This window comes from Oleiharenicola lentus, from assembly GCF_004118375.1.
GTDB lineage: Bacteria > Verrucomicrobiota > Verrucomicrobiia > Opitutales > Opitutaceae > Lacunisphaera > Lacunisphaera lenta.
Genome location: NZ_SDHX01000001.1, coordinates 455,120 through 685,805, shown reverse-complemented (window position 1 = coordinate 685,805; position 230,686 = coordinate 455,120). Strand labels below are relative to the sequence as shown.

188 protein-coding genes, 2 tRNA genes and 1 riboswitch (2 of these 191 cut by a window edge) are annotated in these 230,686 nt (G+C 66.5%); of the genes, 99 read left to right on the top strand and 91 right to left on the bottom strand.

Annotated elements, in window-relative coordinates; all coding sequences use genetic code 11:
- From ESB00_RS02820 to ESB00_RS02770, 11 genes are all read left to right on the top strand, one after another.
- A protein-coding gene (locus tag ESB00_RS02820; protein ID WP_129046211.1) for a bifunctional 4-hydroxy-2-oxoglutarate aldolase/2-dehydro-3-deoxy-phosphogluconate aldolase crosses the window boundary here: on the top strand, positions 1-123 show its 3' end. The gene continues 513 nt to the left of window position 1, outside the view; 123 of the gene's 636 nt are visible here — the last part of the coding sequence; its start codon lies beyond the left edge, outside the window; the stop codon is at positions 121-123.
- A 68-nt stretch (positions 124-191) separates the two neighbouring features.
- Positions 192-1,289 (top strand): sugar kinase, encoded by a 1,098-nt coding sequence (locus ESB00_RS02815; protein ID WP_129046210.1) that lies wholly within the window; start codon positions 192-194, stop codon positions 1,287-1,289.
- Positions 1,290-1,455: 166 nt separating this feature from the next.
- On the top strand, positions 1,456-3,024 hold the full coding sequence (locus ESB00_RS02810) for a hypothetical protein (protein ID WP_129046209.1): 1,569 nt from the start codon (positions 1,456-1,458) through the stop codon (positions 3,022-3,024).
- 179 nt (positions 3,025-3,203) lie between these two features.
- Positions 3,204-5,279, top strand: a complete 2,076-nt coding sequence (locus ESB00_RS02805; RefSeq protein WP_129046208.1) for an ATP-binding protein — start codon at positions 3,204-3,206, stop codon at positions 5,277-5,279.
- A 199-nt stretch (positions 5,280-5,478) separates the two neighbouring features.
- Complete coding sequence (locus ESB00_RS02800; protein ID WP_129046207.1) at positions 5,479-7,125, top strand: tetratricopeptide repeat protein; 1,647 nt, start codon at positions 5,479-5,481, stop codon at positions 7,123-7,125.
- A 145-nt stretch (positions 7,126-7,270) separates the two neighbouring features.
- Positions 7,271-8,209 carry a hypothetical protein gene (locus ESB00_RS02795; RefSeq protein ID WP_129046206.1) on the top strand — a complete coding sequence of 313 codons (939 nt, stop codon included), beginning with the start codon at positions 7,271-7,273 and terminating at the stop codon, positions 8,207-8,209.
- Positions 8,210-8,521: 312 nt separating this feature from the next.
- On the top strand, positions 8,522-10,060 hold the full coding sequence (locus tag ESB00_RS02790; RefSeq protein ID WP_129046205.1) for a hypothetical protein: 1,539 nt from the start codon (positions 8,522-8,524) through the stop codon (positions 10,058-10,060).
- Positions 10,061-10,141: 81 nt separating this feature from the next.
- Positions 10,142-11,056 carry a DUF4337 family protein gene (locus tag ESB00_RS02785; RefSeq protein ID WP_218938667.1) on the top strand — a complete coding sequence of 305 codons (915 nt, stop codon included), beginning with the start codon at positions 10,142-10,144 and terminating at the stop codon, positions 11,054-11,056.
- Between the two features lie 62 nt (positions 11,057-11,118).
- Entirely contained in the window at positions 11,119-11,946 is an 828-nt protein-coding gene (locus tag ESB00_RS02780; protein WP_218938666.1) for a class I SAM-dependent methyltransferase, read from the top strand.
- A gap of 89 nt (positions 11,947-12,035) precedes the next feature.
- Positions 12,036-13,466 carry a GDSL-type esterase/lipase family protein gene (locus ESB00_RS02775; protein WP_129046203.1) on the top strand — a complete coding sequence of 477 codons (1,431 nt, stop codon included), beginning with the start codon at positions 12,036-12,038 and terminating at the stop codon, positions 13,464-13,466.
- A 28-nt stretch (positions 13,467-13,494) separates the two neighbouring features.
- The gene (locus ESB00_RS02770) at positions 13,495-14,439 is read left to right on the top strand and encodes a ThuA domain-containing protein (protein ID WP_129046202.1); all 945 of its coding nucleotides are present in this window, start codon (positions 13,495-13,497) and stop codon (positions 14,437-14,439) included.
- 129 nt (positions 14,440-14,568) lie between these two features.
- On the opposite strand, the gene ESB00_RS02765 is transcribed toward ESB00_RS02770, so the two are convergent.
- On the bottom strand, positions 14,569-15,708 hold the full coding sequence (locus ESB00_RS02765) for a hypothetical protein (protein ID WP_129046201.1): 1,140 nt from the start codon (positions 15,706-15,708) through the stop codon (positions 14,569-14,571).
- A 137-nt stretch (positions 15,709-15,845) separates the two neighbouring features.
- Between ESB00_RS02765 and ESB00_RS02760 the strand changes: the two genes are divergently transcribed.
- The 12 genes from ESB00_RS02760 to ESB00_RS02705 all read left to right on the top strand — a co-directional run bounded on the left by ESB00_RS02760 (position 15,846) and on the right by ESB00_RS02705 (position 29,411).
- Positions 15,846-17,690 (top strand): right-handed parallel beta-helix repeat-containing protein, encoded by a 1,845-nt coding sequence (locus ESB00_RS02760; protein WP_129046200.1) that lies wholly within the window; start codon positions 15,846-15,848, stop codon positions 17,688-17,690.
- 102 nt (positions 17,691-17,792) lie between these two features.
- Complete coding sequence (locus tag ESB00_RS02755; RefSeq protein WP_129046199.1) at positions 17,793-18,395, top strand: type II secretion system protein; 603 nt, start codon at positions 17,793-17,795, stop codon at positions 18,393-18,395.
- Positions 18,395-19,216 carry a hypothetical protein gene (locus ESB00_RS02750; protein WP_129046198.1) on the top strand — a complete coding sequence of 274 codons (822 nt, stop codon included), beginning with the start codon at positions 18,395-18,397 and terminating at the stop codon, positions 19,214-19,216. The genes ESB00_RS02755 and ESB00_RS02750 overlap by 1 nt, the downstream gene beginning before the upstream one ends.
- Before the next feature lie 121 nt (positions 19,217-19,337).
- Positions 19,338-19,832 carry a gluconokinase gene (locus tag ESB00_RS02745; RefSeq protein ID WP_218938665.1) on the top strand — a complete coding sequence of 165 codons (495 nt, stop codon included), beginning with the start codon at positions 19,338-19,340 and terminating at the stop codon, positions 19,830-19,832.
- 86 nt (positions 19,833-19,918) lie between these two features.
- A complete protein-coding gene (locus ESB00_RS02740) occupies positions 19,919-20,446 on the top strand; it encodes a type IV pilus modification PilV family protein (protein WP_129046197.1) in 528 nt (175 codons plus the stop codon).
- 15 nt (positions 20,447-20,461) lie between these two features.
- Entirely contained in the window at positions 20,462-21,040 is a 579-nt protein-coding gene (locus ESB00_RS02735) for a prepilin-type N-terminal cleavage/methylation domain-containing protein (protein WP_129046196.1), read from the top strand.
- Positions 21,040-23,574, top strand: a complete 2,535-nt coding sequence (locus ESB00_RS02730) for a DUF7305 domain-containing protein (RefSeq protein WP_129046195.1) — start codon at positions 21,040-21,042, stop codon at positions 23,572-23,574. The genes ESB00_RS02735 and ESB00_RS02730 overlap by 1 nt, the downstream gene beginning before the upstream one ends.
- Positions 23,575-23,801: 227 nt before the next feature.
- Positions 23,802-25,430, top strand: a complete 1,629-nt coding sequence (locus ESB00_RS02725; protein WP_129046194.1) for a hypothetical protein — start codon at positions 23,802-23,804, stop codon at positions 25,428-25,430.
- A complete protein-coding gene (pilO, locus tag ESB00_RS02720) occupies positions 25,427-25,975 on the top strand; it encodes a type 4a pilus biogenesis protein PilO (protein WP_129046193.1) in 549 nt (182 codons plus the stop codon). Before ESB00_RS02725 ends, pilO begins: the two co-directional genes overlap by 4 nt.
- Positions 25,972-26,454, top strand: coding sequence for a hypothetical protein (locus tag ESB00_RS02715; RefSeq protein WP_129046192.1), 483 nt, complete (start codon positions 25,972-25,974; stop codon positions 26,452-26,454). Before pilO ends, ESB00_RS02715 begins: the two co-directional genes overlap by 4 nt.
- A 90-nt stretch (positions 26,455-26,544) precedes the next feature.
- Complete coding sequence (locus ESB00_RS02710) at positions 26,545-27,246, top strand: hypothetical protein (protein WP_129046191.1); 702 nt, start codon at positions 26,545-26,547, stop codon at positions 27,244-27,246.
- Between the two features lie 59 nt (positions 27,247-27,305).
- Positions 27,306-29,411, top strand: a complete 2,106-nt coding sequence (locus ESB00_RS02705; RefSeq protein ID WP_129046190.1) for a protein-disulfide reductase DsbD family protein — start codon at positions 27,306-27,308, stop codon at positions 29,409-29,411.
- A gap of 80 nt (positions 29,412-29,491) precedes the next feature.
- Here the strand turns inward: ESB00_RS02705 and ESB00_RS02700 are convergent, their stop codons facing one another.
- The gene (locus ESB00_RS02700; RefSeq protein ID WP_129046189.1) at positions 29,492-30,085 is read right to left on the bottom strand and encodes a TetR/AcrR family transcriptional regulator; all 594 of its coding nucleotides are present in this window, start codon (positions 30,083-30,085) and stop codon (positions 29,492-29,494) included.
- A gap of 147 nt (positions 30,086-30,232) precedes the next feature.
- Between ESB00_RS02700 and ESB00_RS02695 the strand changes: the two genes are divergently transcribed.
- From ESB00_RS02695 to ESB00_RS02680, 4 genes are all read left to right on the top strand, one after another.
- Positions 30,233-31,054: an oxidoreductase gene (locus ESB00_RS02695; RefSeq protein WP_129046188.1), complete on the top strand. Its 822-nt coding sequence runs from the start codon at positions 30,233-30,235 to the stop codon at positions 31,052-31,054.
- Between the two features lie 48 nt (positions 31,055-31,102).
- Positions 31,103-32,104 (top strand): NADP-dependent oxidoreductase, encoded by a 1,002-nt coding sequence (locus tag ESB00_RS02690; protein ID WP_129046187.1) that lies wholly within the window; start codon positions 31,103-31,105, stop codon positions 32,102-32,104.
- Between the two features lie 158 nt (positions 32,105-32,262).
- Positions 32,263-33,114, top strand: a complete 852-nt coding sequence (locus ESB00_RS02685) for a DMT family transporter (RefSeq protein WP_129046186.1) — start codon at positions 32,263-32,265, stop codon at positions 33,112-33,114.
- Entirely contained in the window at positions 33,111-33,875 is a 765-nt protein-coding gene (locus ESB00_RS02680) for an alpha/beta fold hydrolase (protein ID WP_129046185.1), read from the top strand. The genes ESB00_RS02685 and ESB00_RS02680 overlap by 4 nt, the downstream gene beginning before the upstream one ends.
- 66 nt (positions 33,876-33,941) lie before the next feature.
- On the opposite strand, the gene ESB00_RS02675 is transcribed toward ESB00_RS02680, so the two are convergent.
- A complete protein-coding gene (locus ESB00_RS02675) occupies positions 33,942-34,916 on the bottom strand; it encodes a DMT family transporter (RefSeq protein ID WP_129046184.1) in 975 nt (324 codons plus the stop codon).
- A gap of 168 nt (positions 34,917-35,084) precedes the next feature.
- Positions 35,085-35,396: an SWIB/MDM2 domain-containing protein gene (locus ESB00_RS02670; protein WP_425465752.1), complete on the bottom strand. Its 312-nt coding sequence runs from the start codon at positions 35,394-35,396 to the stop codon at positions 35,085-35,087.
- 239 nt (positions 35,397-35,635) lie between these two features.
- Here ESB00_RS02670 and ESB00_RS02665 point away from each other — a divergent pair, with 239 nt between their 5' ends.
- Entirely contained in the window at positions 35,636-36,079 is a 444-nt protein-coding gene (locus ESB00_RS02665; RefSeq protein ID WP_129046182.1) for an RNA recognition motif domain-containing protein, read from the top strand.
- An 89-nt stretch (positions 36,080-36,168) separates the two neighbouring features.
- Here ESB00_RS02665 and ESB00_RS02660 read toward each other — a convergent pair whose 3' ends face one another.
- The gene (locus ESB00_RS02660) at positions 36,169-36,594 is read right to left on the bottom strand and encodes a thiol-disulfide oxidoreductase DCC family protein (RefSeq protein WP_129046181.1); all 426 of its coding nucleotides are present in this window, start codon (positions 36,592-36,594) and stop codon (positions 36,169-36,171) included.
- A gap of 97 nt (positions 36,595-36,691) precedes the next feature.
- Here ESB00_RS02660 and ESB00_RS02655 point away from each other — a divergent pair, with 97 nt between their 5' ends.
- From ESB00_RS02655 to ESB00_RS02640, 4 genes are read left to right on the top strand one after another with little or no spacing between them, the layout of a single operon-like run.
- Complete coding sequence (locus ESB00_RS02655) at positions 36,692-37,330, top strand: TetR/AcrR family transcriptional regulator (protein WP_129046180.1); 639 nt, start codon at positions 36,692-36,694, stop codon at positions 37,328-37,330.
- Positions 37,308-38,273: an HlyD family secretion protein gene (locus ESB00_RS02650; RefSeq protein ID WP_129046179.1), complete on the top strand. Its 966-nt coding sequence runs from the start codon at positions 37,308-37,310 to the stop codon at positions 38,271-38,273. Before ESB00_RS02655 ends, ESB00_RS02650 begins: the two co-directional genes overlap by 23 nt.
- 26 nt (positions 38,274-38,299) lie before the next feature.
- Complete coding sequence (locus ESB00_RS02645) at positions 38,300-39,229, top strand: ABC transporter ATP-binding protein (protein WP_129046178.1); 930 nt, start codon at positions 38,300-38,302, stop codon at positions 39,227-39,229.
- On the top strand, positions 39,226-40,359 hold the full coding sequence (locus ESB00_RS02640) for an ABC transporter permease (protein WP_129046177.1): 1,134 nt from the start codon (positions 39,226-39,228) through the stop codon (positions 40,357-40,359). The genes ESB00_RS02645 and ESB00_RS02640 overlap by 4 nt, the downstream gene beginning before the upstream one ends.
- Positions 40,360-40,403: 44 nt before the next feature.
- Here the strand turns inward: ESB00_RS02640 and ESB00_RS02635 are convergent, their stop codons facing one another.
- On the bottom strand, positions 40,404-41,654 hold the full coding sequence (locus tag ESB00_RS02635) for a mechanosensitive ion channel family protein (protein WP_129046176.1): 1,251 nt from the start codon (positions 41,652-41,654) through the stop codon (positions 40,404-40,406).
- Positions 41,655-41,790: 136 nt separating this feature from the next.
- On the opposite strand from ESB00_RS02635, the gene ESB00_RS02630 reads away from it, so the two are divergent.
- Positions 41,791-42,762 carry a TerC family protein gene (locus ESB00_RS02630; RefSeq protein WP_246026399.1) on the top strand — a complete coding sequence of 324 codons (972 nt, stop codon included), beginning with the start codon at positions 41,791-41,793 and terminating at the stop codon, positions 42,760-42,762.
- 168 nt (positions 42,763-42,930) lie between these two features.
- Here the strand turns inward: ESB00_RS02630 and ESB00_RS02625 are convergent, their stop codons facing one another.
- Positions 42,931-43,347: an Hsp20/alpha crystallin family protein gene (locus ESB00_RS02625; protein WP_129046175.1), complete on the bottom strand. Its 417-nt coding sequence runs from the start codon at positions 43,345-43,347 to the stop codon at positions 42,931-42,933.
- Between the two features lie 48 nt (positions 43,348-43,395).
- Positions 43,396-43,833, bottom strand: a complete 438-nt coding sequence (locus tag ESB00_RS02620) for an Hsp20/alpha crystallin family protein (RefSeq protein WP_129046174.1) — start codon at positions 43,831-43,833, stop codon at positions 43,396-43,398.
- A gap of 233 nt (positions 43,834-44,066) precedes the next feature.
- Between ESB00_RS02620 and ESB00_RS02615 the strand changes: the two genes are divergently transcribed.
- The 3 genes from ESB00_RS02615 to ESB00_RS02605 all read left to right on the top strand — a co-directional run bounded on the left by ESB00_RS02615 (position 44,067) and on the right by ESB00_RS02605 (position 47,141).
- Entirely contained in the window at positions 44,067-45,218 is a 1,152-nt protein-coding gene (locus ESB00_RS02615) for a MalY/PatB family protein (protein WP_129046173.1), read from the top strand.
- An 11-nt stretch (positions 45,219-45,229) separates the two neighbouring features.
- The gene (dusB, locus tag ESB00_RS02610; protein ID WP_129046172.1) at positions 45,230-46,342 is read left to right on the top strand and encodes a tRNA dihydrouridine synthase DusB; all 1,113 of its coding nucleotides are present in this window, start codon (positions 45,230-45,232) and stop codon (positions 46,340-46,342) included.
- Between the two features lie 121 nt (positions 46,343-46,463).
- Positions 46,464-47,141 carry a MarC family NAAT transporter gene (locus tag ESB00_RS02605; RefSeq protein ID WP_129046171.1) on the top strand — a complete coding sequence of 226 codons (678 nt, stop codon included), beginning with the start codon at positions 46,464-46,466 and terminating at the stop codon, positions 47,139-47,141.
- Between the two features lie 16 nt (positions 47,142-47,157).
- Here the strand turns inward: ESB00_RS02605 and ESB00_RS02600 are convergent, their stop codons facing one another.
- Positions 47,158-48,327 (bottom strand): flagellar basal body-associated FliL family protein, encoded by a 1,170-nt coding sequence (locus ESB00_RS02600; RefSeq protein WP_129046170.1) that lies wholly within the window; start codon positions 48,325-48,327, stop codon positions 47,158-47,160.
- Between the two features lie 103 nt (positions 48,328-48,430).
- On the opposite strand from ESB00_RS02600, the gene ESB00_RS02595 reads away from it, so the two are divergent.
- Both ESB00_RS02595 and ESB00_RS02590 read left to right on the top strand, forming a co-directional pair.
- Positions 48,431-48,985, top strand: coding sequence for an SRPBCC family protein (locus ESB00_RS02595; protein ID WP_129046169.1), 555 nt, complete (start codon positions 48,431-48,433; stop codon positions 48,983-48,985).
- A 401-nt stretch (positions 48,986-49,386) separates the two neighbouring features.
- On the top strand, positions 49,387-49,818 hold the full coding sequence (locus ESB00_RS02590; protein ID WP_129046168.1) for a hypothetical protein: 432 nt from the start codon (positions 49,387-49,389) through the stop codon (positions 49,816-49,818).
- Between the two features lie 9 nt (positions 49,819-49,827).
- Here the strand turns inward: ESB00_RS02590 and ESB00_RS02585 are convergent, their stop codons facing one another.
- The 5 genes from ESB00_RS02585 to ESB00_RS02565 form a co-directional block, all read right to left on the bottom strand.
- Positions 49,828-50,406 (bottom strand): PAS domain-containing protein, encoded by a 579-nt coding sequence (locus tag ESB00_RS02585; protein ID WP_129046167.1) that lies wholly within the window; start codon positions 50,404-50,406, stop codon positions 49,828-49,830.
- Between the two features lie 119 nt (positions 50,407-50,525).
- On the bottom strand, positions 50,526-51,104 hold the full coding sequence (locus ESB00_RS02580) for a DUF4114 domain-containing protein (protein WP_129046166.1): 579 nt from the start codon (positions 51,102-51,104) through the stop codon (positions 50,526-50,528).
- Between the two features lie 199 nt (positions 51,105-51,303).
- Positions 51,304-52,530, bottom strand: a complete 1,227-nt coding sequence (locus tag ESB00_RS02575; RefSeq protein ID WP_129046165.1) for a hypothetical protein — start codon at positions 52,528-52,530, stop codon at positions 51,304-51,306.
- Between the two features lie 127 nt (positions 52,531-52,657).
- A complete protein-coding gene (locus tag ESB00_RS02570) occupies positions 52,658-54,325 on the bottom strand; it encodes a phytase (protein ID WP_129046164.1) in 1,668 nt (555 codons plus the stop codon).
- A 58-nt stretch (positions 54,326-54,383) separates the two neighbouring features.
- Positions 54,384-57,191: a TonB-dependent receptor gene (locus tag ESB00_RS02565; RefSeq protein WP_164975993.1), complete on the bottom strand. Its 2,808-nt coding sequence runs from the start codon at positions 57,189-57,191 to the stop codon at positions 54,384-54,386.
- 265 nt (positions 57,192-57,456) lie between these two features.
- Between ESB00_RS02565 and ESB00_RS02560 the strand changes: the two genes are divergently transcribed.
- Together ESB00_RS02560 and ESB00_RS02555 are read left to right on the top strand one after the other, a co-directional pair.
- Positions 57,457-58,182 (top strand): TrmH family RNA methyltransferase, encoded by a 726-nt coding sequence (locus tag ESB00_RS02560; protein ID WP_129046162.1) that lies wholly within the window; start codon positions 57,457-57,459, stop codon positions 58,180-58,182.
- Positions 58,183-58,353: 171 nt separating this feature from the next.
- A complete protein-coding gene (locus tag ESB00_RS02555) occupies positions 58,354-59,223 on the top strand; it encodes an alpha/beta hydrolase family protein (protein ID WP_129046161.1) in 870 nt (289 codons plus the stop codon).
- A gap of 43 nt (positions 59,224-59,266) precedes the next feature.
- On the opposite strand, the gene ESB00_RS02550 is transcribed toward ESB00_RS02555, so the two are convergent.
- The 3 genes from ESB00_RS02550 to ESB00_RS02540 all read right to left on the bottom strand — a co-directional run bounded on the left by ESB00_RS02550 (position 59,267) and on the right by ESB00_RS02540 (position 63,108).
- The gene (locus tag ESB00_RS02550; protein WP_164975992.1) at positions 59,267-59,881 is read right to left on the bottom strand and encodes a DUF4253 domain-containing protein; all 615 of its coding nucleotides are present in this window, start codon (positions 59,879-59,881) and stop codon (positions 59,267-59,269) included.
- Between the two features lie 94 nt (positions 59,882-59,975).
- A complete protein-coding gene (locus tag ESB00_RS02545; protein ID WP_129046159.1) occupies positions 59,976-61,811 on the bottom strand; it encodes a DUF885 domain-containing protein in 1,836 nt (611 codons plus the stop codon).
- Positions 61,812-62,085: 274 nt separating this feature from the next.
- On the bottom strand, positions 62,086-63,108 hold the full coding sequence (locus ESB00_RS02540; protein ID WP_129046158.1) for a Gfo/Idh/MocA family protein: 1,023 nt from the start codon (positions 63,106-63,108) through the stop codon (positions 62,086-62,088).
- 210 nt (positions 63,109-63,318) lie between these two features.
- Here ESB00_RS02540 and ESB00_RS02535 point away from each other — a divergent pair, with 210 nt between their 5' ends.
- Both ESB00_RS02535 and hpf read left to right on the top strand, forming a co-directional pair.
- Positions 63,319-65,649, top strand: coding sequence for a Tex family protein (locus ESB00_RS02535; protein WP_129046157.1), 2,331 nt, complete (start codon positions 63,319-63,321; stop codon positions 65,647-65,649).
- Positions 65,650-65,886: 237 nt separating this feature from the next.
- Positions 65,887-66,270, top strand: a complete 384-nt coding sequence (gene hpf, locus ESB00_RS02530; protein ID WP_164975991.1) for a ribosome hibernation-promoting factor, HPF/YfiA family — start codon at positions 65,887-65,889, stop codon at positions 66,268-66,270.
- Positions 66,271-66,385: 115 nt separating this feature from the next.
- On the opposite strand, the gene ESB00_RS02525 is transcribed toward hpf, so the two are convergent.
- The 4 genes from ESB00_RS02525 to ESB00_RS02510 all read right to left on the bottom strand — a co-directional run bounded on the left by ESB00_RS02525 (position 66,386) and on the right by ESB00_RS02510 (position 70,292).
- Positions 66,386-67,129, bottom strand: a complete 744-nt coding sequence (locus ESB00_RS02525; RefSeq protein ID WP_129046155.1) for a TerC family protein — start codon at positions 67,127-67,129, stop codon at positions 66,386-66,388.
- Between the two features lie 225 nt (positions 67,130-67,354).
- Positions 67,355-68,308 carry an AEC family transporter gene (locus ESB00_RS02520; RefSeq protein WP_129046154.1) on the bottom strand — a complete coding sequence of 318 codons (954 nt, stop codon included), beginning with the start codon at positions 68,306-68,308 and terminating at the stop codon, positions 67,355-67,357.
- Positions 68,309-68,422: 114 nt separating this feature from the next.
- Positions 68,423-69,691 carry a BaiN/RdsA family NAD(P)/FAD-dependent oxidoreductase gene (locus ESB00_RS02515; RefSeq protein WP_129046153.1) on the bottom strand — a complete coding sequence of 423 codons (1,269 nt, stop codon included), beginning with the start codon at positions 69,689-69,691 and terminating at the stop codon, positions 68,423-68,425.
- Positions 69,692-69,842: 151 nt separating this feature from the next.
- Positions 69,843-70,292: a Spy/CpxP family protein refolding chaperone gene (locus ESB00_RS02510; RefSeq protein ID WP_129046152.1), complete on the bottom strand. Its 450-nt coding sequence runs from the start codon at positions 70,290-70,292 to the stop codon at positions 69,843-69,845.
- Between the two features lie 140 nt (positions 70,293-70,432).
- Here ESB00_RS02510 and ESB00_RS02505 point away from each other — a divergent pair, with 140 nt between their 5' ends.
- Together ESB00_RS02505 and ESB00_RS02500 are read left to right on the top strand one after the other, a co-directional pair.
- On the top strand, positions 70,433-70,807 hold the full coding sequence (locus ESB00_RS02505; protein ID WP_129046151.1) for a metallopeptidase family protein: 375 nt from the start codon (positions 70,433-70,435) through the stop codon (positions 70,805-70,807).
- A gap of 230 nt (positions 70,808-71,037) precedes the next feature.
- Positions 71,038-71,724 carry a lipid-binding SYLF domain-containing protein gene (locus ESB00_RS02500; RefSeq protein ID WP_129046150.1) on the top strand — a complete coding sequence of 229 codons (687 nt, stop codon included), beginning with the start codon at positions 71,038-71,040 and terminating at the stop codon, positions 71,722-71,724.
- Positions 71,725-71,799: 75 nt separating this feature from the next.
- Here the strand turns inward: ESB00_RS02500 and ESB00_RS02495 are convergent, their stop codons facing one another.
- The gene (locus ESB00_RS02495; RefSeq protein WP_129046149.1) at positions 71,800-72,612 is read right to left on the bottom strand and encodes a hypothetical protein; all 813 of its coding nucleotides are present in this window, start codon (positions 72,610-72,612) and stop codon (positions 71,800-71,802) included.
- Positions 72,613-72,736: 124 nt separating this feature from the next.
- A complete protein-coding gene (locus ESB00_RS02490; protein WP_129046148.1) occupies positions 72,737-73,231 on the bottom strand; it encodes a CinA family protein in 495 nt (164 codons plus the stop codon).
- Positions 73,232-73,315: 84 nt separating this feature from the next.
- Between ESB00_RS02490 and ESB00_RS02485 the strand changes: the two genes are divergently transcribed.
- Positions 73,316-73,786, top strand: coding sequence for a hypothetical protein (locus tag ESB00_RS02485; RefSeq protein WP_129046147.1), 471 nt, complete (start codon positions 73,316-73,318; stop codon positions 73,784-73,786).
- Between the two features lie 7 nt (positions 73,787-73,793).
- Here the strand turns inward: ESB00_RS02485 and ESB00_RS02480 are convergent, their stop codons facing one another.
- The 3 genes from ESB00_RS02480 to ESB00_RS02470 are packed head-to-tail and all read right to left on the bottom strand — an operon-like array spanning position 73,794 to position 75,993.
- Positions 73,794-74,696: a carboxylesterase family protein gene (locus tag ESB00_RS02480; protein ID WP_129046146.1), complete on the bottom strand. Its 903-nt coding sequence runs from the start codon at positions 74,694-74,696 to the stop codon at positions 73,794-73,796.
- A gap of 38 nt (positions 74,697-74,734) precedes the next feature.
- The gene (locus tag ESB00_RS02475) at positions 74,735-75,241 is read right to left on the bottom strand and encodes an SET domain-containing protein (protein WP_129046145.1); all 507 of its coding nucleotides are present in this window, start codon (positions 75,239-75,241) and stop codon (positions 74,735-74,737) included.
- Positions 75,238-75,993, bottom strand: coding sequence for an exodeoxyribonuclease III (locus ESB00_RS02470; RefSeq protein ID WP_129046144.1), 756 nt, complete (start codon positions 75,991-75,993; stop codon positions 75,238-75,240). Before ESB00_RS02470 ends, ESB00_RS02475 begins: the two co-directional genes overlap by 4 nt.
- A gap of 196 nt (positions 75,994-76,189) precedes the next feature.
- Between ESB00_RS02470 and ESB00_RS02465 the strand changes: the two genes are divergently transcribed.
- Together ESB00_RS02465 and ESB00_RS02460 are read left to right on the top strand one after the other, a co-directional pair.
- Entirely contained in the window at positions 76,190-77,707 is a 1,518-nt protein-coding gene (locus ESB00_RS02465) for a PLP-dependent transferase (protein WP_246026398.1), read from the top strand.
- A gap of 112 nt (positions 77,708-77,819) precedes the next feature.
- Positions 77,820-78,086, top strand: a complete 267-nt coding sequence (locus ESB00_RS02460; protein WP_129046143.1) for a DUF167 domain-containing protein — start codon at positions 77,820-77,822, stop codon at positions 78,084-78,086.
- Positions 78,087-78,104: 18 nt separating this feature from the next.
- Here ESB00_RS02460 and ESB00_RS02455 read toward each other — a convergent pair whose 3' ends face one another.
- From ESB00_RS02455 to ESB00_RS20090, 5 genes are all read right to left on the bottom strand, one after another.
- Complete coding sequence (locus ESB00_RS02455) at positions 78,105-79,181, bottom strand: hybrid sensor histidine kinase/response regulator (RefSeq protein WP_129046142.1); 1,077 nt, start codon at positions 79,179-79,181, stop codon at positions 78,105-78,107.
- A 16-nt stretch (positions 79,182-79,197) separates the two neighbouring features.
- Entirely contained in the window at positions 79,198-82,770 is a 3,573-nt protein-coding gene (locus ESB00_RS02450) for a PAS domain S-box protein (protein WP_129046141.1), read from the bottom strand.
- 136 nt (positions 82,771-82,906) lie between these two features.
- Positions 82,907-83,344: a c-type cytochrome gene (locus tag ESB00_RS02445; protein ID WP_129046140.1), complete on the bottom strand. Its 438-nt coding sequence runs from the start codon at positions 83,342-83,344 to the stop codon at positions 82,907-82,909.
- 45 nt (positions 83,345-83,389) lie between these two features.
- Positions 83,390-83,824, bottom strand: a complete 435-nt coding sequence (locus tag ESB00_RS02440) for a globin family protein (protein ID WP_129046139.1) — start codon at positions 83,822-83,824, stop codon at positions 83,390-83,392.
- A 21-nt stretch (positions 83,825-83,845) separates the two neighbouring features.
- The gene (locus ESB00_RS20090; protein ID WP_281278153.1) at positions 83,846-83,974 is read right to left on the bottom strand and encodes a hypothetical protein; all 129 of its coding nucleotides are present in this window, start codon (positions 83,972-83,974) and stop codon (positions 83,846-83,848) included.
- 118 nt (positions 83,975-84,092) lie between these two features.
- Between ESB00_RS20090 and ESB00_RS02435 the strand changes: the two genes are divergently transcribed.
- Positions 84,093-84,725, top strand: coding sequence for a response regulator transcription factor (locus ESB00_RS02435; protein WP_129046138.1), 633 nt, complete (start codon positions 84,093-84,095; stop codon positions 84,723-84,725).
- On the opposite strand, the gene ESB00_RS02430 is transcribed toward ESB00_RS02435, so the two are convergent.
- A complete protein-coding gene (locus ESB00_RS02430; protein WP_129046137.1) occupies positions 84,722-86,032 on the bottom strand; it encodes an MATE family efflux transporter in 1,311 nt (436 codons plus the stop codon). The genes ESB00_RS02435 and ESB00_RS02430 overlap by 4 nt on opposite strands.
- A gap of 186 nt (positions 86,033-86,218) precedes the next feature.
- Between ESB00_RS02430 and ESB00_RS02425 the strand changes: the two genes are divergently transcribed.
- Entirely contained in the window at positions 86,219-87,085 is an 867-nt protein-coding gene (locus ESB00_RS02425; protein WP_129046136.1) for a DMT family transporter, read from the top strand.
- Between the two features lie 88 nt (positions 87,086-87,173).
- On the opposite strand, the gene ESB00_RS02420 is transcribed toward ESB00_RS02425, so the two are convergent.
- Together ESB00_RS02420 and ESB00_RS02415 are read right to left on the bottom strand one after the other, a co-directional pair.
- Entirely contained in the window at positions 87,174-88,298 is a 1,125-nt protein-coding gene (locus ESB00_RS02420) for a hypothetical protein (RefSeq protein ID WP_129046135.1), read from the bottom strand.
- Between the two features lie 19 nt (positions 88,299-88,317).
- Positions 88,318-89,289, bottom strand: coding sequence for a DUF2167 domain-containing protein (locus ESB00_RS02415; protein ID WP_129046134.1), 972 nt, complete (start codon positions 89,287-89,289; stop codon positions 88,318-88,320).
- A gap of 121 nt (positions 89,290-89,410) precedes the next feature.
- Between ESB00_RS02415 and ESB00_RS02410 the strand changes: the two genes are divergently transcribed.
- The 4 genes from ESB00_RS02410 (at position 89,411) to ESB00_RS02395 (ending at position 96,176) form a co-directional block, all read left to right on the top strand.
- Entirely contained in the window at positions 89,411-89,791 is a 381-nt protein-coding gene (locus ESB00_RS02410) for a hypothetical protein (RefSeq protein ID WP_129046133.1), read from the top strand.
- Positions 89,788-90,495 carry a trimeric intracellular cation channel family protein gene (locus ESB00_RS02405; protein WP_129046132.1) on the top strand — a complete coding sequence of 236 codons (708 nt, stop codon included), beginning with the start codon at positions 89,788-89,790 and terminating at the stop codon, positions 90,493-90,495. Before ESB00_RS02410 ends, ESB00_RS02405 begins: the two co-directional genes overlap by 4 nt.
- Before the next feature lie 53 nt (positions 90,496-90,548).
- Positions 90,549-92,030: a glycerol kinase GlpK gene (gene glpK / locus ESB00_RS02400; RefSeq protein ID WP_129046131.1), complete on the top strand. Its 1,482-nt coding sequence runs from the start codon at positions 90,549-90,551 to the stop codon at positions 92,028-92,030.
- Between the two features lie 114 nt (positions 92,031-92,144).
- On the top strand, positions 92,145-96,176 hold the full coding sequence (locus tag ESB00_RS02395; protein WP_129046130.1) for a LysM peptidoglycan-binding domain-containing protein: 4,032 nt from the start codon (positions 92,145-92,147) through the stop codon (positions 96,174-96,176).
- Positions 96,177-96,478: 302 nt separating this feature from the next.
- On the opposite strand, the gene ESB00_RS02390 is transcribed toward ESB00_RS02395, so the two are convergent.
- The 3 genes from ESB00_RS02390 to ESB00_RS02380 form a co-directional block, all read right to left on the bottom strand.
- On the bottom strand, positions 96,479-97,411 hold the full coding sequence (locus ESB00_RS02390; protein ID WP_129046129.1) for an AEC family transporter: 933 nt from the start codon (positions 97,409-97,411) through the stop codon (positions 96,479-96,481).
- A 135-nt stretch (positions 97,412-97,546) separates the two neighbouring features.
- Positions 97,547-97,897 (bottom strand): DUF1304 domain-containing protein, encoded by a 351-nt coding sequence (locus tag ESB00_RS02385; protein ID WP_129046128.1) that lies wholly within the window; start codon positions 97,895-97,897, stop codon positions 97,547-97,549.
- A gap of 10 nt (positions 97,898-97,907) precedes the next feature.
- The gene (locus ESB00_RS02380) at positions 97,908-98,384 is read right to left on the bottom strand and encodes a MaoC family dehydratase (protein ID WP_218938663.1); all 477 of its coding nucleotides are present in this window, start codon (positions 98,382-98,384) and stop codon (positions 97,908-97,910) included.
- A 71-nt stretch (positions 98,385-98,455) separates the two neighbouring features.
- On the opposite strand from ESB00_RS02380, the gene ESB00_RS02375 reads away from it, so the two are divergent.
- Positions 98,456-98,947, top strand: coding sequence for a DUF2059 domain-containing protein (locus tag ESB00_RS02375; protein WP_129046127.1), 492 nt, complete (start codon positions 98,456-98,458; stop codon positions 98,945-98,947).
- Positions 98,948-99,003: 56 nt separating this feature from the next.
- Here the strand turns inward: ESB00_RS02375 and ESB00_RS02370 are convergent, their stop codons facing one another.
- On the bottom strand, positions 99,004-99,390 hold the full coding sequence (locus tag ESB00_RS02370) for a hypothetical protein (RefSeq protein ID WP_129046126.1): 387 nt from the start codon (positions 99,388-99,390) through the stop codon (positions 99,004-99,006).
- Positions 99,391-99,524: 134 nt separating this feature from the next.
- Here ESB00_RS02370 and ESB00_RS02365 point away from each other — a divergent pair, with 134 nt between their 5' ends.
- Positions 99,525-101,930, top strand: a complete 2,406-nt coding sequence (locus ESB00_RS02365; protein WP_246026397.1) for an AAA family ATPase — start codon at positions 99,525-99,527, stop codon at positions 101,928-101,930.
- Between the two features lie 86 nt (positions 101,931-102,016).
- Here the strand turns inward: ESB00_RS02365 and ESB00_RS02360 are convergent, their stop codons facing one another.
- From ESB00_RS02360 to ESB00_RS02335, 6 genes are all read right to left on the bottom strand, one after another.
- Positions 102,017-104,134, bottom strand: a complete 2,118-nt coding sequence (locus tag ESB00_RS02360) for a hypothetical protein (protein ID WP_129046124.1) — start codon at positions 104,132-104,134, stop codon at positions 102,017-102,019.
- A gap of 1 nt (position 104,135) precedes the next feature.
- On the bottom strand, positions 104,136-106,517 hold the full coding sequence (locus ESB00_RS20085; RefSeq protein ID WP_164975989.1) for a TonB-dependent siderophore receptor: 2,382 nt from the start codon (positions 106,515-106,517) through the stop codon (positions 104,136-104,138).
- A 412-nt stretch (positions 106,518-106,929) separates the two neighbouring features.
- Complete coding sequence (locus ESB00_RS02350; RefSeq protein WP_129046122.1) at positions 106,930-109,080, bottom strand: alpha-glucuronidase family glycosyl hydrolase; 2,151 nt, start codon at positions 109,078-109,080, stop codon at positions 106,930-106,932.
- A gap of 88 nt (positions 109,081-109,168) precedes the next feature.
- Entirely contained in the window at positions 109,169-110,206 is a 1,038-nt protein-coding gene (locus ESB00_RS02345; RefSeq protein ID WP_129046121.1) for a FecR family protein, read from the bottom strand.
- Positions 110,203-110,745, bottom strand: coding sequence for an RNA polymerase sigma factor (locus ESB00_RS02340; RefSeq protein WP_129046120.1), 543 nt, complete (start codon positions 110,743-110,745; stop codon positions 110,203-110,205). Before ESB00_RS02340 ends, ESB00_RS02345 begins: the two co-directional genes overlap by 4 nt.
- A 122-nt stretch (positions 110,746-110,867) precedes the next feature.
- Complete coding sequence (locus ESB00_RS02335) at positions 110,868-111,680, bottom strand: hypothetical protein (RefSeq protein WP_129046119.1); 813 nt, start codon at positions 111,678-111,680, stop codon at positions 110,868-110,870.
- 221 nt (positions 111,681-111,901) lie between these two features.
- On the opposite strand from ESB00_RS02335, the gene ESB00_RS02330 reads away from it, so the two are divergent.
- The gene (locus ESB00_RS02330) at positions 111,902-114,730 is read left to right on the top strand and encodes an insulinase family protein (protein WP_129046118.1); all 2,829 of its coding nucleotides are present in this window, start codon (positions 111,902-111,904) and stop codon (positions 114,728-114,730) included.
- 461 nt (positions 114,731-115,191) lie between these two features.
- Positions 115,192-117,831, top strand: a complete 2,640-nt coding sequence (locus ESB00_RS02325) for a M1 family metallopeptidase (protein WP_164975988.1) — start codon at positions 115,192-115,194, stop codon at positions 117,829-117,831.
- Between the two features lie 159 nt (positions 117,832-117,990).
- Here ESB00_RS02325 and ESB00_RS02320 read toward each other — a convergent pair whose 3' ends face one another.
- The 7 genes from ESB00_RS02320 to ESB00_RS02290 form a co-directional block, all read right to left on the bottom strand.
- The gene (locus ESB00_RS02320) at positions 117,991-118,449 is read right to left on the bottom strand and encodes a transposase (protein WP_164975987.1); all 459 of its coding nucleotides are present in this window, start codon (positions 118,447-118,449) and stop codon (positions 117,991-117,993) included.
- A 133-nt stretch (positions 118,450-118,582) separates the two neighbouring features.
- Complete coding sequence (locus tag ESB00_RS02315) at positions 118,583-121,735, bottom strand: toll/interleukin-1 receptor domain-containing protein (protein ID WP_164975986.1); 3,153 nt, start codon at positions 121,733-121,735, stop codon at positions 118,583-118,585.
- On the bottom strand, positions 121,735-125,307 hold the full coding sequence (locus ESB00_RS02310; RefSeq protein WP_129046114.1) for a TIR domain-containing protein: 3,573 nt from the start codon (positions 125,305-125,307) through the stop codon (positions 121,735-121,737). Before ESB00_RS02310 ends, ESB00_RS02315 begins: the two co-directional genes overlap by 1 nt.
- Positions 125,308-125,461: 154 nt before the next feature.
- Positions 125,462-128,797, bottom strand: coding sequence for a TIR domain-containing protein (locus ESB00_RS02305; protein ID WP_129046113.1), 3,336 nt, complete (start codon positions 128,795-128,797; stop codon positions 125,462-125,464).
- Positions 128,794-130,662 (bottom strand): toll/interleukin-1 receptor domain-containing protein, encoded by a 1,869-nt coding sequence (locus tag ESB00_RS02300; protein ID WP_129046112.1) that lies wholly within the window; start codon positions 130,660-130,662, stop codon positions 128,794-128,796. Before ESB00_RS02300 ends, ESB00_RS02305 begins: the two co-directional genes overlap by 4 nt.
- A gap of 56 nt (positions 130,663-130,718) precedes the next feature.
- Positions 130,719-133,043, bottom strand: coding sequence for a TIR domain-containing protein (locus ESB00_RS02295; RefSeq protein WP_129046111.1), 2,325 nt, complete (start codon positions 133,041-133,043; stop codon positions 130,719-130,721).
- A gap of 2 nt (positions 133,044-133,045) precedes the next feature.
- On the bottom strand, positions 133,046-135,442 hold the full coding sequence (locus ESB00_RS02290) for a TIR domain-containing protein (RefSeq protein WP_129046110.1): 2,397 nt from the start codon (positions 135,440-135,442) through the stop codon (positions 133,046-133,048).
- 81 nt (positions 135,443-135,523) lie between these two features.
- Between ESB00_RS02290 and ESB00_RS02285 the strand changes: the two genes are divergently transcribed.
- Together ESB00_RS02285 and ESB00_RS02280 are read left to right on the top strand one after the other, a co-directional pair.
- Complete coding sequence (locus tag ESB00_RS02285; protein ID WP_129046109.1) at positions 135,524-137,002, top strand: hypothetical protein; 1,479 nt, start codon at positions 135,524-135,526, stop codon at positions 137,000-137,002.
- Positions 137,003-137,267: 265 nt separating this feature from the next.
- The gene (locus ESB00_RS02280) at positions 137,268-137,591 is read left to right on the top strand and encodes a DUF4286 family protein (RefSeq protein ID WP_129046108.1); all 324 of its coding nucleotides are present in this window, start codon (positions 137,268-137,270) and stop codon (positions 137,589-137,591) included.
- A gap of 144 nt (positions 137,592-137,735) precedes the next feature.
- Here the strand turns inward: ESB00_RS02280 and ESB00_RS02275 are convergent, their stop codons facing one another.
- The 3 genes from ESB00_RS02275 to ESB00_RS02265 form a co-directional block, all read right to left on the bottom strand.
- Positions 137,736-138,698 carry a DNA/RNA non-specific endonuclease gene (locus ESB00_RS02275; RefSeq protein ID WP_129046107.1) on the bottom strand — a complete coding sequence of 321 codons (963 nt, stop codon included), beginning with the start codon at positions 138,696-138,698 and terminating at the stop codon, positions 137,736-137,738.
- 65 nt (positions 138,699-138,763) lie between these two features.
- The gene (locus ESB00_RS02270) at positions 138,764-139,585 is read right to left on the bottom strand and encodes a TonB family protein (protein ID WP_129046106.1); all 822 of its coding nucleotides are present in this window, start codon (positions 139,583-139,585) and stop codon (positions 138,764-138,766) included.
- Positions 139,586-139,590: 5 nt separating this feature from the next.
- Entirely contained in the window at positions 139,591-140,415 is an 825-nt protein-coding gene (locus ESB00_RS02265) for a M48 family metallopeptidase (protein WP_164975985.1), read from the bottom strand.
- A gap of 194 nt (positions 140,416-140,609) precedes the next feature.
- Between ESB00_RS02265 and ESB00_RS02260 the strand changes: the two genes are divergently transcribed.
- The 3 genes from ESB00_RS02260 to ESB00_RS19530 are packed head-to-tail and all read left to right on the top strand — an operon-like array spanning position 140,610 to position 144,178.
- Complete coding sequence (locus ESB00_RS02260) at positions 140,610-142,310, top strand: tetratricopeptide repeat protein (protein WP_129046104.1); 1,701 nt, start codon at positions 140,610-140,612, stop codon at positions 142,308-142,310.
- Between the two features lie 9 nt (positions 142,311-142,319).
- Positions 142,320-142,991 carry a hypothetical protein gene (locus tag ESB00_RS02255; protein WP_129046103.1) on the top strand — a complete coding sequence of 224 codons (672 nt, stop codon included), beginning with the start codon at positions 142,320-142,322 and terminating at the stop codon, positions 142,989-142,991.
- An 8-nt stretch (positions 142,992-142,999) separates the two neighbouring features.
- On the top strand, positions 143,000-144,178 hold the full coding sequence (locus ESB00_RS19530; protein WP_164975955.1) for a hypothetical protein: 1,179 nt from the start codon (positions 143,000-143,002) through the stop codon (positions 144,176-144,178).
- Between the two features lie 214 nt (positions 144,179-144,392).
- Here the strand turns inward: ESB00_RS19530 and ESB00_RS02250 are convergent, their stop codons facing one another.
- From ESB00_RS02250 to ESB00_RS02235, 4 genes are read right to left on the bottom strand one after another with little or no spacing between them, the layout of a single operon-like run.
- A complete protein-coding gene (locus tag ESB00_RS02250) occupies positions 144,393-145,436 on the bottom strand; it encodes a vWA domain-containing protein (protein WP_129046102.1) in 1,044 nt (347 codons plus the stop codon).
- Positions 145,433-146,497 carry a hypothetical protein gene (locus ESB00_RS02245; RefSeq protein ID WP_129046101.1) on the bottom strand — a complete coding sequence of 355 codons (1,065 nt, stop codon included), beginning with the start codon at positions 146,495-146,497 and terminating at the stop codon, positions 145,433-145,435. The genes ESB00_RS02250 and ESB00_RS02245 overlap by 4 nt, the downstream gene beginning before the upstream one ends.
- Positions 146,498-146,512: 15 nt before the next feature.
- Positions 146,513-148,000 (bottom strand): hypothetical protein, encoded by a 1,488-nt coding sequence (locus ESB00_RS02240; RefSeq protein ID WP_129046100.1) that lies wholly within the window; start codon positions 147,998-148,000, stop codon positions 146,513-146,515.
- A 3-nt stretch (positions 148,001-148,003) separates the two neighbouring features.
- Positions 148,004-148,864 (bottom strand): MotA/TolQ/ExbB proton channel family protein, encoded by an 861-nt coding sequence (locus ESB00_RS02235; protein WP_129046099.1) that lies wholly within the window; start codon positions 148,862-148,864, stop codon positions 148,004-148,006.
- 131 nt (positions 148,865-148,995) lie between these two features.
- On the opposite strand from ESB00_RS02235, the gene ESB00_RS02230 reads away from it, so the two are divergent.
- Genes ESB00_RS02230 through ESB00_RS02220 form a run of 3 tightly spaced genes read left to right on the top strand, consistent with a single transcriptional unit; the run spans position 148,996 to position 151,132 of the window.
- Complete coding sequence (locus tag ESB00_RS02230; protein ID WP_129046098.1) at positions 148,996-149,649, top strand: hypothetical protein; 654 nt, start codon at positions 148,996-148,998, stop codon at positions 149,647-149,649.
- Positions 149,650-149,687: 38 nt separating this feature from the next.
- The gene (locus ESB00_RS02225; protein ID WP_129046097.1) at positions 149,688-150,443 is read left to right on the top strand and encodes a DUF4136 domain-containing protein; all 756 of its coding nucleotides are present in this window, start codon (positions 149,688-149,690) and stop codon (positions 150,441-150,443) included.
- A 59-nt stretch (positions 150,444-150,502) separates the two neighbouring features.
- Positions 150,503-151,132: a hypothetical protein gene (locus ESB00_RS02220; RefSeq protein WP_129046096.1), complete on the top strand. Its 630-nt coding sequence runs from the start codon at positions 150,503-150,505 to the stop codon at positions 151,130-151,132.
- 30 nt (positions 151,133-151,162) lie between these two features.
- Here the strand turns inward: ESB00_RS02220 and ESB00_RS02215 are convergent, their stop codons facing one another.
- On the bottom strand, positions 151,163-153,277 hold the full coding sequence (locus ESB00_RS02215; RefSeq protein WP_129046095.1) for a TonB-dependent receptor: 2,115 nt from the start codon (positions 153,275-153,277) through the stop codon (positions 151,163-151,165).
- A gap of 64 nt (positions 153,278-153,341) precedes the next feature.
- A riboswitch (TPP riboswitch) is annotated at positions 153,342-153,454 on the bottom strand.
- Positions 153,455-153,550: 96 nt separating this feature from the next.
- On the opposite strand from ESB00_RS02215, the gene ESB00_RS02210 reads away from it, so the two are divergent.
- From ESB00_RS02210 to ESB00_RS02185, 6 genes are all read left to right on the top strand, one after another.
- A complete protein-coding gene (locus ESB00_RS02210) occupies positions 153,551-154,663 on the top strand; it encodes an efflux RND transporter periplasmic adaptor subunit (protein WP_129046094.1) in 1,113 nt (370 codons plus the stop codon).
- Positions 154,664-154,667: 4 nt separating this feature from the next.
- The gene (locus tag ESB00_RS02205) at positions 154,668-157,757 is read left to right on the top strand and encodes an efflux RND transporter permease subunit (RefSeq protein WP_129046093.1); all 3,090 of its coding nucleotides are present in this window, start codon (positions 154,668-154,670) and stop codon (positions 157,755-157,757) included.
- Between the two features lie 100 nt (positions 157,758-157,857).
- Positions 157,858-160,305 carry a TonB-dependent receptor plug domain-containing protein gene (locus ESB00_RS02200; RefSeq protein WP_129046092.1) on the top strand — a complete coding sequence of 816 codons (2,448 nt, stop codon included), beginning with the start codon at positions 157,858-157,860 and terminating at the stop codon, positions 160,303-160,305.
- A gap of 301 nt (positions 160,306-160,606) precedes the next feature.
- Entirely contained in the window at positions 160,607-161,356 is a 750-nt protein-coding gene (locus ESB00_RS02195) for an SIMPL domain-containing protein (protein ID WP_129046091.1), read from the top strand.
- A gap of 79 nt (positions 161,357-161,435) precedes the next feature.
- Positions 161,436-165,413: a hypothetical protein gene (locus ESB00_RS02190; protein WP_129046090.1), complete on the top strand. Its 3,978-nt coding sequence runs from the start codon at positions 161,436-161,438 to the stop codon at positions 165,411-165,413.
- A gap of 26 nt (positions 165,414-165,439) precedes the next feature.
- A complete protein-coding gene (locus ESB00_RS02185) occupies positions 165,440-166,444 on the top strand; it encodes an ASCH domain-containing protein (protein WP_129046089.1) in 1,005 nt (334 codons plus the stop codon).
- A gap of 40 nt (positions 166,445-166,484) precedes the next feature.
- Here ESB00_RS02185 and ESB00_RS02180 read toward each other — a convergent pair whose 3' ends face one another.
- Positions 166,485-167,672 (bottom strand): KamA family radical SAM protein, encoded by a 1,188-nt coding sequence (locus ESB00_RS02180; protein ID WP_129046088.1) that lies wholly within the window; start codon positions 167,670-167,672, stop codon positions 166,485-166,487.
- Between the two features lie 224 nt (positions 167,673-167,896).
- Between ESB00_RS02180 and ESB00_RS02175 the strand changes: the two genes are divergently transcribed.
- Entirely contained in the window at positions 167,897-170,566 is a 2,670-nt protein-coding gene (locus ESB00_RS02175) for a PAS domain-containing hybrid sensor histidine kinase/response regulator (RefSeq protein WP_129046087.1), read from the top strand.
- An 80-nt stretch (positions 170,567-170,646) separates the two neighbouring features.
- Complete coding sequence (carA, locus tag ESB00_RS02170; RefSeq protein ID WP_129046086.1) at positions 170,647-171,819, top strand: glutamine-hydrolyzing carbamoyl-phosphate synthase small subunit; 1,173 nt, start codon at positions 170,647-170,649, stop codon at positions 171,817-171,819.
- 95 nt (positions 171,820-171,914) lie between these two features.
- Here carA and kdsB read toward each other — a convergent pair whose 3' ends face one another.
- Positions 171,915-172,664, bottom strand: coding sequence for a 3-deoxy-manno-octulosonate cytidylyltransferase (gene kdsB / locus ESB00_RS02165; protein ID WP_129046085.1), 750 nt, complete (start codon positions 172,662-172,664; stop codon positions 171,915-171,917).
- 80 nt (positions 172,665-172,744) lie between these two features.
- On the opposite strand from kdsB, the gene ESB00_RS02160 reads away from it, so the two are divergent.
- A complete protein-coding gene (locus tag ESB00_RS02160; RefSeq protein ID WP_129046084.1) occupies positions 172,745-173,038 on the top strand; it encodes an HPr family phosphocarrier protein in 294 nt (97 codons plus the stop codon).
- 103 nt (positions 173,039-173,141) lie between these two features.
- Here ESB00_RS02160 and ESB00_RS02155 read toward each other — a convergent pair whose 3' ends face one another.
- The 8 genes from ESB00_RS02155 to hrpA form a co-directional block, all read right to left on the bottom strand.
- Positions 173,142-173,939: a TatD family hydrolase gene (locus ESB00_RS02155; RefSeq protein WP_129046083.1), complete on the bottom strand. Its 798-nt coding sequence runs from the start codon at positions 173,937-173,939 to the stop codon at positions 173,142-173,144.
- An 87-nt stretch (positions 173,940-174,026) separates the two neighbouring features.
- Positions 174,027-174,968 (bottom strand): DUF4097 family beta strand repeat-containing protein, encoded by a 942-nt coding sequence (locus ESB00_RS02150; protein WP_129046082.1) that lies wholly within the window; start codon positions 174,966-174,968, stop codon positions 174,027-174,029.
- Positions 174,969-175,018: 50 nt separating this feature from the next.
- Positions 175,019-175,561, bottom strand: coding sequence for a hypothetical protein (locus tag ESB00_RS02145; protein ID WP_129046081.1), 543 nt, complete (start codon positions 175,559-175,561; stop codon positions 175,019-175,021).
- Positions 175,558-175,923: a Spx/MgsR family RNA polymerase-binding regulatory protein gene (locus ESB00_RS02140; protein ID WP_129046080.1), complete on the bottom strand. Its 366-nt coding sequence runs from the start codon at positions 175,921-175,923 to the stop codon at positions 175,558-175,560. The genes ESB00_RS02145 and ESB00_RS02140 overlap by 4 nt, the downstream gene beginning before the upstream one ends.
- On the bottom strand, positions 175,920-176,726 hold the full coding sequence (locus ESB00_RS02135) for a dienelactone hydrolase family protein (protein ID WP_129046079.1): 807 nt from the start codon (positions 176,724-176,726) through the stop codon (positions 175,920-175,922). Before ESB00_RS02135 ends, ESB00_RS02140 begins: the two co-directional genes overlap by 4 nt.
- 50 nt (positions 176,727-176,776) lie before the next feature.
- Positions 176,777-177,175, bottom strand: a complete 399-nt coding sequence (locus ESB00_RS02130; RefSeq protein ID WP_129046078.1) for a hypothetical protein — start codon at positions 177,173-177,175, stop codon at positions 176,777-176,779.
- A 53-nt stretch (positions 177,176-177,228) separates the two neighbouring features.
- Complete coding sequence (locus tag ESB00_RS02125; protein ID WP_129046077.1) at positions 177,229-177,675, bottom strand: CBS domain-containing protein; 447 nt, start codon at positions 177,673-177,675, stop codon at positions 177,229-177,231.
- Positions 177,676-177,738: 63 nt separating this feature from the next.
- Positions 177,739-181,740 carry an ATP-dependent RNA helicase HrpA gene (gene hrpA / locus ESB00_RS02120; protein ID WP_246026396.1) on the bottom strand — a complete coding sequence of 1,334 codons (4,002 nt, stop codon included), beginning with the start codon at positions 181,738-181,740 and terminating at the stop codon, positions 177,739-177,741.
- Positions 181,741-181,827: 87 nt separating this feature from the next.
- Here hrpA and pyk point away from each other — a divergent pair, with 87 nt between their 5' ends.
- The 4 genes from pyk to ESB00_RS02100 are packed head-to-tail and all read left to right on the top strand — an operon-like array spanning position 181,828 to position 185,855.
- Entirely contained in the window at positions 181,828-183,270 is a 1,443-nt protein-coding gene (gene pyk, locus ESB00_RS02115; protein WP_246026395.1) for a pyruvate kinase, read from the top strand.
- A gap of 57 nt (positions 183,271-183,327) precedes the next feature.
- The gene (locus ESB00_RS02110; protein WP_129046075.1) at positions 183,328-183,873 is read left to right on the top strand and encodes a hypothetical protein; all 546 of its coding nucleotides are present in this window, start codon (positions 183,328-183,330) and stop codon (positions 183,871-183,873) included.
- Between the two features lie 9 nt (positions 183,874-183,882).
- Positions 183,883-184,524 (top strand): sulfite oxidase-like oxidoreductase, encoded by a 642-nt coding sequence (locus ESB00_RS02105; RefSeq protein WP_129046074.1) that lies wholly within the window; start codon positions 183,883-183,885, stop codon positions 184,522-184,524.
- 11 nt (positions 184,525-184,535) lie between these two features.
- Positions 184,536-185,855: a thymidine phosphorylase gene (locus ESB00_RS02100; RefSeq protein ID WP_129046073.1), complete on the top strand. Its 1,320-nt coding sequence runs from the start codon at positions 184,536-184,538 to the stop codon at positions 185,853-185,855.
- Positions 185,856-185,868: 13 nt separating this feature from the next.
- Here ESB00_RS02100 and ESB00_RS02095 read toward each other — a convergent pair whose 3' ends face one another.
- The 8 genes from ESB00_RS02095 to ESB00_RS02060 all read right to left on the bottom strand — a co-directional run bounded on the left by ESB00_RS02095 (position 185,869) and on the right by ESB00_RS02060 (position 193,536).
- Complete coding sequence (locus ESB00_RS02095; RefSeq protein ID WP_164975984.1) at positions 185,869-186,492, bottom strand: response regulator; 624 nt, start codon at positions 186,490-186,492, stop codon at positions 185,869-185,871.
- Between the two features lie 81 nt (positions 186,493-186,573).
- Positions 186,574-188,529 (bottom strand): tetratricopeptide repeat protein, encoded by a 1,956-nt coding sequence (locus tag ESB00_RS02090; RefSeq protein WP_129046071.1) that lies wholly within the window; start codon positions 188,527-188,529, stop codon positions 186,574-186,576.
- A 53-nt stretch (positions 188,530-188,582) separates the two neighbouring features.
- Positions 188,583-188,667: transfer RNA gene (locus ESB00_RS02085), tRNA-Leu, on the bottom strand.
- A gap of 67 nt (positions 188,668-188,734) precedes the next feature.
- The gene (locus ESB00_RS02080) at positions 188,735-190,189 is read right to left on the bottom strand and encodes a PQQ-dependent sugar dehydrogenase (RefSeq protein WP_129046070.1); all 1,455 of its coding nucleotides are present in this window, start codon (positions 190,187-190,189) and stop codon (positions 188,735-188,737) included.
- Between the two features lie 110 nt (positions 190,190-190,299).
- Positions 190,300-191,325 carry a bifunctional transcriptional activator/DNA repair enzyme AdaA gene (locus tag ESB00_RS02075; RefSeq protein WP_129048259.1) on the bottom strand — a complete coding sequence of 342 codons (1,026 nt, stop codon included), beginning with the start codon at positions 191,323-191,325 and terminating at the stop codon, positions 190,300-190,302.
- A 111-nt stretch (positions 191,326-191,436) separates the two neighbouring features.
- Entirely contained in the window at positions 191,437-192,210 is a 774-nt protein-coding gene (locus ESB00_RS02070; protein WP_129046069.1) for a hypothetical protein, read from the bottom strand.
- A 57-nt stretch (positions 192,211-192,267) separates the two neighbouring features.
- Positions 192,268-193,359 (bottom strand): chorismate synthase, encoded by a 1,092-nt coding sequence (gene aroC / locus ESB00_RS02065; protein WP_129046068.1) that lies wholly within the window; start codon positions 193,357-193,359, stop codon positions 192,268-192,270.
- A 101-nt stretch (positions 193,360-193,460) separates the two neighbouring features.
- A tRNA-Arg gene (locus ESB00_RS02060) sits at positions 193,461-193,536 on the bottom strand.
- 103 nt (positions 193,537-193,639) lie between these two features.
- Here ESB00_RS02060 and rpsR point away from each other — a divergent pair.
- Together rpsR and ESB00_RS02050 are read left to right on the top strand one after the other, a co-directional pair.
- Positions 193,640-193,831 carry a 30S ribosomal protein S18 gene (gene rpsR, locus ESB00_RS02055; protein ID WP_129046067.1) on the top strand — a complete coding sequence of 64 codons (192 nt, stop codon included), beginning with the start codon at positions 193,640-193,642 and terminating at the stop codon, positions 193,829-193,831.
- 60 nt (positions 193,832-193,891) lie between these two features.
- A complete protein-coding gene (locus ESB00_RS02050) occupies positions 193,892-194,869 on the top strand; it encodes an L-threonylcarbamoyladenylate synthase (protein ID WP_129046066.1) in 978 nt (325 codons plus the stop codon).
- A gap of 105 nt (positions 194,870-194,974) precedes the next feature.
- Here the strand turns inward: ESB00_RS02050 and hisC are convergent, their stop codons facing one another.
- Together hisC and ESB00_RS02040 are read right to left on the bottom strand one after the other, a co-directional pair.
- Complete coding sequence (gene hisC / locus ESB00_RS02045; protein WP_129046065.1) at positions 194,975-196,072, bottom strand: histidinol-phosphate transaminase; 1,098 nt, start codon at positions 196,070-196,072, stop codon at positions 194,975-194,977.
- Positions 196,073-196,117: 45 nt separating this feature from the next.
- Entirely contained in the window at positions 196,118-196,711 is a 594-nt protein-coding gene (locus ESB00_RS02040; protein ID WP_129046064.1) for an HAD family hydrolase, read from the bottom strand.
- A 107-nt stretch (positions 196,712-196,818) separates the two neighbouring features.
- Here ESB00_RS02040 and ESB00_RS02035 point away from each other — a divergent pair, with 107 nt between their 5' ends.
- Positions 196,819-197,592 (top strand): SDR family NAD(P)-dependent oxidoreductase, encoded by a 774-nt coding sequence (locus ESB00_RS02035; protein ID WP_129046063.1) that lies wholly within the window; start codon positions 196,819-196,821, stop codon positions 197,590-197,592.
- A gap of 51 nt (positions 197,593-197,643) precedes the next feature.
- Here ESB00_RS02035 and arsB read toward each other — a convergent pair whose 3' ends face one another.
- The 10 genes from arsB to ESB00_RS01985 all read right to left on the bottom strand — a co-directional run bounded on the left by arsB (position 197,644) and on the right by ESB00_RS01985 (position 209,196).
- On the bottom strand, positions 197,644-198,714 hold the full coding sequence (arsB, locus tag ESB00_RS02030) for an ACR3 family arsenite efflux transporter (protein ID WP_129046062.1): 1,071 nt from the start codon (positions 198,712-198,714) through the stop codon (positions 197,644-197,646).
- A complete protein-coding gene (locus tag ESB00_RS02025) occupies positions 198,711-199,211 on the bottom strand; it encodes an arsenate reductase ArsC (RefSeq protein ID WP_129046061.1) in 501 nt (166 codons plus the stop codon). The genes arsB and ESB00_RS02025 overlap by 4 nt, the downstream gene beginning before the upstream one ends.
- A gap of 22 nt (positions 199,212-199,233) precedes the next feature.
- Entirely contained in the window at positions 199,234-200,472 is a 1,239-nt protein-coding gene (gene arsJ / locus ESB00_RS02020) for an organoarsenical effux MFS transporter ArsJ (RefSeq protein WP_218938661.1), read from the bottom strand.
- A 19-nt stretch (positions 200,473-200,491) separates the two neighbouring features.
- Positions 200,492-201,511 carry an ArsJ-associated glyceraldehyde-3-phosphate dehydrogenase gene (locus ESB00_RS02015; protein WP_129046059.1) on the bottom strand — a complete coding sequence of 340 codons (1,020 nt, stop codon included), beginning with the start codon at positions 201,509-201,511 and terminating at the stop codon, positions 200,492-200,494.
- Between the two features lie 15 nt (positions 201,512-201,526).
- On the bottom strand, positions 201,527-201,895 hold the full coding sequence (locus ESB00_RS02010; protein WP_129046058.1) for an ArsR/SmtB family transcription factor: 369 nt from the start codon (positions 201,893-201,895) through the stop codon (positions 201,527-201,529).
- Between the two features lie 62 nt (positions 201,896-201,957).
- Positions 201,958-202,569 carry an RNA polymerase sigma factor SigZ gene (gene sigZ / locus ESB00_RS02005; protein WP_129046057.1) on the bottom strand — a complete coding sequence of 204 codons (612 nt, stop codon included), beginning with the start codon at positions 202,567-202,569 and terminating at the stop codon, positions 201,958-201,960.
- 2 nt (positions 202,570-202,571) lie between these two features.
- A complete protein-coding gene (gene arsM, locus ESB00_RS02000; RefSeq protein ID WP_129046056.1) occupies positions 202,572-203,468 on the bottom strand; it encodes an arsenite methyltransferase in 897 nt (298 codons plus the stop codon).
- A 121-nt stretch (positions 203,469-203,589) separates the two neighbouring features.
- Positions 203,590-205,050: a DEAD/DEAH box helicase gene (locus tag ESB00_RS01995; protein WP_218938660.1), complete on the bottom strand. Its 1,461-nt coding sequence runs from the start codon at positions 205,048-205,050 to the stop codon at positions 203,590-203,592.
- Between the two features lie 68 nt (positions 205,051-205,118).
- Positions 205,119-205,538, bottom strand: a complete 420-nt coding sequence (locus ESB00_RS01990; protein WP_164975983.1) for a DUF3568 family protein — start codon at positions 205,536-205,538, stop codon at positions 205,119-205,121.
- Between the two features lie 52 nt (positions 205,539-205,590).
- Positions 205,591-209,196: an ABC transporter substrate-binding protein gene (locus tag ESB00_RS01985; RefSeq protein ID WP_129046054.1), complete on the bottom strand. Its 3,606-nt coding sequence runs from the start codon at positions 209,194-209,196 to the stop codon at positions 205,591-205,593.
- A 135-nt stretch (positions 209,197-209,331) separates the two neighbouring features.
- Between ESB00_RS01985 and ESB00_RS01980 the strand changes: the two genes are divergently transcribed.
- The 16 genes from ESB00_RS01980 to ESB00_RS01910 all read left to right on the top strand — a co-directional run bounded on the left by ESB00_RS01980 (position 209,332) and on the right by ESB00_RS01910 (position 227,074).
- The gene (locus ESB00_RS01980) at positions 209,332-210,123 is read left to right on the top strand and encodes a PhzF family phenazine biosynthesis protein (protein WP_129046053.1); all 792 of its coding nucleotides are present in this window, start codon (positions 209,332-209,334) and stop codon (positions 210,121-210,123) included.
- Positions 210,124-210,176: 53 nt separating this feature from the next.
- Complete coding sequence (locus ESB00_RS01975; protein ID WP_129046052.1) at positions 210,177-211,067, top strand: DUF6268 family outer membrane beta-barrel protein; 891 nt, start codon at positions 210,177-210,179, stop codon at positions 211,065-211,067.
- A 405-nt stretch (positions 211,068-211,472) separates the two neighbouring features.
- Positions 211,473-212,942: an aminotransferase-like domain-containing protein gene (locus ESB00_RS01970; RefSeq protein ID WP_129046051.1), complete on the top strand. Its 1,470-nt coding sequence runs from the start codon at positions 211,473-211,475 to the stop codon at positions 212,940-212,942.
- 131 nt (positions 212,943-213,073) lie between these two features.
- On the top strand, positions 213,074-213,679 hold the full coding sequence (locus ESB00_RS01965; protein WP_129046050.1) for a DJ-1/PfpI family protein: 606 nt from the start codon (positions 213,074-213,076) through the stop codon (positions 213,677-213,679).
- Between the two features lie 32 nt (positions 213,680-213,711).
- The gene (locus ESB00_RS01960; protein WP_129046049.1) at positions 213,712-214,698 is read left to right on the top strand and encodes an EamA family transporter; all 987 of its coding nucleotides are present in this window, start codon (positions 213,712-213,714) and stop codon (positions 214,696-214,698) included.
- A 205-nt stretch (positions 214,699-214,903) separates the two neighbouring features.
- Entirely contained in the window at positions 214,904-215,269 is a 366-nt protein-coding gene (locus tag ESB00_RS01955) for a hypothetical protein (RefSeq protein ID WP_129046048.1), read from the top strand.
- A gap of 117 nt (positions 215,270-215,386) precedes the next feature.
- Entirely contained in the window at positions 215,387-217,243 is a 1,857-nt protein-coding gene (locus ESB00_RS01950) for an efflux RND transporter periplasmic adaptor subunit (protein WP_129046047.1), read from the top strand.
- Positions 217,240-220,437, top strand: coding sequence for an efflux RND transporter permease subunit (locus ESB00_RS01945; protein WP_129046046.1), 3,198 nt, complete (start codon positions 217,240-217,242; stop codon positions 220,435-220,437). The genes ESB00_RS01950 and ESB00_RS01945 overlap by 4 nt, the downstream gene beginning before the upstream one ends.
- 10 nt (positions 220,438-220,447) lie before the next feature.
- Positions 220,448-220,801 (top strand): hypothetical protein, encoded by a 354-nt coding sequence (locus tag ESB00_RS01940; protein ID WP_129046045.1) that lies wholly within the window; start codon positions 220,448-220,450, stop codon positions 220,799-220,801.
- Positions 220,802-220,810: 9 nt separating this feature from the next.
- Positions 220,811-221,380 (top strand): RNA polymerase sigma factor, encoded by a 570-nt coding sequence (locus ESB00_RS01935; RefSeq protein WP_129046044.1) that lies wholly within the window; start codon positions 220,811-220,813, stop codon positions 221,378-221,380.
- A 60-nt stretch (positions 221,381-221,440) separates the two neighbouring features.
- Positions 221,441-221,602 (top strand): hypothetical protein, encoded by a 162-nt coding sequence (locus ESB00_RS19525; protein ID WP_164975982.1) that lies wholly within the window; start codon positions 221,441-221,443, stop codon positions 221,600-221,602.
- 13 nt (positions 221,603-221,615) lie between these two features.
- Positions 221,616-222,077: a methyltransferase family protein gene (locus ESB00_RS01930; RefSeq protein WP_129046043.1), complete on the top strand. Its 462-nt coding sequence runs from the start codon at positions 221,616-221,618 to the stop codon at positions 222,075-222,077.
- A gap of 33 nt (positions 222,078-222,110) precedes the next feature.
- Positions 222,111-222,527, top strand: coding sequence for a hypothetical protein (locus tag ESB00_RS01925; protein WP_129046042.1), 417 nt, complete (start codon positions 222,111-222,113; stop codon positions 222,525-222,527).
- Positions 222,524-224,587 carry a copper-translocating P-type ATPase gene (locus tag ESB00_RS01920; RefSeq protein ID WP_246026394.1) on the top strand — a complete coding sequence of 688 codons (2,064 nt, stop codon included), beginning with the start codon at positions 222,524-222,526 and terminating at the stop codon, positions 224,585-224,587. Before ESB00_RS01925 ends, ESB00_RS01920 begins: the two co-directional genes overlap by 4 nt.
- Before the next feature lie 49 nt (positions 224,588-224,636).
- A complete protein-coding gene (locus ESB00_RS01915) occupies positions 224,637-225,089 on the top strand; it encodes a hypothetical protein (RefSeq protein WP_129046041.1) in 453 nt (150 codons plus the stop codon).
- A 155-nt stretch (positions 225,090-225,244) separates the two neighbouring features.
- Complete coding sequence (locus tag ESB00_RS01910; protein WP_129046040.1) at positions 225,245-227,074, top strand: PLP-dependent transferase; 1,830 nt, start codon at positions 225,245-225,247, stop codon at positions 227,072-227,074.
- Between the two features lie 139 nt (positions 227,075-227,213).
- Here the strand turns inward: ESB00_RS01910 and ESB00_RS01905 are convergent, their stop codons facing one another.
- The gene (locus tag ESB00_RS01905; RefSeq protein WP_129046039.1) at positions 227,214-228,254 is read right to left on the bottom strand and encodes an NAD(P)H-dependent glycerol-3-phosphate dehydrogenase; all 1,041 of its coding nucleotides are present in this window, start codon (positions 228,252-228,254) and stop codon (positions 227,214-227,216) included.
- A gap of 100 nt (positions 228,255-228,354) precedes the next feature.
- Entirely contained in the window at positions 228,355-229,662 is a 1,308-nt protein-coding gene (gene lysA / locus ESB00_RS01900; protein ID WP_129046038.1) for a diaminopimelate decarboxylase, read from the bottom strand.
- 90 nt (positions 229,663-229,752) lie between these two features.
- Between lysA and ESB00_RS01895 the strand changes: the two genes are divergently transcribed.
- Together ESB00_RS01895 and ESB00_RS01890 are read left to right on the top strand one after the other, a co-directional pair.
- Positions 229,753-230,019 carry a hypothetical protein gene (locus tag ESB00_RS01895; RefSeq protein WP_129046037.1) on the top strand — a complete coding sequence of 89 codons (267 nt, stop codon included), beginning with the start codon at positions 229,753-229,755 and terminating at the stop codon, positions 230,017-230,019.
- A gap of 55 nt (positions 230,020-230,074) precedes the next feature.
- On the top strand, positions 230,075-230,686 hold the beginning of the coding sequence (locus tag ESB00_RS01890) for an AbgT family transporter (protein ID WP_129046036.1). Its footprint extends 936 nt past the window's final position; 612 of the gene's 1,548 nt are visible here — the first part of the coding sequence; the start codon lies at positions 230,075-230,077; its stop codon lies off the right edge, out of view.

Sequence of the window (230,686 nt, the reverse complement as noted above, 5' to 3'; positions counted from 1 at the left end):
GCCGGCGCCTTCGCCACCGCGGCCGGCTCCGCCCTCGTCGCACCCGCCGCGCTGAAGTCCGGTGACTGGGCCGCGATCACCGCCCGGGCCAAGCAATTCGTCGAGGCCGCGGCGAAGGTTTAAGTTTCAAGTTTAAGCCCAGATCTTCCGCCCCTCTTCAACTTCAACTCTCAACTTCAACTGATTTATCCATGAGCCTGAACATCAAACCCGCCAACGCCTGCGCGTTCGACCAAATCTCCCTCGGTGAAGTCATGCTTCGCCTCGACCCCGGTGAGGGTCGCATCCGCACCGCCCGCGAATTCAAAGTCTGGGAGGGCGGCGGCGAATACAACACTTCCCGCGGCCTCCGCAAGGCCTTCGGCCTGAAGACCGCCGTCGTCACCGCCTTCGTGGACAACGAGGTCGGCCACCTCGTCGAGGACTTCATCATGCAGGGCGGCGTCGCCACCGACTTCATCAAGTGGCGCGAGGACGACGGCATCGGCCGCACCGTCCGCAACGGCCTCAACTTCACCGAGCGCGGCTTCGGCATCCGCGGCGCCGTCGGCAACCCCGACCGCGGCAACACCGCCGCCTCGCAGCTCAAGCCCGGCGACATCGACTGGGAGCACATCTTCGGCAAGCTCGGCGTGCGCTGGTTCCACACCGGCGGCATCTTCGCCGCCCTCTCCGAGACGACCGCCGCCCTCACCGTCGAGGCCGTCAAGGCCGCCAACAAGCACGGCACCATTGTCAGCTACGACCTCAACTACCGTCCCTCGCTCTGGAAGACCATCGGCGGCCTCAAGAAGGCCCAGGAGGTCAACCGCGAGATCGCGAAGTATGTGGACGTCATGATCGGCAACGAGGAGGACTTCACCGCCTCGCTCGGCTTCGAGGTCAAGGGCGTGGACCACAACATCAGCCACATCGAGACCGACGCCTTCAAGCAGATGATCGAGACGGCCGTGAAGGAGTTCAAAAACTTCAAGGTCGCCGCGACCACGCTGCGCGTCGTGAAGAGCGCCACGGTCAACGACTGGTCCGCCATCCTCTGGCACGACGGCAAGTTCTTCGAGAGCCGCAAATACCCGGACCTCGAGATCCTCGACCGCGTCGGCGGCGGCGACTCCTTCGCCTCGGGCCTGCAGTTCGGTTTCCTGCAGTTCAACGATGCCCAGAAAGCCGTCGAATACGGCGCCGCCCACGGCGCGCTCGCCTCGACGACCCCCGGCGACACCTCGATGGCCACCCGCAAGGAGGTCGAGAAGACCTTCGGCGGCGGCGGCGCCCGCGTGGTGCGCTGAGTTAGCTTCGTCGCCGGTTCGTTTCCCAGCCCGGGCCCGCCGCCCGGGCTTGGTTTTGCCCAATCGCTTCACTCGTTGGTTCACCCCCCGGCAGACGTGGCGTGCGCCATAGTGCGACTGGCAGGCGGCTGGGCAAACGGGCGGCCGAAACCCAGCCTCCCGTGCCATGGCCGACCCCGCTCCCACCCCGAGCCGCCTGCCGCGGTGCTTTCTCCCACTCGTGCTGCTCCTGCTGGCCGGCCGCCTGCCAGCCCAGTCGAGCCCGTCACAAGCCAGCCCCACCCCGACGGAAATCGCCAAGGATCTGGAGCGTGTCCGCAACACCGCCAGCGATCTCGCCGAGCGGCAGCTGCGGGAAAGCGAACTGCTGGATCGGGACCTGAAAACCCGCTGGGCGGAAGATTCCCGGCGAAACCTGCCCGACCTCGTTTTTCTTCCGCCGCTGCCGCCCGCGCTTTTCCAATCCGCGCCGGATCCGGCGGCACTGGAATATCCCGCGCTCCTGGCCGACTACGCCGGCGAGTCCTTTTTCATGGCTTATGGCAGCCTGCGTTTTCGCCAGCTGCTGCAACCCCGCCACGAGGAACACGTCGCGCGCTACGTGGCCGAGCGCGAGCGCCTGACCTTCGACCTGCGCGCGCAACTCGCCGCGAGCCGGTCGCTCCCGCCGGCGGAGCGCCGGGCGGCCTTGGCCGCTTTTGCCCCCAGCCAAAGCCCCGCGCTGCACGCCCTGGAGACGACCGCCGAGTCCATCCGCGCCGAACTCGCCCCGCTCGGCGGCGGCGACGCCCTGCTGCGGCGCAGCGAGGAAATCAATCCGGCGCAGAACCCCGGATTGCTGGAATACTTGAAGGCCGTCCACGCCGCGCAGTTCCAGGAGGGCTTGTCCTTGGAGCAACGCCACCTGCTCCAAGCCGTTGCGTCATCGCTTCAGTTGGGTCTCGACCCCAACCAACCGGGGGAGACGGGATACTTTCTTCCGGCGCTCGCCCGGATTTCCCGGCCCGACCCGGCCGATGCCACTTCGACCGAACAACGGCAGCGCTTTGATGACCTGCGCCGCAGCCTGGAGACGGAACTCCGGCAGGCCGTCCTCGGGCCGAGTGCGACGGTGAAAAACGCCCGGCAGGCCTCCGCCCTGGCCGCCCGGCAGGCCGCGCGATTCGACGAATTGCATCAGCTCGCCGAGGAAATCCGCCTCGGATTGGCCGACCGCCCGGACCCCGCCGAACCCGCCCCATCCCGCTTCCCGCCTGACTTGGTCCGGCAGGTTGGCGAGGCCGTCGCAGGCAAGTCCGCGTTCCAGACGGAATGCACCCGCCGCGTGCAGGCGCTCAACCGGTCGCTGGCACCCCGCAGGGTGAAACTCGTCATGCGCGGTCCGCAACCGATCCTCGAATTCGTCCCGCCCACCGCGGCCGGAGACGAACCCGACGCCTTGAGATCCGCCAATGAGGAATTGCTGGGACTCCATCGCACTCTGACCGAGGCCATGCAGGCCGCGCGAGACGCGGTCGTCCGCTACAGCGAAAACCACGCCGGGGAAAATCTGCCCGCGGTCGGCAAGCTGTCCGCCCAACTCGCCCGGCTTCACGCCCAGCAGGAAACCTGGCGCCGCTTCTCTGACTACCGCGCCGCCGTGCTCGAACCCGGCCTCTCGCCCGCGCAACGACGGCTGCTCTTCAACGCGGCCCTGCGTGATCTCGAGAAAGCACGCCTTCAGGCCGCGGACTGACCTCCGACGGACCGCGATTTTCGTCGCCCGCGTGGCGCACTCGAAGTTGCTCCGCCGGCTAAGCTAGCCGAGCAGTGCCCCCACTTCGTCGGAGCCTTCCAGCCCGGGTCCCGCCCGGGCTTTTGCTTCTTGGCACTCTGCCCGCTTCAGCGCACCCTGCCCACGACGGGCCACGCGTCATGAAACTCCAGACCAAGCTCCTTGCCGGCTTCGCGGTGGTGAGCGGAATCACCCTGCTGGCCGCCGGCATTGGCTACTGGCAGACGCGCAAGCTGTCCGCCGCCCTCTATGAAGTAGGCACCGTGCGCCTGCCCGGCAGCCGGGCCCTGGCCGCATTGTTCGAGGCCAAGACCGCGCTCGATGCGTCCAAGCGGGAACTGATGCGCGGCCAAACCCTCCTGCGTATTGAGCATGAACTCGCGGCCGGCCGCGCGCCGGACTCCCCGGCGTCCCTCGGCCCCCGGACCGATCCCGAGGCCCCGGACGAGCCGATGGATTGGCGTGAAGTGCTCGCCGAGGAAATCCGCCGGCAAGAGCGCTCCTGGGAGCGCGCCGACAAGGCCTGGCGGGAATACAGCGTGCTGCCCAAAACCCCGGTGGAGGCGGAGCAATGGCAGGCCTTCACAGTGACGTGGGCGGACTGGCGGACCAGCTACGAGAAGGTCATGCGTCTGCTGGCCCAGGCCGCCGCGACCGGGGAACGCGTCCACCTCGCCGCCGCGCACGAGGAGAACCAGCAACACCTGTTCACGCTCTCGCGCGACTCACGCACTCTGCTGCTGGCCCTGGTCGATCTGAACGAGCAAATCGCCGCCGAGACCAAGGAGGCGTCGATCGCGAGCCGGCATGACGCCGCGATGATGCAACGGTTCATGCTGGTTTCCGCCGGCATCAGCGTAGCGGCCGCGTTCGGCGCCGGCCTGCTGCTCTGCCGGATGATCAGCCAGAGCCTGCGGCCCATGGTCGAGGCCTTCACCCGCATCGCCGCCGGCGACCGCGACATCCGGGTGCCGGTGCTCTCGCGCGATGAGATCGGCGCGATGGCCGGCGCAATGAACGGGATGGTCACTTCCCTGAGCGCGACCGAATCGGCCCGCAAACACGCCTCCGACCGCCTCTCGGAAACCGCCGACCGGCTTGAACTCGCCCTGCAAACCTCCCGGCTCGGTGTGTGGCGGCGCAACCTCCGCACCGACGAAAGCGAATGGGATCGCCGCATGTTTGACCTTTTCGGCCTGCCCCCGGCCGCCGCCGGGCCCGACCGCCCGACCATCCTGGGCATGATCGCACCCGAGGATCGTTCCGCCGCCGCGGCCTACTGGTCCCAGATTCCCAAATCAGACGTCGCCTACCATTTTCGCCTGCGCATCATCCGGGCCGACGGCCAGCGCCGCCACCTCGAGATCAACGCCCGCGTGCAGGACGTGCCCGGCGAGCCCGGCGTGTGGCTCATCGGCGTGGTGGCCGACATCACCGACATCGTCGAAGCCGCCGCCGAGTCCGCCCGCCTGCGGGAACGCCTGGCCCAGGCGAAAAACATGGAGGCCCTCGGCGCCCGGGCCGCCTCTGTGGCCCACGACTTCAACAACCTGCTGACGAGCATCAAGGGGTTCATCGACCTCGCCGCGCTCAGCCTGGAGGAGAAACACGAGTCCGCCGATTTGCTCCGCCGGGCCCAGGCCGGGGCGCGCAGCGCACGCGATCTGGTGCAACGCCTGCTCCGCCAGGCCCGCAACGCCGGGGATGTGCCGCATGTCGTCTTGGATCCGGTTTGCGTGGCGCAGGAGGCCCTCGCGCTGGCCGCGGCCGGACTGCCCGTCCACATCAGTCATCGCCTCAAAGTAACGGGCGCCCTCCCCACCATCCGCGGCGATGCCGGCTCCCTGCAGCGGGTGCTGCTCAACCTGTGCACCAATGCCGCGCACGCCATCGGGTCCAAGCCCGGGCTGGTGCAGGTCACCCTTTCGCTCGAAACCCTCGCCGCCGATCTGGCGGGTCAGCCGGGCTGCAAGGCCGGTCGCTATGTCTGCGTGGCGATCAGCGACGACGGCTGCGGCATGGATGCCGCCACGATGCAGCGTATTTTCGAAGCCTACTACACGACCAAGCCCGCCGGGCAGGGCACCGGGCTCGGCCTCGCCATCGTCAGCGACATCATCGCCGAGCATCAGGGCGGCCTCACCGTCGAGAGCCGCCCCGGAGCCGGCAGCACCTTCCGCGTCTATCTGCCGGGCCACGCCGGTTCGCCCGTCTGAAGCAAACCCCTCCCGCGTCACGTCGCGCCCGCCTTTTTTGCTCCGCCCCACGGTCACCCCACCCCCTATCGTCGGCCCGGTTAAAACCGCGGTCGCATCCCCTGCCTTCACCCCACGTCGCCGGTGATTTCGGAATTTCTCCCCGGCGCCGAACCTCGCAAATTCCGATCAACCATCCCGGCCGGTGCGGATTCTCGTCATGAAAACCCCACGCTTCGTCTCCGTTCTCTGCTCCCTCACGCTCGCTGGCGGCCTCTTCGCCGCCGAGCCCGCCATGCCGCTGCTCAACACGCTCGGTTCCCACTCGCACCAGATCACCACGCGGTCCCCCGAGGCCCAGCGCTACTTCGACCAGGGCCTGCGCTTTCTCTTCGGCTTCAACCACGGCTCGGCCATCCGGTCATTCCAGGAGGCGGCCCGCCTCGATCCGGAATGCGCCATGGCCCACTGGGGCATCGCGCTCGCCAGCGGTCCGCACATCAATTTCCCCGCCGTGCCGCCGCCGGCCGCCGAGCTCGCCTGGGCGGAGCTGCAACTCGCCCGCCAGCACGCCGCCAAGGCCACGCCGGTCGAGCAAGCCCTTGTCGCGGCGCTCGGTCGGCGCTACGCCAACCCGCAGCCGGCGGACCGCGCCCCGCTCGACCTCGCCTACGCCGACGCCATGCGCGCGGTGTGGAAACAATTCCCCAAGGACGCCGATGTCGGCGCCTTCTTCGCCGAGGCCATGATGGACCTCCGACCGTGGGACCAGTGGACGCCTGCCGGAGAGCCGCAGCCCGGCACCGAGGAGATCCTCGCGACGCTCGATGCCGTGCTGAAGCTCAACCCCAACCACCCCTTCGCCAACCACCTCTACATCCACGCCGTCGAGGCCTCGAACCAGCCCGAGCGCGCCCTGCCCGCCGCCGACCGCCTGCTGAACCTCCAGCCCGGCCTCGCGCACAATGTGCACATGCCGTCGCACATCTACATCCGCACGGGTGACTGGCACAAGGCGGTCGAGTCCAACCGCCTCGCCGTCGCGGCCGACGCCGCCTACCGCCAGGTCGTTGGTCCGGCAAAAGGCTTCCTCCCCGTCTATGTCGCGCACAACGACCATATGCTTGCCTACGCCGCCATGATGACCGGCCAGGGCGGCCTTGCGGTCAAACACACGCGCGACCTCGTCGCCAAGCTGCCGCCGGAATTTATGGCGGAGTTCGGCATCGTGGCCGAGGCCTGGCTGGCCATGCCGCTCGAGGTGCTTGTGCGTTTCGGGCGTTGGGACGAGGTGCTGGCCGAGCCGATGGCCGCGCCGGAGCAGCGTTTCGTGTATGCGTTCCAGCACGCCGCCCGCGGCATCGCCTATGCCGCCAAAGGCGACGTCGCCGCCGCACGCCGCGCGCAGGCGCTCTACCTCGAGGCCGCCAAGCTCGTGTCGCCCGACCAGATCGCCGCGGGCAACAACACCTGCCAAGCCGTGCTCGCCATCGTCACGCCCATGCTCGAAGCCGAGATTCTCATGCGCGAGGGCAAGGTGGACGACGCCGTCACCCAGTTCCGCACCGCCATCGCGCTCGAGGACCAGCTGCGCTACGACGAGCCACCCGGCTGGATGATCCCGGTGCGCCACGCCCTCGGCGCCCTGCTCATGTCCAAGGGCCGCCCTGCCGAGGCCGAGCAGGTCTATCGCGAGGACCTCGCCCGCCTGCCCGGCAACGGCTGGTCGATTTTCGGCCTCGCCGACGCGCTGACGCAGCAAGGCAAGATGAAGGAGGTCGCCGCGCTCCGCAGCCGGTTCAAGGAGATCTGGCGCCAAGCCGACGTCACCATCACCTCGTCCTGCCTCTGCCAGCCGGGCGGCTGAGTCGTCCTCGGGGTTTCATCCTCCATTCAAGGACAGCCCGGGCTCTACACCCGGGCTTTTTCTTGGCTGGAGCCCGGCCTCGGATTCACTACGTTTCGGTCATCCCGGTCGGGCCAGCTCGGGGCAACCCCTAACCCATCCCCGTATGAAGCGCCTCCCTCGCTTCCTGTTTCTGGCCCTGTCCGTTTCCCCGGCCTTCGCCGCCCAGCCCGCCATCGAGGACCATGAGGTCGTCGCCGTCTCGTCGCACGCCAGCGACGACTACGTCCGCACCAAGCGGCCCGACGGCTCTTGGCCGATCGAAACCTATGCCTTCGGCGAAGGCGGTCTCTACTTCTCGTCGCAGCGCGACGACTCGCTCGAAGGCGTGAAGTTCATGAACGTGGCCCGGACCATCGCCGGGCCGCTGGCCGAACAGGGCTACGTCCCGTCGCACGATCCCGCGAAGACGCGTTTCCTGATCATGGTTTACTGGGGCATGACCAGCGGGGCCGGCGGCGCCTCCACCTCGATGGCCTATCAGGCCATGCAGGGCACCCAACCCATCAACGTCATCAAGCAAGGCCCCCCGCCGCCCCCGCCCGGCGTTTCCAACATGGCCGCCGGCCTCAACCGGCTGGGCGGCGGCCTCGACTCCGTGCAAACCGGCCAGCTCAGCGCACAGGTGCAGGCCTTGACCCTGATCCGGCTCGAGAACGAGGCGCGCGACCGCGAGAACGAGCGCAAAGCGCGTCTCCTTGGCTTCAATCACGAACTCGCCGGCACAATCGGATTCGAAGCCACCCCGCTCCGCCACCGCCGCGAACAGCTGATCGACGAACTGGAGGACAACCGCTATTTCGTCGTCCTGCTGGCCTATGATTTTCAAGTCCTCTGGAAGGAGAAGAAACGCAAGCTGGTCTGGGAAGCGCGCTACAGCATCCGCGAACGCGGCAACCGCTTCGACCAGCAGCTCGAAGCCATGACCCGCTCCGCCGCCCGTCATTTCGGGCAAAACAGCGAAGGCCTGAAACGCCAGTCCTTTCCCCGCGGCACGGTGGAAATGGGCGAGTTGGAGATTATCGGCACCGAGCCGGGCAAGTAGGCCGCCATCCCGCGCCGCCAGTTCCGGAGGAACCGGCGCCGAGCCGACGTCACCACCACCTCGTCCGGTCCCTGCCTTCGGTTCTCCGAAAGTCCCGGGCTCCATCGCCCGGGACTTTCTTTTGCTTGGCATCAAGCTGCACGATGGCAGCCTGCCCAACGATTCAACTCGGGCCAGGGTGGGATCGCTCCTCCCGTCATTGTTACGCCCATGCTCCGCCCTGAATCTTCCTGCGCTACCCCCGCACGCCCGTTTGCGATTGGAATTCTCCGTCACCTCAGTGCGATTTTGCTGCTGGGGCTGACCTGCTCCGTGGCCACCGCCCAGCAATCCATCCCCGCGGACATCGCCGCGCGCGACAAGGAACTGAGGGACTCCATTCAGCGAGAAGACATCCGGACACGTGGCATCGAGCAACGCGCGCACATGGAGAGTCTCACGCGGGACATGGTCCGGAGGTTCTGGGAGGAGCCGTGGCTGGCGAAATCCGCGGGTTCGCAGCATGATCTCGTGTTTCCGCCCGTGCTGCCGCCCGTGCTGCATGGTCTCGGCCCAGCGGAGCCGGTCGGTGCCTACCCCGACTTTCTCGCCACCTACGCCGGTGAGCCATTCTTCATGGCCTGCGGCAATTCCGCCTTCGCCGGCCTCAACGACTGGCATCAATTCTACCGCGCTTCACGCTATGCAGAGTCTCGCGATGAACTTGTCGCGGAGCTCCGCGCCAAACTGGCCGCCGTCACATCGCTGACCCCGGAACAGCAGCGAGCCGAACTCGCCGTTTTTGCGGCCGCCCAAGCCAAGGCTTTGCGCGACCTGGAGGCGGAAGCCGAAGGCACGCGGGAGGAATTCAACTACCTCGATGATGGCCGCGCGTTGATGAAGGAAAGGAAGAGCCTCACGCCGGACGAGGCGACCCGGTTGCGGACCTACTACGCCGCCCTGCGCGGGGCGCACTATATGCCGGGGCTGTCGATCGAACAGCGCCAGCTGTTGGAGTCTGTGGCCCATGAGAACTCAACCGCGCCTGATCCCGCCACCCGGGTCCGGCCTTCGTTTTTCCTCCCGGCATCCGCCCGGATCCGCTGGCAGCATTCCGATGATGCACAGCTGAACGCGCACTGGGCATCCTTTCAGCAGCTGCGCCGGGAACTGGCGGAGCAACTGGTTCAATCCGCGCTGGAACTCCCTCCGAAAATATCGCGCGCGGCAGCTCGCAAGCTCCATGCCCGCCTGGCCGAGCAACAGGCCAACCGATTCGCTGAGCTCGATCGCCTGGCGGAGGAAATCCGGTTGGCCCTGGCAAAAAATCCCGGGCTGAAGGCCCCGGCCGACAGCGGGCATCCCCCTGAGGTCCTCCGCCTTGCCGGTGAACTCCGGGACCGGAACCGTCGGTTTCAAGACCGGACCGCCCAGCTGCTTCTAGAAATGAACCGTCGATTTGCCCCATCCCGGTTCAGGCTGGGCTCGGCAAACGACGTTCCCACCATCGAACTCGAGCCCGCCGGGACGGACGCAGCCCCGAAAGCGGGAAAGCGCAGCCAGCAGAACCACCGGCTGCGGGAGGCAAACGAATGGCTGGCCGAGACGCAGCGCAAACTCCTGGCCGCCGGGGAAGAAGCGGCCAAGGCGATTCAAAACTACCACGCCACGCTCGACCCACGACAGGCACCCGGTGTGCAGGAGCTGACCGAAAGCCTGGTGCAGTCCTACCTCGACCGCGAGAACTGGCACCGCTTCGCCGACTACCGCACCGCCGTGCTCACCCCGGGCCTCTCGCCCGCGCAGCGCCGCCTGCTTTTCAACGCCGCCCTGCGCGATCTCGAGCAGCAGCGGTTGCAAGCCGCCTATTGATCCGCGCCGGACTTTTCAGTCCGGCGTTTTCGCGTGGGATTTCCCCTCGCCGTTGCCACCCGCGCGGGCAGCATCACCGCCATGAGCACGGCCATACCCGAAACCCTGAAAGCCGACCTGCCCGCATCCAAATGGGGCAAAGTGCTCGGCGCGACCCCCGTGGTCATGACCGTCATCGCCACCCTGCTGGCCGGTCTGTCGAACAGCGAGATGACCAAGGCGCAATATGCCCGCGCCCTGGCCGCCCAGCAGCAGTCGAAAGCGGGCGACCAGTGGGCCTTCTTCCAGGCCAAGCGCCTGCGCAGCGCGATTCAGCTCGGCACGCTCGATGCCGTCCAGTTCAGCGCCGGCACCGCGCAGCCCGACGCCGCCGCCCTGCGCGCGTTCGCCGCCACGCTCCCCGAACCCGAGGGGGTGCAGGCCGCGCTCGCGGTGCTCTTGTCGGGCCGGCTGCCCGAGGTTGCACAGCCCAGCGCGCCGCCCGCCGAGGTGCAGGCGATTTTGCAAGGCCTGGAAGAAGGCCGGCCCGAGGCCGAACTCGTGCCGCGGCTCAACGCCGTCAAACCGGCTCTCGTCAGCGCCGCCATCCGCGCCGCCCAGGCCGACGTACGCGCGTTCGACGAACGACTCCGACCCGTCGTGACCGGCGGCGACCGGCTCGGTGAAGCCATCGATGCCTCCGGCGCGGCCGGCCTGCGGCGCGACTTCGCCCGGCTGCGGCTGGGTTACTCGGCGATGCGTTACGACGCCGAAGCCGTGTTGAACCGCGCCGTGGCCAACCTCCATGAGGTGCAGGTCCGCCAAAGCAACCTCCAGGCCGAGCGGCATCACCTCCGCAGCCTGCGGTTCTTCTACGGCATGCTGGGCGCGCAGGCCGCGGTGATCATCGCGACCTTCGCCATGGCCGCCCGGCAGCGCAACCTGCTCTGGTCGCTCGCCGCGGCCGCCGGCCTCGGGGCGGTGACCTTCGCCGCCTACGTGTTCCTGTATCTCTGATCCGGCAACGGGTGGAGGAACCCGGGCTCGCCAGCCCGGAATTTTCCTGGAAAGCTGGACGGATGCTCATCCGCCTTGCGGTGTTCCTGCTCGAATCCTCCCCGTGGTTGCGGCGCCTGCTCTGGCGCTGGTGGTATGGCCGCCTGGCGAAACGCTACACCGCCGGCGACTGGACGTTCATGAACTACGGGTTCGTCGAAACCCGCGACGGCCAGGCGGATTTGTCCTCCGTGCGCTTGGCGAAGGAGGACGAAGCCGACCGGCTCTGCATCCAGCTCTATCACCGCGTGGCTTCCGGGGCGCCCCTCGCCGGCAAGGAGGTGCTTGAGGTCGGCTCCGGTCGCGGCGGCGGGGCGAGTTTCGTCGCGCGCTACCATCACCCGGCAAAGGTCACCGGCGCGGATTTTTCCCCACAGGCCGTGGCGCTCTGCCAGAAACGCCACGCCGGCGTGACCAACCTCGCCTTCGTGGTCGGCGACGCGGAGAACCTGCCCTTCGCCAATGCGAGCTTCGACGCCGTGCTCAATGTCGAGAGCAGCCACTGCTACGGCCACGTGGCCAAGTTCTACGCCGAGGTCGCGCGCGTGCTGCGCCCCGGCGGCGTGTTCCTCTACACCGATTTTCGCGCCGCCGAGGATGTGCCCGCCTGGCATGCCGCGCTCGCCGCGCCGGGTTGGGAGCGAGTGGCCGTCGAAGACATCACCGCCGCCGTGGCCGACGCGATGGAAGCCGACGATGCCCGCAAGCGCGCGCTCATCGCCGAGTTCATCCCGGCCCGTTTCCGCCACCTCTTCGGCGAATTCGCCGGCCTCGTCGGCGGCCAGATGCACAGCGGCTTCCGCGCACGGAAGATGCAGTATCACCGCTTTGTGTTTCGAAAAAGCCCATGAGGTTGGACCTGGGCCGTCCCACGTTAGCCCGACCCGATACTGGCTTTCGAGTGTTTCGTGTGTTTGATGGCCCCTCGACTCTCCACCCCATGCGCACCCCCGCCCTCTCCGCCCTGAGCCTGTCGCAAGGGATCGCCTTCGCGGCGCTCCTGCTTGCCGGCTGCACCTCTGCACCGGTTGAAAAGAACGCCGCCGCTCCCGCCGCCGCCACGCCGGCCACGTCCGCACCGTCCGCACCCGCGCCCAGCGCGGCGCGCTTCGAAGTGCCCGCCACCGACGAAGGTCTGCCGGGCATCGGGCCCGTCCGCCGCTACGACTGGTTCAAGAATCTCTGGCGCGAGCGCCGCACCCGCTGGGCCGGCCGCGTCGAGCAGGACCAGCGCACCATCGTCTTCCTTGGCGACTCCATCACGCAGGGCTGGCACGACAACTTCGACAACGCCTTCCCCGAACTGCGCGCGGTGAACCGCGGCATCAGCGGCGACACCACCCGCGGCGTGCTCGTCCGCCTGCAGGAAGACGTAATCGCCCTCAACCCCGCCTGCGTGGTGCTGCTCATCGGCACCAACGACCTCGACGAAAAGGGCGGCAACCCCTGGGTCGTCGCCAGCAACATCCGGCAGATCGTGGACCGCCTGCGCGAGCACAACGCCGCCATGCCCGTCGTCATCTGCCAGGTGATGCCCAGCTCGCACCAGAAGAACCGCCCGGCGCACCTGATCCGCCGAATCAATCAGCTGATCAACGAACTCACCGCCGACCAGCCGCAGGTCATCGTCCTTGATACCTGGAAACTTTTTGCCGGCCCGGACAACGATGCACCGGTCGAGCTGTTCCCCGACCTGCTCCATCCCAACAACGACGGTTACGCCAAATGGGCCGCCGCGTTGCGCCCGGTCTTCGCCACGCTCGGCTACCTCGACCGCGACAACGACAATTTCACCATCGAGAACGACTTCGTGAGCCTCTTCAACGGCCACGACCTCACCGGTTGGGGCTACCGCCCGACCACACCCGAGGACATCAAGTCCGCGCTCGGCTGGCAACGTAGCTCGGCCGACGCGGCCGAGTGGCCGGTCGTGAAGGAGGCCGCCACGCTCGATGGTCTCAAGGTCAGTCCCGACGGACGCTTTGCCGCCAAGGCCGGGCGGCTCATCGTCACCACGCCACCGGGCGGACGCCGCGTCCAGCAGCTCTGGACCACCGCGGACCTGCCGAAGAATTTCGTGCTGCGCCTCCAGTTCCGGGCCACGCCCAACACCGACAGCGGCATCTACCTGCGCGGCCCGCAGCTCCAGTGCCGCGACTACGGCCTCGCCGGTCCGTTCAAACTCCAGCACTACCGCCCGCTCGACTGGAACGACATCGAGGTCGCGGTGAAGGACGGCGTGGCCCGCGCCACTTGCAACGGCGAGGTGCTCGTCGAGGCCATGAAACTCCCCGAGTCGGGCCCGCTCGGCCTCGAGGGCGACCGTGGCCAGATGGAATACCGCCGCATCCGCGTGATGGCGTTGCCGTGAGCTGCTTTTTCCGCTTCTTACCCCACTCATGAAACACTGCTTCTCCGCCCTCCGGGCGGGCCTCCTGCTTTTTCTCGCCTTCAACGCCGGATCGCTCATGACCGCCGCCCCCGCCCACAAGCTCATGCTGCTCACCGGCCAGTCGTCGAAATACCACGATTGGACCAAGAGCAGCCCGTTGGTGAAAAAGCAGCTGGAGGCCACCGGCCTCTTCACCGTGGACGTCGTCACCACGCCGGCCCGCGGGCAGGACATGTCCGGCTTCGCGCCGGACTTCTCGCCCTACGCGGCGGTCGTGGTGATCTACGAGGGCGACGACTGGCCCGCCGCCACGCGCGAGGCCTTCACCGCCTACATGAAGAACGGCGGCGGCCTCGTGGTCATCCACGACACCGACAACGCCTTTCCCTTCTGGCCGGAGTGGAACGAGATGATCGGCATCGGCGGCTGGGGCCTGAAACCCGACGGCAACGTCGGCGCCCGCGACGAGAGCTGGGGCCCCAAGCTCCGCTGGCGCGACGGCCAGCAAGTCCACGACCATTCGCCCGGCCGGGCCGGCCATCCGCCGCGCCATGATTTCACCATCGTGACCCGCGCGACGGATCATCCGATCATGCAAGGCCTCCCCGCCGCCTGGCTGCATGCCGACGACGAAATCTACAGCCAGCTGCGCGGCCCGGCAAAGAACGTGGAGATCCTCGCCACCGCCAAGGCCGACCAGACGAAGTTCCCGAAGTCCTCCGGCGAACATGAGCCCATGCTCATGACGATCCGATACGGCCGGGGTCGCGTGTTTCACACGACACTCGGTCATGTCGGACCCAACGAGCAGCCGCCCTTCAAGCCGTTGGTCTGTGTCGGCCACGTTGTCACGCTGCAGCGCGGCACCGAGTGGGCCGCAACCGGTCGCGTGACGCAGGCCGTGCCGGCGGATTTCCCGACCGAAACGCAGACCTCCTTGCGCGCGGAATAAATCCTGCGGGTCAGCGCGCTTGCGCTCGACCCATGCGCGCCCGCCGGCGGGCTGCCCGCAGAACGGCTGGTTGTAGCCACGCTGAATCCGCGGCCGCCGGGGACTGAGTGGTCCGCGGCCACTCGCAACTCATACTGTCTCCGCCTTCCCTGCGCCAAACTTCCCGACCACCCAGTCGGCCACGCGGTTGAGGCGCAGCGCGAAGAGCAGCCACATCGCGCCCAGCGCGATCCAACAGCTCCAGCCGAGCACGTAGTAGGTGCGGCGGATGGTGAACTTCTTCCAACCGTAGTCGTCCATCAGGCGGTTCATGTCGCCGCCCGCGTCCTCCTCGCCCTGGATCAGCGTGCCAAACGGAATCTCCTCGATGCCGCGATAGACATCGCGCCAGTGCAGCCAGATGTTCAGCAGCGCGGTCGCCCCGATCAGGAAGAAGACGTAGCGGCACATGCCCCACTTGAATTTCTCGGGCAGCTGCACCCAGAACGACATCATGAGGAGCGTGCTGAGGTAGAACTCCCCGCCGATGCCGCCGAAGACCATCCAAAACTCCTTCTGCTTTTCGGGCAGCTTCCACGTCATGTAGAATTGCAGCCCGCTCAGCGCGACCGCAGCGAGCATCGGCCATACCTTGCGCTCCTTCCATCCGGCGGCGAAGAGGAGGCCGAACAACAGCAGCACGCCGCCATAAACAAAGTTCGAGTGCACCTGCTCCACCGGCGTCCAACCAATGGGCAGCGGTGTGGCCCGCCAGCCGCACAGCCATGCCGCCGTCGAGTGGCCAAACTCATGCATCCAGACATGGAAGCCCGTGAGCAGCATCTTCAGCGGCGTCAGATGCACCAGCCCGACCAGCAGGATCAGCAGCGGCGGCACGAAGGTGTTCACCTTCCAGTCGTCGAAGCGAAAGAGGATGAACTCGTCGTCCGCCGGGTCGCGGGGCGTCACGACGGGCGGAGTCAGGAGGGTCTTGACCACCGGAGGGCTGCCTGGAACCGGGGTGTCTCCACCCCGGTCGGCGCGAGGCGGATGCATCCCGCCACCGGAGGCGGCCTGCGCCCGCGCGTGCGCCACGAGTTTCTCGTAAGCCGCGCGCACCTGCTGCTTCTGCAGCGCGAGGTCCGGCGGCGGCGCTTCGTCGGCCGCGCCGGTGCGCCCCTTGATGAGGGAGAAGTTCTTCCGCATGAAAGCCCGCTCAATGTCGTCGAGCGACGCTCCCGCCGCCACGCCCAGCAGGGTCCGGCATTGCTCCAACTCTTCGGGCTCCATGGACGGCGAAGCTGGCCGAGGGTCACCGGGTTGTCTGCATCAAACTGGAGGCAGGGGGCTTCGTTCCAGTGTTAGCGCGGCGCGGCGGTTTGCGCTTTGCCCTCGGCTGCCTAGCGATGAATTCTCCCAACCACCCCATGAAATTCAGCTTCCGCCCCTGGCTCGTCGCCGCCTTCGCCGTCCTGTCCGCCTCCGCGCTTTTCGCCCAGCCATCCGGCGGTCCCTACGGCCCGTTGCCGCAGACCTACGAGGTGCCGAAGGACGCGAAACGGGTCTATTTCGTGGCCCCCGAAGGCAAGGCCGACGCCGCCGGCACGCTCGAGGCACCCGCCACCCTCGAAGCCGCCCTCGCCAAGGTCGTGACTGGCGACGCCATCATCCTGCGCGGCGGCACCTACCGCACGGGCGGCCTGTTTCTCAACCAAGGCATCACGATCCAGCCCTACAAGGATGAGCAACCCGTCATCAAGGGCACCCTGGTCGCCGACAAGTGGGAATCCCTGCGCGACGGCGTCTGGCGCGCCAAGTGGTCCACGCTCTTCCCGCAAAAACCCGCCGACTGGTGGCGCCGCAACCGCGAGGGCATGCGCACCCCGCTCCACAAATTTAACAACGACATGGTCTTCGTGGACGGCAAGCCGCTCGCCTCGAAGGGCTGGGAAGGCGAGCTCGACGCCGACTCCTACGCCGTCGACTACGAGGGCGGCTACGTCTTCATCAAGTTCGACCCCACGGGCCGCACGATTGAGATCACGGCTTTCGACGGCTTCCTGACGCGCACGACCCGCGAGGTTCACGGCAAGCAGTCCGACCGCAAGGGCTACACCATGCGCGGACTCACGATCACGCAGTACGCCTACCGTGCGCTCGAGGTCGAGGGCACCGAACCGCAGAAACTCGATGACCCCGCCAACTTCGGCAAAGAGGTCGTCGGCACCACCATCGAGCACACCACCATCACCCACTGCTCCCGCGTGGCCGGCTATTTCCGCGGGGACCGCACCACCTTCCGCCACTGCCTCATCAGCGACACCTCGACCGAGGGCGTCTACCTCATCGATTCGGCGGATTGCCTGCTCGAGAAAAACATCTTCACCCGAAACAACATCGAGCAGATCACCGGCTACTACCCGTCGGCGGTGAAGATCTTCAACCAGTCCTACCGCGTCGTCTGCCGCGACAACCTCATCATCGACAACCCGCACTCCAACGGCCTGTGGTATGACGTCGGCAACGTGGACGGCGTGTTCATCAACAACTGGGTCGAGAACTGCCTCGACGGCTTCTTCTGGGAGATCTCCAAGAACGTCATCGTCGCCGGCAACGTCTTCAAGAACTGCCAGAACGGCATCCGCATCCTCAACAGCTCCGGCGCGAAGGTTTACCACAACACGTTTTTCAATGCGCCCGCCTCCTTCCAGCGGGACACGCGCAGCGCCCAGGGCGACCACTTCGGCTGGCATCCGTCCACCGGCCCTGATGTCCACGAGCGCCACAGCCACGTTTTCACGGGCAACCTGATGCTCGCCGACGCCAGGTTCACCGCTCCGCTGCTCCGCGCCGACCAGCACCCGGCCCTGAAGGACCGCCTGAAGGAGCCGGCTTTCGACGCCGTGGACTTCAACGTGTATGCCCGGCCCGCCGCCCCGGCGCCGGCCGGCAACGCCAAGGGCGCCGAGGACATGAACACCGCGCTGATCCAAAACCTGAGTGCCGCGCTGATCGCCTGGAGTCCCGGTGCCGGCGAAACCAACCAGTTCATGCTCATGGCACCCGCCGAACTCACGGCCAAGCTGTCCCGCTTCGAGAAAAACAGCGTGCTGCTGCCCCTCGCACCCAACGCGGTGGTGCAAAGTCCCGAGCTGCGAAACTACCAACCCGCGCGCGCACTGCCGGTCAAGGCCCCCCTCCCCGCCGAGGTCGCCAAGCTCCTCGGCTGGCCCGCCCAAGACGGCTACGTTCCCGGCGCGTATCAGAACTGACCCGCAGGGTCGGTCTTCCCACCGTCCGAGGGATTCCATGGAGCCGGGGTGCCCTCGCCCCGGTTTCTTGTTTCTTTCCTCTGCCCATTTCCCTCGGCCTTGATGCCGATTCCCCCTTGCCAGTTGCCTGACCATCCGCCGAAGATGCGGGCGATGACCGAGTTGTCCCGCCCCAGCCGCTTGATCGGCCGCCAGCGCTTGCCGCGCGCTGGCCAGCGGGCGTTCAGCGTCGTGGAGCTCATGGTGGCCGTGCTCATCATCAGCATGCTCTTTGCCGCCTCGGTGCCCGCCTACCAGCGCATTCAACGCAAGGCCCGGGCCGCGTCGGTGGCCAACGATTTCCGCGTCTTCGGCGGCGCCTTCCAGGCTTTTGCCCACGAAAAAGGCTCCTGGCCGGCCGAGGCCGCTCCCGGTGTCGTCCCCACGGGCATCAACCAGCAGGAGCTGCAGGCGCAGTTCTGGTCCCGGGCGACACCCATGGGCGGCAAGTTCGACTGGGAAAACAACCAGATCCATCCCGGCGGCACCAGCCCCGGCGGCCGCTGGCGGGCCGCGTTGGCCATCACCGGCACCGGGGAAGCCCCGCTGGTGATCGATGCCGACCTGATGGAAGAAATCGATACCGTGCTGGACGACGGTAATCTCGAAACCGGCAACTTCCGTCGGGGCTTCGGCGATTGCCCCCTCTTCATTTTGGAACCCTGATGGCCGCGACCACCTACAGTGTCACCCTGCACCACCTCGCGCCCGGCGCGAAGGCGGCCGGTCTGCAGTATCCCGACGAAGTCATCCAGGCCGCCACTGCCGAGCAGTTGGACAACCTGCTGCACGCTCTCGAAGAGCTCGCCGCCCGCCTGAGCATTTACGAACCCTCCAGCCCCGAGCTCCGCGTGAAGACGGACCGCGAGGTGTTCATCATCAGGACACGTTACCGGCGGCTTTGCTTCTCCGGTCACGAAGCCACCCTGCGAGGCGAAGAGCACAGCGTGGCCTACATCATGGGCACCATCACGGGGCAGGCCCTGCCGGTCACCCGCTCGGTGGAAAATCCCCGCTTGTTTGATCGGCCGCCGACCGCGATCCCGTTGCGCCCCTCCAGCCGGCGCGAGTCCGGCGGTGGCGCGGGTTTCCCGGATTGGGCCAAGATCGCTCTGCTCGCGCTGGTCAGCTTCTCGTTCGTGGGCGCCGGCCTGTGGCTGCTCTTCAAGCCGACGCGCTCCTTTGCCCCCACCTACAAGCTCATGGGCGCAACCGAGGCCGTCAGCCTGCTCGGCCGGGTCGCCGGCCAGTATCACACCGGCACGCAACCCGGCGACCGCCGCCTCATCATCGACAACGCCGGCACCCTGCGCATCGCCAAGTTCGGCCCCGACCAGTCCATCGCCGAGGAAATCATCCGCACGGCCCGCGGCGCGACGCAGGACGGCAAGCCGGCCCTCGTCACCAGCGACCCCTACCTGATGATGATCAACGACGCCGACTCCGTGACCCTCTACGGCCAGGTTTACAAGCGCGTGGTCCGATAACCGGGCGTAGCCCCGGAAGTATCAAGGATCAAGTTTCCAAGTAACAGGAACCATGCCTTCTATCGCGCCACTCGGTTCGTTTTCTTGATACTTGTCACCTGGCACTTGTTACTTTGGTCCCATGTCCGTTCGTCTCATCCTTCTCATGGGCGTCGCCGGCTCCGGCAAGACGACCCTCGGCCGGCAATTAGCCGCGGACCTCGGCTGGGCCTACCACGAGGCCGACGATTTCCATAGCGCGGCAAACAAGGACAAGATGGCCCGCGGCATCCCGCTCGATGACACGGACCGGGCGCCGTGGCTGGCCGCCATTCGCGCCGCCATGGACACCGCGCTCGCTTCCGGCCGGCCCGCCGTCTTCACCTGCTCGGCCCTCAAGGCAGCCTACCGCCGCATCCTGCTCGATGGATTGAAGGAAGTCGCGCTCGTCCACCTCACAGGCGATCCTGCCCTCCTGCTCGCCCGCATCCAGGGCCGCGCTGGCCACTACATGAAACCCGAGATGCTCGCCAGCCAGCTGGCCACCCTCGAAGCGCCGGCCGACGCCCTCACCCTCGACATCGCCCGTTCGCCGGCCGAACTGGTCGCGGAAATTCGCCGACGTTTGACACTGTGAGGAGACAGTCGGCCCACCCGGCGTGGCCACCGGGACGCAAGCGCGCTTGCGCCCGCTTCGTCCGGCTGCACTTTTGGGAGCGTCCGATGTCCCTCCGCCGCCCCCGAAAATCCGCCGCAAACGGTTTCACCATCATCGAAGTAATGATGGCCTCCGTCATCCTGGTGGTGGCATTCATGGGCATGATCCAGGCCATCACCGTCGGTTCCGAGATGATGGCGACCGCCCGTCGTCAGACTTTGGCCGCGCAGATCCTGGAGCACGAGGTTGGGAAAATGCGCCTGCTGCCCTATGCCACCGTCAGCGGCTATGCCGCCGGGCCCACGGCAATGACCATCGACAGCCGTTTTGACGATGCGCTGTCCTCCTGCGGCCTGACTGCTTCCAGCATGACGTTGTCGCGCACCACCAGCAATGTGACCACCGACCTCAAGGAAGTCACCCTCACGCTCATTTGGACCAAGAGCGGAAGCACCGCCGCCGCCACCACCCCTTCAGGCAGCTGGTTTGACCAAATCGCCTTTTACCGCCCGACCTCCGCGAGCCGCACCTACACGCGCAAAACCACGGCCTTCTTCGGAAAATACGGCCTCAACAACAGCATCCAGCGCTGATCGCCACCCACCGGTGTGACCCGCCACAAATCCAGCTCCCAAGGCTTTACCCTCGTCGAACTGCTCGTCGGCGCGACGCTCTCGGCCGCCGTCATGGCCGCGGTGCTGTCCAGTTACATTTACCTCGGCCGCGGCCTGAACCGGCTCGTCAACCAACAGACCTTGGAGACGGAGTCGCGCCGCACGCTCGACACATTTTCCAAGGATGTGCAGCTGGCCACCGGCATCGACACGAGCGCCACCTTGAGCGCGAGCACGGTGCGGCTGATCATCCCCAGCGCCACCGGGGCGGCCACCACGGTCACCTACACCTTCACCAACGACGCCGGCGGCAACGGCACGTTGGTGCGCACACCCTCCGTCGGGAACGCCCAAACCCTGCTGCGCAACATCGTCAATAACGGGTTCACGTTACGCTACTACGACGCCTCCGGCTACGAATACACCAGCTACACCGACTATCTGCCCGGCATCAAGCAACTCGCCCTTGAGTTCAGCACGCAGACGGGCGTGGCCGCCAACGGCACCCGCACCCTGGTCCAAAAAGTCGCCTCCAGCCGCGTGCTCCTCCGCAACCGGAGCCTCCTCCCCTGATGATGCCTGGCCGCAACAACCACCCAAGGAGCGGAAAGGACCGGCGGCGGGCGGCGGCCGATGCTCGCACCGGCGCTCGGCGGTCAAACCCCGGCCCCGGCTCCACCCGCGGCACGGTCACCCTCGTGGCCCTCTGCTTCGTCGCGGTGCTGGGCATTTCGCTGGCGAGCTACATCGCCATCTGCACGCGCGCCATGCAGCTGAGCAACCGCTCGTTCCAGGCGAGCGTGAGCAAACAACTCGCCGAAGCCGGCCTCGAGGAGGCGATGCGCGCCTTCAACCAGCACAACTGGGACGACTGGAGCAGCGGCGGCATCAGCGTGAACTGGACGCTCGACACCACGAACAAGCGCGCCACCGCCACGATGACCTTCCCCGCCGACAAATTCGGCCAAGGCGCCACGGCGCAGCTCAAGCTGCGCGTGGACAACTACGACGCCGATGTGGTGGGCGCGACCTGGAGCAGTTCGAAAAACTATGCACCCGGCGACTTGGTCGAGCGCAGCGGGATTTGGTATCGCTGCCTCCAGACGCACAGCAATATCCAACCCATCGGAGACATCAGCCACTACTGGGTTCCCGAATTCGTGCCCAGCCTCTGGGACAGCAGCACCACCTACTCGTCGCAGGACATGGTGTTCCATGCGGGCTATTGGTATCGTTGCAGCAGCTCGAACACGAATTCCGCCCCGCCCAATGCGAATTGGGTCAGGATAAATGCCGTCAACAAGGACAGCACCTCGGGCATCAGCGGCGTCCAGGACGCGGTGGTCAACTGGTTCGGCACCTGGTATCGCTGGAATTCCGGAGGATGGGACGCTGCGCCGCCCATTTCATGGCGCTGGCGCAACACCGGCCTCGTCTACAGCTACAACGATTTGGTGAATTACAACAACCTCTGGTATCGCTACATCTCCGCGACTCCCACCAATGCAGGGTCCAGCTACAGCAATCCGGGGGCCGACACCTCGCGCTGGGCCCTGCAATCAAACATGTGGGTCTGGAGCTCCAGCGGCCTGAAATACAACAAGGGGGATGTCGCCTTCTACAGCGGACAGTGGTATCGCTGCCTTCGCGCCCACACGAGCAGCACCTCGATCCAACCGACGAACACCACCTACTGGAGCAACACCCCGCGCTACTCACCCGACTGGAGTCCGGGCGAGCGATTCAGCCAATACGACACGGTGCGCCGCAACGGGGTGTGGTATCTGAGCCTGCAGAACAACAACACCGCGCAGGATCCGGCCACCGACTCGGACAACAGCCACTGGATCGGGGCCAACACCACCGACTCCAACTACACTTGGAATTCGACGACGAATTACTCCGCGGGGGCGTATCGGTGCTACGGCGGAGTATGGTATCGGTGCACCAGCGCGAATACCAACAAGGCGCCCAACGACACCGCTTTTTGGACCGCGGCCTGGAGCAACTCCTGGGGCATCACCACCGGCGCACCGGTCGTCTATGCCGAGGCCACCATCACCTTCGGCAGCAGTCCCGCCCAACGCACCCAGCTCCGTGCGCTGATCGCCCCGGCACCCCTCTTTCCCAACGCCCTGGCCGCCACCGGCAGCATCAGTGCGAACAGCGGAGGCACGGTGGACAGCTACGACTCCACCCTGGGCACCTATGCCTCGCAGCTCGACACCGCCACCAACTATTCGGCCGTGGTTGCCGCCGGCAACACCTCCGGCACGGCGATCACCCTCTCCAGTCCGACGATCCAGGGTTACGTCGCTGCACCTGCCGCCACCACTGCACCTTATGCACCGCTCATGGCCTTGGGCACCTCGGTGATCGTCAAGGGCTCTTCCGCCACCCCCTCGCCCAAAGTGGACAAATCCCGCGTCAGTCGCAGTCCTTACATTCCGCAATTCAGCACCCTGCCGGGCGGGGCCGACGGTTTGGCCAACAACTGGTCCAACACGCCCAAAGGAACCGCGCTCGCCCTGGCTGCCACCATCAACATCGGCACTCCGGGTGCCATCACCCCCGCACGTTACTATTACGACGGCGACCTGACCATCGGCAACAGCACCGTCACCAACCTGCGCATCAACGGTCCGGTCATTCTCTACATCGACGGAGATCTGCTCCTGACCCAATCGGGCTCGACGGGCCGGATTGACATCACCAGCCGCGGCTCCGCCGAGATTCATGTCGCCGGAACCTTTCGGGCGGATGCCGGGAGCGAGGGTATCCTGAATGCCACGACCGACCCGAAATCCCTGATCATCATCTGCGACACGGACTCCAACTCGATGCACTATTATAGCGAGGGCGTTAATCCCCTCTACGGAGTAATTTACATCCCCTACAGCCAAAGCAATAATGGCTACTTCAACGACAACAACAACGCCCAGATTTACGGAGCCGTCTCGGCCAACAACATCACCTACAGTGGCGCAAACCTGAACGTCCATTACGACACCTCCCTGCGCTACGCCACCTTTGGCGGGGTGGACCAGCCCTGGACCGTCACGGAATGGCGCGAGCTACCCGCCACCGAGCAAGCCACCATGCCCTGACGTCGCCTTTTGCACCGAGACCAACGACCGTGGACCAAAAGACCAGAGACTCACTACCGGAAGAATCTCCGGCCCAGTCTCACCAAATCCCCAGCCCGCTGTCCCTCGTCGTTGGTCGTCCTCAGCCCCTCGTCCTCTGTCCTTGGTCCCCTCCCCCGTATTTCCACGCATGGCGGATACCTTGACGCCGCAGGAACTTGCCCAATAGTGGCTGAAGTCACCCCGACGTGCTTTTCAACACCCGCAACTCCCGCCACAGCCTCCTCATTGAGGTCAACCCCTACCAGATCCTGGCGGCGGGCATTGACCGGCCCGACAGCGGCCCGGTCACGATCGAGATGGCCGCGGAATTTGAACGGGGCGATGACGAAGGCCTGCGGGCCTGGCTCGAGACCAATTTTGAAAAACAGACCTCCTGGCTGCCGGCCATCGCCAGCTTCGTGCCGCCGGAAGCCTTGTTGCAACGTGAGAGCGTGGTGCCGCGCCGCCTGGCGGATCCGGCCTACCTGCCCGAGCTCGTTCGCGAGCAATACAAAATCGAGAATCCCTCCGCGTGGAAACTCCTCACGCTGAGCCCGCTGGAGGGTGAACAGGTTGCCGCCGAGGGCACGCAGCGGCCGGTGCTCGTCTGCGGTGTCTCGCACAGCAACGTGCAGCTGATGCAGCAACAGCTGCTGGACCAGCGGCTCCTGCCCTACCGCCTGGAAATGGGCATCCTGCCCCTGCTGGGCGCCATTGCCGACCAGCAGAAACGTGCTTCTGAAAAACGCGCCGTGGTCGTGGTCGTCATCGAGCAGGAGCACACCACCGCCTATGTCATCGGCAAGGAAGGCGTGCACACGCCCGCGCCGGTGCGCCATGGTTTCGCCTCGATCGTCCAGGCCGCCCGCCGCGAGTTCAACCTCGACCAGGCCGACGCCATCCGCGATCGCCTGCAATTGGCCGACGACGAACTTCTGCTGCGCGCCTCGAAGTTCGTGCGCGCCATCGGCCGAGATCTCAAGCCGCTGGTGGATTCGTATGAAATGACCACCGGCCAGCCCGTGGGCGAAATCTACTGCGCCTACCTGCCGCCGGCCTTGTCCTGGATCGCCGAACCGCTGGCCCAGGTGATCGGCCGCACGCCCTACGTTCTGGACTGCGCCGCCTGGCAGTCTGCCGTCGGCATCACCCCCGCCGAAGGCGTCAAGCCCCTCGGACAGCACTGGCTCGGCGCCCTCAGCCTCGTGGCCCAGCCCGAGGGAACCTCCGCCGCCACCGCCCCGAAGCCCGAGGCCGTTTACCAAGGCCCCTGGCGGGTGGACTGCCGCATCTCGGCCGCGCTCCCGAGCGGGGACCTCGTGCGGCGCCGGTTCATCACCAACGCCATCGCGGCCACGCTCGCGGTCGCCGCCGTTGTCTTCACCTTCTGGCTCGTCTATCTCGGCCGCACGCTTGAAAGCGAAATCGCCGGCTGGCAGCAGCGCATCGCCGACAACAAGGGCCAGGTCAACGCCCTCGAGGCCGACACCCGCATCCTGACCAGCGCGGCCGGCCGGATCGATTCCGCCTACGGGCTCATGGCCGCGCCCTATCGGCTCTCCGAACTTCTGATGGCCCTCGGCCACAACCGCCCGGCGAGCATGCAGATCGAGAGTCTCGACTCGCTGCCGACCGGGCTTGTGCTGCGCGGCATCCTGCGCGAGCCGTCGGACCGGGCGAAGATCATCCTCGACCAGTGCCGCCAGCAGATGCTCAAGGATCCGCTCATCGGCGCCCGTTTCGCGAGCATCGGCCTCACCACTTTCAGCCGCCGCGAAGAGGCCGACACCTTTGACTTCGAGCTCACCTTCAGGCTGAAGGAGGCGAAACCGTGAACGCCTTCCTGCAGGCCCTGCTCGCCGCCGCCCGCCGCAATCTCGTGGCGGCCGTGAGCATCGTGCTCCTCGTGGTGCTGGGTATTGCCGATGTGTTTCTCTGGGGCCGCTGGGGCAACCTCGCCGTCGAGAGCGAACGCACGCGCCAGGAAGGCGAGAAGATGCTCCTGTCCCTCAGCAGCCACCCGCGCATCGAGGCGCAGTCCGCCGAGGCGGCCAAAGCGCTTGCTTACATCGACGCCAACCTCGCGACTGAATCCGACCTCGCCGGCAATCTCGACTACTTCTACCAGATCGAGAAGACCACCCGCGTGAAGCTGACCAACCTGTCGCAGCTCAGTTCGCAGCCGCCGGCCAACGAGACGGACTTCCTCGCCATCCCCTTCTCTCTCCGGCTTTCTGGCTCCTATGCGCAGATTCTCGGCTATCTCCACGCCTTGGAAACCGGTCCGCGTCTGGTGCGTCTGAAAACCTACCGCTTCAGCCAATCCGGTGCCGAGGCCCTCACCGCCGACCTCACCATCGAAATGCTCGGACGCCCATGAGAACGATCCATTTCCTGCTGACGGGACTCGCCCTCTTCGCCCTGCCGCTCCGCAGCCTGGGTCAGGGCAACGCCGACCGCTTCGGCGACCTCAAGGCCAAGATCGCCACGCTGCTGTCCCCGCGGCTGCAACCCACGGCTCTGCCGGAAAAGCCCGCCAACCCCTTTACCGTGCTGATGTCCGCCGCACCTGTTTCGGTGACCACGGAGATTCCGGTCGAGCCCGTGCCGATTCCCACCACTTTGGACGACGACCAGATCCTGGCTTTCGCGGTTGCCCGCCTGCGCATCAGCGGCCTGGTGCAACGCGGCGGCGTCACCCACCTGCTGATCAATTCCGCCTCTTACAAGGAGGCCGATCTGGTGCCGCTGCGCGCCGGCGGCGATACGGTTTACTACATCCGGCTGGTGCTCATCGGCGACTCCGAGGTCACCTTTGGCTACAACCAGAGCACGCTGACGGTGAAGCTGCCGAACTGAGCGGCCCGTCGCGACCGGCCGACTGTCCGCACGACCGTCCGGATTTCCCGCTCGCCCTGCGACGGCGCAGCCCTCCTGCTCGCCGTTTCCATGTCCACCGCCGACCGAGTTGAGGAAGCCCCCTGGCAGGCCGGCCTGCACAGCCTGCGGGCCCTGTTCCTGCCCGGCCTCGTGCTGCAAGGCGCGGCTGTGGCCGTGGTGCTGGCCTATTATTTCGTGCCGGCGATGGCGGACCTCTTTGCGCAACTCGGCCACTGGCAGGCGGCGGGCGGCTATGCGTTCTCGGCGGTCAGCACGGCGGTTTGCGGCGGACTCCTGCCCTTTCTTTTCCTGCGCCTTAATCCCGCCACCCGCGCGGCCAACCCCTGGCCGATGGTTGCCTTCTTCATGCTGTTCTGGGCCTGGAAAGGCGCGGAGGTGGACCTGTGGTATCGCATCCTCTCCCGGATTTATGGCGACGGAAACGATGCCGGCACCGTCGTGCGCAAGGTGCTCACCGACCAGTTTGGCTTCAACCCGTTCTATGCGGCCCCCGTGGGCAACCTGTGCTTCGCGTGGAAAGACGCCGGATTTCGCTGGGCTCCCGTGTGGGAGAACCTGCGCGCGGGCCGCTGGTATTACCGCAGCGTGCTGCCCGTGCTGATCGCCGTCTGGTTTCTCTGGATCCCGGTAACGGCCTGTGTCTATTCACTGCCCTCGCCGCTGCAGATGCCGCTGTTTAACATCGTGCTCTGCTTCTGGTCCATGCTCTTCAGCCACCTCACCGCCCGGCAGAACCTTCGCCGGGCCTGATTTTGCCGTTCCATCTCGGCGTTTGAAATAAAGGCCGCGCCGCCTACTCTCACGGTCCGATGAATCTTCTGCGCGCCCTGCTCGCCTGCCTCCTGTTGCTGCCCGGCCTGCTCACCGCGGCCCCGGGTCCGGTCAAAAAGGGCGCCGTGACCGCCGAACTCGTCTCCCACGACGCCTCGATCCAGCCCGGGAAACCCTTCCTGGTCGCGCTGCGCCTCACCCACGAAGAACACTGGCACACTTACTGGATCAACCCGGGCACCGGCTATCCCACCTCGTTGAATTGGAAACTGCCCGAAGGCTTCAAGGCCGGAGACATCCAGTGGCCCGTGCCACACGTGGTGAAAGACACCAAGGGCAACGTCACCGGCCACGGCTACGAGGACGAAACGTTTCTCTTCGTCGAGATCACGCCGCCGGCCACCCTTTCGCCCGGAACGGAAGTCACCCTGCACGCCGTCGCCGACTGGCTCATGTGCGCCGAGGTCTGCATGCCCGGCGACGCCAAGCTGGAACTCACGCTGCCCGTGAAGGCCGAGGCTCCCGCCCCCAACCTGAGCGTGGCGCGCGTGTTCAACAACGCCTACGCCGACCTGCCGCGCCCGCTCGCCGGCTGGAGCCTCACGGCCGCGCGCGACGGCGCCATCTTCACCGTCCGCCTCACGCCCGCCGCCGGCACCACGCACCGCCCGCAGGACCTGCATCTTTTCGACCGCGCCGGGTTGATCGACTACGCCGCGCCGCAGCAAATCCGCGAGGAAAACGGCAGCTACGTTTTCACTCTCGCCGCCGCCAAGGAAGGCGATGCCGCCGCCACGCGCCTTGCCGGTGTTATCACGGCGAAAAACGGCTGGGGCGGCACCACCCCCTCGCAGGGCGCCACCTTCGACGTCGCCCTCGGCGCCCCCGCGGCCGCTGCTCAGGTTACAGGTTTCAAGTCTCAGGTTTCTGCTGCGCCGGTCACCGGCCTGCTCGGCACGCTGGCGCTGGCGCTGGCCGGTGGCCTCATCCTCAACCTCATGCCCTGCGTCTTCCCTGTGCTCGGCATCAAGGTGCTTGGCTTCGTCAACCAGGCCGGCAGCGACCGCGGCAAGATCATCGCCCACGGCCTTGTGTTTACCGCGGGTGTGCTGCTGTCGTTCTGGGCCCTCGCGGGCCTGCTGCTCGTGCTGCGCACCGGCGGCGCCCAGCTGGGCTGGGGCTTCCAGCTCCAGTCCCCGGCTTTTGTGTTCGGCATGACGGCCTTCCTGCTCGTCTTCGCGCTCAACCTCAGCGGGCTCTTCGAGATCGGTCTCTCGGCCACCGGCGTCGGGGGCAAACTCCAGATGCAGTCCGGCTACGGCGGCTCCTTCTTCACCGGCATCCTCGCCACGCTCGTCGCCACGCCGTGCAGCGCGCCGTTCCTCGCCCCTGCGCTCGGCGCCGCGCTTTCGCTCGCGGCGGTCGAATCCATCCTCGTGTTCACCGCCATCGGCCTCGGCCTCTCCGCACCCTACCTGCTGCTGTCTGCGTTTCCCGCGGCCGTGAAACTCCTGCCCCGCCCCGGCGCGTGGATGGAGACCTTCAAGCAGCTCATGGCCTTCCCGCTCTACGCCACGGTCGGGGCGCTGCTCTGGGTGCTGGCTGCGCAAACCAAGGACAACGACAACGCCCTGCTGTTTATTTTCTTCGGCCTCGTGCTCGTCGCGATGGCGGCCTGGGTCTATGGCCGCTGGCCCAAGCCCGCCGCCCGCGTCGTGGCCGCCGCCTTGCTATTGGGCGGCGTTTGGCTCGGCTGGCCGAAACCCGCCGAAGCCGCACCCGCCACCGCCTCGGGTTACGTCGTCAAATGGGAATCCTGGAGCCCTGCCGCCGTGGCATCTGCGCGTGCCGCCGGTCGCACCATCTACGTGGACTTCACCGCCCGCTGGTGCGCCACCTGCCAGACCAACAAGGCCGCGGTCTTCACTTCCGCCGCCGTGCTGGCTGAGCTGGAGAAACGCAACGTGCTCCTCCTCAAGGCCGACTGGACCAGCAAGGATGCGACGATCACCGCCGAACTCGCAAAGTGGAACCGCTCCGCCGTGCCCTTCAACCTGGTCTACAGAGGCTCAGCCGAGCCCATCATTCTCCCCGAGCTGCTCACGCCTGGAACGGTGTTGGAAGCATTGACAAAACCCGACTAGGAGAGCGTGCCCACCGGGTGCGCCGTTCGAGAATTTCGTTCAGTAATCGATAAAGTGAGCCATCCCCGCTCGGGTCTGACTTAACCTCCGTTCGGCCCTTCAACTTTTCGGTCCAGCTGCCCGAGAACCGCGGTGCGGCAGACCTCCAGAATCTCATCCGCCAACGGTGAGTCGTCCGGGCAGGCTCGCGACAACACGAGCGCGCCGACGACATGCGCGAGGGTGTCGATCCGCTTGGCGCGCGCTTCCCGTTTGGCGCTTTCACTCAGGGAGTCTTCTTCGCGCGCCAGGATCGCCAGTTGATTTTCAATTCCGTCGGCGAAGGCCTGCTTGATCGATTCAGGCTGGCGCGCGGCATCGCCGGACAGCGCCGCGAAAGTGCAGCCGTGACCCAGCGCATCCCGGTGCGGCCGGGACAGGTATTCCTGCACAAACGAGGCGGCATCGTTGCCCGCGAGATTGGCCGCCGACTTGGCAAAGCCGCTCGCTGCCGCTTCCGCCATCAGGTCGGCCTTGGACGCGAAGTGCTTGTAGAATCCGCCATGGGTGAACCCTGCCGCCGCCATCAAGTCCGCCACGCTCACGCCGTCGTAACCGCGCTCACGGAAGAGAGTTGAAGCGGTCTCGACGATGCGCGCGCGGTTCTCAAGTGCCTGTGTTTTGGTGACTTTCATTTTCGGAATCTCCAGCGAGAACAAGGCTCCTGCAGACAAAGATGTCAATCATCATCTAAAATGCTTGACGCTTAGATTATGGTCATCATCTATACGCACCACCTCCCGCCTCTCCGGTGGAAAGCGAAACACTCAATCACTCAACCCATGCACCATTCCTCCGCCCTCACCGGCAAAGTCACCCTCGTCACCGGAGCTTCCTCCGGCATCGGCCGGGAGATCGCGCGGCACCTCGCGCAGCGCGGCGCCCGCGTCTTCGGCACCGCCCGCAACCTGAAATCCGCCAGCCCGGTCCCCGGCGTTGAGTTCGTCCGCATGGACGTGACGGACGACGCCTCCGTCAGCGACGCGATCCAAGAGATCGTGCAGAAAGCGGGCCCCATTGAGATGCTGGTGAACAACGCCGGTTACGGTCTCACCGGGGCGCTGGAAGAAACGAGCGTCGCGGAAGCGCGCGACCAGTTTGAAACCAACTTCTTTGGCGTGCTACGGGTGACCAACGCCGTGCTCCCGGGAATGCGGCAAGCCGGGCGGGGTCGCATCATCAACATCAGCTCCGTGGTTGGTTTCATGCCCGCCCCGTTCATGGGCATCTACACCGCCAGCAAGCACGCGCTCGAGGGCTACACCGAGACCCTGGATCATGAGGTGCGGCAATTCGGGGTGCGCGCGGTGCTGGTCCAGCCCGCCTACACCAAGAGCAACATCAACCAGAACGAGAAGGCGGCCCAAACCCGGCTCGAGGCCTACGCCGTTCACCGGCAGCGCATGCACGAGGTGGTGGCGAACGGCGTCAAGCATGGCGACGATCCGCAGCTCGTGGCCGAGACCGTCTGGCGGGCGGCGACCGCGGCGGCGCCCCGGCTCCGTTATCCGGTCGGCCAGGGCGTGCTTTTGAGCCGCCTGCGCCGGTTTGCTCCGACCGCCCTGTTCGACCGCGCCATTCGCAAGGAGTCTGCTCTGAACTGATTCCCCGATCCCGCGTTCCCTCTCATCAAGCCAAAGCCGAGCAACATCATGAAAGCACTTATCCTAAGAAAATATGGCAAACCGGCCGAGATCGCGTTCGCCGAAATTGCCCGACCCGCGATCAAGCCCGACGAGATTCTCGTTCGCGTCCACGCCGTCGGCTTGAACCCGATCGACACCATGATTCCGAAAGGAGAGTTCAAACCGATCCTCCATTTCGATCTCCCGACCGCGCTGGGCAGCGATCTCGCCGGCGTCGTGGCGGAGGTGGGCAGCCGCGTGACCCGCTTCAAGGTCGGCGATGCCGTCTTCGCCAGCATCTTCGACCTGGGCACCGGCTCTCTCGCCGAATTCGCGGTCGTGCCCGAGAGCGCGGCGGCGCTGAAACCGTCGAACCTGGACTTTGTGCAGGCGGCCTCGATCCCCATGGTCGGGTTGACGGCGTGGCAGGCGCTCAAGGAGCGGGCGCGGGTCCAGCCCGGCCAAAAAGTGTTCATCCCCGCCGGCTCCGGCGGCATTGGCACGTTCGCGATCCAACTCGCCAAGCACCTCGGGGCCAGGGTCGGCACGACCACGAGCACGGGCAACGTGGGTCTGGTCCGCAACCTCGGCGCCGACGAAGTGATCGACTACAAGAAACAGGAATTCGAGGAGGTGCTGCGGGACTACGATGTCGTGCTCGGCACCGTCAAAGGCGACGCGCTGAAGAAATCCCTTCGCATTCTGAAATCGAACAGCCGCATCGTCTCGCTGATCGGTCCGCCCGACGCCGCGTTCGCGCGCTCCCGCGGCATGAATTTCTTGATGAAGGCCGTGTTCGGATTGCTGAGCCGGGGCCTGATCCGCCAAGCGGCCAAAATAGGCGCGGCGTATTCCTTCCTCTTCGTGCATCCGGACGGCCGGCAGCTCGCGGAGATTGGCGCGCTGCTCGAAGCGGGCAAGATCCGGCCGGTGATCGACCGGGTGTTCTCCTTCGATCAGGCGAAGGAGGCCTTGGCCTACCTCGAAAAGGGCCGGGCCAAGGGAAAGGTCGTGGTGCAGCTGCGGTGACAGGGCCGTGGTGCTGGCGCTGAAGCGGTCGGAGTAGGCCTTCCTGGTTTCTGGCACCTGGCGGGCGCGCCCGTCGCGAGGGCGCGATCGCTTCGGCAGTTGGACTTCCTCTTAGCGCCTTGCCCCGTGCTCCCGGCCCCGCCATTGGTGGCGGGCTCATGCGCGATCCCGCCCACACCAAGTCCGTCGGCCTCCTCCTCGGCGGTGCCCTGTGCTGGAGCCTTGCCGGCCTCTTGTTCAAGCACGTCGAGTGGTCGGGACTCGCCGCCGCCGGCGGACGGGGCCTGATCGCCGGCCTGTTCCTGCTGGCGGTGTCCTGGCGCTCGCTGCGCTTCACTTGGTCCCCGCTCCAACTCGCCGCCGCCGCGGCCTACGCCGCGTGCACCATCCTTTTCACGCTGGCCAACAAGATGACGACGGCGGCCAACGCCATTTTGCTCCAATACACCGCGCCGGTCTGGATCGCCCTGCTCGGCGCCTGGTTCCTCGGCGAACGCGCCACCCGCGCCGACTGGTTCACCATCGCGGCGGTCTTCGGCGGACTGGCGCTTTTCTTCTACGAGGGCATTCAGCTGAACAGCATCGCCGGCCTGCTCGTGGCGCTGGCCAGCGGTGTGGGCTTTGCGGTGATGACTCTCCTCATGCGCAAGCAAAAGGACGGATCTCCGCTCGAATCCATCATCCTCGGCAACCTGCTCGGGTTCCTGATCGGATTGCCCGCGCTCATGTCGGCCCCCGCGCTGCCGGCCACCGGTTGGGTTGCCTTGCTGCTGCTGGGCACCGTCCAGCTGGGCCTGGCCTACCTGCTCTACGCAAAGGCCATCAAGCATGTGACCGCCCTCGAGGCCGTGCTCATCCCGGTGGCGGAGCCGCTCCTCAACCCCCTCTGGGTGTTGCTCGCCTTCGGGGAGCGACCCGGTCGTTTCGCCCTTCTCGGCGGCGCGATCGTGCTCGGCGCCGTCACCTTGCGCGCGGTGGCCGGGTTGCGCGCCCTCCGCCCTGCCCCATGAAACACCTGCTCGCCTTCCTCGCCGGCCTGCTTTGTCTGACCGCCATGCCCGCCCGCGAAAAGCCCGCCGTGCCCGACTGCGTGGTGTTGCTGCACGGCATCGGCATGCGCTCCTACGTGATGAAGCGCCTGGAGTCGGCCCTGCGCGCCGAGGGCTACCGCACGGTCAGTATTTCCTACCCGTCGCGCCGGATGCCCTTCGAGCAGCTCGCCGGCGAATACCTGCCCGCGCACCTCAAGAAACACGACGTCGCCCGTGCGCCGCGCCTGCATTTCGTGACCCACTCCCTGGGCAGCCTGATCGTGCGCAAACTGATCAAGGACGCCCGGCCCGCCAACCTCGGCCGCGTCGTGATGATCGGCCCGCCGAATCACGGCAGCACCGCCGCCGATGTGGCCAAGGAAAATGCCCTGCTAAAAAAATTCCTCGGCGGAAACCTGGTGCGCCTCGGCACCGGGGAGGACGCCATCGTGAAGACCCTCGGGCCGGCGGATTTCGACGTCGGCATCATCGCCGGAGAGGTGGCGGTAAATCCCGTTTTCGGCCAGGCCCTCGGCGGCAAGAACGACGGCGCCGTGACCATCGAGTCCGCCCGGCTGGAGGGCATGAAGGATTTCCTCGTCGTGCCCTACTCGCACACCCTGATGCTGTGGCGGAAGGAGGTCGTTGACCAGGTCCGCTCCTTCCTGCGCGAGGGAAAATTCAGGCGAAATGAAGAGCGCGCACCCACGAAGCCTGCTGCCGCTCCGTCTTCCCTCTAAGGTCGGCGCTTGCGCCGACCTCGGCCGTGAGGTCCACCCCAGGCCCGACCCTACATGGGCAAACGCCTACGCCGTCCTCCTCGCCGGCGGCTTCAACTGCAGCAGCACATTGGCCAGCGTGATCAAGCCGCCGCCGGCGAGCAGCTGCCAGGTGAGCGACTCGTTGGCGTAGTCGAAGCCCGCCCAGCGCGAGAATAGCGCGGGCAGGAAGAGGGCCATCACGGACGCGAACACCGGCTCGATGCAGTAGATGAGCCCGGCCTCGGTCGCCGTGATGTGCGGCTGCCAGCGCACCATGAGCGTGAATGAGCCGAGCGTGCAGAACAGCGTGAGCAGCCCCAGGAAGGCGAGCCAGGAACCTGAGGTCCAGGGCCGCAGGCAATCGGCCGGTGTCGGTGCGGTGACGAGCGCGAGTCCGCCGAATACTACGGCCACCGTCGTGAACATCACCGCGGTCACGGCGAGCGCGCGGTTGCCGGCATAGCGCGCGTCTTCGAGCACGAAGATTTGGACCATGAAGAAGACCGAGCTGAGCAGGGTTTCCATTTCGCCCCGCCCGAGATGCAGCGCCCGCCAGTCAAACCGCCCCAGGATCGCCACACCCGCGAGCACGAGCGCCGCGCAGGCCCACACGACCGGCGGCGGCGACCGCCGTGCCCGCAGCGCGACAACCGCGGGGATCATGATCGCATAGAACTGCGTGAGAAACGCCGAGGTTGACGCCGAGGTGAACTGGAGTCCGTCCACCTGCAGCAGCAGGCCCGCGCCCAGCGTCAGGCCGAGCCACACCCCTTGCCGCAGTTCGCCCGCCTTCAGTTCCGCGAGCTGCGCGCGCGCGAGCAGCAGCATCACGGCCGTCGCGAGCACGAAGCGCGAGGCCACCGTGAGGGTCGTGATGAACCAGCTGCTGCTCGCCGGCACGAGCTGGAGCTGCTCCTGCCCCATCGCCTTGATGAGCGGAAAGCTCAGCCCCCATAAAAGATTCGCGATCAGCAGGCCGAGGATCGCACGACGGTGAAGGGGACCGGAGGAATTCATCATCAGCTTCGCCATGTCATTCTGAGCGCAGCGAAGAATCCAGCATGATGTGCGCAGCGGCCGTGCGCCGGGATCTTTCGCCTCGCCCAGGATGACAGCACATGTGAGACCCAAAAACAAAACCGCCGCGGATTGCTCCGCGGCGGTTCAAAGTCTGATCTAAGAGGAGAATCAGGACAGGTTCTTGCTGACCAGCTTGGTCATGTCGAACATGCTGACCTGCGCCTTGCCACCGAACACGGCCTTGAGGGCGTCGTCGGCGTTGATCATGCGCTTGTTCTTCTTGTCCTGGAGACCGTTCTTCTTGATGTAGGCCCAGAGCTTCTTGGTGAGCTCCGTGCGGGGCAGCGGCTTGTCGCCAACAACGGCGGCAAGCTTGGCATTGGGGGTAACCGGCTTCATGAAAGCGGCGTTGGGTTTACGAGTGGATTTTTTAGCCATAGTGCTATTCGTCATAGAACCCGGATTTGCCAAGGCAATGATTTTCTAGAGGGGAAATCCACTTTTCCAGAGGGAGAATCGCATCGCCGGCGTTCCGGCGAGCGGCCAAAAGGCGCTTGCCACCCCGGCCGGTCCGGACAGCCTGCACGCTGTTGGGTTGGTTGTTTGTTAGATTCTACCGCCACGGAGAATTGTCAGGTGAGCGCCAGTGTTCAGTGATGATTTGAAATCCGACAGCCGGGGACGGGCGGCAAGGCAGCAGCATCAGCTCTCATCATCACATGTCAGAAAACTCCAAGCTCTACGTGGGGAACCTCCCCTTCGCCAGCACCGCGCAGGATCTTGAAGCCCTGTTCGGCCAGGTTGGCACCGTCAGCGTCGTTGAGATCATCTTCGACAAGTTTACCGGTCGCTCGCGCGGCTTCGCCTTCGTGACGATGGGTAGCGCCGATGAGGCCCAGAAGGCTGTTGAGAAATTCCATGGCCACCAGATGGAGAACCGTCCTCTCGCCGTGAACATCGCCCGCCCGCGCGAGGAGCGTCCTCCGGGTGGCGGCGGCGGTTTCCGGGGCGGCGGCGGTGGTGGTGGCTTCCGCGGCGGTCGCGGGGGTGGCGGCGGTTTCCGCGGTGGTCGCGGGGGCGGCGGCGGTTATCGTGGTGATCGGGGCGGCGGCGGCGGCTTCCGCGGCGAACGCGGTGGCGACGGCGGCTACGAGCGCCAATAAGCGACGCTCGCCCACGAGCACTTTTCCGAGGCTGGACTTCTGTCCGGCCTTTTTTGTTTTCATCGCACGGGCCATGCGGCCCGTCGGACCTATAAAAAACGCTCGCCCCACTCCGGCTTTGCGAGCGGTCGCGGCCGGTATGCGCCGAACAACGCATACCGGGTGCGCGCGACCAGCTTGTAGAATGGATCTCGCGCCCACGCCGGCAGCACCCGCGCCCATGTGATCAACCGCCAAATGCCGCCCACCACGGCGGCCGCCGCCAGCGCGCCGTCGGTGCGTAGCAGCGGCGCACTGCGATCGGGGGCATCCCAGTCCGGCACGAAGACCAGCGAGTCAAAATCATCCGTCGGCAGCCCCCAGACCCGCAGGTAGGCCTGCCCCTTTTCGCCCTGCAACGGCGAGAAGCGCAGCCGGCCCTGCCGGTCGGTGCGCAACAACAGGCGCACGACAAAATTACACAGCCCGCACTCGCCGTCATAGAGCAGGACAGGTGCGCGATAAGCGTCGGACATGAGCGGACTCTGCCTTTCACGCTCCAGGTGGCAACCGCCGGAAAATATGGCTTGCCGCAGGAAACTATTGATACCTTTATAGTTTCCTAGGATTTTAATGGCTTCCCCCTCTCATTCCTCCGCCCCCGCCGACCCGACCGTCGCGCGCATCCTCCACCAGGCCCGCGAGCACTTCTTCGCCCACGGCTACTGCGCGTGCACCATGGACGATCTCGCCGCGGAGCTCGGCATGAGCAAAAAGACGCTCTACGTGCATTTCCGCAGCAAGGAGGAGATCATGCGCGCGGTCCTCGAGCAGCTCGGCCGCGAGGTCCGCGCCGACGCTGAGGCGCTGCTCGCCAACCGCCACCTTGGGTTTGCGGAAAAACTGCGCGGCTTCGCCGAGGGCATCGTCCAGCGCCTCGCCCTGCTCAACCCCCGCACCCTGCGCGACCTTCAACGCTTCGCCCCGGAGCTCTACGCCCTGCTCGTCGAGATGCGCCAGAAGAACATCCCCTACATCTTCGGCCGCTTCATCGAGGAGGGTCAGATCGCCGGCAAGGTGCGCACCGACATCAGCCCCGTCCTCGCCGTGGAGTTCTTCCTCCATGCCATGCAGGGCCTGCTCCAGCCCGCCACCCTCGACCGGCTCGGCCTCGCCCCCCGCGACCTGCTGCCGCAGGCCATCGACCTCTTCTTCGGCGGACTCCTCACCCCCGCCGGCCGCAAAGAACATGAAAAATTCTTCCCTCGCTAAAGTCGCCCTCGGCGCAATTTCCCTGCTGTCGCTCGTGGCGTGCAGTCGCCGCGAGTCTTCCGTTTACCAAGGCTATTTGGAAGGGGAGTTCGTGCATCTCGCCGCCCCGCTGGCCGGCCGGCTCGAAAAGCTGACGGTCTCCAAAGGGACCCGCGTCACCGCCGGCACCCCCCTCTTCCAGCTGGAGCAGGGCGCCGAATCCGCCGCCCTCGGCGAAGCGGCCGGACGCCTCCGGGCCGCCCAGGCTCGGCTGGCGGACCTGCGCAAAGGTCAGCGTCCCAGCGAACTTGCCGCCCTCGAGGCCCGGCTCGAACAGACCCGCGCCGCCGCCGAACTGGCCACCCGCGAACTGGAACGGCTCACGCGGCTCCACGAAACCAAAGTCGCTTCCGAAGACGACTTCGACCGCGCCCGGCTGAACCAGGAGGCGGCCGTCAAACAGGTGGCTGAACTTTTCGCGCAGTTGGAAACCGCCCGGCTTGGCGCCCGCTCCGACCTTATCACCGCCGCCGAAGCCGAGGCCGCCGCGGCGCAGGCTGCTCTCGACCGTGCCGGCTGGTCCATCGCCCAGAAGAACGTCACGGCGCCCCGCGACGGACTGATTTACGACACCCTCTATCGGGAGGGCGAGTTTGTCGCCGCCGCCCTGCCCGTCGTCACTCTCCTACCCCCGGAGAATATCAAGGTCCGCTTCTTTGTCCCTGAGGCGGCCTTCGGCGGAATCAAAGCCGGAGACCGCGTGCAGGTTGTGATCACAGGCCGGGCGTCTCCGCTCGACGCGCGCATCACCTACCTTTCACCCCAGCCCGAATACACCCCGCCCATCCTCTACAACCGCGAGAACCGCAGCAAACTCGTGTTCATGGTCGAGGCGACCTTCGACGCCGCCGTCGCCCGCGACCTTCACCCCGGTCAGCCCGTCGAAGTCACAACGGCCAAGTAGGGCCGGTCTCCGGCCGGCCTCCTTCGATGCCTTCCTCCTCCTCCTTCGCCATCGACGTCACCGGCGTGACCAAACGCTTCGGGGCGAAGACCGTCGTCAACGGCATCGACCTGCAGGTGAAGCGCGGGGAAATCTACGGTTTCCTCGGCCCCAACGGCAGCGGCAAGACCACGTTCATCCGCATGCTCTGCGGGCTGCTCACACCCGATGCCGGCACCGGCACCTGCCTCGGCTTCGACGTGCGCACGCAACAGGCTGACATCAAGCGCCACGTCGGCTACATGACCCAGCGGTTCAGCTACTACGAAGACCTCAGCATCCGGGAGAACCTGGATTTCATCGCCCGCCTCTACGACGTGCCCGACCGGCGCTCCGCCGTGCAGCAGAGCCTGGAGCGCCTCGGTCTGGCCAATCGCAGCCACCAGCTGGCGGGCGAACTTTCCGGCGGCTGGAAGCAGCGTCTGGCCCTCGCCGCCTCGCTCATCCACACGCCGCAGCTGCTCCTGCTGGACGAACCGACTGCCGGCGTGGACCCGAAGGCCCGGCGCGATTTTTGGGACGAGATCCACCGCCTCGCCGCCGAAGGCCTCACCGTGCTTATCACCACGCACTACATGGACGAGGCCGAGCGCTGCCACCGGCTCGCCTACCTCGCCTATGGCAACCTGCTCACGCGCGGCTCGCTGGCCGACGTGCTCGCGGCGGCCCGGCTCACCACCTGGAGCGTCGCCGGCCCGAATCTCGCCCGCATCGCCGCTGCGCTGCGCGGACGCCCCGGAGTCGAGCAGGTTGTCGCCTTCGGCAACACGCTCCACGTGAGCGGGCACGAGGCCGCCCGGCTCGCGGCGGCCATCAGCGCCGTGAGCACTCCGGCCCACGAGTGCCGGGAGATCTCCTCGAGCTTGGAGGACGTGTTCATCTCCCTGATGGATCGCGCGGAGGATAATTTCAAATGAGGCGCTTCGCTTTCCATCGCTTCTGGGCCGTCGTGCTCAAGGAGTTCATCCAGATGAAGCGTGACCGCGTGACCTTCGGCATGATGGTCGGCATCCCGCTGCTGCAGCTCACGCTCTTCGGATTCGCGATCAACACCGACCCGAAGCACCTGCCCGCCGCCCTCCGTGCCGCCGACCAGGGCCCGTATGCGCGCGCCCTCGTGTCCGCGCTGAAGACCAGCGGTTACTTCTCCCTGGTGCGCGAGGCCGCCACCGAGGAGGAAGCCCACCGCCTGCTCCAGCTGGGCGAGGTGCAGTTTGTGATCAACATCCCCGAGGACTTCACCCGCAAGCTCCTGCGCGGTGAACGGCCCGCGCTGCTGGTCGAGGCCGACGCCACCGACCCGGCGGCGGTTGGTCCGGCGGTGGCGGCGGTGCGCACCCTCGCGGCCAGCGCCCTGGACCGTGACCTCACCGGACCGCTGGCCCGGTTGCGCGGCACGGCCGGCCCGGTGGACCTGCAGGTTCACGCGCACTACAACCCCGAGAACATCACCCAATACAACGTCGTGCCCGGCCTCATGGGCGTGGTGCTCACGATGACGATGGTCGTGATCACCGGCCTGGCGATCACCCGCGAACGCGAACGCGGCACGATGGAAAACCTCCTCGCCACACCCGTCCGGCCCGGCGAGGTCATGACCGGAAAGATCGTGCCCTACATCGTCGTCGGCTACGTGCAGGTGACGCTCATCCTCCTCGCCGCGAAGTATCTTTTTCAGGTGCCGATGGTGGGCAGTCTGCCGCTGCTCTACGTCGTCGCCTTCTTCTTCATCGCCGCCAACCTGGCCATGGGCATCACGTTCTCGACCCTGGCCAAGAACCAGCTGCAGGCCGTGCAGATGGCGTTCTTCTTCTTCCTGCCCTCGATCCTGCTTTCCGGTTTCATGTTCCCTTTCCGGGGCATGCCGGACTGGGCGCAGTGGCTGGGCTCCTGCCTACCGCTCACGCACTTCCTGCGCATCGTGCGCGGAATCCTGCTGAAGGGCAACGGGGTGGCCGAGATCCTGCCTCACCTGTGGCCGCTGCTGCTGTTCCTCGTCGCGGCGATGACCGTCGGTGTGAAGCGCTACCGGCAGACGCTGGACTGAGGCTAGAGGGCGAGGCCTCCGAACCCCGCCCGACAACCAGCCGGTTACTTCTTCTCCGGCGCAGACGCCACATGCAGCGTCTGCGTGGGGAAGGCGAACGCCAGCCCGCGGGCCTCGATCGCGCGCATGATGGCGAGATTGAGCCGCTGCCGCAGCGCCATGTGTTTGGCGAAGTCCGGATCCTTCACGACATAGACCACCCAGAGATCCAGCGACGAGGCGTTGAAGTCGCGGAAGTAAACATGTGTATCCGGCACGTTGACCTCGGGCTGCGACTCGATGAGGGCGCGGATCTCCTGCACGACCGCCTCGAGCTGGTCGGGCTTTGAATTGTAGGTCAGCCCGAAGACCTGCTCGACGCGGCGCGAGGTGAAGCGCGACAGGTTGGTGATGGCCTCGGCGGCGACCGTCTTGTTGGGAATCACCATCAGCGACTTGTCCACCAGCCGGAGCTTGGTCGAACGCAGGCCGATGTCCTCCACCAGGCCCACATTGCCGGCCACGCGGATGGTTTCGCCGATCTTGAAAGGCTGGTCGATGGCGACGACCACCGACCCAAAGATGTTGGCGATGGTGTCCTGCGCCGCGAGGGCGAAGGCCAGGCCGCCGATGCCGAGGGCGCCGAGGGCGGCCTTCACGTCGGCCCCCAGGCTCTGCGCGATCAGCAGCACGCCGAACACGAAGACAATGGCGAAGAGCGTCTTCTTGATCCAAGGCATGAACGGCGCGACCCCCAGGTGCTTGTGGGCCGCGATCTCGGCCAGGTGGTCGAGCACCGTGTTGAAGGCGCGCAGGACCCCCCAGAAAATCACCAGCGAAAAGGCGGCGGTGTAGGCGTAGCCGAGCGTTTGGTCGGCCGTGGCGGAAAACTTGAGCACCTTGATCGAAGCCACCGTGCCCACCACGACGATGGCGGCCTTCACCGGCCCTTCGAGCGCCGGGAAGAGCTTGTCGTCAAGCGTCGTCTCGGTGCGGGCGGCGAGCTTCCGGAAGAAACCGAAGATGAAGGTCGTGACGACCTTGCGCAGCACATAGGCAATCAGCGTGATCAGCAGCGCGATGGCGTAGTGCGTCCAGGTGTTGCCGCTGCTGCGGATGTCAAAAATGCCGAGGATCTCATCCACGAGATGCTCGAGAAAATCCGGCACATGCGGCTCGGCCTGGCCAACGGCAACCGCAGCGGCGGCCTGGGTGGTGACTTCCGGGCCGGCGGCCGGCTTGTCGGCGGCGGATTCTTGCGCGAACCCGGCGGCCAGCAGGGCAACGAAGAGCAGGAGAAGACGGAGGACTTTCATGCGGACTGGGCAATCAACCGTCCGACCCGGGCTTGTCAAAGGTTTCGACGTCCGGGGAAGGCTGCCCCCGGACGCACGCAGCCCCCTACTCCCCGCTTGCACCGGACACGAGGAACCGCCCACACTCCGCCCCCTCATGTCCCTTCCGCTTGCCGCCATGTTCAGTGCCATGCCCTGGTGGGCCTGGGCCGGGTTCCTCGTTTTCATCACCGCCATGCTCGCGCTCGACCTGGGCGTGTTCAACCGCAAGGCCCATGAGGTCTCGCTGAAGGAGGCCCTCACGTGGTGCGGCGTGTGGTTCGCCCTCGCCATGGCGTTCAATCTTCTCGTCGCGCTCAAGATGCCGGCCACGGAGGCCAGCAAACCCGCGCTGGAGTTTTTCACCGGCTACCTGATCGAGCTCTGCCTGAGCGTGGACAACGTCTTCGTTTTCATCGTCATCTTCCAGTATTTCCGGGTGGAGCCTCGCTACCAGCATCGCGTGCTGTTCTGGGGCATCATCGGCGCGGTGGTCATGCGCGCGATCTTCATCTTCGCGGGCGTGTCGCTGATCAACAAGTTCCACTGGATCATCTACGTCTTCGGCGCGTTCCTCATCTACACCGGCATCAAGCTGGCCCAGCCGAAGAAGGAGGATGGCTTCGACCCCGAGAAAAACCCGGCCGTGAAGCTCGCGCGCAAGGTCATGCCGGTCACCAACCAGTTCGATGGCGGCAACTTCTTCACCCGCGTCGGCGGCAAGCTCCACGCGACCCCCATGTTTCTCGTGCTCCTGATCGTGGAGACGACCGACGTGATGTTCGCCCTCGACTCAATCCCGGCCGTGATCGCGATCACCCGCAACGAATTCATCATTTTCACCTCGAACATCTTTGCGATCCTCGGCTTGCGCTCGCTCTACTTCGCGGTGTCGGGCGTGATGAAGCTCTTCCGGTTCATCAATATTGGCCTCTCGGTCATCCTGGTCTTTGTGGGCTGCAAGATGCTCGCCACCTACTTCAGCTTCCACGTGCCCATCGGCTGGTCGCTGTCCTTCATCGCGACGGTGCTCGCCGCCTCGATCCTCGCCTCGGTGCTGATCCCGGTAAAGGTCCCGAAGTCCCCGTAGGACAAAAAAGAAACCGCCGGGGCCTGTAGTCAGGCTCCCGGCGGAGTTGCCCGCTTGTGGCGGGCAGGTCACCCGGCGACCTACCCCTAAGTCGCCGGACTGATTGCCCAGTAGAAAGCTTATTCCATGCCGAACCGGACCAAGGTTTTGGTCCGGCTGGAATCGGGCTTAATTCACAGCGATCTTACGGGGCTTGAGCGCCTCGGCCTTGGGCAGCGAAACCCGCAGCACGCCGTCCTTCAGCTCCGCATGAATCTTGTCGGCGTCCACGGTGTTGTCGTGCTCCAACACGAGTTCGTAGGGCGCATCGACCGACTCGCGATAGACGGCGGTCCAGCCCTCGGGCTTCTGCCAGGCACGGCGTCCGCGCACGATCACGCGCCCCTCCTCGGCAGTGAGTTCGAGGCCTTCCTTGTTCACACCGGGCAGGTGGGCGGTAAGTCCCCAAGCTTCCTTGCTCTCAGTGACTTCGTAGGCGGGCTTGAGGGTGAACTCCGGTTCGGCGTTGGCGGACTGGGCCTCGCCGTTTTCACGACGGGTCAGCGAACGGCTGAGGCGCGGAACGATCTGATTGAGAATGCTCATGGTGGTGTCTCCTTTGATTGATGGGATTGATGAAGCGGGGATGCGGACTCAGTTGACCGAGATGTTGATTTTGCGCGGCTTGGCCTGCTCCTGCTTGGGCAGGGTGACGGTCAGCACCCCATTTTCGTAGCTCGCGCCGACTTTGTCGGCCTGCACGGCCTCGGGGATCGAGACAGAGCGATTCAGCGTGAAGGTCTCATCCTTGTGCTTGCGGGTGGCGTTGATGGTCAGGAAACCGTCAACCATTTCGACGTTAATGTCGTCCCGGTTTACACCCGGGAGTTCGGCGCGGACGTAGGTGTTGTCCTTGTCCTCGTAGAGATCCACGGGGAAGCGGGGCGCGAGCGCCGGCGCGGCGAAGTCGCCCAAGGTGGACTCAAACAGGCGGTCCATCTCGGACTCCAGGGCGGCCCAAGGGCTGCGGTTGGCCAGCGCGGGAATCAGGCTGGCCGTGCGGGGATAGGTGTAACGGATGATGCGGTTCATGGTAGGATGTCTCCTGTGGTTGTGGGTTATACGGGTTGGCACCAAGGTGCACCCCGCGTGCCGCTCACTCCGGATGACGCAACCGTCGAAAAAGTCGGGACTTGCATCAGAGCCACACAAAACAGGTGGGAAATTTCGCCCCGCTGTGTGACTCACGGACCGGGAAAGTCCGTCCCAGAGAACGTTTTTCCGTGGCTCCCGCGGGGCTCGCGGTTTCAATCCCGCTTTCCGACATGCATTTCGACTTCGACCAGGAAATTGACCGCGCCCAGAGCGACAGCCGCAAGTGGCGCAAATACGCCGGCCGCGACATCATTCCGTTGTGGATCGCCGACACCGACTTCGCGGCCCCGCCGGCCGTGGTCGCCGCCCTCCACCGCCGCGCGGATCACGGCGTGTTCGGCTACGCCGGCCCCCTGCCCTCGCTGGTCGAGGCCACGGTGGAATACCTTGCCCGGCAATACGGCTGGAAGATCGAACCCAACTGGATCGTGTGGCTCCCCGGCCTGGTCACCGGCCTCAACCTCGCCGCCCGCGCCGTGGGCGAACCCGGCGACGCCATCCTCACCGCCACCCCGATTTATCCGCCCTTCATCAGCGCGCCGACCAATCAGGCCCGCCAAACCATCGGCGTGCCCCTGGTCCCGGGCGCCGACGGTCGGTATGTGTTCGACTGGGCGGCCATGGAACGCGCCGTCACGCCCCGCACGAAAATCCTCTTCCTCTGCAGCCCGCACAATCCCGTGAGCCGCGTCTTCACCCGCGCGGAACTGGAACAGGTCGCGGCCTTCTGCACCCGGCACAACCTCGTGCTCGTGTCCGACGAGATCCACTGCGACCTCATCCTCGACCATCTGCCGCATATCCCGACGGCCTCGCTCTCCACGGAACTCGCCGCGCGCTCCATCACCCTGATGGCCCCGAGCAAGACCTATAACATCGCCGGCCTCGGCTGCTCGTTCGCCGTCATCCCCGACGCGAAGCTCCGCACGCAATTCGTCCGCGCCGGCGCCGGCATCGTGCCGGAGATGAACCCGCTCTCCTACGCCGCCTGCGAAGCCGCCTTCCGCGAGGGCGAGCCGTGGCGCCAGGCCCTGCTCGCCTACCTGCGCGGCAATCGCGACCTCATCTCCTCGTTCCTCCGCGAACACCTGCCGATGATCACCATGACGCCCTGCGAGGCCACCTACCTCGCCTGGCTCGACGTGTCCGCGCTCGGCCTGAAGGACGCGGGCTATTTTTTCGAGCAACATGGCCTCGGCTTCGCCGACGGCGCCCAATACGGGGCGCCCGCCGGCAAATTCGTGCGCCTCAACTTCGGCTGCACCCGCGCCACCCTCACCGAGGCGCTCCATCGCCTCCAGCGCGCCGTCGCTGCGCGCTGAGCCCCCGCCGCATGCGCATCGGCCCATACGAGTTCGCCTCCAACCTGTTCCTCTCGCCGCTGGCGGGTTACACCAACCTGCCCTTCCGGCTCGTGGTGCGCGAAATCGGCGGCCTGGACTGGACGACCACCGATCTCGTCAACGCGCGCTCGATCCTCGAAAAGAATCCGCGCGGTCTCCAGCTGATCAAAACCTGTCCGGCGGAGAAAATCCTCTCCGTCCAGCTCTTCGGCTCCGTGCCCGAGGAGATGCGCGACGCCGCGCTGCTGGTCGAGTCACTTGGCATCGCCGCCGTGGACATCAACATGGGCTGCCCCGTGAAGAAGGTCGTCAGCGTCGGCGGCGGCTCGGCCATGATGACCGAACTCGACAAGACCGCCGCGCTGGTCCGCGGCATGGTCGAGGCGGTGAAAATTCCCGTCACCGCCAAGATGCGGCTCGGCTGGGATGAGAACAACCTGACCGCCCCCGACCTCGCGCGCGTGCTCGAGGATGTCGGCGTGGCCGCGATCTTCGTGCACGGCCGCACGCGCGCCCAAGGCTTCGGCGGAACCGTCAATCTCGCCGGCATCCGCCAGGTCGTCGAAGCCGTGAAGTCCATCCCCGTCATCGGCAACGGCGACGTCACCACGGCCGAGGCCGCGAAGAAGATGTTCGACGAGACCGGCTGCGCCGGCGTGAGCATCGGCCGCGGCGCGTTCTACAATCCGTGGATTTTCCGCGACACCCGCCACTATCTCGCGACTGGCGAACTGCGCCCGGAGGCCGGTTATCCCGAGCGGGCCCAGGTGATGCGCCGCCATCTCGAGCTGATGATCGAGGTCTTCGGCGAGGACCACGGCTGCCGGCTCTTCCGCAAGCCTGCGTCGTGGTATGCGAAACGCTTCGGTCCCGCGCGCGAGTTCAAGAAGGGCGTCACGCAGTTCAGCTCCCGCGCCGAGTTCGAGGCCCTGCTCGCGCACTATGAGCAGTGGCGCAGCCAGTTCCTCGACGAGCGCGGCGAACTGAAGCCGCAATACCGGCCCGACCCGATGGTCGCCTCGTTCATGCGCGATGACGACGACCCGGCCGTGATGCGCCGCGACGCCATCCCCGTGCCCAAGGGCCCGGTGGACACATGGTAGGACCGGTCTCCGACCGGTCGCGCAGCTTCGGCGATGCGTTTTGGGCCGTCCAAAGTCAGGCCTTGGTTCCGTGTCATACGCCAAGCTCGCCAAACGCGGCCCGCCTCCGCAACCTGATCCCATGTCGGACCTCCTCCACCTCTGGGGCATCTACCTCGGCACCCTGATCGGCCTGCTGCCGATCATCAACCCGCTGTCCGCCGGGCCGACTTTTCTCGCCATCACAGAGGGCGACAGCGAGCAACGCCGCCGCGAGCAGGCGCTCAAGGGCTGTCTCTACATGGTGGCGATCCTCGTGAGTTTCCTGATCGGCGGCACGTTCATCATGAATTTTTTCGGCATCTCGATCCCCGGGCTGCGCATCGCCGGCGGCATCCTCGTCACGCGCATCGGCATGGACATGCTGCGCGCGCCGCGGGCCGACGCCTCCACCGAGGCCGAGCAACGGGAGGCCGCGCGCCGCAAGGTGGACATCTCCTTCTCCCCTCTCGCCATGCCGATGCTGAGCGGTCCCGGCTCCATCGCCGTGACGCTCGGCTTCACTTCGCTCGCCACGGGCTGGATCGACTACGCGGCGATCATCGCCGGCATCATCACCGTGGCGCTCCTGACCTACGCCGTGCTGCGCATGTCGGGCGGGCTCGTGAAATTCATCGGCCCGGTCGGGGTCAACGCCATGACCAAAATCATGGGCTTCCTCATCATGAGCATCGGCGTGCAGTTTGTGGTGAACGGCGTGCTGGGCATCGCCACCGACCCGGCGCTGCTCCAGGGCATTCGCCGCGTGTTGTCGGGCTGAGCAAACGGTGCGCGGCTCAATGCCGGTGCTGCACGACAGCTCCGGTCTTGTCCTTGAAGGTCAGCAGGCGGGTGGCGTCGTCGTAGCCTTCAAAACTGATGCCCAGTTGCGGGTTCACGAGATCGCCGGGCTTGTAGGAAGTGCCGCCGAGGAAGATGCGGGGATTCGCGCCTCCGCGCACGCCACCGATCTTGAGATTCTGCACCCAGCCGCGGAACGCCACGCTGGGCGGGGGCGGCGGAGGCGGCTCGACCGGCTTGGCTTCCTCCGGCGGGTTGGCCGCCGGAGCGGGCGTGGCTGGTGCTGGCGCCACAATTTCCTTCACCGGCTCAACCGTGGCGGCCTCGGCCTGCTCCACGGCCTTCTGGGCGGCCGCAACGGCCTGGGCCTGCGGGGTCACCGGCTGGGCGGCCAGCTTCGGCTTGGGCGGCGGGGGTGGCGGCTCAGCCGTGAATTGGAGGTAGGCAAAAAATCCACCACCCGCGAGCACGAGCAGGGCAACCAGCCCACCGGCCAGCATGATCAGCTTCTTCTTGGAACCCGGTTTGGCCGGGGCGCCCTGCGGGCGGGCAGCCTGCACACTGGCCTCGGCCACGGCTTTCTTGAGCCCGGGCGGGGGAGGAAATTTTGTCGGGGGAGGAAAGGCCGCGGGCGCGGCTTTGGCCGGATCGGCGACTTCCGCCGGCTTGGGCGGAGGCGGCGCGCTCAACACCGGCGGCGGGGCATCGGCCGCGGGCGGGGGGGCATCGGTTGCGGGCGCAGGAGCCGGAGTCGCCGCCGCCTTGGGTTTGAGTCCAAATTTAACCGGAGTTTTCGGGGCCGACTCAGCCTCGGAAGGAGCCTCCACCAAGGGTGGCGGCTCGGCGGCGGGTTGAGATTCGGGGGCAGGGGCCGGAGTCGCTGTCTCCATGGGCGCGGCGGACAAGCGCGGCTTGAGGCGCACAGGCTCGGCAGGGGCCTCCGGGACCGGTTCAGCCGGAGCCGCGGCGGGTTCCGCCGGAGCGGCCGCAGGCTCGGGCGCCGGCGACAGACGCGGCTTCAGACGCACCAGTTTGGGCTCCTCGGCGGCAGGCTGGGCCGTGGGCACTGGCTCCGGGGCGGGAGCCGCGGGAGCAGGTTGAGCGGCCGCAGGATCGGCAGACAGCTTGGGCTTCAGGCGGAGCTTGGGCGTGTTCTCTTCGCTCATGGCCAGAACGCCTAGCAGTTTAGTCGCGTGGCGAAAACAAAAAGATTTCGCGGGTGCCGTCATCTGTCTTGTGACGTGGCAGGGGCCCGCCTAGCCTGCCCTCATGAAACGCGCGGCGGACCAATACGGCGGCATCAGTTCCGTCGCCGTCAAGAAGGCCACCGGGCGGACCTGGGCGGAATGGTTTGCCGTCCTCGACAAGGCCGGCGCCGCCAAGCTGCCCCACAAGGAAATCGCGCTCAGATTGCAGCGCACACACCGGCTGGCCGACTGGTGGGGCCAGATGGTGACTGTCGGTTACGAGCAGGCGCGCGGCTTGAGACTCAAGCACCAGAAGACCGACGGCTTCGAAATCAGTGTGGCCCGCACCATCGCCGCCCCCGTGGACCGCGCCTTCGCCGCCTGGCGCGAGGCCGCCCAACGCGAGCAATGGCTGCCGCGCACCCCGCTCACCGTGCGCAAGGCCACGCCGCACAAATCCATCCGCATCCTCTGGGCCGACGAGACGCTGCTCAGCGTGAATTTCTGGCCGAAGGGCCCGTTGAAGTGCCAGGTGGTCCCGCAGCACGGCAAGCTGCCCTCGCCCGAGGTGGCCGAAAAGATGAAGGCCTACTGGGCGGAGAAACTCGACGCCCTCGGCGCCTACCTCGAGAAGTGAGGCGACTGCTCCTGTTGCAGTCGGGCCTGTTCCTGCTCGCCCCGGGAGCTGTCCCGGAGCTCTGACGCCGCCTCTGGGGCCCGGTCACTTTGGAGGACCTGCGGCAGTTCGACCGACTGATCAAGGAGTCGCCGCTTCCGATCAAGGAGCTGCGCCGCGGGGCACCTAGGCCCAAAAAAAGTCTGCCCTTCAACCAGGCGGTCATCCAGCTCAACCCAAAGTTCGACTCCGACGGCCAGCGCCGCCTCCAGTGCTCGATCCGGTTCCGCGATGTCTTCAAGCGCCTTGCCCCCCGGCGCGAATCGCGCCCCGCAGGCGCGGCCCGACCTCTGAGGTGAGGAGGTCCCCGACCCCATCCACTCGCCGCCGCGCACACGCCGCGCACCCGGCCGCCGCGGCACATGGCCTGCTGGGCCTGCCCCGTGCCGCCCTCCGCCTCCCCTCTGTTTCTGCCTTTGCGCTATCTCGGCTCCCTCCGTTGGCCGAAGGTCATTCTCTGGTGCTATCTCTGCTGGTATGTGGGCATGGTGAGCCGGCATTTCGATCCGGCGCCCCGGCTGTGGCTGACTTCGCTCGGGATCAGCGGCCTCATCGGCCTGGCCTTGATCCTCAGCACCGCCACCACCGGCAGTCCGCTGGACGGCTGGACGCGCTTCCGGCTTTTTCTCATGCCGTTCTGCGTGTCGAGTTACTCGGCCCTGATCAAGGATCAGGGCTTCATCCTGCTCTTTTCCCCGGCCTGGGACGACAATCTCTTCTGCCTCGCACTGTGCGCCACCTTCGTGACGGCCCAGCGGTTGATCCGGGCGCTGCGCCCGTCTGCGCCGGCCTGAAAATCGCATTCAGCGCGCGGGAATCGGGTCTCCGGCCAGCAACCGTTCCTTGGCCACGAACCACAGCGGGTTCCCGTCGTCGTCGAGCACCGGCATGATCTGCACGTCGGCCCGGTAGGCCGAACCGTCCTTGTGATAATTGACCAGCTCCTCCCGACAGGGCCGGCGGGCCCGCAATGCGACACGGATGCGCTCGACGGCCGCGCGATCCGTGCCCGGACCCTGCAGGAGCTGCCCCGGCCTGCGTCCACGGAGTTCGTCCAAGTTGTAGCCGCACATTGCGGTGAAGACTGGATTAACCCACTCCACCAAACCGAGAGGGTTTGTAACCACCAAGGCCGGTGGTTGTGGCGGTGGCGGCGGGTCACCTAGATCGGCCAAAATTCTGGCTTTTAGAAATTCAGGTGCCTGACGGTAAGCCATACCCGGTGTGGTAACAGCAGCGGCGAACACCTCATGCAGAGCAGCGACATGCGCCCTCAGGACACCGTGATACTCCATCAAAACGTCAAAGGCCTCGCGATCCAGCGCGGTCATTTCGCCGGAGGCATAGAGGACAGCTCGGTCTTGTAGGTTGTCTGCGAGCATGAATAAAGGCGTAGGTTACTACGCGTCTCAGTAAAAACTGGATTCATCTTTGTCAGCCAAACACAAAAAAGCCCCGTGGCTTGGAGCCGCGGGGCTTTGGGTAAAACAGGCTGGCGCCTTCAGCGCCGCACGGACTTACGAATCGCAAAGAGCGCGACCAAACCCATGGCGCTCAGGAGAGCCGTGGCGCCGGAATCCGGAACGCCCGGGGGCTGGGTGGTTCCCTTCACATTGGTGAACGAGAAATTGAGATCGTCGTAATCCATGTCGCCACCCCCGAAAAGATCCTCAAATCCGACATAGGTTTCAGTGGGGGAGTAAGCATCATCTACCACGGCATGCACGAGCCCATCGGGGTTGCGGTTTGCCGGTCCGCTGTAGTAGGTGTAACCAGTGTTCTGCACATAGATACCGAAAATCAATTCAGTGCCGGCTGTGAAGTTGCCCAGGCTCATCGTCGAACCGACCGGCGTCACTTGGTTGTTGAAAATGGTGCCCAGAATATTGCCGGGAGAGCTGAGGAAGAGCAAGTTGGTGTAGCCAGCGGTATGGCCCAAAAACTTGGCAACGACTTCACCGTCGTTTTCGACGACCACGCTGCCGCCGAGGATCGGAACAGCGTGAGCCGACGGAATGGCCAGAGCCAATACGGCCGAGGCGATGGATGCTTTAATCAACTGACTAAGGGTGGTTTTCATTGGGGGTGAGCCCCGGTTAGCATGCAGTATGCCTCACGCGAATCAGAGTCGCAGGATGTCATGCAAGTGACTATCCTGCTTAGTAATATATTTATCGCAGCCTCGCATCTGTTGCCTGCCTTCATGCGCCTGCAACCTGGACTTTGTAAGCAATTCCTACGCTTCAACGGGGCCGCGAACTTGCTGGATTACTCGATATTCAAGCGGGCGCCGGCGTCTTGCTTGAACCCATACCCATCGCCTCCTTGATCCAACTCCACGCGCGGCGCAGGCCGACTTCACAGGTGCCCGTGATGTGGTAGGTGCGGGCGAAGAGTTCCTCGTGCCCTAAGTAACGAGGCGGTAACAGCAAGAGCGTGCGGTTCTTGTCCGTCTTCGCGTCGTGCCCGAGCACTTCGGAGTAGAACACGCCCTTGCCGACCACGAGCCCCTCGCGCGGCACCGGCACCTCCCGCAGCGGCAGCACCAGCCACGGACGAAACTTGAGCGTGAGCGCGCCGTCGGCGGCCTGGTTGAGCCGGCCATAGGTGCGGGCCGGCACGCCCTCGAACTCGGAACCGGTGAACACCTTGTTGCCGTCGGCATAGAGCTTGAAGCGCTTGCGCCGCACCGTGAAGAAATCCCAGCAGAACACCGACCCGAACACCATCAGGCGGAACGCCCAGCCGGCCGTGAAATAGGCGATGATAATGATCAGCACCGACAGCGTGGCGCCGACCACCGGATCAATCCACGCCGTCGCCGTCACGAGGCCGAGCAGCGAGGTGCGCACGCCCTTCAGCACGGCGTCGATCGCGCCCCACGGGCTGATCAGGATCAGCACGTTGATCGCATGCGAGGTCAGCCAGACCACGCCGAAAACCACCACCGACAACGGGACCATGAGCAGGCTCAACAGCCAGCTGACGTCGAACGCGGCCACCGGCAGCATGGCCAGTCCACCGGTGTGGATCACCACCGTGTCACCGAGCCCAGACGATTCCATGATGAGCTTCGAGCCAAAGGTGACCAGCGAGGGAATCACCGCGCCCGCGGCCACGAGCCCGCTGGCCTTGTTCTCGATGGTTTCGAGAATATCGAGCGGCTTCTTCCAGCCGGGCGGCAATGCTGCGCCCGCCGCGTCCTTGGCCGCCACCGCGCCCACGGCGAGAATGCCGACCGCCCAGAACGCCGGGTTCGCGAACCACGGCAGATTGGCCTTCTTCTCGGGCGTGTCCGCCTGGAAATACTGGTAGGCTCCGACGGCGCTCACGCCGAGAAGTGGGGAAATCGCAATGCCGGTCACCTGCGTGGCCAGCGCCGCGAGCTCGAGGCCCGGTGTCTTGACGGCCTTCGCCTCGGGCTTGGCGGCCGACTGCGCCAGCAGCGGCAAGCTCAGGAGGGTCAGACAAAGCGCCAGGGCGAGCAGCGGAGAAAAACGTTTCATCCCGCGAACCTAGGCGTCCGCGGCCTTTTTGAAAGCCCGCAAATGCAGCGTTGGGCGTAGGGCCGGTCTCCGATCAGCCACCTCAGTATGCGGGAGCAATGGCCAGTCAAAGACTGGCCCAACCTCCTCACTCCAACCCCGCCGCCTTGGCCAGGTCGGCCCAAGCGTAGAAGTGGAAGACTTTGCCCTCGGTCATGGCCACAAAGAGCCCGCCCGGAAACCCCGGCAGTTCAACCGGTGTGACGTCGCTGCCGTCGCTCTGGATGGCGGCCACTTCCACGGCCGCCAGCATCGGGTGATCGTGCGGCTTGCCGGGCGTGCCGGCGCGAGGGAAGATCTGGAAACGGTAGGCCTGCTGGTCGGACACGAGCACGTAGCCTTGCCCTCCGGACTTCGGGTAGATCGAGATGCCCTCGTGGTCGGACGCGAAGCCGGTTGTGCCGAAGAGCGCGAGCTCTCGGTTGGCATCGGGTGCGTCGGGGTCGGCGGCGTATTTGCGCACGCCGAAAGTCTCGTCGGAGTAATAAACGTAGCCCAGCTCGGCATCCACGCCGATGGCCTCGATCTCGGCCCGGCCGCTGTAGGCGCCGAATTGCCGCACAAGCGTCATCTTGATCTGGCCCGTGCCGTCGTCCTCGAGCCGGTATTGCGCGAGGTAGCCCTCGGCGGGGCCGGACTTGCCGCCGACGATAGCGAAGATCGCACCGTCGCGCGGGCGCTGGTAAAGGGCCACGCCCATCGGCGCGCGCTCGGGGTCGCCGTTGAACACGACGAGGTCGCCGCGATCAACGGCGGCAAGATCGGGCAGCGTGAACACGCGCAGGCGCTTCTGCTCGCGCTCGGTGACGACCGCGATATCCACCCGCCGGCCGCCGAGCGGGAAACCGGTAGCGAGGTCCACATTGTTCGGCCGCTTCAAACCGGTCACGCGGTGAACGATCTTTCCGGCCAGGTCGTAGGCGAGCAGCGCGCCGTCGGAGTTCTTGTCGGTGCCGATCACGAGACTCTTCGCAAGGTCGGCCCGGTTGATCCAGATCGCCGGGTCGTCGGTGTCGTGCTTGGCCGGCTCGGTGATGACGCGCGGCTGCACGGCATTGGTGCGATAGCCCGGTAGCGAAGCGGCAGCGGGCGACTGCGCGAGCACGCAAGCCGCCTTCACGGCATCCTCGAACGCCTCGTCGTCGGCCTCGTCCCACGCGACCTTGTCGCGAAAGTAGTCCGCCCAGCGGAATTCCTGGAAAAAGACATCCTTTCGTTCGTGGAAACCGTGGGTCTCCATCACGCCCCAAGCCAGGCCACGCCAGGGATCGCGCTGCATCGCGAGCAAACTGGCGGGCAAAGCTGACGCCGGCTGCGGCCGGCCCTGGCCATCCTTGAGATAGGCATAATTGTTCGCCTGCATGCGCGCCCAGAACTCGGCCGGCGCGAGGTCGGACCAGTTGGCGAGGATGTGGCCGTAGGCGGTCTTGTCCGCATGCTTCGACTCGATCAGCGAGCGCAGCGTGTGATGCCCGTCGGTCAGGTAGGGCACGCCGCCGGGTCCGATGACCACCGGCACGTCCTTCTTGATGAGGTAGGCCTTCAGCTCCGTGGGCGACATCGCGTCCATCTTGGCCTGCTTGTGGACGACCTCGCGCCAGCCGTGCGAAAACTGCGTGGGGTGCAGCTGGCGCGCGTCGATCGTGCAGGCGGTGCCGGCCGGGAGGTCGGCGCGGAAAGCCACCGGCCCGGTCTGCGCACAGACCGCAGACAGCAATCCAGCCAACGCCACGAGGAGGGAGAAAAATTTGTTCATGGAAATAGGCCGAGCCGGCGGGCTTTCAGCCGCACCGGCCCGGGGGAGCAAGTCGAACTCAGAGCTTCCAGCGGAGGCCGAAGTTGGCGCTCCAGCCATATTCCTCGACCTGGCCGAGACGGTTGCCCTGGTTGGCGCCGGGACTCTTGAGGAAGACGCGGAAGGGCTCGTCGGTGAGGTTCAGCACCTCGCCGTAGAGCTCCCATTTCTTGGTGAGCTTGTAGCGGGCGGTGAGGTCGAGCTGCTTGAAATCGTCCACGTAGAGGTCCTGCCAGGCTTCGCCGCCGAGCGGCTCGTCCTCGCGCAGACGCTCGGTGCGGAAATTCAGCGCGAGGCGCAGGAAGAGGCCGGCCTTCTCGTAGGTGAGGGCGAGATTACCGGTGCGGTCGCTCTGACCGATGAACGGCACGTCCTCGCCGGGACGCGTCGGGTAGGTCGCCTCGCTGTCGAGGAAGGTGATGTTGGCCATCACACCGAGGCCGTCGAGGGGCGCGGGCAGGAAACGGAGCTGCTGCTGGTAGGCCAGCTCGACGCCCGTGATCGAGCCGTCGGAGCCGTTGGCGTAGGTCGTCAGGTCGTAGCTGTCGCCGGCGATGACGACGGGCGTCGGGTCCTCGTATTCGTAGGAGAAGTTCTCGATCTGCTTGCGGAATACGGCCGCAGAGACGACGCCGAGCGAGGGCAGGTAGTATTCGACCGAGGCATCCCAGTTCACGGCCTCGAGGGCCTTGAGGTTGGGATTGCCGCGGGTGATCTCGAGGTCGTCGCTGTTCACGAGCGAGCGGAAGGCGCTGTCGCCGAACGAGGGCCGCGCGAGGGAGTTGGACCACGAGGCGCGGAGCACCAGGTTCTTGTCCACGTCGTAGCGGAAGTGGACCCCGGGGAGCACATTCGTGTAGCTGCGGCCGGCGCTGCGGCGCGTGGCCACCTCGTTGACGAGATCAAGCTCGTTGCCGGTGGTCTCGAATTCCGTGCGCTCAACGCGCACGCCGCCGAGCACATTGAGCCGGCCAAAGGAGGTGCCGCCCATGACGTAGCCAGAGAGCACGTCCTCCTGGATCTCAAAGTCCTCAAACTCGCTGTCCTCGAACAGCCGGACGCCGGTGAAGGCGCTGCGGTTCGAGTAGAACGCCTCCTTCACCGCCGCCGTACTGATGCGCGGCACGCGCAGGTAGGGATAGTCGCTGGCCGGCTCGGCGAGGTTTACGAAGGTGAACGTGGCCGGAGCGGAGGTCAGCTCATAGACCTCGCCCTCGGCTTCCTTCTCCTTGTTGCGGAACAGCGCGCCGAACTTCACCCAGGCCGGGCTGCCGGTGAAATCGTAGCGGGCGTTGAAACCGAGGTCGGTCTCGGTCTCGCTGCCGGTCTCGTTGGCGAGGTCCACGCGCTGGAAGTTGTAGGATGACGGTTCGAAGAAGCTCGCGCCGGCGAGCTGCGTTACGCTGAGCGTGTAGGGACCATTGGCGTCGTAACGGATGGAGGCGTCGCGGGTGTTGCGGCGGAAGCGGGCGGTCAGCTCGTCGGGACGGCGCTCGTCGCCCTTGGTGTAACCGGCCTGCACGTCGAACTTCCAGGCGCCGGCCTGCTTCTCCATGCCGGCGGTGAGCGTTGAGACTTCCTGGTCCTTTTCGCGGATGCGGAGGCGACGGCCGTAGCGGCGCAGCGCCGTATAGGTCGCCGAGTCAGCCGTGACCGAGGCGGTGTTCAGGGTGCCCTCGGTGAAGTCGAAGATCGTGAGGTGGCGGCTCTCGGTGTCGGTGAAACGGTTGTGGCCGCCGTGGACGTAGAACACCGTGCCGGTGTCGGGGCGGGCCTCGAAGGCCGCAGTCACGCCGTAGCGCTCGCGGTTGATCACGTAGTCGCGAAACTCCAGCGCCTCGGGCGTGTAGAACGGCGTGCCGTTGTCGGAGGGCGACACCCACGCGCCGCCGGTCTCGTAATTGTGGGAGCCGAACTTGCGCTCCTGCCAGGTCGGGGCGATCAGGAAACCGTATTGCTGGTCCGAACCGAAGCGCTGCGAGACGTAGCCGTTGAACTTGCTGCTGTATTCGCCGCTCTGGTCGGCGAACTGGCCTTGGGCACTGAAGCTCGCCGCGAGGCCGTCATTTTCAAAAGGGCTCTTCGTCTTGATGTTCACCTGGCCGCCGAGACCCTCGCCGTCCATGTCGGGCGTCGGGACCTTGGTGACCTCGATCGCCGCGAGCGCATCGGCGGGAATCACGTCGAGTGGTGTGGCGCGCTCGCCGAGATCGGCGCCGGCGAAGGAGCCGCCGTTCACCTTGACCGAGGTGAAGTTGTAGTTGAGCCCGCGCAGCACGATGTAGCGGCCCTCGCCCTGGTCGCGGTAGAGCGAGATGCCGGGAATGCGCTGGATTGCCTCGGCGGCGTTCTGGTCGGGAAAGTTGCCGATCTCGTCGGAAGCGACGATGTTCGTGAGCGTCGCGGCGGCGCGCTGCTGGTTGATAGCGCGGGCCGTGCCGACCGCGGCGCCCTCGATCACGAGCTTGTCCAGCTCGACCGTCTCGCTGTTGAAGGCGACGTTGAGCCGGGTGGCGCCGTTGACCTCGACACTGCGGGCCACGCCGGGATAGCCGACGTAGTTCACCTCGACGCTGTAGCTGCCCGGGGGCACGCCGGCGAGGGAGTAGTCGCCCGCCGTGCCGGTGTAGGTCTCCAGGTCGGTGCCGGCCAGCGTCACACGGGCGCCCGCGAGAGCGAGCCCCGTTGAGGCGTCGGTCACCCGGCCGCCAAGCGAGCCGGCCGACTGGGCGGACAACGAAGCGCCGATCAGGGCGAGCGCCACACACGCGGCGCGCAGGAACAGGGAAAAGGCGGGCAGACCCGCACGTGGATTCTTGGTTTGCATAAGTCGGCCGCGACCCTGCACGCGCGCAAAATCCGCGGTCAACGCGCGACCGCGTCCGTCGCGGGATCTTAACCCGTGCGAAACACGGCCGTCACAAAGCGGGGTTGGTGCGTTGCCAGATGGATTGTCCTCTTCTTGTAGGGTCGCTGCTTGCGGCGACCTCGTGCGATAGGTCGGCGCAAGCACCGACCCTACAGTGCAAAGTTCCGCCAACCCACCGCCGCCACAGTTGCCAAACCCCATTCGCGCTGCCTTGCTCGCCGCCATGCCCCTCACCAAAGCCGAGATCACGCGCCTGCGCTCGCTGCAGGAGAAGAAGCACCGCGAGGAACTCGGCCTCTTCGTGGTCGAGGGCGAGAAGGTCGTGGCCGAGCTGCTCGGGGCGAAGTTTCCGCTCGTGGACATCTACGCCACGCCCGCTTGGACCGGTGCGCGCACAGTGGACATCACCGCCGCCGAGATGGACCGGCTCAGCCACTATCCCACCCCGTCCAGTGTGCTCGCCGTGGGCAAGATCACGCGGGCCCCGCTCGCCGCCGGCGCGCTCGACCACGGCCTCACGCTCGCCCTCGACGGCATTCAGGACCCCGGCAACGTCGGCACGCTCCTCCGCATCGCCGACTGGTTCGCCTGCGCCCGCGTGCTGCTTTCGCCTGACTGCGCCGACCTGTTTTCCCAGAAGGTCGTCAACGCCAGCATGGGCTCCTTCGCCCGCGTGAAAACCCACACCGTTCCGCTGGCCGAAGCCCTGGCCAGCGTGACGGTGCCTGTCCTCGGCTGCGATCTCCAGGGCGAAGACGTCCATGCGCTGAAGCCGCTCAAGGACGCCATCATCGTCATCGGCAGCGAGGGCCGCGGCCTCTCCGACGCCGTGGCCGCACGCCTGACCGGCCGGATTACGATTCCCAAATACGGCGGCGCCGAGTCCCTCAACGCCGCCATCGCCGCCGCCATTGTCTGCGACAACCTGCGGCGGGCGGGTGGCGGCTGATTTCCTGCAGTTCATCGCGACGGGATTGCCCGCCCCGCGGGGTTAAGCCAGCCTGCACCCATGCAAACTACCCCAATCCACTCACCCCAGCCTGTCATCATGAGTGAAGCGAAGGATCCAGTAACACTTCCGCCCTCCTCTGGATTCTTCTCCCGCGGCCGCGGGATCAGAATGACAGGTTACGTGGGTTTGCTGTTGTTCGCATTCGCCTCGGTCTTCGCGGCCGAATCTCCGCCCCCCGCCGACCTCTTCGCCTACGACAAGACCGCCCCGCTCAACGTGCAGGAAGCCGGACGCGAGACACGGGGCGCCGCGCTCGTGCGCGACCTCACCTTCACGCCCGCCGGCAAACCGGTGAAGGCCTATCTCGTTTCGCCCGCCACCGGCTCGGGCCCACACGCGGCCATCCTCTACGTCCACTGGCTCGGCGATCCGAAGACGACCAACCGCACGCAGTTCCTCGACGAGGCCGTGACGCTCGCCGGCCGCGGCGTGGTGTCGCTGCTCGTCGAAGGCATGTGGGCCGAGCCGGGCTGGTATAAGAACCGTATCCCCGAGGAAGACTATGCCCACGCCATCCGCCAGGTCATCGAGCTCCGTCGCGCCATGGATCTGCTCCTCGCGCAACCAGGCATTGATCCCACGCGCGTCGCCCTGGTTGGACACGACTTCGGCGCGATGTATGGCATGATGGCCGAGGCGCTCGACCGCCGGGCCAAGACCTGCGTCTTCATGGCCCCCACGCCGCACTTCGTGGACTGGTTCCTTTTCCGCCAGCAGCCCAAGGACCTCGAAAGCTACAAGGCGCAGCTCGCCACCATCGATCCCGTCCTCTTCGTCGGCAAACTCGCTCCCGCCCCGGTGTTCTTCCAGTTCGCAAGCCGCGATTTCTACGTCACCGCCGAGGAAGCCGCCGAGTTCTACGCCGCCGCCGGCCCGCGCAAGCAGATGGCCACCTACGACGCCGACCACGGCCTCCACCCGCCCGAAGTCGCCGCCGACCGCGTGGCTTGGTTGGTGCGCGAGTTGGGACTGAAGTGATTTGAACTTGAGGGCAACCGCAACGGTCGCGCGCTTGGCCATATCAGTCCCACCACAAGTAAAGCGTGTTTGTCCGGCGCATCTCATGCGCCAGTGCCTCAACGGTTCCCGTGCCCTGATCCACGATATCGGGACAGAATGCGTATACTTCCTTGGCAAAGACCTTCCAATCTTCCGGCTGGCGTGAGAATTTCGCTTCCAGCCAGTCTTGCCCAGCACCGACCAGCAAAAGACCGTATCGCTTGGTCAACTCTCGGTAGCGAGCAATCACTTGGGCGTGATCGATATCGTAATTCACACCGTCGGTCCGGACAACCGCCAGATACGCGTAGGGGTCGCTGGTCTTCATGATCGCAACCCTGTCAGGCCCATGGCCGAATGCCTGCTCGTTGAGGTAGGCTGAGTAGGATGAGCCCGCCAAAACACGGCGCACCGCAATGAGCACCGTATGCCCTTCGTTCGGCTTGGTCAGCAAGACTACGCCGGCAGCAGGAACTCGCTGGAAGTCCACTGAACGCCCCATCAGGCGCTCAAGCGAGCTGCCGAGCGCCTTGACCGAATTCATTGCGACCGGATCGAAGCCTAGACCCTTTACCAGCACCTCCTCGTCCGAGGAAAGGGAAGCTCGGCCATTGGCGCAGGTAACGAACAGCAGCAAGAGAGCAAAGTGATGTCGAAATACTCTAGCCGAAGCTTTAATTAAGAAAGGTTGCTCAAACATAACTCATCAATTCTTCGACAGGGGGAAGCCGCTATTTCGCTTTGGCGATCCAAGCCCGCACGTTCTCCTCGAGAAGGCTCATCGGCAGGGCGCCGTTTTTCAGCACGAGGTCGTGGTAGGCGCGGAGGTCGAATTTCGCGCCGAGCTCCCGCTTCGCGAGCTCGCGCAGCTCGATGATCTTGATCATGCCGATCTTGTAGCCCGTGGCCTGGCCGGGCCACACGATGTAGCGGTTGGTCTCGGCGAGCGTCTCGACGGCGGAGGCGGCCGTGTTGGCGCCGAAATAGTCCAGCACCTGCTGGCGCGTCCACTTCTTGGCATGAATTCCCGTGTCCACCACCAGCCGCACGGCGCGCAGCAGCTCGTCGGAAAGCCGGCCGAAGTCCTGATACGGATCCTGATAGAAGCCGAACTCCTTGGGGAAATACTCCGCGTAGAGCGCCCAGCCCTCGCCATAGGCGTTGTAGCCGCCGAAGCGCCGGAATTTGGGCATGTTTTCCAGCTCCTGCGAAATCGCGTTCTGCATGTGATGGCCGGGAATGGCCTCGTGGTGGGCCAGCGTCTCCAGCTCCCAGATGGGCAGGCCGCGCATGTCGTGCGTGTTGACGTAGTAGATGCCGGGACGCGAGCCATCGGCCGAGGGCTGGTTGTAGAACGCCGCGGCCGAGCCCTTCTCGCGGAACGGCTCGACCCGCTTCACGATCAGGCCGGCCTTGGGCTTCACGCCGAAGAACTCGTCGAGCCGTGCGGTCATGGTCGCGATGGCGGCCTCGGCGCGCTTAACATAGGCCGTGCGCCCCTCCTCGGTGCTCGGGTAGCTGAACTGTGGGTCATCCCGCATGAACTTCAGGAACGCGGCGAGGTCGCCCTTGAATCCGGTCTTCCGCGCAATTTCCATCATGCCGGCGTGGATGCGCGCGACCTCGCGCAGGCCGAGCTCGTGCACCTCGTCGGCGCCGAGTGCGGTGGTCGTGTGGTTGCGTAGCATGAAATTGTAGTAATCACGGCCCTCGGGCAGCTTCCACACGCCGTCGTCGTCGGTGGCGACCCTGGCCTGCGCCTCGAAGAGCGCGATAAGCTTTTCGTAGGCGGGCCGGACCGAGCCGAGCAGCGCCGCCCGCGCGTCGGTGACCAGCTGCGCCTTAGTCGCCTCGTCGGCGTCCTTGAGGGCGGCGACCTTGCCCTCGATATCCCCGAGCAGGGCGCTCTTCTTTTCGCCGGCCTCGAAGGGGGCGCCGCTGATGATCTCGCGGCATGACTCGATGAGCAGAGGATAGACGAACTTCGGCGGCTGGATGCCGCGCGCAGCCTGGGCCTCGGCGCGGACGATGAGCTGGTCGAACATTCCGGGCAGCGCGCGCAGGCGGGTGATGTAGGCGCGAGCGTCGGCCGTATTAGCAACCTCGTGAAAGTTGATCAGGAAGGCCGCCGCGTCGGTGTGCTGGCCACCCATCTGGGTGAAGACGTAGTCGTGGTTGCGCCACTTCCAGCCCTCGATGGTCTGCTCCGCCTGCGCGACAAAGAGCCGGTAGCTCATCTTCGTCTGCTCATCCAGCAGGTCGAAGTTGACCGTGCTCTTCAACGCGGCGAGTTCGCGCACGGTGATGGCGAACTCGGCCAACCGGTTGGCTTCGGAGAAGTCATCCCACTTGTCGTGGTCCTTCTTGATTCCGAGGTAGCCCTGCGAGATCGGACTGCGGTCCACGCTTTCGTCGAACACGCGGTCGAAAAACGCGTTGGCCTTGGCCGACTCGGCGGCGATGCGCTCGGCCATGACGGCGTCCTTCGTGATGGCGGACGAGGCCGCAAGGTTGAGGGTGAAAGCCGCAGCCAGGGCCGCGCCGGTGAGCAAGGAACGGAATTTCATTTGCAGCGGAGTGTGGCCAGCCGCCGCCCTGCGGCAAGCCCGGTGCGACGAGCGGCGGAAAGACTGGAGGGCCGGTCTCCCGACCGGCCGCGCTTTGCTGGAGGGCGGAGCGAAGAAAGGCGGAGCGAGCAATACACCGGCAAACGTTCATCCTCCCACACCCCGCCCTGCGGGCACCCCTCTCCAGAGGGGATCTGGTCAGACGGCGGTTTGGGTCCCCTCTGGAGAGGGGTGGCGCGAAGCGACGGGGTGTGGTGAATTTTGCGGACGCGACCTAACCATACTTCACACCCACGCCCGCCAGCCACCGGTCCAGCAGGCGCGCCGTGCCGAGGGTGTCGGCGTGCGTGGCCAGCGGGACTTCACGAGCGCCGCGCCAGAGGGCCTCGGCAAAGGCGTCGGCCTCGTAGGCGTAGAGCCCCACGCCCGGGCTGCGGATGATGATTTCCTCGGGTGACGCGTCGCGGCGGTGGAGGATGATTTTTTCCTCCTGCCCGAGCAGGCCGGGGACAAAGGGCTGCGGCACGTCGACCCAGCCGGCCGTGCCGTGCAGCTGCACGGAGTTGTCATTGAGCACGGTCGCGCCACAGGACAGCTCGGCGAGGATGTCGCCGGGAAACTTTGCGACGGCCGTCGCAAAGTCATCGGTGCCGACCTCCGCCCGCAGGCGACCGGTGCCGTGGAACTCAAGCGGCTCCACGAAATCCTTGCCCTGGACCGCTCCGGCGATGTGGCGCGAGAAGGTGATCGGGTAGCAGCCGAGATCGAGGATCGTGCCGCCACCGAGCGCCTTCTTGAACATCCGGTGCTCGGGGTTGAAATCCATCAGCACATTGAACGAGGCCCGGATCAGCCGCAGTTCGCCGAGCGCGCCGCTGCGCACCAGTTCGACCACCTTCCGCGTCTGCGGGTGGAAGCGATACATGTAGGCCTCCATCAAGAGCACGTCGTGCCGCTTCGCCGCCGCGAGCACGCGCTCGGTGTCGGCGATGCTGAGCGTGAGCGGCTTCTCGCAGAGGATGTGCTTGCCCGCCTGCGCCGCCTTGATGGCCCACTCCGCGTGCCACGGGTGCGGCGTGCCGATATAGACGGCCTCGATCGCGGGGTCCGCCAGCAGCGCCTCGTAGCTGCCGTGGGCGTTGGCCCCGCCGAAGTCGGCGGCGAACTTCTGCGCGTCGGCCAGGTTGCGCGCGCCGACGGCGACAAATCGCCCCGTTTGCGACTGGAGCAGATCGGTGACAAACTTCCGCGCGATCCAGCCCGTGGTGAGGATGCCCCAGTTTAGCCTCTTCGACATCGGGGCACTGAAACGACGGCTGCACCAAACGCCAAATCCCAAAGCGCCAAACTCCAAATAAATCACAAAATCGAATTTCGATGTTACCCTTTGGAGTTTCTTTGGCGTCTGGACCTTTGGCCTTTGCGGTTTTTTGCCCCCATCTCCGCGAATTCGCGGTTGCACGCCGCGCCGCACGCATTGCACTCGGCGGCTTCCCTTTCTCCGTTCATGGATTCTCCCAACCCCGAACACGTCATCCGCCTCGCCGAGGAGCTGAAGCTCAAGGTCCACCAGGTCGCCGCGACCGCCCAGTTGCTGAAGGAGGGTGCGACCGTGCCCTTCATCTCGCGCTACCGCAAGGAAGCCACCGGCGAACTCGACGAGGTGCAGGTGACCGCCATCCGCGACCGCCTTGAGCAGATGGCCCAGGTGGACGAACGCCGCACTGCCATCGTGGCCTCGCTCAAGGAGCGCAACCTGCTCACCGACGCCCTGTCCAACGCCCTCGCGCTGGCCGACACGCTCACCAAGCTCGAGGACATCTACCTGCCCTACCGCCCGAAGAAACGCACGCGCGCCACCATCGCGAAGGAGAAAGGCCTCGAACCGCTCGCCGAGCTGCTCTGGGCGCAGGACCCGGCCACCGACGCCTTGGCCGCCGCGCAGGCCTACGTGGGCAAGGAGTTCACCCTCGACGACGGCAAGAGCACCAAGGGCAAGATAGAGAACGCCGAAGAAGCCTTCGCCGGCGCCCGCGACATCCTCGCCGAGCGCATCAGCGACGACGCCACCGCCCGCGAGAAGCTGCGCGTCGTTTACCGCGCGCAAGCGACCGTCTCCTCCAAGGTGCTTTACGGCAAGGACACCGATCCCGAGGCCGCGAAGTTCAAGGACTACTTCGACTGGTCCGAACCGCTCGCCAAGGCCCCGTCGCACCGCGTGCTCGCCATGCGCCGCGGCGAAAAGGAAGGGTTCCTCATCATGCGCATCACGCTGGCCGACGAACTCACCGCCCTCGCCGAGGTCGAGACGCTCTTCGTGAAGAACAAGTCGTCCTGCGGCGAACAGGTGCGCCTCGCCACCGCCGACGCCTGCAAGCGCCTGCTCGCGCCCGCCATCGAGACGGAGATGCGCATCGAGTCGAAGAAGCGCGCCGACGAGGCCGCGATCAAGGTCTTCACCGACAACCTCCGCGAGCTGCTCCTTTCCGCCCCTCTCGGGCAGAAGGCCGTCATGGCCATCGACCCGGGCTTCCGCACCGGCTGCAAGACCGTGCTGCTCGACCGCCAGGGCAAGCTCCTGCACAACGACGTCGTCTTCCCCGACCGCCATGCCGAGGAGGCCAAGGAGAAGCTGCTCGGCTTTGTGAAGTTCTTCAACGTCGAGGCCGTCGCCATCGGCAACGGCACGGCGGGCCGAGAGACCGAGGCCTTCGTGCGCGCGCTCGGCCTGCCGCCGCATATCCCGGTCGTCATGGTCAACGAGTCCGGCGCGTCCATTTACTCCGCGAGCGACGTCGCGCGCGAGGAGTTCCCCGACCACGACCTCACCGTCCGCGGCGCCGTTTCCATCGGCCGGCGCCTCATGGACCCGCTCGCCGAGCTCGTGAAGCTCGACCCGAAGTCCATCGGCGTCGGCCAATACCAGCACGACGTGGACCAGCCCGCGCTCAAGCGCTCGCTTGATGACACCGTCATCAGCTCCGTGAACGGCGTCGGCGTCGAGCTCAACACCGCCTCGAAGCAGCTCCTTAGCTATGTCTCCGGGCTCAACGCCACGACCGCCGCCGCGATCGTCGCGCGCCGCAACGAGAAGGGCGCGTTCAAGACGCGTGCCGAGCTGCTCGACGTGCCGCGCCTCGGACCCAAGGCCTTCGAGCAGGCCGCCGGCTTCCTCCGCATCCGCGACGCCGCCCACCCGCTCGATGGCTCCGCCGTGCACCCCGAACGCTACGCGCTCGTCGAGCAGATGGCTGCCGACCTCGGCACGAGCGTCGCCGAACTCATGCGCGAGGAGAAGCTGCGCAAACAGATCAAACTGGAGAAATACGTCACGACCGACGTCGGTCTGCCCACGCTCAAGGACATCATGGCCGAGCTGGCCAAGCCCGGCCGCGACCCGCGCCAGAAGTTCGAGGCCTTCAGTTTCCAGGAGGGCGTGAACAAGCCGGAGGACCTGAAACCCGGCATGAAGCTCCCCGGCATCGTGACGAACGTCACGGCCTTCGGCGCCTTCGTGGACATTGGTGTCCACCAAGACGGCCTCGTCCATGTCTCTCAGCTCGCCGACAATTTCGTGAAGGATCCCGCCGAGGTCGTGAAGCCGCAGCAGAAGGTGATGGTCACCGTCACCGAGGTGGACCTCGCGCGGAAGCGCATCGCCCTCTCGATGCGCAGCAAGCCGGTGCTCGGTCCGAAGGCACCGCTGGGCCAAGGTGGACCGGGCGCTCCGCGCCCGGTCAGCGGCGTGCGCAGCGCGCCGCCCGTCACTCGCCCACCCGCCGCCCCCCAGTCGCTCAACAACGACTGGTTCACCGCCGCGCTGAACAAGAAGAAGTAGGACGGAACGATCTTTTTGCAGGGCGGGGTCTCCGACGGAGGCTTGGCGGAGCTGGCGAAGCAACCCCGCCTTCATCGAGGGCAACATCGTGCCCGAGGCGGGATTTGAAAATCCCGCCCTACAACGATCCGCACTGCAACAAGCGCGCCTGATTTTGCACATTCCGAATCCTGCAAGTTGGATTTTGGGCGACGATTCCATCGCACGTTTTGGCGCACGATGAGTCATACTCAGCGTATGACCCATCCCACCTCCCAGCCCATCGACGAAACGAAGTTCATCATCCGCGGCATCCACCTCGACCTGACCGACGCCCTGCGCCGGATCACGATGGAAAAGGCCGCCCGCCTCCTCCGCCACAACGACCACATCCTGCGCATCCGCCTCGACCTTGAGCTCGACAAGACGCGCGGCGCCAAGGACCAGTTCATCGCCAAGGGCCGGATCGAGATCAGCGGCCCCGACCTGATTGCCAGCGTGCAGAGCGAGGACGCCTACAAGTCGGTGGACCTGCTGGTGGACAAGCTCGACGCCCTGCTCCGCGAGCGCCACGGCCGCCGCAAGGACAACCGCAACCACCCGCACGCCGCCGAGCTCGGCGCGCCGTTGCCGAAGGTTTGATTGCAGCGCGGGTCACCGGTCCCCGCATTTTCCTGGTAGGGTCGCCGCTTGTGGCGACCTAACCAAGCGAGGTCGGCCCAAGGGCCGACCCTTGCTACACGGGAAAACGCGACCCTCACCGATACGGCTGGTGCAGTTCGACCGGCTTGGCCTTGGCCCGCAGGCGCAGGTTGAGCATCTCGACACCGAAGGCGAAGGCCATGGAGAAGTAGATGTAACCCTTCGGGATGTGGTGGCCGAGCGAATCGCCCACCAGCATCACGCCGATCAGGATCAGAAAGCTCAGCGCGAGCATCTTGAGCGTCGGATGCTTGTTCACGAAGTCGCTGACCGCGCCGGCGAAGGCCAGCATCACGCCGAGGGCGATGATCACCGCGACGATCATCACCCAGAGCTGGTTGGCCATGCCGACGGCCGTGATCACGGAATCGAGGGAGAACACGATGTCGAGGAGCAGGATCTGGAAGATCACGCCGTTGAACGAGACCTTGCCCAGGGTGCTGGTAGCGTGGCCGTCCGCGCCCTCGAGCTTCTCGTGGATTTCCATGACGCTCTTGCCGATCAGGAACAGGCCGCCGGCGAGCAGGATCAGGCTCTTGCCCGTGACCGGCACATCCATGACCGGCAGCGTGAAGAGCACCTTGGTGAGGCTCATCACCCAGGTGATGCTGCAGAGGAGCAGGATGCGCGTGACGAGCGCGAGCATGAGGCCGGTCTTGCGGGCCTTGTCCTGCTGCGCGACCGGCAGCTTGCCGGCGAGGATCGAAATGAAGATCACGTTGTCGATGCCGAGCACGATTTCGAGCGCGGTGAGCGTGAAGAGAGAAATCCAGATCTGGGGATCAGCGAGAAAATCCATGGTGGAAGGTGTGTGCCCGCGGAGTCAGTCGGAACCCACCCCGCCCGTCAATCCGCCAGCCGGTGGATAGCCGCGGGATCGTTTCCAAACCACCTGCCAGTCTGTTAACCACGAAAAACGCCAACCACGCGAAAAGCCGTCCAACTCAGAGACAAAAATGCCGCCCGGGCATCAGCGCCACCCGGACCTGGCCCGACTTTCGTGTATTTGTGGTGACGACACTGCTCACGGCACCAATCCGACGAACGCCAGGCCGAACTTGATCCAAAACGGAATGGTGAACACCGCCAGCGCGGTCGTGCCGAGGATGATCTGCACCGCTACCAACGGCTGCCCGCCATAAATCCGCGCGACGATCACCGAGACAACCGCCGTCGGCATGGCCGCCTGCACGACGAGCACCTGTTTGAGCTCCACCGGCACCGGGGCGTAGCGGGCCGCGAGCAGGAAAATCCACGGCAACACCGCCAGGCGCAGCAGCCACGCGGTGGCGATCACCCGGGGATTCACGAGCTGCTTGGGATCGTTGAGATGCGGGGCGAAGCTGGCGCCGGTCATGAGCAGGCCGAGCGGCACCGCGCACACGGCCAGGGCGTGGATGAAGGTCCACACCACCTCGGGAATGTGCGCCCCAAGGCCCGTGAGTTTCACCGCCAGCGCCACCCCGAGCGCGAGCAGCGGCATGTTCAAAAGTTTCCGCCAGGCCGAACGCGGCGACTCGCCGGTGACGATCAGCACACCGGTCGTCCAGATCGCCGCCTCGACGCCGGCGTTGTGCATGAACAGCCAGGCCCGGCTTTCGGGCCCGAACACCTGGTCCATGATCGGCAGCGGCAAATAGCCGTAGTTCGTCAGGCCGACTGCCAGCGCGAAGGTCCGCAGCCCGTGTCCGATGGTCAGCCCCAGCGCCTTCGCCGCATACCAGCCGACCGTCAGCGAGACCGTGGTGAGCAGAAAACCCGCCAGCGGTGGCAAGAGCACATCGCCCGCGTCGCTCACGGTGGCGCGCCGCACCACCGACTCGAAGATCAGCGCCGGGGTGAGCACGCGCACGATGAGGTTGAGCAGCGTCTCCTCACCGGCCTCGCTGATCCAGTTCAGCCGCCGCAACGGCAGCCCGAGCCCGATGAGCGCGATCACCGGCGCCACCGCGAGGAACAACTGGCCGTAGGACATCATGGAGGGAAACAGAGCACAGACGACAGTGGACGGAAACAATCCCAATTTCCCACCCGACAGGTTAGGTAGGGCGAATCCTCAGGATGAGCCGCGGCTCGTCCGGGACGACTCGCCCTACCCGCCCGCCATCGCCAGTCCCGCCAACCGCCCCGTGGTCCACGCGTTCTGAAAATTGAAACCGCCCGTGATGCCGTCCACGTCGAGGAACTCACCGGCGAAGTGCAGGCCGGGCACGAGGCGGCTTTCCATCGTCTTGAAATCCACCTCGCCGAGCCGCACGCCGCCGCAGGTGACAAACTCATCCTTGAACGTGCTCTTCCCGTCCACGGCGAACTCCGCCTCGCAGACCTGGGCAGCGAGCGCGCGCAGTGCCGGGTTGCCCACGCCGGTCCAGATGGCGTCCGGCGCGAGCCCGGCGGCGACGACCAGGCGCTCCCACAGCCGCGACGGCACCCCGAGCGGGCTCCAGGTCGTGAGCTGCTTTTTCGGATTCGCCGCCCGCGCCTGCTCGAGCGCGGCGCGCGCCGTTTCAGGATTGAACCTCGGCGCCCAGTTCACGCGCAGCGTGAACTTGTAACCGCATGCGCTGAGCGTGCGCGCGCCCCACGCGGAAAGTTTCAGGATGCCCGGACCGCTCAGGCCCCAGTGCGTCACCAGCACCGGGCCGCGTTCCCGCAACGCCTTCTGGCCGACGACTTCCGTGGCCGCCTCCTCCACCGACACGCCGGCGAGATCCGTCAGGCGCGGATCCTTGATGTTGAAGGTGAACAGTGACGGCACGGTCGGCTCGATCGTATGCCCGAACTGCGCGGCGATCGTGAAGCCAGCGTTGGACCGGTTGCCGCCCGCCGCCAACAGCACGCGGTCGGCCGTGACGGTTTCGCCGGTGGTAAGGCGCAGCGTAAAGGGTGGACCGTGCGCTTCGCGCGCGGTCTCCGCCGACGGCGCGCGGAGCGTGCCATCCACCTGTTTCACCCCGCAGCTCGTGCGGATCACCACGCCCGCCGTGCGCGCAGCACCCATCAGGCAGTCGATGATCGTCTGCGAACTGTCGGTCACCGGAAACATCCGGCCGTCCTCCTCCGTTTTCAACTTCACCCCGCGCGCCTCAAACCACTCGACCGTGTCGCGCGGCTGCCAGCGCGAGAAGGCGCCGAGCAGTTCGCGTCCGCCGCGTGGGTAGCGCTTCACCAGTTCGCGTGGCTCAAAGCAGGCATGGGTGACGTTGCAGCGGCCGCCGCCGGACACCTTCACCTTCGCCAGCAGGTGCGCGGTGGCCTCGTAGATCGTGACCACGCAATCGGGCGACGCCTCCGCCGCCGTGATGGCGGCGAAGAAGCCCGCGGCCCCGCCGCCGACGACTGCGATGTGACGCTTCTGCATGCGGCGAGCGTGCCGGCCGGCGGCGGACTGGGAAGACTAAAGACCGGCGCACGCCAGCGGGCTGTCCACGAAAAAGGAAACGCCGCAACCCACCCCTGGGTTGCGGCGTCTGCACACACCACGTGTCGAACCCGTGGCTAAGTTAAGTCGGTCAGGTGCCGGACTGCTCGCGGCGCTCCTTGCGGCGCTCGGCGCCGGGGCCGTCGCCGAAGCCGCCCTTCTCCATGCGCTCGCGGCCCTTTTCGCGGAACTTGTCGGCCTTCACCTTCTGCTCGGGCGTAAGCAGGGCATCGCGCTGCGCCTTGTATTTTTGGTGAATGGCCTGGACCTTGGCCTTGCGCTCTTCCTTGGCGAGGGCGGTATCGGCCCGAAGGGCCTGCATCTCGGCGCGCTCCTGGTCGCCGATCGCCTTCATCTGGACCTTCTGGTCGTCGCTCAGGCCGAGGGCCTCGGCCATGCGGTCGCCAGCCTTTTCCATCCGCTCACGACGCTCGCCGGGAGGCGGACCATCGGGACGGGCTTGATCGGCGGCCCGCAGGACGGGTGTGACAGAAATCAGAACGGCGCTGAGCGCGAGGAGGAGGGAACGTGAGTTTTTCATGAGGATAGTGATGAGGTAGACTTACTGTTGGTTACGGGGGAAGAGACGCAGCGCCCCGCAGGAGGTTTCTCGGCCGCCGGATTTTCTTTCGACGACTTGCGTGCATCCGTGTCCATCTGTGATTTACTGATTTTGCCGCCATGGATTTTTCCCGCCTCACCACCCTCGCCCGCCAGGTCGTCGGCGCCGCCCCGCGGCGCCTGCCGCCGGAAGTGCGCACCGTGGCGGAACAGGTGCCGGTGTGCTACGAACCTCACCCCAACGAGGCCATCGTCGCCGAGGGCTGGGAGCCGGACATCCTCGGACTGTTTGTGGGCCACGAGCATGGCGCCGAGCTGCGCTCCGATGAAACTCCGCTGCCACCCCAAATCCTGCTCTTCCTCGAAAACCTCTGGGACTACGCCGAGGGCGACGAAACCATCTACCGTGACGAGGTGCGCCTGACCTACCTGCACGAGCTCGGCCACTACCTCGGTTGGGACGAAGACGAGGTCGCCGAACGGGGCTTGGAGTGAGGGTGGCTTACGGGTGGGCGGCCAGCTTGCTGGCGCCACGTTTACTTTCCGGATTTCGTGCGTGAACAAGCTCACCGCCCACAACTCAAGGGCCCTCCTCCTGCCTGAAGGCAAACCCAACCTCGTCCTCCGGGGGTGCTAACTCAGGCTTTCTTTCGCCCGGTGAATGTGTTTAGTCCCCAAACAGCATTCTGGCACCACCCGGTCCGATTGCTGTCCATCACCAACCAATGAAGAAGTTCCTCACCGCCGTTCTCTGCCTGGTCGCCCTGGCTGTCAGCCTGCCCGCCGCCAGCAATCTCACGCGCAAAAACGTCATCACGCAGCTCGATTCCTGCGAGGCCATCCTCCAGGAAATCCAGGGCAACGTCAAAACCGCCATCGCCCCGCAGGACCTCCGCCGCGCCAAGGGCATTGTGATCATCAACCAGTTTCAAGGCGGCCTGATCTTCGGCATCAAGGACGGCTACGGCGTCGCCATGGTGCGCCGTCCCAATGGCAAATGGTCGGTCCCGGCCTTCCTGAAGGCGGGCGAGTTCAGCTTCGGCCTGCAGGCCGGCGCCAAGGCCATCAACGCGGTCTATCTGCTCATGGACGACAACACCGCGCGCCTGCTCCTGCGCAACCGCATGAACCTCGGCGCCGACGCCAAGGCCGTGGCCGGCATCCGCGCCGCCGAGAGCGAGGCCGTCACCAAGTATCTGCCGGGCGACGCGAACGTTTACATGTATTCCACGCAGGAAGGGCTCTATGCCGGCGCGACCCTCAAGACCGGCTACCTCACGCCCAACCAGAAAGCCAACGAACTCTTCTACAACGCCACCCACCGCATGCCCGAGCTGCTTTACAGCGACTGGGTGCAGCCCCCGGCCGAGGCGAAGTTCCTCATGGACTACGTCACGCGCCTCACGCAGTAAGCGCGCGCAACCTTCTGGTCACCTCGACCCGCCGGCCTGATCCCGGCGGGTTTTCTTTTGGACCGATACCTCGCCTCAGATTCGCACCCGGCGGCGGAACCACGCGAAGCCGAAAAGCACCGGCGCAATCGCGAGCACCGGCATCGAGTCGGGCACGGTGTTGCCTGAAGGAGGAGTCACAACGGGCTGCTTGGACAGTTCGTAGGCGCTGGCCGTCTCGAAGAGCCAGGAGCTGAGGCCGCTGTAGAAAGCGAGATGACTGGCGGTGTTGCCGCTGAGGGCACTCGTGTCGAGGAACGCGATGGCGTTATCTTCCGGGCCGTAGAGCGCGGACATGGCCCGGCCCCCTCCGTTTCCAAAGACGGTGTAGAGTTTCTTGCCATTGCCTCCCGCAATCGCCCCCGGGGCGCTGAGAAGAACCTGTCCGGCCGATGCGAACTGGGCCGGAGCGTTGCCAGTCACAAGCGACGCAGCATTGACCCCGTTCCAGTGCAGAAAACTGTCGCCAAAAAGGTTGAGAAAGGAGTCGTCCCAAGTGGTCCAGCCGGAGTGGTCGCCGATGAAGAAGACCGCACCTCCATCGTTGATGAAACTGAAAAGGTTGGATTTCTCCGCCGCCGACAGACTGTCGGCACCAAGACGCGCGTTCACAAAGAGCGCCGCGCCGTCATCGAAGTCGGCGGCGTTGTTGAAGGTCGGGATCTCAATCACGTTGCCCGCACCGAACGCATTCGTCACCGCGGTGGTAAACTGGCTTGAACTGGGCTTGCCCAAGCCGTTGCTCACCAACGACGGCGTGTAATAGAGGATCGGGCTGGCGAGAGCCTGCGACGCGAGGGCGGCAGCAAGCCAAAGGGAGGATGTGCGGAGGGCGCGGAGCAGGTGCATGCGTGGAGAAGTCAGGGAGTTGAGTGACACCTCCAAGATACCAATCGTTTGCACTCTCCGCCATACGTGGAGCCACGTAGCGAAACGCCGGGATTTCTTACAGCGCGACCCACCCGCTTCCGGTCTAGCCGCGAAATTGCCGCAGATAATTCACCACCTCGGCTAGCACGGCCTCGGCGACACGCTCCTGCACGGTGACGCGATCGGCGCCCGGTATCTCGATCTGTCCCGAGAGCACCACGGCCGCACCCCGATGCCGGTGGCAAAGCGCCCACCACGCCTGCGGCGTGCGCACCTTCTTCGCGGGTGCGGGCTCGGCATAGCCGGTCGTGGCCACCGCGAGGTCGGCGCCGAACAGCTGCGCCGCACCGGCGGCCATCTCGACCGCCACGCGCTGCGACACGCAGTCCACCGTCTTCGCGTGCACGCGGTTCACCCCGAGCAGCTTCACCTTTTGTGCGAGCGAGTAGGCGGTGACCCCGCCGAGAAAATACTCCGAAGCGCCCGAAACCGACGTGAGGCGCGCCTGCACCTGCCCGCCCGTGAGGCTTTCGGCCGCGGCCAAGGTCAGCTTCGGGTGACGCAGGATGAGTGACTTGATCTCGGCGGCGGTGCTCATGCGTCGATGTTGGCGTGGTCCGGCACCCGGCGCACGCTTGTTTTCGCGGTGTCCTTTCGCCGGCATCTTTGCTTCGCTCCGGCCATGCCAATCCGCACCCTGCTCCTTTTCTGCCTGGTCACCCTCGGCCTCGCCGCCGCGCCCTACCGGGTGGGCGACACCTTCGAAGCCTTCACGACCAAGGACCAGCACGACCGCACCTTCACCTACACCGGCGGTGCTCGCCTGGTCATCGTCTCGTTCGAGATGGGCAGCGGCAAGGCGGCCAACGGCTACTTCGAGGAGCAGCCCGCCGGGTTCCTTGACCAGCACCGGGCCCTCTTCATCGCGAACATCCACGGCATGCCGGGCATCGGCCGCGCCTTCGCCCTGCCGAAGATGCGCAAATACCCGCATCGCATCCTCCTCGCCGACGCCGAGAACTTCCTCGCCCGTTACCCGACGGAGGAGGACAAGCTCACCGTGCTCACGCTCGACGATGCCGGCAAGATCACCGCCATCCGCTTCATCAATCCGAAGAAGGAACTGGCCGGACTGTTCGCCCCGGCGAAGTGAGGACCGCTCACTTCGTGTGCGCGAGAAACCAGTCGTAGAGGTCCTGGCCGGCATAGACGCGCATCCACGCATCGTGGCCGAGATCGGCCTCGATGGTGAAGCGCACGCCGGGATGGCCCAGTCTTTCGAGTTCGTTCACCAGCGGGTAAAAGTACTGCAGCGGCTCCGCGGTGTCGCGACCACCGGCAAACACCCACACGGGCAGGCGCGCCGCCACCAGCGCGGGGGCAACGGACGGCGGGCCATAACCCACGACGGGGGCGACCGCGGCGAACCGCGACGGGTGGGCGGCCGCGAGCGCCCAGCTGCCCTCCCCGCCCAGGCTCAGACCGGTCAGGTAAACCCGTCGGGGGTCGCCCCGGTATCGGGCGATCACCGTGTCGATCATCGCGAGCAGGTCGCGCTCCAGGATGTTCCACCCCCGCGGATCCTGCCGCAAGTCACCCAGCTCGGCCGGCAACGGCTCGGACCGCACGCCGTCCATCGGCAACTGGCTGCGGGGAAACCAACGCAGCGGGTTGGTGCCTTCCGGCTTCCGGCGCGGGATCTGGTCGGGCGTCCGGTCCTTGATGTAGTCCAGCCCGCCCTGGTCCTGCATCGGCATCTGCGGGGCGATGATCACGAACGGCAGATCCCGCCGCTGGCACCAGGCCTCGAAGAGCGGTCCGTGTTCCAGCACATAATCGAGCTCGCCTTTGCCGTCACCCCGCTGCCCGTTGCCGTGGAGAAAAAGAATCACCGGCCACTTCTCCTGCTTCTCGAAACCCGGCGGCAGATACACGAAGTAGTCGCGCTCGGCCTTGAGCGCCGGGCTCGGGTAGGTGACGCGGAGCAATTGCGGTTCGGAAGGAGCGGCGAGGACGGTTGCGTTCAACACGACCACCAGCAGCACGGCGAATAAGGGGCGCATGGGGTATGGGGTGGCGCAAGACGTAGCCAGTTTCCGGCTTACTTCAAACCCCGGGAGGCCCGCCGCACCCGCCAGCGTTGGGCCTGATCCACGATGAAGCCCACGCAGTCCTTGGCCCCGCAATGGCACGGATGATGCCGGGACTCGGCATAGCTGAAGCCGTAATCGTAGGTCAGTTCCTCATCCGGCGCGATATCGCGGAGCGCGACGATCCAGATCCGCCCCCGGCCCATTTGCGCCTCACAGTTCGGCGCGCAGGAGTGGTTGATGTGCCGCGCGGGATTCCACTGCACCTGGCCGTCGATGTCGTGGCGCTGGTTGACCTCGAAAACATACACACACCCGTCCCCGCCGGCCGCCCGGCGCGCCAGGCGGCGGTCCTCGCGCCGCTGCGCCTCGGCCTTCGTGATGCGCTCGCCGACATACTCGATGATGCGGGTGTCCTGCGCGATAAAATCGCGCGCAAAGAGCCCCCACCCGTGCAGGCCCGAGCGGAGGCGGCAAATATTGGCGGGCAGTTTTGCCCGCACCGCACCGCGGCTCATTTCAACTCCACGCCCACCGGGCAGTGGTCGCTGCCGTGCACGTCGGACTCGATCCACGCACGCTTCAGCCGTGGTTTTAGCGCGGCCGAGGCCATGACGTAGTCGATGCGCCAGCCGACGTTGTTGGCGCGGGCATTCGCGCGGTAGGTCCACCAGCTGTAGTGACCGGCGCCTTTCTCAAACTGGCGGAACGTATCGATGAAACCGGCGGCGAGATAGTCGCGGAATCCGGCGCGCTCCTCGTCGGAGAAGCCGGGGTTGCCGACATTTTCCTTCGGCCGCGCCAGGTCGATCTCCTCGTGGGCGACGTTCAGGTCGCCGCAGAACAGCACGGGCTTCTTCTTCTCCAGCTTCTTCGCGTGGGCGAGCAGCGCCTTGTCCCAGGCCTGGCGGAAACCGAGGCGCGCGAGCTCCGGCTGCGCGTTGGGCACATAGACGCCGACCACATGGCACTCGTCGAACTCCGCCGTGATGGCGCGGCCCTCGGCATCGTGCTCCGGCGAACCGAGGCCGAGCGTCACACTGAGCGGCTTTTTGCGGCTGAACAGCGCGGTGCCGCTGTAGCCCTTTTTCTGCGCGGCGTTCCACACCAGCTCGTAGCCCTTGGGCCAGGTCACGCCCTGCACGTCGCCGGCGGTGGCCTTGACCTCCTGCAGGGTGATCACGTCGGCCTTGCTCGCGTTCATCCAGTCCAGCAGGCCCTTGCCGAGGGCGGCGCGCACGCCGTTCACGTTCCAGGAAAGCAATTTCATGGCGGCCAGTCCGGGCCAAACCGGTCCGCGCGGCAACCCATTTTCCCCTCCGGCCAAGGGGGCGGCCAGCGCGCTGGCGCCACGATTATCCTTGGTGGCTCCCGGCGCGAGCAAGCTCGCCGCCCACGCGCGTGCCTCGCCATAAGACAAAACCCGCAGTTGTCTTCCCGCGGCCCTGCGTAGAATCTGGCCGACCGTGAGTTCCTCCTGCTTTCCGCATCTGCCCCTCGGGCATTCCATTCCGGCCAGTCCGCACGCCGTGTCGTGCAGCCTGCCCACGATGCACGACGTGCGCGGCTACGAGGAAAAGAACCCGGAGGTCGTGAAGCACCTCACCAACGGCTACCCGCGCTTCGTGGTGCACCCGTTTGCCCGGCAGCTGGTGAAGCACTTCACCGCTTCCACCCCCGCGCTCCACGGCCGCACCCTCTGGCTCACGTCGTCGGCCGCCATGGCCCGCGCACTGGTCGCGCACCTGACCTCGGCCCGCGGCGCCGAGCTCTACACCCAGCACGGCCTCTTCGGCGTGTCGCACCCCGAGTCGGCCGACACCTCCGCCCGCGCCAAGGTTTTTCTCCAGAACATCGGCGGCTTTCTCTCCTCCCGCGAGGCCGAGGACCATCTCGTCGCGCTCGGCCTGCTGCCCGCCCCGCACCCCGAGGACGTGTTCAAGGGCGACGCCTCCGCCGAGATCCGCCGCCAGCTCCGCAGTGCGCTGACCGGTGCGTCCGACGCCGATCTCTTCCTCGCCAACTGCGGCATGAGCGCGGTGAACGCCGCCTTCCGGGCCGTCAACGCCCTCCAGGCCCCGCGCGGCCGCACCGTCTGGCTCCAGCTCGGCTGGCTCTACCTCGACACCATCGCGATCCTCCAGAAGTTCACGTCGAAGCCCGCCGACTATGTCTATGTGCGCGACGTGGCCGACCTCGACGGCCTGCGCCGCATCTTCGCCGCCCACGGCACGCGCATCGCCGGCGTCGTCACCGAGGTGCCGACCAACCCGCTCATCCAGACGCCCGACCTGCCGGCCATCGCCGCGCTCTGCCGCCAGCACGGCGCGCGTCTGCTGGTGGATCCCTCGATGAGCTCGGTCTTCGCGCTTGATGTGCTGCCCCACGCCGACCTCGTCATCAGCAGCCTCACCAAATACACGGCCAGCGAGGGCGATCTCACCGCCGGCCTCGTCGCCGTGAACCCCGCCGGTCCCGACGCCGCGGCCCTGCGCGCCGGCCTCGCTCCGTTGGTCGAGCCGCTCTACGCGCGCGACGCCGCGCGTCTCGCCTGGCAAATCGGCCAGACGCGCGACGTGCTCGCCAGGATCCACGCCGCCACGCCCCAGGTCGTGGCCTTCCTCGCCCAACACCCGGCCGTGAAGGACGTTTACTGGGCCCTCCAGCCCGGCAGCCGGGAGAATTACCTCAGGCTCGCCCGCTCGCCCGACGCCACCGGCGGCATGATCACGTTCACGCTGAAACAACTCGGCGGCCTGGAGAAGTTCTACGACCGCTTGCGCCTGCCCAAGGGCCCGAGCTTCGGCATGAAGACCACGCTCATCTGCCCCTTCATGTATCTCGCGCACTACGACCTCGTCACCACGCCCGCCGGCCTGGCCGAGCTCGCCGCCAGCAAACTCGATCCCGACCTGCTCCGCCTCTGCGTCGGCACCGAGCCGGTGGAGGAAATCATCGGCGCGCTCGCCGAGGCGCTGGGCTGACCGTCAATCGTTCTCGTTCTCAATCTCGCAATCCTTCTCTCTTCCAAGCCGTCAGACCGCGAGAACGAGAAAGATTGAGAGAAAGAGAACGATTGAAGCCTCCCTGACGCTAATGCCCGACTGCACCCTCGAGCTGAAGGTCATCCCCAACGCCCCGCGCAACGAGGTCGTGGGCTGGCTCGGCACCGCGCTGAAGGTGAAGATCCACGCCCCCGCGCTCGAGGGCCGCGCCAACGACGAGCTGCTCGATTTCCTCGCGGAGACCCTCGGCCTCCCGCGCCGCAGCGTCACCCTCGTGCGCGGCGACAAGTCGCGCCAGAAAGTCGTGCGCATCGCCGGCCTCGACGCGGCGGCTGTGCGCGCGCAGCTCAGCCGCTGAAATCTGCCCGCCTTCCGCTCACGGCCCCGGCGCGATCGGCAGCTCGAACCAGAACACCGAACCGCCCGCCGCCGGGAAATCGGCGCCCACGCGCCCGCCGTCCGACTCGATCAGCTGCTTCACGATCGAGAGCCCGAGGCCCGTGCTCTCCTCGCCACCGGTCGGACGGTTGCTGAGCCGGGCATTCTCGGTGAACAGCCGGTCGCGCTCCCCGGCAGGGACGCCGGGACCGTTATCCGCCACCTCACAGCGCACGGCTGTTTCACCCAGCGTCGAGCGGACCCGGATGAGCCCGCCGGTCGGCAGGAACTTGATGGCATTGCTGAAATAGTTCGTGAACGCCTGATACACATAGCCGGCATCACCCCGCACCGGCGGCAGGTTTTCGCCGAGCTCGAACTCGACCGTGAGCTGCTTGCGCTCGCAGGCGGGCTCGTTCTGCGCGGCCACGGCGGTCGCGATGAGATTGAGGTCGGTGCGGCCGGGCTGCCCGCGCGCCTCGCCGCCGCGCTGCCCGCTCAGGAACGTGTCGATGATGCGGCGGATCTGCCGCGCGGAGCTGTCGATATTCTCAAAATACTCCGCCAGCGGCCCGGCCGCGCCCTTCCGCCGCGCCATCTCGCCCGACATCAGGATCAGGCAGAGCGGATTCCTCAGATCGTGCGCGGCGATGGACATGAACCGCTGCTTCAGGAGCAACTCGCGCTCGAGCTCGCGCCGCAGGCGGCGGAGCGTCATGTGGGCCTGGATGCGCGCCAGCGCCTCCTCGTGCTGAATGGGTTTGGTGATGTAGTCCACCGCCCCGGCGGCGAAGGCCTTCACCTTTTCCGCCGTCTCGTGCAGCGCCGTCATGAAAATCACGGGAATGTCCCGCGTGTCGGCCCGCGCCTTCAGCCGGCGGCAGGTCTCGTAGCCGTCGAGCCCGGGCATCATCACGTCGAGCAGGATCAGGTCGGGCAGCACGCGCGTGGTCTGTTCCAGCGCGTCCTCCCCGTCCTCGGCCACGAGCAGCTGGTGGCCGGTGCCCGCGAGGGCGTCCACCAGCACGCTGATGTTGGCGGGCGTATCATCAACGATCAGGATGGTCTCGGGCATGGGCGGGCAAGCGGGTTCAGGTTTTCGCCGGGGGCGGGAGATCGGCGCCGGTGCGGTAGCGCGCGACGAACTGGCGGATGGCCTTCATCTTGAACCGCGCGGCCAGGCCGATGACCGCCTGCGCGAACGGCGCCAGACGGGCGTCGCGCTCGGCGAGTTTCTGGGCGTAGGCGCGCACGGCCACGACGTCGCCGTTGCTGGCCAGCTCGTGCAAGGCCTCCGCATCAGCCGCCGCCGGGGCGTGCTCCATGCCGGGGAAAGGGGAGAAGGTTTCGCCGGCCGCCGGGTCGGCAAACTGCCAGCTCAGCCCGAGCAACCGCTCGATGGCGGCCAGCAGCTGGGCTTCGCGCAGGGGCTTGGGCAGGAAATCCTCGCAACCGGCTTCGAGGCAGGCCTGCCGGTCGCTGTCAAAGGCGCTCGCCGACATGCCGAGGATGTGCGTGGTGCCGGCCGGCAGGATTTCGCGGATGGCCCGCGCCGCCGCCAACCCGTCGAGCCGGGGCATCTTCAGGTCGAGCACGATGAGGTCGGGCTGCCACTCGCGGGCCAGCTCGAGGGCGGCGGCACCGTCGGCCACGCCCCGCACCTCGAAGCCCAGCGGCTGCAGCAGGTCGCGCAACAGGTCGCGGTTGGGCGCATGGTCGTCGGCCACCAGCACCTTGCGGCGCGGACCGGCATAGCCCTTCACGCGGCCGGCCGTCGCGGTGGCGGGCGTCTCCGGGCCCGCCTCCCCCGCGGGCAGCGGCACGTCGAAGTAAAACCGGCTGCCCCAGCCGGCCCGCGTCTCGACGAGCAGGCGTCCGCCCATCTGCTCGACGATGCCGCGGCTGACATTGAGGCCGAGTCCGGTGCCCTCGGCATGGCGCGCGTGGTCGCCGATCTGCGCGAAGGGCTCGAAAAGCCGCTCCTGGTCCGCCGCCGAGATGCCGGGTCCCGTGTCGCTGACCGAAAAGCGCACCATGCCTTCGGCGCGCTCAATCGAGAAGATCACGCTTCCGCGCTGGGTGAACTTGATGGCGTTGCCGAGCAGGTTGTAGCACACCTGCCGCAGCCGCTGGATGTCGCCTCGCACCACCCGGGGCAGCGCGCCGGACAGGGCGGTCTCCAGCAGCAGGCCCTTTTCCCGGGCCTTGGGCAGGAAGAATCCGCTCACCCCGCGCACGAAGTCCGGCAGGTCGAAGTCCACGGGGTGCAGCTCGAAGCGCCGCGCCTCGATCTTGGCGAGGTCGAGCACGTCGTTGATGAGCGCCAGCAGGTGCTCGCCCGACTGCTGGATCACCTCGACGCCGGCGCGCTGCGGGTCGGTGAGCGCGGGGTCGCGGCGCAGGATCTGGGCGTAGCCAAGGATGCCGTTGAGCGGCGTGCGCAGCTCGTGGCTCATGCTGGCGAGGAACTGGGACTTGGCGCGGTTGGCGGTGTCGGCGGCGTCGCGCGCCTCACGGAGTGCGCGCGCGTGCTCGTGGACGGCGGTGATGTCGATGGCCACGCCCTCGAAGTGGCTGATCTCGCCCGCGGCGTTGCGCACGACGCGGATGGACTCGCTCAGGCGGATCACCGTGCCGTCGGCCCGGCGCACGTCGGACTCGAAGTCCGCGATGGCGTCGCGCCCGCGGATCAGCTCCATGAACTGGGCGCGCCGGCCGGGGTCGACATACACCTGATGGCCGATGTCGTTGACGGCCGCCACCAGCGCGGCGACCGAGTCGTAGCCCAGCAGCTGCGCCATGGCGCGATTGGCGCGCAAAAACCGGCCGTCCGCCGTGGTTTGGTAGAGGCCCTCGACCGCATGTTCGAAGATGCCACGGTATTGCTCCTCGGCGCGGCGCATCGCCTCGTCGGCCTGACGCCGCTGCACGGCGAGCGCGGCCTGGTCGGCCACGAACATGAGCAGGCGCTGCTCCTCCGCGCCGTAGGCCAGGGCGTTTTCATAATCCTGCAGCGCTATCACCCCCGCGGGCCGGCCGTCGATGAAGAGCGGCGCGCCGAGGCGCTGCGCCGCCGGACGCTCCAGCGCGAGGTAGTCGCCATGCGCCGCGAGCGTGGCGTGGAGCTCGGGGGCCGTCATGAGGGCGGGCCGGCCGGTCCGCAGGATGTATTCGGTGAAACCGTTCGCGGGCGGGCGCGGCGGCGCCTCGGCCACCACCTCGTCCACGAAATACGGGAACGTGAGCAGGCTGTGGTCCGGGCTGAGCAGCGCGACGTAGAAGTTCCGCGCGGGCATGAGCGTGCCGACGATGCGGTGCAGCTCGGCGAAGAGCGCGTCGAGGCTGCCCCCGGCGAGCACGGCCTGCGAGATGCGGTAGGTCGCCTCCTGCACGCGCTCGCGGCGGTGGCGCTCCGTCAGGTCGATCGCGGTGATGAGCATGCAGCGCCGGCCGCGCATCTCGAACGCGTCGGCGTTCACGAGCACGTAGCGCGGCTCCCCGGTCTTGGGCCGGAACATGGCCTCGTGGTCGCGCACCGCCCCGGTGGCGGTGAGGCGCTCGACGAAGGCGGTGCGCTCGTGGGCGTTGGCCCAGAGCTTCAGCTCCAGCGACGTGCGCCCGATGACCTCCTCGCGCGTGTAGCCCGAGGCCTCGAGGAAGGCCTGGTTCGCCTCGATGATGCGGCCGTCCTCCAGCCCCGCCAGCGCCATGCGCGCCGGGCTCGCGTGGAAGGACTTGGCGAAATACTCCTCCGACTCGCGCCGCACGGCCTCGGCCTCGTAGCGCCGGAGCGCGGTCGCGATCTGCGCGGCCACGAAGCCGAAGAACGGCACGTCATCCTCGCGGTAGGCGTTTTCATCGTGGTAGTCCTGCACGGCCACCGCGCCGACCGCCACGTCGCCCTGCATCAGCGGCGCGCCGAGCCAGACCTTGCACCAGCCGTAACGCGGGGCGTAGCCGGTGGTGGCTTTGAACTCCGGCACGACGCTGGAGCGCAGCAGCAGCGGCTGGCGCGTGCGGATGACGAAGTCGGAGAGGTAGTTCGCGACCGGCCGCGGCGCGGGCGGCGGCGTGACCTCGTCCACGAAAACCGGGAAGGACAGCTCGGTGCGCTCCGGGTTGAGCAATGCGACGAAGAAATTCCGCGCCGGCAGCAGCTCCGCGATGATGGCGTGAAACCGCTCCAGCAGCGTGCGCAGGTCGGTCGCCCCGGCCGCGGCGGCGGCGAGCCGGTAAACGGCGGTCTGCTCGCGCTCCCGCTGGCGCCGTTCCGTGACGTCGATCGCCACGACCACGCCGCAGCGCTCGCCGTCGATGGTGACGAGCTCGGCGTTCAGCATGACCTCGCGCTCGCGTCCCTGGTGGTTGCGAAAACGCGCCTCGTAGTCCTTCACCCGCCCCTCGGTCTGGAGGAGGCGCCGGTATTCGACGCGGCGGGAATCATCCAGCCAGATGCCGAGATCGAGGATCGGCCGGCCGATGGCCTGGTCCCGGGAGAGCCCCGCGCCCTCGAGGAACGCCGGATTCGCGTCCAGCAGCACGCCGTCGGCGAGCCGGGTGATCGCCATCATCGCCGGGCTCGCGAGAAACGCGCTGCGCAGGTAGTCGGCCGTGGAGGTCGGGACTGGACGGAGGTCGGCCATGGCGAGGGTGCGCCGAGACATGGCGGGCGGCACAGAAGCAGGCAATGCCGGACTGGGGTGGGAAAATCAAACGAGGCCGGGTGGCGATGCCGTCATCGCGGACCCGGCCCCGGTTACGATTGCCGCCCGCGCGGGGACGGGCGGCGGGACGGAAAAATCAGGGTTGCGCGGCGACCGCGGGTGCGTCGCCCAGCGACTTGAGGTAGGCCACCATGGCGCGCGCATCCTCCTCGTTGAGCCGGTAGGCCGGCATGGGCGGACGCGGCATCGTGCCGTCGGGACGCTTGCCTTCCATCAGGAATTTCACGGCCTGCTCCGCTGTCATGGACGGCAGGCCGGCGATCGGCGGGGCCACCGGCGCCCAGACGGGCATCGGCACCGCCGGCGTGAAGCCGATGGGCGCGCCGCGCAGCCAGTGCGCGGTGACGAACTCGCCCTTTTCATTGCGGGGGGAATGGCAGTCGGCGCACAGGCCGATGCCCTCGACGAGATAGCGGCCGCGATTGAGCAGGGCGGCCGGCGCCACGGGGTCGGCCGCGGCGAGCGGAACGGTGGTGACAATGCCAAGGAGGAGGACGAGCAGGCGGGTTTTCATGCGTGAATCAGGTTTTAAGTTTTTAGGGAAAAGGGAGCGTTGGTTTCAGGCGACGCGATGCTGTTGGGCGGCGCCGTCGCGGGCCCCGGCCTTCATGGTTTCGGCGAGGGTCCAGTAGGCCTTGGCCCACGCCGCCTGCATGTCGGCGGTGAAGGCCGCCCCGAGCCCGCGGCCCAGCGTCCAGAGCAACGCCTCGCCCACGGTCTCGTAGTGCTCGTCGCGCACCCGGTAACCGGCATGGCGCAGGCCCAGCTGCCGGACGGCCGGCACCAGGTCGTCGAGCCGGTTCAGGCCGGCGACGGCCAGGCCGAGCATCTGCATGAGCTTGCGGCCCTGGTCGGCCATGTCGCTGTGGAAAAGGTGGCGCAACGCGGGATCGAGTTCGAAAAGGCGCGCATAGAAGAGCGAGGCGGCCTGGTCGGCGATCGGCGCGACCTTGCGGAAGGAATCCTGGACAAGGGTGATTTCGGCGGTGGTCATGGCGGGGGAAGGCGCAGACGGTTACTTGCGGCGGCGCTCCATGCGGAGCGGAAACGCCACCGTCATGGTGATGAAAAGCATCGTGAGAAAGATGCCGCCGGTTTCGGCCGGAAGGGTGAGGAGCACAGCGGGAAGGGAGAGGAGATTCATGATGCTGTCAGTATGCCCGGAAACGCCGCCGCCCGCCATGGGCCGGCCGGGGGTGGCCGATCGGCTAGGTCACACGGCCTGCTTTACATCGCGCCTCCCGCCGCCAAGCTCCGGCCTCGTGGAAAAAATCCTCGTCATCGACGACGACCCGAAGATCCGGAAGCAGACCTGCGCGCTGCTCCAGAGCGAGGGTTACACGACGGTCGAGGCCCGCAACGGCCGCGAGGGCATCACGCTCGCCCGCAGCGAAAAGCCCGCCCTGGTGCTCTGCGACATCACCATGCCCGAGATGAACGGCCACCGCGTGGTCGAGTCCCTCCGCCAGGACCCCGCCACGGCCCACCTGCCCTTCATCTTTCTGACGGGCTGGAGCGAGCGGAGCGACCAGCGCACGGGCATGAACCTCGGCGCCGACGACTACCTCGTGAAACCCGTCGAGCCCGTGGACCTGCTGGGCGCCGTGCAGGCCCGCCTGCGCCGCCGCCAGCAGACCACCGGCGCCACCCGCGCCGCCTCGGTGGCCGACGCCACCCCGGGCGCGATCGAACGCGCCCTCGGCCTCACCGCCCGCGAGGCGGAGATCCTTTCGTGGGTCGTGCAGGGCAAGACCAACCCGGAGATCGGCACCATCCTCGGCATCCAGCTCACGACGGTCAAAAAACACCTCGAGAGCATCTTCACCAAGCTGGGCGTGGAAAACCGCACCGCCGCCGTCACCTCGGTGTTGGAGAAAATCACGCCCCAGTCCTAGGCCGCGCGGCTGCGCGTCAGCCCCCGGAACCGCCAAGCCAGCAGCACCGCCGCGCAGGCGAGTCCGCTCGCCAGCCCCGCCCAGACCCCGATGGCGCCAAGCCGCGTGTGAAAGGCCAGCACATAGGCCAGCGGCAGCGACACCACCCAGTAGGCGATGAAGGTGATCACCGTCGGCACCTTCACGTCGGTCAGGCCGCGCAACGCGGCCACCGACACGACCTGTCCGCCGTCGAACAGCTGGAAGATCGCCGCGACCACGAGCAGCTGCGCCGCCAGCGCCACGACCGCCGGGTCCGGCGTGAAACCCCGGGCCAGCACCGTGCCGCCGAAACCGAAGACGACGGCAAACGCCAGCATGAGCAGGCTCGTGAAACCCAGCGAACCAAACCCAATCGGCCGCAGCGCCTCCATCCGGCCCTCGCCCCGCGCCTTGCTGATGCGGATGCTCGTCGCCATGGACAGACCGAGAGGAAACATGAAGGTGAACGCCGCGCAGCTGAGCGCGACCTGATGCGCAGCCAGCGCCGTCGCACCCAGCCAGCCCATCATCAGCATGGCCGCGGAAAACGCCCCGCACTCGAACAGCAGGCTGCCCGACGCCGGCACGCCCATGTGCAGCATCTCGCGGAACCGCGCCCGCTCCCACCCGCCCTGGGCCGGGCGCTCGCGCCGCAGCCAGAAGGCAATCGTGGCCACGGCCAGCACCCGCACCGTCAGCGTCGCCACGCCCGCGCCGGTCAACCCGAGCGCCGGCAGGCCCCAGTGACCCCAGATGAGCCCCCAGTTTAACAGGGCGTTCAACGCGACGTCCGCCAGCATGATGGTTGTGCCGACCCACGGCCGGCCGAGTGCATCGAGATACTGCCGCTGCACCTGGAAATAAAACACCGGGATCAGCGACAGCGCGTAGAGCAGATAAAAGGGCTTCACCACCGCCACGACTTCCGCCGGCTGACCGAACCGGTGCAGCCACGGGGTAAGCGCCGCCATCAGCCCGGCGCAACCCGTGCCGGCCACCAGGGCCACCGCCTTGCCGTGCTTCAGCCACGCCGCGCAGCCGGCGTCGTCGCCCGCCCCGTGGTCGCGCGCCGTGAACACACCCACCGGGATCAGCAGCCCGATGCCGGCGACGTAGAACAGGCCGAACACGCCGCCCGAGAAGGCCGACGCCGCCAGCTCCACCGTGCCCACGCGGCCGATCATGGCCGCATCCGTGATGCCGATCAGCATCTGGCTCACCTGCGCCACGACCATGGGCAGGGCCAGCGCGAGCGTCAGCCGGAGTTCCTTGAGCACAATTTGCATGGAGAGGGCAGGACAGCACGAAACCGCCGAAAGACACGAAAAATTCGTCCCCCGGACTGCGGCAGCACTCCACCGACCGGTCCGTTACAGATAACAGTGACAGGATTCCTGCTGGTGGAGGAGAGCAACCACCCTCGTGCTTTCCTTTCGTGTGTTCCGTGTATTTCGTGGTGACCCGTCATCCCCATGACCCTCGCCGCCCTCGCCCTCGTCCTCGTCGCCGCATTCATCCACGCGACGTGGAACTACGCGGCCAAGCGCTCGGCGGGCGGCCTGCCCTTCGTCTGGGTCTCCAGCGTCTTCGCGCTCGGGCTCTACGCGGTGGGAGGTCTGGGCTACTGGCTCTGGCAAAAGCCGGAACTGCCGGTCCGCGTGTGGTGGGTGATCGCCGGCAGCGGTGCGCTCAAGACGCTCTACTCGCTTCTGCTCCAGCGCGCCTATCGCAGCGGCGATTTCTCGCTCGTCTACCCGCTCACCCGCGGCACCGCGCCCCTGCTCGCGACGGTGGGCGCGATCCTGTTCTTCGGCGAACGCCCCACTCCGCTGGCGCTCGCCGGCGGCGGCATCATCATTGGCTGCGTGTTCCTGCTCACCGGCGGCCCGCAGCTGCTGAAGACCGACCGTGCGCACCTGCGGCAGGGCATTTTCTACGGCCTCGCCTGCGCCACCTGCGTCGGCCTTTATACCGTCTGGGACCAGCGCGCCGTCGCCCACCTGAAACTGCCGCCGATTCTCTACGACGGCGGCACCCAGCTCGTGCTCTTCCTCATCCTCACGCCCTTTGCCTGGCGGCGCCGCGACGAAGTCGTGGCCGCCTGGCGCGACCACCGCGGCAAGGCCGCCATCGTCGGCCTGCTGAGTCCGGTCGCCTATGTGCTCATTCTCTACGCGATGAGTTTCACGCCCGTGAGCTACATCGCGCCCGCACGCGAGATCAGCATCGTCATCGGGGCGTTCTTCGGGGCGAAGCTCCTGAATGAGTCCGACGCCCCGCGCCGTCTCCTCGCCGCCGCCGGCATGGCCGTGGGCATCCTCGCGCTGGCCTTGGGGTGAATCGATTTGTAGCCGCGATTCAATCCCGCCGCGCGGGATGAAAGCGTGGCCGAACACGGGGTCACGCGATCGCGGCGCCCCGGCGCGGCTACTTCACCGGCTTCAACTCCACCCCGTGCGGACACCGCGCCGCCTCGCTCGTGAACTGGCTGCGGCAGCGCGGGCAATAGCGGCAGCTCGCCGGGCCGTCGGCACGCGGAGCGGCGAATAGCTTTTCTTCCTCCACGCCGGCCGCGGCGAGCAAAGGTCCCAGCCGCTGACCCAGCTCCGTGCGGTGCCAGGCGGCAATCTCACGCGCCAACGGCGCATCCTCGGCGTCGCCGATCGGCCAGCGCAGGTCGCCGACCACCTGGAAGGCGAGTTCGGCCAGTTCCCGCTTCGGCGCAAACGCCAGCGCGCAGGCCAGCGGGTGCTGCGCCGGAAACCAGCCGTCTCCGGCCAGCGCCCGCAGCCGCAGGGCCTGCGGCGGAAGCAGCACGGCGCTGAAGAGCGCAATGCCGCGCTGGTCCTCGCCCGGCACCTGGAGCCGGCGCGTCGCCCGCCACGCCGTCACGACGCCGGCCAGATGCAGCAGGACCAGATACCCGAGGATCAGCGGCAGCAGCCGCGCCACCAGCTCCGCCTGCTTCGGCGCCAGCCGGCTGGCACCGTCGGCGAGCAGGTAAACCGTGAGGACAACCGCCAGCGCGAGAAACACGCCGTTGAAGACGGCCGGCACCATCGTGCGTCCGACCAGGATTTTGGCCCGTCGCCGCAGATGCGCGGGCCGCAGCCAGCGGGCGAGCCACCAGCCGATCCGTGGCGTGCGCACCGGCTCCGGCATGCGCGCGAGACCGAGGATCTGCGAGGCGCGCAGGTGGCCGGTGTCGCGGCAGAAACGCGCGCCGTTGATCGTGATCCAGCCGCGCTGCACGCCGGTCTCGCGGATTTCCTCCCAGGCCCAGGCCGTGGCGCGAGCGGGCGCCTCGGCGGGCCGGCCGGCGGAACCGACGGGACGGTTGCTGATGCCCCGGGGCGATAGCGCGAAGGGCACGTCGTCCGCCAGCACGCGCCAGCCCGTCGGCGACCAACCGGGCCGGAGCAGGCGGCCGAAGACCAGCCGCGCGCGCCGGCCGCGGCCGTTCAGGTTGAAACGCGCCGCCGGCGGCAGCTTGAGGCCGTCCGCTAGCCAGAGTGCCCAGAAGACCAGCAGCACTGAAGCCCACTCACTCATGCCGGCGCGAGGGGCGGGCTCACGCCGAGGGCTCGTCGGGGCGGGCGCCGGTGAACTTGTTCAGCAGCTTCTTGATGCCCACGCCGACGGCCACGAGGGCGGCGACGACGGCCTTCCACGCCTTGCCAAAGAACGCGGTGAACTGGGCCAGCCAGCCCAGTTTGGCCGCCGCCGCCACGCCGCCGCCGAGCACAAGCGCGGCGAGGCCGTATTGGGCTACCTTGTCACCCGCCTTGAACTCCGTGTATTTCTGCCCGGACACGTAGTTGAAACCACCGGCCAGCAGCTGGTCGGCCTCCGTTTCAGCCTGCTTGAAGACGGCCGAGTCGCTCACGAGCGTGACGTTCATCACGCCACCCCGCCCGAGCAGACGGATGCTGCCATTGATCCACACCTCCTTGAACTGGTCCTGCGAGGAGGTGAGGTTGATGGCCCACTTGAGGTTGTTCGTCTTCGCATCGTAGTGCGGCGGCGTGGCCCAGCCGTTCAGGCGCAGTTCGTCCCAGCCGCGCTCCTTGCGGGCCTCATTCGCCGCGTTCTGGTTGTCGGTCATGGAGGACATGAGCTTGTCGGCGTTGAGCTTGTCCTTGTCGTCGTCCTTCACGTAGCCGATGTCGTCGTAGTCGAAGAAGAGTGTCCAGTTGTTGGGCGAGAGGACGACGCCGACCTCGTTGCCGCTGCGGGAATTCTGGGTGAGCTCATAATAACGGTCGAGCGAGTCGGGGCCGACAAAGGCGTAGCCCTCGGGCAGCTTGAGTTCGGCGGCCTGGCCGAGGGTCACGGTGGTCGGGCCGTTGACGAGCTTGATGCCGGCATTGGCGTAGACTTCTTCACGAGTGTGCGGACGGGGCCCGTTGGCCGTGTCGGGAGCCGGTTCGGTCGCGGCGGCGGCGGGCTGTGCCTCCTTGGGCCTGGCCTCCTTGGGTTTATCCTGTGCGACGGCGGTGAGGGCGACACAGGTCGCCAGGAGCAGACAACGAGTCAGATGCATGGGGGATGAGGTTGAGGTGGTGGCCCGTGCCGGGTTTATTCCGCAAGCGTGGAGACCGGTCAAGCGGGCCGTGACGGGATTGCGCTGGCGCCGGTTCCGCCGGCTGCGCTAGATTCCCGTCATGCGTCGCTCCAAGGAAATCATCGTCCTGCTCGCTCTGCTCGTCGGCGCCATGGGCTTCGTGCTCTGGTATGTGATCGACCGTCGCGCGAAAAACCGTGCCGCACCCGCTCCGGTCACGCGCAACCTCTCGCCCGAACCTCCGTCCGCCGGCACGCAGACCGTGCGGCCGCCGCAGGAGCCGGTCGTGCTGGGCCCGCAGACGGAGCGCAAGACCGTGGATTTCTCCACCGGCCAGGCCGTCGTGAAGGACTCCGCCGCGGACCGCGCCGCGATCGACGAGGCGATGAAGGACATCGCCGCCGCCTCCAAGGAAGTGACCTTCGAACCAACGCCCAAGCCGAAGGCCGCTCCGCCGGCCCAGCCCGCGAAGCAGCCATGAGCAGCACCGCGACCGCGCTCTCGGGCGGTTTTGCCCTGCCGGTGCTGTTCGACCTCGGCGCCACCTTCGCGTTCGCGCTCTCCGGCGCGCTCGCCGCCATCAAGCGCCACTACGACATCGTGGGCGTGCTCGCCCTGGCGCTGGTCACCGGCCTCGGCGGCGGCCTGATCCGCGACGGCCTCTTCCTCGATGTCGGCCCCACCCCCCTGCTCACCAATTCCCGCTACCTGGAGGCCGTCGTGCTCGCTGCCGTCTGCGGCGTGGTGCTCGGCGGACGCATCCACCGTTTCGCCCGGCTCATCGTGATCGTGGACGCCCTCGGCCTCGGCGCCTACGCGGCCTTTGGCGTGCAAAAATCCCTGCTCGCCGGCCTCGCCCCGCCGGCCGCCATCCTCGTGGGGCTCGTCAACGCCGTGGGCGGCGGCGTGCTGCGCGACCTGCTCTGCCGCGAGGAGCCGCTGCTCTTCAAGCCGGGCCAGTTCTACTTCCTCATCGCCCTCGCCGGGGCCGTGGTTTTCCTCTTCTGCACCGTCACGCTCGGCTGGTCGGCCAACGTCTCGGCCATCGCCACCGTCACGCTCACCTTCGTCACGCGCATGCTGACCATCGCGTTCAACTGGCGCACCGCTCCCGTGTCCTCGGGCAGCCTCTTCGAAAACGACGATCCGTCCCCGTCCCCGCCGGCCGCATCCGGCAAAAACTGATCCGCCTCCATTTTCAGGTCTCAGGTTTCAAGCTTCAGGTTTCGTTTACTCCCATGCCCCGCTGCGTCCTCGCCCTCGACCAAGGCACGACCTCGTCGCGCGCCATCGTCTTCGACCGCCGCGGCCGCGCCCGCGGTTCCGCCCAGCAGGAGTTTGCCCAGCATTTTCCGCAGCCCGGCTGGGTCGAGCACGACCCGCGCGACCTTTGGGAATCCACCCGCCGCACCGCCCTCGCCGCCCTGGCCGAGGCCAACCTCACGGCCCGCGACGTCGCCGCGCTCGGCCTCACCAACCAGCGCGAAACCACCCTCCTCTGGGACCGTCGCACCGGCCGGCCGCTTCACCGCGCCATCGTCTGGCAGGACCGGCGAACCGCCGGCCTCTGCGCGAAACTCAAACGCGCCGGCCTCGAACCGCTCTTCCGGGAAAAGACCGGCCTGCTCCTCGACCCGTATTTCTCCGGCACCAAGCTCGCCTGGCTGCTCGACCACGTGCCCGGCGCCCGCCGACGCGCCGGACGCGGCGAACTCGCCTTCGGCACCGTGGACACCTGGCTGCTCTGGCAACTCACCGGCGGACGCGTCCACGCCACCGATGTCTCAAACGCCTCGCGCACGCTCCTCCTCAACCTCCGCACCGCCGACTGGGACCCGGAGCTCCTGAAAATCCTGCACATCCCGCGCGAGGTGCTTCCGGAGGTGCGCGACAGCAGCGGCCTCTTCGGCGAAGTCACCAGCGTGCCCGCCCTGCGCGGCGTGCCCATCGGCGGCATCGCGGGCGACCAGCAAGCCGCCCTCTTCGGCCAGGCCTGCTGGAGACCCGGCATGGCCAAGAACACCTACGGCACCGGTTGCTTCCTGCTCCTGCACACCGGCGACCGGCCCGTCGCCTCGAAGAACAATTTGCTCACCACCATCGCGTGGCGCCTCGGCGGCAAGATCGAATACGCCCTCGAGGGCTCCGTGTTCATCGGCGGCGCCGTCGTCCAGTGGCTGCGCGACGGCCTCGGTGTCATCGCGCGTTCGTCCGACGTGGAGAAACTCGCGGCCACCGTGCCCGACAACGGGGGCGTCTATCTCGTGCCCGCGTTCGCGGGCCTCGGTGCGCCGCATTGGGACGCCGACGCGCGCGGCATTGTGACCGGCCTCACCCGTGGCAGCACCGCCGGTCACCTCGCCCGCGCCGCGCTCGAGAGCATCGCCTACCAGAGCGCCGACCTGCTCGGCGCCATGCAGGCCGATTGCGGCCACAAACTCCGCGAACTCCGCGTGGACGGCGGCGCGACGGTGAACAACGCGCTCATGCAGTTCCAGTCCGACCTGCTCCGCGTGCCAGTCGTCCGCCCGCGCACGACCGAGACCACCGCCCTCGGCGCCGCCTACCTCGCCGGCCTTGCGGTGGGCTTCTGGAAAAATCGCGCCGAAATCGCCGCCCTCTGGTCCGCCGACCGCACTTTCCGCCCCTCGGCAAACCCCGCACGCGTGAAACGTCTCCGCGCCGGGTGGCAGGCCGCCGTCGCGCGCACGAAAGCCTGATCCCGGCGCGGCCACGGCAAATGTTTGGCGTTGGCCCGACCGCAGTTTTTACACGGCGGGCTTGCAGGGCCGGTTGCTTCCGCCAATTCTGCCTGTGCACCCACTGCCCGCCGCATGAAGAAGACTTTTTGTTTCACGACGGCCCTGCTGGCCGCCTCCCTCGCCGTCACCCCCACCCTGGCCCAGGATAGCGCCGAGGTGGCCTCCCTTCGCGCCAAGGCCGAACGCGGCAACGGCATCGCCCAATACAATCTCGGCCTCGCCTATGCCGAGGGTCGCGGAGTCGCCGCCGACCCGATCGAGGCTTTCGTGTGGCTCTCGCTCGCGCGCGATAACGGCGCGCGCGGCCGAGCCCTCGACTCCCTGCTCGCCAATCTCGATCGCGGCGCCATCGCCGCTGGCGAAACCCGCCTCGAGGAACGCCGGGTCGTGCTCGGCGTTCGCCCGGCCAGCACACCGGCCCCGACGGCGGGGACGACCCAGCCGGCCGCTCCCGCCAAATCCGCCCCCGCTCCCGTGGCCGCGCCGACCCCCGCTCCGGCCCCGGCGAATCCCGAGGCCGAGCGCGAGGCCCTCGTCCGCCGCACCACCGAGCTGACGGCCGAAGTCTCCGCCCTGCGCGCCGACCGGGAGCGCCTCGCGCAAAACGCCGCCTCCGCCCAGACCGAGTTGCAACGCGCCCGCCAGGCCCTGGCCGCGGCCCAAAACGCCCCCCGGCCCACGATCGACAACACCGCGCTCGACCAGCGCACCCGCGAGTTGCAAGCCACCCGCGCCGAACTCCAGACCGCCCGCGCCTTTGGCGAGGAGGTGGAGAAAACCCTCAACCGCATCACCGACGAAAAGACCGCGCTGGAAAATTCCCTGAAAACCGCCCGGGCCTTTGGCGAACAGGTCGAGGGGACGCTCAATCGCGTGGCCGACGAAAAGGCCGCCGCCGAAGCCCGGCTCCGTGCCGCGGAGCAGACCCGCGACGCGCTGGCTCGCGAGTTCGAGGGCGCGAAAAACCGCCTCGCAGTCCTCGAGCAGCAGGCCGCCCAGCCCGCACCCGCTCCCGCGCCCGCCTACCCGGACCTCCGCAAACGCGTCGCCGAACTCGAGCAGCAACTCACCGCGGCCCAGAACGCCCGCCCCGCCTATCCCAACCTCGCGGACAAGGTCGCCGAGCTGGAGACCGCGCTCGCCGCGGCGCGCAACGCCCGGCCGGCCTATCCCGACCTCTCTGGCCGCGTGAAGGAACTCGAAGGCGCCCTGACCGCCGCCCAAAATGCCCGGCCGGCTTATCCGGATCTGCGCAACCGCGTGGGCGAACTGGAACAGCAGCTCACCGCGGCGAAATCCGCCAAGCCCGCTTATCCGGATCTGACGGCCCGGGTCGCCGAACTCGAGACCGCCCTTGTCGCCGCCCGCAACGCGAAACCCGCCTATCCCGATCTGAGCCCCCGCGTGAAGGAACTCGAAGCCCAGGTCGCCGCGAAACCGGCCTTCCCGGACCTGCGCGGCCGGGTGGGCGAATTGGAACAACAGCTCGCCACCGCCCGCAACGCCCAGCCCAACTACCCGGATCTGCGCGGGCAGGTCCGTGAATTGGAGAACGCCCAGCGCAACCTCGCCCGCGAGGTGGACGCCACCAAGGCCGCCCTCGCCAAGGCCAACGACGCTCTCGCCACCCAGCCCGCCGCCCCGGCCTATCCCGACCTGCGCGCCAAGGTGGCCGAGCTGGAGTCCGCCCTCGCCGCCGCGCCGAAGACCCGCGACCTCGAGGCCCGCGTCGCCGCCCTCACCGCCGAGGCCGCCCTGCGCCAGCGCGAGACCACCACGCTCGCCGAGGCCCGCACCGAGGCCGAAAAATCCCGCGACGCCCTGGCCCGCCAGTTCGACGAATACAAGACCTCCACCGCCGGCGCACTGCGCGACCGCACCAACCTCGAGGCCAGCGTGAAACTGCTCGAGTCCGACAAAGCCTCCCTCCGCCGCCAGGCCGAGACCGCCGGCAACGAAGCCGCCCAGCTCCGCACCCAGCTCGCCGGCCTGCGCGAACAGCTCGCCGCCAAGCCGGCCGCTCCGGCCTACCCCGACCTGAGCGACCGCGTGAAGGAATTGGAAAACGCCCTCGCCGCCGCCCGCGAGCCCAAGGCGCCGGCTTATCCGGATCTCTCCGGTCGGGTCGCCGAACTGGAATCCGCGCTCTCGACCGCCCGCAACGCCCAGCCCGCCTACGCCGACCTCTCAGGCAAGGTCGCTGAGTTGGAACAGCAACTCGCCGCCCTGGCCAAGGCGAAGGACGACGCCGGACAGGATGCCCGGCGCAAACTGGAGGAGCAATCCCGCCAGGCCGAGTCGGCGCAGCGCACGCTCACCCGCGAACTCGACGTCACCAAGAGCGCGCTCGCCAAGGCCAACGACGCCCTTGCCGCCAAACCCGCCGCGCCCGGCTACCCGGATCTGCGCGATCGCGTCACGAGCCTGGAATCCGAGCTCACCGCCGCGCGCAACGCGGCCCCGGCTTATCCCGATCTCAGCGGCAAGGTCGCCGAACTTGAAGCGGCGCTCACCACCGCCCGAAACGCCCGGCCGGCTTATCCTGACCTGAGCGCCCGGGTGGCCGAACTGGAGGCTGCGCTCAAGACCGCCGGCAACGCCCAGCCCGCGTATCCTGATCTTTCCGGCAAGGTCACCGAGTTGGAACGCGATCTGATCGCCGCCCAGCAAAAGGCCGGCGCCGCGGAACAGGCCCGCCTTTCCCTCGCCCGCGAGTTTGAGGAGTTCCGCAGCGCCAATGCCGCCGCCCAGCGCGAGCGCACCAACCTGCAGGCCAGCGTAAAGCTGCTCGAGTCCGACAAGACCTCGCTTCGCCGCCAACTCGACACCTCCGAGAGCGAACTCGCCCAGCTCCGCACCCAGGTGGCCGGCCTCAAGGAACAGGTCGCCGCCAAGCCCGTCGCCCCGAACTACCCCGACCTCTCCGGCCGCGTGAAGGACCTCGAAACCGCGCTGGCCGCCGCCCGCAGCGAGACCAAGGCCCCGGCTTATCCCGACCTTTCCGGCAAGGTGGCGGAACTCGACCAGGAACTCACCCGGTTGCGAGACGACCGCGAGCGGATGCAGAAGATGCTCGCCGACTCCGGCCGGCAGCTGCGCGACGCCTCGTCCGCCGCCAGCCGCGTGAAGGAACTCGAGACCCGCAACGACTCGCTCGAAAAGAATCTCGGCGCCAGCCGCGGCCAGATCGAGGACCTCCAGTCCCAGCTCGCCGCCGCCCGCAAGGCCAAGCCGGCTTATCCCGACCTGACCGACAAGGTGCGCGATCTTGAGACGAAGCTCGCCGAGGCGGAAAGCCGTCGTCGCGGCCCGACCTACCCGAACCTCGCCGGTCGCGTCGCCGAGCTCGAGGGCCAGCTCGCCGACGCCCGCCGCCAGCTGGGCGACACCGAGGCCCGCCTCGCCGCGGCCGCGAGCGCCCCGACCCCTGCCCCGGCCGAAACCGCACCCGCCGCCGACGCTTCCGACCTGCAGAAACGCCTCGCCGAAACCGAAGGCAAGCTCACCACCGCGTTGCGCGGATACGCCCTGCTCCAGCGCGAACAGGAAGCCACGACGGCACAGAAGCGCGCGCTCGACGAGCAGCTCGCCGCGCTGAATGCGCAGCTGGAGCAGCTGAAGTCCGCCGCCGCCTCGTCCGCCGAACAGGCCGCCACCGCCGGCACGCTTGCGCAGGAACGCGACGCCCTCACCACCCGCCTCACCGCGGCCGAAAGCCAGGTCGCCTCGACCCAGGCCGAGTTGACCCGTCTGAACGAGACCCTCGCCGCCCTCCAGCGCACGAGCAGCCAGGCCGCCGGCGAAACCGTCAGCACCCGCGCCCTCGTCGAGCAGCTCCGCGGCGCCAACGCCGTCCTCGCGCAGGAAAACTACCAGCTCAAGACCGCGCTCGCCCGCACGCCCGGCGCCCCGGCGTCGGTCACCGTGCCCGTCACGCCCCCCGGTGCCCGCACGCACGTCGTGGTTGCCGGCGACTCCCTCTCGCGCCTCAGCCAGCGCTACTACGGCACCGCCGCCCGCTGGCAGGAGATCTACACCGCCAACGCCGAAAAACTCGGCCCCACCGGCACCCTCCGCATCGGCACCGAGCTGCGCATCCCCTAAAACAGCGTCGGACCACCCCCTCCGCCCAACCGCTCCAAGGCGGGATCACTGATCCCGCCTTTTTCTTTTCCCAACCCCTTCGCCTCCCCCCGCGAATCCACCCGACCCTCACTCCAACCCGAATGTTCGTATTACGAACATTGGCCATTTCGCCCCTCCTTCCCCGACCTGCACGCTGACGCCTTTTCAGAGGGGAAAAGTCCGTTGCTTGGTCAATAGCCGGAGCAAGCCACCGGCCCCAATGTTCGTATTACGAACATTGGCGTTTCTGGTGCACTGATGGAGTTATGGGGCAGGCTGGTTCAGAACCAGCCTACGATGACCGCCAGCGAGACCAGCGACGTGAGCACGCTCAGGGAGATCGTGCCGGCGGCGAGGGACTCGTCGCCTTTCAGCTCGAGGGCCATTGTGTAGGAGACAATCGCCGTGGGGCAGGCCAGGAGGATGAGCACGAGCTTGAGTTCGGCGGCGCCGAGGCCGAGCGCGCGGCCCACCACCCAGCCGAGCACCGGCGCGAGCGCGGTCTTCACCAGTGCGGATCCCAGCGGCCGGCGCCACGTGGCACCGAGCTTCACCGCCACGAGCGAGCCGCCCACCCCAAGCAGGCCGAGCGGCAGCGCCATCTCGCCGAGCGCGGAGAAGGCCTTGTCCACCGCCGCCGGCAGCGTCCAGCCCGCGAGCGCCCAGCCGATGCCGGCGAGCGTCGCAAGCAACGGGGGCGTCGTGATGAGTTGTTTCACGAACGGTTTCACCATGCCCCAGCCCAGCCGGTGCTGGCTCAGCAGCAGCACGACCACGCCGGCCACGTTGTAGAACACCATCATCGGCGCGACCGTGAGCACCGCCGCCGTGCGCGCCGACACGCCCCACGCCAGCGGCGCGTCGGGCAGCGAAAAAATCACCGGCAGGCCCACGAAGGCCAGGTTGCCGCGAAACCCGCCCTGCACGAAGGTCCCCAGCGCCGCGCCCGGCACGCGCAGCAGCGCAGCCACCCCGTAGGCCGCCGCCGTCACGAGCAGCGTGGCGGCCAGCATGACCGTGAACATCGCGCCCGCACCCGCCGCGTCGCGGAAGGAACCGGCGAGCTGCGAGAAGAGCAGCGCGGGCAGGCCCAGCCAGTAGGTGACGCGATTCGCCTCTTTCAAAAAATCCGCCGACACCAGCTTCGTCGCCTGCATCGCCGCGCCGGCCGCGATGAGCAGGAAGACCGGCGCCAGGGTGTTGAGGACGAGCATGGCATGCGATGATGCGCGATGACGCCAGTCGCTGCAAGCGTCGGTCCGCAGAACAGCGAGGATCGTCGAAGTCGGTAACCGGACCCGGCAACCGATGGCAACAGATCCGTCGAGACGCGCGCGCTCCCCCAATCCTCAGGCTACCCACGTCAACCCCAACGCCACGGCCGCCGGCAGCGCCTGCACGAACAAAATCTTCCGCCCCACCGTCGCCGCACCAAACACCCCCGCCACGATCACGCAGCCCAGAAAGAACACCCGGATCGCCTGGCCATCCGCGCCCAGCCAAAGCCCCCACACCAGCCCCGCGGCGAGAAATCCGTTGTATAGCCCCTGGTTGGCCGCGAGCGCCTTCGTGAGCTGCGCCTTTTCCTCGGTCAGCTTGAACACGCGGCGCCCGAGCGGCTTCGTCCACAGGAACATTTCCAGCACGAGGAACCAGAGGTGCAGGAGGGCGACGAGGCCCGTGAGGAGTGTGGCGAGCATTGGCATAAAATCAGGCGGAGGGCCGGCGCGCGATCAGCAGGTTCGCCGTCATTTCCTGCACGGCCTTGCCGTCCTGGTTGAGCGTGCGGCAGCGCAGGAGCAGGTTGCCGAAACCCAGGCGCACAGGGTGCGGTTCGAGGCCCGCGACCTCCATGACCACGCGCAGGCGGTCGCCGGGTCTGACGGGGCGCGGCCACCGCAGGTTGTCCACGCCCTGGCCGATGACCCCGTCGCGGAGCGGCATCTCGCCGCGCACCATCAGGCCCATGCTGACCGCCGCCGTGTGCCAGCCGCTGGCCACGAGACCGCGGAAAAACGTGCCCTTGGCTGCCTCGGCATCGGTGTGGAACGGCTGCGGGTCGTGACGCCGGGCAAACTCCACGATCTCCTCCTCCGTCACGGTGTGCTCCGGCGTGTTGAAGCGGTCTCCCGGCTTGAGATCCTCGAAATACAGCATGGTGCTTGTGCGGTTCGGAGGTTGCAGCACGCCCGTTTAGGCCGCAACCTCCGCTTTCACTCACCGGCGTGGGGCCACCCGCCGGCCTGTTGCCACCCCCCATGAAAAAATCCCTCCTCCTTATCGCGGTGCTCGCCCTCTCCCCGGCGGCATTCGCCGACGACAACGCCGCCAAGCTGGCCCTCGCCCGCGAAGCCATCAGTGCCATGCAGGCCGACAAGATGTTCGACGGCATGGCCGCCCAGATGAAACAGATGGCCGCCCAGCAGACCCGTCTGCCCGCCTCGGCCACCCCCGAGCAGATCAAGCAGGCCGAGGAGCTGCAGGGCAAGATCCTCGATCTCTCCATGAGCGAGGCCAAGGCCATGATCGGCAAGATGGACGCAATCTACGCCTCCGTTTACAGCGAGGCCGAGCTCAAGGCCATGGTCGCGTTCTTCAAGTCCTCCGAGGGTCAGTCCATGATGGCGAAGCAGCCGCAGGTCATGGCCCAGATGATGCCCCTGATCCAAGGCATGCAGCAGAGCCTGATGCCGAAGATCCAGAAACTCGTCGAGGAAACCAAGGCCGCTGCCAAGCCGGCCGCTCCCTGATTCGCCCGCTTCTTTCGGCCCGCCGCACCCCGGCGGGCTTTTTTATGCCCGCTCCGTCACGCCCCCGGCCCGAACGCCAGCGCATGCAACCCGGCCCCCAGCATGAACAGGCAGATGAAGGCGGCGTTGGTCGCCTTCGGGACTTCTTTCCAGAACAACGGCTGCAGCATCGCGCGCAGCACCCACATGGCGGTCAAACCGCCCAGCAACAGTCGGCCCAACGCAGTCGTCGTGAGCTCCGCGGCATTCAGGACCAGCACCGCCGCCAGCAACAGCAGGAACGCCATCAGCATGATGTTCAGCACCTGCATGACCCCGCGGTTCACCGGGTGCAGCTTGGGCAGCTCCTCCCTCCAGCGGAACAGCCTCCAGAAACCCAGGTGGAACATGGCCAACGCCACATCGTAGCCCGCCGCCGCATAGATCCAGGTCTGGTTTTGCATCGGCGGCAACTTGTCGTGCCGGTCGTGTCCGGTCAATCCGGCTCAAGGTGGAGCTCGCGCTCCGCGCGGGCTTGCTTGGCGAGAACGTTGTTCCGCGCTTCCCTTCCCCCCATCCGTGCTTATCCGTGTCATCCGTGGCGGCCCCCCCTGCAGAAACCCTGACCGGCGTCCTCGAGCGCATCATCTTCTTCAACGAGGAGAACCACTACACCATCGCGGAGCTGAAGCCCGACGGCGTGAAGGGCGCCGACGCCCGCGTCACCATCACCGGCCCGTTGCCCGGCGTGCAGTGCGGCGAGACGCTCCAGCTCACCGGCGAATGGACCAAGCACGCCCAGCACGGCGCACAGTTCAAGGTCGTCACGTTCAAGAGCGAGCTGCCCTCCTCCGTTTACGGCATCCGCAAATACCTCGGCAGCGGCCTCGTGCCGGGCATCGGCAAGGTTTACGCCAACAAGATCGTGGACGCCTTCGGCACCGACACCTTCCGCGTGCTCAGCGAGGAGTCGAGCAAGCTCCGCAAGGTCCCCGGCATCGGCAAGGTCCGCGCCACCTCCATCAAGCAGGCCTGGGACGAACAGCGCACACTGCGCGAAGTGCACATCTTTCTCCAGACCTACGGCGTCACCACCGCCCAGTGCGTGCGCATCGTGAAGAAGTGGGACGCCGCCGCGCAGAAAATCATCTCGGCCGAGCCCTACCGTCTCGCCCGCGAGATCGACGGCATCGGCTTCAAGACCGCCGACCGCCTCGCCATCAACCTCGGCTTCGCCAACGACGCCCCGCCCCGCCTCGATGCCGGCCTGATCTACGCGCTGCAGACGCTCGAGGAGGAGGGCCACACCGCCTTCCCGCGCGGCGACCTCGTGACCCACGCCGCCACGATGCTCGAAACCTCCGCCGAGCGCATCGAGGCCCGCATTGACGCCCTGATCGCGGCGAAGGAGCTGGTGCAGCATGGTGCCAGTTATTCGTTATCAGCTGCGGGTTATCAGGGAGGACCGAGAGAAAAAGCATCGCGTGCTGAATCCAATAACCCTCAACCAACAACCAATAACCGACAACTGCACGACGCCGTCGTGCAGTTGCCCCACAACGACCGCTTCGAAACCAAGATCGCCGCCGTCGTCCAGCGCCTCAACGCCGTGCCTTCCGGCCTGCCGGCCATCAAGATCGACGCCGCCGTGAAGTGGGCGCAGGACAAGGCCGGCTTCGAATTCCACCCGCTGCAATCCGCCGCCATCTCCCACGCTCTCGCGCACAAGTTCACCATTCTCACCGGCGGACCCGGCACGGGAAAAACCACGATCCTCCGCGCACTTGTGGACATCCTGAAGGCCAAGAAGGCGCGCGTCACTCTTGCGGCCCCTACCGGTCGCGCGGCCCAGCGCCTCGCCGAAACGACCGGCGGCTTCGCGTCCACCATCCACCGCCTGCTCGCCTACGACCCGGCTGGCGGCGGCTTCGTGCACAACGAGTCCAAGCCTCTGGCGACCGATTTCCTCATTGTGGACGAGTCCTCGATGCTCGACACGCGTCTCGCCGCCGCCCTGCTCCAGGCCGTGCCCGTGCGCGCGCACCTGCTGCTCGTCGGCGACATCGACCAACTCCCCAGCGTCGGCGCCGGCAACGTGCTGAAGGATTTGATTCATGTAGGGTCGTCGCTTGCGCCGACCTCGGGTGCTAGGTCGACGCAAGCACCGACCCTACAAAAGGCAGAGACACTCTCCCGGCCTCCAGTTTCCGGTCTCCGGTCTCCCGCCTCGTCACTCATTCCCGTGACGAGGCTCCAGTTCGTCTATCGCCAGGGCAAGGAGAGCGCCATCGTCACCACCGCGCACGCCATCAACGAGGGCATCAGCCAGCCGCCGCCCATTCTGGGCGAAGTCGGCAAGGCGCAGGCGTGGAGCGACCTCAACTTCATCGCCGCCTCCTCCGCCGATGACTGCCTCGCGAAAGTGATCGAGCTGTGCACCCGGTTCATCCCGCAACACCTCCACTGGTTCAATCCGATCGCCGAGGTGCAGGTGCTTGCGCCGATGCACAAGGGCGTGGCCGGGGTCGCCAACCTCAACACGCAGCTCCAAGCCGCGCTGAATCCCCACGCCCGCGGCATCAAGACCGTCAGCGGCGAATACCGCCCGGGCGACAAGCTCATCCAGCTGCGAAACAACTACGACAAAAACCTCTTCAACGGCGACATCGGCACCGTCGTCAGCGCGGACCTCCAGAAGGGCACGCTCATCGCCGACTTCGACGGCGAGCAGCACGTCTTTGAGCGCGGCGAGTTCGGCGACGTCGCGCTCGCCTACGCCATCAGCATCCACAAGTCGCAGGGCAGCGAGTATCCCGTCGTCGTGATCCCGCTGCTCAAGGGCCACTTCATGATGCTCCAGCGAAACCTGATCTACACCGCCATCACGCGCGGCCGGAAAAAGGTCTTCGTCGTCGGCGAGCCCGCCGCCTGGGGCATGGCCGTCCGCAACGTCGAATCAAAGGCCCGTTGCACGCATCTTCGCCAGAAGATCCTTGGCGCCTGAAGAACAAGGCCTGTCCTACGTGGCCTTGGCGAAGGAGGAGGCACCCACCCGCACGAGAAGTCCTCGCGGCGGCCCCCGGCCGCCTCCTATTGCCGAACAGTCTTGGCCGGCATGCGGTCGACAAAGATGCCGGAGTCGTCCGGATTGAAGTCGTATTCCGCCGCCCGCGCGCCGCGTTCGATCCGGGCCCGCTTGGCTCCTTGGCGCCAAGTCACCCACGGATTGTGGATCACGTAACGGTATTCGTCGTAATCGATCACCCTTCCGTCCACGCTGTGCCGGCGGAAATCATAACGATCAAACCGCAATTTTTCGCCCGCGGTCGAAGTGTAGGAGACCGATTCGGCATCGACCGACAGGGAGGCCGCCACGACGGAGCGCTTGAAGTCATCGAAAGACGTGAAGCGGTCCGAGTCGGCCATTTCCCAGACGAGGAAGTCGGAAGCCTGCTCGAACCGGATGATCCGGCCCAAGCCCTCGGCCGGGACCTTCGAGTGGGCCAGCTCCGGCAGCCTTTCCCCCGGCGCCACCCGGAACTGGAGGATAGTGGTGCCAGGCTGCCGGGGCGTATCAGCTTGCCAACCGCCCAAGACGGGGCGGATCGCAAGATATACCTCGCGACCGATGCTTGAGCGGGCGGAGAAGAACAGCCACGGAGGGAAGGATTGGAAATCTTCCGTGAAGCCGTCTTTGATCCATATCTTGGAGGGCAACTGGTCGACGCCATTCTGGGTGATGGCTGCCCCGCGCCCGACCACGCTCTGCATGGGGCAGATCAGGCTGTATTTGAGGTCGAACTGGTTGTTGTCACTGAGACCAAAGGGAATCACGGCCAGCCCGACGTCGCCGAGTTTCGCGCCCGGTGTGGCCACATAGGCGCCTCCCGCGTGGTAGCCCCATCCGTTCCACGATTTGATTCCAAATCCGAGTGCATGGTCGGGCATGACCCAAGTCGCCTTCGGTTTGCCCGGTAGTCCGTCGCGGGTCTCGGCGATCGCCTCGCGCACAAGATACCCCTCGCGGGGCTTGTTTACCGCCAAGTCGATCAGCACCTTGGGAAAGTCGGGGTGCCCGGGATGATATTCGGTGGTGAGCAAGGACAGGTAGGACCACGCTCCCCACTCGTAATATTCGTGTCCGGCGGGCACGTAGGGCAGGTCGTCAAAAAGCAGATGGTTGAAAATGTGCATGAGGCCCGGCAGGCGGTTCGTGTGCTTCTCGGAGTTCTCATGCGCCCCCGCATAGACGCCGCGGATTGCTTCCTCAGCGTAGTCGGCAAGGAGGAGGTCGATGAACATTTCGCAGTATGTCCGCAGCACAGGGTCGTCGGAAAGGTCGCGCAGGAACCAGAAATCACCGAGAAAAACGTGCAAGTAGGTGGCCCCGTCCTTCTCCGTCACGCCCCAGTCGAAATGGCGGAATTCCTCGAACTGCCAAGGCTCGATCGGGATTTGGGGTTTCCGGTAGCCGATGAGGTATTCGTAGAAGGCCTGCCGCCAATAGCCGTAGAAATCCCGCTGCCCGGGCTGCTTGCTGCGCAGGGGTGCGGGCGGACCATCAGGCGGGGTATAGGTTTCGTCACCATAGATCTGGCACAGCAACAGGGCGTGCACCATGTATTGCAGTCGGTGATTCTCGGTGTATCCCACCGCTCCCTCGAACGGTTTCGGCCACGTGTAGAGACCGATGCGGATATGACGGTTGAAACAGGTCTCGGGCAGGAAGTGCCTCAGGGATTGCCCGGGGATGACACGTCCGTCTGGTTCACGCCCATCGCGCAGCTTTGCGACCGTGGCCGGGAAGAGGAGGTCGGGGCGGTTACCGTAGGTGATCAGCGCGCGCATCGCGAACAGACCGCCGCCATGGTTAATCCGACCCCACCAGTTGGGCTGCTCGAGTTGGCGGCAAAATCGCAGCAGCAACTCGTTTGCCTCCGGCACGTGCGTATGGTCACCGGTCAGCTCGGCTTGCCGCAACAGGGCGAGAGCCTTGATCTGGTCCGCCAAAAAACCGCCGCCCAGGTTGTCGGGGGGCTCCGCATGGATTATGCTTTCCAATGCCACGAGCCGGCGGCCCGCAAAGCCGTCTGCAATGGCTTGCACGTCTCGATCGGCGACCCGTGGGACCGCGGCGGTCAGCCCGGCCACCAGCAGCAGGCTCCCCAGCAAGCCCAAACCGGACCGGGTGGCTGTGGTTGCTTTCACGTCAGAACTTGGTGCTGAGCGTGACGACGCCATGGCGGGGAGAGCCGAAGCTGGAGGCGGAGGCGTAGTAGAACTTGTCGCCGACGTTGCGCACAGTTAGGTCCACCTTCCACGGATGCTGGAAGACGGTGAAACTGGTGCCGACCATGGCGTCAAACGTCGTGTAGCCCGGCATGCGGCTGACAACGGGATTGCTCGCTTGGCTGACGAAGCTGCCCACGTAGCTGACGCCGCCGCCGAAGAAGAACCCCTTCAGCGCGCCGCCATCGAACGTGTATTTGCCCCAGATGTTGAAGGACTCATCGGGCGTGCCCACCAAGCGGGTGCCATTGAAGGCTGCATTGGTGGGGTGCTCTGCATAGACGGCCTTGATGCGGTTGTAATTGATGTAGACCTGGGCTCCGGGGGCCACCGTCAACAACATGTTAGCATCGATGCCGCTGCTTCTCTGGGATCCGCCCTGCACGTCCGTGAAAAGCATGCGGCCGTCGGGCGCGGTGCCACCGAAAACCTCGAACACGGCGGTGGGGTTCGCCTTGGTGGAAAAGTAAGTGACGGTGCCCGAGACGCGACCGTCGAGCAACTCCACCTTGAAACCACCCTCATAGCCCTTGCCAACCGAGGGTTTGGCCGGGACGGTGCGCACATCACTGTTGACGCGCAGGAACGCCGTATTGGCGAGAAAAGACTCGCTGTAGGAAACGAAAGCGGAAACCCCCGGCGTGAGCCGCACCAGCGCTCCTAGCTGGGGCACGTTGGCGGAGCGGCTGCTGTCCGGCGAAGTCAGCACACCGGTGATGTTGTTGCGGGCCGGCGAGCTGTGGACGTTGTAGCGTCCGTAGCCGGCGAGCACTTGCAGCCGCTCATCGAACGCCGCGGCGGTCAGCACCGTATAATAGGAGTCGTTGTCCGCAAAGCTGCTGCTGTCGGAGTTCAGGTTGAGCGCATCCAGACCGAACGGCACGATGCGGTTCCAAGTGGCCGGGTTGCGCATGTCCCACGGCGCGAGGGTCGTGTTGGTTTTGAAAATATTCCGCGTGTCCGTGTGGAAGTTCTTGCGGTAGCCAATGAGGGGGGTGAGGCGGACGCCGCCGAGGTGGAACTTGCCAGTGAGTTCAACCTGGCCGGTGCGCTCGTCGCCGTCCTGCAGATCGTAACGGTTGCGGCGGAACATTGCATCCTTGGGCGTAAGCGTGCCCGGGGGATAAAACTGATCAATGACCGCTTGTGACAGGATACCGGTGCCAGCCTGCCCGGTGATGCGATCCTCCTGCCGGAACTTGCTCTGCTCGAACGCGACCCGGAGTTGGATGTCCTCGGTGAGGGCGACGGACATGTCGGCGGAGAACGCGCGACTGGCGTATTCCTGCCAGTCACCAAGCCCGGTGAAGCTGAAATTGCGAGGCAAACCGGGATAAGGCAGCGTGGCCACGCCATTCACGTAGACGATGAGTAGCGAGCTGGGGGTGTTCGGCTCGTCACGGCGGAATTCCTCGAACTCGGCATTGAAGGTGATCCGCGGGGTCGGGCGCCAGGTCATGGCGGCGGCCAGCGTCTGCTTGTGCCCCTTGGCAAGTTGGGAGAAGCGCGAGATGTTTTCCCGCATCGCCACCGCGCGGTAGAGCAGCTTGCCATCTGTGCCCGGCAGCGGGCCAGTCGTGTCCAACAGGAACCGGTTGTAGGCGTGGCTGCCGCCGGCAACGCTGAGGGAGGTCTCCGCCTTGTGGTGCGGCCGTTTGGTGATGTAGTTGATGATGCCACCGGGATTCAACTGTCCGTAGAGCAGCGAGGCCGGCCCGTTCACGATTTCGACGCGCTCAATGTTGGCGGGATCAAGGAAGCGAAAGTTTGTGGTGATGCCGTTGCGCTGGATGGCGGTGTTGGTGAAACCGCGCAGGTTCCAGCGCACCCACCCGCTCTGCGAGACGTTGTCCTGATGGACGCCGGCCCACTTCACGACGTCGTAGAGATCGTAGCTCGTCTGGTCCCGGATGAACTCGTCGGTCAGCGCGGTGATGTTCATCGGCAGATCCTTGATCTGCACGGCGACGCGCGTCGCGCTGACCGAGTTGGCGGCATGATAACCCTTGTCCTCGCTCGCCCGCACCTCGAAGGGTGAAAGCACCACGATATCGTCCTTCGCCTTCGAACCACTGGTTTCAACGGGGCGGTCGTCCTGGCTTCTGGTTGACGCCACCCTTGCCCCGTTTGGGTCGGCATTCGGGTTAGGCATCCCGCGCCTCACCGCAAAGGCCCCTGTCCTCGTGTCCTGCGACGCGATCAGTCCAGTGTCGGCCAGCAGCAGGTCCAAGGCTTCCTTCGGAGTGAACTCGCCCTTCACCGTGTTGGTCTTTACGGAGCCGACCACTTCGTCTGAGAACATGATCTCATGTCCGGCCTGTTTCGCAAAGCTCTTGAGTATATCCGGTGCCGCCCCCCCCGGCAGATCGAAGTGCTTCCTACCGCTATCAGCGCCTGCCGCGGTCACGACCAGCAGCAGTGCAACGATGATTATCCGAACGAAGTTGTGGGGGAGATGAATATACGCCGAGATGGCACGCATGGGGATTAAGGTGGGGTTACACTATAGAGAAACCTCACGGGGTTCTTTCCGCTAAGAGGGCGTCCAAAAAGGTCTGTCATTCTGAGCGTAGCGAAGAATCCAGTTGGATTAACGAGGCGTTTTCAGGGGGGCGATACTCCTGATGGATTCTTCGCCCGGCTCAGAATGACAAACTCAGGAGGCTTTTTAGACGCGTTCTAAGGCATTCGGGCCGATGCTGCGGAACATGCGGTCAGAAACCGGGCATGTTGCGCAGGATCTGCTTGTAGTGTTCGAGCGGGTGAGTGGCGGGTTCGACGCCGGTGGGGAGCGGGCGCTTAGAGAACTGCTGGAAGTAGAGCAGGCATGAGTCGCGCCAGTTGATGGCCTCCTTCTCCTGGCGGGCGAGGCGCTGCGCGACGTGCGTGAAGCGTTCTTCGTCGATGCGGCCCTTGAGCGAATCCCAGTCGCGGCGGAGCGCGCGAACCTCGTCCACGCCCTGCTGGTAGCGGAGGCAGAGTTCATCCCAGAGCGTGCGACCTGACTTCATCTTGTGGTCCCACGACACGTGGTGAAACCAGAGCAGGAGGTTCTCGGGGCAGGTCTCGACATTGCCCCAGAGTTTCTGCCATTCGGGCGCGTATTGGGCGAGGGCGTTGGAGCCGGTGGCGGTGCGGTCGAAGCCGAGGCCTTTCTCGTCGGCCTTGTGATAATAAACGGAGGTCCAGTCGGCGCGGCCGAGCTTGTCCACCCACGGACCGGGTCCGTAATGGTGGCCTTCGGCCATAATGTGCGTCAGGCCGAGCGGCATCGAGTAATTCACGACGGTCTCGCGCGAGCCAAGGAGCATCTTGTTGATGGTCGAGACAGCGGTGTCGTCGTGACCGAAAGTCAGGCGCGTCCACTCGTCGGCGATTTTCTCGGAGGAGAGCTGGTGGTCCCACGCGAGGCGGCCGAAGGCATACCAGTTGGCCTGCGCGAGCAGGTGGCCGGTCCAGTTGCGGTCGGTGCCGGTGTTGGCGACGCCGGCGATGACGGACGGGTGCTGAAGCTTGGCGGAGCCGTCCACGATGGAGGCGATGGTCGTGCCCTTGCCGTTCGCATAGGTGTCGGCGTCGAGGACCTCGCGCCACATCGGGGCGAGGAAGGCGAGGTCGATGGACTGGCCGAGGTATTCCTGCGTGATCTGCAACTCGGCGGCGAGGCGGGTGTTGGGCATCGCGCCGAAGAGCGGCGAGAAGGGTTCGCGCGGCATGAAGTCGAGCGGACCGTTCTTGATCTGCACGATGACGTTCTGGCGGAACTTGCCGTCGAGCGGGGCGAACTCGGTGACGGCCTGCTTCACGCGGTCGTCGTTGTTGTCGGGCGAATAGACGAAGGCGCGCCACATCACGATGCCGTTGTAGGGCTGCACGGCGTCGGCGAGCATGTTGGCGCCGTCGGCGTGCGTGCGCTTGTAATCCTGCGGGCCGGGCTGGCCCTCGGAGTTGGCCTTCACGAGGAAACCGCCGAAGTCGGGGATGGTGCGGTAGATCTCGGCGACCTTTCCCTGCCACCAGGCGGCGACGGCGGGGTCGAGCGGGTCGGCGGTCTTGAGCCCGCCGATCTCGATGGGCGCGCTGAAGCGGGCGGTGAGGTAGATGCGGACGCCCCACGGACGGAACTCCTGCGCGAGCGCGGCGACCTTGGCGAGGTAGGGCGCGGTGAGGATCTGTGCGTTGGCGTTGACGTTGGTGATGACCGTGCCGTTGAGGCCGATTGAGGCGAGGGCGCGGGCGTAGTCGCGGTAGCGCGGGTCGCGGATCTCGGGCAGGTAGAACCATTCCCAGAGCGAGAAGCCGGCGTAGCCACGCTCCACGTGGCGGTTCATGTCGTCCCAGTGGTTGAGGAGGCGGCGCTGGATCTTCGGCGCGCTGATGACGTTCAGGTTGTCGAGCGACTGGTGCGACTGGAGATGGCGGAGCAGGGCGAAGGCGCCGTAGAGCAGGCCGGAATCGCGGTTGGCGACGATGAGCGTGCGGTGGCCGCCCTCGTGGGCGATGCGGCGGAGCACGTAGCCCTCGACACCGGCTTCGCGCAGATCGGCCTCGTTGACGACGGCAGCGATCCACGGGTCGCGCGGGATGCCGAGGATGAGGGCGTTGTCGCGCGTGGCCTTGGTGACGACCGGGATGTCGGCCCCGAGCAGACCGCGGAGGCCCGCGACGAGCTCATCGCGCGCGGAGGCGACGAGCGGGCGCGGGTTCTCGGGGATGACGATCTCGGAGATGGCGCCGGTGTAGGCTTGGCGCAGCGACGCATCAGGGATGGGGTCGTAGCGCAGCCAGAGGCGGTAACCGTCGTCGGCGCGGAGCAAGAGGGGAAGGAGGAGGGAGGATACAAGCAGGCAGAAGATCGGACGCATTGAGACGCAAGAGTTGGGAGGTGTGGCGAAAAAAGGGACTGATGACGACTGGCCCGCACAAGCCACAGGATTGGGGTCCACCGAACGTTCAACGGCCATCCTGATTCACCAAGCTCAGGATGATGTCACCATCACCTCGCCATTCGACATTGACGTCGAAATCCGACCTCAGCAGGCGGACAAAGCCCTCGACATTGTCGGAGCGGAAGGTTGTACTGAGCCGCATCCCTCGTAACGCAGGATCGCGCAAGGACAGGCGCACCGGGTTGCGCCGGTTGAACTCGGCCACGATCTCCGACAGTGGCGCGTTGGTGAAGTCCAGTAGGCGCGGTTGCCAAGCCAGCCGGGCCTCGATTTCCGCTGGCGGCACGACCGCCACTTGCGGAGGAGGGGGTGCCGGGGCCAACGAGACGACTGTGCGCTCCCCCACCGAGAGATTGAGCAGTTCCTCGCGATGCACGCCCGCGGGGTTCCGGTGTTGCACATCCACTTTCCCTTCGGTCACCAACACTTCGACTGAAGCCGGATCGAGCCGGACATTGAAGGCCGTGCCGACCGCCCGCACAGTCACCCCTCCGATCTCAACCAGAAATGGACGCGCGCTGTCCTTGGCCACCTTGAAATGAGCCTCACCCCGCTCAAGCCGCACGCGCCGCGTCCCGACAGAGTAGTGCTCCGTAACGATGGCTCCCCTGTTCAATACTGCGACCGAGCCGTCCGGCAGCTCACGCTGCTCGATGAGGGCGAGTGAACTGACCGGCGTCGGTTCCGGTGGCGCCTCGGTCAGGACAGGACGGAAATAGAGCAAAGCTCCGACCGCCACCACGACCACCGCTGCCAGCGCCACCGCCATCCGAGCGTGCGGCGCCACGCGGCGTTGCGAAACAAGCAGATTGGGATCGGACACGGCATGCATCGAGGTCTGCAAGCCAGCCAGCCGGTCGAATTCTTCCCATCCCCAGCGATGCTCGGCCCAGGCGGAGCTGTGGTGCGGATCGGCCGCTAGCCACTGGGAAAACTCATCCTGCTCGACCGCAGCCAAGCCGCGGTCATGACGCAAAACCCACTCGGCAGCTGCTTGGGCAACCGGGTCGGCTCCTTCGGGAGATGGAAAATCGGTGCTCATGGGCGAAAGCCACGACTGTAACCGTTGCGTCGAAAATACTCGATGCACTTGCGGAGACCGATGGCTCCCTGCGCCTCAACCGTGTGCTCGGAAATATGAAGCCGCTGGGCAACTTCCCGCTGGGAAAAGCCGTAGATCTTCCGCAGCGTCATGATCTGACGGCAGCGGTCGGGCAGGGCTTGGATGGCATGGATCAAAAGCTGGAGATCCTCGGCACGGGCCACCGATTCTGGGATTGCCGTGCGCTCATCCAAGACCCCCGAGGCGTCCAATTCAGTGATCCCCTCGGGCCGTTCGTGGCGCAGGTGGCGCAACTGGTTCAGCGCCAGGTTGCGCGCCGTGACAAAAAGGAAGGCCCGGGCGCAGGCGATGGAACCGGTTCTCCGCGTCCTGAGCAGCCGGGTGTAGGATTCCTGCACGAGGTCGTCCGCATCCTTGAGCGTGGGAAACCGGCTGCGCAGCCATGCCCGCAGCGCCGCCTCGTGCGGCTGCACTTCCTCGGCAAACCAACGGGCAATTTCCGGATCAGGCGGAGGCATGGGATATCGCGATGGAGGGAACCCTGATGCGGATTCAATCTATTACGACACTCCTCCCTGCCAAATCCATTAATGGGAATTTCGACCGCTCCGAAGACATGTAACGTATTACGTTACAAACGTCAGGGAGCTGTCGGTTGGAACACCCACGCCCCCACGTCGTGCACGCGGTGGAAGTCGGGCGACCATTCGGGGATCGGGGCGAGGTTCCAGCGCCAGGTGCGGTCGGGTTTCGGCAGGCCGAAGCGCTCGTGCAGGGTCTCCTTCTTGAGCTGTTTCCCGTCGGGGCTGAGGTCGAATCGCGCGGCGTCGGCGAGGAGCAGACGCACACCAGGGCGCGCCTTCAGCCAATCGAGGTGCCGCTTTGCCGCCGCCTTCGCACAGCGCTCGGGTAACGCCTTGTCCTTCGCCTGCGCCGGCAATGAGTGCCCGGGCACGAGGCCGAGTTGCGAGATGCAATTGGCCGACACAATGAAATCCGCCTCGCCGCCCGGCGGCGGGCCCGGATCAGCGCGGGCAAAGATTTCCGGCGCCTCGCCTGCCGTCACGGTCTCGCGCACGGCGGCCAGCGTCGCGAGCGCGCCGCTGGCGTCCCAGTTCACGCCGCACACGCGGCCGCGGAGCTTTTTCTCCCAGCGCCGCACCTCGGCACTGGTGACGATGTCGGCAAGCACGATCTCGCCGAAAAGCTTCGCCAGTCCCGCCACCGGCACATCGAGGCAATCACCCGCGCCGATGACCAGCGCGCGCCGGCGCTGCGGACACCGCCCGGCGGTTTCCAAGATGGTCTTGCGACTTTCTGCCAGATGTGGCGCCCAGGCCGCGTGCACGCGGGCGTGACGTTTGGCGATGTCCTCGTGCTCCCGCAACAGCCCGAGTTCCCGTCCGGCGGGCGGACAGGTGGTGGCGAATCGGCGAAAAAGGCGACTGAGCATGAGAATGCGCCGCACCCAAACCGGACGCGTCCACCAAGTCGAGCCACGCTTCATCCGCTGTAGCGGCGGTCTATGGCCGCCGTGCCTTGAAGAACGACGCTCATAGAGCGCCGCTACCTATCCGGTCCCTCGCCGCCCATCCCGTCGAGGCACCATTTGTCCTGTTGGCATCCTCGCGGAACCCGTATTAGGTTCGGCTCCAATCAACCCGTTCCTTACCCATGCTAAAACGATTCTTCGCCCCCGTTCTTTTGCTGGTGCTCGTGCTTCTTCCGGTTCTGCGCGCTGCGGCGCCCGCCGATATCCCGCCCCGCCCGCAGGCGCCCAACGACGAGGCCGCCTACCGCACCTTCACGCTCGATAGCGGGCTCAAGGTCATCCTGCTTTCCGATCCGAAGCTCAACAAGTCCTCCGCGTCGCTCGCCGTCGGCGTGGGCTCCTACAGCGACCCCGCGAACCGCCAGGGTCTCGCGCACTTCCTCGAGCACATGCTCTTCCTCGGCACGGAGAAATACCCCGACGAGGCCGACTACGGCAATTACCTCCGCGCCAACGGCGGCTACAACAACGCCTACACCGCCGGCGACCACACCAACTACATGTTCGAGATCCGTCACGAGGCCTTCGAGGGTGCGCTCGACCGCCTCGCACAGTTCTTCATCGCCCCGCTCTTCACGCCGGAGTTCACCGACCGCGAGATGAACGCCGTGAACTCCGAGAACCAGAAAAACCTCGAGAACGACCTCTGGCGCGAATACCAGCTGCGCAACTCCCTCTACCGCGCCGGCCACCCGGCCAACCATTTTAGCACGGGCAGCCGCGACACGCTCGGCGGCACGACGCGCGAGGAGCTCCTCGCCTTCTACCGCGCGCACTACAGCGCCAACACCATGACGCTCGCCCTCGCGGGCAAGGCCGGCCTCGACCAGCTCGAGGCGTGGGCGCGCACCCATTTCTCCCCGATCGAGAACCGGAAACTCACCCCCATCGCCTACCCTGCCGACTACCTGCCGCCCAAGGCCGCGCTGCGGCTCGTGCGCATGGAGCCCGTCAAGGACCTGCGCCAGCTCACGCTTGAATTCCCGCTGCCCGGCACGAGGAAATTCTGGGCCGGCAAGTCCGACGTGCTCGTCGGCTTCATCCTCGGGCACGAGGGTGAGGGCAGCCTGCTCTCCGCGCTCAAGGCCGAGGGGCTGGCGACCGCGCTTGGCGCCGGCGTCGAGGCGGGTGCGAACGAGTTCAGCTCGTTCAACGTCAGCGTGAGCCTCACGCCTGCCGGCCTGGAAAAATACCCGCGCGTGCTCGAGCTCGTGTTCGCCGCCTTCCAACGCCTGCGCGCGGCCGGCTATCCGTCGCATCTCTTCCAAGAACGCGCGACCCTGGCCCGGCTCGACGAGACCTTCCGCGACAAGGGCGAAGGCGCCGACCGCGCCGTGCAGCTGGCCAACCTCATCCGCGACTACCCGCTCGAAGTCGCCGACCGTGTGCCCTGGCTCTGGCTCAAGGAAGACCCCGCAACCTACCGCCTGATCCTCAGCCACCTGCGGCCCGACAACCTGCTCGCTGTGCTCACCGCCAAGGGCGTGGCCACCGACAAGACCGAGCCCTACTATGGCACGAAATACAGCTACACCGAGGACACCGGCCCGGCCTATCAGGCGCTGCTCAACCCGCCCGACGTCGCCGCCATCCAGCTGCCCAAGCCCAATCCCTTCATTCCCGCCAGCGCCGCCGTGCTGCCTACCCAGCCCGTGCAGCTCATCGACGAACCCGCGCTCAGCCTCTACTACGCCCAAGACACCGAATTCCTCCGCCCGATGGCCGCCGAAGTTTATCGCTTTCGTCTGCCCCGTTCGCTCGCCTCGCTGGAAACCTCCGTGCTGCTCCGCTTCTACGAGGCCTGCATCCGCGAGTCGCTCAACGAGACCGCCTACACCGCGCGCGAAGCCGGGCTGAACTTCGCCTTCAACGCCGCGCTGGAAGGCGTCGAGCTCGCCGTGGACGGTTACGATGCCTCCGCCCCGCGTCTGCTCGATGCCATCGCCGCCAACCTCGTGGACTTCTCCCTGCCTGACGAGCGCTTTGCCGCCCTCAAGGACCGGCTGCTGCGCGAGCTCGCCAACTTCCCCCGCGGCGACGCCTACCTGATCCTGACGGAGACCCGCCGCGCCGCCATCCGCGAGTTCCACTTCCGCCCCGACGAGCAGCTGCCCGTGGCGGAAAAGATCACGCTGGCCGACGTCCGGGCCTTCGCGAAAAAACTTTATGCCCGCGGCAAGCTCGAGGCCCTCGTGCACGGCAACGTCACCGCCGACGCCGCCATCGCCCACGCCCGCCAGCTCGCCGCCGCGCTGAAGAGCCAGCCCGTGGCCAACGCCGACCTCCTGCGCCGCCGCCTGCTCACCCAGTCCGCCGGTGAGTCGGTCCGCACGAACGAGAAGCTGCTCGTGAACAACTCCGCCTTCCGCCGGGAATACCTGCTCGGCGACGACTCGCCCGAGATCCGGGCCGCCACCCTCGTGCTGGGCAACTTCATGGGCGAGCCCTTCTACTCCGAGCTTCGCACCCGCCAGCAGCTCGGCTACATCGTGGGCGCCAATGCCGGCGGGGAGGAAAACACCAACTTCGCCTACTTCATCGTGCAGTCCGGCGAATACTCCGCCGACGAACTCGAAAAACGCGCCGACGACTTCATCGTCAAGCTGCCGCTCATGCTCGAGGGCCTCCCCGACGAGGCTTGGACCACGATCATCGGCGGCGTGCGATCGCAGCTGGAGGAAAAGGACAAGGCCATCGCCGACCGGGCCAAGCGCCTCTTCGATCTCGCCTACAACCGCGCGGGCGACTGGAACCGCCAGGCCGAAACCATCGCCGCGCTCGAGGGCCTCACCAAGGAACGCGCCGGCCGGATCCTCGAGGACGCGCTCGGTCTCTCGACGCGCCAGATGCGCACCTTCCTCGGCTTCGCCCGCCAGCACGAGTCAAAGGAGGCGCAAAAGCCCACCTTCACCGACCGCCCCGCGTGGAAGAAGACCCGGAAGTTCGAGTGATTCCTGTAACGCCCGCCAGACGGCGGGCGTTTTTTTGATACGATTTGATACCAAATGCCTGCAGCTTCTGGACTGTTGTCATCGCGAGAGGGCGGAGGAAGCCGGTGGTCTTCGGTAGTTTCGGCGAATGATAAGCTGGCAACCTTGCCCCCACACCCCGGCGCTGCGCGCCACCCCTCTCCAGAGGGGATTTTCGGCGGCGTGGCTTGAGGTCCCCTCTGGAGAGGGGTGCCCGCAGGGCGGGGTGTGGCCTGGCATCAAATACCTACAACGCCCCCGGACTTTTCATTAGCAGGCCCGCCTTGCGGGCCGTTGCGATCCAGCTGGAATGCGACGGGGTTCATTTTCCGTGAGCAGAGGATCTGCAACAGGCCACCAGCGGGACTGATAGTCCCGCCTCCCTGGTCATGTCCTCCCATCCGAGGCTTGATTCCCTTATGACGCCTTGTGTCATAAGCCGGATGCACCTCTGCCTGCGCCGTCTGGGCGCCCTGCTGCTCCTTCCGCTTCTCAGTCCCTCGCCCTACGCCGCGGAGTCGGTTGATCCGCTGCGTCTCACCCGCGAAGTCGTGCCCGTCGCGCAAAGCGTCGAGCTGACGCTTGATCCGGCCAAGGACGACTACGCCGGCCGCGTGCTCGTGGACCTGCACGCAAACCAACCTTTCAAGAGCTTCCGCCTCCACGCGCAGGACCTTGTGCTTGGCACCGCGACGCTCGCCAACAACGACGGCGACTCCGTCCCGCTCACGGCCGAGGTGACCAACGCCAAACACGGCCTCGTGACGCTGACCGCCCCGCGCGAACTCGGGGCCGGACAATACCGCCTCACCATCGACTACACCGCGCGTTACACCCGCGACGGGCTCGGCCTCTACAAGACCGTGAGCCGCGGCGATCCGTATCTCTTCACGCAGCTGCAGGACACCCACGCCCGCAGGGCCTTCCCCTGCTGGGACGAGCCGTCGTTCAAGATTCCCTGGCAGCTCACGCTGACGGTGCCGGCTGGGCTTGAAGCCGTGACCAACGCCGCCGTCGCCTACGAAACCCGTGACGGCGACTGGAAGACGATCCATTTCGGCCGCACGCCGCCGATGCAAAGCTACATCGTGGCGCTGGCCGTGGGGCCGTTCGAATACGTGCCGGTCCCCGGTCTCTCCGTGCCCGGCCGCATCATCACCCCCAAGGGCCAGAGCGCGCTCGCCGCCGAGGCCGCCAAGGTCGCGGCCCCGATTCTCGCCCGGCTCGAGGAATACTTCGGCATCCCTTACCCTTACGCCAAACTCGACCAGATCGCCGTGCCCGAATACGTCTATGGTGCGATGGAAAACGCCGGCCTGATCACCTGGGTCGACCGCGGCCTCCTGCTGGACTCGGCCAAGGCGCCGTTCACCACCCGGCGCTGGCTCGCCACCACCACCGCCCACGAGATGGCGCACATGTGGTATGGCAACCTCGTTACCATGGCCTGGTGGGACGACCTTTGGCTCAATGAGTCCACCGCCGACTGGATCGCCGGCCGCATCGTCGAGCACCAGTATCCGGAATTCCGCGTGAAGATCAGCGAAAGCCGCGGGGTGAAGTCCGCCATGCGGACCGACGCCCTGCCCTCGGTCACCGCCATCCGCCGCAAGGTCACGGCCGAGACCGACCTCGCCCAACTCGCCGATGTGCTGACCTACAACAAGGGCAAGGGCATCCTCGACATGGTCGAGAACTGGATCGGACCGGAGCAGTTCCGCGCCGCCATGCGCACCTATTTCCTCAAGCACCGCTGGGGCAACACGGTGGCCAACGATCTCTGGGACGCCTTCAGCGCGACCTCGGGTGATGACATCACCGGCATGCTCGCCAGTTTCATTGAGCAGCCCGGCGTGCCGCTCGTGAGCGTCGCCCTCGAGGCCGACGGCCAGCTTCGCCTGACCCAGCGTCGCTTCAACAATCTCGGCGATCCCCAGCTGCCGGGCCAGTGGCGCATCCCGGTCATCCTGAACTGGAGCCGGCACGGCGAAATCCACCGCGAGCGCATCCTGTTCACGGAATCCACCCAGCTCGTCCGCATCCCCGGACTCGCCGAAGCCGATTGGATTTACCCGAACTCCGACGAATCCGGTTATTATCGCTGGAGCCTCTCACCCGAGCTCAACGCCCGCCTCGCCCGCCAGGCGGCGTTGCTGGCGCCCATCGAACGCGTCGGCCTGCTCGACAACGTGTCCGCCCTTTTCAGCGCCGGGCTGATCGACGGCAATGACTACCTCGCCTACGTGACCGCCTTTGCCCGCGACCTCGACCCCGACGTCAACGCCGTCGTCTCGGGCAGTGTCGCCGGCCTCGACAACACTTTCATCAACGACGCCTCGCGCGAGGCCTACCATGCCTACCGCCGCGCCATCCTGCGCCCGATCCTCGACCGCCTCGGTTTCCAGCCGAAACCCGACGAGCCGGCGTCCCATGGGCCGCTGCGGGTGACGCTTTATGGCGCGCTCGGCTACACCGGCGCCGACCCGGCGATCGTCGCCGAGTGTCGCCGTCTCGCCGCGCTCTGTCTCGCGAACCCCGCTCAGGTCGATCCGACGCTGCGCGGCACCGCGCTGAGCATCACCGCCTACCATGGCGACGCAGCCTACCTCGCCGCGCTCCAGGCCCTGTTCGAGAAGCCGCAGACGCCCGCCTTCCGTTCGTCGCTCATCGGCGCTTTGGGCAGCTTCCACGAACCGGCGCTGGCCCGGGAAGCGCTCGCCTGGTCACTCACGCCGGCGATGAACTCGACCGAATTTCTGCGCGTGGTGAACCGGGTCGGCGGCGACCCCGACCTGCGCGAGCTCGCGGTGGCGTGGGTGATGGAGCACTGGGACGCCATCGCCGCCAAGGCGCCGCCGGAATACACCGCTGAACTCATCAATGTCGCCGCCAGCGCCGAGCCCCCGCTGTTCAACCAGCTCAAGGCCTTCCTCCTCGACCCGGCCCGAAAAACCGAGTTCAGCGAGGTCAACATCACCAAGGCCAGCGAGCGCCTCGCCCTGCGCCTCCGCCTCCGCGCAAAGGAGCAGGCCAATATCGTGAAGTATCTGGAAACGTTCGCCGGCCAGACCGCGAAGGATTGAGGGTGGCGCGCGTTGCCCGTTCGACGAGCTCAGGGCCTTGAGCCTGCCGAAATGGCTCCCCAACGCGCTGCTTCTCCGACCTCGCCCGCTCCCAAACCAGCGCACCGGGGAGCAGTGCGTTCCGCCTGAAACTGCTCACGCGGTGGAGCGCGTTGCTCCTCAACGCGCTTCTTCCGCCCGCGACGGAGCCCACGAATGAGGCCAATTGTCTTCGTGGGCGCACAATCCTTTCACAACGGGATTGCGCCGGATGTAGTGCCACTTCTCAAGAGCCTGTCGACCATCACGAATCCGATGATCGAAGAAATTCTCCTGCCAGCTAACCCTGTGAAATCGTGCCGCTCCGCGCTTCCAGTCGCGAACTGTGCGCGACATGCCTTGCTCGGCCGGGAATCGGATCAACGCATGGAGATGATCAGGCATGAGCAGGAACAACTCACACCACCAGCGGCCGAGTCCATGATAATGGGCGGCTGAACCCAACAAGGCAGCCGAGAGCTCGGCTTGGGTAAGTGGCGCGGACTGCTGCTTACCGATTCGGATTCTGATATGAAACAGCGCACCGGACGGCACCCAGGCCGGTGTCTTGTGGCCCAAGCGCTGTGGATACTGATCCACGCGCCAAGGCTGCTAACGCTACGCAGCGCTTTCAAGTCTGCAGGTGGAGCGCGTTGCCCTCAACGCGCTTCTTCTTCGTCTTCGCTCGTTCCCAAACAAACGCACTGGGGAGCAGTGCGTTCCACCTTGTGACTTACTTCACCCCCGGCTCCGCCAGGATCGCCTGGATTTCCGGGTCGTCGCGGAACGGCGCCATGCGCGGGTCGAGCTGGAAACGCACGCGGAAGGACGCCCGGCTTTCCGGGAGGGTGGCGACCGACTCGCGCAGGAGTTCCAGCGCCGTATCCCGCTCCCCCAGCAACAGCGCACCGGGAATCAGCGTGAACCACCAGCCGTTGACCAAGCTTTGTGAATAGGGCCTGGCCTGGGCCTCGATCAGACGCTGGAAGAGCAGCTTGGCCTCCTCCTTTCTTCCGAGCCCGAGCAGGGGCCAGAATTCCGCGTGGTTGAGCCAGATCCGGGTCGGATCGGTCACCTTCATGCGCTGGGCTTCCAGCAGGGCCGCCTCATATTGCTGACGCGCCAGCTCGGTTTTCCCCTGCCGCTCCAACAGGCAGGCATTCAGCAGGGCGGTCGGGCCGGCATACTCGAAATCCGTGAACCATTTCAGCGTGAACGACCGCAGCGCCGCCAGGCCCGTCTCCGCATCCCCGCCGAAGGCCGCGTAGAGAAAGTAGCCGAACACCGCGCGCTCGGTGCCGCGCACCCGCTCGGGCACCTGGTCGAGCCAGCGCTTCATGCCCGCGAGATCGTTGCGCAGACCGAACTGGAAGCGTGCCTTCCACGCGATGGCATTGGGCAGCGGGGCCAGGGCCAGGGTCGCGTCCAGCTCCCGGTCGGATTCCTCGTAGCGCCCCTGGTCCTTGTAGTGCCGGGCCAGATCGTAGCGCGTCAGCGCGTCATTCGGGAAGCGCCGGACGTTTTCCTGCGATTGGACGATGGCCTCCGCGCGGCGGCTTGGAATCACGTTCAGCAAATCCGCCAGCATCCGGCCGGGCCGCGGATTGGCGGGATCAACCTCCATGGCCCGCCGCAGCAGCCGCTCGGCGCGGGTATCGCCCGTGGCCCGGCTGAAAAGATAGGTCGCCACCGCGAACATGGCCTCGGGCTCGTTGGGATCGAGCTGCAAGGCGCGTTCGCCATAAAGCCGGGCCTGGGCGGAACGTTCATCGCTCCGGTCGAAGCCGCGGCGCATGAACTGGGCCTGCACGCGCGCCATCACGGTCACCGCCTCCAGATCAGTGGGCGACCGCTCGACGATCGGCTTCACGATCTGCTCGGCGAGGGCGAGGTCGTCGGGAATCGCGTCCAGGCCCTCGATGAGCGCGATGGCCCGCTTGAGCTCCGGATTCTTCGGCCAGTCGCGGGTCGGGCGGGCGGCGAGGGCCGCCGCCTGCTCGATCCTATCCGCCTCGGCGATGAGCGCGGCGAATCCTGGCTCCTCCCGCAGGGGATCAAACGAAGGATCAAGCCGCAGTGAAGCCGCGGTATAATTCACCGCGCGCCGGTCGCTTTTCAAAGCGCGGGAGATCTGTGCGAGGGCGTCCTGTTTGCGCCCGAGCCATGAATTGAGGTTGGTCACCCACACGGGCACGTCACCCACCGGATCGATACTATAGCGTTCGCTCAGCGTGCCCAGGAGCCGGAGAGCCTCCTGCTTTTCACCCAGACGCGCGAGCAATTGGGCGCGATGGATGAGCAACCCGGCCTCGGTGGGATTGGCCTCCAGCCGCTCGTCCACCTGCCTGAGCGCCAAGCGCCATTCCCCGGCGGCGGCGGCCGGCCGGCGTGCGGCGTGCAGGACGTCGCCGACCAGCCGGGCCTTGGGTCCACGATACCAGGCGTCGTCGAGCCAGTCCCGGGGCACCGCCTGCAACCGGGCGATCGCCGCGTCGGGCTGGCGCGCCAGCTTTTCCACGTAGTAGGCAAAGAAGGCCGCCCTGTCCTCCTGCATCTCCGCCGGTGGAATCCGCGCTAGAAGCGCCCGTGCGCCCGCCAGATCACCGTGCAAATCCACGGCATACCACGCCGCAATCAGCTGCGCCCCGGTGAACGGTCTCTGCGCCAGCGAGGCCTGTATCGCCGCTTCGGCCTCCACGGTCCGGCCCGCGAACCAAAAATTTAAGCTCTTGTCGTAGAGGGCCAGAGCATCACCCCCGGGCAGGGCGGCCGATTCATCGAGCAAGGTGGTGGCCTCGTCAATTCGGCCCAGCCGGTTGAGGGTTTGCGCCAACGCCCGCAGCAGGCGCTGGTCCTTCGGCTGCTCACCGCGGAGCGACCGCAACAGCCGTTCCTTCTCCGCGCCCTCTGCCTCGGTGTCGCCGAGCATAAAGGCGTAGGCCAGCCGGGCCTCGAAGGATTGAGCGTCGAGCCGGACCGCCCGCTGCGCCGCCTGCCGGGCCGATTCGCGCCGGACGTCGGAGTTGTCCCAGCGGCGCAGGAGCACGTAAGCATGCAGATGCGAAGTCGCGGCCCAAGCTTCGGAGTCCGCCGGATCCTTTGCCAGCGCCTGCTTGAGCAGGTCCTCGGCCAGAGCGCAATCGTCGCGCGTCGTGTCGAGCCGGTTGACAAACAGGGCCCGGGCCTTGGTCACGAGTTCGTGGGCTTCGGAAGGTTTGGGCGCCGCGACCACGGGTGAAGCCGGCGCAACGGACACGGTTTCCGGTTCGGACCGGCGCTCGCGCCAAAGGGGCCGCAGGGCGTAGTAGCCCACAATCGCCAGGGCCAGCACCGACCACGCGTGCCGCAACCAGACGGGGCGCTCGCGCTTGCGGTTCTTGCGCTGTAGGGCGGGTTCTCCGAACGCCGCCTCGCCCCGGTCTGCGGGACGGGGGCGTCCCGCCTCCAAGGCCTCCCCACTCAAGAGTTTCGTCACCCGTGCGGCCAGCTCGGCGGGCGTTTCGTCGAGCCGCAGGCGCGTCCACTGCACTTCGCGGAATTTGTCGGGCACGCGGGCCGTGGCGTCGTTCACATCGCCGACCACGATGGGAAAGAGGAAAGGCTGGTCATCCGCCATCAGGTGCGAGCGGTCCACGGCGAGTTTCCACTCCAACCGGAAATAGCCTTCGGCCCGGGCGTTGGTGTTCGCCGAGATGATCGGCACGAACAGCGCGCACTCCTTGATCTGCTTGCGGATCTTCTGATCCCACACGTCGCCCCCGACCAGCTCGTTGCGGTCGAACCACACCTCCAGCCCGGCGGCGCGCAGCGCCTCGCAAATCCGCTGCGCCGCCTCGGCGTCTTGGGAGGCATAGGAGAGGAAAATGGCTTTGGGGGAGTCGCTCATCAGAAGAAAGGGGCGTTGTTTTTGGGATCGGCTAGCATTGCCTCGAAGCGCGGGTCGCCCTGCAGGGGCCGGAAACGCAACCCGCAACGCAGGACGATGGTGGCTCCAGGCGCGGGACCCTCGTCGAGTCTTTCGGCGAGGTCGGCGAGAGCGGCGTCCTTGTCGCCCAGCCAGGCGAAGAGCATGCATTCCTCGTAGCGCCACAGCCCCCGCCGGGTCAGTCCCGGATTGGCGGCCAGCATTTCGCGTTTCACGGCGGCGGTGCCTTCTTTGTCGCCCAACACAGCGTGCGTCGCGGCCAGATAGAACCAATTCTCGATGTTGTCGGGGCGGGAGGCCAATCGCTCCCGGTAGCGGGCCCGTTCCTTCTCCAACAGGATCCGGGCGCGCTCGGGCTGACCCTGAATGAGCAAGGCCACGGCCACGGTGAAGGTTCCATCGCCGCCCGACACCGTGATCGTCGAGCCATGCTGTTCCCAAAGACGGACGAGTTCCGCCGCATCCCCCCGAATACTGGCGAAGCCGGTCAACAGAGAGAGCGCCCGGGCGTCACCCCGGGCCGCGTCGGGAGCCAGCCGACCGGCCAATTCATCCATCTCGCGGGTGGAGCCGGTTGCGTAATAGGGCAGAACGGTGCGGCTCCACAACAACTGCGTCGCTTTTTCCACCAAATCCCCGGCGTCGCGCAGCACGACCTGCACCTCTTCGTAGCGCCGGGCGGTGGCCAGGGATGTCGTCAGTGATTCCAAGACCGCCACGTTGCGCGGATCCAGGCTTCGCGCCCGACGGTAATACTCCAGAGCGGCGCGAATGTTGTCATCGCGGATGCTCAGCCGGGCCAGCACGTGCCAGGTCACCGCGAGGGACGGATGCTCGCGTTCGAGCTGGGCCGCCAGCTGCCTCGCCCGGGGCAGATCCCGCACGTCGATGCAGTAGTTGGTCTGCAGCGCGAAAATCACGCCGTCCCGGGGGTCCAATTCGCGGGCTTTCTCAATCGCGTGCTTGGCCAAAAGGCGCCGGGATTCGCTCTGGTCGTAACGAAAATAAGCGCGGAGATGGAGATAACCCAATCCCTGCCACGCCATGGCGAAGTTCGGGTCGAGCCGCACCGCTCGTTCCAGGAAGGGTCGCGCTTGTTCCTCTCCGGCTCGTTGATCGGGTGACCGATCCCAGATTTCCCGGGCTTGAAGATAAAGTTCGTAAGCCACGAGATTGGCGGTGGGCGCGCGCTCCAACGTCGCTTTTTCGGTCGGGGCCAGGACCGCCTGCAGCTTGGCCGCGATACCCTGGGCGATTTCGGACTGGATGGCAAAGATGTCGGCGAGATCCCGGTCGAAGGGATCGGGTGCGAGGACGTGTTGGCCCGTGCGCCCATCGATCAGCTGGCAGACCACCCGCACCCGATTGCCCGCACGCCGCACGCTGCCCTCAAGCAGGTAGGCCACACCGAGCTCCCGGGCGATCTGTGGGATCTTCTTCGTGGTGGCGCGATACTCCATGACCGAGGTGCGGGCGATGACCTTGAGTTGGGAGATCTTCGCCAGGTTGGTCAGCACATCCTCATGCACCCCGTCGGCGAAATAACCACTCTCCTTGTCGTCGCTGTGATTGGCGAACGGCAGCACGGCGATGGACTTCGAGTCCACCGGCGGTGGACTCGGGGGAGCAAGGAGCGGGGCGGAGGGAGAAGCGGCGGCGGATGCGTCTGCTTTTGCTAGCAGCGCCTGAAAACGGGGATCGGCCCGCAGCGGCTCCCACTCGGGACTGTAGCGCAACCAAGGGGTGACCTTCCTGTCACCCAGGGCGGCGAAAGCCGCGTCCAATTCGCCCGACCACGCATGGATCAGGGCCTTGAGCGGGGAGTCGGTGGGATTGGCCGGGACCGAACTTCCCAGCCGCACCTGCAGGTAGAGCTTGAGCGCCGCCTCGGCCTCGGACTTCCGCCCCAGCATGGCGAGCAACAGGGTGCGGTCCCAGTGCAGTTCCAACACGGATCGCCGGGTCTCCAGCCGCCGCTCAATCACGCGCAGCGCCTCGGCCCATTCGAGCCGGGCGAGATCCGGCTTGCCCGCGAGCCATTGGGCCATGCCGATGAGAGTCGATTTCGCCGCGGACAAATTCCGATAATTACCCGCTTCGAGGTAATCGCGCGGAAAGGCACTGAGCAGCCGCAGGACTTCCTCGGGCTTGCGCTGCCAAAGCGCAAGGACCGCCGCGGTGCCAATCGCTTGTTCCTCCTGCATGAACTCGCCGGGCACCCGCTGCAGTGTTAGCTGGGCGGCGGCCAGATCGCCCAACTCGGACATCTGCAGTCGCGCCACCCCAAGCAACACCCGGGGCACCGGCTTGACCTCGAGGGAGCGCTGGTAGGCCGTCCAGGCGGCGGCAGGGTCGCCATGCCGGTAATGCCAGTCGCCCAACTGCGCCCACGCGCGGGCATCGCCGCCGGGAGTGGCGGTGGCGCGTTCGTAGGCCTGGCGAGCTTCCTCAGCCCGGCCGGCCGCATCCAGCGCGAGGGCATAGATTCGCAGGACGCTGCTGTTTTGGGGCTGTTCTTCGGCCAAGGCCGCCAGGATCCGGATGGCCTCGGGTCGGGTAGTCTCCTGCCGGCGATAATAGTTGGCCCAAGCCATCCGGGCCATCGGCAGAGCCGGATCAAGTTTGTAGGCCCGGTCCGCCGCCCGCTTGGCCTCGGCCTCCCGCTCGGGTGTGCGATCCAAACCGATGCCGGAAAAATTCATGCAGAACCACGAATAGTGCGCCCACACCTCCGCATCGAGCGGGGCAAGTTCGAGGGCGCGCTTGAACAGGTCACCCGCGAGTTCGAAATCGCTGCGCGTGGCCCCGCCCAAATTTTCATGCAAGGGCAGCGCCTTCGCGATCAACGCCCGTGCCTCGGCAACCTTGAGGTCAAGAACGGCGGGCGCGGCGGACTTCTGCGGCGTTCCTTCCGGAGAGTTGAGGGCCGGCGCGGCGTCGCCCGGCGGACGGCGCAGGGTGGTGAACACCACGTAGCCGGCTGCGAGCACGGCGAGCGCGCCCGCGATCCAGGGCCAGCGTGCACGCTGTGCAGGACGGGGGCGTCCCACCTCCCATTCAGGCAGGGGCGGGCGCGAGGCGGACTCGCGGGAGCTTGTCCCGCCGTCGAGCAGCTTCTGCACGCGCGCCACGAAGGCAGGCGTTGCTTCCCCACCCCGCAGCTTGGTCCATTGCACGGCGAGGAAGGAATCCGGCACGTCGGCCTCGCTGTCGCGCGTATCGTCGATGCTCACGGGCAAGAGGAAGGCCTTGGACTTGCCCATCAGCTCGGTGCGCTTGTCCGCCAGCCGCCACTCCAGCCGGAAATACCCTTCCGCCCGCGCCTGCGTGTTGGCGGAGATGATCGGCACAAAGAGTGCGCAAGAGCCGATCTGCTTGCGGATCTTCTGGTCCCACGCATCGCCACCCACCAGTTCGTTCTGGTCGAACCAGACCTCGACTCCGGCCGCGCGGAGCGCCTCGCAAATCCTCTTCGCCGCCTCGGCATCCTGCGAGGCGTAGGAGAGGAAGACGGCTTTGCCGGATTCGCTCATGCTATTACTCCAATCCGCTTACAGAAGGTAATGGAGCCAACGGAGAGGGTGGGAAACCCTCCTGCTGCTCCCGCGGTTTCCTCCGGTGAAAGTCCGGCGGCTCGGATCCGTGCGATCCACACCAGCCGCGGCAAACTGCCTTGGATTGGGGTTTTCATTTCACCTGTTCCTCCGCCAGGCCCAGTTTGCGCAGCAGTGGCTGCCAGCGCGGGTCGCCGTGCAGTGATTTGCAAAAGGGGTTCACCCGCAGGCCCATGATCCCGCCATCGTGATGGCGGTAAGCCCGCTCCAGCCAGGCGAACGCCTGCTCCCGATCGCCCCGGTCGGCGTAGACCAAGGCGATCTGGTAGGCCGCGGTGCCGGCGTGGTTCTGCTCGTAGGTGGGCAGCAGAGCCTCCGCCTCGGCTTTGCGTCCCTGCCGCCAGAGCAGGATTATCCGCAGGTAATCCCGCGACCACTCCACTTTCTCCAGCACCACCGCCCGCTCCGCCTCATCCCACCGGCCCTCCAGGATCGCCCAGCGGGCGAGTTCACCGTGCAGGAAGGCCATATCGGGACTCGCCGCCAAAGCCCGCCGCCATTCGGCCTGTAGCTCGTCGAAGTGGCCCAAATTGAAGAGCACCGCACGCAGGGTCTCACGCGCGAATTCATCGAGTGGGTCGAGTGCCACCGCCCGGCGGGCGAGAGCGAGCGCCGCCTCTTGGTGCCCCTGGGCCGATTCCAGGCCCGCGGCAGCGGCCAGGACTGGCGCGGTCGGAGCCACCGCCAGGACTCGGTGGACCGTGGCCCGCGCAGCCTGCGCGTCCAGATCGTAGGAATACTGGATGCCGGCGAGCGCGAGCAGCCCTTCGGGCAGCTCGGGCTCAAGCGCGAGGGCGTGCTGGATGGCGCGCCGGGCGTCCTCGGCGGCCTGGTCAAGCGTTCGTGGGCCCACGGCGTTGCTGGCCTGCCAGAATACCGATTCCCCGAGACCCACCCAGGCCCGCGCAAACTTGGGGTCGCGCTCCGTCGCCCGGCGGTAGAAATTCTCCGCGCGGGCGGCGCCCTCGACCGAAATCTCGCGCGCGGCGAAGCGCCCCTGCAGGAACAGCTCCTGCGCCTCCGGATCCTGCGTGCCGCCCCTTTCCGCCGCGCGCACCAGCGCCGCGATTTCCCCACTCGCCTTCTCGTCCAGCGCCCCGGTGAGCCGCTCGCGCAACTCACCCACGATCGCCCGCGCGATCTCTTCCTGCGCCACGAAAACATCCTTCAGCTCCTGCGCCGGGAAACTCTTCGACCATAGCTCCTCGCCATTGGTCACGCGGCTCAGGCGCGCGGTGATCTTCACCCGCCCACCCGATTTCTGCACGCTGCCCTCGACGAGGTGCGCCACGCCGAGCTTCGCCCCGATTTCCTGGGCCGTCGCCTTCGTGCCTTTGAAGGAAAAGGCCGAGGACCGTGCCGCCACGTGCAGACCCGGAATCTTCTGCAACACCGTCATCAGCTCCTCGCTGATGCCGTCGGAGAAATACTCGTTGCCCTTGTCGTCGGAAAGGTTCGCGAAGGCGAGGACGGCGACGGATTTGTCGTCAGCCATGGATGGCCGCGCGGGAGCAGGGAGCAGGGAGGAAGGAGTAGGAGCAGGCACAGGCTCCACGGCTTTGGCGCCCGGGGGCAGGTTTTCGCGCAGGAAGGCCTGGAAGCGCGGGTCCGCCCGCAAGACATCGAAATCGGGTGAGAACCGCAGCCAGGAATGGGTCGGTGTGCGCTCGTCGGCCGGCAGCTTGCCCGCGGCCAGCGTCGCCCAAAACCGCTCCGTCCGCCCCAGCGCGGCGTTCACGCTCAGTTCCACCCTCAAAATCAGCCCTGGCGTCGGGACGGGCGTGACGCTGCGGATCAGGTGCACGGTGGCATCGGCCTCCGCCTCGAGCCCCAAGCGACTTTGCAGCAGGGCCTGCCAGAGCAAGAGCGTCACATCGTCTGTCCGGTTACGCCGCAACTCCTGGACGGTTGCGAGCGCCGCGCTCCATTCCGTTCGCGCCAGTTCCGCCCGTCCCGCGAGGTGGTGGGCCCAGCCCGAGAAAACGCGCTTGGGGGCCAGGTAGCCGGGTGACGCCATCACCTCGCGCGGAAATCCGTTCACCACCTCGAGCAGGCGGTCGGCGTTACGGCCGGCCAGCAATCCATTCAAAGCCAAGCCCGCCGGGCTGTCTTGTTGCAGGTCGGACGGAGTAAACTGCGCGATGACCTCGCCCACCGCGTGGAGATCCTCCCGAAAATTCAGATTTAGCACCAGCTTCTGCACGAGGGCATTGCGGTTGTGACCGTCCTTGAGCTGGCGCTCGATCACCCGCGCGGCGTCCTCCGGCCGCTGGGCCCCCAGATAAGCCCACCCCGCGTTGTGCAGATCGCCAATCTTCTCGTAGAGCGTGGCCGCTTCGCCGGTGCGTCCCGAATCGCGCAGCAGGATCCCGAGCATGAGGTTCGCCGCAGACGCGACCTCCTCGACCGCGCTCAGCTCGCGGAACATGCGCTCCGCTTCCGCCTGCATCGACGGCGTGCCAATGACCCAGGCAAAGACCTGGGCCCGGGCCAGCCGGACCATCGGCTCCTGCGGCGCCAGCACCGCAGCGCGTTCCGCCCGGCTGGCCGCCTGCTGTTTTCGTTCCTCGGACTTGTCGAACTGATAAAACACCCAGTTCGCGTCGATGCGCGCGGCCACCGCGAGGACGACCGGATCCAGGGAGTCCAAGGCGAGGGCGCGACGACACATCTCATCCGCGGCCGCGAGTCTCTCGCGAGTGACGCCTTCGGGGCTTTGCACCAGTCTATGGGCCTCGTAAACCTGTCGGCGGGCCTCCGATTCCGTGGCTTGGGCGGCGGCCGGTGCCGGACCTGGCCGCGGGCTCCGCAGCAGCCACCAGCCCACGACGGCCACGAGCGCGAAGAGGGCCGCTGCGATCGCCGCATAGGTGCGGCCGCCGGGTCGGTCCAGCCGGGCCTCGCCGGGAGCCAAATCTCGGCTCTCGCCCCGGGCATCACCCGATCCCGCCTGATGCTTCAGCGCGCCGGTGCGGTGCGACCAAAGCTTCAGCAGGCGCTGCAGCACCTCGGGCGGGACGACGCCTCCGGGCAGCTTCGTCCACTGCACCGTGCGGAAGCGGTCGGGCACCAAGGCGTCGGGTTGCTTCGTGTCGTCAATCACCACCGGCAGGATGAAGGCGACGCCGCTGGCGATGCCCCGGGCCCGCTCCGCGGCGAGGTCCCACTCGATGCGGAAGTAACCCTCCTCGCGCGCCTGCGTGTTGGCGGAGATGATCGGCAGGAACAGCACGCACTCCTTGATTTGTCGGCGGATCTTCGCGTCCCACTCGTCGCCATGCTCCAGCCCGCCCTCCGCGTCGAACCAGACCTCGACCCCGGCGGCGCGGAGCGCTTCGCAAATCCGCTTAGCCGCCTCGGCATCCTGCGAGGCGTAGGAGAGGAAAACGGCTTTGCCGGAATCGCTCATGGCTTGATTTCCAGGGGCTTGACACCCTTCAGCAACGTCGCAGCAAGGATCTGCTTGTAGCGGGGGTGCGACCGCAGCGGCTCGAGCGCAGGGTCGAAGCGGAATCGCGGGTGGGACAACCAGCGATCCGTTGGCTCTCGGGTCAACTCGCGCTCCATTTCGTCGAGAGCCTCGTCCGGTCGACCTAGCAGGGCCAGCAGTTCCACGATGGACGGGCGCATCCAAAAACCCAACTCCCGCTGACGAAGGATCCGCAGTTCCTCCGCTGCCTCGGCCCGTCGCTCGAGGTGGACCAGCACCTGGACGCGCATCAGGCGCTCTTCCTCTGATTCGGCCTTCCGCGCCCGGGCTTCGTCCAATTGACGGAGCACGGCGGCCCACTCCTCCCGGGCCGCTTCAGAACGTCCCAGCCAAGAGTATGCTTGGCCAACGTAGAAACCGCGGGGGCCCCCGGGCAAATAAAAGCAGGCCACGTTAGCCGCCGGGTAGGCGCGGGCCAGACGGAGCAGGGCGTCGCCATCGCGCCGGACGTAAGCAAAGTAGAGGTCCATCGCCAGCGGAACGTCCCCGAAGCGCGCCTCCGGCGGCATCCGGTTCAACACCTGCTGCTGCGCTTCCAGATCACCGCGGCTGAACTGCACATAAGCCTCCTGCTGCAGGCCGCCAACCGGATCAACGGAAGTCTGGCGCTGCGCCATCGCCAGGGCCTGCACCGTGTCACCGTTGAGCAGGCAGGCCCAGCTTGCGGCGTTGGCCCAATTGGGCCCCGCCTCGTCGAGCGTACGGGCCGCCTCCTCCAACCGACCCTGCACCTGCTGAGCGACGCCGATCATCCCGAGTATTCCATCGGGGGATATTTCCGCGGGTTTCTCCCGGCGCAATGCCTCGAGCAGCTTGAGACCCGCCTCGGTACTGGCGGCATTGGGGCCAATGCGAATGAGCCGCTTCGCCTCCGCATAACGCGTGAGCGGCGCTTCAGGCGCAAGGCCCTTGGCCTTGATGAGCTTGGCATTGATGCTCTCGCGACGCGCATCCGAATAGTCGATCCAGCGCTCGTAGAGGGCGATGTCGACAAGCGCGCTGCTGGCCCAGAGCTCTCCATCCGTCTCTTCCATTGCCGCGGCCCGCTCCGCATCCTTGGCCGCAGCGAGCAAGGCGGGGGCAGTCGCGCCGATCGCGCTCGATACCTCCCGGGCGCGTTTCGCCAGCTCGCGGGCGGCTGCCCTGGGTCCCGCCGCGACGGGGCTCGCCGCCGCCGGCGCGATCGCGGCGGAATTCTCCGGCTCCCGACGCGCCCAAAAAACGAAGGTCAACGTCCCGGCCGCGAGGACGGCGACGGCCAACGTCGGCATGAGCCAGCGGCGGCGATGGACGCCCGCGGGCGCAGCGGGTGACAGCGGCGGGGTGGAACGGCTCGATCCGACCGGCGGGCTGCCGTCGAGCAACTGTCGCACACGTCCCGCGAAGATGGCGGGCAACTCGCCGCCCGGAGCGCGGGTCCATTGCACGGCGAGGAAGGAGTCGGGCACGAGCGCCTCGCGGTCGTCGGTGCCGTCGATCGTGACCGGGAGGAGAAAAGGCGTGCCCCGGGCCATCAGGAACGTGCGCTCATCGGCGAGCTTCCACTCCAACCGAAAATAGGCTTCGCGACGCGCTTGCGTCGTCTGAGAAATCACCGGGATCAGCAGCGCACACTCCTTGATCTGGCGCCGGATCTTGCTGTCCCAGGCATCCCCGCCGACGAGCTCGTTCTGATCGAACCAGACCTCGATGCCGGCGGCGCGCAGGGCATCGCAGATGCGCTTCGCCGCCTCGGCGTCTTGCGAGGCGTAGCTCAGGAAAACGGCTTTGCCTGCGTCAGACATTTTTTACGGCAGGCATCACGGTGGAGCGTTTCGCGGTGCGATTCCCTTCCCGGCGCTCAGAACAGCGGTTCGTTGTTCTTCGGGTCGTTGAGCAGGGCCTCGAAGCGCGGGTCGCCGCGCAGCGAGCTCCAATCCCGTTTAATCACGTGAATGTTCAGGCCGTTGGGACACGGCACCTTCAGGAGCCGGGTGTATTCGGCCAGCGCTTTTTCCTTTTCTCCCACCAAGTCGTAAACGGTCGCGCGGTTGATCGCATAACGGGCCCCGTCCAGCGCATCCCGGGATTCCGGCAGGAGGGAGACGTAGCGTTCGGCGAGCCGGAGGGCTTCCTGCTTGTTGCCGAGCATGGCCTCCATGTCGGCCAGGTTCGTGAGGTAGTTCAGGTTGGCCGGCTCCTTCGCCACCAAGTCGCGCAATTGGGCGGGATGGTCCCCCAGCCGGGCGATCGCTCCGGCCCGGTCGCCCGCAGCAAAATAAAGATAGGCCTGGTCAGCGGCCTGCATCCAGTGCGGCACCCCGTTGCCCTCAAAGAGGGGCTGGAGCTTGGCCAAGCGGATGGCCTCCGCCAGATCGCCCTTGCGCGCCGCCCAGCGCAGTCGCAGCGCAATGATTTCCGGAGTCTCCTGCTTTTCCCGCGGCCAGGAGGCGAGCAGGGCGTCGCCCTCCGCGGTCGAGCCGGTGGCGAGGAAGGTGGCCAGCGCGAGGCTGCCCACGGCCTCCTCGTCGTCGGGCAGCAGGGCGATGAGGCGTCGATGGGCGGCCAGCAGTTCGTCCCAGCGCCGGCCGGCCACCAGCGTGGCCATATGGTTGCGAAGGAAGAAAATATTAGCCGGGTCCAGCTCGCAGGCCCGGCGGGAGTTGGCCAGCGACTGGGCCCATTGCCCCTGCCGGCGCTGGATCAGGGCGAGGGAACTGAAGACGACCGGGGAGTTGGGCTGGAGCCGGGCAAGTCGTTCGTATTGTTCGGTCGCCCGCCCATAATCCCGGAAGCCGTAGTAGTGGTAGGTGCCGAGGCTGCCGATGACCTCCGGATCCTCGGGGGCCAGCTTGACGGCCCGCTCGATCGCCACCTTGGCCCGGGCCAGATAGGCGTCCATGTCGGGGTAGCTGAGAAAATATCCGTAGGCGCACGAGGCCGCCAGCTCCCCCCACGCCTGGGCAAAGGCAGGATCCAAGTCCACGGCCTGCTGCAGCAACGCGATCTGCCGGAGGCGGGCCGCGATGGTGTTGTTCTCCCGGTTGAGAATGTCGCGCGCGCGGAGGAACAGGTCGTAGGCGGCGGGGTTTTCCGTGGGCTTGCGCGCAATCAGCGCCTTCTCCTCGGGCGAGAGCGCGGTCTTGAGCGCGGCGGCGATCTGCTGCGAAAGCTCGGCCTGGATGGCGAAGATGTCGGTGAGGTCGCGGTCGTAGGACTGGGCCCAGACGTGCTCGTCCGTCGCGGCGTGGATCAGCTGGCCGGTGACGCGCACCTTGTTGCCCGCGCGCCGCACGCTGCCCTCGAGGATGTAGGTCACGCCCAGCTCCTGCGCGATCTGCTTCATGGGCTTGGTCGTGGCCCGGTAGGCCATGACCGAGGTGCGCGAGACGACGCGCAGCTCGCGCACGAGCGCGAGGTTGGTGAGGATGTCCTCGTGGATGCCGTCGGTGAAGAACGCGCTGTCCTTTTCCTCGCTCATGTTCGTGAACGGGATCACCGCGATGGATTTGTCGGCCGGCTTCGCCGCGGGAGCAGGGGGCAGGGAGGAGGGTTCAGGCGCAGCGGGAGTGGAAGCCGGAGACGGGAGACTGGAGGCTGGGGCTGGTCGGCGGAACACACCCAGCGCCACGGCCACGCCGATGATCACGGCGATCAGCGCACCCCAGGTCCAGCCGGGGACGCCCTTTTTCGCGGGAACCGGCGCGGCCGCCGGGTGCATCGGCGGATTCGAACGCATGGGGGCGGCTCCCTTTCCTTCCAGCAACCGCCGGACCTGCTCGATGAAGGCGGTCGTGGGCTGCCCACCCGGCAAGCGGGTCCACTGCGCCCGGCTGAAAGAATCGGGGACGGTGGCGCCCGTCTCCGGGGTGCCGTCGATCACCACCGGCACGATGAACGACTTGCCCGCCGCCATCAGGTGCGAACGGTCGTCCGCCAGCTTCCACTCCAGCCGGAAATAGGCCTCGTCCCGGGCCTGGGTTGTCGCCGAGATCACCGGGACGAACAGGCCACAGGTCTTGATCTGACCGCGGATCTTGGCATCCCACTGGTCGCCGCCGCGCAGCTCGCTCATGTCGAACCAGACCTCGATGCCGAAGCCCCGCAGCGCGCCTGCGATGAGCTGGGCCGCCGCCGCATCCTCGCGGGCGTAACTCAGGAAAACCGCTTTGCCGGTGTCGCTCATGGTCAGAACAGCGGCTCGTTGTTCTTCGGGTCGGCCAGCAGGGCCTGAAAACGTGGATCCTTGCGGAGGGCCGGGCTCAGCGAGTGCTTGTCCAACTTCAGGCCCTCGACGCTCAGCATGCTGGGGACAGAGAGCAGGCGCTTATACTCGGCGAGCGCCCGCTCATGGTCGCCCGTGAGATCGCAAAACATGGCCAGCTGGATGGACCAGCGCGGCCCTTCGAGGGCGTCCTTGCTTTCCGGCAGCAAGGCGGCCGCCTTCTCCGCCTGGCGGCGCGCCGCCTCCGGCCGGCCGTTGATCAGCTCCAAGGTGGCCACGCTCATCTGCGCCAGGACATTGTTCGGCTCGGCCTCGGCGAGCTTCCGGATCTCGGCTGTGTGCTCGCCCAGCCGGGCGACGGCTCCGGCCTTGTCGCCGACCAGGTAATAATTCAGCGCCGCGCGGAGCGCCTGCATGGAGCGGGGCACCCCGTAGCCGTCGAAATAGGGCGACAACCGGTCCAGCCGGACAAATTCCTCCAGCTGGTCGGTAAATTCGGCCCAGTCCTTGCGCAACGCTAAGATCTCCGGCGACTCAAGTTCCTCGCGGGACATGGCCCGGAAGAATTCCTCGCCTTCGCGGAAGGAACCAGTGGCGCGAGCCTGCATCTTCACCACCTCGAATTTCTCGAGGAGCACATCCGGCAACATCGCGGCGATGCGGTTCTGGACATCGATTGCCTCGGGCCAACGGCGGCCGTAACGGAGTGTGGCCAGGAGATTGCGCCAATATTGAAGATTGCCGGGGTCGAGCTGGCTCGCACGACGGGCGTTCGCGAGGGACTCGGCCCACTGGCCTTGCCGGCGCTGGATCAAGGCGAGGGAATTATAGACGACGGGCGAATTCGGCTGCAGCGCCGCCAGCCGCCGGTATTGCGCCGTAGCGCCGGCATAGTCGCGGAAACCATAGTAAAGATAGGTGCCGTAGCTGCCGATCACATCCGGATCTTCGGGCGCCAGCTGCAGGGCTTTTTCACTGGCCTGCTTGGCCCGGGCCAGAATGGCGTCGCGTCCCGGGGCATTGCCAAACACGAGGAAGGCGCTGGCCGCGGCCAGTTCCCCCCACGCCTGGGCAAACTTCGGGTCCATCGTCACGGCACTTTCCAACAGGGTGACGCGCCGCTGCCGCGTCGCGAGATTCGCGCCCTCGCGATTGCTCAAATCGCGGGACCGGAGGAACAGATCGTAGGCGGCGGGATTTTCCGTGGGTTTGCGGGCGATCAGGGCCTTCTCCTCGGGCGAGAGCGCGGTTTTGAGCGCGGCGGCGATCTGCTGCGAAAGCTCGGCCTGGATGGCGAAAACGTCGGTGAGGTCTCGGTCGTAGGACTGGGCCCAGACGTGTTCGTCGGTCGCGGCGTGGATGAGCTGGCCGGTGACGCGCACCTTGTTGCCCGCGCGCCGCACGCTGCCCTCGAGGATGTAGGTTACGCCCAGCTCCTGCGCGATCTGCTTCATGGGCTTGGTCGTGGCCCGGTAGGCCATGACCGAGGTGCGCGAGACGACGCGCAGCTCGCGCACGAGCGCGAGGTTGGTGAGGATGTCCTCGTGGATGCCGTCGGTGAAGAACGCGCTGTCCTTCTCCTCGCTCATGTTGGTGAAGGGTATCACCGCGATGGATTTGTCGGCCGGCTTCGCCGCGGGAGCAGAGGGCAGGGAGGAGGGTTCAGGCGCTGCGGGAGGGGAAGCCTGAGACGGGAGACTGGAGGCTGGGGCCGGTCGGCGGAACACGCCCATCGCCACGGCCACGCCGATGACCACGGCGACGAGCGCCCCGACGGTCCAGCGGGAGCGGCTGCGCTTCTGAGTCACCGCGGCCTGCTCTTTCGCCTCCCAGGCCTTGGCGGCGGCTTCCTTGAGGAAGGGCGACAGCGTGGGCGGCTTGGCGTGCTCGACCTTCAGCGTGGGTTTGCGCGGGGCCTCGAGCAGGCGCTTCACCTGCGCGACAAAATCGGGCGTCGGTTCGCCGCCGACGAGGCGTGTCCACTGGTAACGCATGAACTCCTCGGGCACGGCGGACTCGGCCTCGGCGGTGTCGTCGATCACCACGGGCACGATGAAGGTCCGGCCGCCGGCCATGTCGTGCGTGCGGTCCACGGCGAGCTTCCACTCGCGGCGGAAGTAACCCTCCGTGCGTTCCTCCGTGCGCTGCGAAATCAGCGGCACGAACAGGGCGCACGACTTGATCTGGCCGCGGATCTTGCTGTCCCAAGCATCGCCGCCACGCAGCTCGTTCATGTCGAACCACACCTCGAGGCCAAAGCCGCGCAAGGCCTCGGCGATACGGCGCGCCGCCTCGGCGTCCTCCCGCGCGTAGCTGAGGAAGATTGCCCGGACTCCGGTGTGCGTGGGAGTGTCCGACATAAGTTGCGCAGTTAATGGCGGTTAAGCTTAGTCCTTGCCAGCCCAAACCCACAATGGCACCCGTCTTGGCGCCACTCCGCCATGTCCGCCGACGCCAGCCAGCTTCCCCTTTTTCATGTCGTGGGCTTTTCGGGCCACCGTCAGCTGGCCGACCCGGCGGGCGTCACCCGGGCGGTGAAGACGGCGCTGGAGGAACTGCAGAAGGAAGCCCCCGGCGAGTGGATCGCCCTCTCTTCGGCCGCGGCGGGAGCCGACCTGATCTTTGTCCGCTCGGCGCTGGATCTCGGGCTGGGCTGGGAAGCCTCGCTGCCCCTGCCGCTGGTGGACTTCGAGCGGGACTTCCCGCCACAGGAATGGGGCGAGGTGAAGGCCCTGTTGGCCCGCGCGGAGCACCTGGAGATCGCCGCCGAGCCGGGCTCCCGCGAAGAGGCCTACCTGTCGGGCGGCTTCGAGATCGTGAACCGCTGCGACGTGCTGCTCGTGGTGTGGGACGGCCAGCCCGCCCGCGGCAAGGGTGGCACGGCCGACGTCGTGGCCTATGCCCGCGCGATGGGCCGGCCGATCGTCATCATCAATCCCGACACCAAGGTCGTGCGACGCGAGAACTTCGAGAAGGTCCGCCTGCACGACGAGAACCTGCGTTTCCTGAACGCGGTCCCCGGGGGCGACGCCGACGCAGCCGCGCCGGCCACCTCGCAGGCGCGGGTCGCGGCGTTCCAGAAGAAGGTGGATGACGCGGCCACGCACAGTTCGCCGCATTTCCGGCGGTTGATCGCGTTCACCCTCTGGTTGCACGTGTCGGCCACGGCGCTGGCGACGGCGGGACTGGCCTTTGAATGGCACTGGGTCGGGCTGCCCTGGGGCAAGCTGCTGCTGCTGCTCGGCGCGCTCGGCGTGGCCATCGTCGTCCGCACCCAGCGCACGCACCACCACTGGACGCGCTGCCGCCTCGCGGCCGAAATCACGCGCTCGGCGCTCGCGATCTGGGGCCTGCCGCGCGCCACGCGCCTGTTTGCCGATTTTGACTGGGCGGGGGTGGAGCCGCTGCGCCGCTCACTCGACGTGCTGCACCGCCGGGCTGCGCGCGAGGTGGGCGCGGACTTCGACACGTTCCGGCAGAAATACCTGGCGAACCGCATCGACGACCAGCTGGCCTATTTCGCCCGGCAGGAGGCCAAGGCCATCCCGCTGCTCACGCGGCTGCGCACGGGCTTCGGCGTGTGCTCGATCCTCGCGATCGTGTTCACCACCGGCTACGCGCTGGCCCACACCTTCCACTGGGAAGTGCCCGGCTGGGTGGAGCAGTTCTGTTTCTACTTCGCGCCGATCATGCTGCCGGTGCTGGCCGCGTCGTTCATCTCGCTGATCTCGATCAACGACCTGCACCGCCGCGTGGCCCGCTACCGCGAGATGTGCATCCGGCTCGAGACGGTGCGCAAGGAGATCGCCCACAGCCAGACCTGGGCCGGCCTCGAGCGCGCCATCACCAAGGCCGAGCGCGTGCTCCTGCAGGAAGTCTTCGAGTGGCACTCGATCACGAGCTTCACCGAGTCGCACTGAGGTGAAGAACCCGATCCGGGGTTAACCACTAAGAGGATTTCGCCAAAGGCGAAATCTACGAGATCCCCTCCGCCTGATCGGCTCCGGATTTAGATGTGAAGACCGCTGATCGCGGTCGGTGAAGGGCCTGCGATCAGCAGGCTCCTTAAATCAAGTCCGGAGGCGATTAGCCGAAGGGCATAACGTGAGTTTCACCCTTGGTGAAACTGCTTAGTGGTTACCCTCTGACTTGCCGCAGGGTGCCTCTCCCATAACGTCACCGGCCATGCCCGAGATTCTCTACACTGTCCGTGCCACCTGCAAAGATGTGCAGCAGCGCGGGCGCTTTCTCTCCTGGCTCACGCCCGGCCATGTGCTGCAGGTGAAGGCCGGCGGCGCCACCGCGGTGCGCATCGTGCTGTTGGATCGCGATAGCGAAACGGCTCCGGCGGTCGTCGAGACGCAATACGCGTTCCCGTCGCGCAAGGCTTTCGCCACCTACATTCGTGATCACGCCCCGGCGTTGCGCGCGGATGCGTTGAAACATTTCCCGCCGGAAAGCGGTGTGACCTTTGCCCGGCAGGTGGCGGAGATTGCGACGGAGCTTTGAGGCGGGACCTGGAGTGAAGGTGGAGCGACCTGCTCCTCAGGGCGCTTTCCGGTGCGGTTGTCCTCAGCGCGTTGAGGAGCCGTTTCGGCAGGCTCAAGGCCCTGAGCTCGTCGAACGGGCAACGCGCACCACCTTGGGCGAAACTCACCACGCGCGCTCGGCCCGGCGGGCTTCCAGGACGTCCTCGGCCGCGTCGGGTAGTTCGGGGAGAAAGTCCAGGCCGGTGCGGTGTTCGAGCTCGTCGATGCTCACGAGGAAGTCGTCAAGCCGGCCGCCCTCGGGCGTGTCCTGCGGGAAAAGATAGGCCGTGGCGCGCACGCGGCCGTCGCTCTCGTCCACAATGATCATGAAGCACGATTCGGGCACGGCGACGCGGCGGCGGAGTTTCTCCGGTTTCGGGCCGAAGACCGGGCCGGCGATCACCCAGACTTCGCCGAAGCGCGCGGGGTAGCTGTTCGCGATGCGTTGTTCGAGCTGCTTCCAGAGGCCGGCGTTGAGCGCGTGTTTCTGGGGAATGATGTTGGACATCAGGAAAGTCTCGCGCTGGGCGGCAGCGCCGTAGCGCGAGGCGATGGCGAAGTTCGGCGCGAGGTGTCCGCGATCGTAGCCGCTGCGCGCGTAGTCGCCGGGCTCGATGCGGGCGGAGGTGCGGAGGTCGAGGGAAAACTCGTCGGGCCGTTCCGGCGTGGCGGACGGCTCGATGTCGTGCAGGCGGTAAGCGGCCCAGAGCGGGTTGCCCAGCGTGTCGCTGTAACCGGCCACGTAGCCGAGGTTGGCGAGCACGCGCACGGGGGCGAGGTCCGGCCGCAGGTGCGGCACGCCGCCGTAGAGGTGGACCTTGTCGCCCGGCGCGACGGCGGCGACGTAGTCCTCGCCGGCGTAGAGCTGCCAGAGATCCCACGCGACGTCGAAGGCCGTGACCTGCTTGCGGCCGTCGAAGGCGTTGCCGACGAGCCGCGCCACCTCCTGCTGGCGCGCGGCGGGTTGGAAAAGAAACCAGCCGCCGATCGCGCCCCAGAGCACGAGGTTCACCACGAGGAACGCTTTGGTGCGGCGCAGCGCGCCGGGGATTTTCGGAGAGCGGGAAGCGGTGGACTTGCGGGCCATGCGTCGGTTTCAACGGCCGGTCGCCAGCTGGCGAACCGAAAAACATGGGAGCCCGGGCCGGGGATTCACTTCTGCTTCGCCTTCTCCGCCTTCGCCTTCGCCTTGGCCTTGTCCGCGGCGCGCTGGTCCTTGTCGGGCACCTTGAAGTCGAACTGGATGTCGAGATTCACGTGGATGGCCTCGCGGTTGGCCATCACCTGGGGCGGGAATTCCAGTTTCAGGGCGGTGATGAGGGCCGGGGCCACGAACTCGGGATAGGTGGCCTTCACCAGGCGCGGGTTGATCACCCGGCCCTCCTTGTCGATGGTGATGTTCACCACCGCCTTGCCGTATTTGCCGCTGCCCTCGAGCTCGGGCGGGTAGCGCGGGATGTAGAAATTTTTCGGGCGGGGCCAATTCGGCAGCTGGGAGGCCGGAATCACGGTCTCGCGCACCTCCATGAATACCGGCCGGCCCGCCACGGTCTCGAGGATTTCCTGGGAAGAAAGCTGGAACTCGAAGGGCACGCGGATGCGCATGGGCGCCGGCTGCCCGTTGATCGTGCCCGGCGCAAACTCCCAGAGCTCCAGCGACTCCACGGCCACGCGGGCGAAGGCCGGGTGCGTGGCCTCGGCCACGTGGATCTGCCGGGCCTTGCCCTCGGTGTCCACCAGGCACTCCAGCATGACCGAGCCTTGGACGAGTTCCTTCTTCAATTCCGGTGGAAAATCCAGCGTCACGCGGCGCAGCACGACCGGGGACTGCCGGTTCGCGCTGCCGGCCGACGCCTCGGCCGCCTCGGTCGCGGCGGCGGCGGCGGTCGCGAGCAGGGTCAAAAAAATCCCGCTGCCGGCCGCAGCTTGGCGCACGCGGCGGAACAGGGTGGCCCGGAAGTTGAGAGGTGACATGGTGACTACTTCACCAGCTGCGGTGCCTGCTTCTGGCTGCTCTGCCGGTAAATCTCAAGCGCCTTTGGCATCAGGTCGATCATCTGCAGGATTCGCTCAGGGTAGCTGGGGTGGGTGGAAAGGAGGGCGGGGGGCATCGCCCGGCCGGCGTTGGCCTGCTCGAGGTTCTCGATCACCTTGGGCGCCTCCTCGGGGTTGTAGCCGGCGCGGGCCATGTAGATGAGCCCGATGTGGTCGGCTTCCTTTTCCTTTTTCCGGTCAAACCCCGTGGCGCCGATGCCGGTGCTGAGCCCGTAGGCCTCGAGCACGGCGTTGGAGGTCAGCGCCCCGGCGCCGGTGGTGGACATGACGCCGCTCACGATGAGGCCGCCGCCCTGGATGGCCATGGCCTGGGAGAGCCGCTCGTTCACATGCTTGGCCGCCACGTGGGCGATCTCGTGGGCGAGGACGGAGGCGAGCTGGTCGTCATTGTGCACGATCTTGAACAGCCCGGTGAAGACCCCGACCTTGCCGCCGGCCATGGCGAACGCGTTGATCTGGTCGGGCGCCTCGAGCACGACGAACTCCCACTCGGCGGCGGGCACGTCCCAGAACGCGACCTTGGCCAGCCGCTCGCCGATGCGCTGCACGCGCTGGTCGTAGGCGCGGTTGCGGGTGACGGGGTAGCGTTTCTTGAAATCGGCAAAGGCCTCCTGGCTCACCTTGATGACCGCCTCGTCGGAGACCATGTTGACCGCGGCGCGGCCGGTGACCGGCACCTTGTAGCAACCGGGCGCCGCCAACAGGCAGGCAAGCAGGCCGAGACAGGCTGGGCGGGCGAGGGTGCTCATGCGGTGGATGGCATTACAACCGGCTCCGAGAAATAGGCACGCGTTGTGCATTTGCAAGCGGGTGGGTAAAATCTGCCCGCGCAACGAACCGCCGTTTGACTTTTGGGTCCTAAATTTTAACTTCCAGTTCCGCGCCCCCCGCCAACCCCGCAGTCACCGCGCCGCACGCCACTGCCAACGCCTCCCCCCTGTGTATGAGTGATTCATCGGATGCCTCCACCAACCGGAAACGTCGGGTAATTCATTGGGACCCGGATCACGGACGAGCCAACGGCGCCAAACCCTGGACCCTGCTCCGCATCGTGGGATGGACCCTCGGCGGCACGCTCGGGCTGCTCATTCTCGCGGGGCTGGTCATCCGCGGCGTCCGCCTCGTCGTCGGCGACCAGTTCCTCCGCCCGACCGCCGCCGTCCAGACGGTGGATGAGACCGACCCGGGCCAGGTCTTCGTCAGCGAATCCAAGGCGAGCCTCGCCCGCGAAAACGTGGCCAAGGCCCTCGCCGAGATCCGCCGCCTCCCGCAGGACCACCAGAGCCAGCTGAACCAGCTCATCCTCATCGAAAAATCCTTCCTCGACGGCGAGCTCCTGCTGGAGGGTCGCAACTACCGCGCGGCCTACGCGCACTTCACCACCCTGGGCCGCGAGATCGACGCCTTCAGCGAGAACGTGAAGCTGAAGCAGAGCACGCAGAAAGCCTACGACGAGGTGCTGGCCCGCATGCGCGAGCTCGACCGCGCCCGCCCGCTGGCCGCGCTGGAATTCGAGACGGCGTTCGCCTCCGCCGGCGCCGGCCGCGAGTTCTACCTCAACGGCAGCTTCGCCACCGCCAAGAAGCAGTTCGACGACGCCTTCGCCGCCCTCGACCGGGCCGAGCAGGCGCTGAAGGATTTTGTGGACGAAAACATGCGCACGGCGCTCGAGGCCGTGGCCGCCGGCGACAAGCCCCGCGCGCTCGCCTCCTTCCAGGCCGCGCTGGAAAAGGACCCGGCCAACGAGATCGCCCTGCAGGGCCTGAAGCGCGCCGAGGTCGCCGACCGCGTGCGCGCGCTGATCCTCCAAGGCGAGGCCTATGAGCAGAAGAAGGAACACGCGCTCGCCGCCGAATCCTACGGCAAGGCCTTCGAGCTCGACGCCTTCTCGGCCGTTTCCCAGCAGGGCAAGGCCCGCAACGAGCGCCTCAAGAAGGAGACCGAGCTCAACAGCGCGCTGGCCGAGGCCACGACGCACCGCGACGCGGCCCAGTGGGACAAGGCCATCGCCGCCTATGAACGCGCGCTCAAGGTGGATCCGAAGGACGAGAAGGTGAAGAAGGCCCTCGCGGAGACCAAGGAAACCGCGCACCGCGAGGCCGTGAAGACCGCGCTCGGCAAGGCCCTCGCCTACGAAAACAAATACGAATGGGAGCAGGCCCGCGGCGCCTACGCCCAGACCATCGAGCTCGACGCCAACCACGTCGAGGCCAAGGACGGCTATTTCCGCACGGGCAAGATGATCCGCACGCTGATGCAATACAACAAGCTCGTGGACATCGCCGAGGCCCACGCCCAGCGCGCCGAATTCCAGGCGGGCATCCGCTCGTTCAACGAGGCCATGGAGATCAAGCCCGCCTACCTCGCCATGACCGACCGCGTGAGCCAGCTCCGCAACGTGCTCAACCTGCAGAGCAAGCCGGTGGACGTGACCTTCCAGTCCGACGGCAACTGCTGGGTCTCGATCAGCAACTTCCGCATGCTCGGCAAGATCACCTCGCAGACCGTCAAGATGCTGCCCGGCAACTACGAGATCGTGAGCCGCCGCAAGGGCTACCAGGATGTCCTGCTCGTGCTGCAGGTGCGGAACGGCTCGACCCCGCCGGTGGTCAGCGTGGCCTGCACCCTCCGCGCCAACCGCTGACCCCGCGCCATGAAGCTTACCCCCCTGCCCTTCCTCCTCGCCGCCCTGATCGCTGGCGAGGCCGTCGCCCAGTCTTCCACTCCACCGGTCGCCCCGGGCGCTGCCACTCCCCGCGCGAAACAAAACCCGGCGGCCAAGGGCGCCGTGAAGGCCAAAGGGGTGCTGCCTGATCCCGAGTTGCTCGACGGCTCGAAATATGAACCCGAGAAACGACCGCTCTACGGCATGATCTCCGAGATCGAGATGGGCGAGCAGGAAGCCGAGCAGCAGGATCGCGTCTCGCCCAAATCTGGCCCGCAAAGCGCCTCTGCACCCGATCCATCCGCCCAGCAGCAACAGGGCGGCGGCGGGCAGCAGCAACCGCAACAGGCCGAGCAGCAAGGCGGCGCCTCTGCCCAACAAGTCGCCCAGGGTGGATCGCAAGGCGAGGCCGTGGGCGCCCAGGCCCAAAGCCTGCAAGGGCAGCCTCAACCGGCCGGCGGTCCCCAGCAGGGCAGCGCCCGCGACATGAAGATCGGCGACGCCACGCTGCAGATCCAGACCGTCCCGCAAACTCCTGACATGGTCGGCAACGAGCCAAGCAAGGCCCAACAATACGAGAAACCCGTTCCACCCGGCCAGCAGGGTAACAACCGCAACCAAGGCGTTGAGAAGGGCAAGGTCATCCCCAAGGGCCTCTGATGTCGCCCATGAAACGCCTCCTGCCCTGTCTCCTGCTCGGTCTGCTCGCCACCGGCGCCCCGGCCAAAACCGTCATCTTGCCCGTCGAGGGCATCGCCGAGCTCTGGCAGCTGGCGGAGACCGAGTTCAACGAGAAATATGCCGGCATCAACATCACCGGCCTCGGCCCCAGCGACGAGGGCTGGTATGTGCGCTACAAGCACGAGAACCTGACCTACCTCTTCGGCCCGCTCGCCGACGAGGATTCCGCCCGCAAGGCGCGCTGGGAACTCGAGGCCGTGCGCGATGCGGCCATCCGCACCCGGCCCACCCTCGATACCAGCGAGATCGATGTCGTGAAGTTCACCTTCAGCGGCGAAATGGGCCGGCGCGGCGAAGGCGGCGGCCAGAAAGGCGGCGGCGGCAAGGAAGACCACGATCTCGACGGCAAGCCCACCGGCGGCGATGGCGACATGGACGGCGACGGCATCGCCGACCACGAGGATCCCGACATGGACGGCGACGGAATCCCGAACCGCCAGGACGGCGACATGGACGGCGACGGCGTGCCCAACGAGCAAGACGGCGACATGGACGGTGACGGCATCGAGAATCACAACGACGGTGACATGGATGGCGACGGCATTCCCAACACGGCTGACGGCGACCTCGACGGCGACGGTGTGAGCGATTCCAAGGATGGGGACATGGACGGCGACGGCGTGCCCAACGGTCAGGACAGCGACATGGACGGCGACGGCGCGGAGAACGGCCAGGATTCTCAACCCGGCCAGTATTCCAACGAAGGCCAGAGCGTGGCCGACGGCAGCTCGCAGGGCCAGGGGCAGCGCAGCAGCAGCAACAGTCGCAGCCAGCAGAGCGGCCAACAAAGCGGCCAGCAGGGTCAGCAGAGCAGCCAGCAACAATCTTCATCCCAGCAACAGCAACAACAGCAGGGCCTCCAGGTCGCCATGCCCGGCCAGCCGTCGTCTCAGCAGGGCCAGCCGGGACGTCCCTCCCAGCAGCAACAGCAATCCCGGCAGCAGCAAAGTTCCTCCAGTTCCAGCTCCTCCAGCTCCAGTTCCAGCCAGTCCGGTCAGCCGGGACAACCGGGGCAGCCCGGCCAACCCGGCCAGCCCTCGCAGCAGCAACAGCAGCAGAGCAGCCTCAACATCGTGCAACTGCTGCGCTGGATCCTCGGCATCTGAGCGAGGATCTTGCAGGGGAGGCGGAGCGACCTGCTCCTCAGGGCGCTGGCAGCGCAGCGGACATCCTCAGCGCGTTGGGGAGCAACGCGCTCCACCGTTTGGTTCCCATGGTTGCGCCCTGAAATCGTCTCGTCTGCCTGAGTCAGGCTGAGTCCGGCTGTGTTGCGCCCAGACTGGGAGACGCCGTAGTTTTGGCCGGAATACTGAGCCCGCCTCAGCGCCCGCGTTCCCGCTCGGCTTCGCGGTCGTCGCGTTCCTCGATCTCTCGCAGGGCGATGAAGGCGCCGCCGTGCTGGAAGCAGACCTCGCGCATCAGGTTGGCGTATTTCACACCGGTGTTGCCCATGGAGAAACCCATTTTGACCGCCGTGGGAAACCCGATCGCATTGATGATCACCCGGCGTTTGCCCTCCTCATTCTTGGGGTTCAGTTCGTCCAGACGCCGGATCACGGCGTCCGCGGTGCCGGTGAACTCGTCGCCCAGGATGAAGATGGTCATGCGCATTTCCTTGTCGTTCTCGTCGAGCAGCGTGCGCAGGGCGCGCACGATGCCGGGCACGGGATTGCTGTTGCTGAAGATATCGTAATTGAAGAGCGCCTCCTTGATGGCCTTGCGGTTGTTGTCGTTGTCGGGGAGCCAGCGCTGCTCGGCCTGCCGGCCGCCGAGGATGAAGCGTCCGTCGGCATCGAGGAACTGGATGCCCTTCACCTCGGGGAAGGCATCGAGCACCTCGTCAAACTTGCGCAGCACGATGGGCCAGATCCGCTCGGAGTTGGGGTCGCGCATGGAGCCCGAGCTGTCGATGATGAAGGCCACGTGCGTGCTGAAGGCCGGCAGTCCGATGGGCGAAGGCTCGACGGCCTTGAGCTCCACCTCCTTCGGTTTCTGGCGGGCGGCAAGGTCGGTCTTGATCTCGGCGACGTCCACGAGCAGCCGGTCGCGGGCCGCCTTCTGCTCGGCCACCTGCTGGTCGAGGCGCGCCAGCAGCTGCTTGAGTGTCTCCTTGTCCTGCTCGGCGAGCGTGGAATCCGCGGCGAGCGCCTGGGTGATGAGGATCTCCTCCTGGCTGCGGCGCAGGTCCGCGAGCGTGATGAGCTGCTGCTGGATGATGCGCTGCAGACGCTCGCGCAGCTCCTGCACGACCTTGGTCTGCGAGCCCATCGTCAGCACGAAGATCAGGATGATCGCCCCGAAGCCGCAGCAGATGCAGTCCAGGAACGACAGGCTGAAGATCGGAACGTTGGAGCGGCGGATCATGTGTCGGGCCAGTCGGCGGAGGGACTGACGAGCGCGCCCTTGGTGAAGCCGGCCAGCTCCCAATAAAGCGCGGGCGCACCGGGATCACCGCTCGTGGGAAAGAGGATCGTGCTCACCGGGATGCGCGGGGGCAGCTGGCGCACGGCCTGCCGGAGGAAGAGCATGCGGGTGTCATCGTCGGTGCTGGAGGCATCGGGGGAACCCTCGCTCGCCGTGGGGAGGCCGTCGGTGATGAGCACGATGGCATCGGGCAGCGTGGGCATGTAGCGCACCTGGTTGAAGGCCCGCTCGAGGTTGGCCGAGCCCTTGGGCACGACCTGGCGCAGCTTGGTCAGGGTCTGCTGGACGCCGGGGCGGTCGCCGCGTGAGATCCAGCCCTCGCCCCGGTCGGGCACCAGCGGGATCGTCTCGTCGTTGAAGAGCAGGATTTGGAAATTGGTGTCGGGCGCGAGACTGGCCACCAGCCACTCGAGCGCCTTGATCACGCGCTGCCACTTGGGCGCCTCGCGTTTCTTGAAATCGGGATCATCCAGCCGCGCCGCGGCCTCGTCGATGGTGTCGCCGAGCATGCTGCCCGAGGCGCGCACGATGAACAGCACGTGGCTGCCCTCCATCTGCACGCCGGTGAGATACTGGCGGCGGTCAACCTCGGGGATGGGCACCGGCTGCTGCTCCTCCTCGGGCATGGCCTTGAGGTCGGCCAGCAGCTTGGCCTCTTCATTCTTCAAGGCTGCCAGCTGGCGCAGCAGCTGTTTGAGTTCAGCGTCCAGCTCGTCTGCCTTGCGCTTGAGGTTTTCATTCTCCTGCTTCACGGCCGCAAGCTGCTCGGCGGTCATGGCCGCGGGACGCGCCATCTTCGCGAGCACATCCTGCTCCTTGGTGATCTCCTTCTCCATCTCGGCCACCCGCTGTTTGAGTTCCTCGACGGTTTCCTCGCTGTGGTCGGCTTTCTGGCCCGTGGTGAGGATGAACAGCAGCAACACCGCGCCAAAGCCGCAGCAGATGCAGTCCATGAAGGACATGCTGAACACCTCGGTCTCGCGACGTTTGCCTTTCAGCATGGCGGCGGCCCTCGCTCAAACCTGACGATGCGGGGCGGCGCCACCGTCGGGGCAGTAGGCGAACAGCACCTCGGTTTCGTGCGTCCCGTGGTGAATGGACAGGCGGTCACCGGGCTCGATGAGCGCGCGCTCGGCGAGCTGCGTGAGCGGCGAAGGCGGCAGCCACCAGAGGCCGTCCCGCTGCTCAAGCAGCACCTGCCCACCGGGCCCGAGGTCGTCGAACTCTTCCGGCAGCGTGAGGTCGGGCGAGAGCGTGGCGGGGCCGATGGTGAAAACCTTCTGGCCGTCGAGCGGATGGCCCAGCCCTTCGCAGAGCGCGTGCGTCGGCCGCCGGGCCAGCGCCGTGCGCCGGGCTTTGACCAGACGGATGATCAGCCGCTCGGCGGACGGTTCCGGCAGCAGGTGCGCGGGCACCGCGGTCTCGACCGGCACGTCGTCAATCTGCGCGGGCGCTTCGCGGCTGGCGCCGAGCCGGGCGGCGCCGCACGCGGCGGCACCGGGCGGCAGATGGATGACGCGTGCCAAACCGGCCGCATGCAGCACCCCGGCCAGGCCCGGCAGCAAATCCGCGCGGGCGGTCAGGGCGACCGTGCAACGCGGCGCGCGCCCGGCGCTCTTCTTGAGGATCGCCTGGGCGCCCTGGAGCAACGCCTGGTTGAAGGCCGCAAGGTCCGTGGCCAGCTGGTCGCGGGTGGCCACAAGCTCGTAGGTGCGCGTGCCGGTGTTGATCTGGTAGTGGTAACCCATCACGCCCGTGAGCAAAAATTCCTTGGTCTGCCGGTAGAATGCCTGCCCGATGCGCCCGTCCTCCTGGATGTCGAAGGTGGTGTGCCGCAGGAACCGGTTGGCCATCGTGGTCGTGAGGTGGCGCAGCAGGTCGTTGAAGCCCGCGTGCGAGACCTTCGCGAAGTCGCGGCGCGCGAAACGCCCGTCCGCTTCCGGCTGGAAGAGCGTGAGCTCCGCGCCGCGGAGGTGGACATCAATCATCAGCAGTGGCAGCTGGCGGTCGAAGTAATCGATCCGGGTGTCGCACAGGGCGGCCGACGCCATGTCCACGATGCCGGCCAGCGGCAGCTTCAGCTCGTGGGCCATGCCGAGCAGCAGGCCGATGCGCTCCTCCTCGGTGGCCGTGTCGAGGAAGTATTCGCCGGGCACGGCCAGCACGGCCTTGGCCGGAGCGCCGGCAACCGAGTTCACCCGCCCGAGGTAGTCCCGCAGGAAAAAGTAGGCGAGTTGCGAGTAGGATTGCGGCTTGCCGGCCGGCCCGAGCGGCGAGGCGTCGTGGGACAGCCGGCTCCACAGCTCGTGCGTGACCTGCTTGGGCCGGGCGTGCCAGAATTCCTCGGCCGGCGGGCCGAAGCTCGTCTTCGCGCCGTCCTGGTAGGCCAGGCCCAGCCAGCCCAGCGGGCCGCCGGTCTCGAGCAGCGGGTAACCGGCATGACCGTCGCGGGGGAAGGCCGCCTCGAAGCCGGCGTCACAGAGTTCGATGCCGAGGGTGCTCATGGGTCAGGCTCCCGTGGAATCGGCCTCGCGCAGCGGCACGCGCATGATGTGGACGAGCTTTTCGCGGCAGTAGTTCTGCAGCTCGAGGATCAGCGCCTCCTGCCGCGACTGCAGCATGTGCAGCATATACATGAGGACCATGCTGAGGATCAGCGCCACCAGCGTGGAGTTGAACGCGAGGCCGAGCGCCGAGATCACGCCGCTGAGATCACCCTTGATCGCCTCCTCCGCATGCGTGAGCGCGTCGCCGATGCCGCGCACGGTGCCGATGAAACCGACCGCGGGGATGGCCCACGCGATGTAGCGGATGAGCGAGAGTTCCGAGTCGAGGTTGTCGGCCACGAGCTCGGCGCGTTCCTTGACCGCGCTCGCCGCATCCTGGACGGAACTGGTCGCCTGAAAACGGTGCAGCGCCGCCAGCAGGAAATCCGGCAGCAGGCGCTCCTGCCAGCGGGGCGTGGCCTCGACGGCCTCCTTCATCTGTTTGTAGCGGTCGAGCGCGTCCTCCGGGATGATGCGCTCGCCCTGCCGCACGCCGATGAAGTCGTGCTTGAGCAGCGAGCGTTCGCGCCCGACCTCGATGAGCTTGTAGGTGAGGATGATCGTGGCCCAGACCCAGAGCGCGATCTCCACGGCCTGCTCGGGATCCTTGATGATGATGTAGATTGAGCGCTGGGCGGCCTTGTTCTTGTCGGCGGCCTGGCCGGCGGCGGCGAGTCGCTGGGTGATCTCCACCTCCCTGACGCGCGGGTTGACCACCGTCACGAAAAAGATCCAGACCAGAAGGATCGAGGCCAGGAGGCCTATGTTGGGAACGAGGAAGTCGCGGGAGAAAATACCCTTGTTGCGGGAGAGGATGGCCATGGTTCGAAGCGATCGGCGGGCGCCGGTTCAAGGCTGGATCACGGGGGTGCGATTGGTATCTCGGCGCCTGAACAAAAGGAGATTTGATAAAATAGCCAACACAACTACTCTGCCAAAAGTTTCCCTCACCCATGAACCACCCCCAAGGTGTCCACGCCTCCACTCGGCTGCGGCGGTCGTTAACCGGCAGCATCATGGCCGGCATTATCATCTGCGTCGCGGGCTGCCAGGTGGCCCCGTCCAAGACCGTCACCGGCGCGGGCACCGGCGCGGCGGCGGGCGCGGTCGTTGGCGGCCTCGCCGGCAGCGCCAGCGGCAACAGCAGCCAGGGCGTGCTCGCGGGCGCGGGGGCCGGCGCCATCATCGGCGGCATCGTCGGCCTCACGCAGGAAATGAAGGAACGCAAGGAACAGGACCGCCTCGCCCAGGAACGCGCCTACCAGCAGGAACTCGCCCGCAAGCGGGCCGAGGAGGCCAAGAACAAGGCGCTCCTCGACGAGGAGATGGCCGTCGCGCAGGGTTTCCAGATTTCCGATCTCGAACTGACCGAGGCCCAGAAGAAGGTGGACAACGCCGCCAACCGGCTGGCCAAGCTGCGCGAGGAGCGCAACGCCGCCCTAAACAAGAAAAAGGCCCTCGACGATGCCAACGAAAAGCTGCTGTCCACCGAGGCCGAGATCGTCCGCCTGGAAGAGGAACTCGCCCGCCTGAAGAACGCCCCGGTCGAGAACACCTCCGCCACCACCGCCAGCGCCCCGTCTGCGGATGCCGTCAGGCCGAACTGAGTTTCCCAAGTCACCTCCACGTCACCTCCCCGGATGGCATGAACTCAAGCCACCTCCAGCGAAGTATTGCGGCCGCGGCCGCCGGAATCCTGGTCCTGCTGCTGACCGGGTGCGACTCCAGCAAGACCTACACCGTCCAGGTTGACGCCATCGCCCAGCCTGCCGAGACCGGCCCGGCCACCGCCTCGGCGCAGTCCTACCACATCCGCAGCCAGAACCCCCAGCTGGAAGAGAGCAGCCTCCGCTACAAGGAGGTCGCCGACTACGTCCGGACCGCGCTCTCCGGCAAGGGCATGTATGAAGCGCCCACCCCCGAGAAGGCCGACGTCGTAATCGACATCGACTACGGCATGGATGCCCCGCGCATCAAGTTCGAGACCATCAGCCAGCCGATCATCGTGCAGCAACCCGGCCGTTACGTCACCGAAACGCGTTACGTGACCCGCCGGCGCCCGGATGGCACCTTCGAGACCGTGGAGGTCCAGACGCAGGTGTATGTGCCGGGCACCACCGAGTTTCTCGGCATGCAGGAATCCGTTCACCCGGTCGTGGTGTATGAGAAGTTCCTCAAGCTCTCCGCCCGCGAAAATCGCGAGGCCACGGAGGGCCGCGCGCCGCCCGAGGTCTGGAGCGTGAACGTCTCCGCCGAGGACAACAGCCAGGAGCTGCGGAAATACATGCCCATCCTCGCCTCGGCCACCGCCGACTACATCGGCACCAACACCAAGGAATCGAAGCCCGTGAAGATCAACGAGGGCGACGAGGTGGTGACCTTCATCAAGAAGGGCATGTAGTCGGACGACCCCGGGGGTTTGCAGTTGTCCGGCGATTCGGCCCGCGCCTAGCTCTTCCCATGCGATATTCGCGCCTGACCATTTCCGGCGGCCTGCTGCTCGCCGCAATTTTCACCGGATGCACGACGGTTCACGACGTCACCATCGACGCCATCAGCGACCGCAACAAACCGCTTGGCGCCTCCTACCACCTCGAGGTGAACGACCCCACCGGCGGCGTTGAGCCCGCGCTCCAGAACACCGCCGTGGAAGCCATCCGGGACGCCCTTGCCGCCCGGGGCCTTTACGAAGTCCCGGCCCGCACCAAACCCGACATGGTCATCGAGGCCAGCTACGGCATCGGCCACGGCTACGTGAAGATCGTCACGCAGCGCAATTCCGACATCATGCTCGGCGCCGGTCTCCTGCCGCCGCCCGACTCCAAGGCGGTGGTGGTTTACGACAAGACGATCGAGATCACCGGGCGCGCCGTGCCCGACGCCGCCGGCAAGGAGGGAGCCGAACTGTGGAGCGTGAAGACCAAGATCACCGACACCAAGCAGCAGCTCGCCCCCTACCTCGACGCGCTGGCCTCCGCCTGCATCGATTACATCGGCGAAAACCCGGGGCGGGAGCTCACCCTGCCCGTTGACACGAAAAACGCCCGGCTGCTGCTCGACCAGCGCCCCCCGACGCAGGCCGCCAACTGACGGCGGCCCGCGGGCGGAAGCAGGGCCCGCTCAGAATCGGTAGGCGGCGCTCACGCCGACCTGGCGCGGATCGGCGCGGTTCTCGTAACGCGTCTCGATGTAGTCCGGGTCCTCGTTGCCGAAGAAATACACGCGGCGGTCGTATTCCTCGTCGAACAGGTTCTTGCCCCACAGGGTCACGCTCCAGCGCGCCCACGCGTAACCGAGCGTGGCATTGACCACGCGGAAGGCGCGGCGGGCCTCGTTCTGGTTGTTGGAATCAAACTGCTGCGCCCGGCCGACGAGCTCCGCGCTGCCGAAGATTCCCGCACCGGCATCGTAACGCACGCCCAGCGTGTAGCCGTAGCGCGGCGTGTTGGCCAGCACCCGGCCGCCGCCGGTGTTGCCATTGCTGAGCGTGAACGTCTCCAGTTCGGAACGCATCAGCGCGAGCGAGGCCCGCACCGACCAGGCCGGCGTGAGTGCGTAGGCGCCGGCAGCCTCGAGCCCGTAAACATGCGAGTCGCCGCCGTTGTCGGTGAAGAACCGGTAGTTGCCGCCGAAGCCGGCCGAGTCGCGCACCTGCGTGTCCTCACGCTGAATCAGGAAAGCCGTAACCTCGCCCGTGAGCTTTGCGCCGAGCCAGTGGCCGCGCAGGCCGGCCTCCCAGTTCCAGAGCGTCTCGGTGTCGTAGGTGAGCGGATCGCTCGTGACGTCGATACGCGCATCCACGTTGATGCCGCCGGCCTTGTAGCCGCGCGTGACGGACACAAAGGCCAGTTCGTTCACGCTGAGGTCGTGCTCGATCACCACGCGGCCGCCCCAGAGCGTGTCGTCGAAGGAAGGCCGGGTGTTAACCACCGGATCGTAGCTGTTGCTGCCGGCACGGTAGCGGGTCTTCGTGCCCGCGCCGTGCAGGTCGAGCTGCTCGGCGCGCAGACCGGCGATCAGCCGTGAGCCGTCGCCGAGATCATGGGCGATCTGGCCGAAGAGCGCGGTGTTCTCCGCCCGGTAGTGCGTGCGCAGGCCGCGGATGTTCCAAGGATCGGTGTTGGTGTAGCGCGAGAATTCCTCGGTGTCGGAATAAAAGGCCCCGAGCGTCCAGCGGCGCGCGGCGCCGGGCGCGGAGTCGAACCGCAGCTCCTGGTTCACCACCCAGCGCAGGCGGGCGAGGTCGCTGAAGCCCATGTAGGAGGCGTCGGTCCAGTCGTCGTCGTAGCTGTAGCGCGAGCGCGTGCGCGCGGCGCCCGTGACCGAGGTCACACGCACGCCTTCCCAGCCGGAGAAGGTCCCGCGCAGGCTGGCGGCCACGGATTTCTGCGCATCCTGACCGGGCTGATCGCTGAACGTGTTGCGTCCGTTGTTGTCGAGGGCGAACTCGTCGTAGCCGTTGTCGAAGTCGGCGGCGAGGAGCGTGGCGTCCCAGCGCCAGAGCTCGTTCGGATTCCAGGTGAAGCGCAGGCGGGCGGTCTGCTCGTCGCGCGCGTTGGTGTCGCGGTTGAGCGAAAGGTTGCGGCGGAAGCCGTCGCTCTCGCTCTGCAGCAGCGCCAGGCGGAACATCAGTTGCTCGGGCCGCGCCGGCGAGAGCGGGCCGCCGACGGCGAACGAGCCGGTGCGGAGCGAGTCACCGCCCACGGTGGCCTCGGCGCGGCCGGTCCAGAAGGGCGTGGGCGCGTTGGTCACGAGCCGCACGACGCCGCCGGCCGCGTTGGCGCCGAAGGCCCCGGCCTGCGGGCCACGCAGCACCTCGGCCTGGCTGACGTCAAAGGTTGAGCCGATCGTGCCAAGACCGGTGAAGTCGAGATCGTCCACGAGGAAGCGCACGGCGGAATCAGGCGTCTCGCCCTCAAACTGAGAATTTTCACCGATGCCGCGGATCTGGAGATAGCGCGGACGCGACGTGCCGCCGGTCCACGTGAGGTTGGGGATCTGGTCCACGAGGTCGCCGAAATGGCGGGCCGCGCCGGCGCGCAGGGCGGGCTCGTCATAGACCGTGACGCTGGCCGGGATGCGCGCGAGCGGCGATTCCCAGAGATCGGCGGTGACGCGCACCGGCTCGAGCTTCACGGTCGCAGCGGCGTCTGGCGTCCGGGTGGTCTGGGCCGGCGCGGTCGCAAGGGCCGCACTGGCGAGGGTGAGAAGGAGGATTCGTGTCGGGATTTGCATTGGGTTTAAATGCCCGACCCAAATGGACTCCCGAGTGAAGGGGCGCCGTGCGCCCGGTGGCGCTTTCGCGGCGCCTGCTGTTTCCTTCGTCGGCATGATCCGTTCAGGTTCGAAGGGTCGAGCGGCCGAGCGCACCGCAATCTCAGTCCTCCGCGGAGGACACCCCTACAGGCAAGGCCGGACGAAACGCCTGCATCGCGCTTACTCAAGCCAAAGTTTTTCCCGACCACCGCTTGCGTGGGCTGCGCATCCGCGCAATATCCTGCTAATTCGATGAATAAACGTTTCCTGCTCACGACCGTCATAGCGGTCGCCGTCCTCGGCGCCATTTTCGGTTACAAGGCCCTCCAAATCCGCCAGGCCAAGGCCGCGATGGCCGCCCGCAAACCCGTGCCTGCCGCGGTCACGACCGCCCTGGCCGCCCGCCAGGATTGGGCCATGACGCTCGGCTCGGTCGGCACGCTCCAGAGCTACCAAGGCATCACCGTGCGCTCGGAGATCGAGGGCCGCATCGTCCGCATCGCCTTTGAATCCGGCGCCCGCGTGCAGGCCGGCGACGTGCTCGTGGAGATGGACACCGCCGCTGAGACGGCCCAGTTGCGCAGCTACGAAGCCACCGCGCGGCTCGCCGAACTCAACCTCCAGCGCGCGCGCGAACTCCGCCAGACCAACGCCAACACCCAGGCCGACCTCGACGCCTCCGAGGCCGCCTTCCTGCAGGCCCAGGCCAACATCGAAGCCACCAAGGCCACGCTGGCCAAGAAGCGCATCGTCGCGCCCTTCACCGGCCGCATCGGCATCCGCCAGGTCAACATCGGCCAGTTCCTCAACAAGGGCGATGCCCTCGCCACCCTCGAAGCTGTTGATCCGATCTACGCGGACTTCGCCCTGCCCCAGCAGAACATCGCCCAGCTCGCCACCGGCTTGTCCGTGAAAGTCACGGTGGATGCGTTCCCCGACCGCCAGTTCGACGGCAAGATCGAGGCCATCGACCCGCGCATCACCGACACCACGCGCAATCTCCGCCTCCGCGCCACGCTGGCGAACAAAGACGAGGTGCTCCACCCCGGCATGTTCGCGCGGATCGACGTCGTGTTGCCCGGCGACACCGCCGTCATCGTGCTGCCCACCACCGCCGTGGTTTACAGCCCCTACGGCGATTCCGTTTATGTTGTCGGCCAGAAAGACGGCGCCCCCGTCGCCGAGCAGCGCTGGGTCAAAGTCGGCCCGAAGCGCGGCGACCTCATCTCAATCCTTGAAGGCCTGAAGGAAGGCGAACAAGTCGTCACCATCGGCCAGTCCAAGCTGCGTCCCGGCTCAGCGCTCAAGGTGAACAACACCGTTGTGCCCGCCAGCAGCCCCGCCCCGAAGCCCGTGGAGAGCTGAGCCGATGAACCTCACCGAGATTTTCATCCGGCGACCGGTCCTCGCGACGGTCCTCAACCTCTTCCTGCTCATCGCCGGCTGGCAGGCCATCCAGAAGCTCGTCGTCCGCCAGTATCCCTTCACGAGCAACGCCGTCGTCACGGTCTCTGTCGCCTACCCCGGCGCCAACGCCGACCTCGTGCGCGGCTTCGTCACCACGCCGCTGGAACGCGAGATCGCCTCGGCCGACGGCATCGACTTCATCGAATCCGTCAGCCGCCAGGGCGGCGCGTCCATCTCGATCCGGTTGCGGCTCAATTACGACCCGAACGACGCGCTGACCCAGATCACCGCCAAGGTGAACCGCGTGCGCGGCGAGCTGCCCGCCGGTTCCGAAGACCCGATCTTTGACGTGGCCGTGGGCGAAACGACGCCTTCGGCCTTCATCGGCTTCAGCAGCGAAACGATGCAGAGCAACCAGATCACCGACTACCTGGTGCGCGTCGTGCAGCCGAAGCTCTCCACCATCCCCGGCGTGCAGAAGGCCGAGGTGCTCGGCGGTCGCGTCTTCGCCATGCGCATCTGGCTCAAGCCCGACAAGATGGCCGCGCTGGGCCTCAGCGCGGGTCAGGTGCGCACCGCCCTCGCCGCGCAGAACTACCTCTCCGCCGTCGGCCAGGCCAAGGGCTCCATGATGACCGTCAACCTCACCGCGCAGACCGACCTGCGCGACGTGGAGGGCTTCCGCAACATCATCATCCGCGAGAGCGGCACGCAGCTCGTGCGCCTGCGTGACATCGCCGACGTCGTCCTCGGCGCGGAAAACTACGACTCGCTCGTCAACTTCTCCGGCGTGAACGGCGTGTTCATCGGCGTCTCCGCCCTGCCCACGGCCAACGCGATCGACGTCATCAAGGGCGTGCGCCAAGTCATGCCCGAGATCCAGGAGCAGCTACCGCCCGGCCTGAGCGCCAAGATCGTCGCCGACTTCACCGAGTTCATCAACGACTCCATCCACGAGGTGATGCTGACGCTCGTCGAAGCCATGGTCATCGTGATCATCGTTATCTACCTGTTCCTCGGTTCGTTCCGCTCCGTTGTGATCCCGATCGTGGCGATCCCGCTGTCGCTGGTCGGCGTCTGCACGCTGATGCTGGCCATGGGCTTCTCGATCAACCTGCTCACGCTGCTCGCCATGGTGCTCGCCATCGGCCTCGTGGTGGACGACGCCATCGTCGTGGTGGAAAACATCCACCGCCACATCGAGGAGGGTCTCTCACCCTTCGCCGCCGCCATCAAGGGCGCGCACGAGCTGGTCGGACCGGTCATCGCCATGACCATCACGCTCGCGGCCGTGTATGCGCCGGTGGGCTTCCAAAGCGGCCTGACCGGTGCGCTCTTCCGCGAGTTTGCCTTCACGCTGGCGGGCGCCGTGATCATCTCCGGCTTCGTCGCGCTCACGCTCTCGCCCGTGATGTGTGCCCGTATCCTGCGCCACAATCCCAACCCCCGCGGCTTCGAGGCCTTGCTCAACCGGAGTTTCGACCGCCTGCAGAACGCCTACGAGCGCCTGCTCCACGTCGCCTTGGAAACGCGCGGCGCGGTCTTCATGGTCGCCGCGCTCGTGTTCGCCGCCATCGTGCCCTTCTTCCTGCTGACCAAGAGCGAACTCGCGCCGCCGGAGGACCAGAGCGTGATTCTCTTCAACGCGGAGATGACGCCGACAGCCACCGTCGAACAGACCATGATGTTCGCCAAGGAGGTGGCCGATCTCATCCGCAAGGACTACCCGGTTGAGACCGCAGAACTCTTCCTCTTCGTCGGCCGCGGCGGCACGGCTAACAGCGCCTTCATCGGCTGGCGCTTGAAGCCGTGGGGCCAGCGCCACCGCACCGCCATGCAGCTGCTGCCCGAAATCCAGGCCAAGGTCGCCACCCTCGGTGGCATCCGGCTCTCGGCGTTTCTCCGGCCTTCGCTGCCCGGCGCCGCCGGCGGCCTGCCGGTGCAGGTGGTCGTGAACTCGACCGAATCGCATGCGCGCGTGGCCGAAGTGTCCGACGCGCTGCTGCAGCGCGCGATGCGCAGCGGGCTGTTCGTCTTCGGCGACAACAACCTGAAGTTCGACCTGCCGCAGGTGAACCTCGTCATCGACCGCGAAAAGGCCGCCGCGCTCGGCATCAACATGTCGCAGCTCGGTGCCGACCTCGGGGCGATGCTTGGCGGCGGCTACGTGAACCGCTTCGCCTTCGAGGGCCGCGCCTACCGCGTCGTCCCGCAGGTCACGCGACTCGCCCGCCTTAACCCCGACCAGGTCACCGAGTTCTACGTCTCGACCAGCAAAGGCGAGCTCGTGCCGCTCTCGTCCATCGCGACGGAGGAGTCCGTCGTCCAACCGCGCGAACTGCGCCGCTTCCAGCAGCTGAACGCCGCCACGCTGGCGTTCTCCCCCGCGCCGGGCGTGTCGCAGGGCCAGGCGCTGGACTGGATCCGCACCGAGGCGGCGGCGTTCTTCCCGCAGGGCTTCACGCTCGATTTCAACGGCGAGTCGCGCCAGTTCGTGCAGGAAGGCAGCTCGCTCATGGTGACGTTCCTGTTCGCCGTCGTGGCAATCTTCCTCGTGCTGGCCGCGCAATACGAGAGCTGGCGAGATCCATTCATCATCATGATGTCCGTGCCGCTCTCGATCGCCGGCGCGATGGTGTTCCTGTTCTTCGGCTTCGCCACGCTCAACATCTACACGCAGGTCGGCCTCATCACCCTCGTTGGCCTCATTACCAAGCATGGCATCCTGATCGTGGAGTTCGCCAACAAGCTCCAGGAGGAACAGGGCATGAGCGTCCGGCACGCGGTCGAGCATGCCGCCGCCGTCCGCCTGCGCCCGATCCTCATGACGACCGCCGCCATGGTGCTCGGCGTATTGCCGCTGCTGCGCGCCGAGGGCGCCGGCGCCGAGAGCCGTTTCAGCATCGGCCTCGTCATCGCCACGGGCATGAGCATCGGCACGCTTTTCACGCTCTTCGTGGTGCCAGCGTTCTACACGCTGCTCGCCGAAAGGCGTCACCAGCAAAAGGCCGCCGCGCCCACGACCGCCGTCGCCGTGCAGGCCGCGCATTAATCCACGCCGCGCAAACCGCACAGCGTTAGTTATATTAAACCGATGACTTAACTTGCGGTGGACAAGGCCCGGCCGCCGTGCCCAGATGCGGTTTTTTCCGATGAAGGTCACCCCTGCACTTTCCCTGCTTCTGGTCTGCGGAGCCGTCGCTGCCCATGCGCAGACGGCGGGCGGGCCGGTGACGGTGCTGGAGAAGTTCATCATCACGGAGAGCGCCGGCTACCGTGCGGGCGATGTCCTGCCGACCTCGCGGCCGGTGGATTCGGTGTTTGGCCCGGGCCTGACCGCGCTCGAACTGCCGCGCGCGGTGACCGTGATCACGCCCGAGCTGATGCGCCGTTTCGACCTGCAAAGCCTCGGCGACCTGGGCCGCATCGGCGCCGGCACGCAGCCGGCCAATTATTTCGGCATCGCCGGAACACCCTACCTGCGCGGCGCCAAGGCCGGCGTGTTCTTCAACGGCATGGGCCGTGCCTATCAGCGCAACGAGATGCCCGTTTCCTTCGGCTCACTTGAGGCGCTCGATCTCGTGAAAGGCCCCGCCCCCGCCCATCTCGGCCCGGTGCCCGAAGGTGGCTACGCCAACTTCATCCCCAAATCCCCCTACTTCGACCGGGCGCGTGGTTCCCTCGCGGTGACCGTCGGCTCGCACAACCTCCGGCACGCGCAGCTGGACTACGGGAGTCCCTTTCTGCTGGGCGGCAAACCAGCGGCCTACCGCGTGTCCCTCACCGGCCAGCAGGCGGACAGTTACTGGAAGAACGTCGGCAATGACTACTTCTCCGCCTACGCCGCACTCAAGGTGCGGCTCAGCGAGCACCTCAGCCTCTTCACCGGGGCGGAATACTACGATTTTCACAGCAACGAGAACCCCGGCTGGAACCGCGTCACCCAGGATCTCATCGACCGCGGCGAATACCTCATCGGTGAACCGCAGAACATCGCGAGCGCCGCCTGGGGCGGCATCGCCGACCGCGACCTGCTCACCGCCCCGGGCGCGTTCACCGGACAACCGGCCAATTTTCGCGCGCTCATCCTGCCGGCCGCCGTGGCCGAGGCGCGCATCGCGCCGGGCCTGCGAGCGCTGATGGAGGACCGCCGCGCCGTGGACGGCGGCTACCGCTACACGCAGGCGTATTTCAATGCCGGCGGCACGGCGCTCACCGATAAAATCGACGGCTCCAGCGTGTTGTCGGATCCCAATGACTTCGCCGACTCGCGTGACTTCCTGTGGTTCCTCGACCTGGTTTCGACCCACGACACCGACCGCACGGTCACCTGGAAATCGCTGGTGGAAAAACTCCGCACCGACAAGCACTCGAGCTACGGCTACGGCGTGCAGACGGAGCAGCTGGTGGTGGACAACAAGCTGCTCGTGGAGCAGCGCGGCCTGTCGCCCCGCGACACCACGCTCACTTACGGTGCCGGCCTGCGCTACACTTACGCGTGGATGCTGCAGGACTTCGCCGCCGAGCCCTTCAACCGGCGGGACATTTCCCGCGCTACGATCTCCGCCAACAGCCGCGTCCCGGCAGGACGCGATCCCGATCCGAACGGACGCAACCTCTGGTCCACCGGCATCGGCGGTAGCACCGAGTCGGATCTTTGGCAGGGCGCGCTCTTCGCCACGGCGCGCACCCGCTGGCACGAGACGCTCGACACGTTCCTCTCGCTGCGGGCCGAGACGGTGAACTACCGGGCTGACCTGCCCGTTGAGGTCGGGCGTGCCACCCTCGCCCAGCGCGAGGCCGCCGGGCGCAGCGGCGAGAAGCACCATGGTTCGGGCGCACTCAGCGTCGCCTGGACTCCATGGGCCAACACCAATCTCTATGCCAGCTACCAGCGCGGCACCGCGCTCCAGCCCGGCCAGGGCGGCACGGTTAACAGCAAGAGCAACTTCGCCTCCGCCGAGCTCACGGAACTCGGCGCGAAGGTTTCTTTGCTCGACGGTCATCTCTTCGCGGGTCTCGCCGGCTACGAGTGGGAGAATGCCCGCTTCAACGACCGCGAAAACCGCGCCGAAAGCCTGAGCGGCCGCGGCGCCGAACTGGAACTCACCTGGGCGCCGACACAGGACTTCAGCGTCATCGCCTCCGCCGGTTCGCAACGCGTGTTCCGGCTGGACCCACTCGGCTTCCGCGCCCGCTACGCCCCGGCCGAGCGCATTGCGCTGGAGGCCGCGACGTTTGACGCCGGCGTCACGCCGACCCCGGCGCTGAATCCGCAGCTGATCTACCCGGGAACGCCGGAAACCCAGGCCAAGCTCGACGTCGCGTGGCAAGTCACGCCGGCGTGGGGTTGCTCGGTTGGCGCGGTTTGGAGCCATGCCTTCTACCACAACTTCGAGCGCACCCTGGTGCTGCCGGAGTCACTGGTCTGGCGCGGAAGCGTCCACTGGAAGCAGGGACCGCTCACGGTGCGCCTCTCTGCCGAGAACTTGTTCGGCGAGGATTACTTCCTTGGGGCCGACCCGCTTTTTTCCCACAACAACCTTGTGACCAAAGCGCCCGACGCATCCGGCAAGCTCACGGTCACTTGGAATTTCTGATTCCGGCCCGATCGCGACTCCCGGAAATCATGAAGGGCGCCCCTTGCGGGACGCCCTGCATGACCTAACACCAAGCAAACCGTAAGAACTACAAACAATGTTCGTTGCGATGAACGCGCACTGATGTCGTTAGGATAGACGCGGGGTGATTCGAAAACGTTGAATATTTCCGCAGGAATTTTTGTGAATAAGTTGTTTAGGAAATGACTGGCATTGAACGTTGGGAGCCAGTTGGTTACGCGCGGTGAGGTTCCAAAAGGGGGCAAGGCTGTCTGCCCTGCCCTTCGCATGCCCGCATAAAATGAACCCGCCGTCTGTCTCCCGTCCGCACCTCTTCGGGGTGCTCGCCGGTCTGGCGCTCTCCGCCGGACTGGTTTTCGCCGCCACTGTGCTCGCCAACGCCTGGACCCGCATCGCCGAGTCCCAAGTCATCAACGTCACCGGCTCCGCCCGGAAAAATGTCCGCTCCGATCTCGTGATCTGGCGGGCGAGCTTTTCCGTCGAAGCCCCCACCCTGGTCGAAGCCCAGGAAAAACTCCGCGCCGACCACGCCAAGGTCGCGGCCTTTTTCTCCGCCCGCGGCATCACCGGGTTCGCCGCCTCCCCCGCCGAGGTTCGTGAACTCGTCGCGAAACAGCGCCACGAAGAGGACGACACCGTGACGAACGTGCGCGTCGGCTACCGCCTGAGCCACTCGATCGAGGTGCAGTCGGAAAATGTGGATTTGCTGCCCAAGCTCGCGGGCGAGTCCGGGGAGCTGCTGCGTCAGGACGTGGCCTTCGTATCGGGCGGTTTCGATTTCATCTACACCAAGGCCGGCGAGGCCAAGGTCGAGATGATGGCCGAGGCCACGCGCGACGCCCGCACCCGCGCCGAGCAGATCGCCGTGCAGGGCAACCGGCAGATCGAGGCGCTGCGCAACGCGAAGATGGGCGTGGTGCAGATCAATCCGTTGCACTCCACCGCCACGAGCTGGGAGGGCAACAACGACACATCCGCCGTCGAGAAGACGATCATCGCCACCATCACCGCGACCTTCGCGATGAAGTAGGCCGTCCCTGCCACTGCGGCGCCCGGATGCGGGCAAGCATCCTTGATCTTTGCCGGTCCTGCCCGTATCCGTCCGCACCATGTTCCGCGTCGCCGCCTGCTTCGTGATTCTGGCCGCACTCACGCCCCACCTCCGGGCCCAGGTCACCCAGCACCGGGGTGAGACCTACGACGAGTTCAACACCCGGCGCATCCGGGAGGAGACAGCCAATCACCGGAACAACAACCCGACCTTCACCGGACCTGGCCCCAGCTCGACGGCCGATTGGAGCGCGTGGCAGGGATTGATCGACCGCTACAATGCCCGGCATGCGCCGAACACCGAAAGGCCGGCCCAGGACGAATCCGCCGCCCGCGCGCAGGTCCAGGACGATGCGGACCACCAGCGCCTGATGGCCAAACTCGACGCGGAGCTCGAGGCGGAGAAGCGCGCGGAGTTTGACCGGATCTATGAACCGGCCAAGACGGGCGACTCGCGGTCGCTGTTGCGCGTCGGCGAGTATTTCGCCGGCACCGGGGGAATGTTTCTGGCCGATGGGGTCGATGCCTCGGAGATGGCCTTCAACTATTATGCCCGGGCGGGAGATGGCACATCGACCGAACGCCAAGCCTGTCTGCTCGGGGCGATCCCGCAGCTGCTCGATCCGCAGACCATGAATTCCTATGGCGAACGGCTGCATCGCGTGCGCCGGTCCATCGACAGCCTCACCGGACCGGAAGCGATCATGGGCTGGCTCGAGGAGGGTGTCGCGAAGGAGAACTGGGTCGATGCGCTTCTGCTGGCGCTCTGGATCCAGCACGACGGTGAGTGCGGCATGGAGTATCAGTTTCCCCGGCGCATTACTTTCGAGGAGCGGTCGGTCCAGGTCCGCCGGCTGCTGGAACTCGTGAAAAACAAAGTGCCGTATATCGGCACGTATTTCATCGGGGCGATGATCGCCTCCTACCCCGATACGACCGGCGAATATGTGGCGTCGCTCAAGGCCCTGCTCGAAAATCCCTCGCGCATTCCCGGCGATGCGGACGGCATCTACACGGCCACCGTGCAGGACGAAGCCCGGCGGTTGCTGGCCCGGCTGCACGTGCGGAAAAAGATCCCCGGCGCGCGCGACGACGTCGCGCTGCTTCTGCTCCGGACTTGCGAGGGGCCGACGGCCTACGAAGCCCTCTGGGAGGCGTCCCATCTGATTTTAAAGGAGGAGGTCGAGGTGAATTCCGCACGCCGGCTCGAGGCTGCGGCGGATTTCGAGCGGATAGGCCGCGCGGTGAAAAAATACGGACCCAAGGAGTTTTTGGGCTTCAACCACCGCGACTTCTTCTACCATGCCCACCTGTTGCGCGCCCTCGTGCATCTGGAGGGAGACTTCGCCACGCTCGACATCGCGCCCGGCCGCAACCTCATGGCGGCCGAAGCGGAGCTTTCCCTGGCGATCCAACAGGCCGACAGCCCCGAACTCCGGACCGATGGCGAGGCGATCCTGCGTTACCGGGCCATGAGCGCCCGGTTCCCCACCGACGCCGCCTTTCCCCGTCGCGAAAGCAACGGGGCGGTGCTCGCGTTTCTCCGCCAATCGACCAACAGCGCCGCCGCGCAAATCACCCTCGGCCTGCTTTCCGCCGACGCCCAAAACCCCGAGCATCCGGCGGACGCTGGCGCAGCCCTCCGCCAATTTTCCGCCGCGTTGTCGGTGCCCGGCTGCCGGATGGCGGACGCCTACGATGTGCTTCGCAGCCTGCTCCGGCTCAGCCAATCCCACCCAAGCCTGGCCGAATCCATCGAGCCGTTGGCCAATTCCTACGCCGAGCGCGCCAGACTGTCCAAGGACCAGCGCCTCCAGCTGCGGATCTCCCTGACCCGCGCCACCGACCCGGTGCGCGCCGCCATTTGGACCGCGATCACCCAACCCGGCGGACGGCTGCAGGACAACCTCGCGACCGCGCTCGCCGCGATCGGAGACAACCCCGAGGCCCGGGCCTGGCTTGCCGCCAACACGCTGACTGGCGAAGCCCGCAACTCCGCCTTCGAGAAACTGGACAAATCCGCCACCCGGTTGCTGGCCCGTTCGCTCATCGCCTATACCGCGCTCACCGAGCGCCCCAGCGTCGCCCAAGCCATCGCCGCCGCCCGCGACCTGGATTCGATGAGACTGCACAAAGCCTTCGAAGCCGAACTCGTCCTCGCCCGACTCGGCCCGGGCTGGCGCGGCGGCCTGCTCGATTCCCCCCACACGGCCCGCTGGGTCGCCCCCGCCATCACCCGGCTTCAGGCTTTCGGCTCGCCCCGCTATGAGTGGCCGGCCGACCAAATCGAGGTGGAGAATTTTCTCTTCGCCCTGCCGGATTCGTTCTGGAACCAACCGCCCTCCCGCCAGATCGCCCGGGCTTGCGTGGAAATGGAAAAAGCAAACCTCCGCCACCGGATTTCAACCTACCTCGCCTACGAGGAGAAATTTGCCGCCCCGGATGACGCGGAAACCCGCGCCGGCATTCTGCTCGCGCGCGCCTATTGTGCCGCGTTCGGCCTCGGGCAGCCCCGCAATCTGGACGAGGCGGCCAGATTCCACGCCAGCGCGCTGTCCCAATTGCCCGCCGCCGCAGAGCTCGACCCCGCCATCCGCCTCGAGGTCGAGCAGGCGCTCCGGGTGATCGCCCCCGAAAACCGCGACCTTGCCAGTCTGGCCGCCCGCATCCGTGGCGACGCCGCCGCCCTTGCCGCCTTGCCCCCCGCCACCCGCGAACAGCTCTACGCATGGATCATTGGACCGGACTCGCCGAAGGGCCCGCTCACGCCCTCGGCCGCCGACCGCGCCGGAAACGATTCCCTCACCATCTGGGAGTTCACCGCGGAAAACACCGGCGTGCGCGATTCAATCTGGCTGTTGCGCGCCTTCGTCCTCAACGGCCACCTCCCGGCCTATCGCGAACTCGTCCGCCGCGCCGACGCCGGCGAATCCGACGCCCTCTGTCAGCTGGTCAGCACGCTGTTCACCTGTTCCCTGGCCAACGCCCCGCTGGCGATGAAGTATGCCGAACAGATTCCGGTTGATCACCGGGAACACTTTGTCGCCGCCTGGATTCAGCGGCCCGGCCCGGGCGACGCCATCCTCGATTTCCTGCGCGGAGGCTGGTTCGTAAAGCCGATGGTCGAGGCCTTGTCGTCCGCTACCTCGGCGCACCTCACGACCGCCCAGCCGTTCCTCATCGATCCGCCCCAAGGCGAAAGCTGGTTCCTGCGCGTGCTGCGCGAGCACACCGCCACCAACCCCGACACTTCCGAACTGCTCTTCCAAGCCGCACGCATCGAGCGCGCCGCGCAGCTCCCACCCCGGGAAACACCCAATCCGACCGAGGCGCAAAACCTGCTGCAGCAGGAAGAGGACGAGCGCTACGAACCGGGCATTTCCGAGACCTACCTCGCCCGCCTGCGCGAGACCCGCGACCCGCTCGCACTCGCCATTGCCCTCGGCCATGAATTCCCCGTCGAGGACGACGAGCCAAGCAAGGCCCAGCGCACCGCCTTTCTCTCGGTGGCCACGCGGCTATGCGCCTTGACACCCGAACGACCCGACCCGCTGCAGGCGCATTGCCTCGCGCTCGCCCACACCTCGCTCCGCCACCTCGGCCGCTACAATCCTGCGCCCTATCGGCTGCTCGTCGAGGAAAGCAAAAAAGGACATCTCTCCGCCAAGATCGAGCTCGCCTTCCTGCTCGCCACCCAGTCCTCCGTCAACGCCCCGGTGTATTACCCGCTCTTGGTCCAGGCCCTGGAATCGAAGCGGCTCACAGAAACCTACGCCGACCTTGCTGCCGCCAAAATCGCCCAATGGCGCGATCCCGCGACCGGCAAGGCCAACCCGCTGCTCGCCTTCCTGCAACGCCACGCCCCCGCCGCGCTCAACGACGCCCAGCCCTACGCCATCGACACGCACGACGAGTACGACTACGCGCCGCTCTTCTGGAAGGACAAACCCCCGCGCGATCAAGCAGTGCTGCGTCTCCTCAAAAAACACGCCGACGCCGGCGACAAAGCCGCCCAGGCCCTGCTCGCCGAAAAATAATCCACCGGTCATCCCGCCTTTTCCTCATGCCCCCCTCCCATCGTCTTCTCACCACCCTCGCCCTCGGGCTTGCGCTCACCGTTCCAGCCTTCGCCAAGAAGGACAAGGAAGCCGGCGCCGCAGCGCCTTTTAACTTCTCGCAGGCTCCCGCCGCGCAAGCCGACGCCTTCGTTGCCGTCACCCGCGGCGGTAATCTCAAGAAGATCAAGCGGCTCGCCGTTGTGAATTTTTCCGTGGAATTCCTGACCGGCAAGAGCGCCTCGGTCAGCACACGCGGCGGCTACAAATCCGGCGGCCTCGTCATTCCCGCCCTCGACACCGTGCAGGCCCAGGCCATCGCCGACCGCCTCTACGACCAGCTGCTCGCGGACCTGAAAACCACCGGCGTCGAGGTGATTCCGTTCGACACCATCAAAGTCAGCAAACACTTCGCCAAACTCGAAGGCGCCCAGCACGCTTCCCCGTGGTTGCTCGAAAACGCCTCGTCGAATTCCGTCCTGATCGGTGCGCACGGCATGCCCGTCTACATCGACAACCCCGAGCGCCTCGAAGGATTCAAGGCCGCCTCGATGACCTTCGGCACCAACACCCGGCTGCACGAGGTGATGCTCTGCAATGAATTCAACGCCAACCTGCTCTCAGTAAACATCGTCGTTGATTTCGCCGACGTGAAGACCGGCCGCTTCTTCACCAACATCGAAACTTCCTTCGCACACTACCTCCCCGCCAAGCACACGCGCTACCGTTTCGCCGCCGTCGGCCAGCCCGAGTTTGCCATCATCGCCCTCAGCCAGCGCCTCGACTCCGGCAACGTCCCCTTTGTCGAAGGCGACAGTCGCACCGGCAAGAGCACCACGCTCGACGGAAAAGTTTCGGAAAAAACCAAAGCCACCTCCGTCACGTTCGCCCCCGCGCTCTACTATCGCGACAGCGACCGCCTCGCCCGCGCCGCCAACGCCCTCTTCATCTCCGCCTTCGCAAAAGAGCGCGGCACCCCGCCCCCTGAGTCCACCGGAAAGTTGATCGAATGATTGCTCTGTCCGGTTCGGACGACCCGGTCGAAACCCGACTTTACAGGTGAATCTCCGCCGGCATCACGGTGCCGGCGGATTTTTCCGGCACCGGCTCAGCCTTGAGCGGATAACGGAATTGCTTGCCCTCGAAATTGCGGAAGACGACCTCATCGTCGGTGATCCGCTCCAGATAGTCCGGATTGATCGGCACCTTGCCGCCACCGCCGGGGGCATCGATCACATATTGCGGCACCGCGTAGCCGGTCGTGTGACCGCGCAGCGCCTTGATGATCTCGATGCCCTTGCGGACGTCGGCCTTGAAGTGCGCGCCGCCGGTGATGAGATCCATCTGGTAGATGTAGTAAGGGCGTACGCGCATGCGCAGCAGGCGGTGGACGAGGGCCTTCATCACCTCGGGATCGTCGTTCACACCACGGAGCAGCACGCTTTGGTTGCCCAGCGGCACGCCGGCGAAGGCGAGGCGCTCGCACGCGTCCTTCAGCTCCTGCGTGGCTTCGCGCGGGTGGTTGACGTGGATGCTCATCCAGATCGGGCCGTGCTTGCGGAAAATCTCGCCCAGCTCCGGCGTGATACGTTGCGGCAGGAATACCGGGATGCGCGAGCCGATGCGGATGAACTCGACGTGCTTGATCGCGCGCAGGCGGCCGAGCAGGTGTTCGAGCTTCTTGTCGGACAGCAGCAGCGGGTCGCCGCCCGAGAGCAGGACGTCGCGGATTTCCGGGTGCGCCTCGATGTAGCGGAGCGCCTGCTCGTATTCGGGATGGAAGTTGTAGTCCTGCGCATTGCTCACGAGCCGGCTGCGCGTGCAGTAGCGGCAATAGGAGGCACAGCGGTCTGTCACCAGAAAGAGCACGCGGTCCGGATAGCGATGCACCAGGCCGGGCACGGGCGAGTGGCTGTCTTCGCCAAGCGAGTCCAGCATCTCCCCGGAGGAGATCACCATTTCGTCGCTGCGCGGGATGACTTGCTTGCGGATCGGGCAATGGGGGTCGTCCCGGTCGATCAGGTTGAAAAAATAGGGCGTGATCGCGAGGGCCAGCTTCTGGTTGGCGAACAGACAGCCCGCCTTCTCCTCCGGCGTGAGCGTCAGGTAGCGTTCCAGCTGGGCCACGGTCGTGATCCGGTTTTTCAGCTGCCAGGTCCAGTCCTTCCAATCCGACTCCGGAACGTGCGACCAAAGGCCTTGGCCCGAGAACCAGGCGGAACGATCTTCGTGGTAGGACATGTGCGAAAAGCAGAAGTAGCGGGTTAGCCCGGAGTGTCAAACGGCGCGACCGCCTCGGTCCCCAGCGTTCAGCGTCCCAGCTGGTCCGCCCATGCCCATGTTCCGCAACATCTTGCCATAGTCGCTCCGACGGCGGTTCCGACAATTGCGCACACCTTTGCGGTAAGCATCCGGCGGATTGTGCCGATTACGTGAGGCAATGCCCCGGTAATAACTGCTTTCTGATGCCCATCACCCCTCACACTCTCGACGAGATTGCCCGCAAACCCACCAGCAACCCGCACCTCCCCGCCACCTTTCTGGTTTCAGGGGTCCTGCTGGTGATCGGGGGCTTTGTTTCCTTGTGGCTAAGCACCGGAGAAATGCGCGGCCAAGGCACCATCCTGGCCTACGCGGGAGTGTGTGCCGTGATCGCGCTCATTGCCCTCGCCTACGCCGGCTGGAGTCTGCTGCGGGGCCTCAACAAACAGGATGAGGACCAGCTGGTCCTTACCGCACTCGCCCAGCTCAAGGCCATCTGGGACAGCGCGCCTCTCAGCATCATCCTCTTTGATCCGCACGACCCGAAGGTTCCGGTGAAGATCGTGGACTGCAATCCGCGCGCCTGCGAATTGCACGGCTACTCCCGCGAACAGATGATCGGTCAATCCATTGACCTGCTCGAGGCCCATCCCTGGGCCCACCGCACCCCCAACTGGATCGAGCAGTTCCGGATCAAGCGCCGCTACGAGGGCGAGAGCGAGCACAAGCGCCGCGACGGTTCCACCTTCTGGATCGAATATTTCACCAGCCTCATCGTCGTGGAAGGTCGTGAATACGTCCTCGGCATGGACCGCGACTGCACGGCGCGCAAGCTCGCCGAACAAGCCCTGCGCGCAAGCGAGGAACGCTGGCAGCTCGCCGTCGCCGGCAGCAACGAGGGCGTCTGGGACTGGCAGATCGAGGAGGATTCCTTCTGGTTCTCCCCGCGCTGGAAAAGCATGCTCGGCTTCTTCGACGACCAGCTGCCCAACCAACGGAGCGTGTGGATGGACCGCATCCACCCCGACGACCGCAATCTCGTCGAAAACGCCATCACCACGCACCTCATGCAGAACACCGCGATCCTGCACTGCGAATACCGCATCCTCCATCAGGACGGCTCGTGGATCTGGGCGCTGGTGCGCGGCAAGGCCCTGTTCGGCGAGGACGGCCGCCCGCGGCGCATGGTCGGCACCCAGACCGACATCACCCGGCAGAAGCAGGCCGAGGCCGAGCTGCGCCAGGCCAAGGACACCGCCGAATCCGCCGACCGTGCCAAGAGCGAGTTCCTCGCGGTCATGAGCCACGAGATCCGCACCCCGATGAACGGCGTGCTCGGGTTCACCAACCTTCTGCTCGACACGCCGATGAACGCCGAGCAGCGGGACTGGCTCACCACCATTCGCTCCAGCGGCGAGGCCCTGCTCACGCTCATCAATGACATCCTCGACTTCTCCAAGATCGAGTCCGGCAACATGGAGTTCGACCAGCATCCGGTCTCCGTGCGCCGCACGATCGAGGAGGTGCTCGACCTGCTCTGGAGCAAGGCCAACGAGAAACGCATCGAGCTGCTGCACTGGATCGAGAGCGATGTGCCCGACTGGATCCTCACCGACGGCACCCGGATGCGCCAGGTGCTCGTCAACCTCATCGGCAACGCCATCAAGTTCACCACCAAGGGCGAAGTCGAGGTGCGGGTGAGCCTGCTCCCCGCCGACGGCGAACGGAAGTCCCCGCTCCTCGTGATCAACGTGCGTGACACCGGCGAGGGCATCCCCGCCGACCGTGTGCACCGCCTCTTCAAGCCCTTCAGCCAAGCCGATTCCTCGACCACGCGCAAATACGGTGGCTCCGGCCTCGGCCTGGCCATCAGCCGCAACCTCGCCAATCTCCTGGGCGGCGACATCGTGCTGGCCAGCAGCTCCGGCAGCGGCTCGGTGTTCAGCTTCTCGCTGGCGGCCAATCCCACCACCGCGCCGGCCGATGCCTTCGAAAGCCCCGTCCCGGTCCAGCCGGGCGTCGCGCTGGAGGGCCGCAAGGCGCTCATCGTGGACGACAACGAGGCCAACCGCCGCATCCTCACCAGCCTGCTCCAGCGCTGGGGCCTGACCACGGTCAGTTTCGAGCACCCCGTCGCCGCCATCGAATACCTGCGCAGCCACGACGAGCCCGACTTGGGCGTGCTCGACATGATGATGCCGGACATGAACGGCGTGGAACTCGCCGCCCGCCTGCATGCCCTGCCAGGCCACGAGCAACTGCCTCTGATCCTCCTTTCCTCCATCAGCCGCGAGGATCTCCGCGCCTTCAACCCGATGGAGCAGTTCAACGTCGTGCTGACGAAACCGCTCCGTCAGAATCTCCTGTTGGAAGCCCTGAACAAGACCCTGGCCGCCCCCGACAAACCCGCCAGCACCGGCAGCCAGCCGCCGATGGTGGCGCCCCGCGCTCCCCAGCTCGATCCCTCGCTGAGCAAAGTCGTGCCCCTGCGCATCCTCGTCGCCGAGGACAACCTCGTTAACCAAAAGCTCATCGCCGGCCTGCTCCGCCGCCTCGGTTACACGCCGCAGATCGTCGGCCACGGCCAGGCCTGCCTGGAGGCCCTCAACCGCGACCGCTACGACCTCGTGCTCATGGACTGCCAGATGCCCGAGATGGACGGTTACGAGGCCACCGGCCGCATTCGCCGCGGCGAGGCCGGCGAGCACCACCGCGACATCCGCATCATCGCCCTGACCGCCGCCGCCATGGCCGGCGACCGTGAGCGCTGCCTCGAAGCGGGCATGAACGACTACCTCACCAAGCCCATCCAGGCCCCGGAAATCATCCGACTGATCACCGCCAGTCCGGCGACACCGCAATCCCCTGCCTAGGGCGTGCTTGCGTCGCTGGACACAGAATTGCTCGGAAACCGCTTGGCAGGGTCGCACGAACACTTTTTCGTGCGTCTTTAATGTCCGCTTCCCAGCCCGCAATTCTCGCCCTTGAAGACGGTTCCGTGTTCCGTGGCACGGCTTTTGGAGCGTCCGCCACCATCGCCGGCGAATGTGTGTTCAACACCTCGATGACCGGCTACCAGGAAATCCTCAGCGATCCCTCCTACTTCGGCCAGATCGTCACCATGACCGCCGTGCAGATCGGCAACTACGGCATCAACGCCGAGGACGAGGAGCACGCCGGCCCCAAGGCCAGCGGCCTCGTCGTCCGCGAGGTCTCGCCCATCGTCAGCAACTGGCGCAGCACGATGTCCCTCGACGCCTACCTGAAGAAGCACGGCATCCCCGGCATCAGCGAGGTGGACACCCGCGCCCTCACCAAGAAGCTGCGCGTGGACGGCGCCATGAAGTGCTGCCTCAGCACCCTGCCCCTCACCGACGCCGACGCCATCGCCCGGGCCAAGGGCTGGCAGGACATGGCCGGCAGCGACTACGTCAAGGACACCACCTGCAAGGCCCCCTACATCTGGGGCGCCGACGACGCCTCACGCCACAACGCCCAGTATCTCCCCGTTGGCACCACCGGCGGCGCCACCCGCACCCCGGCGAAGAAGTTCAAGGTCGCCGCCTTCGACTACGGCGCGAAGTTCACCATTTTCCGCAAGCTCGTGCGCCACGGTTTCGAGGTGCACGTGTTCCCCGCCACCGCCACCCACGAACAGGTGCGCGAGGCCGGCGTGGACTGCCTGTTCCTCTCCAACGGCCCCGGAGATCCGTCGGCGCTGCCCTACATCCACAAGACCGTCACCGCACTCCTGCCCGACTACCCGACCTTCGGCATCTGCCTCGGCCACCAGATGGTCACGCACGCGCTCGGCGGCACGACCTACAAGCTCAAGTTCGGCCACCGCGGCGGCAACCAGCCGGTGAAGAATCTCGAGACCGGCAAGGTCTCGATCACAGCCCAGAACCATGGCTTCGCCACCGACCCGAAGTCCCTCGAGTCGCGCGGCGCGCTCGTCACCGAGATCAATCTCAACGACAACACCGTCGAAGGTCTGCGCCACAAGGAGCTGCCGGTCTTCTCTGTGCAGTATCACCCCGAAGCCGCCCCCGGCCCTAATGACGCCGACCCGCTCTTCGAGGACTTCTACAAGCTCGTCGAGAAGCGCAAGGCCGGGAAAATCTGAGCCCCCGCGTGAGGCGCTGGAAGTGGCAAGTAACAAGGGCCAAGTATCAAGAGACGGTCGCCCCGGGGCTCTTGGCGCTTGTGAATTGATCCTTGTTACTTTGCTTCGATCAGCAGCTCGAACTTCTTCGCATCCTCCGGCGTGTCCACGCCGATGGTCGGGTCCTCGGTGACGTCAATGGCGATCGGGTAGCCGTTTTCCAACACGCGGAGCTGCTCCAGTTTCTCGATTTGCTCGAGCTTGCCCGGGGCCATGCGCACGAACTTCTCCAGAAAGTCAGCCTTGTAGGCGTAGAGGCCGAGGTGCTTGTAGCAGGGATTGGCCTGCACCCAGGCGTCGTCGATGGTCAGGCCGAGATCGCGCGAATACGGCATCCGCGACCGCGAGAAATACAGCGCCCGCTTGGTCTCGCTCATGACCACCTTCACTTGGTTGGTGTTGTAAAAATCCACGATCCGTTTGAACGGGGTCGCCAGGGTCGCCATCGGGCAGTCGCCTTGGATGAGCTTGGCCAGGGTCTGCAGTTGCGCGCCGGTCACCAGGGGCTCGTCAGCCTGCACGTTCAGCACGTAGCTGGCCCGGACGGTGCGGTTGGCTTCGGCCAGCCGGTCGGTGCCGCTCTGGTGGCTGGCATCGGTCATAATCGCCCGGAATCCCGCGCCCTCGATGCATTCGGCCAGCAACTCATGATCCACGGCGAACCATAGCGGAAAGTCCGGCGCCTGTGCCGTGATGCGCTCGGCCACCCACAGCACAAGCGGCTTGCCCTTAATCGGATGCAACAGCTTGCGCGGGAAGCGCGTGGACTCCAAACGGCACGGCACGATGATGGCGAAGGCAGGCATGCGGGGGTCTTTGGGATTGCCAGTCGGGGCTCGACCGGATTTTGCGTTAACCTTTAATCCGACCACTTTACCCCTCCGCAATGGAAAAGAACGCCACACCAGCCGCCACCGCCACGAAGGAGCTCCTCGTGCAGAACAAGATGGGCATCCATGCCCGTCCGGCGGCCATGATCGTCCGCGTCACCAACAAATTCAAAGCCGACGTCCATGTGGAAAAGGACGACGAGCAGGTGAACGGGAAAAGCATCATGGGCCTGATGATGCTGGCGGCCGCCAAGGGCTCGAAGGTCAAGTTCGTGGCCACCGGGGCGGATGCCGAGCAGATGCTGACCGAGCTCGAAGCCCTCTTCGCCAAGAAATTCGACGAGGCCTGAGGCGAGTTGCCCACGGAACACACGGAATACACAGAATGGGGGCCGGTCTCTGACCGGCCTTTCTTGTGTCCTCTGCTTCGGTGTACTCCGTGTGTTCCGTGGGCTATATCCCGAAAAACCGCTTGGCGTTCGCCGTCGTGACCTCCGCGAACCGCTCCCGGCTCACGCCAAACAGCTCCGCGCAAAAATCCGCCGTGTGCCGCAGGTAGGCCGGCTCGTTGGGCTTACCCCGGTGCGGCATCGGGGTAAGGAAAGGCGCGTCGGTCTCGATCATCAGCCGGTCCAGTCCCTGGGCGAGCGCGGCCGCCCGCACCGGTTCCGCGGTCTTGTAGGTGATGATGCCGGTGAACGATCCGAAGCCGCCGCGCTTCGTCAGCTCGGCCATCTCTGCCGGCCCCTCCGTGTAGCAGTGAAAAACGATCTGCGACCACGGCAGACCGCTCGCATCGATCATGTCCACACACTCGCGGAATGCCCCGCGCGAGTGGACCACAAGCGGACACCCCAGTCGCTTCGCCAAATCCAGCTGCACAGCAAAGGCCTCCTTTTGCCAGCCGAGGATCTTCTCGGCTTCGGCGGCATTGTCCTTGGGCAGGTGAAACCGGTCGAGCCCGGTCTCGCCCAACGCGACCGGTTTGGCCTTTCCGCGCCAGAAGTCCTCCAGCTGAGCCACCCGCGCCGACCAGTCCGCCCCTACGCTGCACGGATGCAGGCCGACAGTGTAGTGCACCTGTCCGGCGTGCTCTGCCGCGATGTCCCGGTAAAGCGTCCAATCGTCTGTATCGGTGCCAATGGTAATCATGGCCTCCAAACCCGCCCCGCCCGCGCGCTGCAAGATGGCGGTCAGTTCACCGCGGCGGGCAAAGGAGTCGAGATGCGTGTGGGTGTCGATCAGGCCCATGCGCCGGATTGAAGGGTCCGAAAACAGAGAAGCCAGCGCTTTCGCGCCGGCTTTCTGCACACACACACTGACAAATTGTTTTGGGTCTCAGCGGCTCGTCACCTTGATGTCGCCGCCGGAAGAACGGAGCTTGAGCCGCGGGCCACCGCCGTTGACGGCGCCGGTCAGCCGGCTTTTGCCGCTGCCGCCCTTTTCGAGCGTAATGGTCAGGCCTTCGGCGCGCACGTCCCCGCCCGAGGTGCTGGCATCGAGGTAGAAGCCCGTGCCCTCGGCCACCTCGACGCGCACCTGGCCGCCGGAGGTGCTGAGCACCGCATCTTGTTTGATCGGTTCGGTGATGATGGCCCGCACATCGCCGCCCGAGGTCGAGGCACTGACCAGCTGGGCGACCGACTTGAGGTCGATGTTGCCGCCCGAGGTCGAAACTTCCGTCAGGCCCCCGGCGCGATCCACGCTGATGTCACCCCCGCTGGTCGTGAGCCGGGCGTGGGCCGTGCCTTCGAGGAGGGTGATGTCGCCCCCCGACGTGCCGGCATCAAGATCGCCATCGATGCGGGCAAACTCCAGATCGCCGCCGCTGGTGCGGGCGCGAACGTTGCCCTTGAGGCTGGCCACCGCGATGTCGCCGCCCGAGGTGCCGAGGTTGAGATTGTAGGCCGTGGGCACGGTGACCACGAAGGAGACGTTGACCGGCGGCCAGTTGCCGAACCACGAACCGGCGCCCTGTTTCTCGTATTTGGCCTCCGCGACGACGTCGTTGCCGTTTTGCTCGAGCGTGAGAGCGAGCTTTTTCAAAATCTCATCGGCCTCCGCCTCGCTGGAGGCGCGGATAACCTGCTTCACCTGCACCTGGACTTGGGCCACGTCGGCGGTGCGGATCGTGATGTCTCCACCCTGGGTGGAAGCCTTGAGGGTGCCGCCCGGCTGGACAGCGAAGGTCTTTTCAACGACCCGGGTGATTTTGGCCTCGGCGATGTTGGCACCCAGCAGCAGGGCGCCGATGGCAAACAGCGGAAACAGGATTTTCATGGGAATGTGTTCCTGAAAACCCCGCCGACGGCCTGAAGTTACAAAAAATATCAGCCGCTCGCCGGCAGATTCAGCCGCACCCGCATGCGGGCCAGCCGTTCCAGCAGCCGCAGGTCGGCGCGAATCGGCCACCAATCGTAAAGATAAATCTCCAGCGGACGCCACATCGCCACCCAGCCCACAATCTGCAACCCCAGTTCGACAAAACTGTTCCTGCCGGCCGGCAACAGGTGCAGGGCTACTTCCCCCAATCCGAAGCAGGCCCCGAGAAAGAGCACCCCGATCAGGAGGCTGGCGCGTCCCCGCCGCAGCAACTGGCGCAGTTCCCGCCGCTTCACCTCCACCCGGCTGGCAAAGTAGTGTCGCACGGCCTCCTCTGTGCCGGCCGCGCGGTCGGGCAGCGGCGCAGTCGCCAAATGGACCACAAGCTCCAGTTCGCCCTGGTGCGGCAGTTCGCGCGCCCAGCCCACGATGAACTCCTCGGCATCGGCGTCGAGGTCGCGATCGATGAAAGGGGACGGATCCATCAGGTTGAACAGCTGCGCGAGTTCGCGTAGCCGGACCTCGATGCGATTGTCCGCGGTCACGTTCATTTTTTGAGCAAGCCCGCCTGCCACGCCGGCTCCTTGAAGCCGGCCAGCGCCACCTTGGGTCCGATGAGGAACGGACGCTTCACGAACATGCCGTTGCTCGCGAGCAATCCCAGCGCGTCATCCTCCGCCATAGCAGGCAGCTTCGCCGAGAGGCCTTGCGCCCGGTATTCGATGCCCGAGGTGTTGCTGATGCGGCTCAACTTGCCTTCGCAGGCCTTGAGCATGGTTTTCAGCTCGGCCACCGACGGCGGGGCCGTGCGGATGTCCTTTTCGAAATAGGTCAGTCCGTGCTTGGTCAGCCACGCCCGGGCCGCCTCGCAGGTGGTGCACTTCGGATGGGCGTAGAGCGTCAGGCGACTCACTTGGTGTCTCCGAGAACTTCCTTGAAGAACTGTTTCATGTGCCCCCAAGAGCGCTTGTCCGCCACCTTGTGGTAGGCGATGGGCAGGCCGCGCAGCTTGGCGATCTCGTCGGCCTTCGGGTTGGTGAAGGCGTGGACGGCGCCGGCGTAGCTGATGAACTGGTAGTCGAATTTCCCTTCGTTCATCGCCTTGGTGAAGCCCGCCAGTTCCTCCGCCGTGATGAACCCGTCGGCAGCGCCGTGGCACACGAGGATCTTGGCCTTGGTTTTCGCCGCGGCCTCGGCGGGCACGGGGATCAGCCCGCCGTGGAAACTTACCACACCGGCGAGCGGCGCACCGGTGTAGGCCAGCGCCTGCACGGTCGAGCCTCCGAAACAATACCCGATGGCGGCGACCCGCGCCCCATCCACCAGACCCGTCGCAACCAGCTGGTCGAGTCCGGCCCGGGCCCGCTCGGCCATGAGCGGCTTGCCGTAGAACTGGCCGGCGAGTTCGCCCGCACGCTTCGGGTCGTCGGTGACCACGCCCGCGCCATACATGTCGGCAGCAAAGGCCACGTAACCCATCTTCGCCAGCTGCTCGGCCCGGCTCTTCGGATACTCCGTCAGGCCCCACCACTCGGGGATCACCAGAACGCCGGCGGCCTTCGCGCCGGGCTTCACCTTCTCGTCGTCGTAGGCCAGCCAGCCTTCGAGCTTGGTGCCCGCGTGCTCGTAGGCGACGGGTTTGGTGACGAGCTTGGCGTTCAGGGCCACGGTTGCACCGAGGGCCAGCACGAGGGAGAGGAGTCGGGGAGAATTCATGCCCGCGAACCTAACGGGCTCCGCGTAAAACACAACCGGCCATCCGTCACTTAACGCAGCAGCTCGACCACGTCGCCGCTGTTCAGGCGCAGCTTGCGATCCACCGCCTTCTTGAAGGCGGCCTTGATGACCTTCCGGTCGCGGAAGATGCGCGCCGCCTTGAGTCCGTCGCGCAGACTCCCAGCTTGCGCAGCCTGATAGAGCTCCAAGCCCTCCTTCCAAGGCAGCTCGGTGATGGCCCCGGAGCTGCCATCCACCAGCACGACCATCCCGGTGCGGGCCAGCCGCGCCGCAGATTCCATCGAGAGCGCCGCCACGTCACCGGAGGAGGTGATGGCCGCAGCCGTCACCTTGCCGGTCGTGGCCACCGTCGCGGTGGTGACCTTCGCCGTGGTTTTCACGGCCGTCGTCGCGACCGCCGTCGTGCCGACGACGGTCGCGGTGACCAAAGCACACCCGCTGCAAATCAAGACTGCGAGCAGGAGTGTCCCCGCGACGAACCTCACGTCGTGAGGCCGCCGGAGATGTAGGAACGGAGCGACTCGGCCTCGGCGCGGTGGTGGTTGGCCATCCAGCGCGAGACGTCACCGATCGAGATCAGCCCGACCAAGTCGCCGGCGTCCATCACCGGCAGGTGGCGGCAGCGCTTCTCGGCGAAAATTTCCATGACTTGTTGCACCGTCGTCTCGGGCAGCACGGAGAGCACGTTGCTCGTCATGACCTGCGTGACAGGTGTCGTGCGCGGATCGAGTCCGGCGGCCACCACGCGCGTGAGCACGTCGCGCTCGGTGAAGATGCCGGCGAGTTTGGCATCGTTCATCACGAGGATGGCGCCGATGCGGTGACGATTCATTTCCTGGACCGCTTGGGTCACGGTGACCGTGCTCGGCACGGTGTGGAGGACACGACCCTTGCCCTCCAGCAGATGGGAGATCGAGGTATCATTCATTGGGGTATGGGGTATGCGCGGACCATACTCCCGCCCGCGGCTCCATCAAAGCCTATTCTCCGCTCATTTTTTGAAAAGCTGGTCGAGCGCGCCGAGGCTCTTGAGCGGAGCGGTCTTCTTGGTCATGGCCGGGGCCACCACCACCGCGGGTCCGGCCGGGACGGATGCCGCCAGCTTGACCCCGCCGGGCGCCAAATCCTCCCATGCTCGCTTCAGTCTCACCGCCGATACCGGCTCGGCCGTGCCCAGCTCTTGGGCGAACAGGCTCACGCGAAACTCCTCCACCAGCCAGCGAAACTCGCTCTCTGCCGCCGCCGGCTTGCGGGCCGCGGCCACAAACGGGGCCAGTTCGGCTGCACGCTGGGCGTCCTTGGTCGTGTCGCGCTTCCAGCGGTCGGCCCGCGCCTTCATCCCGCGCAGATAGCGCGGCAAATGCTTCAACCGGTCGTAGGGTGTGCGGCGCAAAAAGTCCGCCGGCAGCAGCGCCGCCAGGTCTTCCGTCATCTTCGGGTAAGGCTGGGCGTGGGTCTGCAGCTCCAAGCGCAGCGTGAGGAGCTCCTTCATCCAGTCAGTCAGCCGCGGCACGGAGGCCCGCAGGTCCAGCTTCGCCTGCGCCAGCACCCGGCCAAAAACCTCCTGGTGCAACGGCTGGACTTCGCGGCGACACACCCAGCGCCGGATGCACTCCAGCGCGTCGTCCTGCAACTGCTCGATCGGTGCCAGCGTGGCGGTCAGGGCCCCGAGCATGCGCAACGCACGCAAATCCTTTTCCAGCCAGCCGAGATCGTAACGCAGCTGGGTCTCGAGCAACTGCGCCACACCCGCGCGTGTCACCGTCGCCGCCTCCTCGGGCGTGGCGAACAGGCGCACGGCCACCCCCGCGCCCAGGGCCTTGATGCCGGGGTAGGCCAGCACGGGCACGCCGTGTTTTTCCTCCACCGGCACGGACGCCGGCAGGTCGCCAAACTTCCATTCCCCGGCCGGTTCGCCTTCCCACTTGGCCCGGGCGGCACGCCAGGCGGCGTTCTCCGCCGTCGCGGCCTTCTGGCTGAATTCGCGGCGGCGGTCGTGCAACAACGCCTGAATCTCCCCGAGTTCGCGGCTGGCGCAGAGCACGCGGTCCTTCGCGTCCACCACCTCCACCCGCACGCGCAGGTGGTCGGGCAAACCTTTCGCCGACCAAGTCGTCGGATCGATCCGCACCCCGAGCCGGGGCTGCAAGAGTTCAGCCAGCGCCTCGGCCAGCGTGGGCTGCTTCGGACGCGACGAAATCAATGCCAGCTCGCGCACGAGCCTTTGCGCGGTCTCGGTCAATGGAATCAGGCCACGCCGCTGCTCCTTCGGCAGGGCCTTGAGCATCAGTTCCACCTTTTCCGGCAAATGTCCCGGCACCGCCCAGTCGAGTGCGGCGGGCGACAGTGCCTCCGCCTCGGCGAGCGAGACGCGCACGGTCACACCGTCGTCGTGCTTGCCGGGCTGGTAGGCGTAGCTCAGCGGCAGCACCTGGTTGCTGATCGGCAGGGCCTCGGGGAAAGCCTCCGCATCATGCGCATCATCCTCGGCCGCGCGCAGGTCCTCGTCGCGCAGGAACAGGAACTTCGGGTTCGTGGTCTGCTGGTGACGAACAAAGTCAATCAGCTCGGGCACGCTGCTGATGCCTTGGGGTGGCATCCTCGCTCCGCGCGGGTTGGCCTGGTCCTCCGGAAAGCCGGCGCTGAGCGCGGGCTCCACCTTTTCAAACTCCTTCGCGTAGAACCGATACAGCGCCTCGTCGATGTTCATGTAGCCCGAGCTGCGCAGCCGGGTAAGGCGCTCCTCGGCCTGCTCACGCAGCTTGCGGTTGTGGGCGAGAAAATCGAAGGGCCAGGTCACCGTGTCGCCGACCAGCGCCTCGCGGATAAAAATCTCCGTGGCATGCAGCGGGTTGATCTTTCCGTAGCCCACCGAGCGGGTTTCCAACTCGAGGTTGTAGAGCCGGCGCCGCTCCTTCACGAGCACGCGTCCGGCATCGGCGCTCCAGAACGGCTCGCTGTGCGCCACCCGCAGGAGATGTGACCCGAGCCCAATGATCCACTGCGGATCAACCCGCGCGCAGGTGCGGGCGTAGAGCCGCGCCGTCTCCATGATCTCCGCCGCCATGAGCCACTTTGCGACCTTCGGCTTGGAGGGTGAAGCCCGGCCTCCGGTCGGGTTGTTTTTGGAATCTCGCTCCCGCTTCTCAAAGAGCGTGGACCCGGGAAACACGTTCACCCGCCGGTCGTGCGCGGCGTGGTAATCCCCTTCGTCCGTGCGCGTGGCCACGTTGCCCAGCAGGCCGGCGAGAATGGACCGGTGAATCGCCGCGTAGGCGGGCGTGCCGAGATCGAGTTTCAGCTCCTGCCCCTTCTTCAAGCCGTCATAGACCGACGAATGCGCAAAGCCGTCGCGTTCGCGCAAGGTGTCCTCGAGCTGGCCGTGCACGTCGCGCCACTCGCGCATGCGCATGAACGACAGAAAGTGCGAGGTGCAGAACTTGCGCAGCTTGCCGAGCGTCATCGCCTCGAACTCGTCGTGGTAGGCCTCCCAGATCGAGAGCAGCGTGAGAAAATCGGAATCCGGCTGCGTGAAGCGCCGGTGCGCGGCGTCGGCCTTCTGCTGCGCATCCATCGGACGCTCCCGCGGGTCCTGGATGCTGAGCGCCGCGGCGATGATGAGCACCTCGCGCAGGGCCTTCTCCGTGCGGGCCTGCAGGATCATGCGGCCGACCGTCGGGTCCACGGGCAGGTGCGCCAGCTCGCGGCCGAGATCGGTAAGAACGCCCGCCTCATCAATCGCGCCGAGCTCGTGCAACAGTGCGTAGCCGGCGCGGATGCCCTTGGCCGGCGGGGCGTTCAGGAACGGGAACTCCTCGATGTCGCCGAGGCCGAAGGCCTTCATGCGCAGGATCACGTCCGCGAGGTTGCTGCGCTGGATCTCGGGCTGCGTGAAGCGCGGACGGTCGAGAAAATCCTGCTCCGCGTAGAGCCGGATGCACACGCCGTCACTGACGCGGCCGCAGCGGCCCTTGCGCTGGTCGGCGCTGCTCTGCGAGACGGGCTCCACGGGCAGCCGCCGCGTGCGGCTCTGCGGCACGTAACGGCTGAAACGCGCGAGCCCGGTGTCCACCACGAAGCGGATGCCGGGGATCGTCAGCGAGGTCTCGGCGATGTTGGTCGCGAGCACGATCTTGCGCGCCTGCGTGGGCGTGAAAACACGCTGCTGCTCGGCGTTGGTCAGCCGGCCAAAGAGCGGCACCACCTCCAGCCGGCTTCGTTTGCGCCCTTCCAACAGGTCGCGCAATTCGCGGATGTCCCGCTCGGTCGGGAGGAAGACGAGGATGTCGCCGGTCGAGCTCTCGTCGAGGATGCGCCCGACGGCCTCGGCCGCGGCGTCGAGGTAGGTGTATTCGCTCTCCTCGCCCTTCATCTCCTCGAGCGGGGAATAAATCACCTCCACCGGGTAAACCCGCCCCGACACCTCGATGATCGGCGCGCCGTCAAAGGCCTTGGAAAACGCCTCGGTGTCGATCGTCGCGGAGGTGATGACAATCTTCAGGTCGGGCCGGCGCGTGCGCAGCCGCCGCAGGTGGCCGAGAATGAAATCAATGTTGAGCGAGCGCTCGTGTGCCTCGTCCACGATGATGGTGTCGTATTCGCGCAGCTCCGGGTCGGCCTGCAGCTCGGCGAGCAGCATGCCGTCGGTCATGAACTTGATGACCGTGTCGCCCGAGGTCTGGTCGGCGAAGCGGATCTTGCAGCCGACCTCGCGGCCGAAACCGACGTTCAGCTCCTCGGCCACCCGCCGGGCCACCGAGCTGGCGGCCACGCGCCGCGGCTGCGTGCAGGCGATGCGGCCGCGCTCGCCGCGACCGGCCACGAGGCAGAGCTTGGGAATCTGCGTGGTCTTGCCCGAACCGGTCTCACCGGCCAGCACCAGCACCTGGTTGTCCCGGATGGCCGCAACGATCTCGTCCGCCCGCGCGCTGATGGGCAGCTCGGGCGGATACTCGATCCGGAAGGGCCAGGGTTTGTGTGGGCGTGGCGGCACGGCGACGGGCCTTTTTGCGGGAAACCAGCCACTTAACCAGCAGATTCCCACCCCGCAACCCGGCATCCCTTGTGCTACCAGCCGGGCGTGAATCCGCCCGCCGCCACTCTGCCCAAGGAAGCCTTCCGGCTCACCAAAATCGTCTTCACGCTCGGCCCGGCCTCGGCCGACGAACGCATGCTCGAGCGCCTCATCCTCGCCGGCGTGGACGTCTGCCGCCTCAACATGGCCCACGCCGACCACGCGTGGACCCGCGCCATGATCCGCCGGGTGCGGGAGGTCTGCCAGCGCACCGGCCGCCACATCGCCCTGCTCATGGACGTGAAGGGCCCCGAGATCCGCACCGGCGATCTGCCGGAACCGGTCGAGCTGACGGCGGGCCAGCTCATCGACTTCCTGCCCCAGCCGGGCGAATCCGAGCACCGCATCCTCGCCGTTTCGGTGAACTATCCGTCCTTTGGCGAGGATGTGCAGACCGGTTCCACCGTGCTCGTGGACAGCGGGCTCATCCGCCTCGAGGTCGTCAGCGCGACGTCCGCCCGCGTGCGCTGCCGGGTGGTCGTGCCGGCCAGGCTGGGCAACCGCCGCCACATCAACCTGCCCGGCGTGAAGGTCCGCCTGCCCGCCCTCACCGCCAAGGACCGGGCCGATGTCACCGTCGGCATCGAGGAAGGCGTGGACTTTTTCGCGCTGTCGTTTGTGCGCGAGGCCGACGACATCGACATCCTGCGCCGCTACCTTTCCGAAAAGGGGAGCTCCGCTCGCGTCATCGCCAAGATCGAGGACCAGTCCGCCATCGCCAACCTCGACGAGATCGTCACCGCCTCCGACGCCGTGATGGTCGCGCGCGGCGACCTTGGTATCGAGGTGCCGATGGAAGATCTGCCGCTGATCCAGCGCCGCACCGTCGAGGCCTGCATTCGCCTCCGCAAGCCCGTCATCGTCGCCACGCACCTGCTCGAATCCATGATCCAGTCGCCGGTGCCCACCCGCGCCGAAGTCAGCGACATCGCCAGCGCCGTCTGGTCCACCGCCGACGCCATTATGCTCTCCGGCGAAACGACGACCGGCCGTTACCCGCTCGAATGCGTGCAGTTCATGAAGCGCGTCGCCGGCCGCATCGAAGGCACCACCTCGAAAGGTTACAATGCCGACCTGCCGCTCAAGACCCACAAGGACCGCCTGCTGCGTTCCGCCATCGTGCTGGCGCAGGAGATCGGCGAATCGGGCATCGTCGTCTTCACCCGCAGCGGCCTGCTGCCGCAGACATTGTCGGCCCTGCGCGCCTCGCGCTGTCCGATCTACGCGTTCACCGACAACCCCGTCGCCTTCCGCCACCTGCTGCTGGTGTGGGGCGTGGAGCCGTTCCTGATGGATTTCGGGGCCGAACCCGAGAAGACCATCCGCGACGCCTTCGCCTACCTCCTGCGCCGCGGCTGGGTGCAGACCGGCGACTGGATGGTCGTCGTGACCAACGTGCTCGCGGGCGAGCAGACTATCGATACGATTCAGCTCAGACCGGTCGAGTGAGCCGCAACCGGACTGGAACAGACTCGCACGGCCGGGCGCGACTGTTAGCGTGAGGCCATGTCCGCCCCGCCGCCCGTCCTGCCTGAGAAAACCCTGCGGCGCGTCCTGGCCCTCGCGCGTGCTGACGGCTGGAGCATTGTCATCGTGGCCTCCTTGGGCGGGCTCTATTCGCTACTCCAGCCCAGCTGGCTCTTCACAGGCACGTCCATCCTTGTCGTGCTCACCGGTCTCGCCGAGCTGCATGGTCGGCGTCGATTGCTAAGCTCCGACCCGCGCGGCGTCAGCTGGCTGATCGGCGCCCAGCTCGCACTGCTCGGCGTGATCTGGAGTTATGCCTGGTTCCGCTGGCGGTGGTTTGATCCACAGGCGATGTGGGCCGAACTGCCCGGGCTCGCCCGGGCGGAAATCGACCGCCAGCTGACCGCCGCCGGCCTGAACCCCGAACTCGACCGCCCGTTGCTCCTCCAGATGATGAACGCCCTGGTCTGCCTGCTCCTCGCCGGCCTCACCCTGCTCTACCAAGGCGGCATGGCCGCTTACTACACCCTCAAGCGCCGGGTCGTCACCGAGGCGCTGCTTGCCAGGCCGCCGCGCGTGTCATAGCTTCGGCGCATGTCGAAAGATCGTTACATCGCGGCCAAGCAGAAGTGGGCCGAGAAACAGAAGGCGTCGGGCTTCAAGCCCCGCGACCACGCCGCACCCGGGCGCCTGCCGCCGGGCCAGAAGCTTACCACCGGGTTTCCCGTGCTCGATCTCGGCGTGCAGCCCGAGGTCCCGCACACCGAATGGTCGTTGACGCTCGACGGCCTCGTCGAAAAGCCGGCCACGCTGACCTGGGCCCAGTTCAACGCCCTGCCGCAGGTGACCGACGTGAGCGACTTCCACTGCGTCACCACGTGGAGCAAATACGACTGCCGGTGGAGCGGTGTGGCGTTCACCACCCTCTTCGAACTCGCGCAACCCAAGCCCGAGGCGAAGTTCGTCTATTTCACCAGCTACGACGGCTACTCGACCAACGTCCCGCTGGAGCACTGCCTCGACGACGACGTGCTGGTCGCCACGCAGTTCGACGGAGCGCCCGTCTCCCGCGAGCACGGCGGCCCGGCGCGCGTGATCATCCCCAAGCTCTACGCTTGGAAGGGCGCGAAATTCGTGAAGACGGTCACCTTCCTCGCCGGGGACCGCCTCGGCTTCTGGGAAGTCCGCGGCTACCACGCCATCGGCGACCCGTGGAAAGAAGAGCGGTATGCGTGAGACCCCGGACCATGCCTGCCTTCTTTCCCCAAGACATCATCATCAAGAAACGCGACGGCGGAGCGCTGACCCGCGACGAGATTGAGTTCTTCGCCAAGGGTGTCGTGAACGGTGCCTTCGCCGACTACCAGGCCACCGCCCTGCTCATGGCTGTCTTCTGGCGCGGCATGACGCCGCAGGAAACCGCCTGGCTGACCGACGCCATGATGCGCTCCGGTGAGGTCATCGACCTGCGCGACCTCCCCGGCGCCAAGGTGGACAAGCACTCCACCGGCGGCGTGGGCGACAAGGTCTCCCTCATCCTCGCCCCGCTCGCCGCCGCCTGCGGCCTCAAGGTGCCCATGATGAGCGGCCGCGGTCTCGGCCACACCGGCGGCACGCTCGACAAGCTCGAGTCGATCCCCGGTTTCAAGGTCCAGCTCAGCGTGCCCGAGTTCCGCGCCATCCTGCAACAGGTCGGCACCGCCATGATCGGCCAGACCCCGCAGGTGGTCCCGGCGGATCGCAAGCTCTACTCCCTGCGCGACGTCACCGGCACCGTCGAATGCATCCCGCTCATCTGCGCCAGCATCATGAGCAAGAAGCTCGCCGAGGGCATCGATTCGCTCGTGCTCGACGTGAAGTTCGGCCAGGGCGCGTTCATGAAGAAAAAGGCCGACGCCCTCACGCTCGCCCGCGCCATGGTCGAAACCGGCCGCGCTGCGGGCAAACCCGTGCGCGCCCTGCTCACCGCGATGGACCAGCCGCTCGGCCGCGCCGCCGGCCACACCACCGAGGTCATCGAGTCCATCGAATGCCTCAAGGGCCGCGGCCCCGCCGATCTCATGGAGGTCACCCTCGCGCTCACCGGCCACATGCTCATCCTCGGCGGCGCAGCCAAGGACATGGCCGACGCCCAAGCCAAGATGCAGGCCGCCATCGCCTCCGGCGCCGCGCTGCAGAAGTTCCGCGAAATGTGCACCGCCCAGGGCGGCGACGCGCGGGTGGTGGACGACTACGCCATCCTTCCCACTGCGAAAAAGCAGATCGCGCTCACCGCCCCGGCCGGCACCCGCGGCTTTGTCAGCGCCGTGGACGCCCTCAAATGCGGTCACGCCATCATGGCCCTCGGCGGCGGTCGCGCTGCGGTCACGGACAAGATCGACCACGCCGTCGGCCTTGCCGACCTGATCAAGATCGGCGAACCCGTCGCCCCCGGTACGCGTCTCTGCACCCTGCACGTAAACGACGACGCCAAAGCCGTCCGGGCCGAGACCCTCATCCGCGAAGCCATTGAGTTCAGCTCCTCCACCCCGACCCGGGAACCGCTCATCCAGGACCTGATCAGCTGATCCGCAGGGGGAGTCAGCCTCCCTGAATCAGTCCGAGTCTGACGCCGAGCTTCACCAGTTCGGCCTGCGATATCAGGCCCGTTTTATTGATCAGACTCCTGCGGTGCTCTTCCACCGCCAGCGAACTGATGCTCAGCTTGACGGCGATGTCCGCCACCCCAAGTCCTTTGGCAATGTGCATGAGCACCTCTTTCTCCCGCGGCGTGAGATCCACGACGTCTGGGCGGATGGTCTTGCGACCTAGCACCTTCGCGACGGTCGGGCTCAGGTAGGTGCGTCCGTTGGCCACAGCCGCCAGCGCTGCGGTGAGCTCCGGCAACGTGTCGGTCTTTTCCACGATGCCGTGGGCTCCAAGCGACAAGGCCCGCTCCAGCACGTTTCGGTCGGTGACTCCCGAAAAAATGAGCGCCTGCGTCGGCGACTGCTGCTCGCGCAGAAACTCGAGAAACTCCAGGCCCGACCACCCGTTGAGGTTGATGTCGAGCACCACGATGTCCGGCTTGGTTCGCTGATAAATCTCCTGCGCTGCCTTCAGGGTGGATGCGCCGCCCACGACCTCGTAGCCCGGCATCAGGCCGATGGCATCCGCAAACACCTGCCGGATGACCACATGATCTTCAACAAGCAGCACCTTCATGCAGCCATCAATAGGCTCATTTCCAGAGGGATAAAAGCACATTCCCGCGATCAGCCCGCCACCAACCGATCGGTCTCGCAGCTATCGAACCAAAGCTTGCTGTGCCTGCGCCAGATTCTGCCGGGCCCCGGTAAAATCCGGCTGAAGTCGCAACGCCGTCTCAAAATGAGGCACGGCCTCGCGGGCCCGGCCAAGGCGGGCGAGCGCGACGCCAAGATTGTTGTGCAGCTCGGCGCGGTCCGGCTTCAGCCGGATCGCCGCCTCGAATTGCGCCAGCGCCTGCGGGCCACGGCCGAGCTCCAGCAGAACGTCGCCGTAATTCGAGCGTGCATCGGGGTCGTCGGGCTTGAGCTGCACGTAACGGGCGTAGTGCGGCTCGGCCTCCGCCAGGCGGCCGAGCTGCGCCAGCGTGTTGGCGAGGTTGTAGCGCGGTTCGGGGAAATCCGGCTTGTGCCGCAGCGCCAGCTCGAAATGCGCGATCGCCTCGACCACCTGACCCGTCTGCAGCAACGCGTTGCCCAGGTTGCTCAACACATCCGGCTCTTCCGGCTTCAGCCGGTGCGCCGCCTCAAAACACGCGATGGCCTCGGGCCAGCGGCCGAGCTTCATCCACGCGTTACCGAGATTGTTGCGCACTTCCACCGACTCCGGCGCGACGCGTGCAGCCTCCTCCAGCAACACCCGCGCCTCATCAAGACGCCCGGCCTTCTGGTAAATCTCCGCGAGCGCGCTCAGGGCCCGGATATTCTGCGGCCGCTTGACCACCGTGTCCTCCCAAATCGCCAGCTCCGTGCGGTAGTCGTGATTGCGACGGACCGTCGCCGTCGTGAGACCGACAGCCAGCGCGCCCAACACCAGAAAACTCCGCCGTCCCAGCCACGCGTGCAACGCGACGACCACCAGCGACACGACGGCCGCGAGCGCCAGGTAAACCCGGTGTTCGCTCATCGTCTGGGTCACCACCGGCACAAAACTCGAGCTCGGAGCCAGCACCGCGAAGAAGAAAACCCCCAGATAGCCGCTCGCCCGTCCGCGCCACGCCGCCCAGCCGCTCGCCACGAGCAGGGGCAGGAGCAACAGCGTCTGCCACCAGACTGCGCTCCAACCGGGCACCAAGTCCTTGCCGTAATCAAAGACCAGCGGCTGCGGCCAGAGCGCCAGCTGCAGGTAGCGCACCACCGCGCCCACCTGCGTGAGCGCGTAACCCCAGGGCGACATCGCGCCGCCGAAACCCGCCGTGCCCCCGCGCCCTCCGGTCGTCATGACCAGCCACACCAGCAGCAGCCACGTTGCCGCCAGCGCGAGATGAAAGCGCCAGCGCCGGCGCCAGACCTCAGTCCACGAACCCGCCACGAAAACCCGGTCGTAGAGCGCCACCATCACCGGCGCCGTGACCATGACTTCCTTCGCGGCCATGCCGAGCAGGCACGCCACCCACGCCAACACCGCCCAGCGTTTCGGCGCGCCGGGCTCGATCGAGCGGATGAAGCACCACAGCGTCAGCAGATACATCAGGCTCACGAGCGACTCGGCGCGCTGGACGATGTAGGTCACCGCCTGAGTCTGCAGCGGGTGCAGCGTCCACAACAGTGCGACCGCCAAGGCGAGCCAGGTCGCATCGCGGTTGCAGGGTGGGTTCTCCGAACCCCGGCGGGCCTCGGCCAGCGAAGGGGTAAACCGATTTGCCTCCATCGTCCGCCGCACGATCCCGAACAGCGTGCAACCCGCCGCCACATGGATCAGCAGATTCACAAGATGGTAACCCCAGACCGCGGTGCCGCCCACCGCGTAGTTCAGCGCCAGCGTGAAATTCAGCAGCGGCCGGCCGCTGACCGTAAGCCCGCTCTGCCCCGGCGGCACCCAAGCCGTGGCCAAACTGCGGATGGTTGGGTTGTCCCGGATCGACAAGTCGTCGTCGAAAATGAACGGCACGCCAAACGAGTTGTGGTAGGCCACCGCTGTCGCGCCAACGATGATCAGTCCCACGCCCCAAATCGGGAGGCCGCTGCGGGCGTAAGGGGTGGAAGGGGTGCTCACGGAATGCCGGAAAAGTAAAAGTCCGCTGGCGGGAAGCCAGCGGACTTTTCAAATGGTGCCCAGGAGAGGACTCGAACCTCCATGCGGTTAAGCACAGGCTTCTGAGACCTGCGTGTCTACCAATTCCACCACCTGGGCAAAAAACGGAAGGGCAATGGATACGTCCCGCCTCCAGTGGGGCAAGAGTTTTGTTTGAGCGACCGTTTCAGGGCCGATGGACCGGTTGGTTGCGCCAGAATCGCAGTACCCCCAGTCCAGCGAGCAAGGCCAGAAACCAACCCGAAACGGAACCGCCGCCTCCTCCCCCGTTTCCCCCTCCGCCGCTGGTGGGTGGTGGTGTGGTCGGTGGCTGCACCACGGGCGGTGGCGGGCTGGGAGGCTGCGTCGCGTCCGAGACCAGCCGCCGAATGGCCCCGGCCCCAATGCTGGCGATGAGCACGTCACCATTGCGGGGATCGGTGCCAAAGGCCACGGGCGAGTCCTCGGTCAGCAGCGTTTCGACGGTGACGCTGCCCGCAACCGGAATCGTCATCGCGAAGATCCGGTCGCGCACATAATCGCCAAAAATATAGCGACCGGCGAGGTCCGGAAACCGGCTGCCCCGATAGACCACGCCTCCGGTGATCGAGCCGGCCGTGGTCCGATCGGCATCCCAGATGGGATCGACAAATACCGCCGCGGCCGGCGGGTTGGACCGCGGACCCGCCACCAAGCCTTCGCGATAACTCCAACCATAGTTGCCGCCGCGGACGATGAGATTGATCTCCTCGCGCGCGCCCTGACCGACATCGCCCAGCAGCAGCCGGCCGGTCGGCACATCGAAGGAAAATTTCCAGGGATTGCGCAGCCCCACCGCCCAGAACTCATCGCGCACGCTCGCCCGGTTGACGGCCTGGCCGTTGAACGTGGCCGCCCCGACAAACGGGTTGTCCACCGGGATCCGGTAGGTGCCCGCGTGCACCGCCGGATGGGGGTTGGGCGGGAGGTTGTCGGCGAGCTGGTCCACATCGATCCGCAGGAGACCGGCGAAGAAATCTTTGTCGATGCGCTGGCTATTGTTGTATTGGTCGTTGCTCCCGCCCTCGTCGCCCAAGGCGATATAAAGGTAGTTGTCGGGCCCGAAGTGCAGGTCGCCGCCGTTGTGGTTGCTCGCCTCGTCGAACTGCGAGATCAGGGGCACCTCGGTCGCAAGGATATCGGCATTCGAGGCCGGTGCGGCGAGTGCCGTGAAACGCGAGACCCGGTCGTGCAGACCGGTGCCCGCGGCCGTGGTCGCATTGGTCGTGTAGAAGACGTAGAAGAAACGGTTGTTCGCAAAATTCGGATGGAAGGCGAGGCCGAGCACGCCGCCCTCACCGTCGGCAACGACCCGACCGGTAAGATCGAGGAAGAGTTGCTTCGCGGGAGTGCCCCCGAGGCCCGTGATCACCTGGATGCGGCCGGGTTTCTCCAGCACGAACAGGCGGTCGGTCTCGCGGGGTGGCGTGGCGAAGCCCAGCGGTTGGTTGAACGTGATGCCGGGGAACGCGGTTTCCGTGCGATACGCGGTGGTCTGCCCCCTTGCCGGGACCAGCGACGCGGTGAGCGCGACCACCAATGCCAGCGCCCTGCGACCCGCCAATCCGATCTCTGTCCGATATCCAACATGCGTCTGCCTCATGGCCCAATCTGACACGGTTTCCCGCAATTCGCCGCATGAAAAGTCATTGAATTTTCCGGCGCCTGACCCGACGTAGCTGCACCTCGGCCGGCCCGTGGGTTGATCGTCGGCTAAGCCGGGCCATGCTTCCGCTCGTGCTCCAGCAACCGCTGCTTGCGCCAGAGACCGCCAGCGTAGCCGCAAAGGCTGCCGTCGGCGTTGATGACGCGATGGCAGGGAATTACGATGGCCAGCATGTTGGAGCCGTTGGCCCGGCCGACGGCACGCGGGCCCTTGGGGATGCCCAGTCGCGCCGCCATCTCGGCGTAGCTGCGGGAGCGACCGGGTTCGATGCGGCGCAACTCAGCCCAGACGCGCAGTTGGAAATCCGATCCAACAGGGGCGAGACGCACCGTGAATTGCATCCGCCGGCCGGCGAAATATTCGCTCAGCTCGGTCGCGATCTGATCAAGCAGCGCATGGCTGCCGGGCACGATGGCGCACTTGAGCCGGCGGCGCAGGCCGACCAGCTCGCGCTCCAAGCCGCGCCGGTCCACGAACTCCAGCAGCCGCAGGCCGGCATCGTCGGCCAGCGCGAGCATCGTGCCGAGCGGGGTTTCGAGCCGGCGAGCCAGCAGACAGGCTGCGTCCTGCGCCCCGCGCGGGGGCGCGCCGAAAACCCGGGCGAAGGCCTCGCGAAATCCGCTGGTGGATTCGTAGCCCCGGTCGAGCTGCGCCTCGATCACCGGTTTGCCGGATTTCACGTCGCGCAGCGCGAGCCCCATGCGCCGGGCGCGCTGGTAGGCGTGAAACGTCATGCCGTGGTAGGCCTTGAACTGCCGGCGCGCCGTCGTCGGCTCGACGCCCATGGCTACGAGGTCCTTGTCGGTCACGCGGCCGTCGGGCGCGGCTTCAGCGGCGCGGCGCAGCTTCTCCACGAGCGGCGGCACGGGCTTGGTGCCATCCATCGGACGACAGAGCCGGCACGGACGATAACCGCCGTGCAGTGCCTCGGTGGCATTGGGGAAAAATTCCACGTTCTGCGGCAGCGGTTTCTTGGCCTTGCAGGTCGGCCGGCAGAAGATTCCGGTGGTTTTCACGCCGGTGAGGAACACGCCTTCGTAGGCGGGATCGCGCCGGGCCAGCGCGCGATACATCGTGCGGGGACTGGGCAAGGCTGACGGGGCGGAGGACAAGGCGGCTTCGGGTTGAATCATGACCCAGCCTACCAAACCGACGGCTGTCAGCGCCGCCGGAATTCGGGCGGGTTATTTCGCGGGGAAGATATCGCGGAGATCCGGCACCTCGCGGTCACGGCGACCGCTGCGCTGCCGGACGAAATACGGCTCGGGCGGGATGATGCCGTCGTCCTCGCCGGGCTTGATGGGCTCGCCCTCGTCATCTTCGTCGTCTCCGGTCTCGATGATCACGTCGCTGAGATCGACGTAATCCTCCTCAAAATACTGTGACACGCGCCGCGGGGTGGGATCGAGCCAGACGAGCGGGGTCGGCAGCGCGCCCTTGGCCTTCACCTGCACGAAATGACAGGGGAAGCGCTCGTCCTTGAAATGCTTGAGAAAGTCGCTGAGCCACTTGTTGCCCACGCCGGACCGGTTGGTCAGGAAGACCACGTCGGAGAAATGGATGCAGGCGTCGAACCACTGGCGCAGGACCGGATGCTTTTCCGCCAACCCGCAATCCAGGACGGTGAAGATACGGGCGAGTTCCCGGCCCTGGCGCTCCAGCCAGGGTTTGAGCGCCTCGAGCTGGTCGATCGGGCCGGCGCGTGAGTCGGCGAACAGAAAAACCGTGGCGTCGTGCGGCAGCTTGGCGGGCGGGATTTCCGGCGCGGTCCACTTCCAGCGGTGCATCTCCACGTTGGCCAGCGCAGCCAGCTTCTCATCCTGCGGGTCGGCCGCCTCGCTTTCCGCGAGCAACACCACGGCCTTCTCGTCGGCCCCGAGGCCGTTCTCGATCAGGTCGCGCACGATGCCGCGCCGACCCGAACCGGGGGTGCCGAGGATGAAATAGACGGGATTCATTTTAACCGATGTTCGCCGGCCCGGCTCAAAACGCAAACCCGTGCAGGCGGCGCCGGATCAGAACTTGAAGGTTTTGTTCTGCGCCGCGTGGCGCATCCAGTGATCCACGAGGACGAGGGCGGTCATGGCCTCGACAATCACGACGGCGCGCGGCACGACGCAAGGATCGTGACGACCACGGGCCTTGAGCTCGGTGCGGGCGCCGCGCAGGTCAACGGTGCGCTGGTTCTGGAGAATCGTGGCCGTGGGCTTGAAGGCCACGCGGAAGACGAGTTCCTCGCCGTTGCTAATGCCGCCCTGCACGCCGCCGGAGCGGTTGGTGGCGGTGCCGACCTGGCCGCGACGGCTCACGAAGACGTCATTGTGCTGCGAACCCTTGAGCAGCACGCCGCCGAAGCCGCTGCCGATCTCGAAGCCCTTGGTCGCGGGCAGCGAAAGCATGGCCTTGGCGAGGTCGGCCTCGAGGCGGTCGAACACCGGCTCACCCAACCCCACCGGCACGCCGCGCACCCGGCACTCGATCACGCCGCCCACGGAGTCGCCCTTCGCGCGCACCTGCTTGATGCGGGCGATCATCCTCTCGGCGCTGGCCGGATGCGGACACCGCACGGCGGTGGCCTCCACCTGCGCGAGCGTGGGAAACTTCACGACCGTGGGCGCAACGATGTCATGAACCTGCGTCACGAAGGCCCGGATCTCCACGCCGCCGGAGAGTTTCAGAATCTTTCGCGCGATGGCCCCGGCCGCCACGCGGCCAATGGTTTCGCGGGCGGAGGAGCGTCCGCCGCCCCGGTGGTCGCGGAAGCCGAACTTGGTCGTGTAGGTGAAGTCGGCGTGCGAGGGGCGGAACTTCTCACGCATCTCGTCGTAGGCTCCGGGGCGCTGGTCGGCGTTGCGCACCAGCATGGCCAGCGGCTGGCCGGTGGTGCGGCCCTCGAAGGTGCCGGAGAGGAACTCGATCGTGTCGGCCTCCTTGCGCGGCGTGGTGATGTCACTCTGGCCGGGGCGCCGGCGGTCGAGCTCGGCCTGCACCTCGGCCTCCGTCAGCGGCAAGGCCGGCGGACAGCCGTCCACGACGACGCCAACCGAAGGCCCGTGGCTTTCGCCCCAGGTGGAGATGGTGAAGAGTTTGCCGAAGGAATTGGGCACGATGAACGGGAGGTTGGGGTTCCGCCGACCTCTGGCAAGCCCCCGCCGGAGCGGAATTTAGCCGTCGAGGTGGCGTGCCGGACGCGAGCGCTGGCAAGGGCTGGTGCCCCCGCCCGGAATTGAACCGGGATCACACGTTTAGGAAACGCGCGCTCTATCCATTTGAGCTACGGGGACTAAAGGCATTTCCAAACAGGACCGGCAGAGAGCTTTGGCAACTTAAAAATGCCCGTTGACAGGGTGCGGACGAATCCCAACGTTCCGCCCTCCTTTTCTTAACATGAGCACCGAACAAAAGCAGCAGAGCCTCACGCCCGAGCAGGTTCCGTTTACCGCGCCCCAGAATTTCAGCCGTTACATCACCGATACCGGCAAGATCCTCCCGCGCAAATACACGGGCCTCTCCGCCAAGCAGCAGCGCAAGGTGACCAAGACCATCAAGTCCGGTCGCAACCTGCTGACGATGCAATAAGCCGTTGCTCGCGCGACGCTTTCAGCCGGAGCATTTGCTCCGGCTTTTTTATCGCCCGAAATGAAGGCCCGCCTCCACCGCCCCACGCCGGCCAACCTGCGCCGGCTCGCCACCGTGCTTCGCGACGGGGGCTTGGTGGCCATCCCGACCGAAACCGTTTACGGCCTCGCCGCCCACGCGCTGGATACCGAAGCCTGCCGCGCCATCTTCCGCGCCAAGGGCAGGCCGGCGCACGATCCGCTGATCGTCCATGTGCTGGATCTGGCGCATGCGGTTGAGTTGGCCGAATTCAACGACCCCGCGCGCCGGCTGGTGCAGGCCTTCTGGCCCGGTGCCCTCACGCTCGTGTTGCCCAAGAAGGCCTGCGTGCCGGACATCGTGACTTCCGGCGGACCGACCGTGGCGCTGCGCTCGCCTGCGCATCCGCTCGCGCGCCGCCTGCTCAAGCTGGCCGGCGTGCCTCTGGCTGCGCCGAGCGCGAATCCCTTCACCTACATCAGCCCGACGACCGTGGAACATGTGCGCCAAGGACTCGGCGCGCGCATCCCGCACATCCTCGACGGCGGCGCGTGTCCGATCGGCGTCGAATCCACCGTGCTCGATCTGTCGCGTCCGGGCCGGCCGCGCGTGTTGCGTCCGGGGGCGATCAGCGCGGAGCAAATTTCCCGCGTGCTCGGGACCAAGGTCGCCACCGTGCGCCGGGCCGGCAAGCCGGGCAAGCGTCTGCTTGCCCCCGGCCTGCTCGACAAACACTACAGCCCGCGCACGCCGCTGCGGGCGGTCGCGAATCCCGCCACCACCGATACCGGCACTGCCGTCATCCTGCTCCGGAAGCCCGCCGGCCAAGCCCGGGTGGGCGTTTACTGGCTCAGCCGGCGCGGCGAACTTTCGGAAATCGCCCGCCACCTCTACCGCGTGCTGCGCGAGGCCGACGCGAGCGGCCACCACCAGATTCTCATCGAAAAACTGCCCCCGACTGCCGGCGGCCTCGCCGCCGCGATCAACGACCGTGTGAAACGCGCCGCGGCGAAGCGATAACCGCGGGATTTCGTGTGCTGGGTGGGTGTAGCTGCGTTGGAGCGCAGCGACAACGTGGCCGCTCCACGCTTTCGCCTCCGGCTCAAACGCGGCTACCGAAATGCGTCATCGTTGCAAAGCCGACTTCAGCTCCGCCAGCAGCCGCTCGTTCTGCGCCGGGGTGCCGACGGTCACGCGCAGCCACTCGGGCAGACCGTAGCCCTTTACCGGCCGCGTGATCACGCCCCGGCGCTGCAAGGCATCGAACACCGCCACACCGTCACCAACCTTCACGAGCTGGAAATTGCCGTGGCCGGGCACGGACTCGAGTCCGAGCGCCTGGAAGCCCGACGCAAGTTGCGCCAACCCGGCGATGTTCTCCCGGCGGCAGCGCGTGACGAACTCCTCGTCGTCCAGCGCCGCGACCGCGGCAGCGGAGGCGATGGCGTTGACGTTGAACGGCTGGCGCGCGCGCTGCACGATGGCGATCAGCTCGGGCGCGGCGTAGCCGTAGCCCACGCGGAGCGAGGCAAGCCCGTAGATCTTCGAAAACGTGCGCAGGCCGATCACTTTCCGTCCCTCGGCGATGAACGGCCGCAGATCGGGCGGATTCTCGAGGAACTCAATGTAGGCCTCGTCCATTACGAGGATGACGTGCGGCGGCAGGGCGCGGATGAGCGCGGCGATCTCCTCCGCGGTGTTCACCACGCCGGTCGGATTGGCCGGACTGGCAAGGAACACCAGACGCGTGTTCGGCGTGATCGCGGCGAGCAGCGCCGACGTGTCCTGCTTCAGTCCGGGGCCGAGCGGCACCTCGACGGGCTTGGCGCCGAACATCAGCGCCACGAGCTTGTAGACCACGAAGGCCGACGCGTGCATCACGCACTCCTTGCCGGGCGAGAGAAACGCGTGGCCGAGCAGTTCGAGCAGCTCGTTCGAGCCGTCGCCAATGATGAACTGATTCATGCCCAGCCCGTGCTTCTGCGCCAGCTTTTCGCGCAGGGCGTAGTAGCCGCCGTCGGGATAAAGATGCGCCTCCTGCAAGGCGCGCTGCGCCGCCGCCAGCGCTTTCGGCGACGGTCCATGCGGGTTCTCATTGGACGCGAGCTTGATGATGCCCGCCGGATCGAGCCCGAGTTCGCGGGCGACGGTCTCGATGGGTTTGCCCGGTTCATAGACCGGTTGCGTGAGGATGCCGGGGTTGGCCAGCTCAGCGAAAGTCATGCCGCCAAAGGATGCGTGCGGGCGCACCGGTTCAAATCAAATTCTTCACGTCGTCCGGCTCGGCACGCGCACGAACTGCATGCCGGCGGCGATGGCGGCCTCGAAGCCGGGACCGGCGTCCTCAAACACAAGGCATTTCTCCGGCGGCACGCCCATTTTCTGCGCGGCAAGCAGGAACATGTCGGGCGCAGGTTTGCCGTGCGCCACGTCCTCCGGCGTCACGACCACCGGGAACAGATCGGCGAGGTGCATCAGCTCGAGCGTTTTCTTCACGACCGGTTTCGGGCCGCCCGAGGCCACGCTCATGGGCTTGGCGCCGTGCAGTTTCTTCGCGAAGTCCACGACCGGCTTGATGACCTTCATCTCCGCCTGCATCTCGAGAAAATACTCCTCCTTGTGGTGGAAGACCCAGTCCACGTCGATGGTCAGGCCGTAGTGCTTGGCGAACACCGCCGCCACCTTCCGCGTCGGCATGCCACCCAGCGAGTAGAACAGCTCCTCGCTCAGCGTGCCCTTGAGCCCCGCGGCCTGCATGGCTTTGTCCCAGGCGCGGTAGTGGAGCGGCATGGTGTCCACCAGCGTGCCATCGCAGTCGAAGATGTAGCCGGCGAAGTCGCCGGGCGGGATGTCGAGTTTCATGCGGAACGGCCAGCGAAGCACCGCCCGGGCCACCCGCAACGCCTAATTGAGTCACGCCCCAGCACACGGTTGACGCGCGGGCGGCAGGCTTTCATTTAATGATTATTATGACCAAGCTTCTCGGCAAACGCGCCCTCGTCACCGCCGGCGCCCAAGGCATCGGCCTCGCCATCGCCCGCCACCTGCTGGAGGCCGGCTGCGACGTCTTCGTCCACTACCGCAGCAGCGCCGACGGGGCCCGCAGCTTGGAAGCCGTCGCGAACAATCTTGGTCGCCGCTACGCTCACGCCAGCGCTGACCTGACCGAGACCGAGGGCTGCGAGGCGTTGGTGTCCGCAGCCGTGCAATTCCTCGGCGGGCTCGACGTGCTCATCAACAACGCCGGCTCCCTCGTCGCCCGCAAAAGCCTCGCCGAAGCCGACGACGCCTTCTGGGCCGAGGTCATGTCGCTTAACCTCGGCAGCCTGCGTCGCGTCACGCGCGCCGCCCTGCCCCACCTCATCGCCGCGGCAAAATCCGGCGGCGGCGCGAGCATCGTCAACCTATCCTCCCTCGCTGGCCGGAAGGGCGGCCATGCCGGCTCGCTGGTCTATTCCACGGCCAAGGGCGCCATCCTTACCTTCACGCGTTCGCTCGCCAGCGAGGTCGGCCCGCAGGGTGTGCGCGTCAATGCCCTCGCCCCCGGCCTGATCCTCGGCACCAGTTTCCACAACACGCACACCACAAAGCAGTCGGCCGACGCCACCATCGCCGGTATCCCGCTTGGCCGCGGCGGCAGCGCCGAAGACGTCGCGCGCGCTGCCGTCTATCTCGCCAGCGAATACGACGGCTTCATCACCGGCGCCACCCTCGACATCAATGGCGGCGTTTATGGCTGCTAAGTCTGACGGGGCAGCGGGCGCCAATGTTCGTATTACGAACATTGGGCCGGATCAGGCGGCGGGCTTGACCCGGCGCTTCCAGGCCAGCGCCACCGTCACGAGCGCGATCAGAGCCGGCACTTCAACCAGCGGGCCGACCACGGCGGCGAACGCGGCGCCAGAGGAGAGGCCGAACACCCCGACGGCCACGGCGATCGCCAGTTCGAAATTGTTGCCCGCCGCCGTGAACGCCAGCGTCGCCGCACGCGGGTAGTCCGCGCCGGCGCGCGCGCTCATCCAGAACGTCGCGCCGAACATGATCGCGAAGTAAACCAGCAGCGGCACCGCGATCCGCAGCACATCGAGCGGGATCGCGAGCACGGTGTCGCCCTTGAGGCTGAACATCACGAAGATCGTGAAGAGCAGCGCCGCCAACGTGAGCGGGCTGATCAGCGGAATATATTTGTTATCATACCAAGCGATGCCGGCCGAACCGCGCCGCAGCGCCAGCCGACCCAGCCAGCCGGCGAGAAAGGGAATACCAAGGTAGATGAACACGCTCTCCGCCACGCTGCCGATGGTGATGGCCGACAGGTCGAGCGCGCCCAGCTCCACGCCCACCAGCGGCGGCAACACCTTGAGGAACAACCACGCCAGCGGCGCGAAACAGAAGACCTGGAACAGCGCGTTGAAGGCCACAAGCCCCGCGCAATACTCGCGGCTGCCGCCGGCGAGGTCGTTCCACACGATCACCATCGCGATACACCGCGCCAGCCCGATGAGGACCAGGCCGGCGAAATACTCCGGCTGGTCGCGCAGAAAAACCACCGCGAGGGCGAACATCAGCACCGGCCCGACCAGCCAGTTCTGCACGAGTGAGAGCATCAGCACCCGACGGTCGCGAAACACATCGCCCAGCTCCTCGTAATGCACTTTTGCCAGCGGCGGATACATCATGATGATCAGCCCGAGCGCGATTGGGATGGACGTCGTGCCGACGCTCCACGCCGTCAACACCTGCGGAATCGCCGGCAAGAATCGCCCGGTGAGCAGTCCCGCCGCCATCGCGAGGAAGATCCAGAGCGTCAGATAGCGGTCGAGGAACGAAAGCTGACGCAACAGCGGTGACGAAGTCGCGCTCATCGCGCAAAGCCCGCCTCTCCCTCCATCCGAAACTGGCGTCCGATGTCCTGCACGGCCAGCGGCGTGAGCTTGTCGTCAGGGAAGGCGCAGAACAGCTCCACCCGCCGCGCGATCTGCGAGGCGACGTTCACGAAGAACCGATACTGCTCCTCCTCGGTGCCCTTCACCGCCGCCGGATCGGGTGAGCCCCAGTGCGCGACTACGGGCTGACCGGGCCAGATCGGACAGGCCTCCCGGGCGCTATCGCATACCGTGATCACAAAATCGATCTTCTCGCCCTTGAACTCATCCCATGATTTCGAGCGCGCGTCGCTCGCATCGAGGTCGTAGCGCTCGCGCAGCACCCGCACCGCCAGCGGATGCACGCGCCCGGTCGGGTGCGCGCCCGCGCTGCGCACCGCGAACCGGCCCTTGCCCTTGGCGCGGAGTAGGTATTCGCCGAAGATGGAACGAGCGGAGTTGCCCGTGCAAAGGATGAGGACCTGGTGCGTTTTCATGGGGTATTCGGTTGGGATAAACTTAGTCGCCGTCGGCCGTTGGCGTGGCGACGGTCAGCCGCTCGGGATGCTCCGCGGTGCGCGGCAGCGAGAGCGCGACGAGGGCCGCGAGGGCCGCAAATACGACCGTGCCCCAGAGACAGCCGGTCAGGCCCGCCGCCTGATACAGCACGCCTGAGAGCAGGCAACCCACGAGCCGCCCGCCGGCGTTGGCCATGTAGTAAAAGCCGACGTTCAGTGCGACCTTGTCGCCGTCGGTGTAGTCGAGAATCAAATAGGAATGCACCGCCGAGTTTAGCGCAAACACCGCGCCGAAGAGCGCGAGACCGCCGACAACCACTCCGCCCGCAGGCCAGCCGGCCGCGAGCCCCAGCGGAATCGCGGCCGAGACCGCTGTCAGCGCGAAGGCGATCGCCGCGGCGGTGCCGCCCGCAGGCGCACGTCCACGCAAGATCGCCGGGGCCGCACCCTGAATCAGGCCGTAGCCGATGACCCAGCACGCCATGAACGTGCCTACCTGCCAGAAACTCCAGCCCAGCACGCCGCGCAGAAACACCGGCACGCCCACGACAAACCAAATGTCGCGCGCGCCGAAGAGAAAGAAGCGGGCGGTGCAAAGCACATTGATCGCGCGGCTCTTGGCGAACAGGTCGCGCCAGCCGGCCTTGCCCTTGGCCTTGCCCAGCTCCCGCGGCAGCGAAATCCACGAACCGAGCCACACCGCCGCCAGCGCCCCGGCCATGAGCCACAGCGCACCCTTGAAGCCGGCCGTCGCGAGCAGGAAGGCCCCGAGGAAAAAACCGGCGCCCTTCAGCGCGTTCTTCGAGCCGGTGAGCACCGCGACCCAGCGGAAGAGCGTGCCCTTCGCGTCGGCCGGCACGAGGACCTTGATGGCGCTCTTGGAACTCATCTTCGTCAAATCCTTGGCGATGCCCGACAGCGCCTGCGACAGCATCACCCAGGCGACCGAAAAACGCTCCGGCCACTGTGGATCGAGCAAGGACAACAGGCCGAGCGCCGCGACCTGAAGGGCCAGCCCCCCGACGAGCGTGACGCGCAGCCCCATCCGCGAAGCGATCCAGCCGCCCAGCAGGTTCGTGACGATGCCGAAGAATTCGTAGAGCAGGAACAGGAACGCCAGCGTCACCGGCGAGTAGCCGAGGTTGAAGAAATGCAGCAGCACCAGCATCCGCAGCGCGCCGTCCGTGAGCGTGAAGCCCCAGTAAGCGCCGGTGACGATGATATAGTTGCGCAGGTTCACCGCGGAATAGGCCGGCCGGTCAGAGCGAACCCGCGACCTTGCGCGTGAGTTCGGCCATGCGGTTGGAGTAGCCCCACTCGTTGTCATACCACGCGTAGATCTTCACCAGGCGCTTGTTTACGACCATGGTGGAGAGGGCGTCGATCGTGGCGGAGGCGGGGTTGCCCTTGAAGTCGATGGAGACCAAGGGGCGCGTCTCGTAGGCCAGAATGCCCCGGAGAGGTGCGGTTTCGCTCGCGGCTTTGAGCAGGGCGTTCACTTCCTCGACCGTCGTGTCGCGCTTCACCTGGAAGACGCAGTCGGTGAGTGAACCGGTGAGCAACGGCACCCTCACGGCGTGGCCGTTCAGCTTGCCGAGGAGTTCGGGATAAATGAGCCCGATGGCCGTGGCGCTGCCGGTCGTCGTCGGGATGAGCGAGAGCCCGGCGGCGCGGGCCCGGCGCAGATCCTTGTGGGGCGCGTCAATGATCGTCTGCGTGTTGGTCGCATCGTGGACGGTAGTGATCGCGCCGTGCTCGATGCCAAGGCCCTCGTGAATGACCTTCACCACGGGCGCGAGGCAATTGGTCGTGCAGGAGGCGTTGGTAATGAGCCGGTGTTTCGCCGGATCGTAGAGCCGGTCGTTCACGCCCATCACGATATTGAGCGCGTCGCCGCCCTTCACCGGCGCGGCGACAATCACCTTCTTCACGCCGCGGGCAAAATAGGGCTCCAACTGCTCGGGGGTGCGGAACTTGCCGCTGCACTCCAGCACGATGTCCACGCCGTGCGCGGCCCAGTCCACCTCGCCGGGCTTGGCGTGCTCTGTGAAGGCGATGCGTTTTTCGCCGATCCGGATCGCGTTGGCGCCGTCGGCCACGGCTTCCTGCGGCCATCGTCCCTGGACGGAGTCGAAGGTGAGGAGATGGGCCGCGCATTCGGCGCCGCCCTTCGGGTCGTTGATCAGCGTCCAGTCGAGTTCCGGCCAGTTCCAGGCGGCGCGATAGACGAGGCGGCCGATGCGGCCGAATCCGTTGATGGCAATGCGGGCTTTTTTCATGCAGTGAATTTTGGGTCAGCGGCGGCCAACCGGAGCGCAACCGCAACCCGCGGAGGAGGGCGGCTGCGGAGCCAGTTTCTTCAGGCGCACGAGATCACGGCTGAAGACGGAGTTGTCGCGGGCGCAGTCCTGCAGGCAGGCGAGGTTGGCGCGCAATTCCGGCGACGGCTTTGCAGGCAGCGCGTAAATCATCCACTTGCCCTCGCGTTCACAGGTCACGAGCCCGCGCTCGCGCAGGTAGGCCAGATGCTTGGAAATCTTCACCTGCGGCTCGTCAAGCACCGCCTGGAAATGGCACACGCACAGCGGCCCCTGCCCCAGCACATGCAGCAGGCGCAGGCGAGTGAGGTCGCACAGGCATTCGTAGATGCGAACCAATTCCATGAAACACACATATTCCTTTGTCGGAATATGAATCAAGCAGGGAAATGCCCGTCACCCAATCGTCACTTCCGGCCGGAACAGTCGTCGCAACACAGCTGCTGGCGGCGCTCGAAGCCGATCATGCGACCCAGCCGGTCGAACTCGAAGCGGCAGCAGGCCTGCAGTTTTGTCTTCAGCATCGCCCGGCCGCGGCGGACGCGGGATTTCACGGCGGTCAGGGAAAGGTTCAGCCGCAGGGCGATGCGCGCCAGCGGCAGCTCCTCCAGCTCCGCCAGCCGCACCGGTTCACGGTAGGCTTCGGGCAGCTCCGCGAGGAAACGTTTCATCGAGGTCAGCACACGCGTGCGCATGGCCGCCATCTCGTCGGGGCTTTCGCCGGTCAACGCCGCCGGCAGTTCCTCCGTTGGACGCTGCCGGCGGTAATGATCGATGATCGTGCCGCGCGCGATTCGGTAGAGCCACGCCTCGAGGCGGGTGTCGTCGCGCAAGGTGGCGCGGGAACGATAGACCTTGAGCAGCGCCTCCTGCGTCAGGTCGTCCGCGGTCGCTTCATCGCGCACGCGGCGGCGGATGAAGGCCCGCAGCCGCGGCGCGAACTCCAGCACGCCGGCGTCGAAGCCCGCCCCGGAACCGGGACGGGCGCGACGCGAAACTGACTGGGCGGCACTGGTCATCTTCAGGGCTTCCAGGCCGTGATGATGGCCGAGACGATGTAGTCGGCAACCCTCGGGTCGCTGCCCCACTGGGCGATAAACTTGCGGGAGGCGCCTTTGAGGTCGATATCCACGCGCTGGAAGCCGGCGGCGTTGAGCATGGCCCGCAACTCGTCCACCAGCGTGGCGCCGCCGATGCAGGCACCGATCAGCGGGAGCTGCGCGCGGATATCGTCGGGCAGCGGTTTGACGGCAACTACATCGGAGAGGGCGAGCCGGCCGCCGGACTTGAGCACCCGGAAGGCCTCGGCGAACACCCGCGGCTTCTCGGGCGAGAGGTTGACGACGCAGTTCGAGATGATGAGGTCCACGGTGGCGTTGGACACCGGCAGCGCCTCGATCTCGCCGAGGCGGAACTCGACGTTGGCGTGGCCGGCCTTGGCCACGTTGCGCCGGGCCTTGGCAACCATGGCCGGCGTCATGTCCACGCCGATCACGCGGCCGGTGCCCGCGAGCTGCCGCGCGGCGAGCAGGGCGTCGAAGCCCGCGCCGCTGCCGAGATCGAGCACGGTCTCGCCGGGCTTGATCGAGGCGATGGCGAGCGGGTTTCCACAACCGAGGCCGAGGTCGGCCCCGGCGGGGACACTGGCGAGGTCGGCGGCACTATAGCCGAGCTGCGCGCTGTAGTTTTCCGGCGCGGTGCAGCAACCGTCGGCGGACCCGGCGGGAGCGCAACCGCAGCCGCCCTGGCCGGCGGCCTTGCCTTGCTCGTCGGCGTCGCAGCAGGCGGTGGCATCGGTCTTCGGGGCGCCGCCGCAACAGCCGGCAGGTTCGCCGGCGTCGGCCTCAACCGCGATGGCGCCGTAGCGCTCGCGGACGTATTCACGGATGGTTTCGGTGGTGGGAGCGGGATTCTTCATGGGTGATTTGGATTCACCCAAGGCAGACGCACGACCGGCCGAAAGGACGCAGAAAATCTTCGGGCCCTGCTTGGCCTTTACTGTCTGAACCTAGGCCAGTCGGAGACAGGCCCTACCCCGCTCAGCGCCGGCCGCCGCGGGAGAGTCGGCTCTTCGGCTTCTCGGGTGCGGCGGTCGGCATGCCGCCGCCGTCGAAGATGCCCGAGTAGGTGTAGTTGAAGCCCTCGATCTTCTTCCACGGGATGCTCTGGCTGATGAAGCGCTCAATGCTGCGCGCGTCGCGCCAGGTCTCCTCGGTGACGAGCGTAAACGCGTCGCCGGTGTTCTGGGCGCGGCCGGTGCGGCCGATGCGGTGCACGTAATCCTCGGGGTTCTCCGGCACGTCGAAGTTGATGACGTGCGACACGCCGGCGATGTCGAGGCCGCGGGCGGCGATGTCGGTGGCGACGAGCACCTCGTGCTTGCCGGACTTGAAGCCCTTGAGCGCATCCACGCGCTCCTGCTGGCTGCGGTCGGAGTGCATGACGGCACAGGTGTGGCCGGCGCGCTGGAGGCGGCTGGCCACGTAGTCGGCGCCGCTCTTGGTGCGCGAAAAGATGATGACGCTCTTGTATTCCGTCTGCTCCAACAGGTGGACGAGCAGGTCGAACTTTTGCGCCTGCACGACCGGGTAGAAGGCGTGCGTGATCGTCTCGGCGGTCGAGCGTTCGCGGGCGACGGCGATCTTGAACGGGTCGCGCAGGGCCCACGCAGCGAGCTGCTCGATCTCCGGCGGCAGCGTGGCGGTGAAGAAGAGCGTCTGGCGGTTCTTCGCCACCTTGGCCACGATGCGCTTCACGTCGGGCAGGAAGCCCATGTCGAGCATGCGGTCCACCTCGTCGAGCACGAGCACCTCGACCTTGTCGAGGCGGATTTCGTTCTGCTCCATGAAGTCGAGCAGGCGGCCGGGTGTGGCCACGATGGTGTCGGGGCGGCGGGCGAGTTCCTCGCGCTGTTTGCCGTAGCCAACGCCGCCGTAGATCACGGTCGTGCGCAGGTCGGTGAACTTGGAATACTCCTTGAACGACTCCTCGACCTGCAGCGCGAGTTCGCGCGTCGGCTCCAGCACGAGGCAGCGCAAGCCGGCGCCGTGCGTGCCGAGTTTTTGGAGAATCGGCAGGGAGAAGGCCGCGGTCTTGCCCGTGCCGGTCTGGGCGGAGCCGATGACATCCTTGCCGGCGAGCACCACCGGGATGGCCTGGGCCTGGATGGGCGTGGGGTTCTCGTAACCTTTTTGCTGGACGGCATAGGCGATACGGTCGCCGAGTCCCAGCGCGGTGAAGGAGGTGTCCAGTTTCGGCACCTCGGGGAGCGGCTTGGGCGCATGGGCGGCAGGAGCGTGGTGCCCAGCGGAAGCGGCCCGGGGAGCGGACGGAGCCGCCTTGGGGGCGTCGGTCCGCGGGGCCTTTTTCTCCTGACGGGGCCGGTGGTCACGGCCCCCTGCCCGGCTGGGCTTGGGCGGGTGCGCCGGGCGGGCGGATTCGGTGCTCTTGGTGCCGCCCTTGAGGGTCTGGGTGATCTTGGAAAGGAGCTTGCGGAACATGAATTAAGAACGTGCTTATCACCCCCACTGCGGGGCATTGCAACCCCGCAAAACGCCCGCCGGCCCGCTCACTTCAGCTCGGTGCGGATCTTGTCGAGCAGGGTCAGCGAAAGCTCCTGATCGCCCACCACGCCCACGCGGATTTCGATCTTGGTGAGGCGGTCGGTGACCTTCTTCAGCTGGATGACCACGCGCTTGTCCAAGGCGGTGCGATGGACGAGAAGCGCGTCGAGCCCGCTCTTGCGCTGATCAATTTTTGCAAACTCCAGCTTCGCGAGGGCGCGCTGGGCCGCGGCATAAGTCGCTTCGAGGTCAGCCTCCACGCTGGAGGCCAGTTCGCCGCGAACATAGGCGACGGCTCCGGCGCCCACGGCGCCGGCGGCCACCACCACACAACCGGTCAGCCAGGGAAGAGCCGTGGCCAGAAAGAGGACGGCGACGAGGCGAAGGGGACGGGTTTGGTTTGAGCGACGGGAATCAAGGTTCATGCCCGCTCCTGACCGCAACTCCCGCGGTTTGTGCGACAAAAGCCTGTTAAATTCAGGAGGCGTTGGCGGGCACATCCAGCACGTCGTTCATGGTCTTGCGCAGCTGCTCGAGCCCATAGGGTTTCGGCAGCACGGCCCGGAAACCGTGCAGGCGGTAGTTGGCCATGACGGGATCGCGGGAGTAGCCGCTGGAAACAATGGCCCGCACCCCGGGATCGAGGCGGCGCAGCTGTTCCATGGCCTCCCGTCCGCCCATGCCCCCGGGCACGGTCAGGTCCATGAGCACGACCTCGAAGGGCCGTTCGCTCTGCATCGCCTCCTGATACTTCCGGATGGTTTCGCCACCATCGGCCGCCGTCTCGCAGTCGAAACCCAGGCGTTCCATGAAAATCTTGGCCATGCCGCGGATGGGCTCCTCGTCGTCCATGAACAGGACGCGCGCTCGGAACGGTGAGCGGCTGCCGGTCGAGCCGCCGGACTTGCGCGTCGGGGTGCCGCCTGCAGGCAGCCAAACCCGGAACACCGTGCCCCGGCCGGGTTCGGAGTCGGCCTCGATGTGGCCCTCGTGCTTGCGCACGATGGAATAAACCGTGGCGAGCCCGAGGCCGCTGCCCTGCGCCTTGGTCGTGAAGTAGGGGTCGAAGATCTTGGCCAGGTGCTCGCGCGCGATGCCGGTGCCGTTGTCGGCGACCGTGAGGCGCACGTAGCGACCCGGCGCAACCGGCAGCGTGCCGGCGGCGACCTCGGTGTTCTCGGCCACGATGCTCACCACGCCGCCGCCGGGCATCGCCTGGACAGCGTTGATGACGAGGTTCTGCACGACCTGACCGAGCTGGCCCTTGTCGGCGTGCACCGACCAAAGATTGGGGGCGATCTGGAACTCGGCCCGCGCCTTGGCGCCGTGGAGCGAGAACGAGGCGGACTCACGCAGCAGCTCGGGGAGATCGACGGCGGCCTTCACCGGTTCGCCACCCTTGGCAAAGGTGAGCAGCTGCAGGGTGAGGTCGCGGGCGCGCATCGTCGCCTTGCGGGCATCGGCCAGGCGGGCGTTGATCGCGCTGCCGGCGTCGGTGTCGGCCTCGGCAAGGGTGACGTTGCCCAGCACGACCGTGAGGATGTTGTTGAAATCGTGGGCAATGCCGCCGGCGAGGATGCCCACGGCCTCGAGCTTCGAGGCGCGGCCCATCTCCGCCTCCAGCTGGCGGCGCGCGGTGATGTCGGTGACAAACCCCTCGTAGTAAAGGAGGCGGCCCGCCGCGTCGCGCACCTCGCGGGCGTTTTCCGAGATCCAGATGCTGTGCCCGTCGCGCCGCTGCACCTCGGACTCGAAGTCGCTCACCTGGCCCGACTGGCCAAAGGCCGCACGGAATTCCTCGCGACGGCCGGGCTTCAGGTAGATCGACGGGACGGCCTTTTGCTCGGCCCAGGCGATCATTTCCTCGGGCTTCGCAAAACCGAACATGCGCGCGAACGCGGGGTTGACCGTGATGAAGCGACCCTCGGGGGTGGAACGGTAGATGCCGCCTGCCCCCTGTTCGAACAGTTCGCGGTAGCGGGCTTCGCTCTCGCGCAGCGCGCGCTCGGCGGCCAGCCGCTCGGTCACGTCCACCAGCACCGTCTGGGTGCGGCCGAAGGCGGGACGGCCGTCCAGGTTGAGCATGCGCCAGTGGTAGGCGAGCTTGCGCACCGCCCCATCCAGCCGGCGGATGTCGAACTCCCCGTTGGCGGCCAGGACCCCGTTCCAGATCCGCACGGCGTTGTCGCACCGCACCTGAATCGTGCTCTCCGTATAAATATCGGAGAGGCGCGCCACCAGCTCAGCCTTCGAGCTCGCCCCGAGCAGCTGCAACGTGGACTGATTGGCGTTCACCAGCGGCGACTTCGCCAGCATGAGCGCGCGGGCCTCGGGATGGCTCCGGAAATGGTCCTCCAGATCGGTGACGCCCTGCGCGCGCAGCTCCGCGAACCACGAGCGCAGGAGGGTGTAGTCGAACTCCACGACGGCCAGCGGGGCCTGCTCGAACAGCAGCCGGTAGCGCTCCTCCGATTCCACCAGGGCCCGTTGGGCGCGCTTGAGCTCGGTGATCTCGGTAAACACGAGACGCACGTTGGCGAGGTCGCGGCGGCCATCCTTCCAGCCCACTTCCCAGTTGATGAGCGAGTGAATCAGCTCGTTGTTCTTCGTTTGGTAACTGCGTTCCAGCGTGAGGCGGTCCACTCCCTCCCACAAGGCGACCACCTCCTCGGCGAAAGTCGCATAGCCCTCCTCCGTCATGATCTCGGACAACCCCCGGTCGAATTCTTCCCTCGTGGCAAAACCGGCGCGGGCGAGCGCGAGCCGGTTGACCGCCACGATGCGTTTCTTGCGCAGGAGTGTGCGCACCAGCGCCGGATTGGCCGCGAGGTGGGCGCGCAGGTTGGTGATGCCCGCGGCCCGGAGTTCCGCGAAATCCGCCTCAAAAGCCGTGTAATCCTCGATCATGATCGGCGCGGGGGCCTCGTCGAAATACTCTCGTTGCCTTTGCTCGGAGACGCGCAGCTCCGCCGTGCGCCGCTCGACCAGCTGCTTGAGCCGGCGGTTGGCCAGGACGGCCGCCAGCGCGACGAGAAGCGCGACCGCGAGCCCCCCGATCAGCCAGGTGGCGATGCCCTGCAAACGCTGGGCCAGGCCAACCGGCGGCGCGTAGAGCATGCCCTCGATGCGCGCGAGTTCACCCTGCCCTCCGTAGCCATGGATGATCTCGCCCATGCGCTGCCAGCGATCCGGGTTGATGCGGCCCAGCTCGACCAGCTCCATGTTGACGAGGTGCGCCATGTGGGTCGCCTCGTATTTCATCGCCTCCTCGTCCATCCAAGGGAGCCGCGGCCCGCGCTCCCCCACCGGATAGCGCTCCAGGATGAGCCGGATGATCTCGTCGGGGTGACCGAGGGCGTATTCCCAACCGCGCAGCACAGCCCGGCGCACCTTTTGCACCAGCTCAGGCTGCTCCCGCGCAATACGCTCGCTGGTGAACAGGCAGTCGCCGTAAAAATCCACGCCATAATCCTGCGGCCGGATGATGCGCACCGACAGACCTGCCTTCTTCATCGTATGGGGCACGTCGATCAGAAAGCCGCTCACGGCATCAGCCGTATGCTGTAGCAGTTCATTGTCCTGCCAACGGTTCGGCACGAGGGTGACCTGGTCCTGCCCCACCCCTTCGCGCTCCAGCATGAAACGGATCTCCGATTGCAGGGAGGTTGTGTCCAGGGCCACGCGCTTGCCGATCAGGTCCTGCGGGGTGTTCAGGTTGTCCTCGGATCGCGTCACGAGCACCAGCGGCGAATGCTGCATGATGGCCGCGATCACCACGACATGCTTGCCTTCCATCCGGTTGGCAATGAGCTGCGGCCCTTGCGCGATGCCAAAGTGGGCGTTTCCGTTTTCAACCTCCTGGATAGCCGAGCGGCGTTCCTGCGAGGTCGGCCGCACCTCCACTCCGAGACCTTCCTCGCGGAAAAAGCCCTTTTCCTGGGCCGCATAAATGCCGGCAAACTGAAATTGGTGCAGGTAGGCAAGCTGCAGCACGACCGGCTCCAGCGCCTTGTCCTCCGCCAGCACCTTTCCCGGCAGCAAAATGCTGCCGACAAGAGCCAGGATACAGGCACGGCGTGTCATGGGCAGGGCGGGAGGGAGGACTCGTTTTTATAGCAATCACCGGGCCCCGCGATGTCGAGTAACAAACCCCCTCGCAGAAGGCCGGCACACCACAAAGACGCTGGTCAATTTCCGCGGTCATGGCTGACTCGCGCCATGAGCCTGCCGTTCTTCTGGATCGACGCCTTCACCGATCGGCCCTTCGCGGGCAACCCCGCCGGCGTGGTGCCGCTCACCACCTGGCCGGAGGAGGCACTCATGCAACGAATGGCGTTCGAGCACGGTCTGGCCGAGACAGCCTTCTTCGTGAAGACGGGCGAGGACCGGTTTCATCTGCGCTGGTTCACACCGGGCGCCGAGGTGGACCTGTGCGGCCACGCGACGCTGGCCACGGCGTTTGTCGTTTTCACGCAACTGGGCGCCGCGGGTGACGTGCTCACCTTCGACTCGCGCTCGGGTCCGCTGCGGGTCGAGCGACTGGGGGACGGCCGCCTCGAACTGGATTTCCCCTCCCGTCCGGCCGCACCCATGCCACCGCCGCCGGCTTTGGTGCAAGGCCTCGCTGCCACGCCCGCCCACTACGCCCAGGCCCAGGCCAATCTGGCCGTATTCAACACGGCCGCCGAGGTGCGCGCGCTCCGGCCCGACTTCGCCGCACTGGCCACGCTCCCGCAATACGGCACCATCGCCACCGCGCCTGGCGCCGGCGAGGACTGCGACTTCGTCTCCCGCTTCTTTGCGCCGCGCGTCGGCGTGCCCGAGGATCCCGTGACCGGCTCGGCCCACTGCCTGCTGACGCCCTACTGGTCAGCCCGGCTCGGCAAAAAGCGTCTCCACGCCCGGCAACTCTCCGCGCGCGGCGGCGAACTCTGGTGTGAGCTCGCGGGCGACCGCGTGAAGATCGCCGGCCACGCCGTGCTTTACCTGAAGGGAACAATCGAAACCTGAAAATTCACCTGAAGATGCATACGCCCGGACGGTTCGGGCGTAAACTCAAGCATATGCCTTCCCCGCTTCGCCTGGTTCTACCCACCCTATCGCTCGGACTTGCTGCCTTCGCCTCCGCCTGGGCCCAGCCCCAGCCAAGCGGGGCCCATACTGCCACGGCGCAATTTTCCATTTCGGCCGACAGCGATCTGACGCGCGGGGGCGCACCAGCGGGAGAGGTCGGGGTTTCCGCCTTTGCCGCCACCTGGCGTTCGTCCGCCGCGCTTACTGCGACGACCCGCTTGTCCTACGGCCTCAACTGGGAACGCTTTGATTTCGACCGGGCGGCCGTCGTCGTCGTGCCCGACACCCTGCAGGAGCTCTCCGTGGTGCTCGGCGCGACCCATCGCCTCAACACGCAGTGGATGCTGACCGGCACGATTCGCCCTGGAGTTTACGGCGACACCGAGGGCGGTGGCGGCGACGCCTTCAACGCCCCGCTGCTGCTGCTCGCCACCTGGGTGCGCAGCCCGGAGCTGGCGTGGGCTTTCGGCCTGCGCGCGGACTGGTTCTCGGAGCGGGCCGTCATTCCGTTCATCGGCGTGAACTGGAAGTTCGCGCCGGGTTGGGAATTTTCCCTCGGCATGCCGCGCGCGGGCGTCAGCTACCAAGCCGGCGATGCACTCAAGCTCACGCTCGGCGCTTCCGTGCAGGGCGGCAACTACCACGTGGCCGAAGACCCGCGCGGCCCTGCGATCTCCAGCCTGCGCGTGGACGACACGACGCTTGACTACCACGAAATCCGCGTCGGCCTCGCCGCCGACTGGAAGCTCAACGAAAGTCTCACCCTCTCCGCCGAGGCCGGGGTGATCACCGACCAGAAGTTCGATTACTTCGACCGCGGCATCACGCTCGACGGCGGCGGCATCGGTTTCTTCACGCTCGGCCTGAACGGGCGTTTCTAGGGCTCGGCGCTAAGTCCTTTAATCCATCGAAACCTGTCATCCTGAACGAAGTGAAGGATCCAAGAGAGTGTCCGCTAGCGAGTATGCTGCTGGATCCTTCGCGCGGCTCAGGATGACGGTAGGAACGTACTTTGCTGATCTCGCTCAGGAACGCTCCGATTGGGTCCCAGAATCCCGGGAGACAACCTGCCCCCGAAAGTTCGCGCCCGGGTAATTACCTCCGATCCGACACCCGAAGCGGCCCCTACCCGGGCCGCTTTTTACTTTCACGCGTCCCGCTTCCGGGAAAATTGTCATGGTCACAGTTTCGCTTTGAAAGCAACTGTGCTGGTTTCAATCTGTGCCGGCTGCCGCTACTGTCTGACAAACTGTTCAGGTATAGTCCGCGGCCACTCCCGCCACGCCATGATCGACACCGCCACCCCCCGCACCCCCGCCCGCAGCATCACGCCCGGCGCTTCCCGCCCGCTCTACGTCGAGCTGGCGGATTCCCTCCAATCGCTCGTCGAGCAGGGCACGCTCCGCCCCGGCCACCGCGTGCCGTCGGTGCGCATCATGTCGCGGCAGCGTGACGTGAGCATCGCGACCGTGCTCCAGGCCTACACCGTCCTCGAAAACCGCGGCTACCTCGAGGCGCGCCCGCAGTCGGGTTACTACGTGCGGCCGCGTCCGCCGAGCCTCGCGCCCGAGCCGCGCATGGCCAAGCCAATGGCCAAGCCTTCCTACGTCGGCGTGAACGACCTCACCGCCGAGGTCATGGACTTCGCGCAGAACCAGGACTACGTCCCCTTCGGCTCGGCCTGCCCGCACCACAGTCTTTTTCCGACGAAGAAGCTCGCGCGCATCCTCGGCTCCGTCGCCCGCCGCGACCCGGCGCTGCTGGTGCGCTCCAGCCTCAACCGCGGCTACGAACCCCTCGCCCGCGAGATCGCGCGCCGCTACCTCCAGGCCGGCGTGCCGCTCGCGCACGACGAACTCGTCATCACCACGGGCTGCACCGAGGCGCTCAACCTCACGCTGCGCGCCGTCACCAAGCCCGGTGACACCGTGGCCATCGAGACGCCCGCCTACTTCGGCTTCCTCGAGATCATCCAGAGCCTCAACCTCCGCGCGCTCGAGATTCCGACCTGCTCCCGCCAGGGCATCTGCCTCGACGAACTGCGCACCGCCATCGAGCAGAACGACGTGAAGGCCGTCATGCTCATGCCGAGCCTGCACAACCCGCTCGGCTCCGTCATGCCCGACGAGAAAAAGGCGCGCCTCTACGACCTGCTCTGCGAATACGACCTGCCAGCCATCGAGGACGACATCTACGGCGACACGCATTTCGGCGACGTCCGGCCCAAGCCGCTCAAGGCCTGGGACAAGGACGGCCGCGTGCTCCTCTGCTCGTCCTTCGGCAAGACGCTCGCCCCCGGTTTCCACGTCGGTTGGACCGCGCCCGGCCGCTACCTCGAGCGCGTGCGGCGCCTGAAGTTCACCAACACGATGGGCACGCCCGTCGTGCTCCAGAAGGCGCTCGCCGAGTTCCTGCGCGACGGCGGCTACGACCACCACCTGCGCTCGCTCCGCCGCGCCTACCAGCAGCACCTGCACAGCTTCGCGCAGGGCATGCAGAAGCATTTCCCCGAGGGCACGCGCTACAGCCGGCCTCAGGGCGGCAACTTCATCTGGGTCGAGCTCCCGGCCAAGGTGGACACACTCCGCCTGCGCAAGGACGCCCTCGCGCACAAGATCAACATCGCCCCCGGCAACCTCTTCTCCGTGAAGGAACGCTACAAGAACTGCCTCCGCATGAGCTGCAGCGTGCCGTGGTCCGACGAGATCGAAGCCGCCCTTCGCAAGCTTGGAGACCTCATCAAGCAGCAGCTGTGAGGCAGGGCTCTCTAGCGGCGGTCTATGACCGACGATGACGCTCATAGAGCGCCGCTACAAATAATCCCTCGCCCGATTTCCACCCTTCGACTCACGCACTCCGTCCTCTGTCCTCCGCCATCCGTCCTTCGATGAAAAACCGCACCGTCGCCATCCTCCTTTTCGACGACGTCGAGGTCCTCGACTTCGCCGGGCCCTTCGAGGTGTTCTCGGTCACACGGGAGCTGGCCGGCGAAAAACTGTTCAACGTCCACACCGTCGGCCTCACGCCCGGCACGATCCGCGCGCGCAACGGCCTCAAGGTCGTGCCCGAGCACACGCTCGAAACCGTGCCCGCCCCCGACCTGCTCCTCGTGCCCGGCGGCTACGGCACGCGGATGCTGCTCAACCAAGCTCGCGTTGTCGAATGGGTGCGGCGCAACGCCGCCAAGGCCGAGATCGTTGCCTCCGTCTGCACCGGCTCGCTCCTGCTCGCCAAGGCCGGGCTCCTCGCCGGCTCGCCGGCCACGACGCATTTCCAGTGCTTCGACCTGCTGCGTGAACTTGAGCCCACCGCCACCGTGCGCGAAGACGTCCGCTTTACCGACCACGGACGCATCCTGACCGCCGCCGGCATTTCCGCCGGTATCGACCTGTCATTGCACATCGTCGCCCGCCTGCACGGCTTCGAAACCGCCCAACGCACCGCCGTCTACATGGAATATCACTGGCGCAACGACGGCGGCGCGACCCGCTGACCCTTCTTCCTTCATAATTCATCCCTCTACCTTTGAGTGCTCCTTCCCGCACCGCCCTCATCGCCGCCTTCGGCGCGATCTACCTCATCTGGGGTTCGACCTACCTCGGCATCCGCATTGCCGTGGAATCCATGCCGGCCTTCCTCATGGCCAGCTCACGCTTCATCGTGGCGGGCGGCATCGTCGCAGCGTTCATCGCGCTCACCCGCGGCTTCCGGGCCACGGCCAAACAATGGCGCGACAACGCCATCGTCGGCGGCTTCCTCTGTCTCGGCGGCAACGGTCTTGTTTCCTGGGCCGAGGAGAAGGTGCCCTCCGGCATCGCCACGCTCATCATCTCCGCCGGCCCCGTGTTCATCGTGCTCATGGACTGGGCCGTGCACGCCTGGTCCAAGGACGGTTCGCGCGGCACCCGGCCCAACACGCTCACCTTCGCCGGCCTCGGCCTCGGATTCGTCGGCCTCGCGATGCTTGTCGGTCCCGACGTGCTGGCCACCGGCGTCAACGGCCTCGATCCGCTGCGCGTGCTCGGCCTGCTCGGCGCCACGTTTTTCTGGGGCGTCGGCATGATGATCATGCGCTACGTGCGCGAACCCGCCGAACCGTTCACCGCCTCGGGCATCCAGATGATCTGCGGCAGCGGCTGGCTGCTGCTTGCGAGCCTCGCCACCGGGGAGCTCGGCCGCTTTGATGCCGCGGCAATCACGGGCCGGTCAGTCGCGGCCTGGGCCTACCTCGTCGTCTTCGGTTCGTTGATCGGCTTCAGCACCTTCACCTGGCTGATGAAGCACAGCACGCCCGCCAAGGTTTCGACCTACGCCTACGTGAATCCCGTCGTCGCCGTTTTCCTCGGCTGGTTCGTGCTCCACGAAGCCGTTTCGCCCCGCATCTTTGTCGCCGCCGCCATCATCATCGCCGGCGTCGCACTGATCACGATCGCCAAGAACAAGAAACCTGCGAGCAAACCGGCCGCAGCCCCAGCTCCCGCCGCGGTGCCTGCGACGCAGAAAGCCGGCTGAACCGGCACCCGCATCGCGTTGGGTCACAGGGAATCCGGCAAGAGTTTCGCCGCCATTCGTGCGTTGTCGGGCCTTTTAGTGGTCGCTCCTGATCGCGCATCCGCCCGCGCATTTTTTGTCCTTCGCTTCGCGCCGACTGCCTGAAGGGGAATATCGGGTTGCGAGGAAGACTCCCATCAGTATCTGTAATGACAATTCCCACGCCATGAAACGTCTCGTCTGGATCCTCGTTGCCGTCTTCTGCGCCGCCTTGGCGCAGGTGCAGGCCGTTGATCTCCCGGTGCTCGCGGGCGGGGAATGCTGCTGCTGCGAAGATCAGGCTAGAGCCTGCGGTATGCCCGATTGCGCGCCGGCCCCGGCCGCTGCGCAGGGCCTCCTCCAGCTCCCGGTCGCCGCCGCCCAGCGCAGCGAGGCCCGCAAGCTGACACCCGCGCCCAAGGCCCGTTTCGAAACTTTCTACGTCCGTGTTGATTCCCTTCCGGCCAAGTCGCCGGCGGGCAGCGTGTCCCACCGGGGAACGCCCGCTGCCAGTGTGCCCCTGTTCAAGGCGCACTGCAGCTTCCTGATCTGAGTCCGGGGAGCAGTGTGCCCGCGCGTCCCGTTGCGCGGTGTTTAACCGTCATTTCCGCGCCGCCTGTCCGTGCGCGGTAAGATTTCCCGCCCACCTTCGTCTCCCTCAGGACCCGTCATGAAAACCCTTCTCCCTTTACTCACTTTCCTCTTCGCCGCCCTCCTCGTCACCGGCGCCGACTCCGGCCACGACCACGCGGCGGTTTACCAGTGCCCGATGCACCCGTGGATCAAGTCGGACAAACCCGACGCCAAGTGCACGATCTGCGGCATGGCGCTCGTGGCCGCGGCTGCGCCCAAGTCCGGCGCCGCCAATGAGCCGCTCGATCCTAATCTCGTCACACTCACGCCCGCGCAGGCCGCCGTCACCGGTGTGCAGACCGCCGAGGTCACCCGCGGCCCGCTCGTGTGCACGCTGCGCGTGAACGGCGTCATTGACGACGACGAGACCCGCCACCGCATCCTCGCCGCCCGCGTCCCGGGCCGCATCGAGAAGCTGCACGTCAACTACGTCGGCGCCGAGGTCCGCGAGGGCGAGCCGCTCGCCACGGTTTACAGCCCGGAAATGCTCACGGCCCAGCGCACCTACGTGGAGCGCCTGCGCGCCGGCACCACGGCCTTCACCGTCTCGGAACGCGCCTCCGCCCGCGAACGCCTGCTCGAGCTCGGCCTGACGGAGGAGGAAATCCGCATCCTCGAGGGCACCCTGCTGCCCACGGCCATGGTCAACGTCCGCGCGCCGATGTCCGGCACAGTCGTCTCCCGCGCCGTCTACGAGGGCCAGTATGTCGAGACCAACGACCGGCTCTTCGAGATCGGCGACTTCTCCCGCATGTGGTTCGTGTTCGACGTCTATGAGCCAGACCTCGCGTGGATCCGCCCGGGCCAGACGGTCGAGCTGGCCCTGCCCTCCCTCACCGGCCAGATCCTCACGGCACCCATCGCGTTCATTGATCCCAATCTGAACGAAACCACCCGCACGGCCCGCGCCCGTGTGATCCTCGACAACTCCAGCCGCCAGCTGCTCCACCGCCAGACCGGCATCGCCACCGTGCTGGCCGAAACGCCCGAGGTCCTGCTCGTGCCGCGCAGCGCCGTGCTCCAGCACCGCGGCAAACCGGTTGTCTTCGTGAACACCGCCGAACACGGCTACGTCGCGCGCGAGATCCGCCTCGGCCGCACCGGCGACATCTCCGCGGAGGTGCTGGCCGGCCTCAAGGCCGGGGACCGCGTGGTGACGCAGGGGGCGCTCCTGCTCGACGGACAAGCCGAGCTCGCCCACGCCGCCCTCGGGAGCACTGCCCACGACCACGGCAGCCCGGCCCCGGCCAAAGTCGCCGCGGGCGAACCCAAGCATGATGCCGCCGCCTACGCCCTGTTGAAGGCCCTCGCCTTCTCCGCCGCCGACGCCGCCACGGCCCTCGCGGCCGACGATCTGCCCGCCTACCAGAAGAACCTGCCCGCCCTCCGCGCCGCGCTCCAGGCCTACCTCGGCGGTTTCTCCCCGGCCGCGCGCGGCCCGTTGGGGGGATTCAAGGACGGTCTCGCCGACGGGCCCGACCTCGACGCCGTGCGCCGCAACTTCGAGCCGTTCAGCACCGCGCTGGTCGGCCTCGTCCGCGCCGAGCACGTCCATCACCGCGAAAGCCTCCACGTTTTCGAGTGCCCGATGACTCCCGTCCTCGGCAACGGCCGGTGGCTCTCCCGCGACGCCGAGCTGCGGAATCCGTTCTTTGGCTCCGCGATGCTCGAATGCGGCGAAGAACTCGACGCCGAGCCGACCCCCTCCGAACAGCCGAAGGCCAAGGCCGACCTGTCCTCTCTGCCTCCGGGCCACCCGCCGGTGAACGTCGCCGGCTACCTTCTGGCGATGGCCGGCCCCGCGGTCGCCGCCGCCGGTGACGGTTGCTGCGCCGGCCACACCGCTGCGCAAGCCGCCGCCTGCGCCCACGCCTCAACCGGAGCCACGCCATGATCAACCGTCTCATCCACTGGTCGCTCCACAACCGGTTCATCGTGATCGCCGGTTTCCTCGCGCTCTGCGCGTGGGGCGCGGTCGCGCTGACCCGCGTGCCGATCGACGCCATTCCCGACCTGTCGGAAAACCAGGTCATCGTCTATGCCGACTGGCCGGGCCGCAGCCCGCAGGAAGTCGAGGATCAGATCACTTACCCGCTCAGCGTTTCGCTGCAGGGCCTCGCCGGGGTGAAAACCGTGCGCGCCACCTCGATGTTCGGCTTCTCCTTCCTCACGGTGATTTTCGAGGACAAGGTGGACACCTACTTCGCCCGCACCCGCGTGCTGGAGCGGCTCAACTCCCTCGGCGACCTGCTGCCCGAAAGCGTCGTCGCCCGCCTCGGACCCGATGCGACCGGCCTCGGCTGGATCTATCAATACTACCTGAAAGATGAGTCCGGCACGCAGGACCTCGGATCGTTGCGCTCGCTGCAGGACACCTTCGTCCGCTACCAGCTCGCCGCCGTGCCCGGGGTGGCCGAGGTCGCCAGCATCGGCGGCTTCGTGCGCCAGTGGCAGGTCGAGGTCTCCGCGCTCAAGCTCAAGCAATACGGCCTCACGCTCGGCGAAATCATGGACGCCGTTGCCGCGAGCAACCGCAATATCGGCGGCCGGACCATCGAGGAGAACGGCGCCGAATACATCGTGCGCGGCGTCGGCCTCGTGCAGGAGGCCGGCGACCTCGAGTCCGTCGCCCTCCAGCCGCGCAACGGCACGCCGCTGCGGCTGCGCGACGTGGCCACCGTGCGCATCGGCGGCGACTTCCGCCGCGGCGCGCTCGACGTCAACGGCCGGCAGGTCGTGGGCGGCATCGTCGTCATGCGCTACGGCGAAAACGCCCACCGGGTGATCCAGGACGTGAAGGCCCGCCTCGCCGCCCTCGCCCCGGGCCTGCCACCGGGGGTGACGGTCGAGCCGTTCTACGACCGCAGCGACCTGATCGACCGCGCGATCAACACGCTCAAACACGCGCTGACCGAGGAGATCATCCTCGTGACGCTCGCGCACATCCTGTTCCTGTTCCACTTCCGCAGCATCCTGATCGTCACGCTGCCACTGCCGGCCTCGATCCTGATCTCGTTCATCCTGATGGACCGCTTTGGCATCCCGTCGCACATCATGTCGCTCACCGGCATCGCCATCTCCATCGGCGTGCTGGTGGACGCCGGCATCGTCATGACGGAAAACGTCATCCGGCACTGCGAGCGGGCGGAGGAGGTGTTGAAACGTCGCCTCACGCCGCCCGAGGTTTTCACGCACACCCTCGAGGCCGCCACGCAGGTCGGCCGGCCGATGTTCTTCTCGATGCTGGTCATCATCCTCGCCTTCGTGCCGGTGTTCCTGCTGACCGGCCAGGAGGGCAAGCTCTTCCACCCGCTCGCCTACACCAAGTCCTTTGCCCTCATCGGTGCGGTGCTGCTGGCCGTGACGGCCGTGCCGGTGTTCTGCACCATCCTCGTGCGCGGGCCGTTCAAGCCCGAGAGCGAGAACTGGCTGATGAAATCGCTGCTGAAGCTCTACGAACCGGTCCTCGACTGGGCGCTCGTGCACCGCAAGACCGTGCTCGGCCTTGCTTTCGCCCTGCTGGCGGTTTCCTGCCTCGTGGCCTTCGGTCTGCCGCGCGGCGTCAACGCCCGCCTGCCTGAAGCGGTCGCGCGCCACACCCAGGGCTTCGGCAGCGAGTTCATGCCGACGCTCGAGGAAGGTTCGCTGCTGTTCATGCCCGTATTGCTGCCCGCCACCTCGCTCACCGAGGTCCAGCGTATCATGGCCTGGCAGGACAAGATCATGAGCGAACACCCCGCCGTCGCCTCTGTGGCAGGTAAATTGGGCCGCGCGGAAAGCGCAACCGATCCCGCTCCGGTCGAGATGATCGAGACCACGATCATGCTGAAACCCGAGAGCCAGTGGCCCAAAGGCACGACCAAGGCTTCCATCATTGCTGATCTCAGCGCCAAGCTGATGAACGTGCCCGGCTACGTGCCCGGCTTTCTCCAACCCATCGAAAATCGGATCCTCATGACGAGCACCGGCATCCGTGCTCAGGTCGGAGTGAAGATCTTCGGCGACAACCTCGATGCGTTGCAAAAGAAGGCCTTCGAGGTCGAGCGCGTGATCAACCGCATCCAGGGTGCGACCGGCGTCGCCCCATCGCGCGTGCAGGGCAAACCCTATCTCGAGATCGCGGTGCGCCGCGATGACCTCGCCCGCTACGGGCTCAGCGTGAAGCAAGTGTATGAATACATCGAAACCGGTCTCGGCGGCACTACCGTCGGCACCACCTTGAAGGGTCGCGAGCGCTGGCCGTTGCAGGTCCGCCTCGAGGAGTCCGACCGCAACGACCTCGACCGCCTCGGCGAACTCCCGCTCACCACGCCCTCCGGCGCGCTCATCCAGCTCCGCCAGGTGGCCGACATCAGGCGCACCGTCGGGCCCAACGAGATCGCCTCGGAAAACGGCCGCCTGCGCGTCTTCGTGCAGGCCAACGTCACCGACCGCGACCTCGGCGGCTTCGTCAACGACATCAAGGAGCGCGTCGAACGGGAGGTGAAACTCGATCGCGGCATGACCCTCGAATATTCAGGCCAATACGAGCACCAGCTCCGTGCACGCCGCACGCTTGGCTACGTGTTCCCCGCCGTCATCGTCATCATCTTCGTGCTGCTCGTGATGACTTTCCGTTCCGTGGCGGAAGCCGCCCACGTTATTCTCGCGGTGCCCTTCGCCCTCACCGGTGGCGTCCTGCTGCAGGCCGCCCTCGGCTACAACTTCAGCGTCGCCGTATGGGTCGGCTACATCGCGCTCTTCGGCACCGCCATCCAGACCGGCGTTGTCATGGTCGTCTACCTGGAGGAGGCGCTGGCCCAAAAACGCGCCACCCTCGGCGCGGCCTTTGACCGCAGCGCCCTACTCGCCGCCGTAAAGGAAGGCGCCCGCCTGCGCCTGCGGCCGAAGGTCATGACCGTCGCCACCACCGTGGCCTCGCTCCTGCCGATCTTCTGGTCCGACCGCACCGGCGTGGAAATCATGCGCCCCCTCGCGGCCCCGGTTGTCGGCGGCATGCTGTCCAGCCTCGTCCACATCCTCATTGTCACCCCCGTCATCTTCGCCTGGCTGCGCGAACGGGAACTTAACTCCGCGCCCAAATCCTGAACCTCCTCCCATGAAAATAAAAAACCTGCTCCTGCTGCTCAGCCTGTTCGCCACCGCGGCGCTCCGGGCCACCGAAGCCCCCGCCGGCGAGCTCGTCAGCCCCACCGACAAAGACGCCGCCTGGCTCGCCAGCGCCCGCGCCGCCTACCCGTTGAAGACCTGCCTCGTCTCCGAGGAGGAACTCGGCGGCATGGGCAAGCCCGTGGAGTTCATCTACCGCCAGGCCGGCCAGCCCGACCGGCTCGTGCGCTTCTGTTGCAAGATGTGCGTGCCGAAATTCAAGAAGGACCCGGCAAAATATCTGGCTCAACTCACTCCCCCCGATAAGACAGGGGAGCAGCCCGCCCCGACCAAGCACCCCTGACCACCCGCCATGGCCCGCCGCCCCGACCAGCTCGCTGCCGAGCTCAACTCGCACCGCAACGCCTTCAAAGCGTTCCTCGCGGCACGCGTCGGCAGCGAGGCCGAGGCGGAGGACATCCTGCAAAACGGCCTGCTCAAGGCGCTCAAGCATGCCGACGAGGTGCAGGACGACGCCAAGCTCACCGCCTGGTTCTACCAGCTGTTGCGCAACGCCGTCGTGGACCACTACCGCGCCCGCGGCTCCGTGCGCCGGCGGCATGACGGGCTCGGCGAAATGATCGCCGCGTTGGGCGAGGACATCACCGCCGCGCCCAAGGGCTTGGAGCCGCAACTGTGCGGTTGCCTAGGCGGCGTGGTGGACACGCTGAAACCCCAGCACGCCGAGTTGCTCCGCCGCGTGGACTTGAACGGTGAATCCGTGCAGGCCGCCGCGAAGGCGCTTAAAATGACGCCGAACAGCGCCAGTGTCACCCTGCACCGGGCCCGCAAGGACTTGCGCGCGCGGCTTGAAACTTTCTGCGGCGACTGCGCCCAAGGCTCCTGTCTGGATTGCGACTGCGCCGAGCGGGACGATTCCTGAAAGATTCCTGTAAGATTGTCGGAGCGGCTCCGTCTCCGGGATGAAACCAACATTCATCCCATGAAGAAATCCACCGCCCAAACCTCTATCCCCTCATGCGGGTGCAACCGCTCCTGTCAGTGCCAGTCGCAACTCCGCTGCCGCTGCCACGACCTCAACGCCCTGCTGGCGCTCGCCCTGTGGGACTACAGCCGCCTGCTCCGCCGCCACCGTTCCCGTTGATCCGCTCCCGACCATGCACGCTCTCGAACTGAGAATACCGCCCGTCGTCGTTGGCCTGCTCCTCGGATCAGCCATGGTAGCGGCCGCGCATTTCACGCCCGCTTTGGGCTTCACTGTGCCGGGAGCCACCTTCTTCGCCGTCGGCCTGGCCGGGGCGGGCGTGGTTGTCGCCGGGCTGGGCGTCGTCGCCTTCCGTCGGGCGCGCACCACCGTCAACCCGCTGCAACCCGCCGCCGCCTCGCACCTCGTCGTAGCCGGCATCTACCGGCACACGCGCAACCCGATGTATCTCGGCATGCTACTCGTCCTGTTGGGCTGGGGCCTGTTTCTCGGCAACGCCCTCGGGCTCGGCCTTGCCATGCTGTTCATCCCGCTGATGAACCGGCTCCAGATCGGACCTGAGGAGCGGATCCTGACCAACCTCTTCGGACGTCAGTTCACAACCTATCAATCCACCGTGCGCCGCTGGCTCTGAGCCCGCCGGTCCACTCAACACCTCTTCTCTCCCATGGAATACCTCATCGGCATAGGCCTCGCCGTCGCCGCCTTCTTCTTCGCCCGATTTGTCGGCCTGGACCGGGACCGGGCGTTTTACCCAACCGTGATGATCGTCATCGCCCTGCTGTATGGTCTGTTCGCGGCCATCGGCGGCTCGCGAACCGCGCTGGCCCTCGAATCCATCGGCATTGTCGGATTCGTGCTCCTGGCGGTCCTCGGATTCAAATCCAGTCTCTGGCTGGTGGTCGTGGCCCTTTTCGGGCACGGCGTCTATGATTTCTTCCACGAACATCTGTTCGTGAATCCGGGAGTGCCTGCCTGGTGGCCGGCCTTCTGCAGCGCCTACGACATCACCGCAGCCGCCGGTCTGGCCGGGCTGCTCCTGCGACCCGGCGCGGTGCCGGTCACAAAACCCACCTCCCCGTGAATTCTTCTCCGTCCAACCATCCGGCCGGGCATGGTCATCACCACGGCGCAGCCTCAGCGCGCATGCAGGTGCCGGCGCCCAGCGAACCCGTTTACATGGGTCTGCCGCACGAGCGCTACCTGCGGCCGAAACTCTACGTCGCCGCCGCGCTGACGATCCCCGTGCTGTTCATGGCCATGGGCGAGATGTTCGCCCCGGATCTCGTGCACGAATTTTCACCGCTCATGAGCGGCTGGCTGCAATGGCTCCTGACCACGCTCATCTTCTTCTGGGCCGGCGCGCCGTTCATCCGCCGCTGGTGGAAATCCATCCGCGAGCGTGACACCAACATGTTCACGCTCACCGTGACCGGCACCGGCGCGGCCTATTTCTACAGCTCGGCGGCCATGCTGTTCTGGGGTCGCTTCCCGGCGGAATACCAGACGCACCACGGCGTGCCGTTGTATTTCGAGGCCACGGCTTTCATCACGACCATCGTGCTGCTCGGCCAGATTCTCGAGCAACGCGCCCACGCCCGCACCGACGCGGCCATCCGTGCCCTCATGGACCTCGCACCCAAGATCGCGCACCGCATCGGGAGCGACGGCTCCGAAACAGACGTGCCGGTCGAATCCATCCATCCGGGCGACCAACTCCGCGTGCGCCCCGGCGAAAACCTGCCGGTGGACGGCGTGCTCACTGGGGGCACGGCCGAGATCGACGAGTCCATGCTCACCGGCGAACCGCTGCCCGTGACCAAGGATTCCGGCGACAAAGTCAGCGCCGGCACGCTGAACACCACCGGCTCCTTCGTTTATCGTGCCGAGCGTGTCGGCGCGGACACGCTGCTCGCACAGATCGTCGGGCTCGTTCAAGCCGCCACCGAAAGCGAGGCCCCCATCGCGCGACTCGCCGACCGGGTTTCCGCGTGGTTCACGCCCGCTGTGCTCGCCATCGCCGCGATTACTTTCCTCGCCTGGGGCCTGTTCGCCCCGGAACAAGGCTGGCTCTACGGACTGCTGAACGCCGTGGCTGTCCTCATCATCGCCTGCCCCTGCGCGCTGGGCCTCGCCACGCCCGTCTCGCTCGTCACCGGCATCGGCCGCGGCGCGCAGGCCGGCGTCCTGGTGAAGGACGCGGCCGCGTTGGAGGCTCTGGCCGGCGCGAACACCCTGCTCATCGACAAGACCGGCACGCTTACGCTCGGCCGGCCGCAGGTCACCTTCATCCGCACTTCCGGCAATCTCGACAAATCCGAACTGCTCCGCCTTGCCGCCTCCGCCGAATCCAGCAGCGAGCACCCGCTGGCCCGGGCCATTGTGTCGGCAGCCAAGGCGCGCGGCCTGCCGCTGGCCCCCGCGCACGACTTCTCAGCCAAACCCGGCGCCGGCGTCAGCGCCACCGTCGAGGAACGCCGCGTGGAGCTGAGCCGCGCCGCCGCGGGCTACGAATTGCCCGAACATCCCACGGCAACCCTCGTCAGCGTGACGATTGACGGTCGCGAGGCCGGCGTGATCGCCCTCGCCGACACGCTCAAAACCGGCGCGGCGTCCGCAATCACCGAACTGCAGCGGCTCGGCCTGCGTATCGTCATGGTATCGGGCGACCGCACCGCCGCGGCCCGGGCCGTGGCGCAGCAACTCGGGCTCGACGGCTTCTACGCGGAGGTCACGCCGGCCCGCAAACAGGATCTCGTGCGCGAGCACCAGGCTCGCGGCGAACGCGTGGTCTTCGCCGGCGACGGCCTCAACGACGCTCCCGCGCTGGCCGCGGCCAACGTGGGCATCGCCATGGGCACGGGCACCGACGTGGCCATGCACAGCGCCGGCCTCGTGTTGGTGAAGGGCGACCTCGCCGCCCTCGTCCGTGCCGTGCATCTGAGCCGCGCCGTAATGCGTAACATCCGGCAAAATCTCTTCTGGGCCTTCGCCTACAACACCGCCGGTCTGCCCCTGGCCGCGGGAGCGCTCTTCCCGTTCACCGGCTGGCTGCTCAGCCCGATGTTTGCCGGAGCGGCCATGAGCCTGAGCTCCATCACCGTCGTGGCCAACGCCCTGCGCCTGCGCCGATTGAAACTGTGAACATTTTGGCCGGAACCCGGCCCCGTCCGCGCAAGTCAGTATGCCCATCATGAACCACCGACTTTTCCGCACCCTCGTGCTCGCCACCAGCCTGGGCTTCCTCGTGGGCTGCCAGACCGTCGAGCGCCGCATCCAGGAAAAACCCGAGGTCTTCTACAAACTCGACCGTGAGACCCAGGACAAAATCCTCCAGGGCATCATCGACATCGGCTACAACGAAGACATGGTCTATCTCGCCCTCGGTAAAGCCGACGAACAGCGCGAGCGCGTGACCGAGAATGGCCGCACGGTCACCTGGATCTACAACACCTATTACACGCGCTACGACGGCCGGGACCAAGTCGGCTACCACCGGCGCGTCTATTACGACCCGCTGCTGCGCAGCTACCGCGTCCACTACCGCCCGGTCTTCGCTGACACCTACCGCGAGGAAAAAGAGGAGCGCATCCGCATCACCTTCCAAGGCGGTCGCGTGACCGAGATCGAACAGGCGAAGGACTGAGCGGCACTTAAGCCATAGCAGGTGGAGCGACCTGCTCCCCAGGGCGCTTCAGCCGCAACGGAAGGCGTCAGCGCGTTGTGGAGCAACGCGCGCCACCTATCATTGCGCCCCGCTTCGCCGCTTGTGTCATAAGCGTCCGGGACTAAACTTTGGTCATGAAGACCACCCCGTCCCGCCAGCCCAAGATCCCCGAAGAGCCGACGCATGCCGTCGCCGAAGCCCGCCTCCTCTCCCCCCGCCGCAAGACCAGCCGCGCCACCACCACCCGGGCGCTCGCGCTCGAACAGCTCGCCCACTTCAGTATCGATCCGCGCAGCCCCACCGGCCGGCCGCTGCTGGCGCTGGCGGAGAAGCTCTACGCCGCGCATGGCGACGTGATGGAGCTCTGGGAAACCACCACCCGGGAACTCGCGCGCCTGCCCCGCGAGGACCGGCTCGCCCTCTTCAACGCGAAGAAGTTCCTCAGCTTCCAGCTCGCGAAGCTGCTCGACACGCTGCAAAATCCCACACGCAAGACCCACCAGTCGCTGGGCTACTCCAACACCACGACACTGGCGAAGGGGCCCTATCCGGTCTTCGACAACGTCACGGCGCTCTTCTCGGCCAACCCTGTCATCACGCGCACGGCCACCTACCTGTTTGCCTGCTCGGAGTGGATCGACGACGCCTTCCAAGGGCGCGAGATGCTGCACGAGATCTACTCGCGCCTGATGAACCCGACGTCGATCACGCTCGCCAATCACATCGTGGACGTCGAGTGCGGGCCGCACGCCGGTGAATACCTCGCCTGGAACTTCAACTCCGGCATGGCGGCGATCGACGGCGTCCTCTCCCACCTCGTCGGCTACGAGGACATCATCCTCTCCTCGCGCAACATCTACGGCGGGGCCTACCAGCTCATCCACGACTGGTTCGGCAAGCGCAGCAACCTCGACGTGGCCGTGCATTTCTTCGACGGCACCACGGAGGCTGACTTCCGGTCCGCCTTGGCCCGGGTGCGCGCGCAACACCACGACCGGCTCGCCGCCGGCCGGCGCATCTACGTTTATCTCGAGAGTCCCTGCAACCCGCACGGCGTGTTCCTCGATGTGCCGGCCATCTGTCGCGCCGCGCACGCCGAACTCCTCACCGTCATCCTCGACGGGACCGTCGCCACGCCGTTCCTGGTGCGGCCGCTCCAGGCCGCCGATCCCGCCGAGCGCCCCGACTTCCTGCTGCACAGCTACACCAAGGACCTCACCGGCCACGGCACGACCACCGCCGGTGTCGTCATCGGGCGCAACGAGCAGATGTTCATCCCGAAGGGCGGGCAGTCGCCCGCCGGTCACTCGTGGAGCGACACGCTCTTCTGGAATGTCTATTACGTGAAGGGCGCCTTCCTCGACTCCGACAAGGCCTTCGAGGTGCTCACCGGCATGAAGACGCTCGAGGCGCGCATGCTGCGGAAATGCATCAACACCGCGATCTTCGCCCGCTGGCTCGCCTCGCACCCGCAGGTCACGGTGAGCGGCCCGGCCAATCCCGCCGATGCCAACCACGCGGTGACCGGACGCCTGTCCTACCTCGGCCTGCCCGCGCCGCTGTTCACGATCCACTTCGAAAAGGCGAAGATCTCGCGGACCACGCTCGAACGTTTCTACGACACACTCACCCCGATGTTCGGCCACATGGTGTCGCTGGGCCAAAGCAACACGATGGTGCTGTGCCCGGCGCTCACGACTCATTCCGAGCTCGGTGAGACCGCGCTCAGGGAAGCCGGAATCACGCCGACCACCATCCGCATCTCCGTGGGCGACGAAAACCCGCGCGAGCTGATCCGCGACTTCCTGCTGGCCGTGCGCAACGCCCTTGACCCGGACAAGCCGGGTTTCAGCGCCAAGTTCCTCACCGGCACCGCCGTGGACCGTCTCGTGGACGAGACCTATCTCGACATCCACCGCCGCCACGCCGCTGCGCAGCCGCGATTCGCGGAGGCGATAGTCTAGAAATCAGGAGGTGGAGCGACCTGCTCCTCAGGGCGCTGGCAGCGCAGCGGACATCCTCAGCGCGTTGGGGAGCGTTTCGGCAGGCTCAAGGCCCTGAGCCCGTCGAACGGGCAACGCGCGCCACCTTTGTTGAAGCCGCCTATTTCCTCGGAAACGGCGAGTGCGTCTCGCGTTTCAGCTCGCGGGTCATCAGCGACATCAGCGCGTCCATCGGCTTCTTGCCCTGATAAAGGATCGCATGGACCTCGCCGAGGATCGGGGCGGTGATGCCGCGCTGGAGACACAGGTCATGGAGCGCCTGCGTGGTGCGGTAACCCTCGACGACGGTCTTGCGGCCGGCCAGCAGGTCGGCCACGGCGGCGCCCGCGCCGATCTGTTCGCCGAACTGGCGGTTGCGACTCCACGCGCCGTGGCAGGTGGCCACGAGGTCGCCGAAGCCGCTCAGGCCGTAGAAGGTCTCGCGCTTCGCGCCGAGTGTCTCGCCCACGCGCACCATCTCGGTGAGGGCGCGGGTGATGAGCGAAGCCTTGGAATTGTCCCCGAGCTTCAGGCCGTCGCAAAAACCGGCGCTGATCGCGTAGATGTTCTTGAGGCTGGCGCCGTATTCGGCCCCGGCGAGGTCGTCGCTGGTGTAGAGGCGGAGCGTTGAACCGCTCATGGCCGCCTGCACCCGGTCCACGAACTCACCGGGCCGGGCCGCGGCCAGCACGACGGCGGCCGGCAGACCCTGCGCGACCTCGGAGGCGTTGGTCGGGCCGGTGAGCGTGGCGACATTCAGGCCGGGAAAGGCCTGCGCCATCACCTCGCTGGGGCGGAGCAGCGTGCCAAGTTCGAGGCCCTTCACGAGGCTGATGAACAGCTGCAGTTGGCCCGCGCCGCCGAGCTCGGCCTGCATGCGGCTGCACCACTCGCGCAAGGCATGCGACGGACTGGCGATGAGCGCGACCTCGGCTTCGAGCAGCGCGGCCCGAAGGTCGGACGTGACACTCAGCGTTTCCGGCAGCTTCACCCCCGGCAGGTAGTCACGGTTTTCGCGCGCCAGCTGCATCGTGACGGCATGTTCCGGCCGCCGGGTGACGAGCATCGCGCGCTGGCCGCGGCGGGCGAGATGGACCGCCACCGCCGTGCCCCATGCACCCGCACCGATGACCGTGAAGTGGAGAGGGCGCGAATCGGACATGGGGGAAGGGACTAGGGACAAAGGACCAAAGACTGGGGACTGCGCAACCTCCGAGAAGTGACAGAACCCGGATTTGGCCGACCAAGTCCTTGGTCTTTCATCACGTCTTGAGGAAGGCCGGGATCTTTTCCCCGGCGATCATAGACTCAAAACTTTCGCGCCCATTGACCAGCTCGAACCGGCTGCCGGAGACCAAGACCTCCGCGGCCTGCGCCCGCGTGTTGTAGCGGCTGGCCATGGTGTAGCCGTAGGCGCCGGCGCTCATGAAGGCGACCAGTTCACCCTCGCCGACGGACTGGAGCGTGCGGTCCTTGGCGAAGCAATCGCCGGACTCGCAGATCGGGCCGACGATGTCGGCCTTCAGGGCGGGGCGAGCGCTGTCGCGGGTGAGCGGGACGATCTCGTGGTAGGCCTCATACATGGCCGGTCGCACAAGGTCGTTCATCGCGGCATCGACGACGAGGAAGTTCTTGTTCGCACCACGCTTGAGGTATTCGACGCGGGAGAGGAGCACGCCGGCGTTGCCGACGAGGAAGCGGCCGGGCTCGAGCAGGATCTTGAGGCCGAGCGGGGCGAGCAGCGGCTTGAGGGTGGCGCCGTAGGTCTCGGGCGTGAGCGGGCGCTCGGCCTCGGGCTTGGCGTCCCACCAGGACTGTTGGCCGCTGGCGAGGGCGTCCTGATAGATGATGCCGATACCGCCACCGATGCTGAAATAGGAGATGCCGTAGGTCTTCTTGAGCTCGGCGACGAAGGGCACGACCTTGGCCACGGCCTCGGCGAAGGGGGTGACCGAGGTGAGCTGGGAGCCGATATGCATCTGCACACCCTTGATCTCGAGGTGCGGGAATTTTGCGGCGGCGGCATAGGCCTCGGCGGCATGCTTGAGCGGGATGCCGAACTTGTTGTCGCTCTTGCCGGTGGTGATCTTGGCGTGGGTCTTGGCGTCCACGTCGGGGTTGATGCGGATGGCGATGGGCGCCTTTTTGCCCAGCTGGCCGGCGACGTGGTTGATGCGGGCGAGCTCCGGCTCGCTCTCCACGTGGAAGCCATAGACGCCGGCCTCGATGGCCAGGCGGATCTCGGCCTCGGACTTGCCCACGCCGGCGAAGACGCTGCGGTTGGCCGCGCCGCCTGCGGCGGTTACGCGGCGCAATTCGCCGCCACTCACGAGGTCGAAGGCCGCGCCGAGGTTCGCGAAGTGGCGCAGGATGGCCAGGTTGGAGTTGGCCTTCATCGCGTAACAGATCTGCAAATCCAGGCCGGTCAGGCTGGCGGCGAGACGCTGGTAGTTGTTGGCAATCGTCTGCGCACTATAGACGTAGGTCGGCGTGCCGTGCAGTTGGGCGATGGCGGCGAGATCAACCGACTCGCAGTGGAGTTTTTGTCCGACGTAGTGTAAAGAATGCATCGTGGGTAAAGTGGGCGTGAAAGGTGTCGAGATAGCGGGAAACCCATTGAACGAAAGCGCTATTTTGACGATCCCTGTCCTCCCGCCGCCATGCCGACTCCGCTCCGCCGCCTGCTGAACCACCTGCCCCTGCCCCAAGGAGGCGGTGAGCTCTATGTGCGCTCGAGCTGGCACAAGCCCACGCAGTATGACCAGTTGCTCAGCCGGCCCCCCTTCCAGGCCTTCAACAAACTGAGCGCGGATCATTTCCGGCGCGGGCTGCTGCGCCGCCGGCTCCTGAAGAGCCTGTTGCGCTGGGGCCTGATGTTCGGCGTCGCCTGGATCGTGATCGAAAGCGTCCGGGCACTCGCTTTGTGATAAACCTGTAACGGCGGGCATTGACGCCGGCTGTGTCGGCGGTTGCATCGGGGATATGACACAATCCCCCGCCCCGGCCGCTCAGACCTCGGCGTTTCAGCGGTTTCTGAACACAATCGAGCGCGTCGGCAACCTGCTGCCCAACCCCTCAACCCTGTTCGCTTTCCTGGCCGTCGTGGTGGTGCTGCTGTCGTGGATTTTCGCCCGCATGGGGGTCTCCGTCACCCATCCGGCCACGGGCCAGCCGGTGCCGGTCATCAGCCTGCTCAACGTCGAGGGTCTGCACCGGATGCTGACGCAGCTGGTGCCCAACTTCGTGGCCTTCCCACCGCTTGGCACCGTGCTGGCTTGCCTCGTGGGCATCGCGGTGGCCGAACGCACGGGGCTCATCACCGCCGGCCTGCGGCTGATCGTGCTGGCCTCGCCGCGGCGCTGGCTGACCCCGATCGTGGTGTTCGGCGGCATCCTGTCTCACTCCGGCGCCGATGTGGGTTATGTGCTCTTCGTGCCACTGGGCGCGGCGATCTTTCACGCTGCCGGCCGGCATCCGCTGGCGGGCTTGGCGGCGGCGTTCGCGGGTGTGGCGGGCGGCTTCAGTGCCAACATCGTGCTCAGCACCATCGACGCCCTGCTGGCTGGCATCACCCAGGCCGCCGCGGCCGTGGTG

Coding starts and splice junctions, on each gene's coding strand:
- ESB00_RS02815 (WP_129046210.1), top strand. CDS start 192: ATGAGCCTGAACATCAAACCCGCCAACGCCTGCGCGTTCGACCAAATC.
- ESB00_RS02810 (WP_129046209.1), top strand. CDS start 1,456: ATGGCCGACCCCGCTCCCACCCCGAGCCGCCTGCCGCGGTGCTTTCTC.
- ESB00_RS02805 (WP_129046208.1), top strand. CDS start 3,204: ATGAAACTCCAGACCAAGCTCCTTGCCGGCTTCGCGGTGGTGAGCGGA.
- ESB00_RS02800 (WP_129046207.1), top strand. CDS start 5,479: ATGAAAACCCCACGCTTCGTCTCCGTTCTCTGCTCCCTCACGCTCGCT.
- ESB00_RS02795 (WP_129046206.1), top strand. CDS start 7,271: ATGAAGCGCCTCCCTCGCTTCCTGTTTCTGGCCCTGTCCGTTTCCCCG.
- ESB00_RS02785 (WP_218938667.1), top strand. CDS start 10,142: ATGAGCACGGCCATACCCGAAACCCTGAAAGCCGACCTGCCCGCATCC.
- ESB00_RS02780 (WP_218938666.1), top strand. CDS start 11,119: ATGCTCATCCGCCTTGCGGTGTTCCTGCTCGAATCCTCCCCGTGGTTG.
- ESB00_RS02775 (WP_129046203.1), top strand. CDS start 12,036: ATGCGCACCCCCGCCCTCTCCGCCCTGAGCCTGTCGCAAGGGATCGCC.
- ESB00_RS02770 (WP_129046202.1), top strand. CDS start 13,495: ATGAAACACTGCTTCTCCGCCCTCCGGGCGGGCCTCCTGCTTTTTCTC.
- ESB00_RS02765 (WP_129046201.1), bottom strand. CDS start 15,708: ATGGAGCCCGAAGAGTTGGAGCAATGCCGGACCCTGCTGGGCGTGGCG.
- ESB00_RS02760 (WP_129046200.1), top strand. CDS start 15,846: ATGAAATTCAGCTTCCGCCCCTGGCTCGTCGCCGCCTTCGCCGTCCTG.
- ESB00_RS02755 (WP_129046199.1), top strand. CDS start 17,793: ATGCCGATTCCCCCTTGCCAGTTGCCTGACCATCCGCCGAAGATGCGG.
- ESB00_RS02750 (WP_129046198.1), top strand. CDS start 18,395: ATGGCCGCGACCACCTACAGTGTCACCCTGCACCACCTCGCGCCCGGC.
- ESB00_RS02745 (WP_218938665.1), top strand. CDS start 19,338: ATGTCCGTTCGTCTCATCCTTCTCATGGGCGTCGCCGGCTCCGGCAAG.
- ESB00_RS02740 (WP_129046197.1), top strand. CDS start 19,919: ATGTCCCTCCGCCGCCCCCGAAAATCCGCCGCAAACGGTTTCACCATC.
- ESB00_RS02730 (WP_129046195.1), top strand. CDS start 21,040: ATGATGCCTGGCCGCAACAACCACCCAAGGAGCGGAAAGGACCGGCGG.
- ESB00_RS02715 (WP_129046192.1), top strand. CDS start 25,972: ATGAGAACGATCCATTTCCTGCTGACGGGACTCGCCCTCTTCGCCCTG.
- ESB00_RS02710 (WP_129046191.1), top strand. CDS start 26,545: ATGTCCACCGCCGACCGAGTTGAGGAAGCCCCCTGGCAGGCCGGCCTG.
- ESB00_RS02705 (WP_129046190.1), top strand. CDS start 27,306: ATGAATCTTCTGCGCGCCCTGCTCGCCTGCCTCCTGTTGCTGCCCGGC.
- ESB00_RS02700 (WP_129046189.1), bottom strand. CDS start 30,085: ATGAAAGTCACCAAAACACAGGCACTTGAGAACCGCGCGCGCATCGTC.
- ESB00_RS02695 (WP_129046188.1), top strand. CDS start 30,233: ATGCACCATTCCTCCGCCCTCACCGGCAAAGTCACCCTCGTCACCGGA.
- ESB00_RS02690 (WP_129046187.1), top strand. CDS start 31,103: ATGAAAGCACTTATCCTAAGAAAATATGGCAAACCGGCCGAGATCGCG.
- ESB00_RS02685 (WP_129046186.1), top strand. CDS start 32,263: ATGCGCGATCCCGCCCACACCAAGTCCGTCGGCCTCCTCCTCGGCGGT.
- ESB00_RS02680 (WP_129046185.1), top strand. CDS start 33,111: ATGAAACACCTGCTCGCCTTCCTCGCCGGCCTGCTTTGTCTGACCGCC.
- ESB00_RS02675 (WP_129046184.1), bottom strand. CDS start 34,916: ATGATGAATTCCTCCGGTCCCCTTCACCGTCGTGCGATCCTCGGCCTG.
- ESB00_RS02665 (WP_129046182.1), top strand. CDS start 35,636: ATGTCAGAAAACTCCAAGCTCTACGTGGGGAACCTCCCCTTCGCCAGC.
- ESB00_RS02660 (WP_129046181.1), bottom strand. CDS start 36,594: ATGTCCGACGCTTATCGCGCACCTGTCCTGCTCTATGACGGCGAGTGC.
- ESB00_RS02655 (WP_129046180.1), top strand. CDS start 36,692: ATGGCTTCCCCCTCTCATTCCTCCGCCCCCGCCGACCCGACCGTCGCG.
- ESB00_RS02650 (WP_129046179.1), top strand. CDS start 37,308: ATGAAAAATTCTTCCCTCGCTAAAGTCGCCCTCGGCGCAATTTCCCTG.
- ESB00_RS02645 (WP_129046178.1), top strand. CDS start 38,300: ATGCCTTCCTCCTCCTCCTTCGCCATCGACGTCACCGGCGTGACCAAA.
- ESB00_RS02640 (WP_129046177.1), top strand. CDS start 39,226: ATGAGGCGCTTCGCTTTCCATCGCTTCTGGGCCGTCGTGCTCAAGGAG.
- ESB00_RS02635 (WP_129046176.1), bottom strand. CDS start 41,654: ATGAAAGTCCTCCGTCTTCTCCTGCTCTTCGTTGCCCTGCTGGCCGCC.
- ESB00_RS02630 (WP_246026399.1), top strand. CDS start 41,791: ATGTCCCTTCCGCTTGCCGCCATGTTCAGTGCCATGCCCTGGTGGGCC.
- ESB00_RS02625 (WP_129046175.1), bottom strand. CDS start 43,347: ATGAGCATTCTCAATCAGATCGTTCCGCGCCTCAGCCGTTCGCTGACC.
- ESB00_RS02620 (WP_129046174.1), bottom strand. CDS start 43,833: ATGAACCGCATCATCCGTTACACCTATCCCCGCACGGCCAGCCTGATT.
- ESB00_RS02615 (WP_129046173.1), top strand. CDS start 44,067: ATGCATTTCGACTTCGACCAGGAAATTGACCGCGCCCAGAGCGACAGC.
- dusB (WP_129046172.1), top strand. CDS start 45,230: ATGCGCATCGGCCCATACGAGTTCGCCTCCAACCTGTTCCTCTCGCCG.
- ESB00_RS02605 (WP_129046171.1), top strand. CDS start 46,464: ATGTCGGACCTCCTCCACCTCTGGGGCATCTACCTCGGCACCCTGATC.
- ESB00_RS02600 (WP_129046170.1), bottom strand. CDS start 48,327: ATGAGCGAAGAGAACACGCCCAAGCTCCGCCTGAAGCCCAAGCTGTCT.
- ESB00_RS02595 (WP_129046169.1), top strand. CDS start 48,431: ATGAAACGCGCGGCGGACCAATACGGCGGCATCAGTTCCGTCGCCGTC.
- ESB00_RS02590 (WP_129046168.1), top strand. CDS start 49,387: ATGGCCTGCTGGGCCTGCCCCGTGCCGCCCTCCGCCTCCCCTCTGTTT.
- ESB00_RS02585 (WP_129046167.1), bottom strand. CDS start 50,406: ATGCTCGCAGACAACCTACAAGACCGAGCTGTCCTCTATGCCTCCGGC.
- ESB00_RS02580 (WP_129046166.1), bottom strand. CDS start 51,104: ATGAAAACCACCCTTAGTCAGTTGATTAAAGCATCCATCGCCTCGGCC.
- ESB00_RS02575 (WP_129046165.1), bottom strand. CDS start 52,530: ATGAAACGTTTTTCTCCGCTGCTCGCCCTGGCGCTTTGTCTGACCCTC.
- ESB00_RS02570 (WP_129046164.1), bottom strand. CDS start 54,325: ATGAACAAATTTTTCTCCCTCCTCGTGGCGTTGGCTGGATTGCTGTCT.
- ESB00_RS02565 (WP_164975993.1), bottom strand. CDS start 57,191: ATGCAAACCAAGAATCCACGTGCGGGTCTGCCCGCCTTTTCCCTGTTC.
- ESB00_RS02560 (WP_129046162.1), top strand. CDS start 57,457: ATGCCCCTCACCAAAGCCGAGATCACGCGCCTGCGCTCGCTGCAGGAG.
- ESB00_RS02555 (WP_129046161.1), top strand. CDS start 58,354: ATGACAGGTTACGTGGGTTTGCTGTTGTTCGCATTCGCCTCGGTCTTC.
- ESB00_RS02545 (WP_129046159.1), bottom strand. CDS start 61,811: ATGAAATTCCGTTCCTTGCTCACCGGCGCGGCCCTGGCTGCGGCTTTC.
- ESB00_RS02540 (WP_129046158.1), bottom strand. CDS start 63,108: ATGTCGAAGAGGCTAAACTGGGGCATCCTCACCACGGGCTGGATCGCG.
- ESB00_RS02535 (WP_129046157.1), top strand. CDS start 63,319: ATGGATTCTCCCAACCCCGAACACGTCATCCGCCTCGCCGAGGAGCTG.
- hpf (WP_164975991.1), top strand. CDS start 65,887: ATGACCCATCCCACCTCCCAGCCCATCGACGAAACGAAGTTCATCATC.
- ESB00_RS02525 (WP_129046155.1), bottom strand. CDS start 67,129: ATGGATTTTCTCGCTGATCCCCAGATCTGGATTTCTCTCTTCACGCTC.
- ESB00_RS02520 (WP_129046154.1), bottom strand. CDS start 68,308: ATGATGTCCTACGGCCAGTTGTTCCTCGCGGTGGCGCCGGTGATCGCG.
- ESB00_RS02515 (WP_129046153.1), bottom strand. CDS start 69,691: ATGCAGAAGCGTCACATCGCAGTCGTCGGCGGCGGGGCCGCGGGCTTC.
- ESB00_RS02510 (WP_129046152.1), bottom strand. CDS start 70,292: ATGAAAAACTCACGTTCCCTCCTCCTCGCGCTCAGCGCCGTTCTGATT.
- ESB00_RS02505 (WP_129046151.1), top strand. CDS start 70,433: ATGGATTTTTCCCGCCTCACCACCCTCGCCCGCCAGGTCGTCGGCGCC.
- ESB00_RS02500 (WP_129046150.1), top strand. CDS start 71,038: ATGAAGAAGTTCCTCACCGCCGTTCTCTGCCTGGTCGCCCTGGCTGTC.
- ESB00_RS02495 (WP_129046149.1), bottom strand. CDS start 72,612: ATGCACCTGCTCCGCGCCCTCCGCACATCCTCCCTTTGGCTTGCTGCC.
- ESB00_RS02490 (WP_129046148.1), bottom strand. CDS start 73,231: ATGAGCACCGCCGCCGAGATCAAGTCACTCATCCTGCGTCACCCGAAG.
- ESB00_RS02485 (WP_129046147.1), top strand. CDS start 73,316: ATGCCAATCCGCACCCTGCTCCTTTTCTGCCTGGTCACCCTCGGCCTC.
- ESB00_RS02480 (WP_129046146.1), bottom strand. CDS start 74,696: ATGCGCCCCTTATTCGCCGTGCTGCTGGTGGTCGTGTTGAACGCAACC.
- ESB00_RS02475 (WP_129046145.1), bottom strand. CDS start 75,241: ATGAGCCGCGGTGCGGTGCGGGCAAAACTGCCCGCCAATATTTGCCGC.
- ESB00_RS02470 (WP_129046144.1), bottom strand. CDS start 75,993: ATGAAATTGCTTTCCTGGAACGTGAACGGCGTGCGCGCCGCCCTCGGC.
- ESB00_RS02460 (WP_129046143.1), top strand. CDS start 77,820: ATGCCCGACTGCACCCTCGAGCTGAAGGTCATCCCCAACGCCCCGCGC.
- ESB00_RS02455 (WP_129046142.1), bottom strand. CDS start 79,181: ATGCCCGAGACCATCCTGATCGTTGATGATACGCCCGCCAACATCAGC.
- ESB00_RS02450 (WP_129046141.1), bottom strand. CDS start 82,770: ATGTCTCGGCGCACCCTCGCCATGGCCGACCTCCGTCCAGTCCCGACC.
- ESB00_RS02445 (WP_129046140.1), bottom strand. CDS start 83,344: ATGAAAACCCGCCTGCTCGTCCTCCTCCTTGGCATTGTCACCACCGTT.
- ESB00_RS02440 (WP_129046139.1), bottom strand. CDS start 83,824: ATGACCACCGCCGAAATCACCCTTGTCCAGGATTCCTTCCGCAAGGTC.
- ESB00_RS20090 (WP_281278153.1), bottom strand. CDS start 83,974: ATGAATCTCCTCTCCCTTCCCGCTGTGCTCCTCACCCTTCCGGCCGAA.
- ESB00_RS02430 (WP_129046137.1), bottom strand. CDS start 86,032: ATGCAAATTGTGCTCAAGGAACTCCGGCTGACGCTCGCGCTGGCCCTG.
- ESB00_RS02425 (WP_129046136.1), top strand. CDS start 86,219: ATGACCCTCGCCGCCCTCGCCCTCGTCCTCGTCGCCGCATTCATCCAC.
- ESB00_RS02420 (WP_129046135.1), bottom strand. CDS start 88,298: ATGAGTGAGTGGGCTTCAGTGCTGCTGGTCTTCTGGGCACTCTGGCTA.
- ESB00_RS02415 (WP_129046134.1), bottom strand. CDS start 89,289: ATGCATCTGACTCGTTGTCTGCTCCTGGCGACCTGTGTCGCCCTCACC.
- ESB00_RS02410 (WP_129046133.1), top strand. CDS start 89,411: ATGCGTCGCTCCAAGGAAATCATCGTCCTGCTCGCTCTGCTCGTCGGC.
- ESB00_RS02405 (WP_129046132.1), top strand. CDS start 89,788: ATGAGCAGCACCGCGACCGCGCTCTCGGGCGGTTTTGCCCTGCCGGTG.
- glpK (WP_129046131.1), top strand. CDS start 90,549: ATGCCCCGCTGCGTCCTCGCCCTCGACCAAGGCACGACCTCGTCGCGC.
- ESB00_RS02395 (WP_129046130.1), top strand. CDS start 92,145: ATGAAGAAGACTTTTTGTTTCACGACGGCCCTGCTGGCCGCCTCCCTC.
- ESB00_RS02390 (WP_129046129.1), bottom strand. CDS start 97,411: ATGCTCGTCCTCAACACCCTGGCGCCGGTCTTCCTGCTCATCGCGGCC.
- ESB00_RS02385 (WP_129046128.1), bottom strand. CDS start 97,897: ATGCTCGCCACACTCCTCACGGGCCTCGTCGCCCTCCTGCACCTCTGG.
- ESB00_RS02375 (WP_129046127.1), top strand. CDS start 98,456: ATGAAAAAATCCCTCCTCCTTATCGCGGTGCTCGCCCTCTCCCCGGCG.
- ESB00_RS02370 (WP_129046126.1), bottom strand. CDS start 99,390: ATGCAAAACCAGACCTGGATCTATGCGGCGGCGGGCTACGATGTGGCG.
- ESB00_RS20085 (WP_164975989.1), bottom strand. CDS start 106,517: ATGTTCTCAGACGAAGTGGTCGGCTCCGTAAAGACCAACACGGTGAAG.
- ESB00_RS02350 (WP_129046122.1), bottom strand. CDS start 109,080: ATGCGTCCGATCTTCTGCCTGCTTGTATCCTCCCTCCTCCTTCCCCTC.
- ESB00_RS02345 (WP_129046121.1), bottom strand. CDS start 110,206: ATGAGCACCGATTTTCCATCTCCCGAAGGAGCCGACCCGGTTGCCCAA.
- ESB00_RS02340 (WP_129046120.1), bottom strand. CDS start 110,745: ATGCCTCCGCCTGATCCGGAAATTGCCCGTTGGTTTGCCGAGGAAGTG.
- ESB00_RS02335 (WP_129046119.1), bottom strand. CDS start 111,680: ATGCTCAGTCGCCTTTTTCGCCGATTCGCCACCACCTGTCCGCCCGCC.
- ESB00_RS02330 (WP_129046118.1), top strand. CDS start 111,902: ATGCTAAAACGATTCTTCGCCCCCGTTCTTTTGCTGGTGCTCGTGCTT.
- ESB00_RS02325 (WP_164975988.1), top strand. CDS start 115,192: ATGCACCTCTGCCTGCGCCGTCTGGGCGCCCTGCTGCTCCTTCCGCTT.
- ESB00_RS02315 (WP_164975986.1), bottom strand. CDS start 121,735: ATGAGCGACTCCCCCAAAGCCATTTTCCTCTCCTATGCCTCCCAAGAC.
- ESB00_RS02310 (WP_129046114.1), bottom strand. CDS start 125,307: ATGAGCGAATCCGGCAAAGCCGTCTTCCTCTCCTACGCCTCGCAGGAT.
- ESB00_RS02305 (WP_129046113.1), bottom strand. CDS start 128,797: ATGAGCGATTCCGGCAAAGCCGTTTTCCTCTCCTACGCCTCGCAGGAT.
- ESB00_RS02300 (WP_129046112.1), bottom strand. CDS start 130,662: ATGTCTGACGCAGGCAAAGCCGTTTTCCTGAGCTACGCCTCGCAAGAC.
- ESB00_RS02295 (WP_129046111.1), bottom strand. CDS start 133,043: ATGAGCGACACCGGCAAAGCGGTTTTCCTGAGTTACGCCCGCGAGGAT.
- ESB00_RS02290 (WP_129046110.1), bottom strand. CDS start 135,442: ATGTCGGACACTCCCACGCACACCGGAGTCCGGGCAATCTTCCTCAGC.
- ESB00_RS02285 (WP_129046109.1), top strand. CDS start 135,524: ATGTCCGCCGACGCCAGCCAGCTTCCCCTTTTTCATGTCGTGGGCTTT.
- ESB00_RS02280 (WP_129046108.1), top strand. CDS start 137,268: ATGCCCGAGATTCTCTACACTGTCCGTGCCACCTGCAAAGATGTGCAG.
- ESB00_RS02275 (WP_129046107.1), bottom strand. CDS start 138,698: ATGGCCCGCAAGTCCACCGCTTCCCGCTCTCCGAAAATCCCCGGCGCG.
- ESB00_RS02270 (WP_129046106.1), bottom strand. CDS start 139,585: ATGTCACCTCTCAACTTCCGGGCCACCCTGTTCCGCCGCGTGCGCCAA.
- ESB00_RS02265 (WP_164975985.1), bottom strand. CDS start 140,415: ATGAGCACCCTCGCCCGCCCAGCCTGTCTCGGCCTGCTTGCCTGCCTG.
- ESB00_RS02260 (WP_129046104.1), top strand. CDS start 140,610: ATGAGTGATTCATCGGATGCCTCCACCAACCGGAAACGTCGGGTAATT.
- ESB00_RS02255 (WP_129046103.1), top strand. CDS start 142,320: ATGAAGCTTACCCCCCTGCCCTTCCTCCTCGCCGCCCTGATCGCTGGC.
- ESB00_RS19530 (WP_164975955.1), top strand. CDS start 143,000: ATGAAACGCCTCCTGCCCTGTCTCCTGCTCGGTCTGCTCGCCACCGGC.
- ESB00_RS02250 (WP_129046102.1), bottom strand. CDS start 145,436: ATGATCCGCCGCTCCAACGTTCCGATCTTCAGCCTGTCGTTCCTGGAC.
- ESB00_RS02245 (WP_129046101.1), bottom strand. CDS start 146,497: ATGCTGAAAGGCAAACGTCGCGAGACCGAGGTGTTCAGCATGTCCTTC.
- ESB00_RS02240 (WP_129046100.1), bottom strand. CDS start 148,000: ATGAGCACCCTCGGCATCGAACTCTGTGACGCCGGCTTCGAGGCGGCC.
- ESB00_RS02235 (WP_129046099.1), bottom strand. CDS start 148,864: ATGGCCATCCTCTCCCGCAACAAGGGTATTTTCTCCCGCGACTTCCTC.
- ESB00_RS02230 (WP_129046098.1), top strand. CDS start 148,996: ATGAACCACCCCCAAGGTGTCCACGCCTCCACTCGGCTGCGGCGGTCG.
- ESB00_RS02225 (WP_129046097.1), top strand. CDS start 149,688: ATGAACTCAAGCCACCTCCAGCGAAGTATTGCGGCCGCGGCCGCCGGA.
- ESB00_RS02220 (WP_129046096.1), top strand. CDS start 150,503: ATGCGATATTCGCGCCTGACCATTTCCGGCGGCCTGCTGCTCGCCGCA.
- ESB00_RS02215 (WP_129046095.1), bottom strand. CDS start 153,277: ATGCAAATCCCGACACGAATCCTCCTTCTCACCCTCGCCAGTGCGGCC.
- ESB00_RS02210 (WP_129046094.1), top strand. CDS start 153,551: ATGAATAAACGTTTCCTGCTCACGACCGTCATAGCGGTCGCCGTCCTC.
- ESB00_RS02205 (WP_129046093.1), top strand. CDS start 154,668: ATGAACCTCACCGAGATTTTCATCCGGCGACCGGTCCTCGCGACGGTC.
- ESB00_RS02200 (WP_129046092.1), top strand. CDS start 157,858: ATGAAGGTCACCCCTGCACTTTCCCTGCTTCTGGTCTGCGGAGCCGTC.
- ESB00_RS02195 (WP_129046091.1), top strand. CDS start 160,607: ATGAACCCGCCGTCTGTCTCCCGTCCGCACCTCTTCGGGGTGCTCGCC.
- ESB00_RS02190 (WP_129046090.1), top strand. CDS start 161,436: ATGTTCCGCGTCGCCGCCTGCTTCGTGATTCTGGCCGCACTCACGCCC.
- ESB00_RS02185 (WP_129046089.1), top strand. CDS start 165,440: ATGCCCCCCTCCCATCGTCTTCTCACCACCCTCGCCCTCGGGCTTGCG.
- ESB00_RS02180 (WP_129046088.1), bottom strand. CDS start 167,672: ATGTCCTACCACGAAGATCGTTCCGCCTGGTTCTCGGGCCAAGGCCTT.
- ESB00_RS02175 (WP_129046087.1), top strand. CDS start 167,897: ATGCCCATCACCCCTCACACTCTCGACGAGATTGCCCGCAAACCCACC.
- carA (WP_129046086.1), top strand. CDS start 170,647: ATGTCCGCTTCCCAGCCCGCAATTCTCGCCCTTGAAGACGGTTCCGTG.
- kdsB (WP_129046085.1), bottom strand. CDS start 172,664: ATGCCTGCCTTCGCCATCATCGTGCCGTGCCGTTTGGAGTCCACGCGC.
- ESB00_RS02160 (WP_129046084.1), top strand. CDS start 172,745: ATGGAAAAGAACGCCACACCAGCCGCCACCGCCACGAAGGAGCTCCTC.
- ESB00_RS02155 (WP_129046083.1), bottom strand. CDS start 173,939: ATGGGCCTGATCGACACCCACACGCATCTCGACTCCTTTGCCCGCCGC.
- ESB00_RS02150 (WP_129046082.1), bottom strand. CDS start 174,968: ATGAAAATCCTGTTTCCGCTGTTTGCCATCGGCGCCCTGCTGCTGGGT.
- ESB00_RS02145 (WP_129046081.1), bottom strand. CDS start 175,561: ATGAACGTGACCGCGGACAATCGCATCGAGGTCCGGCTACGCGAACTC.
- ESB00_RS02135 (WP_129046079.1), bottom strand. CDS start 176,726: ATGAATTCTCCCCGACTCCTCTCCCTCGTGCTGGCCCTCGGTGCAACC.
- ESB00_RS02125 (WP_129046077.1), bottom strand. CDS start 177,675: ATGAATGATACCTCGATCTCCCATCTGCTGGAGGGCAAGGGTCGTGTC.
- ESB00_RS02110 (WP_129046075.1), top strand. CDS start 183,328: ATGTCCGCCCCGCCGCCCGTCCTGCCTGAGAAAACCCTGCGGCGCGTC.
- ESB00_RS02105 (WP_129046074.1), top strand. CDS start 183,883: ATGTCGAAAGATCGTTACATCGCGGCCAAGCAGAAGTGGGCCGAGAAA.
- ESB00_RS02100 (WP_129046073.1), top strand. CDS start 184,536: ATGCCTGCCTTCTTTCCCCAAGACATCATCATCAAGAAACGCGACGGC.
- ESB00_RS02095 (WP_164975984.1), bottom strand. CDS start 186,492: ATGAAGGTGCTGCTTGTTGAAGATCATGTGGTCATCCGGCAGGTGTTT.
- ESB00_RS02080 (WP_129046070.1), bottom strand. CDS start 190,189: ATGAGGCAGACGCATGTTGGATATCGGACAGAGATCGGATTGGCGGGT.
- ESB00_RS02075 (WP_129048259.1), bottom strand. CDS start 191,325: ATGTATCGCGCGCTGGCCCGGCGCGATCCCGCCTACGAAGGCGTGTTC.
- ESB00_RS02070 (WP_129046069.1), bottom strand. CDS start 192,210: ATGAATCCCGTCTATTTCATCCTCGGCACCCCCGGTTCGGGTCGGCGC.
- rpsR (WP_129046067.1), top strand. CDS start 193,640: ATGAGCACCGAACAAAAGCAGCAGAGCCTCACGCCCGAGCAGGTTCCG.
- ESB00_RS02050 (WP_129046066.1), top strand. CDS start 193,892: ATGAAGGCCCGCCTCCACCGCCCCACGCCGGCCAACCTGCGCCGGCTC.
- hisC (WP_129046065.1), bottom strand. CDS start 196,072: ATGACTTTCGCTGAGCTGGCCAACCCCGGCATCCTCACGCAACCGGTC.
- ESB00_RS02040 (WP_129046064.1), bottom strand. CDS start 196,711: ATGAAACTCGACATCCCGCCCGGCGACTTCGCCGGCTACATCTTCGAC.
- ESB00_RS02035 (WP_129046063.1), top strand. CDS start 196,819: ATGACCAAGCTTCTCGGCAAACGCGCCCTCGTCACCGCCGGCGCCCAA.
- arsB (WP_129046062.1), bottom strand. CDS start 198,714: ATGAGCGCGACTTCGTCACCGCTGTTGCGTCAGCTTTCGTTCCTCGAC.
- ESB00_RS02025 (WP_129046061.1), bottom strand. CDS start 199,211: ATGAAAACGCACCAGGTCCTCATCCTTTGCACGGGCAACTCCGCTCGT.
- ESB00_RS02015 (WP_129046059.1), bottom strand. CDS start 201,511: ATGAAAAAAGCCCGCATTGCCATCAACGGATTCGGCCGCATCGGCCGC.
- ESB00_RS02010 (WP_129046058.1), bottom strand. CDS start 201,895: ATGGAATTGGTTCGCATCTACGAATGCCTGTGCGACCTCACTCGCCTG.
- sigZ (WP_129046057.1), bottom strand. CDS start 202,569: ATGACCAGTGCCGCCCAGTCAGTTTCGCGTCGCGCCCGTCCCGGTTCC.
- arsM (WP_129046056.1), bottom strand. CDS start 203,468: ATGAAGAATCCCGCTCCCACCACCGAAACCATCCGTGAATACGTCCGC.
- ESB00_RS01995 (WP_218938660.1), bottom strand. CDS start 205,050: ATGTTCCGCAAGCTCCTTTCCAAGATCACCCAGACCCTCAAGGGCGGC.
- ESB00_RS01990 (WP_164975983.1), bottom strand. CDS start 205,538: ATGAACCTTGATTCCCGTCGCTCAAACCAAACCCGTCCCCTTCGCCTC.
- ESB00_RS01985 (WP_129046054.1), bottom strand. CDS start 209,196: ATGACACGCCGTGCCTGTATCCTGGCTCTTGTCGGCAGCATTTTGCTG.
- ESB00_RS01980 (WP_129046053.1), top strand. CDS start 209,332: ATGAGCCTGCCGTTCTTCTGGATCGACGCCTTCACCGATCGGCCCTTC.
- ESB00_RS01975 (WP_129046052.1), top strand. CDS start 210,177: ATGCCTTCCCCGCTTCGCCTGGTTCTACCCACCCTATCGCTCGGACTT.
- ESB00_RS01970 (WP_129046051.1), top strand. CDS start 211,473: ATGATCGACACCGCCACCCCCCGCACCCCCGCCCGCAGCATCACGCCC.
- ESB00_RS01965 (WP_129046050.1), top strand. CDS start 213,074: ATGAAAAACCGCACCGTCGCCATCCTCCTTTTCGACGACGTCGAGGTC.
- ESB00_RS01955 (WP_129046048.1), top strand. CDS start 214,904: ATGAAACGTCTCGTCTGGATCCTCGTTGCCGTCTTCTGCGCCGCCTTG.
- ESB00_RS01950 (WP_129046047.1), top strand. CDS start 215,387: ATGAAAACCCTTCTCCCTTTACTCACTTTCCTCTTCGCCGCCCTCCTC.
- ESB00_RS01945 (WP_129046046.1), top strand. CDS start 217,240: ATGATCAACCGTCTCATCCACTGGTCGCTCCACAACCGGTTCATCGTG.
- ESB00_RS01940 (WP_129046045.1), top strand. CDS start 220,448: ATGAAAATAAAAAACCTGCTCCTGCTGCTCAGCCTGTTCGCCACCGCG.
- ESB00_RS01935 (WP_129046044.1), top strand. CDS start 220,811: ATGGCCCGCCGCCCCGACCAGCTCGCTGCCGAGCTCAACTCGCACCGC.
- ESB00_RS19525 (WP_164975982.1), top strand. CDS start 221,441: ATGAAGAAATCCACCGCCCAAACCTCTATCCCCTCATGCGGGTGCAAC.
- ESB00_RS01930 (WP_129046043.1), top strand. CDS start 221,616: ATGCACGCTCTCGAACTGAGAATACCGCCCGTCGTCGTTGGCCTGCTC.
- ESB00_RS01925 (WP_129046042.1), top strand. CDS start 222,111: ATGGAATACCTCATCGGCATAGGCCTCGCCGTCGCCGCCTTCTTCTTC.
- ESB00_RS01915 (WP_129046041.1), top strand. CDS start 224,637: ATGAACCACCGACTTTTCCGCACCCTCGTGCTCGCCACCAGCCTGGGC.
- ESB00_RS01910 (WP_129046040.1), top strand. CDS start 225,245: ATGAAGACCACCCCGTCCCGCCAGCCCAAGATCCCCGAAGAGCCGACG.
- ESB00_RS01905 (WP_129046039.1), bottom strand. CDS start 228,254: ATGTCCGATTCGCGCCCTCTCCACTTCACGGTCATCGGTGCGGGTGCA.
- lysA (WP_129046038.1), bottom strand. CDS start 229,662: ATGCATTCTTTACACTACGTCGGACAAAAACTCCACTGCGAGTCGGTT.
- ESB00_RS01895 (WP_129046037.1), top strand. CDS start 229,753: ATGCCGACTCCGCTCCGCCGCCTGCTGAACCACCTGCCCCTGCCCCAA.